The sequence below is a fragment of the Bacillus cereus group sp. Bc010 genome (assembly GCF_027716745.1).
GTDB classification, from domain to species: domain Bacteria; phylum Bacillota; class Bacilli; order Bacillales; family Bacillaceae_G; genus Bacillus_A; species Bacillus_A pacificus.
Genome location: NZ_JAQFUY010000007.1, coordinates 1 through 190,465, shown reverse-complemented (window position 1 = coordinate 190,465; position 190,465 = coordinate 1). Strand labels below are relative to the sequence as shown.

Below are 190,465 nucleotides of genomic sequence, written 5' to 3'. Positions count from 1 at the left end.
TGACTAGCAGGGCTTACTGATATATTTAATTAACTTTCGTTATAATTGGTTAAATAAATCGTAACAGTTAGTTACCCCTTCTTTTTTCTAAATTTTAACTATTTTGTTTATAAAACACAATATAGATTTTAAGAAAAAAGGTGACATCCTTATGAATATGAACGATTTTCTACATATATCTATCACAACTCACAATATATCAAAGATTCAATAGAAAAGAGAGGCTGCCCAAAAGGACAACCTCTCTTTTCTTATACCAATTAAAATTTAAACTCTTGTCCAACTTCAAAGCTATCTTCTAATACAAGAATACCTTTTTCTTGTGGAGCATCTGGAAGCTCTAATTCACGTGCTGAACAAATCATTCCAGCAGAAGGAACTCCGCGAAGCTCAGCTGGCTTGATTAACATACCGCTTGGCATTACAGCGCCGATTTTTGCAACGACAACTTTTTGTCCTGCATCAACGTTTGGTGCACCACATACGATTTGTAATGTTTCTGTACCGATTTCTACTTTACAGATGTTTAACTTATCAGCATTTGGATGCTTTTCTTTTTCAGCTACATAGCCTACAACAAATTTTGGAGAAAGATCTGCTTCTACTGTTTCTTCAAAGCCGTTCTTCGCTAAAATTTCATTGATTTTTTCTACAAGCTCTTTCGTTAATGTAAGGTTACCTGTTTCTTTTACTTCTAAGTAAGAAGATGCATTAAAAATGTTGAATCCTGCTGTTTCGTTGCTTTCACGGTCATATACGCGTGCAACATCTCCTTTGCGATCAAAAGTACGGTTCTCTAAAGTAATATCTTGTAAGGCAACAATTAGAGTGTCACCAATTCCTTCAAGGTTGTAAAAAACGTTCACTTCGTTCATCCTTTCTCTTTTCCATCTGTCTTCTTCCGATTCTTCGCTAAAATAAAGATTGGTTCAAAGTCCCCATCTTCATATACGAATGAAAGTGATGTAATCGGAACATGCCCTTCGGCAAAAAATTTCATTGTCATTTGTGCAATAATATCATAACCGATTTCGTTGACGATATCAGCAATAATTAACACATCTTGGTGAGGAACAGCAACAACCATGTCACCAGAAATCTTTTCGCGCATCGATTGTAGTAACGATTCGTTTAAAATACGAGTCGCATCATACCCATCATTTGTGTTTAAAAAGTAGAATGTATTACCTGCTACTGTGTCTTGTTTAAATTCATAACCTAATGAGCGAGCGTTGAATAATGCCATTTCACGCACTTGTTGCTCTGTAAGCCCTAATTTTTGTAATAAACGCTCGTCAATGAGACGATATGTTTTATTCGAATCTAGCGCATAGTAAATACGTGTTTCCGCCGTATGATCCGTCATAATAAACGGATTTCCTTCTTCTGCTTGTTTCGGGAAAGAAGTAGAGCGAATAACAGGTAAAATTTTCGCCGCGCTATTTTCTTCCTTATGCATCGCAATTAACGCTTCTTGTACGTAATAGGCAACCTCTTCAATCGCCTTTTCTTTATTCACTTCCCATTTTGCTACAACTCCTGGAAGCGATACGTTAATACCTTTTTTTGAGTCTTTCTGTTCTATACGTAGAACTTCTTTCTCACTATCATACTGAAAGTCCCATTCCGGGCGAGATAATCTCTTCATTAACTCGTCTTTCATCTTTTTACTTGTCATCTTCATCTCTTTTTCCTCCCTTCCAAAAAAATAACCTCCCCCGCGAAGGTAGAGGTTGTTTTACAATTCAATTGGCAAATTGCCTTATTTTAAACCTTCAATGAACTCTTCGATTTGTTCTTGTGTTTTACGATCTTTGTTTACATAGCGACCTGTTTCTTCACCTTTATTGTACGCTACAAAGCTCGGAATGCCAAATACGTCTAATTTTACGCATAGATCAATAAACTCATCACGATCTACATAGTAAAATGAGAAATCACTATATTTCTCTTCTACTTCTGGCATAAATGGATCTACGAAGCGGCAGTCTGGACACCATTCTGCTGAGAACATAAAGATTACATTCTCTTCATTTTTTAACTCTTGGAATTGCTCCATGCTTTCTAATGATTTCATCTATATTTCCTCCTCTAACGAGTGCATTTTTTCATGTTATAATCTTTCTTTTATACTACCATACATCGCGCACGGTGCAAGGTTTATGCTTGCTTTTCATCATACTTATATTGCCCAACAAGTAACTTAACAACGTGTACAAATAATTCCGTACGGTCCACATAATCATCCGTAAAAATACCGATCGCACCTTCATGACTACGAATATCTTTTCTCTGTACAAACTCTTCCATCACTTCACTTAACTCCTTACCACCTTCAAGAGGTGCTAAAAAATCATCTGGTAACGTAATACGTGCCCCGCCGGCAACGAATGTTTTACCATCACTTGTTGCTAGCGCGCCCCAATTACACATAAATAAACCGTGCTCTGTTTTCATTACGCCGCCTTCTAGTCCAATGCCAATTTGAGCTTCCCCTTCCTCTAGTGCTTGCTTCGCTCTATTGATCGCTCCTTGCATCGTCTCTTCATCTGAAAATGGCTGGTTTGCTACCCCTGAAGGAACAGAAAGAGATGTAATTGTAGCACCTTTCCAAACCTTCTCCACAGCTCCAACCTTCGTTTTATTCTTAGATCCAACTACTACTTTCATTTCATTCACCTCTATAAAAATTTATCATTTTCCCTTAATCAAATTGTTCTTTATACACGAATGCACGGCCACCACACATCGCTTGTTTGTCTCTTCACTCTAAAAAAGAAGAGTTTTTCTCACAACATTGCGGACCTCGAACCAAAAAGCAACCTTACTCTCACTTCCTACCCGGGGTTTTAATCCCCCGTGCAAGAATCAATTAAGCACTAACCACTACCATACATCGCTCGAGCATCTATTCAACCTAAAAAAAGAAGGGTTTTTCGCCCTTCTTCTCTACGCGTTATTCTTAATTGTCTCTAACGTCGTTTTATCCGTTGCTCTTACAAGCTTCGTAATTAGCTCTTTTGCTGCCGCATAATCATCCACATGTAAAATAGAAGCATGTGTATGAATGTAACGTGCGCAAACACCAATTACTGCTGATGGGATACCTGAGTTACTTGTATGTACACGGCCCGCATCTGTACCACCTTGCGAAATAAAGTATTGGTACGGAATGTTATGTGTTTCTGCTGTATCTAAAATGAATTCGCGCATTCCTCTATGCGTTACCATCGTACGGTCATAAATACGAAGAAGAGCACCTTTTCCTAATTGACCGAACTGTGTTTTGTCACCAGATGCATCGTTAGCTGGGCTTGCATCAAGCGCATAGAAAATGTCTGGTTGAATCATATTTGCAGCAGTTTGTGCACCGCGAAGACCAACTTCTTCTTGTACAGTCGCACCAGAGTATAATGTGTTTGGTAATGTTTCGTCTTTTAATTCTTTTAATAATTCGATTGCAAGGCCACATCCGTAACGGTTGTCCCAAGCTTTCGCCATAATTTTCTTTTCGTTTGCCATCGGCGTAAACGGGCAGATTGGCACGATTTGTTGTCCTGGTTTTACACCAATCTCAATCGCATCTTCATAGCTATCTGCGCCTATATCAATTAACATATTTTTTATATCCATCGGTTTTGCACGTTGCGCGTCACTTAATAAATGAGGAGGAATAGAACCAACAACCCCAATAACAGGGCCATTCTTCGTCATAACTTGAACGCGCTGAGCTAATAGTACTTGGCTCCACCAGCCGCCTAAAGTTTGAAAACGAAGCATTCCGTTTTTCGTAATTTGCGTAACCATGAAACCTACTTCATCCATATGACCTGCTACAAGAACACGCGGGCCAGTTTCATCCCCTTTTTTCAGACCAAATACGCTACCTAAACCGTCTTGTACAATTTCATCTGCATATTTGCTTAATTCTTGCTTCATAAAACGGCGTACATCATGTTCGAAACCTGATGCACCTTGTAATTCTGTTAACGTACGAAATAATTGTAATGTCTCTTTATTCACGAAGTCCCCTTCTTTCAAACCTTAGTAGAATACCTCTTTTATTGTAACGAAATTTTCGAAATGTTTCTAGTTTCTTCTTTTTTAGCTGTATTTGCTTTATAATTATTATCGGTACACTATTTTTATTTTATAGAATTGAGGTGAATATATGAGCTGGAAAGGTTTAGTAGCAGGTCTTGGCGTTGGTTTCGCAGCTGGTTATCTTGTTGCAAACAAAGTACAAGAACAATCCCATATTTCTTCAGAAAAAGCATTGAAAATGGTAAAACAAGCATTAAGTCATAAAGGTGAAATTACTGGCTCTTGGGTACATATGGTTCCAGAGACATTTGAAAAATATGATGTCGCGTATGAAGTGTATCGCGGCGGTCTTACAACGATGTTAAATGATATACAAGAACGATTTGAATTTTTAGTTGATGCTAAAACAGGTACTGTTTTAGAGGTTATAGCAGCATAAACAGGAGGGTTCCCATTAGGTGAACCTCTTATTTTTTAATTGCAGATAATGATTGAAATTATATCGGCGATTTTTCGAATATATCGACTGCAACTCCAAATATATCAGCGATTTTTCAAATATATTGACCGTAACTCAAATTATATCAGCGATTTTTCAAATATATCGACTTACCGACAAAAAACGACAACAAAAATGAGACTGCTCCAACAGACTGCTGGAACACCCTCCCATTTTTATGCTTCTATACCCGTTTTCCGTTCTATTTTTTCTACGATATGACCTTCCTCATTCCACTTTACTGCGCGATAATACGCGTCATGATAAAAAGTGAACCAAGCATCGTTTTCAGTGCCATACTTCATCCACTTTTGCTTATTTTCAATGGATGTCATCGGATAATCATCATAAGCCATTACCCATAATACATTTTGATGGGCGTGCGTCGGCAATAAGTCTGCTAAATGCAGCATTGTTTCTCCTTTGCTTTCTAAAGCGATAACTGCATGTCCATCACTATGACCGCCTGTATGTGCCATTTTTATTTCATCTGTAATTTCTATTTCTTGCTGAAACGTAATAACTTGGTCTACAATCGGCTCCCAATTTTCCTTCCAATATGTATTACGGGATCTAATATTTGGGTTCCTCATTTCATGCCACTCTGTTTCGCTTACGTAAACTTTCGCATTCGGAAAAGCTGGCGCAAGGTGACCCCCTTCCCATTTTGTTAAGCCGGATGCATGATCAAAATGAAGATGCGTCATTAAAACGTAGTGGATATCCTCAGGCTTTAATCCTAGTTTTTCTAATGACTCATAAACCGATGATTCTTCTGTTACACCTTGGTTTCGCTTCATTTTCTCACTCAATTTACCGTTTCCTATTCCGGAATCGATGAGCATGTTGCCATCTTTCGTTTGTAAAAGTAACGGATCTGTTCGTAAATAAATATGATTTGTATCATTATGTTTATATTTACGTGACCAAAGTACTTTCGGCACAACTCCAAACATTGCTCCTCCGTCTAAATGTGTGTTCCCACCTTTTAACCACGTCACTTTTATATCTCCAACTTGTAACTGTTCCATTTTTCATCCCCCTTTTCTTTTAATACTAACATAAAATTCTGATTATTTTAGATACAAAAAACCTATGCATTACTGCATAGGTTCTGTACGATATTTTGCTTCTACTCGGTAAATACGATGACCTTTACTAGAGAATTTCTCTTCGTACTCAGTCATAATGTTACCTTCAAAGTCGCTGTTATGAAGATCTAAGCTTAAGTAAGTTAGTAACATACCATACTCCGCCATACTCATAAGAGAATATTCAAATAAACCTTGGTTATCTGTTTTGAAATGAATTTCTCCGCCTTCTACTAACACTTCTTCATAATTGCGTAAAAACGTTTTGTACGTTAAACGACGCTTCGTATGACGTTTCTTTGGCCATGGATCTGAGAAGTTTAAATAAACGCGATCAATCTCACCTTTTGCAAAGAAAACTGTTAAATCTTCAGCATCTTTATTAATTAACTTTAAGTTCGGTAATTCTTCTTCAATTAATTTATCAAGTGCGTCTACAACAACACTTGTGAATTTTTCAATTCCAATATAATTAATATGTGGATTCGCTTTTGCCATATCATACATAAAGCGGCCACGACCTGTACCTACTTCGATGTGAATGGGTTGCTCATTTCCAAATACTTCTTTCCAGTTACCAGCGCGCTCCTCTGGGTTTCCGATTACGATATGTGAATACTCATTAATTCGATCCATTGCATATGGTTTATGTCTTAAACGCATAGATGTTTCCCTCTCTTTACATAGCTATTTTAAAGGAATAATTCCTTCTTTCTGTTTTTAATCAATCTACCAAACAAAAAACCAAGTACGTACGAGCACTCGGTCCGTTTCTTTCAAGTATAAGATGTACCATTTTGATAAAAACTACATACAGCATTAAACATTCCATGACGAAACAGCTTTTTCTCTTACTTTTCTAAGAAGAGAAAAACAATCGAAAGGATGATCCGTTCATGCCAATTAATCAACAACATCAATTAGAAGTGCTGAAAGATATTTTAGTCAATCACCAAAGTGATTGTTGCGGGACAGTTTCTGAATGCGAGCAATTAGAGCGTCTCATTCAATCGTTACTCGCAAACGATAATATAAGTAGTGACGCTAAAGCAATGCTAAACGATGTATATTCTTATAGTCAATCGGGTAAATCTTCCTCTAATTTGGACAACCACATTTCCAATAATCAAGAACAACTTACTCAGTGGATTGCTGGAATGGACAATTTTTCTTAAGTATTACTCTGAAGCAAGTAGTTGCTGTAAATATTGATGCCAATATTCAGCTTCTGCTTGCTGCTTTTTTGTTGTATGCCATTGAATAGACAAAATCGTTTGTGCTATCACATACCATCTCATACGTTTAAGCAGCGATTCATCCATTTCAATATCATAGTAACCGAGCCACTCACTCCATTCTTGGCGCGGAATGTACCAATATAATAACATACCGAGGTCTAGAGCTGGGTCAGCAATTACAGCTCCATCCCAATCAATTAAAAACAACTCATCTTCATCCGACAATAGCCAATTGTTATGGTTTACATCACAATGGCATACAACGAATTCATTGTATTCAATATCTTTTAATGAATCCATTAAATATTGAAGACCTTGCTGAATTGTTTCCTCATCCCTTATATCTCCTCTTAAAACAAGTTGCAGCTGTTGTAATAACTCTTGTGCGTGAAGCGGCTGCTTCCCAAGTCTTTGAATCATCTGCACGAGTGCTTTAGAGGAGTGTATTTTCTTCAAAAGTTTCGCAACACGTTCTAGTTTCATATCCTCTGGCTCTAGCTTCTGTCCCGGAAGCCATTTTTGAGCAGAAATTACATCACCGTTCGTTACCCTTCTTGTCCAAAGTAATTTTGGAACAATTCCTTCTGCTGACAATACCGCTAAAAAGGGCGATGTATTCCGCTTTAAAAATAACTTCTGTTGTCCGTTTTGCGCAATATATGCATCGCCCGTTACTCCACCAGCCGGTACAAGACTCCACTCTTTTCCTAATAATTGTTCCAACCATTCCATATTCATTACCCGTTAACAAATCCTTATCTTTTATAGTTATGAAAAGAAAAACCGCAACATTTCTACACATGTTGTGGATTCATATATATTTTACTGTAAATGAAAAGAAAACTTGGCATAAGCCAAAAACTCTCTATTTTATTTTACAAAACCAGCCATAGAATGACAACTTATCAAAATCGTCACCTTTGTCAATTCTACATTTATTACATTCTCATCGTCAAGTAGCGATTTGTCACATTATCGTCAATATATACGTGCTAATCGGAGCGAGCCTAAGTTCCTTTCCTCTAAATGAAGAAATTGGCTCTATTTTAGCTTGCTTTTCGTTTACTAACACATGCCACGTTTCTTCTTTCGGAAGTTGCACCTTTTTCGCTTCTAAACTGCTATTAAATAAAACAACAATTTCTTTCCACGGTCCAAACGACTCTACATGCTCTAAATGATATGCAAGTACTTCTGGAGATGTTTGCAAAAAAGTCATGTGCTTTTTTATAAGGTCTGCATTTTGTAACCGGAATGCTCCGTGCTCTTTACGAATCGCAATTAAACCTTTTATATAGTTAACGGTCTCTATCTCTTTCTCTTTTCGATCCCAATCTAATTGATTAATTTCATCATTTGCATTATAACTATTTTCATTTCCTTGCTTCGTACGATAAAACTCTTGCCCAGCATGTAAGAAAGGGATGCCTTGCGACAGAATCACCATTGCAGTTGCTAGCACGTGACGTTTTTTCAAAACCTCTTCCGACTCTTCATTACTGCGCATGAGTTTATCCCACATCGTCATATTGTCATGGCATTCTACATAGTTTATGCTTTGCACAGGCTCTAGAAACAAACCTGTTTCTTTCATACTCAAAAGGCTTCCTGATGCAATATACTGCAAATGATTACAGTCTACATACCCACCAAATGCAAAACCACGTTTATTTATATGAAAGGTACTCCCTTTTATCCCATCACGAAATTGATCATTAAATTGCGCAATATGTGGCATTTTCTTTGCGTTATTTAACGTTGCTTTTTCCTCTAGAGGAAGTGGTGTTTGTAGATCCCATCCTTCTCCTAATAGCAGTGCATCTCGCTTTATGTTTCGCACTTCTTTTTCTATTATATTTATTGTATCAACATCTAAAATTCCCATTAAGTCGAACCGGAATCCATCAACATTGTACTCTGTAAGCCAATATAAAATAGACTCTACAATGAATTTCCTCATCATTTTCCGTTCAGATGCTATGTCATTTCCGACTCCCGTCCCATTAGAAGGCATACCATTTTCACCATGACGAAAATAATATCCTGGGACAAGCTTTTCAAATGATGAGAGCTCTCTTTCATACACATGATTATAGACAACATCTATAATCACTCTAATACCGTGCTCATGAAATGTTTCAATTAACTGTTTACACTCTACGATCCTGTTATACGGGTCAGAGGGATTTGTAGCATAATATCCTGTTGGCGCATTGTAATATAATGGATTGTAACCCCAATTATAGGCAGAAGAAGGGTTTGCCTCATCTACACCACCGAAACAGTATAAAGGTAATAGTTCAACATGTGTAACACCTAAATCTTTTATATGAGACAAACCTGTTAACGTCCCATTTCGCCCTGTCGTTCCTTCTTCCATTAGTCCCTTATATGTTCCTTTTTTACTCACTCCACTGCCCGGATGAATAGTAGCATCACGAATATGCAGTTCATACAATATGGCATCTGTCATTGCTTGTAATGGTGGTAATTGCCCTCGCTTTGCTACATTCGTCTTTTCCAAATCAATAACAACGCCGTACTTCCCATTTACAGTCACTGATTTTGCATAAGGATCCACAGCTTCGTTCCATATTAAATTAATACAAACAAGAAATGTATACTTTTCCCCGGCTAAATCGCCTTGCAATGTATGAGCCCAAACTCCATTTTCTTCTCTGTACATTTCGTAATCTGTATATTCTTTATCACTTTTATAAATTCTTACTTTCGCAAGCCTCGCAGTTGGAGCCCATACTTTAAATGTAGTTGCTTCCTTTTGGTGTACTGCCCCTAAATCTGTACCTTCGTAATAATACTTCTCATCGAAAATCGCTGTTCTTATGACAGCACCTATTTGTAAATCTGTTTCTTCATTCCGTTCATCTCGTACTGTATAATACTTCCCCACATCTAGCGGCTCTTCTATAAAGCACTCATACTTCGTTGCATCAGGAAGCGCAATTGTATGAGCAATCGGTAAATCTTTCACGTTACTTCCTTCTTGCAAACGAAATGTCCGACTTGTTCCATACGCATGTGGGAGCAAAATTGTAATTTTATTCATTTCATCTAAATAGGCATCAAATGGACGTTTTACTTTCAACATAAAAAAATCACCATCATTCTTAAAGTTAAAATGAAACGAGCTGCAAATGATAAGGCTTTTCTTATCAGCGAAGCCCTATACAGTAACACATTGTTCTTTATAGTATATTCACCTGTATAAAAAACGTTTTCATACATTCTATTTTTGTAATTTTATTTCAGCAATTGCTTTATATTTCGGTGTCTCCTTCACGTGAGATTCGTATAAAGTAATCGTATCCGCTTGAAATGATATTTCAGGCACTTCCTTTATATGTTCTAAATCAAACTTTTCTTCTCCTACCCATTTACGTGCAACAGTAATATGCGGATGATATGGGCGCGTTTCTAAAGAAAATCCATTCTCTTCACACATAACGTGTACTTGCTTTTGCAATTGAAACAAATCTTGATTTTCGCTTACCTTTGCCCAAAAAATACGCGGCCTGTCTTCCATACCAAACGTTGAAAATCCTTGTAATGTGAACGATAGTTCTTTCATTTCTATAAGTGTTTGTAATCCATTCTTTATTCCTTCTAATTGTTCCTCTGTCGCACTACCTAAAAACGAAAGGGTAATATGATAGTCTTCTTTATGTACCCATGAACGAAAGGGTAATTCCTCTTGCATTTCCTCTTTATAGTTAGACAGCACTTCTTTTATATGATTTGGTAACGTAATTGCGACAAAATAATGCAGTTCCATGTACATCTTCTCCTTCTTTCTATTGTTGCTTTTCTTTCTTATCTCATTCCATTAACTTCCCTACAAGTCTAACCAAGTTCAGGTCGTATTAATAAAGTGAAACTTTAATCAGCCCTCACCAATCGGACTTTTATGAGCAGTTGATCCCCCCACCTAAATTCTTTGCTTTCGCTGAATTTTGAGATGGGGGTCTTACTGCCCATTAAAGCGGGATAGATGAAATGATATCGACATTTCGACAAGGAGCATCTGCTTACCAACAAACGGCACGTAATAGAAAACCGTCCCAAAGTATGTATCGGGACGGTCTTTTATTATTTATATATCCATTACTTCGCTAATTCATAAATTGCTTGCGCGTAAATTGCTGTTGCCTTTAATAAGTCTTCAATTTCAATATACTCATCTTTTTGATGCGCAAGTTCTTCTTTTCCAGGGAACAATGGGCCAAATGCAACACCAGCTTTTAACGAACGAGCGTAAGTACCGCCGCCAATTGCTAATAGCTCTGCTTTTTCACCTGTTTGTTCTTCATATACACGTTGCAACGTACGAATTAATACGTGGTCTTTATCAACATGATGCGGGCGAGAGTTCGAATAATCCGCCACTTCAAATCCATGAGTACCTACATATTCTTTTAACTTTGCAATCGTTTCTTCAAAGTTAGTCGTAACTGGGTAACGTACGTTTAATCCTAAATTGCCACCATTTTCTTTCGCATAAGAAAGGCGACCAACATTCACTGTTAACGGACCACTAACCTCATCTTTATAAGCGATAGTAGCCTTTTCACCATAAATATCACCAATAAATGTTTCTGCTACAAATGTTGCAAACGAAGCCCCTTTTCCATCAAGAGCAACTTTCGTTAAGAAGTTTGCCAGTAATAAACCTGCATTCTCGCCCTTCTCTGGAGTAGATCCGTGAGCTGAAACCCCTTTAATTTGCAACGTTACTGTATTACCTTCTACAATTGCTTCACCTATTTTTTTAGCAGTTTGTAAATACTCTTCATATGCTACTGTAAGTGCACTTACATCCTCTCCTGTAACAACCGCTTCTGCAAAATCAGGAACCATATTTAAACGGCGACCTGACTCAAATGAAACAAGTTCATATGTACCTTTCTTCTCTTCACTACCATTTTGCACAACTTGTATATCAGAAATTCCTTTTTCTGCATTAATAATTGGAAAGTCCGCGTCTGGCGCAAAACCGATTGTTGGCATTTCTTCGTTTTTAAAGTAGTGATCTACACATTTCCAATTACTTTCCTCATCTGTTCCTAAAATCATACGAACGCGTTTTGAAAGAGGTAATCCTAATTCTTTCACAATTTTCATCGCATAGTAAGCTGCCATCGTTGGGCCTTTATCGTCAATTGCACCACGTGCAAAAATCTTTCCATCACGAATATCTGCACTATATGCAGGAGTCGTCCAGCCATCGCCTTCTGGTACAACGTCAACGTGACAAAGAATACCTACTAATTCTTCTCCTTGTCCCATTTCAAGATGACCTGCATACCCTTCTAAATTTTTAGAAGTAAAACCTTCCGTTTCTCCTTTATGTAACATGAAAGATAAAGCTTTTTCTACACCTTCACCGAATGGTGCGCCCTCTTTCGCCGATTCTTCTTCCCATACACTTTTAATTTGTAAAAATTGTTGCGTATCACGAATTAAATCATCTTTTCGTTTTGCAACTTCTTCTGTCCAATTAATTGCTGACATCACGCATCCATCCTTCACTATATTGTTTCTTTCATCATAACAAACCGAAATCTCTTATGCCATATACGAAAACCAAATACCGAACAATTGTAATATTTCAGATATTTCTCATTAGTTTTTCTTTTATTTTTCTAAAAAAAATTGCAGGAATTTGGCGTTTTACGTAGAATTTTATGTGTTAGTTGACTGACCATATATACAATGTCAACTACCAATATTTTTCTATATGAATATTTGTTAAATTTCTGTAAAATTTAAGTAGATTAAAGCATGAATTTTATCATGTAGAGTACAATGGTAGTAACGACCTTCTTTCCTGAATGGGGTCAAAAAAACTAGTAGAGGAGTGGTTTTCTCTTGAAACCTACAACTACTCGTATGCTAACACGCATTAAATCAATTTATATGTACATCAATGAAAACGGAACGGTAACGACGAAAGACCTTGTAGATGAGTTCGGGATCACACCGCGAACGATACAACGTGATCTAAATGTGTTGCAGTTTAATGAACTCGTGTATAGCCCTTGCCGCGGTAAGTGGACAACAACAGGAAAGAAAGTGAGAATGACCTCATAACGAAAAATAATTGTATGTAAATAAATACATACCCCTTTCTAACTCATTAGAAAGGGGTCTTTTCTGCGCCTAAAAATAGTACTATTTCTCAGTATCTACTTGATATGTTTTTAACATCTCTACTTCTTCATCTGTTAGCTCTCGATATTGTCCAAGTTCTAGCTCTTCATCTAACACTAACGGCCCCATCTCTGTTCTCTTTAGGTAGACTACTTTTTTCCCTACCGCTTCAAACATACGCTTCACTTGATGGAATTTTCCTTCTGTAATGATAAGCTCGATTTCAGAAATATCATCGCTTTTTAATATTGTAAGTGCACCTGGCTTTGTTTCATAGCCATCATCTAAAATAACACCTTTAGCAAACTCTTTTACATCCTCTTCCGTTACTACTCCTGCAACGTGTGCATAATATTTTTTCGGCACATGCTTTTTCGGAGATAACAATTGATGTGATAACTTCCCGTCATTTGTTATTAATAAGAAACCTTCTGTATCAATATCAAGTCTTCCCACTGGGAACGGATTAAAAATCGCATCTTCTAACTCTAATAAATCTATTACCGTTTCATGATTATCATCTTCTGTCGCTGAAATAACGCCTTGTGGTTTATGCATCATTAAGTAAACAAACTCTTTATATTCCACAACTTCACCGTGAATCATAACTTCTTGTTCTTCTACATTTACATGAACCTTTGCATCTTTCACTGATATGCCATCAATTTTTACAACGCCGTCTTTCAATAATTTCTTTACTTCTTTTCTACTTCCATATCCCATATTTGCTAATAATTTATCTAATCTCACGTTCTTCACCTTCTTTATTTATCATAGAAAAGGGGACGTAATTACGCCCCTTTTGATTTCAACTTTATTTTGAATCTATTGCCAAGTTTACGTTGGATTTTCTCTAACGCTTCTCCGCCGAATACTCTTTCAAGTACTCCTGTGCGAATTGCTAACAATCCGTAAACAAGACCACCAATACTTGCACAAATCGCAACCGTAATAAGAGCGCCCATTCGGCCATCCGGTGAAATCATGAAGGATAGAATCCATTGTGATAATTTCACAGTAACGACCATTACAAGTGTTAATACTGCAATTTGGAATGTTCTCTTATATACAACACCGAATGAATAGTGTGCGTATTTTTTAATTTGTTGATTTGTGTACCAAACAGAGACTAGGAAACCAACAGCTGTTGCTAGAATCGCCCCTACTGTACCGAAATAACGAATAAAGATTACGTTACATACAAATTTCAAAATAACACCCATTATAAGTGCGATAATCGCATGCTTTTGTTGGTTAATACCTTGCAGAATTGCCGCTGTTACTATAAATAAAGCAAATAACAACGCAACCGGTGCATACCACATTAATACTTGTCCACCTAATGGATCTGAATCGTAAAATGCAGTATAAATCGGATAGGCAAGTGATGAAATACCGACAACCGCTGGCAATGTTAAGAACATATTTGCCTGGAATGTTTGTGTAATCTGTAACTTTAAATAACGGTATTGCTTTTCAGTAAATGATTTTGTAATCGCTGGTACGAGCGTTAAACTAAACGCTGTCGCAAGTGATACAGGAATCATAATTAATTTATGCGTCCACATTGTGAAAATACCGAGCGCTCGCTCTGCAATATCTCCTTGACCAATCGCTTGCATAATTGAGTTAAATGTCAATGTATCAATTTGTTGATATAAAGGAATTGTTAACCCAATTACAACGTAAGGAATCGCATATGCAAATAATTCTTTAAATAATTGAACAGTACTCACTGTCGATTCTGGTGCAGTTTGTTCAATTAAATATTGATCCAAATGTTTTTTACGTTTTAGCCAGTACCAAATGAGTACACCGAGCGCTCCAACTGCTGAAACGAATGCAGCAAATGTCGCTACCCCAACTGCTGTTGCAACTGTACCGCCAAGTACTTTAATAACAATAAAACTACCCGCTAATAAAAAGACGATACGAATAATTTGTTCAATAATTTGCGAGACAGTAGTTGGTCCCATCGATTGGTGACCTTGGAAATAACCACGAATTAAACTCGCTGCCGGTACAACAATAAGCGCAAAACTTACAAGACGAATAATCGTCGTAACTTCTCCTATATTACTGTGTACACTTTGTTTGCCAAGCATTGCTTCTGCAAACAACGGCGCCGTCATGTACAGTACTAGGAATGAAAGAACTCCTGTTACTATCATCATAACCATTCCCGAGCGGAACATTCTCCGGCTCGTTTTATAATCGCCAAGCGCATTATATTTGGAAACGAATTTTGAAACAGCAAGCGGCACCCCTGCCGTTGCAATACTTAAAAAGATCGTATATGGAATGTATCCATATGTATAGAGCGTTCCGCCTTCTGTCCCTACTAATGCATGAAACGGAAAGACGTAAATCATGCCTAAGAACTTCACTAAAAATGTCCCTAACGTAACGATAAGCGTTCCGCGCAGAAATTTCGAATCGGACATACAAAAATCCTCCTACATCTACATAAAGTGAAACTATAATTAATTTACTATTCGAGCATTCGAGAACTATTAGACTTCCCCTAACTCATAAGGTTTTAGTCCTATGGCCCACAAATAGCAGGATAGTGCTGAACTCTAACTTTTGTATTGTACCACAATTCTCTCCTTAAGCAGTACTTCACTCTATTTTTCTTTTAAGGGAAAACATGCTATTCTTTTAGGCAGGAAATGTAGAAAATGAGGTCGATATATTATGCATTATGATGTTATTGTCATCGGCGGCGGGCCTTCTGGGCTAATGGCTGCAATCGGTGCTGCAGAAGAAGGCGCAAGCGTCTTACTTCTTGATAAAGGAAATAAACTAGGGCGTAAACTTGCGATTTCTGGTGGCGGCCGCTGTAACGTAACGAACCGTCTACCACTTGATGAGATCGTTAAACATATACCAGGAAATGGCCGCTTCTTATACAGCGCTTTTTCTATTTTTAATAATGAAGATATTATTACATTCTTCGAAAATCTCGGTGTAAAACTGAAAGAAGAGGATCATGGCCGCATGTTCCCTGTTTCAAATAAAGCGCAATCGGTAGTAGACGCACTTTTAACACGATTAAAAGATTTAGGTGTAAAGATCCGCACGAATACACCTGTTGAAACGATTGAATATGAAAATGGTCAAACGAAAGCAGTCGTACTAAAGACTGGCGAAGTGCTAGAAACAAATCACGTCGTTATCGCTGTTGGCGGGAAATCTGTTCCTCAGACTGGTTCTACTGGCGACGGATATGCTTGGGCTAAAAAAGCTGGTCATACAATTACAGAATTATTCCCAACAGAAGTACCAATCCTTTCAAACGAACCATTTATTCGAGACCGTTCACTGCAAGGCCTCGCTTTACGAGATGTAAACTTAAGCGTATTAAACCCGAAAGGAAAAGCTATCATTTCTCACAAAATGGACATGCTCTTCACTCATTTCGGCCTATCTGGTCCTGCTGCCCTTCGCTGTAGTCAATTCGTTGTAAAAGCACTGAAGAAGTTCAAAACGAATACAGTGCAAATGAGCATCGATGCATTGCCAGAAGAAAATAGTGAACAACTATTCCAGCGCATGCTGAAACAAATGAAAGAAGATCCGAAAAAAGGAATTAAAAACGTTTTAAAAGGTTATGTACCTGAGCGTTACTTCCTATTCTTATTAGAAAAAAATGAAATTGATGGCAGCGAGCAAGCTGGACAAGTTTCTCATGAGAAGATTCGTGCACTTGTGAAAGACTTTAAAGAATTTACTGTAAATGTAAATGGTACGCAGTCCATTGAAAAAGCATTCGTTACTGGCGGCGGTGTATCCGTTAAAGAAATTAATCCGAAAGAAATGTCGTCTAAATTCACAAACGGCTTATATTTCTGCGGAGAAGTTCTTGATATTCACGGTTATACTGGTGGTTATAATATTACATCTGCTCTCGTTACTGGTAGAATTGCCGGAACGACAGCTGGAGAAAACGCGAAAATGAAGTATTAAAACAAGAAACAGGGATTCCTGTTTCTTTTTTTATAAGTACATGAAATTATATCAGCGATTCTACTACTTATATCGGCGATTTTTCAAATATATCAGCGATTCTACTACTTATATCGGCGATTTTTCAAATATATCGACTTACCGACAAAAAACGACAAATATCCCCTCCCCTTAACTTCCCATTGCTTTTTTGTTGCTTTATTTACCTTAGTACCTTTATATTTTATATTGTTGAATATTTGAAAAAGGGTAAGGGGAAAACATATGAGAAAAAAAGTCATGATGTCTTTAATGCTAATGACGTTTCTTTCTGCGGTAGAAGGAACGATTGTTAGTACAGCAATCCCTCGTATAACGAGTGATTTATCCGGCGTTGAACTTGTTAGCTGGGTTTACGCAATTTACATGCTTGCCACAGCGGTTTCAACTCCAATATACGGAAAGCTCGCTGATTTATTCGGCCGTAAAAAGGTTTTACTTATCGGAGCTACAATCTTTTTAATCGGTTCTGCACTTTGCGGTGTCGTTACATCGATGGAACAATTAATCTTCTTCCGCGCGCTTCAAGGTATCGGTGCTGGTGCTGTTATGCCGATCACAATGACGATTATTGGAGACTTATATAGCGAAGCGAAAGACCGCGCGAAAGCACAAGGCTGGATGAGTGCCGTTTGGGGTGTATCTGGTGTTATCGGACCGTTAGTAGGTGGATTTTTAGTTGATTCTCTTTCTTGGCGTTATATTTTCTTCTTAAACGTTCCATTTGGAATTATTGCCTGCTTAATGATTGCCATTTACTACAAAGAATCTATTAAGCCTGCTAAACACCATATCGACTATCTTGGTGCAACAGTCTTCTCATTAAGTACGATTGCTCTACTATACGCGTTATTAACAGGTAGCAGTAAGCAAAACTGGGGAGACATAACAATTATCGGCCTATTAATCTTCGCCGTCGTTTCATTCCTTATTTTCTTATTCATCGAGAAAAAATCTCCGGAACCATTAATTCCGCTAGCACTTTTCTCTAACCGTACATTATCTACGATTAATATATTAACGCTTATTGCTGGCGCAATGATTATTAGTATTACAATGTACCTTCCAATTTGGAGCCAAGGAGTATTAGGAAAAAATGCGACAGAAGCTGGACTTATTTTAATGCCAATCCCTGTTATGTGGACATTTGGCGCTATTTTCTCTGGTAACTTAGTAGGAAAATTAAAAACGAAACAAATCATTTTACTTGGGGCTAGCATTTTATCAGTCGCTACATTCTTATTATTTACATTATCAACAAACTCACCATCGTTCCTTATTTATGTGGCAGTCGGATTATTCGGCTTAGGAATGGGGCTTGTGACACCGATTTACATGGTAACAATTCAAGCAGCCGTACCAGCTCATACACGCGGAACAGCCGTTGGTTTAAACACATTTATTAATACATTTAGCCAAACGTTAGGTGCGGCAATATTCGGTACAATCTTCAATACGATGATTCACGCACGTGGTATTAAAAACCTTGATCTTGTATCTGGCGGACATGGAGGTACTACAACAAACGTAGTAACCGAATCGCAATCCGCATTAGCATCAAGTGTACACGTCATTTATATGAGTACTTTTGTATTGGCAGTATGTACATTAATTATCGCTTGGCTTTTATTGAAGCCCGCTACACAAACGAGTAAGCAATAAGAAAGAGGATGACCAAAATGGTCATCCTCTTTTTACTCCTCATTCTCCACAATATGTTTCAACATGGACAATTTATTATCCCAAAAACGTTCATAATACGAGAGCCACTGTTGTAATTCCTCTAATGGTTCTGGATGCAAGCGATATATTTTCTCTCTTCCGCTTTTTCTTCCGCTTACTAAATTCGCTTCTGAAAGAATATGAAGGTGCTTTACAACCGCAGTACGACTCATCGGAAAATGATCCGTTATTTTGGAAATCGGTAACTCTTTATCACTTAATAACCGTATTACTTCTCGGCGGGTTGGATCAGCAATTGCTTGAAACACATCATATTTCGCTGCTGATGAGGACACTTAGCCTTCGACAACCTTTTTCAGTTTTTCATTTACAATCGCTACCCAGCCTCCGCTCATTCTGTCGCGAATAATAGAGCTCTTCGCATTCGCTTTCGGAAGAATTTCATCAGGGTGTTTCCAGCCGCCGTGAATTAACGTAAATTCTGTTTTATTATCTCCTAGGTCTTTCAGATGAAATGAAACAACCCAGCCATCTGTATCCCATGAGAAAGATAGGTGATTTGGCTCATCGATTTCTAATACTTTACATGGTGATGGTCCGAATGGTGATTGTACATGAAATTCATGTCCTACCTCTAATACGAAATCATTTGGCATAAACCATGAGGCAATCCCTTCTGCAGTTGATACTACATTCCACACCTTTTGAATAGACGCGTTAAAAACGATCGTTTGTTTAATGTCAGTTAATGTATTTTGTTGTTCCATTTTCATTTTCATTCTCCTTTATTCGGCAATCAAATATAACACCTTTTAGTTTCATGTCAACGCTAACTCTTTTTTACTGTTGAGAAATTCTCAACATTTTTTCAACAGGACGAACACCCTCTGAGCATTCCCTCATAATATACTCACAAAGGCAATAAAAAATAAAAACTTTTCTCAATATGAAACTCCATCATTCATCTTGAAAGAAGCGCCTTACGTATATCATGCGTATTTCGTCTCTCCTCCTTCCCTCAGGGACACTACGCGAGATATGAAAAATCAGAAGGAATATGCCCACCATTTGAGTAGGTAGTTATTTCTCTTCTCCTCAACATTTCCTCAGGAGCGAAATGACTACCGACTCACTTTTTCAAACAAAAATAAAAAGGGGATGAAAGCTATGTTCTATTGCATTAACTGCTCTGACATTCACCATGAAAAACATCCGAATGATAAAGTATTCAAAAACGGTTTTTATATTGATCCATTTTTAGGTGATCGTTATCACCTTGGTATGTGTAAAGATGCCCAAAATCATCAGACAGGGGAGCCTCTTTTAACTACAAAGCAATTAGGCACAACCCAATCTATTATGAACGTATTACCGACACATGTTGTCCCAACATAAAGCATAAAAAAGAGCTGGCTCACCCAGCTCTTTTTTATGCTTTATAAACGATCATTGCTGAAAAACAATAAATTTGGTTTTCGTCATCATTAATAGAAACACCGACTTGGTACTTAATATCTACAAAGTTACTATCATCAATCTTTTTCAAAAAAACATTTACAGCGTCTTCTAAGTCTTTTTCGTGACTTTCATCAAACACTTTCACACGAATCATGTTAACACCATCCTAGATCGCAGCCCTCCGCCGCTTGATTATTGCCACGGTGCGTATCTATGATGCGATAAAACTTTCCGTCTTCATATATATATCCGTCTTCTAACACATATTGTTTACCTTCAGTATAGACATAAAACTTACCTATCATAAATTTACTCGTATATAATTCCAAATAATCTGGCCTAAATTTAGCTACAACTTTATTTGTAATATCAATTTTTATTGTGCGCCCCACCTTCTCTCCCTCCTTTGCAAAGAACGGATTTAGGTATATTGTATTAGCGATTTTACATTTTATGCTTAAAAATAAGTGGATATGCCTCCTTTCTCCGCCTGTACTATTTTTCTAACAAAATCATCAATAAGTAAAAGCAAAAAAATATATATAAAAGGAACTTTTACTTATTGACTCAAATATAATTATTATGGTATTATATAAAATTTGACATTCCCATTCACTTATGCTATCATTAAAGATGGTTACCACATATGGAGGTGGATGATTTGTTTCAAATTGGTGATAAAATCGTTTATCCAATGAACGGCGCAGGAGTCATCGAAGCCATTGAAGAGAAAGAAATATTAGGAACAACACGTCAATATTGTGTAATACGTATCATTAGTAAAGATATGCAAGTAATGCTTCCGATGGATCAATTACAAAAATCAGGTATTCGTTATATCGTAGATAAAGGTACGTTAGATGATATACTTCTTGAATTTCAAAACGGGGAATCAGATACATCACTTTCCTGGAAACAAAGATATACAATGAATATGGAAAAAATGAAAAACGGCAATCTGCAAGATAGTGCAGAAGTTGTTCGAGATTTACTTCGCCGCAATAAAGAGAGAGCTTTAAATGCGAGCGAAAAACAAATGCTAGATAACGCCCGAAAAATGATGATTAGTGAAGTTGCACTCGTACAAAATGTTTCTGAACATCAAGCAACAGAATATCTTCAAGACACTATTAATCACTAAATTTAAAATAGCTGGCCGCTATTTTTTTTGTGTAAAAAAAGGACGAAGAGTTTTATCTCTTCGTCCTTTTCTATTACCCACGCCCAGCTTGAAACGATGGATATAACGTCATTCCACCATCTGCAAATAGCGTAATTCCAGTTACATAACTCGCCTCTGAGGAAGCGAGCCACGTTGCTACCGCTGCAATTTCTTCTGGTTTTCCAATATAGCCCATCGGTATCATACTTTCTACGTCAGCACGTTTTTTAGGATCAGCAAACTTTTCTGCATTGATCGGCGTATTAATTGCACCTGGTCCTATATTATTTACTCGAATACCTTTTGGCGCATATTCCATCGCTAACGTTTCTGTCATCAGTTTCATACCGCCCTTACTTGCTGCATAGTGCACGAACAAGGGCCACGGAATTTTCTCATGAACACTAGACATATTAATGACAGACCCTTTAATATCATGTTCTACAAAATATTTAATCGCTTCTCGGCTTCCTAAAAAAGCACCTGTTAAATTTGTGTTAATTACCCGATTCCAATCTTCAAGCGGCATTTCATGCGATGGTACCGCATTTTCTATCCCGGCATTATTAATCATAACGTCAAGCGTACCAAACTCTTTTACAGCAGATTGAATGAGATTCACCACATCTGATTCGACTGTTACATCACCTTTTACAGCAATCGCTTCTCCGCCTACCTTTTTAATTTCTTCTAACACATCATTCGCTTCTGATTCTCGTGAGCGATAGTTAATTACTACTTTTGCTTTCTCCGCAGCAAACCTTACTCCTATCGCTCTTCCAAGACCAGTTGCTGATCCTGTAATAACGACAACCTTTCCTGCTAAATCACTATACATTCCAATACCTCCTTTAACTTTTTGCTATACCTAACATAATTCCGGCTGCAATAATAAAAACGATACCGACAACAATCCCTGTTAATTGGCGTTTCGTTTTTCTTTCACCTAATATAAGAATCCCGCCAAGCGTCGAAATAATAATTCCCATTTGCGATAGCGAAAAACTTGTTGCCACTCCGACACGCGGTTGCGAAATGAATAAAAACATATTTCCAGCTGCCCAAATTAATCCTGGAATAATATTTCGTATTGCATATTTATTAAATGGATGATGTTTAAACGTAAGCAAAATCCCTCCTAACACCATACCAACTGCTTGTGGCAACAAAGCTGACCAACCATCTACGTTAAACAGTCTAATCACTACTACGTAAACTAAATAACCGACTGTTGAAATCAATAAAATGATAATGCCCCTTTTAAAATTCCCCGCTTGCTCTGCATTCTTTTCTTCTTCACTTTGAAGCGATGTTAAAATAACACCAATAATAATACAAACGAGAGCCAATACACCAAGGACGACTGATATTGTTGTGGACCACTCATGAAATACGATGACTCCAAATAAAGTTGTCGCAACTAATTGAAGTCCTGTTGAAATGGGCATCGTCCTTGAAACGCCCATTAAATCAATACTTTTTAATTGATTCGCCTGACCAAGCGCCCAAAATAAACCTGATACAATCCCAACTCCGATAACAGTAGGAGTCAATACTGGTTTCATAAAAATATAAACAACAATTGAGAAAATAAGTGCGCCAAACGTTGTTCCGAGCGTTTGGCTATAAGGCCCTCCGCCCAGTTTCACGTTAAATAGCACAATACTTCCCCAAAATATAGCTGGTAAAATCGCTAAAAATATATCCATCGCTCATTACCTTTCTTTACTAAATGTCATAGGTTATCACTCTGAATCAGTAGAGTGAGCTTTTATTTTTTCAACCTTTTCTGCAATAGCACCAGAAACATTCTTTTCCCGCTCCACTTTCTGTATCTTTACGTGATCTAAATGATCCTCCAAAGTAAGTGTAACTTTATCATTCGGCGGATTATGCGCACCTTGGAACGTAAGAAATTGTAGCGTAATTTCAAATCTAGGAACGAACTCACCGTTCTTGCCGAGACGCTTTATATTTATAACTGAAGCACATTCATATTGATCTTCTGTCACTTGCCTAATAACTGAATAGTACCTATTCGATAGTGCACTCTCTAAAAGTTGTTCTCTTGATTCTTTTGCGAAAGAATCACTTGGAGAAGAGAAAAAAGCCACACATAGCATTGTTATAACTGCACATATTTTTTTCATAGTTCCCTCCTTGTTCTATACATTAGTGTTCTCAAAACTGCCATAAAAAAACGACTTTCCCTATGTAGGAAAGTCGTTTTAATAAATCCAATATTAACCACCGCTCACTGGTGGGATAAGTGCAACAACATCACCAGATTGAATCGTATCATCTTCATTTGCATATTCTTCATTAATCGCAACCATAATTGGTGTCGATACTGGCACATTATATTCAGTTGCAACAATATCTTTTAACTCTGCAACCGTAATATTTTCTTTCTCTATTTGTAATTCACTTCTTCCTGCTTCTTCTTGCAAGTTCGCAAATAACAATACTCGAATCATACTTATAACTCCTTCCCAGGCTCTCCCGCCGGATATGGCGTTTTTTCTAATTGATCGCCAATCCAAGAGTCTCCATCTTCCCAAAACTCTTTTTTCCAAATCGGAACAATTTGTTTTATGCGTTCCATAATATATTCATTTGCTTCATAAGCCGCTTTACGATGCGGCGTTGAAACAGCCACAACAACCGCGATATCAGAAATTTGCAGTGTACCGATGCGATGTGTAATCGCAACGTGTGTACCTGGCCATTTCTCTTTCACTTCTAATCCGATTTTCTCTAGCATCTTTTCTGCCATCGTTTTATAAGCGACATATTCTAAGTATAATGTACGACGCCCTTTCGTAAACTCTCTAACCGTTCCAATAAATGTTGTAACAGCACCACATTCGCGGCGAATAACCTTATTCGCTACCTTTTCAATTGAAATTTCTGTATCAATTACTTCATAATACGTATTTGTCATTTCGCACTGCTACTAAAAATATAGACAAATGTATATTCTTAGAGTATTCCTGCTTCTACGTGCCCTGCCTCGCTAATCACTCTTGCTACTACAGTTTGCTGTGACACTCCACAGGCGTAAATTCCGATGTAGCCCACCGTACATATATACAATCTATTTACGTTAGTATTGTATATTTTTTTGCTTGTAAAAGGTTGATTGACGCATTCAAATCTCTATCCATTACATTTCCACAATCACATGTATATACTCGGTCAGACAGCTTTAAATCCGACTTTTTTTGACCGCAACATGAACATATTTTAGAGGATGGATAGAATCTGTCCACTTGCCGTAGTTCAATTCCATATTCCCTACATTTCGTTGATAACCATGTTTTAAAAGCATAAAAACATTGTTGCGCTACAGCTTTAGATAGATGTTTGTTCTTCATCATACCTTTCACATTCAAATCTTCTACTGTAATAAACGTTGGCTTGGTTTTCACCACATCATTTACAATAGACTTTACATACGCTAATCGAATATTTGCTAGCCTAGCATGTAGTTTTTGCACCCTAAGAATATTTTTGTTTATATTCGCTCTTTTATTAGTAACAGGTTGTTCACCTCTCTTTCTTATATTTTCAAATTTGCGTGATAAAGAGCGTTGTTCACGTTTTAACCGTTTTTCTATCTTTTTTACTTGTACTGTTCTATTTATATTTTTGTGAGTTTTTCCATCGCTACGTACAGCGAAGTCTTTAATTCCCAAATCAATTCCTATACCTACTGCATTGAGAATTGAATTTGGTTTTACCTCTTTCACTTCACAGAGTATAGAAACATAGTATCTTCTTCCTTTTGGGTTTCGGTAAGCAGTTAAAGCACCTTGATTGTCCCACCTTCGTAATGTCTTAACAGAAACATTAAGAAGCATTTCTGAAAATTCTTTCGGTTTATATTGTTTCATAAGTACTTTTTTATTATATATGCCTACTTTTGTCTATGTTTTTGTTTACTGTTTCTTTCTCCTTACCGTTTGTACAAACCAATCTATATACAAATCTTCTTCTGTTATATGAAATACTTTATATTCTTCTCGTAAGTGTGCAGGAGCATCATACCACGTAATAACCGCTACTATATTTTCTACTTTATGTAAAAGTTCAACGTCTTCTTCAGAACGAAGTAACACCACTTTCGGATAGCTCTCTTTTTTATAGCCCTCGATTACAATTGTATCTACTTCAAAAAACTCATATAGGCGAATAATTTCTTGCAAAGACCATTCTTCTCTTAATGACGACATGGAAAGTAATCCAGCGCCTTCTACACTACTTACGATCGCACCGGCCTTTCGGTGCCTTTCACTATCTTTTTGCGCTACTTCTGGAAAACCTCCGTGTCCGTGATGTTTAATGGTAGCAACTTTTATTTCACTTTCGGCTAATGCATGCACCAATTTCTCAACAAGTGTTGTTTTCCCACTATTTTGATACCCTACTATTTGTAAGATTGAAGGGGCTTTGCCCATGGCCAATCACATCCCTCAGCGTGCTCTAACAATAATACAGACACTTTCATCCCTGCCTCAAAGCCTCTCGTTCCTCCAGGTAACACAATAAAAGCATTCGCATCTGCAAGTGAAGATACCGCACTCGATTTATCTAAACCGACCGGCATCGCTTGTAATGCCCCGTCCACGATTGTCACCTTTGCTCTTACAAAACGATTAAACGGATTCGGCTTTGGAAAATCCTTTTGTAAAATAGCATCTGCTCTATATACGTGAGGTTCTTTCGCATACAAATATGTTTTTATAACCGGATGCACAAATAGCTCAAATCCTACGTAACAAGCTGACGGATTCCCTGATAAACCGAAAAGTAACTTTCCATCAACTTCAGCTACGGTCGTTACACTTCCTGGTCTCATCGCTATTTTATTAAAGAGTACATTCGCTTGTAATCTTTCATAAATAGCTGGCAAGTAGTCATAATCTCCTACCGACACACCGCCTGTCGTAATTAAAATATCAACTTCATCCATCGCTGATTGAACAGCTGTAAAACATGCATCCAACTCGTCGGCAAGTTGGCCATAATACCGAACTTTACCTCCAGCTTTCATAATTTGAGCAGCAATCATATAAGAGTTACTATTTCTAATTTTCCCCGGCTGTAACGACTCATGTACTTCTAACAATTCACTTCCTGTCGTCACAATACCAACAACAGGCTGTTTTACAACTTTCACAGTACTATATCCAAACGTCGCTAATAAGGCCGCAACACCTGGATTGATTGCAACCCCTTTCTGAACGAGAACTTGATTTTGCTTTATATCTTCTCCTTTAAATGACACATTGTCACCACTATGAAACGGACGCTTTAACTTCATATATGTTTTTCCATCCTTCTCAAAACCTTCCGTCAGCTCTAGCATGACGACTGCATTACAATCCGCTGGAATAGCTGCTCCTGTCATAATACGAACCGCCTGAAAAGATCCTACTGCATCTAGAAAAACAGACCCCGCTCCGATTTCTCCTATTACTTCAAACTCAATTGCATTCTCTTGATTTGCTTCTTTCGTATCTTCCGCTCGAATTGCGAAACCATCGTAAGGAGAACGATCAAAATGAGGAACGTCATGATCAGAGACAACATCCTCCCCAAGAATTCTCCCGTAACTTTCCGTAATAGAAACCTCTTCTACTTCACCAATTTTCGCATATTCCATTACTCTCTCTACTGCCTCAGCAACTTGAATCGGAATTCGTTTTTCTACCATCGTTTCTCACCCCATATTTGCAATTTTTTTTATCTCGATTAAACTTTATATATTAAATAGAAATTACTTCAAGGAGGAATTCCATGTCTTCATTCACACACTTTAATGACCAAGGACGCGCGAAAATGGTTGATATAAGCGACAAAAAAGCAACCGTTCGAACAGCAATTGCGTGCTCTAGCATTGTCGTTACAAAAGAAATTTACGATAAAATCTCTCATAATGAAATTGGGAAAGGTGACGTATTAGCAGTTGCACAAATCGCTGGTATTATGGCTGCAAAACGCACTTCTGACATTATCCCAATGTGCCATCCTTTATTATTAAAAGGTGTTGACGTTTCTTTCGATTGGAAACAATCCGATGAACAATATCGATTACTGATTGAAGTAAAAGTTAAAACAGAAGGTAGCACCGGTGTTGAGATGGAAGCTTTAACAGCTGCTTCCGCTACCGCTCTTACTGTGTACGATATGTGTAAAGCTGTTGATAAAGGTATGATTATTGGCGAAACGTACTTACTTGAAAAAACAGGTGGAAAAAGTGGAGATTATGCGAGAAAGTCTTAACCTTCTCCCTGTTGAACCTAAAGGACTTCCCTTTAGGTTCAACCTATATATCTTGCATATAAACGTTTTGCTACATTTATATCATTCGTCCCATGAATAAACGCCCTACCATCTGTAAATAAAACGAAACGAAATTCCTCTACTAGAAAAGATACTAAATACGGAGTAGCCTTTACATCCACACTTCTTTGTAAGCGCTTTTTAATTTCTTCTAAATTAAATTCATTCCGCACACCTGGACGGATTTGTACTGTATTTCGTCCACATAACACTTCTGTTTTCGTTTGTGCTTCAAATGTTAAACTCGGATATGTACGTAATCTTCCGCAAGATAAACACGTTTCTTTTTTCTGCCTATTCACTTTAAATGCCATCTGTTGATTATTCCAGAGATCAAACGATAACATCGTTTCGCGAAGTGCCCCATAGTCTTCTACTAATATTTTCAGCGCTTCCGTTATTTGATGCGCAACTACTAATTGTACTGCCGGCTGTATAATACCAGCCGTATCACATGTTGCTCCGCTCGCCGGATGCTCCATTAAACAGCGGAAACACGGTGTTTTTCCTGGTAAAATTGTATACGTTACTCCGTAGCTCCCAACGCAACCACCATATATCCACGGAATATTATACTTTTGTGAAATATCATTAATAAGAAGACGCGTTTCAAAATTATCTGTCGCATCTAATATTAAATCTACACCCTTCACTAGCTCTTCCATTTCTTGCACTGTTACATCCGTCACAACCGGATTTATTTCCACCTCAGAATTAATCGCTTTTAAATGCTCTGCCGCTGCTACCGCCTTCGGTTTATACTGCGTTGCGTCTTCTTCTGTATATAATTGTTGCCTTTGTAAATTACTCCACTCTACATAATCACGATCCGCAATTGTTATTTTTCCAACACCTGCTCTAACAATCGCTTCTGCATTTGCTGCGCCAAGAGCTCCCGCACCAATAATAAGCACATGCTTTTCTCTAATTTTTCTCTGTCCTTCTTCTCCAACACCAGAAAATAATATTTGCCTTGAATATCGCTCCTGCATACGATAGCCTCCTTTCTTATCCTCCTATATAAGACATTTCAATTTTCGGACGATTTTTTGCACTTTCTTCCGTCCGTTCATCCGAATACCTATCTTTTCTATTCATCCATACATCTTGTATAACGCTTACTAACTCCTCATCCGAAAGATTTCCTCTAAGAAGTTCCCTTAGGTCGAGTCCCTCTGTCGCAAATAAGCAAGTATAAAACTTTCCATCTGCTGAAATTCTCGCTCTCGTACAAGAGGAACAAAAGGACTCAGAAACAGAAGTAATAAAACCGACTTCAGTATTTGTTCCAACGTAACGATATCGCTTCGCAACTTCACCAAAATAATGTGCTTCAACTGGCTCAAGCGGATACACGCGATGAATCATCTCAATTAACTCTCGTTTCGTAACGACTTGATAAAAGTTCCATCCATTTGTACTACCAACATCCATAAACTCAATAAACCTAAGCGAGATTCCTTGCTCTTTAAAATACGCAGCCATTGGAAGTACTTGATGATCATTCATCCCTTTTTTCACAACCATATTTACCTTTACATCAAGCCCGGCCTCTTTTGCAGCCATAATTCCCTTTATAACAGGTTTCGTATTAATATTCCGGCCATTAATAGCCTTAAATACATCATCATCTATTGCATCCAAACTAACATTTACTCTATGTAATCCAGCTTCTTTTAATACTTTTGCTTGCTTCGTTAAATGAATTGCATTGGTCGTTAACCCTATATCTAATAGCCCGTCAATTTTCATGAGACGTGCAATAAGTTTTGTTAAATCTTTACGAAGTAGTGGCTCGCCACCAGTAAGTCTAATTTTTCGTACACCGATACTAACAAATAATCTTGCCAATCGCTCAATTTCATCAAACGTCAGTAAAAACTCATCTTTCAAAAAAGCATAATCTGGCCCAAACACTTCCGCTGGCATACAATATGTACATCTAAAATTGCAACGATCAATGACAGATATACGTAAATCTTGAAGCGGGCGTCCAAAAAAATCTGTAACCATCTCCTGCATCGCCACCCTCCCTTTCTGCCAAATTTCTCTCTTTTCATTCTATTATAATATATTTTCGAACTGCGATGTTTTTGCTCTAACAAATAAAAAGCCTTGAAGCATAAAAGTTTCAAGGCTCTCCTCTTATCAACTTAAGCGAATAATTGTCAATACAGCCCCCGGTGTAGTCGTTGACAATGTCGCAATAGCAATTAAACCAAATAGCTGCAAACTTATAGTCGCTCCTGCTGGAATACTTGCAATAACCGTAGCGCTAAACGCAGTTGTAGCTACTGCTGGTGAATTAACAGTTCCAGACAAAGCAGCTCCATTAACAATTATTTGCGAACTTACTAATAGCGAAGCAGTTATATTAATTGTATATGAAATATAGTAATTGCCTGCATTTGCAACTGTAAATACCGTATTAGCACCATTTACAGTAATTCCTGGTCCAATATTTTGGTTATTTGGTAAAGGAACATTCGTCCCACCTAAAACAACCGATATTGCTGTTCCCGATGTATTATTAGCAAAAGCATACGTAGCCGTTGTACTAACTCCAGTCGTTCCAGTACTTCCCGTGGCTCCGGTACTTCCCGTGGCTCCGGTTACTCCCGTGGCTCCCGTACTTCCTGTCGGGCCGGTGCTTCCCGTTGACCCTGTATTTCCTGTTGCTCCGGTACTTCCCGTGGCTCCGGTTACTCCCGTTGATCCTGTGCTTCCTGTTGGGCCCGTATTTCCGGTGACTCTGGTACTTCCTGTTGCTCCCGTACTTCCCGTTGATCCCGTACTTCCCGTTGATCCCGTACTTCCCGTTGATCCCGTACTTCCCGTTGATCCCGTACTTCCTGTTGGGCCTGTGCTTCCCGTTGATCCTGTTACTCCCGTTGATCCTGTGCTTCCTGTTGGACCCGTATTTCCGGTGACTCCGGTACTTCCTGTTACTCCCGTGCTTCCCGTTGGACCAGTGTCTCCTGTTGGTCCTGTATTTCCCGTTGATCCTGTACTTCCCGTTGATCCTGTACTTCCCGTTGATCCTGTACTTCCCGTTGGGCCCGTATCTCCCGTTGCTCCCGTACTTCCGGTTGGACCCGTATCTCCCGTTGCCCCTGTATTTCCTGTCGCTCCCGTACTTCCCGTGGCTCCGGTTACTCCCGTGGCTCCGGTGCTTCCTGTTGGGCCCGTATTTCCGGTGACTCCGGTACTTCCTGTTACTCCCGTGCTTCCCGTTGGACCAGTGTCTCCTGTTGGTCCGGTACTTCCCGTTGGGCCCGTATCTCCCGTTGCTCCCGTACTTCCTGTCGGGCCGGTGCTTCCCGTTGCCCCTGTATTTCCTGTCGCTCCCGTACTTCCCGTTACTCCTGTATTTCCTGTTGGGCCTGTTACTCCCGTTGCTCCCGTACTTCCGGTCGGGCCTGCGCTTCCCGTAGCTCCTGTTACTCCCGTTGGTCCTGTACTTCCGGTCGGGCCCGTATCTCCCGTTGATCCGGTACTTCCCGTTGGACCAGTGTCTCCTGTTGGTCCGGTACTTCCGGTTGGACCCGTATCTCCCGTTGAACCCGTGCTTCCTGTCGGGCCCGTATCTCCTGTTGGGCCGGTGCTTCCCGTTGATCCTGTTACTCCCGTTGATCCTGTGCTTCCGGTCGGGCCCGTATTTCCGGTTACTCCTGTTACCCCGGTATTTCCTGTTGCTCCCGTACTTCCCGTTGGACCAGTGTTCCCGGTTGCTCCTGTACTTCCGGTCGGGCCCGTATCTCCTGTCACTCCGGTACTTCCTGTTTCCCCGGTACTTCCGGTTGGTCCCGTACTTCCCGTTACTCCTGTGCCTCCTGTCGGGCCCGTATCTCCTGTCGCTCCCGTACTTCCGGTTGGACCCGTACTCCCTGTTGCTCCCGTACTTCCTGTCGAGCCCGTATCTCCCGTGGCTCCCGTATTTCCTGTTGGGCCTGTTACTCCCGTTGATCCCGTGCTTCCAGTCGGACCAGTGTTCCCGGTTGGTCCTGTACTTCCCGTTGGTCCTGTACTTCCCGTTACTCCTGTGCTTCCTGTTGCTCCTGTACTTCCCGTTGGACCCGTATCTCCCGTTGCTCCCGTGTTTCCTGTTGGGCCTGTGCTTCCCGTTGATCCTGTCGTCCCTGTCATTCCAGTTGGCACTGGAGGAAAAGTAGGACCAACAAGATCTGGTGATAACTTAAAATTAGAATGTATCGACCTTTTTATTTTTAAATTTTCATCATTTCCTTCCACTACTCCCACCACCTTCAACAGCAAAATACAATTACAAAATATGCTTCACATAAAGTGAAACTTTAATCACCCTCACCAATCGAACTTTAATAGGCAGCCCGACCCCCACCTAACTTCTTTGCTTCCGCTGAATTTTGAGTGGGAATCTTACTGCCCATTAAAGTGGGATAAAAAATCACCTTCTATTTGAATTGTATTTTCCAAAGAGGTTTCCAATACTATTTTTCAAACAATTACTCTGCTTTTCATGCTACATAAGCTCTTCTTACAAATAAAAAACTCCCCTATGATTTTAGGGGAGTCCAGCAACTGAATCCATATTATCTGTATTAGGGACAGCTTGTGCTATACCCGATGCATTTACACTTTGCCCCATATTTGTTCCTGTTACAGTACCAGCAGGGGTGCCTCTTGTATATGTTGTCGTCACCGAATCACCCGGCTGTAAACAAAGCTTCGTTTCCGTCCCTATTACTGTAACAACGTCAATCCAAGTGCATCCCATTGAACCACTATAGGATTTCGAAGCAGTAAATGACGTATCACTCAAATTATCACCCGTAAATATATTCCCAGTGTTATTCACAATAACAAACTCTTTTATATGTGCTGGCATACTAACACTCTACCTTTCCTTTATTAACCCAATGTACGTGTACTCGTTGATAATGGTGGAAGAAATACTGATGTTCGAATCACCTCTGGTGGCTGCCTTTTTCCATTTAAAAAAATAGCCGCACTTGATCCTCCAGCACCCGCATAAGCTTTCGATACAGCAAAAGGCGCGATATTATAACAGTCGCCAACATTAACGGCTCCTGTATTGTTAATAATTTTTACTTTACGCATATTAATCCCCATTTACCTATCCCCCTTTTGTACACTGTATGCAAAAGAAAAAAACTTGAAACAGACTCGTTTCAAGTTTTTTAAACTACTTATTTCGTTTCTCCTTCATATTGAAGCATGCCGCCTACCATGTTCACTGTTTTAAATCCTTGCTCATTTAAATAATGGCATACATTTTCACTGCGCATTCCCGAACGACAAATAAAGATATATTCATTCTCTTTATCAAAGAAATCTACTTTATTTGGGATATCGCCCATTTTAATATGTACAGCTTCTGGAATTTTTCCTGCCGCTACTTCTTCATCTTCCCTTACGTCTACTAAAAATAACGTTTCTCCTTTTTCTAAACGCTCTTGCACCTCTTCTGTAGTAATTGTTTTAACTTCTGTCATATGTTGTTCCTCCTTATATAAAATAAAACCTTTATTTTCTTTTTTAACGAACATTCTCTATCAATTTTAGCACGCGAAAGAAAGAACGCAAAGAATCGAAAAACTATTTCTCAATTTTCTCGCAAAACTTATTCTTTACAAACATAACCCTTGCATTGTATCCTCAATATACTTGTTTTATGAAAGGAGCCAATGAAAATGACACTTTTCCTTTTCATTATGGGCATCATTTTCTTAATCGCTGCAATTATTGCACTTAGTATGAAAAATAATAGAAAGATAAAATCACCACAAGAAATGTCATTCTTATTTCTATTGCTTAGTATCGCATTCTTCGGTATAGCAATTGCCACATATATTTTTCGCCTACAAATCATGTAAAAAAAGGTGCCTACTACATACATTGCACCTTTTTCACATCATTTATTTTCTACACAAAACTAGACACTTTCCGATTTAAAAATTCATAAACTTTCTTTTCAAATAAATGAATATCAAATGCTCCCGCCATATGTCCATTTATACTTTCTATCTCATACACTTCCGCATACTTCCCTTGTTTTTGCAACATGTCTACCATTTTGTAATTATAACGTGACGGCTGAAGCAAATCTTGTTTACACGGAATCATAAGTACATTTGCTTCTATATTAGACAGTGCCTCTTCTAAAGACGAAAATCCATGCGCAATATCATGTAATAAAACTGCTTTCGCGGTATACATCCATGAATTTGCATCAACTAAAGCTATACTTCTATTTGTCACTTTGTTAATTTCTTTCTCAAATGATGTTAATGCAGAAAATGTTTCATAAGGCTCTTTCTCTATACTATTACGAGGAAATGTCGTTTCGTAAAAATGCTCATCAAACGCGTTCATAAACATCATTCTATTTGCTAAATGAAGCCCCTTCATTGGCTGCTCTTCTCCATATTTTCCGCCCTTCCAACTTGGATCCAGCTCGATAGCCTCAATTGCATTTTGCGCTACATTTACCGACGTAATAATTGGATTTTGCGGGTTCGTAATAACACCAATCATCCGCTCTACCATATGAGGATAATGAACAGCCCATTGCTGCGCAATCATCCCGCCAGCTGACGGCCCCATTACAGCATGTAGCCTTGCGATTCCCATATCTTTTATTAACTCATATTGCATACGAGCTACATCAAGAAATGTAAAAACCGGAAAATCCATCGCATATTCATCTCCAGTTTTTGGATTAATCGATTTCGGTCCCGTTGTAATTACATACGGGTTCTTCACCTGCACATTACAAAGATTATCAGTGCATATAACAAAGTATTTATTTGTATCAATTGCTTTTCCCGGTCCAATTAACCCGTCCCACCAGCCAGACTCCTCATCATGCGCTGTATATTTTCCTGCTGCGTGACTAGTTGCACTAAAATAATGACAAACCAAAATCGCATTTGACCTTTCTCTATTTAAAGTACCATAAGTCTCATACCCCATTTGAACAGGAATTGTCCTACCATTTTCAAATGTAAACTCCTTTAAAATAAATTTCTCCTTTTTTACAATTTGCACAGACTCGCCCTCTTCTCGTCATAGTATGTACTGCTTACTAAAGGATTTTTTCTATGCAAACCAATCTCCTCCTTCTTTTCATAAATAAATGAATAATATACAAAATTAGCCACAAAATAGCACTATATTACAAAATTAAAGAGGGCATACATATGATTTGGAATTGGCTACGTAAGAAAAAAAAATCAAATACAACAGAGAAAAACGAAACAGATAACTCGGAGCAACACGCTAACAATCAAGAGGGTGATAACAAAAAACTGAATAGAAGTATGAAGCATAATAAAGATAACAATGGCGAGCAAAAAAAAGAGGGACATAAGGAGTCTTCTCAAGGTCCGCAACAACATACTAAGCAAAATGAATCCAATCAGGATCAACAACAACGCTCTAAGCAAGATCATTCGGATCAAGAGAAACAGCAACACTCTGAACAAGATGACCGTGATCAAAATAAACAACAACACGCTAAGCAAAACGACTCAAATCAGGATAAACAGCAAAGTTCTAAACAAGACGCATCTTCTCAAGATCAACAGCAAGATTCTAAACAAGATGACTCGAATCAAGATAAACAACAAAACTCTAAACAAGACAACTCAACTCAGGGTAAACAGCAAGATTCTAAACAAAACTACTCAGATCAAGATAAACAACAAAACTCTAAACAAGACAACTCAACTCAGGGTAAACAGCAAGATTCTAAACAAGACTACTCAGATCAAGATAAACAACAAAACTCTAAACAAGACAACTCTGATCAGGATAAACAACAAAGCTCTAAACAAGACAACTCCGATCAAGGTAAACAGCAAAATTCTAAAGGTAATAGTATTTATGATTTTTCGAAACCAGAAAAAGATCGTATTCATTCTCTACAAGATTTAATAGAGAAACTCAAAAAGTCTAGTGATTTCGTTAATTATCACACATCTGACGATGAAACGATGCCTTATTGGATTTCTTACTATCGTCCTTCTCTTGATGGTGAGAAATTGCAAAAGTATTTAATGCCTACTCTTTTAGAACGACCTAATGCTTCACTAGAAGAGCTGAAAGAGCATATTCCGATGAGCGGCATTACAATTACGAACGATTTACAAAAAATTGAGGACATGGTGTTAAAGGGGCATGCGATCGTTCAAGTAAATCAACAAGATCAAAAATGTATGCTCGCAAATATTGCAATTGATAATTATCGTGCACCAACTCCTCCTTTAAACGAATCGACTGTTATTGGTCCGCAAGAAGGTTTTGTAGAGGATATTGATACAAATATTAATTTAGTTCGAAAACGTCTTCCTGTTTTGGATTTACAAACAAAAGAGATGATTGTTGGTGAGTTTTCCAAAACAAAAGTTGTCATGATGTATTTAGACAACCTTGCTGAAAAAGATAATGTTGATTTTCTAGAAGAGTCATTACGCGCTCTTGAATATGATCAAATTAATGATAGTGCTTATATACAAGAATTAATGGGTGAAAAATCGATTTTTCCTCTCTATATCAATACAGAACGCACTGATAGAGTTACAAAAGCACTAATCGATGGGAAAATCGCTATTTTTGTTGATGGTTCTCCAAGTGTTTTACTAACACCTGTATCCTATTTCGATTTTTTCATTTCACCAGAAGACTACAACGTCTCTTGGCTATACGCTACATTTTCAAGAATTTTACGACTTATCGCCGTTCTATTCTCAATATGCGCTACACCGTTATACGTTGCAATTTTAAATTATCATTATGAACTCATTCCGAGTGATTTACTTGAAACTTTAATTTTATCAAGAGCACAAGTACCATTCCCACCTTTAATTGAAGCACTCTTTTTAGAACTAGCAATCGACTTACTGAGAGAAGCTGGCGCGAGGTTACCGATGAAAGTTGGTCAAACGCTTGGGATTGTAGGCGGTATCGTAATCGGACAAGCATCTGTACAAGCTGGTTTAACGAGTAATATTTTATTAATTATCGTTGCTTTATCAGCACTCGCTTCCTTTATTACACCTATTTATAAAATGGGTAATGCGGTTCGATTACTACGTTTCCCGTTTCTCATATTTGCAGAAATAGGTGGTCTCTTCGGGATTTCTCTTGGATTTATCTTTTTATTTACCCATCTATTTAGACTTACTTCTTTACGCAAGCCGTACGCTTTGTTCTACCCAACAAGACAACAATCTGTTAAAGATTCTTGGATTCGTTTCCCTTTAACAATGATTGATACACGTGATGTACAAGCAAGACCACAACATGTAAAAAAAGCAGCAAAAGGCATTTCAACAAAACATAGATCAGACTTTGATGATTAAGAAATGAGGTGCATTCGATGAGTAAAGTTCAAGAAAAATATCAAATATCTCCTATCTTCGTTTTCTTCTTAATTCACGGTGCACAGTTCGGTGCTGGCGTTCTCGGTTTCACTCGAATCACCGCAAAGGCCGCTGGTTACGACGGATGGATGGGCGTTGTAATCACAGGGCTCTGTATCCATCTTCTTATATGGATGATGTATTTTTTATTAAAAGAAACAAATGGAAATTTAATTGATTTACAAAGGCAAACGTTTGGAAAGTGGATAGGGAATGTCTTTAATATCATCTTTGCAGCTTATTTTTTAATCGTCAGTATTTCGGTTATTCGAACGTATGTTGAAATTATTCAAGTATGGATGTTTCCTACTGCTTCCACCTTTATGTTAACACTCTTTTTGTGCTTAGTTAGCTATTACATTATCTCTTCTGGATTTCGTGTAATTACCGGTATTTGCGTCATCTCTGTTGGTGGTACATTAGGATATTTATTTCTAAGCTTATTCGTTTTGAAATATTCACATTGGGATAATTTACTCCCTATATTCACCCATTCTTTTTCAGACATTTTAAAAACCGCTCAAGTGTCAATCTACAGTATGACCGGTTTTGAGATTTACCTCATGGTGTATCCATTTGTGAAAAAGCCTATGCAATCTCATAAATACGCTCAGCTCGGAGCACTATTTTCAAATCTTCTATATGTATTTAGCACCCTTTTAGCCTTTGCATTTTTTAGTGAAAAACAATTGTTAAAAACGATATGGCCGCAACTTTCTATGACTCAAGTCATTCAATTACAGTTTATAGAAAGACTCGAATATATTGCAATTTCAGGCTATGCACTCGTTATTATTTCAAGTTTTATCCTCCCCTTATGGGCGTCAATGAGAGCAACTCACGAAATATTCCACGTAAAGCAAAGAGGTGTTTTAATCGCTTTTATCTTTATCACGCTCATTGTTTCGCAACTTTTAACAAACAGACACGATATTAATAACTTTATTAGTAATGCATCGAAGGTTAGTTTTTGGCTCATTTATGTATACATCCCAATTCTATTTATTATTGTGTGGGTGAAAAGAAAATGGAAAAAATCAAAAGCACAAGTAAATTAATACTTATTTCTTGTATAACACTCTTCAGTCTAACTGGGTGTTTACAAAAAAATATTATCGATGATGTACAACTTATTCAAGGAACAGTATTTGATGTTGCAAAAGATAAAAAAGTAAAAGTGACATTCGTTTGTCCCATTCAGAAAAAAGGAAATAAAGTTCAAGTTTTTGAAGGCACCGCAAATGCGGTAAAACAAGTAAAAGCAGACACATCGTTAGAGTCTTCTCAACCGTTTGCTAGTGGGCAAATGCGTGTCGCTCTATATACGATAAAACTTGCCAAAACAGGAATGTCTACTTCATTCGATACATTACTTCGAGATGTAAACATAGGGAACGCTTTATATGTTGGTTTATTAGAGGGGAATGGTACTGAACTTTTAAAAGGCAAATATTCGACTTCATACAACGTTGCAATTTATATAAAAAAGTTGTTAGAACATAATATGGAGACCGGTCCTTTACCAACAGATAATCTGCATGTAGGAGCATTCCGTTATTATCAAGAAGGGCAAGACTACTATATTCCCATTCTAAAGAAGCATGGTGATAAAATAAAAATCAACGGAATTGGTCTTTTTAAAAAGGATAAATATATCGGGAAAATCGCAGAAAAAGATATGTTCATCTTTAAAGGACTATTAGAGAAACATAAATTAGATTCACATGAATTCAAAACGGATTCCGCGTACGTAATGATTAATAATATTCGTTCTGTTCCAACTTACGATATAAAAATTAAAAACGGGAAGCCTTCTTTCTTCATTCACGTTCATCTTGATGCACGTATTCAAGAACTATCGAAGCAAATTAACTTAGAAAATAACAAGAACACAAAAAACATTGAAAAAAACATCCAAAAACAATTAGATAAACAAGCTGCTAAATTAATTAAGCAGTTTAAATCTTTAGGCGTTGATCCTCTCGGGCTAGGAGCTAAATATAAGCAACATTATCGCCCATTCAAATTAGAAAAATGGAGACAGCTGTACAAAGATGTCCCTGTCACTGTAAAATACACCGTAAATATTACAAATTCTGGTGTAATTGAATGAGAAATGATTGAACTCCTCTCTCCAGCATGATACAACGGAAAGAGGAGTTTTTATTTTAGATAGAGAGAGAAGATATTTATGGGGGAGCTTATGTCTAAAAAATTAGTAAAGCCTATTTTAAATGGTATTTTATTTCTCGGCGTCTTTTTATTTGCTCATACATATTTAAAAAATGTTTCCTTCACACGTTATTTACTTGTCGTTATACCAATGTTACTCGTTGGTATATTTGGCATCGATCTTATTTTATCCATTTTAATTAAGAAAGAAGAATAACAGGCGAGCATCTTATTTTCTATAAGATGTTCTTTTCATTTCATAATCACCTTATGTTACAATGAGATTCGGCACTAAGCGAGAAAGGATGAAACAACATGACAAACGAAAAAGGTCTAGATAAAGGGTACGAACTTGTTGCGAAAATGCATGAAGTATTCGGACATCCTGTGACAAATACTCCAACAAAATTAACAGAAGAACGCGCAAAAATCCGTGCGAGTTTTATGCAAGAAGAGCTAGAAGAATTTCTAGAAGCAACGACTGTTGAAGATCAATACGATGCACTGATTGACCTTATTTACTTTGCATTCGGCACGTTTGCCGAAATGGGCGTACGTCCTGATAAAGGATTCGAAATTGTAAATAATGCAAACATGGCAAAACTATTCCCTGATGGGAAACCAAGATTCCGCGAAGGCGACGGCAAAATTCTAAAACCTGAAGGCTGGCAAGCACCAGAGCCACAACTTCGTGCTGAAATCGAACGTCAACGCCAAGAAGCTGAAAAAAACTGCTAGGATTTCCTAGCAGTTTTTTATTATGTCTTTTTTTCTGCAATTCATTAATGACCCACGTGTCCAGCATGCCCTGCTGCTCCACCAATGCTAGCTGCTCCTGCCGCTGCCCCTGCTCCTCCTGCCCCAATTCCACCACCTGTCCAAGGAGAAGATTGTTGTTGTTGATACTGTTGATACTGTTGATATTGTTGGTGTTGTTGACCTTGATGACCATGTTGGCCATGATGACCGCGCTGACCTTGATGGTGATGCTGGCCATGGTGACCGTGTTGGCCTTGGTGGTGATGCTGGCCATGGTGACCGTGTTGGCCTTGGTGGTGATGATGACCATGGTGACCGTGTTGGCCTTGGTGATGACCATGGTGACCGTGTTGGTGGCCTTGATGTGTTTGATAAAGAACAGCTTGCGGATGAATGTGGTGTTGACCGTGGTGATGTACTTGTTGTTGGTGATGATGTACATGGTGGCCGTGTTGGCCTTGGTGATGACCATGATGACCGTGCTGACCTTGGTGATGGTGATGTACATGATGACCATGAACAGCTTGCGGATAACCACCTACTCCGCCTGCCACAACACCTACTCCCGGTACCGGAAATCCTGTTTGTACCCCTCCAACGAAAGATGGGAATGTAGTTGGTACCCCTACTGGAATTCCTGTCTGTACGCCAGCTACTGATGTTGGAAAGCCTCCTGTTACTGTAGGCATTCCAGCCCCTGATGTCGAAAAGCCCCCCATTAATGTAGGCATTCCAGTTTGCATACCAGCTACCGATGTCGGAAAACCTCCTGCTCCTCCGCCCATCCAGCTCGGAATACCACCGTATCCTTGTTGGCCAGCTCCTCCCATTAACATCATTTGTTCATAACTATCCGAACCACCTCCGAAAAAACCATGTGGTGCATTATTGTCCATCCCTTTCATTCCTTTCACCTCTTCTACTCAATTTAGCCTACCTTTTTTATCATATTTCCTATAGAAAAATAGGTGTTTGTCTGTATGGGAATTCCGCTCCTTTTTCTTCATTCATGGTAAAATTAATTAACTGAATATTTTTTCTAGGGGGTATTTCCATTGAAGAACGTAACAAAAGCTTCTATCGATGATTTAGATTCAATCGTACATATAGATATTGATGTAATCGGAAATGATAGTAGACGAAATTATATTAAGCACTCTATTGATGAGGGACGATGCGTCATCGTAAAAGAAGATAATTCTATTTCCGGTTTTCTAACATACGATACAAATTTCTTTGATTGTACTTTCCTCTCATTAATCATCGTTTCGCCAACAAAAAGAAGGCGAGGCTATGCAAGCTCGTTACTCTCATATATGCTAAGTCATTCTCCTACTCAAAAAATATTTTCTTCAACGAACGAATCAAATGAAAGTATGCAAAAAGTTTTTAATGCGAACGGTTTTATACGTAGTGGAATAGTTGAAAACTTAGATGAAGGGGATCCTGAAATTATTTTCTACACAAAAAAGCTCAGAGCATAAGCGCTCTGAGCTTTTCTTTCATACATTAGTTTGCAACAACGTTAACAAGTTTTCCAGGAACTACAATTACTTTACGAACTGTTTTCCCTTCAATTTGGTCCTTAATTGCTTCAAGTGCAAGTTGTTCCATTTCTTCTTTTGATGCGTCTTTACTCATTGTTAGTTTTGCGCGAACTTTACCCATAACTTGAACAACGATTTCAACTTCATCTTCTACAAGTTTAGACTCATCAAATGTTGGCCAGCTTGCATATGTGATTGTTTCATTGTATCCAAGTTTGCTCCATAGCTCTTCCCCGATGTGAGGTGCAACTGGTGCAATCATTTTTACGAAACCTTCTACATATTCTTTCGGAAGTGTTTCAGCTTTGTATGCATCGTTGATGAATACCATCATTTGAGAAATCGCTGTGTTGAAGCGAAGCTCTGCATAGTCTTCTGTTACTTTCTTCACTGTTTGGTGGTAAGCTTTTTCAAGCTCTTTATTTGGTGCATCAGTAATTTTCTCACTTAATTCACCGTTATCTTGAACGAATAGACGCCATACGCGGTCTAGGAAACGACGAGCTCCGTCAAGACCATTTTCAGACCAAGCGATTGAAGCATCTAATGGTCCCATGAACATTTCGTATAGACGAAGTGTATCTGCACCGTGGCTTGCTACGATATCATCAGGGTTTACAACGTTACCTTTTGATTTACTCATTTTCTCGTTGTTTTCACCTAGAATCATACCTTGGTTGAATAATTGTTGGAACGGCTCTTTCGTTGGAACTACACCGATATCGTATAATACTTTATGCCAGAAACGAGCATATAGTAAGTGAAGTACAGCGTGCTCTGCTCCGCCGATATAAATATCAACTGGAAGCCATTGTTTTACTTTTTCAGGATCTACAAGTGCTTCGCTATTGTTTGGATCGATGTAGCGTAGGTAGTACCAGCAGCTACCAGCCCATTGTGGCATTGTGTTCGTTTCACGACGACCTTTTTTACCAGTCTCAGGATCAACAACATTTACCCACTCGTCAATGTTAGCAAGTGGTGATTCACCTGTACCTGAAGGACGGATGTTGTCTGTTTTCGGAAGAACTAATGGTAATTCTTCTTCTTTTACAGCTGTCATTGTGCCATCTTCCCAGTGAATAACTGGAATTGGCTCACCCCAGTAACGTTGACGGCTGAATAACCAGTCACGTAGACGGTATGTTACTTTTTGATTTCCTGCGCTCGTTACTTCAAGCCATTCAATCATTTTTGCGATTGCTTCTTCTTTATTTAAACCATCAAGGAATGCTGAGTTTACGTGTTCACCATCACCTGTGTATGCTTCTTTCGTAATGTCTCCGCCTTTTACAACTTCCTTCATCGGAAGATTGAACGTTGATGCGAATTCATAGTCACGCTCATCATGAGCTGGAACTGCCATTACAGCACCTGTTCCGTAAGTTGCAAGAACGTAATCAGCGATCCAGATTGGTAATTTCTCACCATTTACTGGGTTAACTGCGTAAGCACCAGTGAATACACCAGTTTTCTCTTTCGCAAGTTCTGTACGCTCTAAATCACTCTTCATTTTTACTGAATTAATGTAAGCTTCTACAGCTTCTTTTTGTTCAGCAGTTGTAATATCAGCAACAAGTGCATGTTCCGGAGCAAGTACACAGTAGCTTGCACCGAATAGTGTATCAGGACGCGTTGTGAAAACTGTGAACTTCTCGTCTGTACCATCGATATTGAAGTGTACTTCGGCACCTTCAGAACGACCGATCCAGTTACGTTGCATATCTTTTAAGCTTTCTGGCCAATCAAGCTCATCTAGATCTTCTAATAGACGATCTCCGTAAGCTGTAATTTTTAACATCCACTGTCTCATCGGACGACGCTCAACTGGATGTCCACCGCGCTCACTCTTACCGTCAATGATTTCTTCGTTTGCAAGTACTGTACCAAGTGCTGGGCACCAGTTTACAGGTACTTCATCAACGTAAGCTAAGCCTTTTTCAAATAGTTTTAGGAAGATCCATTGTGTCCACTTGTAGTAGTTTGGATCTGTTGTATTTACTTCACGGTCCCAATCGTAAGAGAAACCTAATGATTTAATTTGGTTACGGAATGTATTAATATTATGCTCTGTAAATTCAGCTGGGCTGTTTCCAGTATCAAGTGCATATTGCTCTGCTGGAAGACCGAATGCATCCCATCCCATTGGATGAAGAACGTTATATCCTTGCATACGCTTCATACGAGATAAAATATCTGTTGCTGTATAACCTTCTGGATGTCCTACGTGTAAGCCTGCACCTGATGGATATGGGAACATATCTAGTGCATAAAATTTTGGTTTTTCTGTCTCATCTGGCGTACGGAATGTTTTATTCTCTTCCCAGTACCCTTGCCACTTCTTCTCAATTTCTTGATGATTAAAGCTCATGAGATACCCTCCTTGAAATTCTATTTATTTTCACCGCCCAAAATACAAAAAACCTCTCATCCCTAGAAAGGGACGAGAGGTTATAGATTCCCGCGGTACCACCCTAAATTAATGTACAAATATACATTCGCTTAGATCCGTAACGTGGATTAACGGCAATTGCTACTATTAGTTTCACAACTGCAACTCAAAGGCGAGTTCATAACGAAACGTGGATTGACTTGCACCGACCGTCAACTCTCTAAACCAGCTTCTATTACTACTACTCCTTCTCACTGTTATTACACATATGAGTTAATTTGAACTACCCTCCACTCAGTATCTCTAAAGAGCTTACTTAAAGCGGGGCTTCTCGGTTAATCGTTACTTTTAATAACTAACGAATTCGTCTTAAGACAGCCGAGCTATCTCCCTTGTTCTAAAGGTTGTTTTATTTAAATATATTCTAAAACATGTGAACATGTTCCGTCAAACTAAACTGCAATTTTTTCTTCAACTGTTTCTTCTACTTTTACTCGTTTATCATAAATACTCGTTGCGATAAGCGCTACTACAAGCATTACCATGATTGCTATAAACAATACTTCCATATTGTATAAATCCACAATTGCTCCGCCAACGACCGGCCCGAACATTTTCCCTACAGTCGCCGCACTATTTACAACACCTTGATAAAATCCTAACTTATCTTTTGGCGCAAGTATATTTGCAATCGTTGGAACTGCTGGCCATACGAATAACTCACCTATTGTTAATGTTACCATCGCAACGAGGAACATCGTAAATTGCTGCGCTTGACTTAAAATAATGAATGAAGCCGCAAAAATGATGATTCCGATCATAATTTGTTGTTTTAAAGAACGCTTCATCCAGCGAATTAGCATACTAACTAGCGGCTGCGCACAAACGATCATCGCTCCGTTTATCGTCCATAATAAACTATAGTGACGAAGGCTAATGTTTAATTCTTGCATATGTGTTGCAATCGCTCCTTGCCACTGTACGTATGTAACCCAGCATAAAGCATATGCTACACATACGATAAGAAGTGCTTTGAATCCAGGTGTAAGCGACCAACCTTTTTTCGTTTCCACTTCTTTTTGTACTCCTAGCTCTTTCTTGTCTTCCATACCACGGAATCCAATAAAAGCAATTAAGAAGAAAACAAAGTATAAAATAAAGTTCGCTAAGAAAATATAATCAAAACGATACGATGCAACTAATCCACCACACGCTGTCCCAATCGCAATACCAACGTTTTGTCCAACATACATCGCATTAAATGCTCGTCTTCCGCCCTCTGGCCAAACCGTACCAACCATCGCATACATCGATGGGAAGACCATTCCAGAACCAAAACCGATTAACGCTAGCCACACAACGTATAAAGGCCAACCGTGGAAGAACACAAGACCTAAAATCGATACGAGTGTAATGACAATCCCTACTAAAGTTGATTTATAACCGCCCCATTTATCAAATAAAACACCGCCGAGCAAGTTTCCGATTACACCAGTAAGCGAGTTGATCATTAGTACCATTCCGGCCACAGATAAAGATTTTCCTAGGTGATCATGCAAATAAATTGTATTAAAAGGCCATAAAAAAGAAGCACCTGTGACATTAATAATCATCCCAGCTACTAATAGCCATACTTTCCTTGGCATAGTCTCCCCTCCTATTCTATTTTTTCGTTCATCTATAACAGTAAAATTGTAGTCGTTTTTAAATAGGAAGGCAACTGATTAATAGTTGATGAAATTCAGATAATGGTTTGTCGGTAAATGAAATTATATTGATTGCTGTTTGAAAATATATCGGCGATTATTAAGATATATCGACGATTCTCGAAATATATCAGCGATTATTAAAATATATCGACTTACCGACAAAAAACGACAACAGCAACACTATATAAAGAGGCTGCATGAAGTTCATGCAGCCTCTTTATACTATCCAACTTCCTTTTCTCGCTTTGCACGTTCTTTCGCACTCCATTTAAACACCTTATCTAGTAGCGAGTATATTCTCCCAGACTCTTTCGTTACTAACGGTCCTAACGATGCCAATATTAAAACATATAAAGCAGAGAACGGTTTAATCGCTGCCATTAAGCCACCGGCAATGCCGATATTCGCTACAATAATAGAAAATTCCCCGCGTGACACGAGTGTTAAACCTATATTCGTAGAAGCCTTATGGGATAACCCGGCTTTACGTCCTGCAATCATTCCAGCAGTAAAATTGCCGATTAGAGTAATGAAAACTGCTCCTAATGCCAACCAGACTGCTCCTCCAAGCGAAAAAGGATCTATGCTTAAACCGAAGCTGAAAAAGAATATGGCTCCAAAGAAATCACGGAATGGGACGACAAGCTTCTCAATTCGATCGCTATGCTCTGTTTCAGAAAAGACGAGTCCTAACAATAACGCTCCAATTGCCTCAGCGACATGAATCGTTTCTGAAAATCCTGCTACGAAGAATAAAATAGCGAATATTACGATAATAAAAATTTCATTTGAGGAAATATCTAATATTTTATTTAAAAACGGCGTAGCTTTTCTAGCGATTACAAAGAATAGTAGCATATACCCTACTGCGATTAACACCGATGTAAGAGCACCTACAAATGATGTGGCACCACCGAGTACTAACCCTGAAACGACCGATAAATATACAGCTAAAAAAATATCATCAAACATGATGATTCCTAATATTAATTCAGTCTCTTTATTACCAGATCTTCTTAAATCAACAATTACTTTTGCAACAATTGCACTCGATGAAATTGTAATGATTCCAGCAATAATTAACGTCTCTAATAAGGGGAAGCCCATAACATATCCATAAAGCAAACCTAATATGAAATTAAGTGATATGTGGACAGTCCCCCCAAAAGCAATTGATTTTCCTGATTTAATTAATTTTTTTATTGAGAATTCTAAGCCTAAATAGAATAGGAGGAATATGACGCCAACACGGCCGAGGAAGGAAATAACTTCTCCGCTTTCAATAAACCTTAAATCGATAAGTCCTAAATCGGGGGCATGAGGCCCCACTAACATACCGAGTATAATGAGAAACGGAATAATCGAGAACTTTAACTTCGCAGCGAGGATAGCTGCAAAAGCTACTAATACTAACGCAGTTCCAACTTCAAAGATTAAAGTATCCATCGATTATGAATCACCTCCTGATGAAAGCAATTCATTAATAATTCTTTTCACTTCATGTCTTTCACCCGATAACACGAGCATATCGCCAGCTTCAATAATAGAGTCTGGACCTGGATTAAAGAATTTCTTCATATTCTTTTTTAAAATAGCAATAATCGTTACGTTATATTTTTTTCTGACATGTAAGCTACCAATTGTTTTTTGTACGACTGGTGCATGATTCTCCACCTTAAACCATTCAATTGATAATCCTTCAAAAGCCATCTCAATTGTGTCTAACGCTTGCGGTCTATATACCATTCCGCCTAATATAGCTGCAATTTGTCTCGCTTCAGAATCACGAAGAGAAATGCTTGAAATACTCTCATCATGATCCGCATCAAAATGATACATTTCTCTTCGGCCATCATCATGAATAACGATAACCATTTTTTCATTACCTTTTGTTATAACTTCAAATTTACAGCCAATGCCCGGTAATTCACTCTCTCTAATATTCATAATTTCCGCCTCCTAAAGTTTTTAGTTACGGCTTTTACAAATCTACATCAATCTCTGTTTTAAATTCTTCATCTTTTGAGATTCCCAAATACTTTAATGTCTCTGAAGGTGTCGCGTGATGGAAATGCTTTTGCAATAGCGCAATTGCTATTCCCCTTTTGTACGCGTGAAATCCAAATGTTTTTCTCATTGAGTTCGTTCCAATTTTTCCAACAATCCCAACCGCTTCAGCAGCATTATGAATTACACGATACGCTTGTTGACGCGTAATTGAATTTTTCGTTTTATTAGATTGAAATACGTAGTTTTCTCTTTTCACATCAATAGATTGTACGTACTCTAAAAGTGCTTCTTTTACTTTTGTATTTAAATAAATATCTTGTTTAAACTTTTCATCTTTCACAGGAAGAGAATAAAACTCTTTAACAGTTCCATCTTCATTTAATATCTCTTCAAATTTCATACTAAGTAGCTCAGTAATCTTTAATCCTGTGTTAATTCCAATAACAAATAAAAGATAATCTCGCTGAGAGTGCTCTTTTAAATACTTTTTCATCGCCTCAATTTGGCTTATATCTTTTAATGCCTCTACAACTTCCATACATGTATTCTCCTCATCTTATGAACGGTAATTTTCTCATCATGTTGTCCATTTTACCTTATCACGCTATGAGATTTCCATGTATTATCCATTATTTTTACAATATACTTTTAGGTTTTGAAATTTATAATTGTGCAAATACAGTAGGGGTAGGAATAATAGGGGATATAAGTTCAGCCTCTTTCTACAGATCGGATTCCTCCTTTCCTTATCCAGTTGCTTCTACTTTTATATTATGTTACTTATTTACATTATATTATACATTTTAGTAACATTGAAGTGTTTTTTCTGAAAATAATAAAAACCGAGCGTTTTTGCTCGGTTTTTATTATTAATCTTCTTTCGGAAGAACAATTCCTTTATACAATTGAACTGTAATGAAGTAATAAATCGCATAAATAACTACGAAAATTACGATTGGTACCCAAATACGGAAGTACGGATCAACTAAAATAAATCCGAAAATATTCATACCAACTAATACGTGAGCGATACCTACAATCGCTGGGAATAGGAAGACTAAGAATAACTCTTTATAAATGGATTTTGTTAATAATTCACGGCGCACACCGATTTTACGAAGCATTTGATAACGTGTAATATCTTTTGATGCACCAGAAAGAATTTTAAACATTAGGCAGCTTGCCATCATTGCTAAGAACGCAATTCCAAGGAAGAATCCCATAAATACTGTCCCGCTCGCAAGACCATAGAACATGTCATACATTTGATATTTACTATTCATTTGTTCAGCTTTTACATTTTTATATTTATCTAGCTGCAACTCGTCAAGTTTTTTCCATTCTTTTGTGTATGCTACGAAATCATCTGTTTTTCCAGTAAATACAATTCCTTCTTTACCGTTTACAGTATCGTACATTTTTTGATCTACAATTTTAACGGCATGATCTTTGTATATATAGTATGGTTGAATTGTTCTAAATGCCTCTTCCCATTCTTCAGGCATTGCTTTTTCATTTTGATCTTGCACTGCTCCTGCTACTGTACCTACTGGAGCTTCTCCTGAAACTTCTTTATATTTACCGAAACTTTCCTTACCTACACCATCTCGAATGAATGGTTTATGTTTCTCTAAATCTTCTTTTACATAATAAATATATTTGTCGTCTACTTTATAACGATACTCAGTTTTATTTTTAAATGATATACCATCTAAAATTTTCTTCTCTTCAGCTGTAGGATTATGAATAATCGAATCATAAATTTCAAATCCATCAACCGTTTTTATAACGTTATTTTTAAATGCCATACCACCTGAAATTGCACCGGCTCCAAGAGCAACTAACATTGCTACTGTTGCAAGTACCTTTGTTAAACTATTAATACGGAAGTTTAATTGTGCAAATGTAAAAGCGTTAAGTCCCTTTTCACTACGCTTTTTATTACTTTTTAACTTTTTAATAATGACTGGAAGAAGTGAGCCAAATAGCATGTAAGTACCAGCTGTTGTTGTAATTAATACAATAAGGATTCCCATTTCTCTTAACGTTTCCATATTTATCATCGATGCATATCCAATACCTAATAAAATAACCGCAAGGAATGCAACTACACCTGTCATTTTTCCTTTTACCGCAACACGTTCTGTTTGTGCATCTGCATGTACAAGTTGCAATACAGAAATACGTGATAACTTAATACTATTCATAATTGCTGATAATACAAATAGTGCGAAGAAGAAGATACAAGTAACAGTCATTGATGGAAGGTAAAATGCTTTATAGCCTTCACCAGCAAATTCTAATTGTTTCATTAATAACTGACCGATACCTTCTGCAAGTCCTACACCAACTGTAATACCGATCGCAAGAGACGCAGCGCCTAATACGATTGTTTCGATAAACATAAGTAATGTAACTTTATGCTTTTTTGCTCCTAACATCATATACATACCAAACTCTTTTTGACGAAGAGATAATAAGAAAGAGTTCGCATATAAAATATAGAAGAACGTTATAATAGCAAGTAAAAATGAACCTGCCTGGAATACAAATCCAATTGATTGAATAACTGAGTTAGATTCAATAAACGCTTTATTTAGAGCTAACGTTTGAAACATATAAAAAATTGAAATCGACATGACAAGGCCGACAAGTAAGACGATGTAATCTTTCAGCTTACTTTTCAGTCCTGACATGGAAAGTTTAAATAACATACTGGAGCCTCCTTTCTTACGCTTTTTGTGTGCCTAAGTCTGCAAGCACATCTAAAATCTCTTTATAAAATTCTTCACGTGTACCACCGCGGTGAATTTCTTTATATAGCTCACCATCTTGAATGAATAAAATACGCTGACAGTAACTTGCACTGTACGGATCATGTGTAACCATCATAATGGATACACCTTGATCTTTATTTAAGTTTGTCATCGCATCAAGTAAACTCGTTGCATTTTTAGAATCAAGCGCTCCTGTTGGCTCGTCCCCTAAAATAATTGCAGGTTCATGCACTAATGCACGCGCCGCTGCTGAACGTTGTTTCTGTCCACCAGATACTTCAGATGGATACTTTTGAAGAATTGCTGAAATGCCTAACATATCTGCTACCTTTTCTACTTTTGGCCCAATATTTCGCGACGAGACACCTTGAAGAGAAAGTGGAAGTGCAATGTTTTCGTAAATAGATAAGTTCTCTAATAAGTTAAAGTCTTGGAAGATGAATCCTAATTTTTGTGAACGGAAATCTGAAAGCTCATCTTGCTTCATTTGTGTAATATCCGTTCCTGCAATTTCAACAACGCCGCCCGTTGCTTTATCTAGCGTTGAAATTACATTTAATAATGTCGTTTTACCAGAACCAGATGGTCCCATAATCCCAACAAACTCACCCTCTTGAATTGAGAATGATACACCTTTTAATGCATGTGATTGATTCTCACCTTTTTTACCGTACACTTTTTGAACGTTTTTCACGTCTACAACTGGTTTCGTCATATATATCCTCCTACGCTTGTTTTTCCATTACCTATTTTGCGCCTTTTGGAGATGAACTGCTATTTGTTAACATTACAATTACCTTACACTTTTGTAATATAACAAAGGTGTACTTGTAAGCTTGGCTATTAATACTAGTGACATATTGAATCGATAAATGAAATTATATCGGCGATTTTTCAAATATATCGACGATTCTCCTACTTTTATCAGCGATTTTTTTAATATATCGACTTATCGACAAAAGCTGACAATAAAAATAAGCTGCTCCACAAAAGGAACAGCCCACTTCTCTCTTTATCCCACTTTATTTCTTTAAAGGTGTTACCGTCCAATACGTAATAACACGCCAAATCCATTCTAATGGACCCATTTTAAAGATTTTCATCCAAATCACACTACACACAATTTGAATTGCATAAATTGCGATACATACATATAACGTCTGCATGTACGTTAAGTTACCTGCAAAGTTAAATACACTTCCTGCGATTAAAATCATTGCAGTTTGTCCAATATAATTCGTTAAAGCCATACGACCATAATATTTCAGTGGCGCTAACAATGTTTGAACTGGTTTTAATTGAAGTAGTAAAATTAATGCTCCAATATAGAAAGCTGAAATAATTGGTCCAACTGTAATACCAATTTTTAAAAATTGGCTTGCAGCATCCATTGTTCCGTCTTCAATTTCCATTATCCCATTTATAAATGGTTCAGCAGGAACGTGCCCATATTGATACCATACAGCTATTACGCTTAAAACAAACATAATACCTGTAAAAATAGCGACTTTCTTTATGTTCTGCGTAAGATTTTCAAATACACGATATTGTCCTGCAGCGAGCCCTAATAAAATTAAGCCAAGTGGCAATAATTCTTTAACTCCCATTACACTAAAAGCTATTGTCAAAATAAGACCAATGACTAAGTTCACTTGTTTTTTCGCCTTATAAAACGGTAAAACGATTAACCCGCAAATTGCGTATAACGCTAGTGCTTCTCCAGGCTGAAACATTTGATGAATCAAACCGAAAATAAATAGTGCAACTAAACGGCGGAAAAATAAAACATATCCATTTTTCCCCTTTGCAATTGCTCTAGAGATAAAGATATAGAATCCCACTCCAAATAAGAATGAGAAGATTGAGAAGAAACGACCTTCTACAAATAAGTATAGAAACCTTTGATAACTCGCATCTACTGTATTAGGATCCGGGATTTTAATGTTAAGTAGTGCAAGAATATTTACTAAAATAATCCCCAGTAATGCGAAGCCACGAATGTAATCTAACTCATCAATTCGTTTGTTTGTCATATTGTTCCCCATAAAGCAACTCCTTGTCCAAAATTTAATCCTCCCCTACTCTACTGGAAATGTAGTCTTACAACTATCGACAAACCTTACAAAAATCTTACATTATTGTCATATAGCAAAAATAAAACCAGGTCATATTGCGACCTGGTTTACTCTGATTGTTTCGATTTTTGAGGTTGTCCTTTTTTACTATTACGCTGCTTCACTTGCACAATCGGATCAAGTTCATTTGAAAACTCAGCGTTATGTCCATTTTGCGTTTTTTGTTCTGGATTATTTTGATCTGAACGTTTCGCCATTACATTCACTCCTTATTAGTGCGGTGTAATAATCATTTGATGTTGCAATTGGCGAATTGCCATACGTGCTCTATTTAATTGCTCACGTTGCTCATCATTCGCATGTTGTTGCATCGTTTGTAAATCGTTATATGCTTGTTCTAATTGTAACTGCGCATCCGAATACTCCATCGTATTATAATGCTCTTGTCTCATACCAAGATTTAGTTGTTCTTTCGCATATTCCACAGCTTGTTCCGCTTGTGTAATATACGATTCAAGTGATTGACGCTCTGCCATAATTGTCCCTCCTTGCTTCAATTCCCCTTTAGTGTGTCCCTTCCATATGAACCTTATGAGTATGTTATAATGGATTTTGTTTCATTTTGACTCGGCTTAGGAGGGAAAGTAATGAAGGTTCAAAACCCTTTTCCATATACAAACGACAATAAACGTTATCATACGTGGAATTACCATTTACGAAATGAATTTGGTGAAAAAATCTTTAAAGTTTCATTAGATGCTGGCTTTGATTGTCCGAACCGTGACGGTACAGTTGCTTATGGCGGTTGTATATTTTGCAGTGCTGCTGGATCTGGTGACTTCGCTGGCGATCGCCGCGATGATGTTATAACGCAATATCATGAAATGAAAGAAAAAATGCGCTCAAAGTGGAAAGATGGAAAATGTATCGCTTATTTTCAGGCTTACACAAATACACATGCACCACTTGAAGTATTAAAAGAAAAATTCGAACCGCTTCTAGCTGAAAAAGACGTTGTCGGTCTTTCTATCGCAACTCGTCCAGATTGTTTACCAGACGATGTCGTTGAATATTTAGCGGACTTAAATAAACGCACATATCTTTGGGTTGAACTCGGATTACAAACTGTTCATGAACGTACTGCAAATCTTATTAATCGCGCTCACGATTATCCTTCTTACGTTGAAGGCGTAAATAAATTACGTAAGCACGGCATTCGAGTTTGTTCTCATATTATTAACGGTCTTCCTCTTGAAGATTACGACATGATGATGGAAACAGCTCGTGAAGTAGCGAAGCTTGATGTACAAGGAATTAAAATTCATTTACTTCATTTATTAAAAGGAACGCCAATGGTGAAGCAATATGAAAAAGGACAACTAGAATTCCTTTCTCTTGAGGATTACGTAAGTCTCGTTGTTGACCAACTTGAAATAATTCCAGAGGACGTAATTGTGCACCGCATCACAGGTGACGGTCCACCTGATTTAATGATTGGTCCAATGTGGAGCTTAAATAAATGGGAAGTATTAAATTCCATCGATGCAGAATTTGTACGCCGCGGAAGCTGGCAAGGAAAATATGCAAATGAGGAGAAACAAAAATGAAATTAGAACGTGTATTACCGTTTGCTCGCACTCTCTTGCAAACGGCAGTAAAAGAAGGCGATTACGCTGTAGATGCAACTTTAGGAAACGGTCATGACACTTGCTTCCTAGCTGAAATCGTTGGCGATAACGGAAAAGTATTTGGATTTGATATTCAAAAAGAGGCAATTGAAAGCTCGACGACGCGTCTAAAAGAAAAAGAACTTTTCGAACGCACTGTTTTAGTTCACGATAGTCACGATACACTTCTATCCGTACTACCAGAAGATGCAAAAGGAAAAGTAACAGGCGCAATTTTCAACTTAGGTTATCTTCCAGGCGGAGACAAGCATATCGTTACAAAACCGAACTCAACAATTTCAGCGATCGGACAATTACTAGAAGTAATGGCCCCTGAAGGAATCATCGTCCTTGTTATTTACCACGGACATCCAGAAGGACAAGTAGAACGCGACGCTGTTCTCAAATTTGCCGAAGAATTAGACCAAAAACAAGCACACGTACTGCGCTACGGCTTCATTAACCAACAAAATAACCCGCCATTTATTGTGGCGATTGAGAAGCGCTAAATATATCGACGATTCGACAAAACATAACAAAAAAAGACGTGCACTTATTGCACGTCTTTTTGTTATTCTCCTATATAATGGATATATACACTGTATAGGAGGATAGAACTTTGCTAGTAGAACTAAGGGGAATTCAAAAGAAGTACGGCAAATCACTTATACTAGACAACATTGATTTATCCATTCCAGAAGGAGAAGCACTCGCCATTGTTGGCGGGAACGGGACTGGAAAAAGTACTCTACTCAAAATAATTGCAGGCTTTATTTCACATACGGCAGGGACAATTCAAAGGAAAGAACATATACAAATCGGTTATGTACCTGAACATTTTCCTGAAGGGATTCGTTTTACATTAGAAGATTATCTATATCATCTCGGTCACATTCACGGTTTATCAACAAAATATGTAAAAGATAAAATCCCGCTGCTTCTTGAAAGGTTTCATTTACTTCATGCAAGGCATTCCGTTGTACGAAACTTTTCAAAAGGTATGAAACAAAAAACAGGCATTATGCAAGCGTTACTTACGGACGTACATTTATTAATTTTAGACGAACCGCTTTCTGGGCTCGATCCTAACTCTCAGCAAGAATTAGAACATATTTTACTCTCATTAAAACAACAAGGTATATCCGTGCTATTTACATGTCACGAAAAACAACTATTAGAAAACTTCGCTGATAGAATTGTGACGTTAGCAAATCATACAATCACAGAAAATATCTCTGCACAAAAAGGAGCAGAACAAGTCTATATTGAAGCAATTGTTCACGAAACATTTTCAGCGATAGAACTACAAAAACAATCCGGTTTTATACACGTTGCACACAATTCAAATCAAAACCTTATTCAATTGCACATCGAAAAAGAATATACAAATGACATACTTCAGTTTTTATTACATAAAAAAGCATCTATCACACTGCTACAACCTAACTTTTAAATCGAAAGAAGGTTTATTATGTTTGCTCTTATTCGTTATCACTTTCTCGACTATACAAAATCGTATAAGTACGTCCCTCCTATTGCGATGTACTTCATGAGCTTACTTTTTGTATATGCATATAAACCGACTCCTATTGTACCGACATACTTAGAAACAGCTCTCGCGCTTTATTTATTATCTGCCTGGATTACGGTCACGATTTTTCATACCGAAGATCCTGTACAAGAGCAAATCACTATTTCACATACAAATAACATTTCCGCATTATACGTTGGGAAATATATTACGGCTCTTCTCATTTGTACTGTATTATCTTTTATATCCGTAATCTATCCCATTATTTTGCAAATGTTTAATGAAAAAATGACAGTTTCTTTATTTTTAGTCGGATTTCTCGCTCATATGTCTTTCTCTATACTAGGAATTTCAATCGCAACATTATTTACTAGAAATACGATTCAAAAAGCAGGCACTGCTTGGCTTAGCCTTACATTTATATTGCTTATAACGATTGCATCTATCCGGTTTAAAAAAGAGTTACTATGGTTTTTACCACCTGTCGAAAGCTTTCTCATGCTTGGACAATACAAATATAATATACTGACTCACACGCTATGGCTCACAGCTTGGGCTATCGTATATTCATTTTTATTATTTACCTTATTTCTGTTTATCGTTCGCAAAAAACGTTTTTAATTACATATTAAAGGAGACAAAACAATGATCGGAATACTAGCAGGAATGGGACCAAAATCAACTGGGCCATTCGTCGATACAGTTGTAGCAAAGTGCCAAACAATATACGGAGCAAAGCATGATATGGACTTTCCTCATATGATGATTTACTCGTGCCCAACACCGTTTTATATGGATCGCCCTATTGATCACGAAGCGATGAAAAAAGCGATTATTAAAGGCGCACAAAAACTTGAAAGTACTGGCGTAGACTTTATCGCTATGCCGTGTAATACAGCGCATCTTTATTTTGAAGAATTACAGCAATCTCTTTCTATCCCGATTTTAAATATAGTCGATGAAACGTTACAAGCAATTCCTAAAAACGTAAAAAGAGTCGCTCTTCTTGCAACGGAAGCAACTGTTCAAACTGGGATTTACCAAGATAGGATTACAAAACGTGATATAGAGTACATTCATCATGAAACATGGCAGGAAATGATTAATCAAATCATTACTTATATTAAATCTGGAGAGGTTGAAGAAGCTCGCGAATTGTGGAATGCGCTCGTTTTACAATTGAGAGAGGTAGTTGATACGGCAATTATCGCATGTACCGATTTGAATGTGGTGGTGAGTGAGGATTTTGTTGATTCTTCTCAATGTCTTGCGAAAGCGGTTGTTAGGATGTATGTAGGAAATATAAGGAGGCCCCAGTGAATATACCTTTTGAAATGGGATACACATTTGACGAAAACCTTAGAGAAAAACCTATATCCCTTGCTGAAATGAAGCAAGGGATTGTATTTTTGAAAGAACATTTACATAAAGAATCGTTATACGGAAAAAACTGCGGATTAATCGGTGTTTATGAACGAATCGTTGGCAACCTTTCTGACAGTAAGTATTACTTACAGGAGGCCATTGAATATTACACACAAACAGACAACATCCAAGGGATTTTTATTAACAAACTTCGTCTCGCACATACATATCATTGGGAACAAAATTTCCATACGGCAAATACACTTTTTACCGAGCTTCAACATATGTTGCCGAACGTTCCTACTTATAAAGACTTCTTCTACCAACATTATGGAAAAAGCAAATTAGATGAGGGTGACTTCCACACCGCGCTTACTTATTTTCAAAAAGCGCTTCAAATCAGGCTACAAAAAGGAGATGAAGAGCTAATTCATTCAACTACACTTTGCATAGAACATTGTATGTCTCGCCAATAAAAATCCTTAAAAACTTTTAACTTTCTTCACAATTCTTTCAAAGTAATCACACTTAATCTCGCTATATTAAATAAGTAGTTATTCATATAGGGAAGGTTAGGGGAACTGAAAGTATGAAAGTAAATCGTTCGCTTCATTACATTTTTTGGCGTTGGCATTTTTATGCTGGGCTTTTTATTACACCGCTTCTTATTACGTTGTCACTGAGCGGAATTGGGTATTTATTTCGGGAAGAGGTTGAGGATTTCATCTATAAAGATTTATATTTTGGGAAGAGTGCTCAAACAGAATCTATTTCGATGGCTGATTCTATTTCCTTAACAGAGAAAAAATATCCACATTATAGTGTGGCGAAAATTAGTGAGTTTAATGGGGATTACAATACGAGACTTACGATTGCAAATGAGTATACTGGACAACAAAAGTATGTGTATTTAGATAGTAATAATCAAATTGTCGGAGATCAAAACGCAAGTGAAACGTTTGCCAATGTCATGCGAGAATTACATAGTTCTCTTTTAGTTGGTGGCACTGTTGTCAACTATACTGTAGAACTTGCGGCATGTTGGACAATCTTCTTAATTGCTACTGGGCTCTATATGAGTATACGCCAATTCAAAAACACACTGGCATCCAATAAGCGAGAAAAAGCAAAACGACGTCATTCTATTATCGGTATTATATTTACAATTCCTCTCGTTCTGCTAGTCGCATCTGGACTGCCATGGTCAGGATTTATGGGCAACCAAATTTATAAAATTGCATCGTCGAATGAATCGATCGGATATCCAAAGTTGTATATGGCACCGCCTGAATCAAAGGTAAAAGAATTGCCGTGGGCAACTAGAAAAGAAGCTCCTCCTGAATCGAATTCGAATGAGCCAAAAGCAATTTCAGTTGATACATTACAAAAAGGAATTGAAATAAAGAAGCCATACGTTATTTCACTACCAACTGATCCGAAAGGTGTATTCACCGTTTCGAAATCAAGCGGTTCTGGTATTACGGGCATGGATGTGGCACCAAATGAAGAAATAACAGCTTACTTTGATCAATATAGCGGAGAACTTATTTCCAAAACGGACTATCGTGATTATGGCTTATTTGCACAATGGTTCACTTACGGTATCCCGCTTCACGAAGGTCATTTATTCGGATGGCCCAATAAAATATTATGCTTACTAACGACATTATCTTTATTACTTCTCATTTATTACGGAGTAAAAATGTGGTTAGCAAGAAAACCGAAAGGAAAATTAGCAGCACCGCCAAAGCAAAGAGATAAGAAAAGCATAATCGTTTTCTTTATCATGATGGTTATACTAGGCGCTGTCATGCCTTTATTTGGACTATCTGTGTTAGTTATTTTTGCGATTGAACTTCTTATATATGTATTTTCAAAAATACGCTCATAGTGAAAAAGCATTTGTACTACCGTGTACAAATGCTTTTTATTTACTATTTTCTTTCTTTCTACCACTTATTAAAAAGACAATATCTACTATAATAATTGTGCCAATTATTACTTGTGGCACATAATCCATCATAGTAGGACCACTTGGCCTATTCATCATCATATACATTCCAGTTACAAATGAAACGGAAAGTAGCACGAGTAATGTTATTTCAATATGGTCATATAGCTTTTGAAACAATTGCTTCATTTCGCCACCACCTTTACCATATTATAACAAAAAACCACTCTACATGAGTGGTTTTCTTCATCACTGCGCTGTTTTCTTTCGGTACATCTTCCCGTTCCAATAGAAGAATCGTGAAGTGAGGCCCCCGTATTTTACAATGCGCCGTGCCATTTTGTGCATATTCTTTTGTGCTGATACTTTTTGATCTGATAAATAAATACCAAGTAATCCTCGGCTTATAAGGCGATGAAACTTCGCATGAGGCAAGTCACCAATGCTCTTCTCTGCTTCTTCTACAAAATGTTTCATACGATCTAATATCACTTGCTCGTTTTCGTAATAACTACAGAAATTTAAATCTCCACCTATACGGTCTTCTTCTTGATCAATGAAATAATCAAGTAAAATATGAAGTCCTTGTACGTAAGGAAAATATCCTTGTCTAATTTTCGCAATATCTTCATCATGTAATTCATCATGAAAGGCATATGCGACAAGACAGAAGATTCCAAGTGTAGAACCGGCACATGCTGAAAATTCAAACCAACTCATCTCCGGTAAGTTTTCTTTATGCGCTTCAAACCACGTTTGTAATCGTGGTTCTCTTTCTTCTAATTTTACATGTTTATGAATTTGCAAATCACAATAATAACAAGCAAGTTCATGAAGAATAGGAGCAATTTTGTCATAGTGCTTCGTTTTCTTTAAAACATCTTGGCATGTTTCAACAAGTTCGTCTAAATAACCACCATCATCTTGATCATCACGATAGCGATAATAATTACCGCCACCTTCTACTTCAGGTGATAATGCCATTAACATAGATTCATGCAACGCGGCAAAATCATTTGGATCAAGTGATGTACTGCGATCACATAAATTATCTAAATAGTCGCTGATCGTTTGATACGCTACGATAAAACGAATACATTCCTCTCGGTGTTCATTTGCTAATAGCGCTAAAATACCACCGCCTTCGCAATGAAACGTTTTATGCTCAATACTTGCGATTGCCTGACTATGAAGCTCATCATTCGGAATATGGTAGGCACGCTCTTTCCACATCGCTAGCTCATGGTGTACAACCGGAAACACATCACGGTATACTTTCGCCATGAGCGTTATGGGATTACTCGGTACGTTCACTTCTTCCTTCATCTCCTCTATTCAATGTACAAATAATTTACTTATTTGTTTCTATTATGTTATTGATGCGTATTTCAGTAAATGCCTGAATATAATTCAAAATTTCATCACGCTCATACTCATTTAATAACTCATGATAACAATTCGGCCATTCTTTAAAAGCCTTATCACTTATTTTAACATTATCAAACCAAGTGCGGACACGTGTTTTATCTACAAGTTTATCCTCACATGCTTGCATTAGCAAGAGCGGAACATCTGGAAAATCATCTATTTTCTTATGGGCAATTTCGATAGACTTAATCAATTCACTATACCAACGTACTGATACTTTGCGCAAGAACAATGAATCATTCTCCATCGCATCTCTCACTTCATGATTACGAGTTGACATTTCCACTGTAAGATTCGTTGCAAATTGCAATTTTGGTGCGATAATATTTAATATTTTTGAGGCAGCTTGCAGCGGTGCAGAAGGTCCAGCTAATACGCCTAAACATGGCGAACTTAAAATAATACCGTCTACATCTTCTCTCTTCGTTTCTTGCATCATACGAATGACGATAAGACCACCCATACTATGACCAAATAAAAAGATAGGCAACCTATACTTTCTTGCCTCTTTCACCCATAATTTAACTTCCTCTATGTATTCATCAAATGAATCAATATGTCCTCTATTTCTTGAAGTCGTTCCATGTGACGGAAGGTCTCCCATCACAACGTGGTAGCCGTTATGATTCCACATTTCCGCAACGGCTTCATAACGTCCGTGATATTCCATCGCTCCATGCACAATAACGATTACAGCCTTTGCTTCCTCCGCTTCGTAATTCCACATACGAACCTCCTCCATTTCACTCTTTTTCATAATTTGATACACTGAAACTAGTCTCTAGGAAAGGAAGGCTTTACATGATATATCCTTATAAAGAAAAAAATCCGAAAATTGCGAGTAGTGCTTTTATCGCTGACTACGTTACCATTACAGGTGATGTTTCCGTTGGCGAAGAATCAAGTATTTGGTTTAATACAGTCATACGCGGCGATGTTTCACCAACAATCATCGGAGACCGGGTAAATGTACAAGATCAATGTACACTCCACCAAAGCCCACAGTATCCTCTTATTTTAGAAGATGACGTTACAGTTGGGCATCAAGTTATTTTACATAGCTGTCATATTAAAAAAGATGCTTTAATTGGCATGGGATCTATTATATTAGATGGTGCTGAAATTGGCGAAGGAGCCTTTATCGGTGCTGGCAGCCTCGTTTCACAAGGAAAGAAAATCCCGCCGAACACGTTAGCTTTCGGTCGTCCAGCGAAAGTCGTTCGTGAATTAACAGAGGAAGACCGTAAAGACATGGAGCGAATTCGCACGCAATACGTTGAAAAAGGTCAATATTATAAATCACTACAAAAATGATTTTACTGCTGCCATAACACTGGCAGCTTTTTTATATAAAATCTAACTTTTTCTTTACAAAACATTATTACTCCCTCAACAAAATCTTATTAAAATAAAAGCTAATATCTCCATATATATGTAAACGAGGGAGGAGAATTTTCATGAAGGTCAGTGGACTGTATAAAATAGAATGTTACATTTTCAAAGGAATTAACCGATACTTTGATCAAAAAACGTTAAACGTCTTTTTCAGCAATATTACTCATATCGGTGGCGCGACTTTCTCCATCGCACTCACACTGTTCTTTTTAATTTTCGCAGATGGAACTTTGCACCAAGCTGCAATTGCAACTGCTATTTCGTTAGCAATTAGCCATGTCCCTGTGCAAATATTAAAAAGATGGTATCCACGAAAACGTCCTTATTTAACAATTCAGGATGCAAAATATCCAGTCCATCCATTACAAGACCACTCTTTCCCGTCTGGTCACACAACAGCTGTTTTCTCTGTCTTTATTCCATTTATTTGCTATAATCCAAGCTTACTTATTTTCCTATTACCGTTAGCATTATGCGTTGGTATTTCGCGCATTTATTTAGGGCTTCACTATCCGTCTGATGTATTCGTCGGTATGTGCCTCGGCACTTGCTCTGGCATCATCTCTTTTTATCAATTCATCCCACTTTTCACATAAAGGAGTGATATGATGAGAGTCGCCATTTTTACCGATACTTTTACCCCACAAGTGAACGGGGTTGCGAAAACGTTAGAGCGGTTAACACGATATTTTCAGAAAGAAAAAATCGCCTATTCTGTTTTCGCTCCTCAGCATACAGCTGAAGATAATTTCGTAGCGAATGTGAACAAGATGAGAAGTATCCCGTTAACAATATTATATCCAGAATGTCGCTTTTCTTTTCCTACTCCGCGCATTAAACGAGAACTTCTTTCCTTTAAACCTGACATGATTCACATTGCTACACCTTTCAACATGGGACTTTGTGGATTGTATTATGCAAAAAAGTTAAACATACCAGTTGTCGGTTCTTATCATACTGATTTCGATGCTTATTTACGTTATTACAAAATCGAATTTCTCTCCAATATGCTTTGGAACTATTTAAAATGGTTTCATAGTCATATGCAAAAAAATTTCGTTCCATCCCCTGAAACATTACATCAATTAAAACATAAAGGCTTTCAGGCCCTCTCCATATGGGGACGTGGTGTAGATTGCAATCTCTTTCATCCAGCTTACAATACAGACCTATTCCGAAAAAAATATAATATTACAGCGAAGTACGTCCTTTCCTATATTGGACGGATTGCTCCTGAGAAAGATATTGATACGTTGCAAAATCTTATCGTTAAATCAACGCATACTCGAAACGATATTCATTGGCTCATTGCAGGAGACGGTCCTCTAGCAACAAATTTGCGTGAAGCTGTTCCGAAAACAAATGTCACGTTTACTGGCTATTTACAAGGGGCCGATTTAGCTGAAGCATATGCTTGTTCTAACTTGATGGTATTTCCATCAACTACTGAAACATTTGGAAATGTCGTACTTGAATCGCTTGCATGCGGCACACCTGTCATCGGTGCAAATAGTGGCGGGGTTAAAAATATTATTACAGATGGAAAAACGGGGGTTCTTTGTCCGCCCAAAAATGAGGACGCATTTCTATCATCCATTTATTCTTTATTACAAAGTGAAGAAAAACTGGAGCAGATGGGAATAGCAGCTTCATCTTATGCGAAATCAAAAAGCTGGGATGAGATCTTTCGTGACTTGCTTAACCAATATGAAGAAGTCCTTCAACATAACGCATCAGAGTTACTTGCTTAAATAGAAAAACTCCCTTCAAAAAACGAAGGGAGTTTATTACACAGTTGTAAACTTTACTTAAATAAAGTGAAACTTTAATCAGTGGGGGTTTTCTTCATCCCCCACTGATTATTAGTTGAACCAATCGGACTTTTATGGGCAGCCCGACCCCCACCTAACTTCTTTGCTTTTCCTGAATTTTGAGGTGGGGGTCTTACTGCCCATTAAAGTCGGATAAATAATACACAAGGTGAAATATCACATTATCCCTATATTCATTATAACAAAAATAAACATAACTAAATAGATTTGTAATAAAAACCCATAAAAATTAAAATATGGTTATACGGTATTTTAACTGTATAGTGATTTTAAGAAATTCCCCTTAAAATCAACTTACTCACATACCTTTATACAGTAATTGTTCCCCAATTTCTGTATACCAAAAAACCTTTCATTCATTTGAAAGGTCTTTTTGAGCCTGCACATATTCTTCTTTCGTATTCACATTTATAAACCAATCCGCATTTGCTTGTACATCTTCACCAGCAATATATTTCACATTACATTGTGATAAAAGCTGACCCATACTTCTTTTTTCTTCCTGAAGCAAAGCATAAATCTTTTCTTTCACGCGGTTATGATACGCCGCAAGTAACGGTTGTTTCCTTCCATTAATAATAGGTACAACCGCATCGTATTCCTTGCTCGTTTGCTCGAGCAAAATGGTAAACCATTCTTGCGAAACATTTGGCGCATCACATGGCATAATAGCGTACCAATCTGCTTCTATATATTCCATTCCTGATACAATTCCAGCAAGTGGTCCGTCCCCTTTATAATGCGGAATATCTTCGATAACAGGAACTTGTACGAATTGCTCTACTCGCTCTTTTATATGAGAATGACTAATGACTACAACTTCTTGGAGCGCACTTGTCATCACTTTCAAAATATGCTCAATAAACGTACTCCCTTGCCAGCTTGCTAATGCTTTCGGCTCACCGAATCTACTCGACATACCGCCCGCTAATACAATTCCAGCCCACTTACTCATTGGCGATGCAACTCAAATGTAATATGACCTAATTCTGGTAAAATTAATTTATTCATCGCAAGACGAACTGCGCCGCTAGATCCTGGCATCGAGAAGACTACTTTGCGCCCAATTGTACCACCAATCGCTCTACTTAACATTGCGCTGCTTCCGATATCTTCTAAATAACTAATCATGCGGAACAACTCACCAAATCCAACAATTTCTTTATGTAATAACGCTGATACTGCTTCAATCGTCACATCGCGTTTCGTAATGCCAGTACCGCCATTTGTTAATACAACATCTACATCTTCTCTATGATAACCATCTAAAACTGCTTGCTGAATACTTTCTTTATCATCTTTTACAATTTCATAAGAAGTCACTGTATGCCCTGCTTCTTTTAACAATTCATGTAATAGTTGTCCGCTCTTATCTGTCTCTTCTGTACGTGTATCGGAAATCGTTATGATCTTACAACGCACTTCTTTTGGTGCTTGTTTTTTATGTTCGGTTACGCTCATTTTTTTATCTTTCCTTTCATTTCATTGTAAAATTATGTATGAATCAAAGAATTCAACATGATACAATATAAGTATATTTATCCATATAAAGGAGCTTTTCATGATTCAAAATATAAAACGATACGTACCCATTATACCATTCTTAATTATATTATCCCTTTTTCAATGCATCGCTTACGGGTTCGATATTAACTTTTTAAAATTGTATGCTATTATGCCTGATGGTGGTATTACTCACTCTACAGGAATAGTTTCCACATATGTATCAGATAGATGACACTATATACTTCTTAAAAAGGAGATTCATTATGGAACTATACAAAAAATTAACAACAACATTCATCCTCTTATTCGTCGCTTCCATCACTGTCGGCTTTTCCTTAAAAGGAGCAATCCCATACGCGACATTGGTGAGCATTATATTTGCAACACTATTTTTAATAAGCAGTGCTTTTTGCGCAGGCAAAGCACGTAAAATGAAAGGATAATTACATATGTTCAAGAAGAAACCAATCCTTTGTAAATCATGCGGGAAAGAAATACAAACGTATGAAAAAGCGTGGATTCATATGCCATTTCCGCCAAGTGGTATGACTAATATAAGAAAGTATATTGAACTAGAAGGACACATTTATTGTAGCTCGTGTATTGAAATAATGAACAAAAACTAGTAAATACAAAAGGTGGGCTTATATTGTTTGAATCAAACCGTATCCAGTTACGAAAGTTTTCCGAAGATGATATTCTAACGTATTATAAATGGCATAATGATATAGACGTTATGAGTTCAACTACACTTAACCTTGATAAATATTCCTTTCAAGATACAGAAAAACTTTGCCAGCAATTTATTCATTCTCCAAACGCTAAGAGCTATATCATTGAAGAAAAAGCTACGAACCTTCCAATTGGTATTACTTCTTTAATTCATATTGATTCGTATAATCGAAACGCTGAATGCATTATTGATATTGGTAAAAAGGATTACTGGGGGCAAGGTTATGGGAAGGAAGCTTTCACCTTATTATTGAATTATGCATTTTTAGAATTAAATTTACATCGCCTTTCTTTACGAGTATTTTCTTTTAACGATAGAGCAATTAAATTATATAAATCACTCGGTTTTCAACATGAAGGAACTTGTAAAGAAGCTATATTCCGCAACGGCACTTGGCATGACATTGAACTCTTCGCTTTATTCCAACGTAATTATAAATAAAAAAAGCTTTGCGCTCACCGCGCAAAGCTTTTTTTCATATATTATAGACCAGCTTGCTCTTTTAAAGCTGCAGCTTTGTCTGTACGTTCCCATGATAGATCTACATCAGTACGTCCGAAGTGGCCGTAAGCTGCTGTTTGTTTGTAAATTGGGCGACGTAAGTCTAGCATTTTAATAATACCAGCTGGGCGAAGATCGAAGTTGTTACGAACTAGTTCTACTAGTACGTCTTCAGATACTTTACCAGTGCCGAATGTATCAACTGAAATTGATACTGGTTGCGCTACACCGATTGCGTATGCAAGTTGTACTTCTGCTTTTTCAGCAAGACCAGCTGCTACGATGTTTTTCGCAACATAACGAGCTGCATATGCTGCAGAACGGTCAACTTTTGTTGCATCTTTACCAGAGAATGCACCGCCACCGTGGCGAGCGTATCCACCGTAAGTATCAACGATGATTTTACGTCCTGTTAAACCAGCATCACCTTGTGGTCCACCAATTACGAAGCGGCCAGTTGGGTTAATGAAGAATTTTGTTTCTCCATCGATTAATTCTGCTGGTACTACAGCTTTAATTACGTGCTCTTTTAAGTCGCGATCGATTTCTTCCCATGTAACATCTGGGTGATGTTGTGTAGAAATTACGATAGTATCAACACGTACTGGTTTACCATTTTCATCATACTCAACTGTAACTTGCGTTTTTCCATCCGGACGTAGGTATGATAATGTATCATCTTTACGTACTTCAGTTAAACGGCGAGCTAATTTGTGAGCAAGCGAGATTGGAAGTGGCATTAACTCTTGTGTTTCATTACATGCGAAACCAAACATTAAACCTTGGTCTCCTGCACCAATTGCCTCAATCTCAGCGTCAGTCATTTGACCTTCGCGTGCTTCTAGCGCTTGGTCAACACCCATAGCGATGTCAGCAGATTGCTCATCGATAGATGTTAAAACTGCACAAGTTTCTGCATCGAATCCGTATTTTGCGCGTGTGTAACCAATGCCTTGAATTGTTTCACGAACGATTTTTGGAATATCTACGTAAGTAGAAGTCGTAATTTCCCCCGCTACCAATACTAAACCAGTTGTTACAGTTGTTTCACAAGCTACACGTGCATTTGCGTCTTTTGATAAGATCGCATCTAAAATTGAATCAGAAATTTGGTCACAAATTTTATCTGGATGTCCTTCAGTTACAGACTCAGATGTGAACAGATGACGTTTTTTTGTCATGTGGTAAACCTCCCTACAGTAATTGTATATATTGTACGGAACTCATCCTTAATTTGCCACAGATTGCGACATACATTTATTCTCCCACACAAGCATACAGAAAAACCTTTCCTACATAATAGAGAGGAAAGGTTTAATTTGCTACTTGCATACTGCTTTTTGCCCTTCGCTCTTATCGTTCGAGACCTGTAGCCTCGCACAGGTTTTAGCACCTATTCACTTGTGTTTACCAATACAAGTGAGGTTGCTGGGCTTCATCGGGCCTGTCCCTCCGCCAGCTCGGGATAAGAGAGTATCCGTCCCAACCTATACTAAAGAAATGATATTCATTTGTCAATTAATATTCACATTTTCCTGAAAGTTTTTCTCAGTGCGCCTGAAATGAAATATTAATAAGGAAATAATGCATTCACACAAACAAAAAGAAATAAATAGTATACATTATTTATATAATTGTGTTATACTCTTGTTGGGGATTACGAGAAATATTTCATTAAATGAAAAGGATGGTATATAAATATGAGTACTGTGAATGTCCAAATTGGTTTACACGAATTATTGAACGGAAGCAATGCACAGATTCAACTAAGTGTTCCGCAATTAGTGGAAAAAGTATTAATGCGAAATGAAGGGAAATTAACTTCGACTGGTGCCGTTTCTGCTTCAACTGGAAAATATACAGGACGTTCTCCTAAAGATAAATTTATTGTGAAAGAAGCATCGGTTGCTGACAAAATTGCTTGGGGAGCAGTGAACCAACCGATTTCTGAAGAACATTTTAATAAATTATATACGAAAGTTTTAGAATACTTAAAAGAGAAAGAAGAGTTATTCGTCTTCAAAGGATTTGCAGGCGCTGACCGCAATTACCGCCTACCAATTCAAGTTATTAATGAATATGCATGGCACAATCTATTTGTACATCAATTATTCATTCGTCCAACTGAAGAAGAATTAACAACTCATGAATCAGAGTTCACAATTGTTTCTGCACCGAATTTCAAGGCTGATCCAGCTGTTGACGGCACAAACTCTGAAGCATTTATTATGGTTTCATTCGAAAAACGTATCGTACTAATTGGTGGTACAGAATACGCTGGAGAAATGAAAAAATCAATCTTCTCTATTATGAACTTCTTATTACCTGAACAAGATATTCTTTCTATGCATTGCTCTGCAAACGTAGGTGAAGAAGGCGATGTAGCACTATTCTTCGGTTTATCTGGAACAGGTAAAACAACATTATCTGCTGATCCAAACCGTAAATTAATCGGTGATGATGAGCACGGTTGGTCTGATAACGGTGTATTCAATATTGAAGGCGGTTGCTACGCGAAATGTGTAAACCTTTCTCACGAGAAAGAACCACAAATTTTCGATGCAATCACATTTGGATCCGTTTTAGAAAACGTTATCATTAATGAACAAACGCGTATCGCAGACTATAACGATACTACTTTAACAGAAAATACTCGTGCTGCATACCCTATGCATGCGATCGACAATATCGTACTGCCAAGTGTTGCAGGACACCCAAATACAATTATCTTCTTAACTGCTGATGCATCTGGCGTATTGCCTCCAATCAGTAAGTTATCAAAAGAACAAGCTATGTACCACTTCTTAAGTGGTTACACTAGTAAACTAGCAGGAACAGAGCGTGGTGTTACATCTCCGCAAGCAACATTCTCAACTTGCTTCGGTTCACCATTCTTACCACTTGATGCATCTCGCTATGCTGAAATGCTTGGTGAAAAAATCGAGAAACACGATGCGAAAGTATTCTTAGTAAACACTGGCTGGACTGGTGGCGAATACGGCGTTGGGAAACGTATGAACTTAGGTTACACTCGTGCAATGATTCAAGCAGCATTAAACGGTGAACTTGCGAAAACTGAAACAGCTAAACATGACATCTTCGGTCTTGAAGTTCCACTTCACGTACCAGGTGTACCTGACGAAGTGTTAATGCCTGAACAAACTTGGGCTGATAAAGCTGCTTACAAAGCAAAAGCAATCGAACTTGCAAATGAATTCAAAGCTAACTTCAAAAAGTTCGACAGCGTATCTGAAGACATTATTAACTTAGGCGGCCCAATCGCTTAAGTACAAACTTTCTGTTGGAATCACCCTTTACTCATATGAATAAGTGTCGTGTAACCGTAAAGTTTCGCGTACTCACCGACAAAACCCAATGCGGCTTAACGGTTACACACACTTACATAAAAAAGAAGCTTACGTTTTTTACGTAAGCTTCTTTCTATATCTTATATAGTGACTTAGCTCATAAATCACTTACCGTCACCTATAAAATTACAGAAAATTCATTTTATAATCATTCGTTTTTAGTTTCCTATGCTATAATTTACATATACAGGAAAGGGTGAAGCTTATGAAAAATTTTTCTCGTACAGGAAAAATTTTATTCAGTTACGGAGCGATTCAAATGTTTTGGGGACTTGTAATGCTTAACGTTAATGTATTTGAGCATACAAGCGAAACAATAAAATATATTATTCTAATTATCGGAATAGTTTTTTGTATTATATCCAACTTTTTTAAAGAACATAAAAGTCATACTATTACGTGATTTTATGTTAACTTATTGGAAGCAGAAACCTGTATTTTATGAAAAGTTTCGCTTCCTATTGTACTATTTTATTCCAGGGTAAATTCATTTTTACACATATAACTTACGGATATATCCCTCGCTAGATCCTCTATTCCATCTAAAAAGAGGCTTTTTATCTTTTGGTTAGTTCCTTTTCATCTTTCATACTATAATAACCTAAGTTAACGACGATTAAAAAATAACCGCCCATAATCCCTACTGCAAATGCCCACATAACCATATGGTGCTCAATTTCGTACATAATAATAGCGCCCAAAATAGCAGCCGCAAAACGATTAAACATACCGAGCGTCGGTGCTTTCGTTTTCTTTACGATACTATCTCCAAGCTTCTCAATTCGTCTCCCTAAAAGCCACACGCAATACATACTTACAATAAGTCCAATTCCTGCACCTAAAAAATGTGCTGAAAACGGTGTTACCATCCAGCCTAGCAAAAGAAAACCTAGTATATAATACGATTGAATTTTAAACGACCTTAACGACATACTAATCATGCTGTTCTCCTCTTCTTCAGTAATTTTTATCTATCCAACGAAAGACTTCTTTCAAGTTCATACTACTTAAACCCATTTCACTCAAATTAAAAAACAACATAAACACAATGTTTATGTTGTTTAAATGTTTTTAGAAAATAATATTATACAAGATTTCCAACATCATATTTTCATAATTTGTGACGTTTTTTCAAACATTTTTCGTCCATTTATGAAAAAATTGATATCAATCTATGAACATACGGATATGATGTAATAAGTACACAAATAAAGGGGGCGTCTAATGATTTATTTTTTAATGGCTCTCATTCACCTCATTATCCCTGCACTTATTGGACTTTCATTGTATTGGTACACGAAAAACCATAGTATTTTCTACGCTGTCCTCGGTGTCCTTCTTCCAGGTATTATTCTTATCACACTCTTCCGTATTCCATTTTTAAACTTAATTCCTCTTGTTACTGCTATCTTATTTCTCATATTCTTACCAAAAATAAAAAAATAGGAAAGCAGATCATAGGTGATCTGTTTTCCTATTTTGATATAGGTTCCCCCGCAGTAGAATGCACTTTTACTTTCTCCGATTTCACAAACCATAAACCGAAGAAAATAATAATTCCACCGATTATTTGTTGAAACGATACATATTCATTTGCCCATACAGCTGCAAATAAAACAGCTACAAGTGGCGTTATATACATATATACCATCGTATGTGACGCTCCAATTTTTTGAACACCAACATACCACATCACTAAACCGAACACTGTTACAAAGAAAATAGAATATAGTAAAGCGAATAGTGTTATTCCATGTGTAATGTGAAATGGCATTATAAATACGTATGGTCCACTTAAAAGCAAGAGTGGAATCGCGCCAACTAGTGCTGACCATGCGGTAACACGTAGCGCTGAATATTTTTTAATTAATGGGCTTGCTAAAACAGGATAAAGCCCCCAGCATATTGATGTAATGAGTCCAATCCCATTTCCATAAAAAGAACTAGCAAGTGAATTCCCAGCTACTAAAACTAAGGCTGCACCACAAAAGGCAATGATTGAACCGATAAGCTTTCGAGAAGAAAACTTTTCTTGTTTTAAGATAATCGCAAATACAGTTGTAAAAATAGGTGAAATAGAAATGAGTAAAGAGGCATTTGTAGCGGATGTATATTTTACAGTTTCCATAAATAACGTTTGATACAGTACAATACCTACAACGCTAACGATAATTAATCTAGGTATATCCTTGCGCTCCATATAAACCGACTTTTCAATAAAAAATGTAAGGAGTAACATAAGCGGTGCCGCCGATATCATCCGAAGTGCAGTAAACTCAATTGCTGTAAATTCTAAAAGTCCATATTTCGCAATCGTAAAATTAATCCCCCAAATAATAACGACTGCTAAAATTAATAATTCAATTCCCCATCTTCTCATGCGTATCCCCTCCGCAAATATGATTATACATAAAATTCAATCATATGTACATTTCATTATGTGAAAAAACCTTTGTATTGTATGAAACGTTTTGGTACATGAAATTATATCGGCGATTTTCTGAATATATCAGCGTAACTCCGATTATATCGGCGATTTTTCGAATATATCAGCGCAACTCGAATTATATCAGCGATTTTTTAAATATATCGACTTATCAACAAAAAACGACAAAAATAGCAGCTTATTCAATAAAAAAAGTGGTTCCAAAATACATTTTGGAACCACCTTTCCTTTACTACACTCGAACATGTAACTTCATATTTGGATTATAAAATTGGCTCGGGCTCTTCAGTTGAAAAGTCCCTCCACCTTCATGCCAATCGACAGTCAACTTATCATCCATAAATACAAGCTTTGTACGATCAGCGATAAAGCTAAACTGGCTAGATTCAATATCCACATCGCGCTCATCTTTTTCTGCTACAGCTACTAAATCGATAATTCCGCTCATTACACAACCGCAACCTTCATTATCGTAAAATAACTTTATATATTTCGCTTCATTTGGAATCGTATCCACAATCTTTTTATATGCTGCTTCTGTTACAGTAACGTACATACTCTAATCTTCATCCTCTCTTCTCGTATCCTTCATATATTGTACCATCATTTTTTTTAAAAGATATATACAGAAAATTATGAACAATATACAATGTATGTAGTAAAGGAGGTTGTATCACTCATGCTCAAATTACTACGATACCCCATCTTCCTAGGTCTACTCGGTAGCTTTTTTATTTCTAGCGGTATAGTATTACACCATATATTTCCCTATACTCCTTCTATTGGTTGGATTTTAGGTTTTATTTGTTTTCTATCCGCTTCTTATTTTGCTATGAAAAACAAAAACATCTAATTAATTCAAGGAGGATAACATGCCAACTTTAAAAGAAATAGAACAATCACTCAATCATTTATTCGAAATAGAAAAATACGGAAAAGACAGTGCCTTTAGTCGATTTATCCCGGCCGTATATGATCCTATCCCATTTCCATGGCAAAATTTTTTTGAAGCCAATTTTATTGAGCTATTTAACGGTCTTATGATACGAGGAGCTGAAACTGTAAATAAAGTATTTTTAGCTGTTTTTCCTACAAATGACGTTCTTGAAACATTCATTTCACAATCCACATCTGGTGATTTACTTTTTATGCACCACCCACTTGTAATGGAATGCGGTGATCCGCTTGGAAAATCAGGTCGTGGTTTTATTCCAATACCTGAAAAATATTTGCAAGCGATAAAAGAAAAACAACTTTCTATATATACATGTCACGGACCAATGGATATTCATCAAACGCATGGAACGAGCATTTCAATTGCAAAAGTCTTACATGCTCACGTAGTTGACGGCTTTGCATATGAAGGCCCAGAACAAGAGCCAGTTGGCCTTATTTGTGAAATAGATGAAACATCCACAGAAGCACTCCAAAAGCGTCTAAAAAATCTCTTCCATATTCCTTATACAGACTTCGAAGGTAAACAACATGATTCTATCAAAAAAATTGCAATTATTGCGGGATGTGGCGATGTCGTTTCTCTCATGAAACAAGCAGAAGCAAAAGGTGCTGAAGCATATATTACTGGGGAAATCCATTGCCATATCGACAATAATTACGGTAAACAGAAATACTCGCTCATTATGGATTACGTAAAAGAAACGAATATGTCACTCATCGGTGTATCACACTCTGCCTCTGAATATTTAGTGAAAGAAACATTGATGTATGATTGGTTTAAAGAGAATTTTGAAGTGGATGTTACTTTGGTTCCACAGGAAAAATGGTGGTTATAAATTTTTAAAGAGATAGCTAATTTAGCTATCTCTTTTTACTAAACTTAAAATAGAAAAAATTCGATATACAATACACTTTCACCCTACTGTTAAAATCTAAACACACAATACAATCAACCACACAAAAATATAGAATTCCTAATATACATATAGTAGTTCTATTTTAAAAACTAGATTTTCAAAATATAGAAAGGAGAACATACATGTACCCACGTAATTGTTTTAGTTGCGATGGCAGACGCCCCAGTGGTTCTAACGGGAATACTGGACCCACTGGAAGCACCGGACCTACCGGCATCACTGGACCCACTGGAGCTACCGGCGCTACTGGGGGTCCAGGAGCTGGCTTACAAAGTACTACCGCCTTTAGTCTTGCAGCCGCTCCCAACTATAAAGCCGGACAAGTTGTTACTTATACGAGCAGCGGCTATGTTGTAAAAAAGGATGCACCTCAAGGATTTCCTAATGTATCTCCAGATTATATCGTATTAGTAGAAAGTGGGCCTACTGGACCCACTGGTATTACTGGAGCTACCGGGAATACTGGGCCTGCCGGGATTACTGGATCTAACGGGAACACTGGACCCACTGGAAGCACCGGACCTACCGGCATCACTGGACCTTCTGGCATCACTGGACCTTCTGGCATCACCGGACCTACCGGCATCACTGGACCTTCTGGCATCACCGGACCCACTGGAAGCACTGGTAACACCGGCATCACCGGACCCACCGGGAATACTGGACCTACTGGAAACACCGGATCTACCGGAAACACCGGACCCACCGGCATCACTGGAAGTACTGGACCCACTGGCTCCGCTGGTAGTGCTTCAGCAAAAAGTATTGTGTTTCAAGGAACAAATGCTGGTTTTCAACGTATAGCGGGATCTCCTGGAATTGACTCCAATGTTATTCCGTATGTCACTGCTGGATCTGGTAGTATAGTTGGTTTTACGGCGTCTATAAATGTAAATAACTTACCTGCTGCTGTTTATACAATTGATATTTGCAGGAATGTCCCTACAAACCTCACCGCTCCTACTTCCAGTTACATTCTAACTACTATTACTTTAACTACCACAGACAAAATTACCGGAACTATAGTATTTTCCATTAAACCGACGGATACTGGTTCCGGACAAATTCAAGTATTTAATCCTACTCCCGCAGTAGGTCCCGCTACTGTAACTTGGACTAGTATTACAACTGGAAACCTTGTTTCGAGAGGAGATGCTATATCCCTTTATATTAACCCTGGAATTACTGCGAGTGCTGTATATTCTATTTTTCTAATCACTGACATATAACCCACACTTAAAACCATTTATTCCACAAAAAAGACCCAAGATTCGGGTCAACAAATAACAGACAAGTTCATTATATACTTTCACTGTAAAATAACCATATTTTGGATTTTTTCACATGCTGCACTAATAGTGTGAACAATTTTGAATTTTTATTCAAAAAAAAGGGAGTTCACTCTCAAATAAGTGATCTCCCTTTTTAAAATAACTTTTCATGATATCGGCAATACAACCTTCACCGTCGTTCCAACCCCAACTTCACTTTCAAAACTTATTTTACCGTTGTGATCTTTAATAATTTTTTCTGTAACTACTAAACCTAAACCTGTTCCCGTTTCTTTTGTTGTGTAAAAGGCTTCATTTAGCTTCGGGATTTTGTCTTTTGGAATGCCGCAACCTTCATCCTTAACTTGAACAATGATTGCATCTTCTACAGTCACTTTAATCGTAATCGTTCCGCCAACTGACATTGCTTCAATCGCATTTTTAATTAGATTAAAAAACACTTGTTTTAATCGTTTTTCATCGCATGTAATCGATGGTATGTCTTTACTATAAATACCTTGTATGTGCACACCTTGATTTAAAGCAGGCTTCCCCATAACTCGAATAACATAAGCGATAATTTCTTCTATATTATGAACTTCTGATTCTATTGATTTAGATTTCTCAAATCCACTAAGTTCTGTAGCGATTGTATGAATTCGTTCTACTTCTTGTTTCATAATATCACTATATATTTTATCCTCTGGATATTTAACCGCTTGCTTATTTACAAATTTATCTAAATTAGCTAAAGGTCTTTTAATTTTGGAACCAATAACTGTAGCCATTTTCCCAACAGTTGCTAATTTTTCTGTTTGTTGTATTTCTTTATTCATCATCTCAAACGTACGAACGTAAGATTGGAACCTTAAAAACATAATCCAACATATGATAGTAAATACGCTATATAATGCCATCGGGATTAAAACGAGTGATGAGTGAATCATGATTCCTATAAGAGCATATTTTCCAACAAGTATGCTCGGAACTAACCAAAAATATCTTTTATTCACAAAAAGTGGGGCAAATAAAATAAAAAATCCTTCTACTATATTCCCACCATCAAACTCAGCATCACTACCGTAGTAAATCATAATATTATGGATAAAATCTAATAGATTATACCCAATTAGAATAATATACTTTACTGCAAATGGATTTTTCCATTTCATAAAGTATATTCCAATGCAAAATAAAAACACCATCAGAAAATAAAGCCATAAACCTAAACCATCTTCAAATTGTCCTACTCCTTCTTGCTCTCCTCCTATTAAAGGTACAATAAATTCGTAGGCAAGATCGTATACAAAAAATATAATGAAAAATAAACTTAAATATATTTTCAGCGCCTTCATTTCTTCATTTTTAAATATACCGTCTTTATTCATATGGTAACTCCTAGCTTTTCTCCCACTTGTATTTCATTATTTCCACACTTTTTTGGAAGAATAATATCTATTCTCGTTCCCTTATCTCTTTCACTTGAAATATGTAACGTACCAAGGTGTTCGTTGACAATTCGATCTGCTACCGTAAGTCCCAAACCAATTTTATCTTGTTTTGTTGTATAAAAAGCTTCTGTAACACGAGCCACATTTTCTTTCTTAATACCGTAACCATTATCGATTACACTTAGCATTACATAATCTTGTCCTTTATTTTCTAATCGTAACTCTAATGTGCCACCTTGCTCCATCGCCTCCAGAGCATTTTTTATGACATATAGAAAGACCCCTCTTATTTTTCGCTCATCACATTCAACTTCTATTATCTTTTCTTCGATATTAGACATAAGCTGGACAGTAGATTCATTCATTTTTTCTCGAAGAATTGCTACTGCTTGTAATGCAATTTCACCTATATTATGTTTTTTATAAATAGAGGGTTTACATGTAGCAACTTCCATCAATTCACTTATCATATTATTCATATTTTCTATTTCAAAAATCATCTGTTTATAAATAGGGTCCTCTTCATGCTTCTCTCGTTGTAATTGCGTAAACCCTTTTAATGAAGCAAGTGGATTTTTAATTTCATGTCCCACTGTCGCTGCCATCTTTCCGATTACTGCTAATTTTTGTGATTCACTAGCAATCTTAATACTTTCCTTTACTGCTGAAAGGTATTGTATAAATCGATTTAAAATGATATATGCCGCTATTAATATGAGTGTATACATAATGAGGTACATAAATCCTTTTACTTCCTTTAATACAAATAAGTAAATTACATATTTCCCTACAATAGTTGAAAGTACAAACACAAAATATTTTTTATTTAAAAATATAGGTACAAAGAAGATGAGAATAATTTCTATTATATTTACCCCATCAAATGCCGCCTCATTATAAAGCATATACGAAAGTATGTTAGCAATTTCTATTCCTATGTATGCAAATACACATGCATATTTCACAAAATTCACTTTCTCTTTTTTTATTAAATATACATTTACACCGAGTATTGCAGTTCCGCAAATAACTTGCCATAGTATGCTATGTCCCTTATCCGTTAGTGATTTATTTTCTAATACGATTGCATAGAGAATTTGGTATGAAACAACAATAACGTATAGCACCCACAAAAAGATTTTGGCATTCCTTTCTTCTTCTTTATATGATAGAAAACTTTCTTTCACTTCAACACCCCTTCAACATAATATCTCGAAGAATACCATTTATTATAATAAATGATTTTCTTATACAAACAAAGATAAATCGAACATTTGAGGAAAATCATCCCAACGTTTTAATACTTTCAGACGATATGTAATCATAAAAATTATAAACAATAATACGTATATTATGTGGGAGAGATTTTATATAAATGGTAAAAAATGAAGGAAAGTTTGGTGTCTTAATAGAACGAAAACCTACGCTCCTGGCGTAGGAATAGGAGGCTCATTCATGTTTGTTACCGTCGAGAAAGATGTGCATATTTTTGTGCAAGATGTTAATCCCGGTCCCAGTAGTAAAACCGTGTTCTTCGTTCACGGTTGGCCTTTAAATCATCAAATGTACCAATATCAGCTCAACGTATTACCACAGCACGGTTTCCGCTGCATCGCTATGGATATACGCGGAAATGGGCAATCCGATAAACCATGGACTGGTTACACATACGATCGTTTAGCAGACGATATCGCCATTGTCCTAGAAGCACTTCAAGTCGAAAATGCTACATTAGTCGGTTTCTCAGTAGGCGGTGCTCTTTCCATTCGGTACATGTCTCGCTATAATGGTCAACGTATTTCTAAACTTGTATTAATCGATGCCGTTTCCCCCTCTTTCGTTAAAAATCAAGAATCTCCCTATGGTGTCCCAAAAGAACAAGCAGATACTCTCATTAATCAAATGTATGCTAATCTACCTAAATTTTTAAATGATGTGTCTTTATCATTTTTTAATAGAAACTTAGGATCCGCTACGTTAGAATGGTTTTCTTATCTCGGTATGCAGTCTGCTTCCTATGCTCTCATCAAAATATTGCAAGCAGCCGCAAATGAAGATGTAACGAAAGATTTAAGTAAAATTAACGTGCCAACAAAAATATTCCACGGTATTCACGATCAACTTATCCCATACAAAAGCGCTGAACTTACGCAAAAGCGGATTAAAAATTCTCAGTTACATCCTCTCACCAATAGTGGTCACGGCTCCCCAATCGATCAAGCGGATGAATTAAACGAAGAACTTATAAAGTTTTTGCATTCATAAAAATCTATGCCAAATCGTATCGATAGGAACGTAGTTTTCAAAAACGTTAAAATTCACACATTTCTCACAAATCAATTGATAAAACGATTACATTTTCATTTATACTAAATGTACAAGTAATACTCCCTAAACCCAGCTTGTCTGGTTACCCCGTTAAATACTATAAAAAAGAACTTGTATCGTTATACAAGTTCTTTTTGTTTCTTTTATCCCGCTTTAACGGGCAGCCTGACCCCCACCTCAAAATTCAGTAAAGCAAAGAAATTAGGTGGGGGTCGGGCTGCCCATAAAAGTCCAATTGGTGGGGGATGAAGAAAACCCCCACTGATTAAAGTTTTACTTTATTTAAAGAGGATATCTTTACTATATTGATTTCCGACGAGTAAGTCATATTGGAGCATTTTATATTGCTCTAACATTTCTTTTTGTTTCTTTGTTAAATCATTGATTACTTCTCCATTTTTATCAACTTTTAATTCATCTCTAAGTACCGGTATTTCCTTGTAAAATCCCGATAAAAATTGATAAAATAAAGATTTATTTAATCCTGTATAATCAAAAATAAGATTAGAAAAATAAATTGGACTTACTACACCTAAATTATCATTTGGCATATCAAAGTTTGCGTACATTAATAGCGGCGTTTGGGCCATCGCTAAACGTTCGCTCGGTGTTTTTTCATTCGTTATATACCCATTTTCTTTATAAAAAGATTTATTTGTTCCTAATGATGGAAGATGATCTCCAAAGAATACTAATAATGTAGGTCTATCTAAATTATCTAGTTTTTCTATTAAATATTGAAGGGCCTCATCTGAACGTCTTAACCCTTCTGTATACGTCTCTAATTCTCCCTTTGATTCTTCATTTTCTAGCCCGCTAATTTCTATTAGGTTTTCACCAAATCGGCCTTCTGTAAATGGAAAATGATTTTGCATCGTAACTGCATGAATAAATGTAGGTTGTTTTTGCTTCTCTAACTCAGCAATTATCTCTTTACTCATCGCTAAATCACTAATATAATCTCCATCAACATCTACATTTTCCATCGTATCAGCTGCATTAAATTTATCAAATCCTAACACCTTATATACATCATCACGTTTAAAGAATGTGCGACCAAATGAATGAATTGCACTTGTGTAATACCCTTCTTTTTTCAACGCCGTAGGGATTGATGGAATTTCTTTCTTATTTGTAATAACCTGCTGATATGGTATAGAACCTGGCTTTAACAAACTCATTGAATAACTCGTTAATGCCTCAAATTCAACGTTCGCCGTATTTCCCCCAAATGTAGGAGAAATAGTTTGTCCACCAGGAAAGTTTTCTATATAATGATGCAAATTTGGTACAGGATCTTCACTAAAAGAAAGGTTAGTTGCTTTCGTCGGATCCCAAAACGATTCACTCATTACAAAAATAATATTCGGTTTCTCTTTTTTCTTTTGGCTCCCTATATTTCCACTATATTGTTTTTTTATATCGTTTGCTATTTGAAGCATATTTTCTTTAGAATAATTTTTTGGTTTTTCCATAACTGTTGTATCTAAATTGCTAATAAACCCAAGTACAAAACCATTTGAAGCATAGTTCTCATTTTGATCCCACAAAACAAAATCTACACCTGATTTTTGAAATACTTTATTCATAAATGTGTTCGCAAAATTACCGTACGCATATAGAACAAAAATAGATCCTACTACTAATAAAGCTCTTATTCCTAGATGAGTCTTTACATTTTGAATATATCTTCTCATATATATCCCTGCTACAATACAAGCCACGATACTTAAGATAATGACAAAAATATAACTCCAGCTAAAATAGTCCATCACCATCGGTATAACAGATTGCATATGCATAATTTGTGTGAAATCAGAAGGATACAGCGGATCACCTCTAAAAATAAGCTTTAAATAATTCACAATACCTAAAATGACTAACGTACAGCTCGTTAAAATCATACTTAGAAAAACCTTGCCTATTACATTATAAACAAGAATGTATATTGCATAAATTGCTACAAAACTTAATATAAACTGCATGTTATACAAGTAAATCCAATTCATTGCCTCTATGAAACTCATATTAACTTGCATGACAATATAAAATAACGCTACTGTATGAGCTAGTAAAAATAATATAAAATGCACTCGTAGGGATGCCCTAAGTGTAGACATCTCTTTTTTATTAAAATGTGAAATATAAAATGTTATGCCCCATATGAAAATCATCATGACAATTAAAACAAGATTTTGATTTAATTGAGCTTTCATTATGTCTAAATTAAAAACCTTTAAAATCATAAACAGCATAGTTATTACTAATAAAGTCACCATACTACTTATAATGCTAGAAATTAATATATTTCTTTTTGGAAGATCAAAAAGTGTAAAACCATAATTCAATTCATTCCCTCGTTTCTATGTCTTAATTTCCCCCGCATCGAAAGAACTATTTCTATTAAAATAACATATATGACATATTTCGTCTGCATACTTGCTTCTATCATAAATGTATTGTCTTAATATTCCCTTAATCACCAGTTAATACTCATTCTTGAAAAACTTAATTTCAGCATTCCACTTTATGATATAATAACTATGTTTTGGAAATCCTTAATACTATTAAAGATTTCACATGAAAATACGAAAGAATTAATAAAAAAGGAGTTGCTCATTTTTGCTTACTAAGTTTAAGAGTTTGCCTAAAGCGGTATATGCAATTTTGGCGCTTTCTTTCCTGTTGCACGTTTTTTGTTTAGTAAAACAGCCAGGATTAGATGGAGAGTTAGTCAAAGTAACATATGGTGCAAATGATGCCTTTAACTATTCGTTAACAGCTGAACAACTATTAAAACATGGTGTATTTGGTTATGTGTATTTAGAACCTAGTGAAGTTCCAGGGAAAAATGCATATATTACACCAGGTCAGCCATTACTATTAGCTGGCGCTATGATTATTTCTGATATTACATCAATTCCTTACTATTACGTAGCAACTGTTATTAACATGATTATGAACCTATGCACAGTGCTATTAGTATTCTTAATAGGAAAAGAATTGTTCGAAAAAAACATTTATGGAATTGTTGCAAGTATTTTATATGCTATTTATCCAAGTAACTATACATACTTCCGTACATTGCTAACAGAAGTTCCATCCATATTCTTATTAGCGTTATGTGTATATGTATTTGTTCTCGCATGGAAATACAATAAAGTGAAATTCCATATATGGTTTGGAATTGTCGTTTCAATTTTACTTATGTTCCGTCCAAATCCAGCTCCAATGATGCTCATTCCTGTTCTTGTTGTGTTATTTACATATGGATTTAAAGACTCCATTCGAATCGGATTGTTATGGTTTATCGGACCTTTCTTTATTATTGGTGCATGGGTTGTTCGTAACTATTTAGCACTCAACCAATTTATTTTATTCTCAACCCAAGGTGCTGACCCACTAATTGCGGGTGCTGATCCATTTAATAAAATTGGATATGAAAATATAGTAAATGAAATGAGAGCCAAAGGCTTAGATGACAAAGGGGCATACGCAAAAGAATTAATCAAGAACGGCTTTAAGACGGACTTCACTTATTGGTTCTCTTGGTTCACTGTCGGTAAAACAATTGAATTATTCAAAACAGCTCCTGCTGTAGACCAATACCGTATTCATAACTTTATGCAACTATGTCATAGAGTGTTTATTATCGGCACATTCTTGAGCAGCTTCTGCTTCATGCTAAATTCATTTAAACATAAACGCGTTATGATGCTAGTAGCAAGTTCTATTATTTACATTATCTTCTCAAACTTATTCTTAGCAATTAATCGCTATGGATTTTTCATTAATCCCCTTATGTGCTTAATTCTTGCATACGGATTAATTCACATTGTGCAGAAGCTTCCATTCTTCCGCACTAACCAAGCATAATAAGAAAGAGGTCGTCCAACGGTGGACGACCTCTTTCTTATTACCCCACACTTTGCACACAGCCAATTTGTCCATTCTGTAATCACACTTTAATTCCGTATGTATGTGTTTCTGTATTTGTCAAAATATCTTTCACAACACTACTCACTATTTCACTTATAACTTCAAGTTTTTTACAACTATTACTATAACAAAAGAACCCGCCCCCACCTAACTTCTTTGCTTTCGCTCAATTTTGAGGTGCGGGGCGGGCTGCCCGTTAATGCGGGATAAAGTATTATATAAAAGGAAACAGCCATATTTTCCATACGATACATACGAGTACAATAACTACAAAATCAAAAAAATCTAATCTCGGTCCTTTTTTCATATTCATCTCTAGCCATAAATGAAGCCATTTTATTTTTGTGTATTTTTGGATGTTTTTCTTTGCAAATCGGTAAATGAGCACTTGCATAATAAAAAACCCGACTACAAAAATAAACAAGAAAATAAGAAAATCGACCACAAAATTCCTCCTTATTTTTGCAGCGATTTTTCTACGATATGATTTTTCAAAACCCACTCTTCAAATTGAGCACTTCCAAATTCCCAACTAAGATCACGAGCATGTACAGAAAAAACGTAATAACCAGCATATTCGTCCATAAATTTCCCCGTCTCAATCCCATCTTTCTGAAGACCATATGCTCCAAAATTAAAATATACATCCCACACGTCTTCATTCTTCCGCTTATAAGCAATCGATTCCATATCGCATTCTGTTCCGAAATAATCAAGATGTAAATGTACGCTATCATCATATTCGTACTCCATTTTATCACCCCTTATATTTGTACTTCTTTATCCCCAAAAAAATTCCTGCTATCTACACTCACATATGGGCACTTACCTACATATCATGCTTGTAGAGTGACTTCTAGGAGGTGTTATATAGTGAAAAAATTAATAGCTGTTTTTTGTATCATGTTACTAGCTGTCTTCACATTTGCTGCTTGCAGTAGTAAAAAAGAAGATACGAAAGAACAAACTCAAAATGTTCGCGTCGGCGAAGTTACCCATTCTCTCTTCTATGCCCCGTTATATGTCGGGATTGAAAAAGGATTTTTTAAAGATGAAGGATTACATGTTGACCTCCAAACAACAGCTGGTGGAGATAAAACGATGACCGCCCTATTATCTGGCGGGATTGATATTGCTCTCGTCGGTTCTGAAACATCTATTTACGTTCATCAACAAGGCGCAAAGGACCCAGTCATTAACTTCGCACAACTTACACAAACAGATGGAACATTTTTAGTTTCGCGTAAAAAATTAGACTCTTTTAATTGGAATGACGTAAAAGGTGTTACGTTTTTAGGACAGCGTAAAGGCGGCATGCCACAAATGGTTGGAGAATACGTTTTAAAGAAAAATGGCATTGATCCTCACAAAGATACAAATTTAATCCAAAACATCGAATTCGCTAACATTGCAAATGCCTTTGCATCTGGTACCGGAGAATTTGTACAGCTCTTTGAACCGACTGCAAGTATATTTGAAAAAGAAGGTAAAGGTTATATCGTCGCTTCGTTCGGAAATGAATCTGGTACTGTTCCGTATACAACGTTCATGGCAAAAGAAAGTTTCTTAAAGAAAGATAAAGCTGCTGCTGAAAAATTCACACGGGCGCTCTATAAAGCACAACAATGGGTTGATACTCATAGCCCAGAAGAAATTGCTGATGCCGTTTCTCCGTTATTTAAAGACACTTCAAAAGACATTACAGTAAAAGTAATTGAACGGTATAAAAAGCAACATTCTTATGCGACAAATCCACTATTAGATGCTGAAGAATGGAAACAGCTCCAAACGATTATGAAAGACGCTGGCGAATTACAAAAAGAAGTTCCACATGAAGCGCTCGTCAATACGAAAATTGCCGAAAGCGTTATTAAGAAATAGAGGCGAAGTGTATGAGTTTTTTACAAATACGTAACGTTTCTCACTGCTTTTTCGCAAAAGAGAATGCCAAATTGATTCTCGAAGATATGAGCTTACAAGTGGAAGAAGGCGAATTCATTTCGATACTCGGCCCAAGTGGTTGTGGCAAAACGACACTCCTCTCCATTATTGCCGGGCTTCTTGATCCAATTGAAGGTATCGTCTTTTTAGATGGTGAGCCCATTACAACGAAAACTTCATCTATGGGATATATGTTACAGCAAGACTACTTGTTTCCTTGGAAGACAATTGAAGAAAATATTATGCTTGGACTTCATATACGAAAAATTTACGATGAACAGACGAAAGAACATACTTTACAGCTTTTAAAGCAAGTCGGTCTACATGATGTAGAGCAGCAATATCCTCGTGAACTATCCGGTGGTATGCGTCAACGTGCCGCCCTCGTTCGAACGTTAGCGACCGACCCAAAAATTTTATTGCTAGATGAACCTTTTTCAGCGCTCGATTATCAAACGAAATTGAAACTAGAAGATCTCGTTTGCAGCTTACTACACAAATATAAGAAAACGTCACTACTCGTGACACATGATATTGAAGAAGCCATTGCGATGAGTGATCGTATTTATTTACTGCAAGCGAATCCTGGAAAAATTGCAAAAACATTTATCGTCCCAGAAAGCATCCGTTCCTTATCACCGTTAGAATCACGCCACCACCATGACTTCCCATCCCTCTTCCAAAATATATGGAAGGAGCTGGAGCGTCTTGGATAATATAAAACAACTACATGAACAGTTTCGGAAAAAAGAACGCAGGCGCGCATGGTTAGCACGCTCTTTACAACTTTTACTGCTCATTCTTTTCTTTGCACTATGGGAGATAGCTAGCAAAAAAGAATGGATTGATCCTTTACTCTTTAGCTCTCCTTCAAGCATTTGGGAGCTCTTCCTTAGTAAATGGATGGACGGTTCGCTTTTGGTTCACATATGGACGACATTACTTGAAACGGGATTAGGCTTCATTCTTGGAACAGTGCTCGGCGCTATTATCGCTACTTTCCTTTGGTGGCTACCACTTCTCGCCCGCGTACTCGATCCATATCTCGTCGTCCTAAACGCCATGCCAAAAGTAGCACTTGGTCCGATTATCATTGTAATCTTCGGTCCAAATATTTCTTCGTCAATTGCAATGGGAGTAATCATTTCCATCATCATTACCATTCTCGTTATTTACAGCGCATTTCAAGAAGTCGATTCTAACTATATAAAAGTGATGGACACATTTGGCGCAAATAAATGGCAATGCTATAAACAAGTCGTTCTCCCTGCATCTTTCCCAGCCATTATTTCAACGTTAAAAGTGAACGTTGGATTATCTTGGGTCGGTGTTATATTCGGCGAACTTCTCGTCTCTAAACAAGGCCTTGGCTACTTAATTAGCTACGGATTCCAAGTATTTAATTTCACACTTGTTTTACTGAGCGTACTACTCACGTGCGTCCTCGCAACACTTATGTATGTGTTTGTTGAGGCATTTGAAAAACTTCTAATTGGGAAACGAAAAAGAAGCTGACTTAGAGCGATAGACTATAGTCAGCTTCTTTCTTTTACTTTTTATCACACATCTTTGTTTCATTTTTAACATTTCCATCCGCAACCGTAACTGTATGGAAACAATCTTTCACACGTACTGTAACGACATTATCTTTTCGATCTATCACATGATAATCATTAAACTTTTTATCCAATGCACTACGAATTTGCTCCCCTTCAAAAATCGGAAAACCGTGAGACATTACCCAAATGAGACCAGCGACAGCAAGAATCGTTTTCATACGTTCATTACCTCCTCGAGAGTAAACTTATAGTCCCTATAACACGCGCATTATAATTGTGTCTAAATTGCGACATTTTTATACTAATTCTATTTTATAGTGATAGTTCCTTCTTCTTTTTAATAAAAATACAGAATTTTCAATTTTATTAACATAAAAAACGTAAAGAACTACAATTCTTTACGTTTTCTTAGCTAACATATATAACTCGCATTAGTTACCACTTTGTTGTTCTATCGTTTTCGAAACATCATATAATCCTGCCAACACTTCCGCTCTCATTTTTACAAGCTCAGGGAATTGATAGAAAAAGGCGATTTTTTTATACTTTAACTCCGATCCTTCTTTCACCTTTTTGGAATCTTGTAAAATAAATGCTGTAAACGTATCTGCAATATCTTCCGCTACATTTGTCGTTCCATACTGTGATACAAACTCATCATGCTTTTCTTTAAAAAATGCAATTTGCGTTTCTTCACTTTCTTCTACTTTCTTTTCTGTCCACTCCTGCTCAATAGGCTTCCAGAAAGAATTATAAAATTGATTAATATAAGAGTTTTCCTTCGCGCATCCCTCTTGTAAGAAAAGAGTTCCACATTTATTTCGGTACGTCGAAATATCTTTATCCTCTTCAAAATCCTTTACATAGTTTTCATCTACTGGTATTTGCTTATGCCCGAGCGTTAACACGTGAGCCGTCTCATGAATTAATGTTTTCATCACTTCATCAATATTTACCGCAGAATCAAGCGTATCTAAGCTAAGAGTCCAGTCTTTCGGATTCTCTATACTAGGCATAACGTGAGCAACAACACCGTCATAACCATCCGTTATTAGATCAAATTCCGTTATATTCCCGCGATATTTTGCTGGAATGAGCGTGCGATACATATCCCATAAATCTTCATGATACCCTCTATCTTGACGTTGTTGTAGCACCTCTTCTTTCGCTTCTTTATCATTAGCAAATACTTTATTTAAACGTTTCCGTTCTATTTTTTCAAAATAAGGATCTACAATTTCATCACCATCAATATAATAAGAAGCTAAAAAGAAGTAATTTTCATCATCATCTTCTTTTTTCCGCTCTGCCTTTTTCATATTTGCACTTTCATGCTCTTCTATTTCATAATCTTCTACTGCTTCAAGCTCAGATAATCCATCTATTTTTTCATATACCTTTTGAAGTTTCTTATCTCCTATTTCCACGCATTCTTTTTCTATTTTACAAACTTCTTTTTCTTTCACACTCTTCATAGAACTCTCGCACCCTGCTAGTAAGCCGATTGCAACGATAACACCTACTAACTTGCCATACAGTCTCTTCATACATTCCTCCATCAATACATTCTACAAAATATCATAATCATTTTTTAATGAATATGCGATAATAAATTATAAAAATTGTAAGGAGGTTTCCCATGATTCGGGCAGTCTTCCAGAAAGTTTATCAGCGACTTTTCGGATATATCGACCGTAACTTGAAATATATCGACTTACCGACAAAAATTGACAAACAAAAAAGAAGCCGTTTGTTCAAAAACGCCTCCTCTTCCTTTATGACTCATATACAGTAAACTGCGGTTTACTTGGATGATCTATCACTAGCGCATCGTCTGGAAACTTTGAAACTTTTTGATATAAGGCAATGTCACCCATGCAACCTGCTGTTAGTAGAATTCCTAAAAATGAGAGTGGCTCCAGATTCATAGCTAATCCCAATACAATTGGCAAAATTCCAGTCGGTAGAAATGGTAACATTAACACTTTCTTCATTTGCTTTACTGTAATTTCTTTTTTAGAATGCGCATATGCAACACCTAATTTCCAATTGACGCCCCATTTTAGTTCACTCCACGGCACGCCTCCGATATAATGAAATCCTATTAGATGTATCGCTTCATGAATACAAACGAGAACAAGCAACGCGATAATAAAAAGAAACATAGTTAGTAATGTAATTTCAATTCGAACCCCGCCTGAAAGAAATATATGCAAATAACCAATTCCAAACGCCAAAGCGAATATTATAAGAAATGCATAGATATTTAATTTAACCATCGAAACAGTAACAGTCGTTTCTTTCCTTTTATCCATCTTCTCCCTCCTAAAATGTAAATATATCTTTACAAAAAAATTGTATAATATATCCAAATAAATGTAAAGATATATTTACATTTATTCTTACACACAAAAAAAGAAACCGGCTACTTTACTTCGTAAAACAGCCGATTTCTTCTATATGTTTCATCGTACGCGCCAATACATCGTCGCGCATTATAAAGCTAAATTTTCTATCTGTTTTAATGTTGTCAGGAATGTCTGTTAATAAAACAGATCCTTTCGTTTCTTCGTAATGCGTATGTTGTTCTACCGCACTAATTGTTGCAAAATAAATGTTTTTAATGATTATTTTGTCTTTTCCAGATACTTTATATTGTCCTAAGTAAGTTAAATCAGAAACTATGCCGCCGGTTTCTTCATGAACCTCTCGAACTGCCGCTTCTTCCGGTGTTTCCCCTAGTTCTACTTTTCCACCTGGAAATTCAAGACCGCGACGTAAATGATGCGTTAATAACCATTGATCCCCGTACCGGCATACAACCCAAACATGCTTTGGCTCAGGAGAAAATGGATAACGTTCAAACGATAATTGTACAGTGTTGTGGTAATAATCTTTAAATTTGTACATGCCATTACTCCCCTATTGATGGTTACAAGTTTTTCCTACCACAAATTGTAGCATATTCTCGCTTTTCTGCATAATATTATCCAATTATAATCCATTGATTATTCCCATTTGCGCGACTAATTCTTTCGTCTCATGATTTCCTAAATCGTAAATCATTTTATATGCTTTTTGTAGTTGTTCATCATATCGGTCATTATTTGAATCATGATGATACTCAACAAATGGAACGTGGGAGCGTACAAATGAACCTAAATCCTCAACATACGCTTGATCAAAGTACTCTCTTAACTCCGTAATTTCCTCATCATTTGCGGAAATCTCAAAATTATACGTATCCGCTGTCTTCACTTGTGAAATTTGACCGTTTCCTATTGATATATAATATGTTTTTTTCTGCTCCATGTAACACCCTTCTTTCATCCTTTTTATGTCTATTGTTTTCATCAATTACAAAATTATGTAAAATAAAGAAAAGGAGGGATTCCATGTTTAAAATATTAATTATCGGTATTATCATCGTCCTAGTCATACTAGTACTCTCCATCATGACGATTAATAAAGGCTACGCTTATAAACATTCCGTCGATAAACTAGAAGATAATCCTTATACAAAAAATAATAAGGAGAATTCATAATATGTTTCGTATACTTCGCATTGGAATCGCGCTCACTGTAATTATTATTTCAGCAATCGGACTCTATACGGGGCAAAATACCTTTCTCCCCCTTTCACAATTTCTATTAGGAGCTTTAATGTTTGTCATTGCTATTGAACAAATAAAGAAAAAGGATTCCGGAACAGGATTTATTTGTATTGGTGCTGGAGTTTTCACCTGGATCGTTCTCATCATTAGCCATATAAAATAGTAGGGGGAATATACATGTTAAAAGGATTACGGATTACTTTTGCACTCATTGCATTATGTATAGTAATCTATGGATATTTTACTGGTAATAGAGAAATAATGCCTTACATGTTCATTTTCTTAGGGTTAATGGCTTTCACTATAGGACTAGGGGAAATAAAATAAGACAGAAAATCTAGTGGTATATTTGCTTTTCTCGCTGGATCTGGTGCTTTATTTCTTAGCTTCTCAGAACTATTTCGGTAAATAATCTATTTAAGGGGACATTACATGCTAATTGGATTACGGATTGTTTTAGGACTTTTCACGCTTCTCATACTCTTTCTTTGCACTTATATCCAGATTACCGATCATTTCTCACTTCTCCCATACGTACAATTTATTCTCAGTTGTTTCTTTATTCTTGTCGGAATTAACGAATTTATATCTGGACGAAAATCCATGAGCATTCCTTTTTTTTCGTGTCTATTCTTACGCTCTTCGTTCTCATATCAAACTACCTTCGCTACGTATAGAATGAAATCTTGAGCAATTTCGCATTTACAAGCAAGTAGTAAAATAGAGATGATTTTTTGTCAGTTTTTGTCGGTAAGTCGATATTCCATGTCGAAACGTCGATATATTAAAAAAATCGTCGATATAATTTTATTTATTATCATGACACAAAAAAACTGCCCTTTTACAGGCAGTTTTCTTTCTATCCAAACACTTTCTCAAGTTCATCTTTATCTTGGCTTAACCAGAAGTTCATTAAGCGTTTTGCTCCTTCTAAATCGTGAAGCTTCGCTTGACCACATTGCGTTTCATTTGCAGCTGGAATTTCTGTAATTTGAACCGCATCTTTTAATGTTAATTCTAATAAATCAATAATTTCTCGAACTGTCGGTGTTCCGCTTACTACAAGGTAGTATCCTGTTTGGCAGCCCATCGGTGAAATATCGATAATATCGAAATGCGGATAACGATCAATATATTTACGTAAATTAAATGCTAATAAATGTTCTAACGTATGAATAACATCTGGCTTCATCGCTTGTTTATTCGGTTGGCAAAAACGAATATCAAATTTATTTACAATACCGTCACTACCTACATTGTGAACTCCGCAATGTCTTACATAAGGTGCCTTTACAATCGTATGATCTAATTCAAAGCTTTCTACTGATGGCATACAACATCTCTCCCGCTTTTAATTTAATTCCGTTATATCCAATATGATATAACGGAAATGCACATTAGTAAAGTATTATGTACAGTCGTGCTATAATACTTTAAGAATATGCTGAAAAGGAGATCGTTATGAAACAGATTTTTATTGGTATTATACGCTTTTATCAAAAGTTCATTTCTCCGATGACACCACCAACTTGCCGCTTTTATCCAACTTGTTCTCATTACGGATTAGAGGCGTTTCAAAAGCATGGCGCATTCAAAGGTTTTTGGCTTACTTGTAAGCGTATATTAAAATGTTACCCTTTCCATCCAGGAGGATTTGATCCTGTCCCAGATAAAAAGGATGACAAAGTACATTCTTAATTTTCGTAACCATTCACAACTAAATCTAATTTTCCTGTATCAGGATCGATAACAAGACCGTGAACAGGTACTTCTTCCGGAAGTAATGGGTGGTTGCGAAGTACTGATACGCTATGTTCTACACTTTCTTCCACACTAGAGAAACCGCGCAAGAATTGTTCTAAATCGATTCCAGAATAACGAAGCATATCTAATTTCTCTTCTGTTATACCGCGTTCTTTCATTTTCTCAATCGTACTGCTTGCTTGAATTTTTGCCATACCACAATCATGGTGACCAACTACACATACTTCATCAGCGCCAAGCTCATATACAGCGACTAAAATACTACGCATAATACTTCCAAATGGATGTGAAATAACAGCGCCTGCTACTTTAATAATTTTCACATCGCCGTTACGCATATTCATCGCTTTCGGCAATAGTTCAACAAGTCTTGTATCCATACAAGAAATAATTACCATCTTTTTGTTTGGAAATTTCCCCGCTACAAACTCTTCATACTTTTTCTCTTCAACAAATTTCTCATTGTATTGCAAAATCTCTTCTAATGACTTCATAGTAAGGAACCCTCTTTTCTCTCATTTACACTACATAAATAGTGTACCAAAATATGAAAAACTCAAAAAGGATATCGCTTTATAGTAAAAATAAGATATTTTCAGATAATCGACATAATTCTTTCAAAATATACACACAGCTTTGTAACAAGTCTCACATACTTTAAACGCATTTTCACTATAAACTGATTGTAGATAATGTAAAAAAGGAGTGAATATTTATTATGTCCGACGTTCTGTTACTGAGTCGTTTTCAATTTGCAATTACTGTTTTTTATCATTTTTTATTTGTACCTTTGACAATCGGACTTGTGATTTTAGTAGCGTGTATGGAGACTCAATACGCCCGCACATTGAATCCAACATACCGCAAAATGGCAAATTTCTGGGGTAAATTATTTACAATTAACTTCGTAATGGGGATTATAACCGGGATTACGATGGAATTCCAATTTGGAACAAACTGGTCTGAGTACTCCAAATATATGGGAGATATTTTCGGATCACCTCTCGCAATCGAAGCACTCGTTGCCTTCTTCTTAGAATCTACTTTCATGGGAATATGGTTATTCGGTAAAGACAAAATTTCACCAAAGTTCCGTGCCTTCTGTATGTGGATGGTTGCACTTGGAACAAATATTTCGGCCCTTTGGATTATTACAGCAAACGGCTTTATGCAAAACCCTGTTGGCTACGTCGTACGTAACGGCCGCGCTGAATTAAATGATTTCTGGGCACTCGTTACGAATCCATACGCTTGGAATATGTTCTTCCATACTGTAGTTGGTTGTTATATTGTTGGTGCTTTCTTCGTCATGGCAATTAGTGCCTATCACTTATTACGTAAAAATGAAGTTGAATTCTTCAAAAAATCATTTAAGTTTGGCTTAATGTTAGGCTTATTCGCCGCAACAATTACACCGTTTATGGGACATCAATCTGGTGTATCAGCAGCTAAATATCAACCTGCTAAAGGTGCTGCGATGGAAGCTGTTTGGGAAACTGGAAAAGGACAAGGCTTCTCAATTGTGCAAATTCCTGATGTCAAAAACGAAAAGAACTTTGAATTCTTAACGATTCCAAAGTTAGGAAGCTTCTTCTATACAAATTCATTTGATGGGGAAATTGTTGGTTTAAAAGATATTCCAAAAGAAGATCGTCCAAATGTTAACCTCGTGTACTATAGCTTCCGCTTAATGGTTGCACTTGGTATGTTCTTTATGGCATTAACTTGGTACGGTTTCTACTTAAACCGAAAAGGAAAACTAGAAAACTCAAAACGTTACTTAAAAATTACAATATGGTCTGTTTTACTACCATATATCGCAATTAATGCTGGTTGGATTGTTGCCGAAGTAGGTCGTCAACCATGGACAGTATATAAACTAATGCGTACCGCAGAATCTGTATCACCTATATCTGTCCCGCAAATTTGGTTCTCATTAATTAGTTTAATCTTGTTCTACACTTTACTTTTAATCGCAGACGTATACTTAATGCTGAAGTTCGCCAAAAAAGGACCTGCAGCATTAGAGGAACCTGCTACTGAGGGAGGTGCAGCTCATGTCTCATGATATGCTTGCGATTATCTGGTTTGGTTTATGGGGCGTGATTTGGACAGTTTACTTTATTCTTGATGGATATGCACTTGGTAACGGAATGATTTTTCCTTTCGTTACGAAAGACCGACAAGAACGAAATCAATTACAAGAAGCAATTGGCCCGTTCTGGGGCGGTAATGAAGTGTGGTTAATTACAGCTGGTGGCGCAACATTTGCTGCCTTCCCAGTCACATATGCAAATATGTTTAGTTATTTATATACACCGTTATTCTTAGTATTACTTGCACTATTTGCTCGTGCTGCTGGACTTGAGTTCATGCATAAAGATGATTCACCAATTTGGCAAAAAACTTGTAAATGGGCATTTGCAATTGGTAGTTTCTTAATTGCTTTCCTATTCGGTGTTACATTTGCTAATCTTTATTACGGGCTACAAATCGGAAAAAATGGCTATGAAGGAAATTTACTTAGCTTACTAAATCATTACGGTATTTTAGGAGGTCTGTTCTTCACTGCTATATTCGTCGTATCTGGTGCACTTTGGGTTATGATTAAAACGACTGGTGAAGTATCTGACCGTGCTTATAAAATCGCTAGACCATTTTCAATGGCAGCTGCTATCATTTTAGCTATTTTCTATGTAGCAACTGCAAATCGTACAAATTTATTCCAAAACTTCACAGAATATCCAGTACTATTCATTCTTCCAGTACTTGCAATGTTAATGAGTGTACTCGCACTAATTATGGTGTACAAACATAAAATTGGTCTTGCATTCACATTCGTTTGCTTAACAATCGCAATGTTTATGACAACTGGCTTTGCGGGTATGTTCCCAAGAATGTTACCATCTCGTATTAATGATGCTTATAGTACAACGTTATACAACGCAGCTGGTAGTCAATTAAACTTAAAAATTATGTTCTTCGTTGCAATGGTTATGGTACCAATTGTTATTGGCTATCAACTTTGGAGCTACAGTATCTTTAAAAATAAAATTCATAAAGACTCTGCTAAAGGGTATCACTAAAATGAAAAAAGACACTTCGTTTGAAGTGTCTTTTTTATACGTATGATTTTCGATAAGATGTTATATTTCTAATCTAACAACTATAATACAGAAGAATCATCAACAGCTCACAGCTAGATTGTAGCACAGGACAAGTTCATCATTTTATGCAATTTTACATATTTCTCTATAAAGTAAACTGTATTCCTTGATCATTCACGTCGCTATCCCCTACATCTGCTGTACTAATACCACTAAATGTTTGTACTTTCATTCCTGTATTCGATGATCCTGATCCATTATACGCTTTCGTTTTTTCAATCGGCTGCACGTTATATTTATCTCCTAAATTAATCGTTCCATTGCAGTTTTCAATAATAACGCCTTCCACAACTGACGGCATTTTGTCACCTACTTTCATTTCCTTACTTTCATTTTATGAAAAGTGCCTAAAAAAATAGCATGTTTCCATAAGAAAAAGCACTCAAATTGAGTGCTTTTTCTTATTTACCTTTTTTCTTTTTCTCACAAGCAATTCCATCGCCATCACGGTCTAAATGCTTACCGTAATATGGACTATCTCTTGTAATGTTATAATATCCCGCATCGTTTGCTTCTTTGCAATTAGCAAAACGTTAATGTATTTTTCCATATTCTGTCGAACACAAAAAAGAATCCTGCAGGATTCTTTTTTGCTAAGCATGAATGGCAATTTTGGAGACAGTTGACTTCTTCAAAAATTTATTAGGGGTAATATTTTGAAAAAGAAAGCCTTTCATATGTAGGTTAACACCACTGGAATATATAGTAAATTGATAATGTTTATACGGAAGATTGCTAATGTTTAGTATAGATAGTTTCCACTATGCAAACAGTAAAAACATTCTATACTAAATAAAAAAAGGGCCTTCAAAGAAGACGCCTTTCATAAACAGACACTATAAAACAGAATTATTTATTGTTATACGATTGTTAGATACAAAAAGTAGAGGGAAATGTTTGTATTAAATTCTGTTTTATAAAGTATGTCTACCACTTATATTTTAATCCTCTTCACTTGAAAATAAATATAATATGCATAATTACATACGAAAAAGAAAAGACACTCCATAGAGTGCCTCTTCAACCATTTTACTTTTAATATATCGCTTTACATACATTGTAACATATGTATCCATATATTTTATTGAGAAAATTCAAAATCCTTTTTTTTCATTTTCAATTATAAAATCATGTAATATAAAAGGTATGTCAAATTCTTATACAAATTGAGGTGTACTATATTTATGTCTTTCGGAATTATTCCTCTTATATTGTTTATTATTTTTCTTATCTCCTATTTAAAAGATCCACGAAAAATAATAAATGGGTTTTTATTTAATACTTTTATCTGTTTTTTCCTTATTTTTTGCGTGATTGTATCTTTGAACTCAGATAGTGTTGTCCTGCGCTACATCATTTTTTTACCTTTTTTAGCACTCCTCTTTATGCTTACTTTCGGTACTATCGCTTTAATGTTTGGACTATTTCTGAATGCTAGAATTTTAATGAAGCGAGAAGGAAGACGTTTCACAAACTCTTTAACTTTAATTGCTGCTTTAGGGATGTTATTCTGTATGTTACTCCCTATCATAAATCCAGCAAGTTTGGTCTCATCACATTTCCAGCCTATTTTTGCTGGTATTTCTCTTATAAGCGTATATTTCTTTATACACTTATCTAACTTCTTAAGCGCTTATTTTTTATATCAATTCAACAGACCAAGGCGTAATCAAGATTTCATTATCGTTCTCGGTAGCGGCTTAATTAATGATAAAGTACCACCTTTACTTGCAAGTCGTATTCATAAAGCGATCGACTTTTACTGGAAACAAGCCGCTGTGAATACGCCACCAACAATTATTTTCTCTGGTGGACAAGGTCCAGATGAAGGCCTTCCTGAAGCAGAAGCGATGCAAAAGTACGCTGTTCAAAAAGGAATTCCGCTTGAACATACAGTGCAAGAAAATCGCTCTGTAAACACATATCAAAATATGTTGTTCTCTAAAGAAATTATGGATTCTTTAAAACCAGACGGTAAGTATAAAAGTATTTTTACAACGAATAATTTCCACCTTTTCCGCGCTGGTATATATGCAAGACAAGCTGGTCTTAATAGCCAAGGAATTGGATCAAAAACAGCCTTTTATTATTGGCCTAATGCAATGATTCGTGAGTATGTTGCAATCGTCGTAATGGGACGTAAGCGCCATATGAAAATATGTGGAACTATTTTAGGTTTTGCTTTATTCCTAACAGTCCTTAGTTTTATTGTTTCTTAATAGCATCCCATCCTTTGAAAGGATGGGATTTCTTATACTCATTTCAAAAATATTTTAAAGTTAATATGGTCATAATATTCCCTGCATACATCCATTAAAGGAGAAATTTTTCAAATTAAATGTTAAAATGGAATTTAGGTGTGAATTACGTAACAAATAAGAAACTAGTTTGAAACGAGGAAATTACATGGAGAAAATTATCAAAAACAAGCCCAATAAGCTAAAAATTGCTTCTAAAGCTTTGATGATTATTATTGGGGCATTTATCACAGCGTACGGATTAGAGGCAGTATTAATTCCAAATAACGTATCAGACGGTGGTGTAACTGGTTTAAGTATCGTTAGTTCAAGATTATTTGGATTGCCATTAGGAGCTCTAATCGCAGTTATTAACATTCCTTTCGTTTGGTTAGGGTATAAGCAAATCGGTAAAAGCTTTGCGATTTATTCCATTATCGGGATTGCTTCATTAGCAATAGGTACCGTTGTCATGCACGGAATACCAGCTATTATTGAAGGCGATACATTATTAGTTACAGTTGTTGGTGGTATTATCATCGGTTTTGGTATGGGACTAGCATTACGTAATGGTGGGGCATTAGATGGAATCGATATGCTAGCTGTATTGCTTTCTCGTAAGTTACCATTTGGAACGAGTGACCTTATTTTATTCTTAAACATGTTCGTATTTATTTTCGTATCAACTGTATTCGGTCTTCAAGGAGCTATCCTTTCGGCAATTGCTTACTTTATTGCTTCGAAAGTGATTCATATCGTTGAAGTTGGTTTAAGTGGTTCGAAAGCATTTAAAATCATTACAAAAGAGCCTGAATTAATGGTAGAAACCATTCGCGATCGTTTAGGCCGAAGTGCAACATATAACGAAGTATACGGTGGTTATTCAAGAGAGAAATTCAAAGAAATTTCTTGTGTAATTAACCGTTTAGAAGAAAGTAAAATGAAAGAACTTATTAACGAAATCGATCCACACGCCTTTATTACAGTTTATGACGTAGCAGAAGTAAAAGGCGGTAACTTTAAGAAACGTGATATTCATTAATCTTTATGAAAAAAGAGGGTGTGCCAATATGCTGGCACACCCTCTTCTGTTATTGTTGTCAGTTTTTGTCGGTTAGTCGATATATTTCAATAATCGCTGATATATTTGGAGTTGTGGTCGATATATTTCGATAATCGCTGATATATTTAGAGTTGCGATCGATATATTCCAATAATTGCTGATATATTTTTACTCGCCCCACCGGCTCCCTCGTTTAATCCACTCTACATACTTTTGAAAAGCCGTCACTTCATGTTGAAAACGAAGCGGAACATATAGAAAAAGAGTACATGTACATAGTATCCATAGAATACCTACTACAAAGTGAAATTTCATCGTTGTGCTAATAAACAAACTTAAGAATAATACGAGGAACATCATTACACTAAATCTTTTATACATAGTCATAATAATCTCCTCCTTATAACTTCATTGTATCAGCTATAAGGAATTAATTCCCATAACAAAAGACCGAAAAGCCAATTCCACTTTTCGGTCTCTACACTATCTTCTCTTCGTAATCTTTCCTGAACCACCGACCCTCGTTTTTGGAGGAGATGTATTCCTTGGCGGCGTTTTAATAGATGATTTCGGCTTCACATCTGATCCGCTCGAACCACCTGGTGTTTTCGTTATTTTCCCTTTGCTTCCAGTAGAAGGCGGAGGCGTGCTACTTCCTTTTTTCGTAATACTTCCTGTATCTCCTACAGAAGATTTCGAATCTACATTATCGCCACGCTTAATGATAGACCCTTTCCCTTCCTTCGTAATTGGAGGCGGGGTTTTCTTTTCTTCTTTCGTAGGCGGTCTCTCTGGAATAACTGGTTTATGATTTTGTCTGTCATTATATCCGCGATAATCACCGTACGATGATTTTCGTGAACCGAATATATCATTTAATATACTACCCATAATATATCCTTGCAGGAAGGACGGTTGGTAATTTTGACGGACAAACTCTTTATTACTTATTTCAATTAACGTATCAGATAGCTTCTCTTTATCCTTTTGCAGATTATAAATCTTATCAGAATAAACGAGGAACATTTGATTTTCGTCTTCTTTAGATGCTTGCTTCGGTTCTCTTTCATTCATGAGTTCCTTCGCGACTTCAGGAACTGACCGATTGGCGGCCCTATACACGTAAGATTCTTGTTTACCTTCTTTTGCGACAGATTCTAGCGGATAACGGTCTTGAATCGACTTTGTCTGCCCGCCCTGACAACCTGATAAGGCATATCCAGCAACAACAAGTAATGTAACGATAGCAAGTATAGGGATCACGAACGATTTAATCATGGTAAACAATCGGTTTGACATGATTACGCCCCCTTACGTTGCTCTTATAATTTGTACATCAGCAGGAATAATTGCTTCTCCCTCATACATCATTGTGCGACCATTTTGCCATTCAATACGTAATAATTTTCGATTATCCGATTGGAATTCCCATACATACTGTTCTTCTGAAGCTGAGAATGGTGTTTTCCCCATCACAACAACACGTCCGTTATATTGCTCTTCCATATGGTACTCTGTATCATCCATTTCAATTGTCATCGGAATTTCATCAATCGAATCTAAACGACCATCAATTGGTGTATATAATTTGTAATACGTATTTTCACGATCTTCAATTTTTAAATAACGAATATCTTTCCCGTCTTGCAGTGTTAAAACAATTTCTTTACGAGAATGCATACTCGTTTTCCCAATTAATTCATACATGACTAATGAAACTTCAACCATATCGCCAGGAGCTAACGTTAACAAACTTTTCTCTGGTTTCGGCGGTTCTGGGCTTTTTATTATATTTTTAATTCGTTTAAATAAACTCATGAGCTATCCCTCCTTCTCTCTTTATAAACAAGCACCTAAAATAAGTGCACCAACAATATGTAATGATCCGGCCAACATCGCGTGCGCAACACTGCCTTCTTTCGTACCTTCTTCTAAATCTAAACCAGCCATTTTCTTTAACACAAATTCGATAAACATTTCTACCACTAATAAAATAACGAAAGAAACTGCTGATGCAAGTAGCGCTTGCCATAAGTCATTTGCTTTCGTTATCGATTGAGATAAAATGTACCCTTGTGCGAATAATTTCATAACGAAACGAGTTGTTACAGCTGTATTCCCATTTTTTATTTCTTTTAAATCATTGTATTTTGTAAAAATCGAATCAACCCACATAATTGCAAATAAAAGTACTGCACTCGCTCCAGTCCATACAAGCATGGCTAATACATTTGTCCATGTCATTGCAAAACCTCCTCAAAAAAATAATAGAAAACCGACATGAATTTATTTAGACATGTCGGTTCATTTGTCTCTATTCTATATTATTTCTCATACTGCTTCATAATACGAGCTAATTCATCGTCAACAGCAGAATTTTTGTTTAAGCTTGCGAATTCATCATCTAATGATTTCTCTTTTTTGTACACTTCACCGCTTGCTTCTGCTTCAGCCTCTAATTGAAGAGCTTTCTCTTCCATACGGCTTAAACCAGCTTTTGCTGAGTTTGAATCAAATCCAGACATCGCCTGATTAATATTCTTTTGTGCTTTCGCCGCATTTACACGTGCTACAAGTGTTTCACGTTTATTTTTCAGCTCAGTCAATTGCTTACGCATCTCTTCTAGCTTCAGGCGAAGATTATCAGCAGCAACTTTATTTTGCTCATAGCTTGCTTTATACTCATTCATCTTTTGCTCTGCATTTTGTTTTTCTTCTAATGCACGGCGCGCAAGATCTAAGTTGTTAGCTTGAACAGCCATATGAGCTTGCTCTTCACGTTTTTTCACAAGTGCTTCTTGCTCTTCAAATAATATTTTGAATTTCTTCTCAAGCGCAATTTGAGCTGCTACACTTTTCTCAGCTTCTTGTACATCCGCTTGCATATCGCGTAAATATTGATCCGTCATCTTAACTGGATCTTCCGCTTTTTCAATTAATGAATATACATTCGACATTGTTAAATCTCTTAATCGTTTAAATACAGACATCTAAATTCCTCCTATGATATACCTCATATTTCAAATTCACTACTTGGAAAACTTAAGAATCTCCCTTTACAGTAAAGAATATTCATTTTTACAGCCTATGTGTTTATTATAACAAAACTAATATGTCCTTACATGTTATTTCCAAAATACAGCCAATATAATATGACATTACCTACAAAACATTGTATTCCTAATATATTCTCATTAATTCTCTTCAAAATTGACTCATTTTTATGTACTTTCACTAAATTACATTATTGTAATGTTACTGTAAGCTAACTCGATAGTTACGTCTCCCTATTTCTTATACACTAATACCAGAAGCGACAAACAAGCTTCTCATCATTTCAAGACTAATACAAAAATTGTATTGACTATAAAACATATAAAAGGAGAAATCATCATGAAAAAATTAGTAGGAATCGGATTAGCAGCAGCAATTTCATTCGGAGCATTATCAGGTTGTTCTTTATTAGGAGAGAAAGCAAACGGCTTTGTACTATACGGATCAGAAGAACAAGTTCAGCAAATTACGGATAAAAATAAAAAAGAAGTGAAAGAAAAAGACTTCTATAAAATGAAAATGACAACATTAGATGGCAAAAAAGTTCTTGTCATGGATAAGAAAACTGGTGAAGAACTAGTGAAAAAAGAGTTACTTAGCAAAGTTGATGAAAAAGACGACACGAAACCACTTGATAAATTACCAGCTGTAACAGCAGAGCAAGGTGTATTATTTGCTAAAGAAAAAGTAGAAAATGCTACACTTGATGGGGCAAAATTAAAATATGAAGGCAACACAATTATCGGAAGTGGCCGTGCATACACAGATATGTATGCAATTGTTGATGACGCAACTTACAGTAATGTAAAAGGTGATGAAAAATCTGTTGGGGTATTAAAATTCGATAAAGATCCAAGTAAAGAATTCCCTGGAAAAAATGGTGTAGAAGCTTCTCAACTTGTAAAAATTAAAAAGTAATAAAAAAAGCTTTGCGACATTCGCAAAGCTTTCTTCTATTTATGAGCAATTTGCTCCATATCCGGACTACAAGTATTCGACTGACATGACTTATTTAAAGAACATGCCGCGCATTTTCCTTTTTTACTTCTCTTTACAAAATGAACTAACGTGTATGCTGCATAACCAAAAATGATAGCTCCAATTATAATATTGACCATCATCACAATACATCTCCTTCTAGAATCCGAGTAAGGATCCAACTTGGTATATAATGAACGTTAATACATAAGCAACAACGAGTGGATACACGACAGAGAAAATCGTCCACTTCGCTGATCCTGTTTCACGTTTAATAACAGCTACTGTCGCTAAACACGGAACATATAATAAAATAAAGAACATAAATGCATAAGCTGATAATGCTGTATAATGTGCTCCCATTACATTTCCAAGCAAATCTTCTTTCACCGCATAAATAATGGCCATTGTAGAAACGACCACTTCCTTCGCTAAAAATCCTGTTAAAAGGGATGCTGCAGCTTGCCACGTTCCAAAGCCAAGCGGTGCAAATAGTGGTGCGATAAATCCACCAATCATTGCTAAGAAACTGTCTCCCATATCAACACCAAATCCTGATGGACCTGCATAATTTAATAGCCAAATGACAACAGAACCACCGAAGATAAATGTACCTGCTTTGCGAACAAATCCCTTCCCTTTCTCCCACGTACTTAACCATAATGTTTTCGCTTGTGGCACGCGGTAAGGAGGTAGTTCAATAACGAAAATAGATTTTTCCGCTTTTAAAATGGTAAGAGACATAATTTTTGTAACTAATAACGCAAGGACAATACCTGCAACATATAAGGAGAACACAACAGTTGCCTGACTATGAGGGAAGAATACTCCCGCAAATAATGCATATACAGGTAAACGTGCCGAACAAGACATAAACGGTGTTACAAGAACTGTAAGTAAACGTTCTTTTTCTTGTTCAATCGTTCTCGCTGCCATAATACCTGGAACATTACATCCAAAACCGATAATCATCGGAATGAACGCTTTTCCGTTTAAACCGAAGAACTCCATAATTCGATCCATAACAACTGCAATTCGCGCCATATATCCTGAGTCTTCTAATAATGAAATGAAAAAGAATAGTGCAAAGATTTGTGGAACGAATACTAATACGGCACCAACACCGGCAATAATACCTTCTGTAACGAGTGCTTGAATAAAATCAGAAGCTCCAACACTTGTAAGCCCAGCTGTCACCCAATCCGTAAGCTGTCCACCAAAAAACTCATCTAACATATCCGATAAAGGTGTCCCAATCCACGTAAACGTAACCTGAAAAATAAAAAACATAACTGCTAAAAAGATTGGAAGTCCTAAAATTTTATGTGTAATTAATCTATCAATTTTTTCTGAAAAAGGAATTTTTCCTTCTTTCTCATGCTTCATAACATTTGTTTTTAACTTTTCAATATACGCTTCACGAGTTTTGTAAATATGCTCTTCCAACGTACAATCAAGTTTTTCTTCTAAGCGAGATCGAATGGTTATGAGTTCCTTATAGATTGGTAATGCTTTCATTTCTTTTTCTACTACTTCGTTATTACTTAGAAATTGAAGGGCTAACCATCTTGGATGCTCATAATTCGCTTTCTCTAAAAGAGAAATTACTTCTCCAATTCCTTCATCCATTCGTACACCATATGAAATAATGAATGGCTTTTTCTCGTTTTTGTCATTTTCTTTAAGAGTCGCAAGTAATTCTTCACAGCCTTTTCCACTTCTTGCAACGACAGGAACGACTGTTACACCTAATAGTTCTGATAATCGTTTTACATCAATGACAATTCCTCTTTGCTTCGCCACATCAATCATATTTAAACCAATTGAAACGGGCTTACCAAATTCAAGTAATTGCAATGTTAAATGCATATTTCGTTCAAACTGCGAAGAATCCACAATATTTAACATATGATGAAATTCTTCTGTTAATAGAAATTTGGTTACAACACCTTCATCACGTGAAACTGGATTTAAATCATACACACCTGGTAAATCAATTAATGTTCCTTGCTTATCTTTTAATTTACCAACCTTCTTTTCTACTGTTACACCGCTCCAGTTTCCTACATATTCATAAGAACCAGTAAGTGCATTAAATAATGATGTTTTCCCTGTATTCGGATTCCCTAGCAAAGCTACCTTATTCACGCTAATTCCACCTTTATCATTTTCGCGTCACAATGACGAATACTAATTAACTGTCCACGACACTCCAATGTACAAGGACCTTTAAACATCGCTTTCTGTTTCAGGCGAAGTTCGCTTCCTTCAGCAAGACCGAAAGCAGCTAGTCTACGCTTTAATAGCTGATCTAAAGACTGAATACTTTTTACTAACACTTTCTCGCCAATTTTAATATCTACTAAGCTCATAACCTTCCCCCTCAGAAGAGAATGATAATTATTTTCAAAAAAATTATACCACACCCAATTTCTCTTGTACTATACCCTTTTGCTTCATATTTATTAACATTTCACTACAATTCTATTTCAATCATTGTCATAACAGATTCATTTGCCATTCTCATCCATTTCACTTACAATAAACAGTAGCAAATAAAGAATCTCGTTATCACAGGGGGAGCCATGCCGCTGAGAGGGAACACTTCGTTCCGACCCTTCGAACCTGTTAGTTAATGCTAACGCAGGGATTGTGCAAACGTCCGAAATACATACCTCTTTTTATTTACGTATTTCGTATCCTCCTATGATATCTATTCTTTTTTGTACAACTTGGATTTAGGGGGAGACAACATGCGTAACACCAATTTACAAGCGATGATCGAATCTGCTATTCTTGCAGCCTTCGCCTTGGTCATCGACATTTTACCATTATCAATCAAACTTCCAACAGGCGGTTCCATTTCATTTGCTATGATTCCTATTTTTATTATTGCATACCGCTGGGGCTTTAAATCGGCTTTCTTAGGTGGTTTAGTTTGGGGACTATTACAAATTGTCGTGGAAGATGCTTACATTTTAACACCTGTTCAAGCATTCATTGAGTACTTCATTGCCTTTGCTTTTATCGGATTTGCTGGCTTATTCTATCGTCCAATTCAAAAAGCACTTTTAACGTCTAATGAAAATAACTTAGAACAACCCAGTTTAGGTAGCCGTAAAGACAAACCTTCATCAAAACAAAACGAAGGTAAGAAAGTCCTTGCTTATATTATCCTTGCTACATTTATCGGTAGCTTTGCTCGCTATTTCTGCCACTTTATTGCTGGTATTATTTTCTGGGGACAATATGCACCGAAAGGTCAATCAGCTGTGCTATATTCATTAATCGTAAATGGTAGTACAATGATTGGTTCCTATATTCTATGTACCGTTTTACTTATCTTTTTATTCCTTACTTCACCACGCTTATTTAAGAGCATCAGTGCTTATCAACTAAATGCAAACAAAAAGGGCGCTTAATGAGCGCTCTTTTTTCATATCGTAATATCAATTAAAAATACAATAAATGCACAAAAGAAAATAAATACCATTATACTTAGCCAATTGCTATGCACGGTTCATCGACTCCTTACATAACCTCATTTTCTAACCAGATTATATCGTTTAAAAATAAAGATTAGGTAAAGATTATATGAAAATAATTAAAAAAAGCGTAGATCATATTGTCTACACTTTTTTCGGTAAATAAAAGTAAAATAACACACCATCTTCTGTATTTTCTGCCCCATATTCAGCATCATGTAGTTCTAAAATATTCTTTGAAATGGCAAGTCCAAGCCCCGTCCCACCTTGTGAACGCTGACGAGCTGCATCCACGCGATAAAAACGATCCCAAATTTTATCTAATTGCTCTTCTTCAATGTGAGTACCTTTATTTTCAATGCATACTTTTATACGATCTTTTTCATCTATTGTAGAAATAATAATATCTTCTTTATTTGGTGTATAACGTATTGCATTCGTAATGAAGTTCACGATGACTTGTTCAATGCGGCCTTGATTTGCGACTACTTCAAATGGACCTATATTTTTATGAACATGAAGTTCTTTTTTCTCTATTTCTACAGAAAGGTGTTCACATATATCATCCATTACTGTATCGATATAAAATGGATCCTTTTTCATTTTATATGTGCCTGACTCAAATTTAGCTAACTCCAGCATATCCAAAATTAACGTATCCATTTTATCTACTTCTCGTTCCATCGCCCCAAAATAGTATTCTTTTTTATGCTCAGCTACTCCATCTTTTAAAATAGAAATACAGCTTTTCATAATACTGAGTGGTGTTTTTAGTTCATGCGAAACACCAGAAATGAATTCTTTCCGCGTATTTTCTAATTTTCTTTCCTTTTCAATATCTTGTTCTAGCTGTCCAATATGGGAATGGAGTTTATTTGATAATACATTAATATTTTTTGATAAATCACCAATTTCATCTTTTGAAGTAATCGGTATTTGTTCTGTGAAATCTAAATGTGCTATTTTCTTCGTTGTATCATTTATTTTTAATAGCGGCTTTGCAATTTGTTTTGAATAATAGAATGACGCTAGAAAAATAAGAACAACTACAAATGCAATGATGTAAATGTAGTAATCTTGCACCATTTGTACAGCTTCATCTACAGGCTGTAAAGAAGCCATCGCATATATATAAGTTACCGATCCATCTTTTTCTTTTATTGGTTTCATTAATAATTTATATTTTATATCATTTTTTTCATAGTCCATTGTCTTTGTTGAATATTCGATTTGATTACTCTCTTTTAATACTACATCTGTTTGAAATTCTTTTATACTATCCAAAAATAAAGTGTTTTTATAAATTGGATTTATGGGTCCTTTTACATCAGGGAATTGTACTTTCGTAATACGTCCGCCTATGATAGCATCTAGTTCTTGAGCAGCTGGTTCCTGAACGGCCGGCCTCTTTTCTTTACCAACTTGTTCCCCAACTGCTTTCATCTTCTCCTTAAATGCTTTTTCTAACGGTTTATTCAATCCATTTAAATTCTCCTTAGATAGAGAGAAAGAAAATGGAATAAAACGATCTTCTTTTTTCACTCCAGAAAAATAAATTTCTTGGCCTAAAAACTGATTTGATGGTTTATTATCAATCTCCTCTATATTGACGAGATTGTATAGGGGAATTTTGAATATTTGTTGTCCAAATCTCTTTTGTTGCCAACGATTTATCGTTACCTCAAAATAAAAATCATCTGCATGTTTTAAATTCCCGTTCTGATCTAATGTCGTAATCCACGTATTATTTTCTCTTAAAAAGTCTTGCTCCAGCTTCTGAATTCCTTCTACACTTCCTGCATAGTTCAAATAATTTTTTTCGAAGGAATTTAAATTCAATTTAATATCTTCCACTTTTCTATTCGCATAATATTGTTTAAAAAATATCGTTTGTCCAATAAATATCGTCGCTAAAATTAACATACATAATGCTGTTGTGAGGATAAATAATTTTAGTACAATCCCTTTTCTCATACATTCCCCTCAAATTTATAACCTGTTCGTACTACAGTTGTAATGTACTTTGCTTTCTCTCCTAATTTATTTCTTAAATTACGAATATGGCTATTAACGGTTCGGTCATCACCAGCAAATTCATATCCCCAAATTCTTGAAATGAGTTGCTCTCTTGTTAAAACGATCCCTTGGTTTTTCATAAAGTACGCTAATATTTCAAATTCTGTATGTGTTAAATTAATATCTGTTTTATCTACCATAACAGTACGCGACGGAAAATGGACATGGATACCATGAATCGATAATGTATCATCTTCATTCTCTAAAAGTTGCTTTGTCACTTTTCTACTCTCTAACAACCTTTTTGCTCTTGCTAATAAAATTGGTGGGCTATATGGCTTCGTCACATAGTCGTCCGCCCCAAGTTCAAATCCAAGTAACGTATCATCTTCATCTACACGTGCCGTCAACATAATGATAGGAACCTCGGATGTTTTACGGATTCTTCGGCAAACGGACCACCCATCGAGTTTCGGCAACATAATATCTAAAATAACTAAATCAACCTCTTCTTCCTCAAATACAACTAAAGCTTCTTTCCCGTCTCTTGCTTCAAACACTATATACTGCTCACTTAAAAAATAATCTTTTAATATTTCACGTAATATATCTTCATCTTCCACAATTAAAATATTTTTTGACATAACTTATATATCTCCCTCCCGCCTTCATAAACTATAATTTCACTTTGAATAACTAGCAGTTAACTTCGCCTCTATAATATATCTATCTGGCGCATCCCCTATATAATTAAATGGGTAACAAGTTGTCAGTGTTAATATCGGTTCTTCTTTTTTTATAATAACAGTACGATCATCTGCATCGGTAATCCATATCTTTTGAATTTCATATGTGTACGTTTTATTATCATACTCTAAAACAAGGGTGTCTTTTTCTTTTAACTCTCCTAAATCTGTAAATACAGTATCCCGGTGCCCACTTAGTACAGTATGGCCCCCTCCAGATGGCGTTGTCGTTACATCACTAACGAACATTCCTACTCCTTTTTTCAACGTTGCCTCACTTGCTCCCCAATATATAGAAAACTTCTTCTTTATTTTCGGTATATTTAATAGTGCAACCTTTTCCCCTTCTTTATGTTCTGTTTGAGAAGAAGGCACTTGAGAAGTTACGGGAGTTTCATGTGAAATTTGATCACGTTGTATGTTGTTAAGGCTCTTTATTTCTTCTTTCGTTAGTTGCCCGGCAGAGCTTTTTCCTTTATACCATTCCATAGCATAATATGATCCCATACATAGTCCTATAGCCATTAATATGATACCGATATAATTGAGTAACTTCACGTTTTATCCCTCCATGCCAAAAATGGTAGGAATAACCTACCATTTTTAATATATGAAATTATCCCATTCTTTATAGGACAATATTTTATTTACGCCTTAACTTTATTGCGACGATTCAAACCAAATAATGTCCCTATCCCTACAAGACATGCACTTAGTGCCATCATTGCTACATGATTAGATGCTGTATTTGGTAATTTTTCACCTTGTACCGCTGGCTTTGCTACTTCTTTTTTCGCTGCAGCATTTGTTTGTTGTACTTGCGCTGCTTCTTTTTTGGCTATATCATTTTTTAACTGTTCTTGTGCGATTCTCTTTTTCTCTTCCTCACTCTTTGGTGCAGCCTTTATCGCTTCCTCTTTTTTAGCCATGTCACTTTTTTCTTGTGCTTGTGCTGCTTGTTTTTTCTCTTCTTCTTTTTTAGCCTTATCTTGCTGCTGTTGCACCACTTCTTCCTTCGTTACTGTTCCAGTATCCGCGCTTGCTACTGAAGAATATCCTACTGTTAAAAGTGCCATTGCACAGATTGGTAATAGTTTCTTTTTCATTTCATTTCTCTCCTTCTATACGTTTTACATCACTTCGCATCGGATGTATCACTAGAATAAACAAGAGATATAAATATAAGATGCAGATGAAATATATTTCATTTAAAGATTTCATTGTAAAAAAGGTTATCCGAAATCATCTTCGGATAACCTTTTAAAATTAATCTACACTTAAAGCCTTCTTGCCCATTTGATTATAAATACTTGCAAACCGGCTCTTACTCACTTTTACATTTTTCGTCCCATAGAACGGATCATTATAGTATACATAATTATCATCCACACCTGTTAAAACAACCGCATGCGTATTCATTCTTGCATAAATTATTTTTCCGCCTGGTGTTTTCCACGTTGTAACCGCTCTTGGATTATTTAAAGCGACCGTTACCCACGTCACTACTGGCTTCCCATTTCTCACATAGTCTTCTAAAACAGAAAGATCATTTCCAGTTAAATTCGTTCCTCTCGCATATTTATCTAACAAACGTTTTAATGGTTCTGGATTAATAGAATATCCTGGCGTATTTCCCGTCACATCACCTACAAACCCTACATCTGGATCTCCCCAAATTTGTGATGATGTTTTATAGTTCTTTAATTTTGCTTGATCAAAAGGCATTTCAAAAGCAAATGCTACTTTATTTAATGAGCGACCAATTTGATGTTCTACAAGCATTTGTAAAGAAACGACTTCACAGCCATTATGCAATTCTGGGAATTGATACAGTGACGGTACGTTCAGTATAACTTGACTGCGATTAATATTTCCTTCATTAACCCACTTTAACCCATTACTAGTTTGAATTTGAATCCAACCACCCTCTCTTTCACCATAAACTTCGACTGTCTGTGGTGCATACTTTCCTGATACACGAGATACAAAACTTGGACTATCATAAGCAAAGAACACTTTAGATAAATACTTCGCTTCTTTTTTCGTATCTAACCATTGATAGCCTGCATATGTACGTATACGAAGCCAAGTTCCTCTTTCCTCTAAAACCGTTACTGCTTGAGGACCATAATAATCTAGTATATTCGCAGATCTGAAAGGAGCATCATAAGTAGTAAAGTCTCTATCAATCTGAACTTTTTTGTCTATTAAACAGACCCACTTATAGCCTAAGTCCGTATAAACTTTAATCCAATTTCCTTCTCTTTCTTCAATAACCGTTACAATTTGCGGAGCATACTCACCTGAAATCCCTGAAGATAAGGATGCCTCATTATACGTCAAAAAGTTTTTATTCATATTCACTTTCTTTTCAACTAAACAAACCCACTTAAAACCAGTATCCGTATGAATTCTAATCCAGCCACCATCTCGCTCTTCATACACTGTTACTTCCCTAGGGCCATATTCCTTTGAAATTCCAGATGATAAAGATGGTCCGTTATACGTAAAGAATTTTTTCGAAATGCTTACCTTCTTCATCTTCAACTCATTGTCTTTAGACTTATCTGTAACTGCGACGAGCTGTGCTGCCTCTGCACGTGTAATGGATCTATCTGGTTGCCAACGTCTTCCATCAACACCACTTGATATACCCATGCCAACTAAAATATTAATGAATTTCTCACCCCAATGATCTTTTACATCAGGAAATAATGTTGGTAATTCTTCATGAACCTTTTTCTCTAATTGATAGGCTTGGACTAACATCGTTGCCATAGCAGCTCTTGTCATTTGACCATCCGGATTGAATTTCCCGTTGCCTTCCCCTTTAATGACTCCTGCCTTTTCCACAGCAGCAATATAAGGAGTTGCCCAATGATCTTGAGAGTCTGTAAAAGTTGGTTTCTCACCTTCACTGACTTCTAATTCTAAAATTTTCGCCATAATTGTAGCTGCTTCAGCTCTGCTTAATACTTTGCTTGGTGAAAATGTTCCATCTGGCATCCCAGAAATAACTTTTTTATGAACTAAATAATAAACAGACTCTTGTGCCCATCCTGGAACGTCAGGAAATGATTGCGGCGCTGCCTGTATCGAACTTACAGCTTGTTTTAATTCTATTTCTCCCTTTTCCTGTTCTTCTTTTTGCTTTAATTCAAGCTCTTGCTTCTTCTGTTCTTCTTTCTGTTTTAATTCAAACTCTTGTTTCTTCTGTTCTTCTTTCTGTTTTAATTCAAGCTCTTGCTTCACCTGTTCTTCTTTCTGTTTTAATTCAAGCTCTTGCTTCGCCTGTTCTTCTTTCTGTTTTAATTCAAGTTCTTGCTTCGCCTGTTCTTCTTTCTGTTTTAATTCAAGCTCTTGCTTCGCCTGTTCTTCCTGCTGTTTTCGTTCAAGTTCTTGCTTTATTCGTTGCTCCAGCTCTAGTCGTTGCTTCTTCAATTCTTCCTGCTGTTTTCGCAATTCATCTTGTTGCTTCTTTAACTCTTCCTTCTTTTTTTGTTCTTCAAATTCTTCATGAGCTTTTTCTTCTTGGCCATTGTTTTCTTTTACTTCTACTCCATCCTTTTCTTTAAGTTCTTCTTGGCTTTTTAATTCATTCGTTTTTTTCTCTTGATCATTGCTCTTTACCTGTAATGGATTCTTCTCTTCAAGTTCTTCTTGCTGCTTTTTCAGCTCATTTAATTCCTGATACACTTCTTCTATCTGTACGTTATGTTCACCAGCTTGTTCCAGTAACTCTTCTTTTTTCTGTTTTAAATCATCTATTTTAATAAATAATTCTTCCTGCTGTTTTAAAATTTCTTCTCTTTTTTCTAATTTCATTTCTCGTTCTTTTGCAGCTTCTAATTGTTTTTGTAATTCACTTTTCTCATTGCTCTGCATATGCGATACAGCTTCTATACTATTTCTCGTTTTATTTTCAATTTCAGCTAGAGAGCTAGAAGGAAATGTTAATAGATTTGTCGCTAACAAACTCGCTACTGCAATTACACTATATGTTTTCATCATACACACACCTTTTCAAATTTTATTACGTTCATATTTTCATACTAAATGTAAAATGTAAGATTCCTCCATAATCATAACAAATTTTTCCTCAAACAAAAGACTTTTTGCAAAAAAGAAAAAGAGCACTGTATCAATGCTCTTTTCGGGTGTGTGTCTCAATTATTTACATGTTACTTTCGCGTGATTTAGAAGTAGAACGGGCCGGAGCGATAACTAATTGTCTCGGCTCAGTTTTCTTTAAGTGATTTTTGACGTTACACTTACGACGTTGAACAACCCACGCTTTAATAGGGTTTGTCAAAATAATTTTTTGCTCTTCGTTAGGGGCCTCTTCTTCCAACCTACAACTTTCGCTCCATTTATTCCATTTCATTGTAAATTTAGAAGAAGAATGATCGTCTTCTCGATCAAACAAGTGCAAAAAATCCATCTCGCCAGCTAGCATTACGGTGTTGCTAGTTGCTAAAAAAGAAAAGGTCGTCCAACGTTTCTCCATGCCCTCCTACTCCTTTTTCACATATAGAGTGCCTAAAACTGAATTTACCTAAAATATGCTTGCCTTTTACCTTACACCCATAGTTTATCCAAAACACTACTATGCAACTATCGATTTCCCTTACAACTACCTTACATTTTTGTAAGAAACAAAAAAACCTTCACTATGCATATGTGAAGGTCTCTTATTTCTTATCTATATGATCTTTCATATCATCAAGTCCAGCTTCTTGTAGCTGCGACATCATACCATGAGAAATTGCGCCTAATACTAAAGTCATTCCAATTAGTGAAATCCGAATCGCTGGTACATCAATTATGTAAGCTAACAAGCCAAGAACAATTGTTAAAAGTAATGCTTTTATAAATGTTGCACTTGTATACTCTTTCTTTTTCATCATAATCACCCTTTATGGAAGCGTTTTCTTTATTATAATCAGTATATCATATCATCTGACTATTTTGTGGGTATTTTTGTAAAAAACTTATATCTTCTTTGACTTTTTCCTTTCTATCCTTTACAGTCGAAATGTTCGCAAGTTTTACACTGTAGGAGGACTCCAATGAATATTGAAATAAAAGACACTTTAATTTCTGAAGAACAATTACAAGAAAAAGTAAAAGAACTAGCACTTCAAATCGAACGTGATTTTGAAGGAGAAGAAATCGTAGTCATCGCTGTATTAAAAGGATCTTTCGTATTCGCTGCTGATTTAATTCGTCACATTAAAAACGATGTGACAATCGACTTTATTTCTGCATCTAGCTACGGAAATCAAACAGAAACAACTGGCAAAGTAAAACTATTAAAAGATATCGATGTAAACATTACTGGAAAAAATGTAATTGTTGTAGAAGACATTATCGATTCTGGTTTAACACTTCACTTCTTAAAAGATCACTTCTTTATGCATAAGCCGAAGGCACTCAAATTCTGTACATTACTCGATAAACCTGAGCGTCGTAAAGTAGACTTAAAAGCTGAATATGTTGGCTTCCAAATTCCAGACGAATTTATCGTTGGCTACGGTATCGACTGTGCAGAAAAATATCGTAACTTACCATTTATCGCTTCAGTTGTAACGGAATAATCGTATAACTTAAAAAATCGATAGTACATGAAATTTATATCGGCGATTTTCAAAATATATCGACCGTAACTCAAATTATATCGGCGATTTTTTAAATATATCGACCATAACTCAAATTATATCGGCGATTTTTTAAATATATCGACTTACCGACAATAACTGACAATCTTAGCACCCTATTAAATAGGAAGAAGCTGTTCTGAAATACATGAGGACAGCTCCTTTCTTTCCATTACAAAAAACAGGGAGAGATGAAATATGACAAAGACAAAATTTGAAAAAGTACTCCTCATCGTAAATCCAAAAGCTGGACAAGGCGACTTACATACAAATTTGGCGAAAATCGTACCACCTCTTGCGGCTACTTTTCCTGACTTACATATCCTTCATACGAAAAAGCAAGGTGATGCAACGAAATATTGCCAAGAGTTTGCTAGTAAAGTAGATTTAATTATCGTCTTTGGTGGTGACGGCACTGTATTTGAATGCACAAATGGCTTAGCGCCTCTTGAAACTAGACCTACACTTGCAATCATTCCAGGGGGAACTTGCAATGACTTCTCTCGCACACTCGGCGTTCCGCAAAACATTGCAGAAGCAGCAAAGCTTATCACACAGGAACATGTAAAACCAGTTGATGTTGCAAAAGCAAACGGACAACATTTCTTAAACTTCTGGGGCATTGGACTCGTATCTGAAGTATCAAACAATATCGATGCAGAAGAGAAAGCAAAGCTTGGTAAAATTGGTTACTACTTAAGCACTATTCGAACTGTTAAAAATGCTGAAACATTCCCAGTTAAAATCACGTACGACGGACAAGTATATGAAGACGAAGCTGTCCTTGTTATGGTTGGAAACGGTGAATATCTTGGCGGTATTCCTTCCTTTATTCCGAACGTAAAATGTGATGACGGCACACTTGATATTTTTGTCGTAAAATCAACAGGCATTCAAGCATTTAAAGATTATATCGGAAAGAAACTATTTGAAGACTCAAATGAAAATGACATCTTCCACGTAAAAGCGAAATCCATTCATATTGAAACAGAAGAAGAAAAAGAAGTAGATACAGATGGAGAAAGCTTACTGCATACACCTTGTCATATTGAAGTATTACAAGGGCACTTTACGATGATTTATAATCCTGCGGTTGTGTAATACAAAAAGACGAGCTAAAGTTTTAACATTTTAGCTCGTCTTTTTTATTAGAAAGATATTTTAATATGAGTTTTCGTAATCAAACTCCACCCAATTTTTCCAATGTGTATTAGCGTTCTTATTCACAATAACACTTGGATCTTTCTTCTCTATTGCAGCGGCTACTGATTGGAAGAATTCATTTTCACTTACTTTCTCTTCCTCAACATGTTGCCATTCTTCCGTTTCATACGCTACTTCCCAGTTGCCTTCTAAATCAAACTCTTCTAAAATCCCTTCTTTACTCCACCATAATAAATTTCGTGCTTCATTATTAGTAGCAAGCATACGCATAAAGTATGTTGGATAATGCTCTGTCGTTTGTACTTCTATTCCATTATTTATATAATCTTCTTCTGTAAATTGATATTCAAAATGATGCTCACGAATTTTTAAACTGCCGTTATAAATATTCGGTATAAATTCACCTTCATCATCAAACAACTCATAATCGCCATCATTTAATTGTAAAATACAATCATCACCCATTGAATGAGTAATTCTATCTCCATATACTTGAATATCATTAAACACACCCAATGAACCTACACCAACAAGTTGAAACGCCATTAACCAATCCTTATTATCTTTAAAAAAAAGAGAGAATTTCACTTGCGAAATATCCATATATTCATTATCAAAGGCAGGAAATTCATAGTTACTTTGCTTTTTATCTAATAACCTTAAAATCTCTTTTTGCACATGTATCACCTTTTCATTAATATTATCTAACGTTTACCGTGCTCTCATGTAGCTAGAAAAATTCCTCTTTCATCACTATTCGTATACTCAATCTACCTTAACAAAACTACTTTTCCTACTTCCATCATATATAGGCCGCACACCGCTTCCATTCCTCTTACTTACGCATATATTGGAATGTTGTTTCTAATGCAGTGTATTTTATTTTTGCTGGGAGGTGTTATAAATCATGTTCGAATGTAAGAACGAACTAAGTCTTTCTAATATAAAAAACTTAAAATATAATTCCAACATTCCTATAATAGTGATAGCCTTCAATAATGTCACTTATGTAAAAAATATGTTAAAACAATTAGAAAACAAAAAGATAAAAAATGAAGATATATGGATTTGGGATAATAATTCAACCGCTCCTGCTCTGCTTGCTTTTTATGAGCAAATATCAACTAAATATAATTTAGTAAAGAATGCAGAGAACTATGGGCCACGTTTTTTTGTAATTCCCTATTTTTTCGATTTACTTCCAGATTTCTTTGCTGTAACTGATCCTGATTTATCTTTTAATGAAAAAATGCCAGATAACTTTTTAGAGTATTTAAAGCAATTAACAATTGAGCTTTCACTCTTTAAAGCCGGACTTGCTTTAGACATTATACCTACGCCTAATTTCAACTGGGACCTCATGTCAAACGAGGAATGTACAGTAACAGAATGGGAAATGCAGTATTGGCTTTTTCCTATAACTAAATACAATAACCCTAAAGTTTTCAACGCTGGGATTGATACGACTTTTGCTGTTTACAATAAAAAATTTATTAGTAACGGTTTTTATAATGCCGTAAGGGTAGCTGATAATTTTACATGTAAACATCTGCCCTGGTATAAAGACAATATAATTTCAGAAGAAGAAAAAAATATGTTAAATACTAAATGGGCTAACTGGCACGAATAAAGTGAAACTTTATTCAGTGGTTTTTTTCTTCATCCCCCACCTAACTTCTTTGCTTCCGCTGCATTTTGAGGTGGGGGTCTTACTGCCCATTAAAGTCGGATAAACTTTTCAATTTCGCTAGAGTATAACATAGATATGCTTGCCTGTGACATTCTAACAATACTACTCAAAAATAGAAGAATGGCTTGTTTGCATACTCTAGTTATTATTAGATACAATGAAGAAAAGAAGCACCTTATTATAAGGGAGAGGACAAAATTTGTTCAACCAACAATTAGTGAATTTACGCATTGATTTTGCATTTAAACAATTGTTTGGTACGAATGGTAGTGAAGATATTCTCATTGCCTTTTTAAACGCGATGTTACAAGAGTCTTTAGAGTCACCTATTGCTTCTCTACAATTAGAAGATCCACATTTACACCGAGAACACGCAAATGATAAATTATCAATTCTAGACATCTCAGCAACATTAGACACAGGGACAAAAGTAAATGTAGAAATACAGCTTAATAATAATCATGATATGATGAAACGCAGTTTATATTATTGGGGAAAATTATACACATCTCAGTTACAAAAAGGTATGCCCTACAGTGCACTTCGTAAAACCATCACCATTAATTTATTGAACTTCATAATGTTTTTAGATCACAAAGAATTTCATACAACTGGAACGTTATGGAATACACAACAACAGAAACTCTTGAGTGATGACATAGAGATTCACATTATAGAAATTCCAAAGTTAACAACACAATGGCATGAAGAAAAAGTAAATCCGTGGAAAGATCCATTTGTTCGTTGGCTTTTATTGCTTTCAGCAAATGAGGATGAACACTTAACTAAAACATTGGAGGATATTGCTATGAACCGAGATCCTATTTTACAAAGCAATAAACAAGTGGGAACGTATGAGTCAAGATTCCTCTTTCCGACAAGCCTATGACGCAAGGGAAAAAGTTTTAATGGATGAGGCCGCAAAATTCGCCCATGCAGAGACAGAAGGTATGAAAAGGGGTATGGAAAAGGGCTTAGCAAAGGGCTTAGAACAAGGTATAGAAAAAGGGCGAAAAGAAGGGGTTCAACAAGGAAAAATTCAAATGATTAAAAGTATGTATGATCTTGGTATACCACTTGAAACGATTGCTAAGGCAAGTAAATTAAGTTTGCATGAGATTGAGCATATTTTAGGACATAAATAATGATAAAAAAGCGTAAAAGAACATCATTTACACTATGTTCTCTTACGCTTTTTTTAGTTTGAATCCATTTTTTATTTACTAACAATCCTAAAATAAGAACAAATCGTTACGTAATAATAACCAATGTAAATAACACTATACACACCGATGCTAATTAATAACGGAACTGCAATTTCATATGGAATAACTGTCGCTAATCCTTTCAGCGCAAATAAAGTGTGTAATATACCAACTACTAAAGGAATGAAGAAGTTAAATCTCATTTGTTTTGCAATTGCCTTTTTCATTTCTTTTCTCGTGACACCGAGTTTTCGAAGAACGATGTAACGCTCACGATCTGCATATGCTTCTGTTAATTGTTTGAAGTAAATGATAGATCCTGTTGCAAGTAAAAATACAAGTCCTAAGAACATACCACTAAACATCATTAAACCTGATATTTCAATGCCTTCACGGAAAATAGTGTAGAAATCACTAAATTGTTCTTTACCTTCTGCATCTTCTTCCGGTATTACTTTCTTTAATTTCTCTGTTAATACTTTACTATTTCTTTCGTCCTTCACATCAATATTTTTCACGGTATGAGAGCCAATTGTCTTCTTTGCTAGCTCATATACTTCGTCTGGAACAACAACTAGAAGTTCATATAAGTTTGTAATGTTTTGTGCTTGTACATCTTTCACTTGTACTGGTGCTACTTCTCCAATTGGGAATGTAGCTTTTCGATTTTTATATACGCCACTATCTCTCTTACCTTCACTGTACATGCCATCAAATGCATACAACTCGTTCTTCTTTAAATCTACAGTTTCTTCATTTAAATATTTTGCGATTGTATTAAATGATGATTGTGCGATAATTTCTGTTGTTCTTGATTGTAATGAAGTTCCATCACCATATTCTCCTATTACTTTTACCGTCTCTAACTCATATTGATGAATGACTTCAGTCTTTTCTTCTTTTAAAATCTTATTTACTTTACGATCCACATGAGTATCTTTCAGTTCATATGAATAACTAACTGGTTTATATTTCTTTGCCTGTATATACGTGTTGTAATACATTGTTACAGAAGTTCCAACCGCTGTTAACGTTACTGCACTTAATACTGCAATTGTCGCTAACGATTTTGCATTTCCTTTAATGCGGTATAGTAATTGAGATGTTGTCACCATTTTCATTCCGTTATAGAATGAAGATTTTTTGTTTCGCCCTCTTTTTAATACAAAGACTGTAAAGAACATAAATAATAAATACGTTCCAAGTACTGTTGCTAATAAAATGTAAAGTGCAAGTGGCATAAAGTTATCATTGTTCGAATTTTTAATAGCCGTTACTGACAAGAAATAACCTGATCCAATTAATAATAAAGAAATGATAGCCATTATTTTAGAACCTTTCGGCATGACTTCGCCTTCGTTATCTGCACGGAATAGCTCGATTAACTTAAATTGATAAATAATGCGGTATCCTTTAAACGACGTGTATAAAATAATAAAACAAAAAATAGCTGCTGTATCTATAACCGCTCCAATTGGCACTTCAAAATGAACATTTACATGTAGCTCTAACATATTTAAAAATAACTCTAGGAACCCTTTTGAAAGTAAACTACCAATTACAATTCCGATTACTAACGATAATAAACCCATTAACATATTTTCATAAAAAAGCATTTTACCTATTTCTTTCTTTCGAATACCGAGTAAAGAATAAAGACCTATCTCTTTCTTTCGCTTTCGTGTAAAGAAACCATTGGAATATATAATAAATATCGCAGCGAAAATAATAAGCATGACACTCGCAAGTTGGAATCCTCGTCCGATGTTATCTCCGGCTTTACTTATTTGTGAATTGTATTGCAGCGCCTTAAACGTAAAATAAATGACAATACTAAAAATCATAGAGGCAAAGTATATAAAATAATCCTTAAAATTTCGTTTTATATTACGAAGTGCAATGCTAGATAAGCTCATTTGTCGCACCTCCAGATATGGAAGACATCATATCCATAATTTGCTGGAAGAACTGTTTTCGTGTCATCCCTTTACGATGTAATTCTTTATATAACTTTCCATCTTTAATAAATACAACTCGTTTACAATAACTTGCCGCAAACGCATCGTGCGTTACCATTAAAATCGTCACAAAATCTTTTTCATTCAATGTCTTCATACTTTCTAATAAATCTGTCGCTGACTTGGAATCAAGCGCACCGGTTGGCTCATCTCCAAAAATCATACTTGGATTTGTTACAAGCGCTCTTGATGCTGCGCAGCGTTGTTTTTGTCCACCTGACACTTCATACGGATACTGATTTAAAATATGATCTATTCCAAAATTTTTCGCAATCGTCTCAACGCGAGATTCTACTTCTTTCGCCTTCACCTTTAATAAAGCGAGCGGCAGAGCAATATTTTCTCGCACTGTTAACGTATCTAATAAGTTATAATCTTGAAAAATGAATCCTAAATGATTACGGCGAAATAGTGCCAATTCATCATCATTCATCTTCACAATATCTTTTCCGTCAATTAAAATCTCACCCTTTGAAGCCGTATCAATAGTAGAAAGGACATTCAAAAGCGTCGTCTTACCAGAACCAGACGGTCCCATAATCCCGACAAACTCTCCTTCTTTCACCTGCATATGAATATCTTTCAACGCTTCAAACGTATTTCCGCCTGTATCATATATTTTCGAAATCCCTTTCGCTTCTAACATTATTTTCATCTATCTGTACCTCCTGTTATAAGTCGTGATGTTCTCTTTAAGCAACAGAATTCAGTATAAATACATTTTCTTAACAAATAGTAATGGGGTTTCTTAATATTTTCTTAAAAAGAAAAATCCAAAATCAATTCTTATGATTTTGGATTTAATATAGTTAAAATATTAACTTACATTTCGAACAAAAAGGAGCAGAATTCCCTTTTCTAATTTTCGTATCACATTTTGGACAATATACATATCGTTCTTCTATTTTTTGGCGTTCTATCATATGTAAAGATACTATCCTCATACTACACATAATCCCAATTAATATAAGACTAACAATGAGTAGCATCACTCTCACTCCTCCCCTCTCTATTTTACTATAAAATAACAAACCCGATTCTCTCATCAAGAATCGGGTTTATACTTACAATCCTAACTTTACCTTCGCGCCATCAGGAATTTTATCTATCGTTACTTGCACTTTATCATGTAAAAACTTCCCTCTTGTAATTACGTGCCAATACGAACCTTTCGGTAACTCATCAACCTCACTAATCGTAACTTCTTTTGACTCGCCTTTCTCATCATAGGCTTTCACTGTATACTCACGGCCTTTATTTCCGCCTAATTCTTTTCCATCATTATCAATAATTGCGTAATGATTCTCTAAATCAATAAACGGATTCATTCGATCAATTGCAGCACTCCCATTTAATAAATATGCCGCTCCTGCTACAATAACAATCATTGCTCCAAAAATGAATCTTTTCATCTATATTCCGCCTTTCATTATGTTTTTATTTATGACATTTCTAAGTATAGAGCGCATTTCTTAATAAAAACTCGTACAGTTTCTTAACTTTTTCTTAATGCAGAAGAAATTTGGCATCACATCTAGGTACATGAAATTATATCGAACACAACTCAAAATATATCAACGATTTTTTCAATATATCGACGTTTCGACAAGGAATATCGACTTACCGACAAAAACTGACAGTAGAAACAACAAAAGAGGCCATCCAAAAATGTATTTTGGAACAGCCTCCTCTATTTACTAACTACTGCACTTCTTTTTACATAAAACAAACTGCCAATCAAAACGACAATTACGCCAAAATACACACCATACTCTATCGCAACTGCGACAATACTTTCAATATGTTGTCCAAATAAAGAACCTAGCATAAAGTAAACGAGTGTCCAAACAAATCCTGTCGTATAAGAATACAAAGCATACATCTTAAATGACATATTATTCATCCCAACTACATACGGTACGATATGTCTTACAACCGGTATGAAGTAACTTGTAACTAACGCATAATGACCATATTTCTCTACCATTTGTTGAGATTTCAAAAGATATTTCGCCTTTTTCTTTTTCATTAGCTTATGAAGTACTTTTTTACCAAATATTTTCCCTAATATATAACCTAGCGATAGCCCAGATACAACGCCTAAATATGTTAATAAGAATGCAGGAATGCCACTTAATATCCCTAGTGAAGAGACAAAGCCACCACTCATTACGATCATTTCGTCTGGAATTGGCATACCGATAATACCTAACCATAAACAGAAAAATAAAGCCCAATAACCGTATTGTTCAATATAAGATAATAATTCATGTAATTCCATTATGCATATGCTCTCCTTAGCTCTTTTTTACAGCTAAAGACGTAAGCTGGTGGGAAATTGAGCCACACTTTTTCTAGTGTAATTTCAGGGAAGAAATGCTGTATAAATCCTTTTTTCACAAGTGAATATTGAAATGTAATAAATTCACCGTTTTCTTGTATCGATTCCATTACATTGTTTAAAATACGCTTTGAAACTTCTTCTGGTAAAGAGGTAAAAGGTAATCCCGATAAGACGTAATCCACGCATTCTATATGGAACTCTTCCATATACTTCTTTATATTTTCAGCTGAACCGTGTACAACAATGACGTTCTGCTCATCTTTAAACTTTCTCTGTAACTCTTTGCAAAACACTTCATTAATTTCAATAAGAAGAAATATTGTTTCCTTCTTTTTTCTCTTCATAATCTCCTTCGTAAAAACCCCTGTACCAGGCCCTAACTCTACGATGCATTTCGCTCTATGAAAATCAATTACATCTACCATTTTTCTTGCTAATATTTTTGAACTTGGCGCAATTGCACCAGTATGTTTCGGATGTTTAATAAATTCGTGTAAGAATGTTATGAGTTGCATGTAACCATCTCCCCATTCGTTCAATAGTTTTTAACTTGTTTCTAAGTATAACTATCGTTTCTTAACAAAAATTGAGGAGATTTCTTAAGATTTTATGAAGAATAAAAAACAGCTATCGCCTATAGCGATAGCTGCTCCTTTATTACTTCGCACTCACAATCTTATAATAAGAACGAACCGTTAAGAAGTAATATCCAATATAAATAACACCGTATACTCCGATACTCATTAGAAGCGGAATCATAATTTCAAATTGTATTAGTGTTGCTAAACCTTTTAGTGCAAATAAGCTGTGCAAAATTCCAATCACTAACGGAATTGCAAAGATAAAACTTACTTGTTTGGCGATAGCTTTTTTCATTTCTTGTTTTGTGACCCCTATTTTGTGAAGTACAACATAACGCTCACGATCAGCATTTGCTTCTGTTAATTGTTTAAAGTAAATGATAGAACCTGTTGCTAGTAAGAATACAAGACCTAAGAACATTCCAATAAACATCATTAGTCCTGTTCCTTCAAGCCCCATATGGAAACCAGTGTAGAAATCTCTAAATGATAGTACCATTTCTGATTCACCAGCTGGCATCACTTTTGTTAATTTTTCTGTTAACACTTTACTATCTTTTTCATCTTTTACATCAATATTTTTTACAACGCGTGTTCCAAATGCTTGCTTCGCTTGTTCATACATTTCATCTGAAACGACAACAACTAGTTCACCTAAGTTTGTAATTGCAGTATTATTTGCATCCTTGATTGTTAATGTCTTCGTTTCATTTCCAATTTGGAATACCGTTTTATTTCCTTTATATGTTGGACTAAACTCATGCCCTTCCATATACGAACTATCATATATAAATGCTTCACCAGCAGCTACATTCACTGTTTCTGCGTCGATTTTTTTAGCAAATTTATTAAATTCTGACTGAGACATAAACTGATATTTCTCTGAAATCCTATAGTTCATGTTAAGAATGAAATCAACTTTGTCTCCTTCAAACTTCCCTTTTACAGGAACTGTCTCAATTTCAAATTGATCTTTGATCGGGTGATCTTTCTTCTCTTCTGCAAAAATCGCATTTACTTTCTTATCAAGCTCTGCATCTTTTTTCTCATAAGAGTAACTGTAAGGCGCAACTGCTTTTGACTGTGTAAATGTGTTGTAATACATCGTAACTGATGTACCAACTGCCGTTAATGTTACCGCGCTTAAAATAGAAATTGTCGCAAGTGACTTTGCATTTCCTTTAATACGATATAGTAGCTGTGACGTCGTTACCATATTCATACCGTTATAAAACGATGATTTATTCGTTCTTGCACGTTTCAATACGAATACTGTAAAGAACATAAATAGTAAGTACGTACCTAATACTGTTGCTAGTAAAATATAAAGTGCAACTGCCATAAAGTCTGCATATTTAACTGCCTTCATGAACATTAATGCTAAGAAATAACCTGAACCGATTAAGACAACTGAAATGAATGCCATAATGACAGATCCTTTTGGCATTGCTTCTCCTTCACGTTCTGCACGGAAAAGTTCAATTAACTTAAAGCGATAAATTAAACGATATCCTTGAAGTGATGTATACAAAATAATCACAAAGAAAATAAGTGCTGTATCAATAATGGCAGCTATCGGTACTTCAAAATGAACGTTTAAGTTTAATCCCATCATGCTTACTAGCAGTTCAAGGAATAATTTCGAAAGGACGCTACCAATCGCAATTCCGATAATTAAAGACATTAATCCCATTAACATATTTTCATAAAAGAGCATTTTACCAATCTGTCTTTTACGAATACCTAATAAGGAATATAATCCAACTTCTTTTTTACGTTTCCTTGTAAAGAAACCGTTTGAATATATAATGAACACCGCTACGAATATAATTAGCATGACACTGGAAACTTGGAAAGCTCCACTAATTTTTTTAGAAGCTTCCGCAGCTTTTTCCATTTGTGAATTATATTGCAGTGCTTTAAATGTAAAGTAAATAACGATACTAAAAATCATAGATGCAAAATATACAAAGTAGTCTTTAAAGTTCCGCTGTATGTTGCGGAGGGCAATGCTAGATAAGGTCATCAGCCATACCTCCGGAAATAGAAGACATTACGTCAACGACTTGTTGGAAGAACTGTTTACGCGTTAATTCACCACGGTGCAATTCTTTATATAACTCACCATCTTTAATGAAAATAACTCGTTTACAGTAACTTGCCGCAAACGCATCGTGCGTTACCATTAAAATTGTAGAGTTGTCATATTCATTTAGCGACTTCATACTTTCAAGTAAATCTGTTGCTGATTTAGAATCAAGCGCTCCAGTCGGCTCGTCCCCGAAAATCATACTTGGATTTGTAACGATTGCACGTGATGCCGCACATCTTTGCTTCTGTCCACCAGATACTTGATATGGGAACTGACTTAAAATATGATCAATACCGAATTTCTTTGAGATTTCAAGAACGCGGCGATCAATCTCACTCGCTTTCACTTTTGATAACGCAAGAGGTAACGCAATGTTCTCTTTTACAGTTAACGTATCTAATAAGTTATAATCTTGGAAAATGAAACCTAAATGATCGCGGCGGAATAACGCTAACTTATCATCATTCATTTTCACGATATCTTTTCCATCAATTAAAATTTCACCGTTCGTCGCATTATCAATTGTAGAAAGAACGTTTAGTAAAGTCGTCTTACCAGAACCAGAAGGTCCCATAATTCCAACGAACTCACCTTCTTTTACTTGTAAGTTAATACCTTTTAACGCTGCAAATTTATTACCACCTGTGTCATACACTTTTTCAATATTTTTTGCTTCTAACACTGTTTTCATCTCGACATCCCTCATTTCATCTATTCTCTATTTTCACTATATACATTCTCTACTTTTTCCACTATCGATGTTTCTTACACAAACATGACAGTTACGTAAGACCGGTAAGCAAAGAAATCAAAATTTAACCTAATGAATCAAAGTACTTTGTTACTATAACATTGGGATATCATGCCATCCATTCATTCTCCTTACAGGAACATTACAATTTTGTAAGGTACAAAATGTACCCTACAAAGTTGTGCACGAAATGTCGGGTGGAGCTATTTCGTTCCTGCTATTCTATGTACAGAGGAGGTCATAATATGGATTCACTTAAAAATATGAATGCTGCAATGCGCTATATTGAAAACAACTTAACAAATGAAATTAATTTTAAAGAAGTTGCGAAGCTAGCTTACTGCTCGGAATATCATTTCAAAAGAATGTTTTCTTTCCTAGCTGGCATATCACTATCAGAATACATTCGTTGTAGACGTCTTACTCTCGCTGCTTTTGAACTAAAAAATAGCGATGCAAAAGTCATTGATGTCGCTATCAAATATGGATACAACTCACCAGATTCATTCTCTCGCGCCTTTCAAAACTTACACGGCATAACACCTTCAGAGGCCCGAAATAGTAGTCATTCCTTAAAAGCCTATTCACCAATGACCTTCCAATTATCCATCCAAGGAGGAAACGAAATGAACTATCGAATTGAAGAAAAAGAACCATTTCGAATTATAGGTATTACAAAACGAGTACCGATTGTATTTAACGGTGTAAATGAAGAAATCGCTTCTATGTGGAAAAGTTTAAATCCAAAGTCCATTCAAACGTTAAAGTCACTTTCAAACATGGAACCGAATGGAATCATTAGTGCTTCTACTAACTTTTCTGAAGGCAGAATGGAGGAAAAAGGCGAACTCGATCACTACATTGGAGTAGCCACAACGAAAGATTGTCCAGAGCAATTCGCGCAACTTGAAGTCGCAGCTTCAACGTGGGCTATATTTGAAGCTGTCGGCCCATTTCCTGAAACATTACAAAACGTATGGGGACGTATTTATTCTGAATGGTTCCCTTCTTCGAACTATGAACTAGCGGAAGGACCGGAGATATTGTGGAATGAACAGAAAGATACATCCTCTCCAAACTTTAAAAGTGAAATTTGGATACCTGTTTTGAGGAAATAAAAAATAAAGCTGCTCTTCCTTAAAAGGAAAAGCAGCTTTGTCTTACATTTTTAGTTCTTTTTTATAAGCAATATAGGAATATCCCATCGTTAACCCTACTGCACCAATAATAATTCCAACCATTACGAAAGATTTCCACGTTACTGGTACAAAAACACTTAAAATCATAATAATCCCTAATGCAACAAACACCTTTCCGCTAAAACGGTGCGTTTTTCTCCACACTTCTTCGTTGCTTAACGTCCACGGTGTTTTTATACCTACAAAGTAATTTGGTTTACATTGTGGTAAATAGTTGCCGATGACTATAAATAAAAGACCAACTAATAATTCTGGCACTCGATTGATGAGTACGTTATATCCTAATCCACTTGTAATAATATCTATATTTCCTATAAATAGTAGCAACAGTACCCCATTATTCATCATCATAAAAGCTTTAGAAAATTTCTCGTAATTCGCTTTCTTTGGGTCAATCTTTGGTAACACATTTAGAAATATATATAATACGATCATAATTCCAACCATTGAAATCATTCCATAAAGTTTAGAAGAATATCCATCTACTTTACCGCCGCTCCAATGAGTTGCAATTGTATCCGGCAAATGTGGCCAAGCAAACGCCCAAGCTAAACCAGTTATAACAATTAATAAGATTGCAAAAAGATGCTTTCTCATTTCCCCTCTTCCCCCTTATTCGTAAACGTAAACACCCAAGTTAGCAAATCTTGAAATACCGTTGTGTTTAAAGAGTACACAACGAATTGCCCTTTCTTTTCATCTTGAATAAGTTCAGCATTTTTAAGTGCGTTTAAGTGGTGTGAAATACTTGGTTTTGTCATATTGAAATGTTCAGCAATCTCACCAGCGGTTAGATCACCTTCTTTTAATAAGTCTAAAATTTTTCGCCTTGTTGGGTCTGCTAATGCTTTGAACGCTTGATTCAATGTCTTTCTTCCTTTCGATAATTAGACATTTAGATATTTAGACATTTAGATATTTACCTAAATATTAAACTGATTACCGCTATTTGTCAATTGTATCCAGCTCCCTTTTTACTTTTCACACTTTTGACCTATACTGTTTACTAGCTTATATTTCAACATAATGAAAAGACGTCAAACACATGATACACTATAGCTACAATTGTTTTTTTAGGAGGAATATACATATGTATAAAATTTTAATCGTTGAAGACGATCCAAATATTTCATCATTACTACAATCTCACATTCAAAAATATGGCTATGAAGCTGTTGTTGCGGAGAACTTCGATGATATTATGGAATCGTTTAACGCTGTAAAGCCACATCTTGTTTTACTTGATGTAAACTTACCGAAATTCGATGGATTCTACTGGTGCCGCCAAATTCGTCATGAATCTACTTGTCCTATTATTTTCATTTCAGCTCGTGCTGGTGAAATGGAACAAATTATGGCGATTGAAAGCGGTGCGGATGATTATATTACAAAACCGTTCCACTATGACGTTGTAATGGCGAAAATTAAAGGACAATTACGCCGTATTTACGGTGATTATGCACCAAATATTTCTGAACGTATCGTTGAAGTAGAAGGTTTAAAACTATTCCCAGAGCGTCCAGAAATTCATTTTGGATCTGAGCAAGTTCTTTTAACGAAGAAAGAAGCTATTTTAGCAGAAATGTTATTATCTAAATTCCCTCGTACGGCGAGCCGTGAAGATTTATTAGCTGCGCTTTGGGATGACGAGAGCTTTGTTGAAGAAAACACATTAAACGTAAACATTACGCGTCTTCGTAAAAAGTTCAATGAGCTTGGTATTGAAAATGCTATTGAAACAGTGCGCGGACTTGGGTATCGTTTTAACGCAACTTGGAGTGAATAAGCATGAAGCTATTTTTACGTGATCATTTTGCATTTTTTCTACTGTACGTATTAAACTTCGGTATCATTTTCGTTCTTTATGATGCAGTAGATGGATTTCAAAATAATAAATTTTACTTCGTCGTTTTAAGTTTATACTTATTTATTTGTTTCCTCGCTTACCGTTACGTCCGCAATCGTAGAATGTACCATAGATTAAGTGAGCAACCAGAAAAAATGGAAGATGCGTTTATTGAAAGAGCAACTGCTCCGATGCCTCACGGTGTAAATGAACTCGTGCGCACGCAGTATCGTCTATTCCAAAAAGAGCTACAATCGTACGAAGTAAAACAACAAGAACATCAATTATTTATTAACCATTGGGTACATCAAATGAAGACACCTGTTTCTGTTATGCAGCTTATGGTGCTAGAAATGGAAGACGAACATTTAATTCCAAAGTTTAAAAAAGAATTAGAGCGTCTAAACCAAGGGCTTGATATGGCTTTATACATGGCTAGGTTAAATAACTTCCATGAAGATTTCCATGTCGAGACGATTTCATTAAAAGATACGGTAACAAAAAATATTAACGGATTAAAAGAGCTATTCATTCGTAATGGAGTCTTCCCTGTTTTAGAAGTTCATTCTGATTTAAAGGTTGCTTCTGATGCGAAATGGCTAAAATTTATCATCTATCAGTTAATGACAAATGCTGTTCGTTACTCTGGTGAGCGCGGAAAGAAAGTATTCTTATCCGCTTACCGAAATGGAAAAGATATTATTTTAGAAGTTCGTGATGAAGGTGTTGGTATTCCGCAAGAAGATATTCGAAGAGTATTCGAACCGTTTTACACTGGGAAAAACGGCCGTACATTCGGAGAATCTACTGGTATGGGACTTTATATCGTAAGTAAAATTTGTGATTATTTAGGTCACTCTGTCAAACTAGATTCTGAAGTTGGTAAAGGAACGACGATTAAAATCATCTTCCACAACGCTGCAAATAATCAAGCAGAACATACGGAGAAGGTGACCGAAGCATGATCGCAACATATGCTAGCAAAATGTATGAGAACTTACTCTCATACATTTTTTGCAATAAAACTACATATTTGTCTTCTAGCGGGAGGTACGTATTATGACATTTTGGCAGTTTGCCTTTAAAAATGTAACACGTAATTCCAGAGCTTATTTTGCTTATTTCGTAAGCAGTTCTTTTTCCATTGCTGTTTTCTTTTCGTTTGCTGTTTATTTATTTCATCCTAAATTACAAAATTTCAGTATGATCTCAGAAATTTCAGGATTAATGATTTTTTCAGAAGTTATCATTGTCTTGTTCTCGTTCTTCTTTCTACTTTATTCAATCGGATCGTTTTTAAAAGTTCGGAAAAAGCAATTTGGTGTGTTAACCGTTTTAGGTATATCAAAAAAGCAATTACATCGACTCATTTTCACTGAAAATATGTTAATTGGTATTTTATCTATCTTTTTCGGCATGCAGTTTGGACTTGTCTTTTCGCAATTTTTCTTATTAGTAACAGCGAAAATTACACATCTACCAGGACTATATTTATATTGGCCAACGAATGCTTTTATTTTAACAACAATTGTATTTCTGAGTCTCTTTATTGCAGTATCTTCATTTACACCAATGCTAATTCGTACGAAAAGAGCGGTAAACCTTTTAAAAACGAATAATAGTGGGAAACAAAAAGAAAGAAAACCATCCATATTCATCTCTCTATTTGGTGCGATTTGTTTATTAGGTGGTTATATTTTAGCTGCAAATCCTAAATATTTCTTCTCAATAAACCCGCAAGTAGGCGTTATATATATGGTTTCAAGTATTTTTGTGATTCCATCACTTGTGACAATTGGGACATATTTTTTCTTTTCTCAAATTAGTTTCTTACTTATTTATATTTTAAAGAAAAGAAGAAAGTTTTATATGAAACGAATTAATATGCTGTGGATTTCGGATTTAGCAAGCCGCATCCGAACGAATATTAATATGCTGTTTATTGTAGCGATGCTATCTACAATTGCTTTTACAATGATTACGTTCCTATATGGAGTCGGAAAGTTTACAAAGCTAGAAGTTACGCGAAGTTCACCGTTTCCATTCTCTTATTTTTCTTATGACGCAAATCCTTTTGTGGACGATCATTTAAATTGGCTTGAACAACAATTAAAAAAAGAGAATTTCTCTTATAAAAAAATAAAGGCTGATTTATATGAAACACCACTAAAAGAAGATGAAGGTATAACAGCTTATAATGACATATATGCAATAAAACAAAGTGACTATAATAAACTCGCAGCTTCCCTGCGAATGAAACAACTATTCATGAACGAAAATGAAGCATATGTCTTAACAGGTAACGCTTATGTAACCTTATTCAGCGAATTTGAGCCAAGCTACAATAGAAAGTCTATTACACTTTCTAGCACGAATACGCAATTACAAGTAAAGGGCTATGAACAAGCAGGGGCCATTCCATCTAATTTTTCATACCAAACTTTAATTTTACCTGATACTGTTGTAAATAACTTGCCACATACAACAAAGCATGTAGCAGCGTACAATTATAAAGTACAAAACTGGGAAAAGACGTATAAAATTGCTGATGATTTTATACGAAAAATACAAAAAGATCTACAAGAATTCCAGCACGAAGGGGCCATTATATACTCCTATGAATCAGCAGGTTCATTATACAGAATCACATCTGGTAGTGCCACGTACTTCCTAATCGGGACATTTCTAGGAGTCATTTTCTTTATTGGAGCGGGGAGCGTTCTTTATTTTAGAATGTATACAGATTTGACGAACGAACAAGAGAAATATATAACGATTTCTAAGATCGGTGTAACAGATAAAGAGATGAAACGCTCTGCAACCATTCAACTTAGTATATTATTTTTCGTCCCTTACATTATGGCATCCATTCATACAATGTTCGCAACGAAAATGCTCCAAGATGTAATTGATCTATCACTATTCAAAGAAATTTCAGCTGTTCTTATTATTTTTGGCGTAGTTGAAATCGTCTTTTTCTTATTCATTCGTTCCTTTTACATGCAAAAGTTATCAGAGTATACGAATGGTTAAATTTTATGAATGTATTTAGTAGAGGAAAAGGGTATCTCTTATATCCTTTTCCTCTTCACCCTACTAGGAGGCTAGGCAAATGACATTTTGGCAGTTTGCATTTAAAAACGTCACACGAAACGCCAGAGCTTATTTCGCCTATTTTGTAAGCAGTGCGTTCTCTATCGCAATCTTTTTCTCGTTTGCGGTTTATTTATTTCATCCTAAACTACATATGACAGGCGTAAATGCTGCTCTGAACATATTAATGACAATTTCAGAAATTGTCATTGTATTCTTTTCATTTTTCTTTTTACTATATTCAATCGGTACTTTCTTAAAAGTACGAAAAAAGCAATTTGGGATTTTAACAGTACTTGGCATATCCCAAAAGCAATTAAAGAGACTCGTATTTCTAGAAAACATGCTAATTGGTGTTCTTTCCATCTTTTTCGGCATTCAGCTTGGACTTGTCTTCTCGCAGTTCTTTTTATTAGTTACTGCCAAGATTACACATGTTCCTGGTTTATATTTATATTGGCCAACAGCTGCCATTATTTTAACTATGATCATTTTTCTAGGACTCTTCATTCTCGTCTCATCGTTTACGCCGATGCTCATTCGGACGAGGAAGGCTGTACGTCTTTTAAAAGAAGGAACAAAACAAAAAGAAAGAAAAGCATCTGTGCTCATCTCTCTATTTGGTGCAACATGTTTAATATCTGGATACGTACTAGCAGCCAATCCGCTATATTTCATGTCGCTCGGCGACATAGTTGGGCTTTTGTACGCCGCCACCAGTATATTTCTCATTCCGTCACTTGTTACAGCTGGAACATACTTTTTCTTTTCACAAATTAGTTTTTTACTCATTCGTATATTAAAAACGCGAAGAACATTTTATATGAAGCGAATTAATATGCTTTGGATTTCTGATTTAGCAGCGCGCATTCGGACAAACATTAACATGCTCTTTATTGTAGCGATGCTATCAACACTTGCTTTTACTATGATTACATTCTTATATGGTTTTGGTAAATTTATGAAGTTCGATACAGTAAGAGAAAATCCTTTTCCTTTTACATATTTATCACATACTGAAAATACGTTGGCGGATGAACATTTAAATTGGTTAAAACAAAAATTTAATGAAGAGCAATTTACTTATAAACAATTTAAAACGGATATATATGAAGTATCTTCAGCGGAAGAAAATTCGCAGCTCTATTATGCAATTAAACAAAGTGACTATAATGTACTTGCTAAGGCTTTAAATTGGGAAACACTCAAGGTAAATAAGAATGAATCTTATATTCTTATGAAAGACTTAGATGATCAAGTTATTGGAACGCTTCATAATAAAGACAAGAAAAATACTCTTACACTTACGCAAAACAATTTACAACTACAAGTGAAAGAATATAAAAGTTATAACCCATTCCCAAATCGCTTAATATACCAATTGCTCATACTATCTGATGAAAATGTAGAAGCATTATCCACTGTTTCAAAACAGATGAGTGTATATAGCTTTAAAGTTAAGGACTGGGAAAAAGCTAATAACATCGGTGCGGTATTCATAGACAAAATTAATACCGACGGGAACAACATTCAAGCAGAGCACCCCCCTTTCCATGCAAGTGAAGCGAGCGATTCTCTATACACAACAAAACAAAATGTCGCTTCTTTCTTCTTAATTGGTACTTTCTTAGGTGTTATTTTCTTTATTGGTGCTGGCAGTGTTCTTTACTTCAGGATGCATACAGATTTAACAAATGAACAAGAAAAGTATGTAACGATTACAAAAATTGGTTTAACAGAAGCCGAAATGAAACGATCTGCTACAATTCAACTTGCGATTCTTTTCTTTGTTCCGTACATTATGGCATCAATTCATACGATGTTTGCGACAAAGATGCTGCAAGAAGTTTTACATCTCTCGTTCTTCGCTGAGATTACAGTCGTACTGATGATTTTTGGAACAGTTGAAATTTTATTTTTCCTTTTAATTCGTTCCTTCTATATGCAAAAATTATCACAACACATTAAGTTTTAAAATTAGAAAGGTGATTATTATGGAAGAAGTATTACACATTAAAAATGTCTCAAAAGTGTATGAAGGAAAGGTCCCTCATACTGCTTTAAAAAATATAAATTTACATGTAGATAAAGGTGAATTCGTTGCGATTATGGGACCATCTGGTAGCGGTAAATCTACATTTTTAAACGTTATCTCTACCATTGATTCTCCGACTGCTGGTGATGTCGTGATTAATGGAAAAAAACCGCACACATTTCGTAGAGAGAAGTTAGCTGTTTTCCGCCGCCAAGAGCTAGGATTTGTTTTCCAAAACTTTAACCTACTAGATACATTAACAATCGGTGAAAATATCGTACTACCTTTAACATTAGATAATGTTCCTTTAAAAGAAATGGATGAAAAGCTCGATAACATTTCAAAAAAACTTGGAATTGATCATATTTTAGACAAGCGTATCTTTGAAGTGTCAGGAGGACAAGCACAGCGTACCGCAGTAGCACGTGCTGTTATTCATCATCCGTCTCTTTTACTTGCCGATGAACCGACAGGAAATTTAGATTCAAAAGCGGCAATTGACGTGATGGAACTATTTACGAAATTGAACAAAGAAGAAGATGCAACAATTTTAATGGTTACGCACGATCCATTCGCAGCAAGTTATTGTAACCGCGTCATTTTCATTAAAGATGGCGAACTTTACAATGAACTACACCGCGGATTGTACCGAGAGAAATTTTATCAAGAAATATTGGATGTTCTAGCATTACTAGGAGGAAGACGTGGATGACATTTTGGCAATTTGCATTTAAAAATGTCTCGCGTAATTCTAAAGCATATTTCGCTTATTTTGTAAGTAGTGCGTTCTCTATCATGGTTTTCTTTTCATTTACTGTATACGCGTATCATCCACGCTTACAAATTATGAATAAATTACAGGAACAAGATCCGCTCATGAACTTAGCTGGAATGGCACAGTTTGTTATCGTCTTGTTCTCGTTCTTCTTTCTCTTATATTCTATTGGGACATTTTTAAATGTACGAAAACAACAATTTGGCATTTTAACTGTTCTCGGTATATCCCAAAAACAATTAAAACGTCTTTTGTTTACTGAAAATATGATCATTGGAATACTCGCTATCTTTGTAGGTATTCAAGGCGGTCTTGTGTTTTCTAACTTTTTCTTACTCGTTACTTCTAAATTAACAAGTGCAAAAGGCCTCTATTTATATTGGCCAACAGAAGCAATTATCGTTACAACCGTAACTTTTATTATTTTATTTTTCATCGTTTCTACGTTTACACCGATGTTCATTCGCACTCGTAAAACAACACAGCTCATTAAAGGGACTAAAAAAGGCGATAAAGAAAAAAAACCATCTATACTCATTTCGATATTCGCTTTAATTTGCTTAGCAGTATGTTATTATATCGCTGGTTATCCGCAAGGCTACATAACAGAAAAAAATGTTCAAAATGGATCTGTATTATTTATCATGTTATCTATTTTGCCACTCGTAGTAGTCGGAACATATTTATTCTTTTCCCAAACATTTCTTCTCTTTATCTTGATTTTAAAAAGACGAAGAAAGTTTTATATGAAGCAAATAAATATGTTATGGATTTCAGATTTAACTAGCCGCACTCGTAGTAATATTAATGTGCTCTTTATCGTTTCTATGTTATCGGCACTTGCATTTACGATTATTATTGGATTATTTGCTGCTAATAATAATACGAAGGCATCGGTACTAGAGCGGTATCCTGTCCCCTTCACTTATACATCAGAAGGTGACAATTACCTTGAACAAAAACATATTATTACAATTGAAACTGAGCTTACAAATAGCAATTTCGATTATAAAAAATATAAGTTTACAGTATTAAAAGATACAGCTTCAAAAGAAGATATTATGCTTATGAAGATGAGTGATTATAACGCAATTGCTAAACAATTGAAAAGACCGGAAATAACACTTGATTCTACACAAGTTTATATTATTTCTCGCTACTCACCAGAACTTCTTAATCTCGTATCTAATCCATTTGCAAAACAAAATACGATTACACTTGGATCTAATAAAAAAGAATTTCACATTAAAGGGTTTATTAATAAGGGGATCGAGCCATCCTTTGCATTCCCACATTTAGTTGTCGTACAAGATTATGTATTTAATAATATGATTCCTCATATTGAAACGACTATAATTTATAACTATTTCGTAGAGAATTGGGAAAATGCAATCGTTCCGACGAAAAATATTTTACGTACAATTAGTGATGATGCAAGTGATTTCTTTAAAAAAACCAAAGAAGAACATGCTCAAATTCCTTTTCACATTTACACAGCTACGGATGAACTCATTTACGGTAAAAGAAATTCAATTGCCACTTTCTTTATTTGGACATTTCTCGGCTTTATTTTCTTTATCGGAGCAGCTAGTGTTTTATACTTCCGTATGTATAATGACTTAACAACTGAAAGACAAAAGTATATTACGATTACAAAGCTTGGATTAACTGAGTCAGAAATGTTTCGCTCCGCAACGATTCAATTAGGAATTTTATTTTTCGTTCCTTACATCGTTGCTGGTGTTCACACATTATTTGCCGTTAAGTTTTTACAAAGTATGTTTTCTTTCTCATTACTAAAAGAGACATGTATCGTACTCACCTTTTTCGGGATGATCGAGATTACTTTCTTCTTCTTAATTCGTTCCCTGTACATTAATAAATTATCACAGCAGATCAAAATATGAATAAAATGGCCTTGTGCGTATTGCACAAGGCCATTTTCAATAGTTTTTAATTAGCAGCAATATCCGCCGTAGCCACCATATCCGTAGCCGCCGTAACCGCCATAACCACAACCGCCTCCGCCGAAGCAGCTAGCACCGATGATGATTAATAAAATAAACAATACGATTAGAAGCGCAAAACCGCCTCCGCACCCATGTCTGCGGTTACAATCATCATGTCTGTGTTCACACTTTTCGCTCATTACTCTATTCCTCCTTTAGTATCATTCATAACAAGTTCACCTTGCTCTAAATGAGGGGATTCCATTTATATTATGTTTTCAGGGCGAATCGGAAGCTTGGCTTACTTAAAAACGGGCTTGTTTTGGCAATTGGGCTTCATTGATAGGCGAATTAGCCTTTTCAAGATGTAAGCATAAAGCATTTGACATACTTCTAATTTCTTACTAAAATTTAATTGAACGACCAATCAGTTTTTTGATTATACATTCAAATTATATAAATCAGGAGTTGAATAGCGTGACTGATTCTTTTATTGCAGAGGCTAGGCGTGAACAAATTATTCTTGCATGTATTGATACGTTAGAAGAAGTTGGATATAACAACTTAAGCTTAACGAAGGTAGCAAAAAAAGCTAAGATTAGTACTGGACTTATTTCTTATCATTTTAACGATAAGCTTTATCTTATGAATCGGACATTACAATTTTTAGTTGAGAAACAACATGAATTTATTAGCAATCGAGTGCTATTAGCCCAATCTGAAATAAACAAACTAGAAGCTTTTATTGAAGCACATTTGGCTTATCAAGAAACTCATTACAAAAATAATATTGCCTTAATTGAGATCGTCTTTAATGCAAGAAATGAAGAGAATATTCCTTATTACAGAATTGAAGACGATGAAGAAGATGATGCACTTAGAACGATGTTATTAAATATTTTGAAGACTGGTCAACAAAATGGAGTGTTTTCTAACTCTTTCCAAGCCGACACATTAGCTTCATTTATTTTAGGAGCAATCGAAGAAAGAATGCTGAAGGCAAATGCATCTATATCTATAGAAAATTACTCAGATGAGCTCATAAAAATGGTGAAGAAACTCACTATTTAAATGCCCTGATTTTGAAAAATTATATATGAAGAAAGGATGAACTACACATGAAAAAGGCATCTGTCATTGGATTAGGTTTTTTAGAAAAATTACTTGTTATAGTAAGTCCAATCCTTTTAGGCGTTATCGGATATTTTTCACCTAAATTAATAGAAATTATAAAAAAGATTCCCCTCTTTTCTGATTCGAAAATGATAGAACTTTTAAATTTTATTAACCCGTTCTGGCTTCCTATTATCCTCATGTCAATTGGCGCTATTGCAGGAATTTTATTTTCTTTAATTATTTATAGTGAAGCTTTAAAAATGAACATTACTTCGGAAAGCATTCATGTAAATAAGGACGATCAAAAGAAGCAAATTACCAGGTCAAATGTAAAAGCTGTTTTTGTAGATACAGGCCAAGTGGTAATCATTGATCAAGAAAACCGCGAATGGTTACGTGAAAAATCTGATATAAATCCACATAAAATTAAAGATATTTTCTTGCTGCACGGCTTTCCATGGGTGGAACAAGATCCTTATAAGCAAGACTATAGTCTATGGAAATTAGAGGATGAGCGATTTAGTAAAAATGTAAATACCATTTTGTATGAAAGACGAAATGCTATCCGAGACGGAAACTCGAAGAAAAAGAAGCATTTACGCAAAGATTTGAATGAGCTAGGAGTCTTTGTCAAAGACGATGGAGAAGATCAGTATGTCCGTTCCATTACGTAATAGAAAGCACAAAAACAAATAAAACCTAGAGAGAAATTATATTTCCTCTAGGTTTTATTCGTTTAAATGTGATCTCCTCTCCTAAAGAAACATATTCAATAAAAGCGCAAAACCAAATGCAATAAATGATAACAATGTCTCCAGTACCGTCCACGTTTTAAACGTTTCCTTAACCGTCAAACCTAAATACTCTTTTACAAGCCAGAATCCTGCATCATTTACGTGAGAAAACATTAATGAACCTGCTCCGGTTGCTATAACAAGCAACTCTAAATTCACGCCAGACATATGCTGAATAACTGGTGAAACAATCCCTGCCGCTGTCGTTAATGCTACTGTAGCCGATCCGGTCGCGATTCGAATTAAACCAGCTACCATGAAAGCAAGTACAATTGGTGATAACGATATATGTTCTGCCATTTGCGCAATCGCCGTGCCAACGCCGCTTTCAATTAATATTTGTTTAAATCCACCGCCTGCACCAATTATTAAAATAATAGAACCGACCGGTAGTAAACTTTCATCTGTTAATTTTTTAATCATCTTTTTATTAATACCTTGTCTGATTCCAAGTAAATAAAATGCTGCAAAACATGAAATAAGTAAGGCAATTACTGGGCTTCCTACAAAGACTAAAAATTCAGTCATCTTTTTCGGTAATGAAATATAAGGTGCAACGACCGATAAAATCATCAATACAACTGGTAATAAAATAATAAAGAATGAAACTTTCCGACTCGGTAAATCAGTTGAGACAGTCGTAACTCGAATAAGCTCTGGTTCATTTTCAGGTATAACCCTTTTATGTACCCACTTTGCAAATATCGGTCCCGCGATAATGGCTGTTGGTAACGCGATAAGTAATGAATATAATAGTACCTTTCCTAAGTTCGCGTTATAAATACCGATTGCTGTCATCGCTCCTGGATGTGGTGGCACGAGCCCATGTACGATAGATAATCCCGCAATAACAGGTAACGCAATTAATAATATATTTTGCTTCGTCGTTTTTCGTATGGAAATAACAAGTGGTAATAAAATGACGATCCCCACTTCAAAAAATACCGGAATCCCTATAACAAATCCTGCAAATAACATAGCCCACGGTAGTTTCTTTACACCGAAAAATCGAATAAAGAAATCTGCCACTTGCATGCCGGCCCCTGAATCGGACATCATTTTTCCTAAAATTGTTCCGAGAGCTAAAATACCAACTAAATGCCCTAGTACACTACCGACACCAGTTTCATAGGCAGTCACTATTTTCGTCAAATTCAATCCAGACATGATAGCTAAAAATAAACTCGCAACTGTTAAACTAATAAATGCATGCCATTTCCACCATGATACCCCTAAAATAACAATCGCAATTGCAAGTAACGTGACGATTAATAAGTATATATCCATCTCTCATTCCCCTTACTTTATAAAGTGAAACTTTAATCAGTGAGGGTTTTGTTCATCCCCCACTGATTATTAGTTGAACCAATCGGACGTTTATGGACAGCCCGACTCCCACCTAACTCCTTTGCTCCAACTGAATTTTGAGGTGGGAGTTTTACTGTCCGTTAACGCGGGATAAAAAAAGAGGGAAAATCCCCTCTTTTTATACGTCATAATTCACTACATAATGCTGCATTTCTGTATTGTAGTAGCCTTCGCTATATTCAATTACTTCTCCAACTTCATCGTAAGAATAGCGCATGCGTTTTAATAGCGCTGTCCCCTCTTTTTCACCTAACGCTTCGGCAACGAAACTAGGCGCAAGTCCAACAGCGAATTCATCTCTGAAGTTTTCTAAGTGTATACCTCGGTCTTCTACTAAATCGTAAAGCGATTGCAAATCAAAGTCCGATAAATCTGTACTTGCCATTTTCGCTGAGAAATAGTGCGTATAATGAATGTACGGTGCATCATTTAACGTATATAAACGTTCAATGCGAAAACTTTCCTTACCGAATAATCGAAAAGGCACCGTTCCTTCTTCATTATGAACGATTTCTGCTTTGAGCAATTTCTTTTGTACTTTATATCCTTCTTCCACTAACACTTCTGTAAATTTTTTACCCTTTGACAACTTTGTCGCAGAAGTATTACGGATAACTTTCGTTCCTTTACCGCTTTTCTTTTCCAAATATCCTTCTTGAGCAAGTTCTTTAATCGCATTACGCACTGTAATTTTGCTCACTTTGAACTCTTCTTCTAACTGTGGTTCGGAAGGAATATTCGTATGAATCGCATATACACCATGCAATATTCGATCACGAATAATGTTTTTTATTTGTAAATATAATGGTCCTTTTTTCCTCGTTACGTTCACCGTTACCCCCACTACCTTTCTACATCACCTACTGATGCCGTCATTGCCCGAAGTATATCCTTCTCTGATGACATTGGCGTATCACCGACGATTGTATGTGCAAGCATTCCAGCTGCTGACGCAAATGAAACAGCTTTCTCTGGTGCAAACTCTTCTATCTCGCCATGAATAATCCCGCTCGTATAAGCATCTCCAGCACCTATTCTATCATATACAGAAAACGTAAGTGTTTTTGCAAAAGTGAACGCACCATCTTTACATATAAATCCGCGAAGCGAGTGTGTATTATCGCTATTAATAGAGCGATGTGTACCAGCAATTGTAGCGATATGATACGTTTCAGCTACTTTCGGAATGAGATCAATAAGTTGCGCCTCTCGCTCCGTCTCCTCTGTTTTCATTCCAAGAACGAACATTGCATCTTTTTCATTCATCATTACAATATCAGCTAGCCCTAACATTTCTTCATAATGCGGTCTCGCCTGCTCATATCCATCTTCTCCCCAAAGTGACGGACGATAATTGCAATCAAAGACGACAGTTCCTCTGTTTTCTTTCACTGCTTTCGCTAAAGATTTCATATGATGACGCACCGTGTCATTCATCGCAAGTGTAATCCCGCAAAAATGAACGATATCAATTTCCTTTGCGATTTCTTCAAATTGATACATGTCTTCACATGCCGTATTGAAGCTACTTTCTAATCGATTTGAATATGTAACGCGGCTTGCACGTGCCCCAAATCCATTTTCTAAAAAGTACATGCCGACATATTTACCGCCTCTTGAAATAAATGAAGGACGAATACCTAATTTCTGAATGTGTGATACTGCAGCATCTCCAACCGAATTTTCCGGTAAAGTTGAAATAAGAAAGCCTTCGTGACCGAGATGAGAAAGTGCTGCTGCAACGTTCACACCTGTACCAGAAAATGAGTATTTTAATGTATTAGCTTGCGACAACAACTCATATTCTGGTACTTGCAGGCGCATCATTACTTCACCAAATGCTGCAATTTTCTTACGCATATTGATCAACTAACTTCTTCACGACTGCTAATAATTCACGAACATCTTCTACTTTCGTATTACCAGTTTCCTTATCAATAATAGAAGAGTATACGTGCGGGATCACTTGCTCTACATTTGCTTCAAGCGCAATACGTACAATTGTTTCAAAGTTTTCTTTATCAATTCCGCCTGTTGGCTCTAATGCAAATCCTTCTTCCGCACAAGCCTTCGCAACTGCGCGATATTCTTCTTCATGAGCTAAACCTTTCATTGGGAAGTATTTCAATGAATTTCCGCCCATATCACGTACAAGTGCAATCGCTGTTTTAATTGGAACGATTGCTTTTTCTTCTCCAGCTGCACTAATTGGACCAGTAGAAATATTTACGTACCCTACTTTTCCTGTCGGCGATACTAAACTATTAATCCAGCTATCTTTTTCACCAAGATTTGCGCGTGTCGCTCCAACTGAAGGGAATACTTGGTTAATATGGCTACCTGGATAATGTTTCGCAATTTCAGCTACAACTGCCGCTTGGCGATTATCTCCTGCTCCTAGTCCGATTGATACAGCGTCTTCAATTTCTTTTCCGTATGCTTTCATCGCTGTAACTGCTTCTTCTACTGTTGGATAGTCTTTTGATAACACTCCCACTACTACATAACCTTCTGCTGCTTCAAAAATATCTTTCGCATTTTCGATATTGTTCGCTAATACATTTAATGCTACACGGCCTTTATAAAAACGTTTTTGAATGTTTGTCATTTTAGTTTCCCCCTACAATTTCTCTCAATTTTTCTTCAATTACATGTATGTCATCACCTAAAAGTGGACGTGGATCAATATCAAAGAATCCTTGTCTTACTCCGTAATCACGTGTATAAATTGCGATTTCCCCTTCGCGTAATGCAGTCACAACGTCTTTTGCTGATTTATTTAATTCATTCTCGTCAATATGAATACGAGCTCTAAAAATTGCTCTTCCCGCTTCATCTTGAACGATCGTTACATTTACACCGTTTAATTCTTTTAGCGGCATAAGTACTTGTAACAACTCTTTTTCTTGCTCGCTCTTATCTTCTTTTACTCCGTACTCATCAAGTGCTTGCAGTAAACCAAAAGTTGTTTCTTTCCCAACTTTCATACTTCTTCCAATGCAATGTAATTGCACTTTCAGCCACTCAATATATTTTCGTTTCCCGCCAACAATACCAGAAGTAGGTCCTTCAATTGCTTTTGAACCGCTATAAATGGCAAGGTCTGAATACTTCACATATTTTTGAATATCTTCTTCAGCTGCCGCATCAACGATAAGAGGGATGTTATTTCGCTGCGCAACTTCCCATGCTTCTTCAACAGAAATCATATTTTTTTGTACTGCATGATGGGATTTCACATAAAGAATCGCCGCTGTATTTTCACCAATCGCATCTTCAATATGCTCTGCTTTCCCTTCATTTGCGTAGCCAACTTCTACAAGTTTTCCTCCGCCTAAATAAATCATCGTTTCAACAGGAGCACCGTATTGAACGTTATGACCTTTTAACATAATCACTTCGTTTTTCGCGATGACCTCTTGATGAAGTCTTTCACTTTTACGGCGATTTCCTTCCGTCACGATTGCTGCGATAGAAAGCGCAATTCCGCTCGATGCTGAATTCACAACGACCGCTGCCTCTGAATCTAGAATTCTCGCAATATGATCTCCTGCTTTATCTACTAAATCAGCAATTTCCACATAATTTTGTCCCCCATGTTTCATTGCATCCATAACTGTATCTGTCGGAGCGGATACACCTAAAATACTCATTCTACCGCTCGCATTAATCACTCTTTTTAATCCGTACTTAGCATTCAATGAATGACCCATTGATTACAACCCCTTTCGTATCAATTCTTCTTTCAGCGATGCGCTGATCCCCTTCTGAATCAATTAACGTAATCTTCTCATCTTTCACCGTAAATAAAGTTAAATTTGCAATATCTCCTTCTTGAATACGGCCAAGCTCTGGTTTCTTAAGCCACTCTGCTGCATTTTTCGTCACCGCATCAATTACTTCTTCTAGCGAATAACCTAAGTAAAGGAATTTCGAAAGAACGTGAGCCATACTATACACGGGACCATGCACGCGATTCTTCCGGTAAATATCTGTACTAATTGTATTGAAGGCAATACCGTGACGCTTCGCTGCTTCTGCTACTTTAAAAGAAAAACTAGCATTACCGTGACCAACATCTAAATGTACGCCGCGATTCACTGCATCTAGTAACACAGGTAGCGGTTTGCCTTCTTCATCAAATAAATTATTTTCTTTCCCGTTTAAGTAATGTGTAACCACATCATCTTTTTCTAAAAGAGGTACAACTTCCTCAATGTGAGGGGGCGCTGAACCGATATGTACCATAATTGGTAATGATGTTTCACGGGATAAAGAGCGTGCTACATGCAGCGGTTCAATTCCACTATCACAAACGACACTTTTACTCATTCTCGCTTTTAATCCAACGATTACATTTTTATATTTTTCTACTGCTTCTATTACTTTCTCTTTATCGATCCATTCCATATTGGATAATTCATCAATTCGTTTCAAACCGATGCGAGAAATATTTAAAAAGGCAAATAAATTCGTTTTTGCCTGCTCTCTACTTTTTACTAAATCTGCAATACGATCAGCTCCGCAGCTACCCGCATCAACAATTGTCGTTACCCCTTGCTTAACGCCAATTTCATCCACCTCATCGCCATACGGATCAAACTCTGGAAAAGCATGAACGTGCAAATCAATCCAACCACTCGATACGTAAGTACCTGAGTAATCAAGAACCTTTCCACCCTCACCAGCACCAGCTTTCGTCACCTGTGCGATTTTATTATTTTCAATTACAATGTCAATCTCTTCCCCGTTCACACGTTTCACATTACGTAGTACGAATCGTTCTGTCATTGTATTTCCACCCTTTTCTATAAGAAGCCATAAGAATACGCTTACATTAAAGTTTCATTTTATATCTCTTTCACACGTTTAGCGTAACACAAAAAAAGAGAGAAGTAAATATAACGTTATAATGTTTAAGTCCCGATAATAGATACAATTATCATTTCGTAAATTTTATATGTTAAGATATTTTTAGTACATTGTGCCTCTGATTTTTCAAGACATTTCTCTATCATAAATAAAAAACCAAAAAGCACTTAAATTGATAGGCCTTTTGGTGATAGATAGATTTATAAAATGAAACTTTAATCAGTGTGGATTAGCCTTCACCAACTTTTGAGGTGGAAGCCTTACTGCCCACCAATAGCTGGCTAGAACTAAACAATTGAATTATTAATTAACCAATCAGTAAATAATTTATTTCCTTCACACTCATCTAGATCTTTTGTACGAACATGGAGAATTTCATATCCATACTTATCATAGAATGGATACTGAGAAAATTGATGATTTGATAAATCATCATAGTAAGAAATATCAAAATACACTACCCATAAATTTTCATTACATACTTTATAAGCTATAGCCTCATATGTAAAAACCTCTTCTATATCCCCGTAATAAAATAAATGCATATGAATCGAATCGTCAAAGTTATATTTTTTCATAGATATAAGCTCCTTAGACATTATCTAAAATATTTATGTGCACTAACATTAGGAGGACTATGATAATGTAAGATAGGACCTTTTCCATCAATATAATGATAATCTATGGCAAAAACTCGGTTACCAGTAGCTTTAGAACGTACTTGTATTATCATTCCACCCTTAGCTGCTTCTAAAATATATTGCTTCGGAGAATTGAGTGCCTTTTGTACATATGGACGCGCAACCGCCCAGGCTTTATCCGCAGCAGTTCTACCTACTTTTGAAACTAATACTCTTAATGCACCAAGAACAATAGCAGGCAATATCTCCTGCTTAACAACCAATTCGCCAGTAAAAGGATTTTTTTCAACAACAGATTCAACCCTTAGTTTACTTCCTCCTCTAGTTGTAAAAAAACAGGGTCATTTACTAAAAAACCATACTCTTTTTCGAAATTTTCAAAATCGAAGTCAGAAGTATCAACCTTTGATAAATCAATGCCTAGATTGATTTCAGGGATATACTCCGTTACAATACCATCTTCTTCCGTTTCAATACTTGCATCAGCAATTGATGGTAAAGTAAAGCTCAGCAATAATGCAGCAGAAATCATCCCCGTGATAAATTTCTTTTTCATCTACCATTCTCCCTCCTAAATATATAACAGCAGAAAACAATAAAAATACATTTTTATTATCTCGCATTTTAAATAATAAAATATTAAGAAAAATTTAACTAGTCTATTAATAATCATCAATATTGGTTACTATCAATTTGTATAAAACAATTATTTAATGACATTTAAAATAAATCTCATAACTAATTCATTCGGTGCAAATATAGAGCAATTTATATAATTAATAATTCCTTTTCGTTCCTATTTCAAGTAATCGCCTTTATCAACTGCTTAAAAAGAATGGTCTTAAATCTCATCGATATAAGAAGGTACCATTTTTTATAATCCGATATTGTGTATAAAACAACGATAAAGCATAGACAAGTACCCAATAAAAAAATCGCACTTTAATAAGCTTTTTTAGCACCCCTACTTTTATTTGTTAGTTTAAAGACAATCCGATTTCGTATCCATTGATTTATTTCGCTAGCTTGATAGGCGGCCAATCATGAAAAAAAGCTATCTACTTCAGATAGCTTTTTCTCTATTCCTGAACCGTCACAATAACCCCATCCATATTATTCCCCGAAACTTCATACTGCTTATTCACCGGAACATTCACTGTCCTGTTCCCGGATACTTTATAATAAGAAACCGTATATTTCTTACCTTCCACATCGGTTGTGATTTCTTTTTTCTCTTTCAAGAAGTCTAAGTATTCCTCTAATGTCATTTTCTTTTTTTGCATAATCGCACTATGAGGTAAACCGACATAACGAATGTGCCACGGCTCATATTGAATGCCTGTAATATTGCTTTTATTTTTCGGATAACGTAAAACAAAGCCATGCTTCCATACGTTCTCTTCAATCCATTTTCCTTCAGGTGCTTTTTCCATTTTCTTTTGCGTCGATCCAACGTCCAGTGATAATCCTAAATTATGCTCACTGTATCCTGCTGGGAGTGCATAATTAGATCCCATGTCTTTATATAATTTACTTTGTTCTTTAAAATCTCTATACCCGCTATTCATTAAGAAATGTTGTACACCATCTTTTCCAGCCGCATCGACAACGTTCAAAAACTTTTTTACAACCTCCTTTGATAAACGAAGATTTCTATCAAATATTACGTAGCCTCTCACTAATTCACTACTGTGATTTACATTTATAATGTCAGACCTAATACTATCTTTTTTCACTGGGTAGTCTTTGTTAACTAATAATAGATCCCCTTTATAAATTTCTTCTTTTGTAACCTCTACCTTTTTCATATTTTCATTCTTTACTGCACTATTTTCCCCGCCGATTTTCACATCAATTTCTTTTTGAAATAACGGTGATATATAAACGCCTACACAGATTGTGCATGCGATAAAAAAAGAAATAAATACCCACTTTTTCATTTCTAGTTCCTCCTTAACGTAACTTACGTCTAGAATAGAAAAAACTATTAAAATAAAAAGTGGGATAAAGTTTAAATTTTTATTAAATTGTTACGTTCTCGTCTTTTGGCAATCGCACTTCAAACATTGTTCTAACTACATTACTTTCAGCAGAAATCGTACCGTTATGCTGCTCGATAATATTTTTCGCAATAAATAGCCCAAGGCCTGTCCCGCCACGATTCTCAGTTCTCGATTTATCACCTGTATAAAACATATCAAAAACATACGGTAAATCTTCTTCTGGAATGCTATCTCCGTAATTTATAACTTGTACGACAACTTCTCCATTATCGATATACCCATTCAGATCAACAAATTGCCCATCATATCCGTAACGAACAGCATTTGTTAACAAGTTTTCAAATACTCTAGCTAACAATTTTCCATCACCGTTAATCGGCAAATGAGAATCAACATTCAACCTAGCTTCTAAATGATGTTTTTCTAATAACGGATACAATTCCTCATCTAACTGTATAAGTAACTCACTTATATCAATCGGCTTTTTATCCAGCTTTAGCATGCCATAATTCATACGTGTAATTTCAAATAGCTCATCAATTAAACTTTCGAGCCTTTGCGATTTCGTATATGCAATTGTAGAGAAATGTTTAATTTGTTCCTTCGTTAAATTTTCATCTTTAAGAATTAAATCTAAATATCCTAACACGGATGTTAATGGAGTTCTTAAATCATGAGCTAAGTTTACAACGAGCTGGTCTTTACTACTTTCCGCAAAGTCTCCTCGTTCCACTGCTTCCCTTAATTTTTCACTCGCTACATTAATCTCACTTGCAATATATCCAAACTCATCATTTGATGAAACGCGCACTTCATTTGTAAAATCTCCGTTCGCCAAATGATGAATTCCATTTGAAATCTCATCAAAATATTTTAAATACGGCCTAGTAAGGAAGAAGAAAAACATAATGGACAGAGGTATGAAGATAATTAAAAAGAAATTAACATCCCCAATTTGTCTTATTATCGACCGGACTTGAGCTAACGGATCCTCAAAACGAACGACTAATTTATAATAGATCCGTAACCCTTCATAAATGATATACGTTACGCCAGCAGCACATATCATACTTAACGCAAATAGCATAACCATTTTCGAGCGAAAACTTCTCATCTTGTTAGCCATTGAAAGTATAACCTACTCCCCACACTGTTTTTATTAACTTATTCTTTCTTTTATCTTCCCCAAGTTTTTTCCGCAATGTGCGAATATGTACCATAACTGTATTTCCGCCTTCAAAATAATCATCGGCCCATACTTGCTGAAAAATATTTTCCACATTGTACACTTTCTTCGGGTGACTCGCTAATAAATATAAAATATCAAACTCTTTCGGTGTTAATTCAACTTGTTCTCCGTACACATTTACCGTTCTTCGCTCAGGATCAATCACGACTCCGCCTACCTCTAAAGCAGATTTATTCTCCTCTACTTTCGGCTGATTTAACGTAAGAAATCGGCGTAATTGTGCATTTACACGTGCGACTAATTCAATCGGTGTAAAAGGTTTCGTCATATAATCATCTGCGCCTAGCACAAGACCTGTCACCTTATCAAAATCAGACGTTTTCGCACTTAAGAAAATGATTGGCATATGATGCTTCGCCCGAATTTGGCGCGTCACTTCATACCCATCCATTTTTGGCATCATAATATCTAAAACCACTAAGTCGATTGGCTGCGTTTCAATAATATGAATTGCCTCTTCTCCATCAGCTGCTTTCACGACGTGGTACCCTTCTTTTTCTAAATGTATCTCAATTAAATCAGCAATTTCTGCCTCATCATCCGCTATTAAAATGGAAATGCGCTTCATTTTACTCCCCCTTTATACGCTCGATTGTAAACTAGTCTATCCAATTTGTACAATACGAAAAGGTTACCCGTTAGAGTAACCTTTGTAAATAAAATTATATCAGCGATTTTCCAAATATATCGACCATAACTGGAATTATATCGGCGATTTTTCAATTATATCGATCGTAACTCGAATTATATCGGCGATTATTAAAATATATCGACTTACCGACAATTAACGACAAAATCCTCTCGCTATTTTAAAGACTCCACTTACCGCTCAAAAACAATCCGCTGCTTCGTGATTTCCGCCAGCCTTCCGCGATCTACTTCATACTCAGTATCAACGCTTTGCGGCACCATCACTTTCCCTCCCTCAAGCATCACTTCCGGTGAAATAATATCCTTCTCCCAATGTCTGCTAGAAGCGGATATATCGCCAGGAATCGTAAAGTTCGGCAATGAAGCAAGCGCAACATTTTGCGCTCGTGAAATCCCCATCTCTACCATACCGCCGCACCAAACTGGTATGTTATGCTCCATACAATAATTATGAATTTGGATTGATTCTGTTAATCCGCCCACTCGCCCTGGTTTAATGTTAACGATTTGGCAGCTGCCAAGCGTAATTGCAACGCGTGCGTCTTCTAAACTATGGATACTTTCGTCTAAACAAATCGGCGTTTCAATCTTCTTCTGCAGCTGTGCATGATCAAGAAAATCGTAATCCGCTAACGGTTGCTCAATCATCATCAATTGGAATTCATCTAGTCGTTTCAGACTCTCCGTATCCGCTAATGTATACGCTGAATTGGCATCCGCCATTAACGGGATATGCGGAAACTCTTTACGAATCTCTTTCAATAATTCGTAGTCATGCCCTGGCTTTATTTTCACTTTAAGACGCTCGTATCCTTCTTCAGTGTACTTCTCGATTTGTTTTAACATAACCGGAATCGTATTAAGCCCAATTACAACACCGACTTCAATTTCAGACTTCGTTCCGCCAAGCACTGTCGCTAACGATTTCTTTTGACGCTTCGCATATAAATCCCAAATAGCCCCTTCAATTCCCGCCTTTGCCATTCGGTTTCTTTTTATATGCTGAAACAAGCTCGGCACTTCATTCGGATGAGAAATGTCAGCCTTTAATAAATCCGGTATTAAAAAATCTTGCAGTACATGCAGCGCGGTTTTCACTGTTTCTTCCGTATACCACGGTTCAGAAAATGCAACGACTTCACCAAATCCAATATGTCCGTCCGTATCTTCTAATTCAATGACGATACTTTCACGCTTTTCATACGTTCCGTAGCTTGCAGCAAACGGGATTACGAGTGGCATTACCGTTATATGAAGTGTCGCTTTTTTTATCTCCACTTACATCTCCTCCACTAATTGTCTTAACTCTCGTCTTAACAATTTTTTCGAAGCATTTCGTGGTAACTCCTCTAAGAAACAAGCTTTTTTCGGCACTTTATATTTCGCTAATTTCTCCTCGCAAAAGTGAATAATTTCTTCTTCTGTTACTTCTCCATTTTTTACAACAAAAGCAGCGGGTACTTGTCCCCATTTATCGTCAGTCATGCCGACAACACCAGCTTCCGCTACCGCCGGATGAGAAAGTAACACTTCTTCAATTTGGGCCGGATATATATTCTCTCCGCCAGAAATAATTAAATCACTGCGGCGATCTAATACGTATAAAAATCCTTCTTCGTCTAAATAACCGAGGTCGCCAGTATGAAGCCATCCGTTTTGAATTGTTTCGCGCGTCGCATCTTCACGGTTAAAATAACCACCTGTTACGTTCGGTCCTTTTACTACGATTTCGCCTTCTGTAAATGCCGGCACTACTACACCATCTTTTTCAATACGAAGTCGGCACTGAAATAGTGGTTTTCCAGCTGATCCTACTTTCGTTAACATATAATCTGCGGACAACGTACAAATTTGCGACGACGTTTCTGTCATACCGTACGTTTGATATACAGGAATTCCTTTTTCTACACACGTTTCTAATAGTGGTTTCGGCGCTGGTCCTCCGCCAAGTAACATGCATCGTAAAGAAGATGGGTATGTCTCTGCCCCAAGTCGCTCTAATAAATCAGTTAACATTTTAGAAACGACAGAGATAATTGTTACGCCTCTCGTTTGAAGTGCTTTATGAATAAAATCAGCATCATATTTCGGAACGAGTAAAATGCGCATGCCGTACATAATGTTTTTCATTAAAAGAGATAGCCCACCAACGTGGAACATCGGCATACAAGCTAACCAGCAATCATCATCACGAAGGCCTAAATTAAGCGAAGAACCAACTGCGCTTGCCCAATGATTGCCGTACGTTAAAATAACGCCTTTCGGTTTGCCTGTCGTCCCAGACGTATAAATAATTGTCATTGCTTCTTCTAAAGAAAACTCTTCTTGTATAGAGGCTTCCTCTTTTGGTCCATTCATCACTTCAGCGAATGAATATACAGGAATATCTTTAGCATCAAAGTCTTGATCTGTCACTAAACAAATAACTTTAGCATCATCCATTTGCCAAAGTAGCTCTTCTCTTGAAAGACGCGTATTTAAAAGCACAGCTACTGCACCTACGTAAGATAGGGCGTGAATAACTGTAATCATCTCCATACCATTTTTCATCAGAACAGCCACCTTTTGCCCCCGCTTCACTCCAACATGCGTAAGGTGTTCGCAAACAGATACTACTTTTTCATGCAGCTGCATAAAAGTAACTTTCTCTTCCTCTATTTCAATTGCAGTGCGATCTGGTGTTAAAAATGCACGTTGCATTAACCAATTTGGCATCGTCTCCATCACTCATTCTCCTTTCATGAAAGAAAGAGACTTGATATGACATCAAGTCTCTTAGTTGTTTTGTTTCCGGTTTGATCATTTGGTTGCGACTCACTTTGTGGGCGAGCTGCTTCCGTCTAAGAACCTTAGCCAACGAGGCTAAACAGTCGGCTCCGCTTTTGATCACGGGAAACGAGGGAATTGACCGAAGTCTGGACGGCGTTTTTCTTTGAACGCGTCGCGACCTTCTTTTGCTTCGTCAGTTGTGTAGTACAATAACGTTGCATCTCCAGCTAGTTGTTGAATACCAGCTAGACCGTCTGTGTCTGCGTTGAATGCAGCTTTTAGGAAACGAAGTGCCATTGGGCTGTTTGCTAAAATTTCTTCTGCCCATTGTACTGTTTCTGCTTCAAGTTGTTCTAATGGTACTACTGTATTTACTAATCCCATATCAAGTGCTTCTTGCGCGTTGTATTGACGGCATAGGTACCAAATTTCGCGTGCTTTCTTGTGGCCTACCATACGAGCTAAGTAACCAGCTCCGTATCCACCGTCAAAGCTTCCTACTTTAGGACCTGTTTGTCCGAATACAGCGTTGTCTGCAGCAATTGTTAAGTCACATACGATATGAAGTACGTGTCCACCACCGATTGCATAACCTGCTACCATTGCGATAACTGGTTTAGGAATTGCGCGAATTAGACGTTGTAAGTCTAATACATTTAGACGCGGGATTTGGTCGTCACCTACATATCCGCCATGACCGCGAACTTTTTGGTCGCCGCCTGAACAGAATGCACGTCCACCTTCACCTGTTAAAATGATAACGCCAACATTTGCATCATCACGAGCATGTGCAAAAGCGTCGATTAACTCCATTACCGTTTTAGGACGGAATGCGTTATGTACTTCAGGGCGGTTAATCGAAATCTTTGCGATACCATTGTATGTTGAATAAATAATATCTTCGTAATTGCCTTCTTTTACCCATTCAATAGCCATTACAACTACCTCCTTGTATATTTCTGATCTCCTCTATAAGTGCAACTTCATTCTTAACTGAAAAAAGCATCACTGCATAGTTTTTAGAAATCCCTTTACTATTGTATCAAACTTTTCCGGTTGTTCCACATGAATTGCATGGCCAGCGCCATCAATTTTGACAAATTTCGCGTCAGAGACGCATTTTTCGATATTTTTTAATATGCGAAAGAACTTTTCATCATGCTCACCGTTCATTAAAAGAACAGGCATTTTTAAGTTTTGCAGCTCATTCCACCATGAAGGCTGAGCCCCTGTTCCCATGCCGCGCAAGCTATTTGCAAGCCCTTTTGGATTGTTAGCGAGTCGTTCTTTTCGCACTGCTTCTTGTACGTTTTGTGCTAAACTTTTTTGCGTTTCAAACAGCGGAATATTTTCCCACATCGATACAAAACTTTCGATGCCTTCTCGCTCAATTTTTTGAGCAAGTCGCTCATCTTTTTCACAGCGTTCTTTTCGCTCATCTTCACTTTCAAGCCCAGCTGTACAGTTTTCTAATAAAAGAGAACGTACATATTCTGGATATAGACACGCCATCGTAATCGCCAGTCTACCGCCCATTGAATAGCCGAGTATGTGCGCCTTTTCAATATGAAGATAATCTAGTAGTTCTTTCATTTGCAATGCCGCATTTCGAATATTATAATGCGTCACCTCTTCAGGACTTTCCGTTTTTCCGTGCCCAACAATGTCTACTAAAATGACTTGAAACTGCTCGCTCCAAGAAGGAATGAAGGAACGCCACGTTTCCATACTTCCCGTAAAACCATGAAGAAGTAGAAGTGGTTCTCCGCTTCCGACTACTTCATATTCATACGATACACCTTGCAGCGTTACGTTCATTTTGATTCACCTTGCAACGATGTAGTAATGACGTCCTGTGTTTTTGCCCATAGCGTACGGTGCAACGTTAAGTTTTCATCACGGTTCGTACAAATTTCCACAACGTGTAAACCTTCTGTCGTCGTTCCTTTTTGTACCTCTTCACGGAATTGCTCCCAACCATTTACACGGCTAAATGAACCACCGTACATGTTGACAACATGCTCATAGTCAAGCCCAATTGGAGTTCCAAATAATGATTCGAAATGTTCCTTTTTCTCATATTGTGGTAAGAATGAGAAAATACCACCACCGTCATTATTTACAACAACAATCGTTATATTTAACTCATGTAATTTTGCGGCTAATAATCCGTTTAAATCGTGATAAAATGATAAATCACCGATTACTAATACGAGCGGATCGCAAATCATGCTCGCTCCTAAAGCTGTCGAAATGATTCCATCAATCCCATTTACACCGCGGTTAGCCATCACTTGAATATTTTTATCCGATGTGAAAAAGAATGAATCTGTATCACGAATTGGCATACTATTACTCGCAAATAACGTTGCTCCTTCTGGTAATACGCGGACAATATCCGTAATGACTCTTCCTTCAAACGCAGTATCATATGTTTCCATTTCGCGAAGCGTTTCCTTCGTTTTTTCGTTTATATGTTGCCACATTTGGGACCAATCATTCTTTTTCATAACTGGCATTTTTTCTATTAGTGCACTGCAAAATGCAATATCACTTGCTTGGACAACTTCTGTTGCAACGAGAGCTGGATCTCTCCATTGTCCTGATTCGTCAACAACGATATGAACAGCTTTCGTTTGTTTTTTGATGAACTGCGTTAATGCTTTCGAAACAGGCATACCACCGAAGCGAATTATAACTTCTGGCTTCCACGTTTCTTTTAACAGCTCGTTTCGTAAAAATGTATCGTAACAGTCGATTACCATCGTTTTATCGTGGTGTCCACTACGAATGTTAGAAAGTGGATCCGCTAATATTGGATATCCCGTTTTTTCAGCTAGTTGCGTTGTAAACGTTGCGATTTCTGAATGACTATCATCTCCACAAATAATAAGCCCCTTTTCCATATGTGAAAGGCGCCCTACAAGAGAATCTACATATTCACTCGGCATCACCGCATTCCCTCGCTGAACTACTCCTGTATATTCTCCGCGTCCTTTATCCCATAAACTTTCTAATGAGAAGTCCGGGATAAGCGGTTCACGAACTGGAAAATTAAGATGAACAGGTCCTTGCGGTGCTAAAAGCGCGCTTGCTACCGTGCGCTGCGTTGTCATGCGAGCGTAATGATACATCGCCTCATTCGCTTCTGGAAGTGCCATCTCTGTAAATTGCTTCACAAACGTGCCGTATAAATTAATTTGATTCATCGCTTGTGGTGCACCGACATCTCTTAATTCATGCGGTCTATCTGCCGTTAAGACGATAAGCGGCACTCGCGAATGAAAAGCTTCACATACAGCTGGATAATAGTTCGCTGCAGCCGTTCCTGACGTACATAATAATGCAACAGGACGTTTTTTCGCTTTTGCGATACCGAGCGCAAAAAATCCTGCTGATCTTTCATCTACATGTAAATATGTGTTCATTCCTTCATGTTGTTCCATTAGTAGAGCAATCGGCGTTGACCGTGAGCCTGGACTAATGACAACATCACATACATTTAGACGCGTCAGTTCATCCACGAACGCGCCTAAATAATATGATAATGCTTCTATATGATTGTTCATTTCATTAATTCCTCCAAAGCACCAAGCATCGGTCTAAACTTCAAACTTGTTTCTTCATATTCAAGTTGTGGTACTGAATCAATTACAATCCCGCAACCGGCGAATAAGGATGCTTTCTCGCCATTTAATAATCCGCAGCGAAGTGCAACCGCAAATTCACCATTTCCTTCATCATCTATCCAGCCAATCGGTGCACCATATAATCCTCTGTCTAACAATTCAACATCACGAATCAGTTTCATCGCTTCCAAACGAGGTGTCCCGCCAAGAGCTGGTGTTGGATGTAATTCTTCTACCATTGTTAAAAGACTCGCATCGCCTTTTGCCTCTACAGGCGTATATAAATGAATTAAGTTTTTCGTTGTTAATAAGCCCGGACTTTCCGGAATATTAACGGATTCGCAGTGCTCATTTAATACAGACCTGATCATGTTCACAACATAACCGTGTTCAGCTAAATTCTTTTCATCATGAAGAAGCGCATCACTATTTCGCTTACTTTCTTCTATAGATTGACCATGACCAGTTGAACCAGCAAGACACATTGAAGTAAACTTCTCATCTTCTTTGCGAATTAATCTCTCTGGCGTCGCTCCTAAGAAGCATGCTCCTTTATAATCAAAAGAAAATACGTAACAATCTGGTTGCCCAATGCGAAGTGCTTCTAAAACAAGCGCAGAATCAATATGATGATCCATCTCTACTTTTAGCTCCCTCGCTAATACAACCTTTTGCACGTTCCCCTGCTTCATCTCATCTTGCACTTTCTCAATAGCCTTCATCCAGCCTTTCGGATCTACTTCTACTTTAGAAGTAACTGTTAATTTAGATCCTCCTAGTGCACATTTACTCTCCTCCAAAACTTTCTCTTCTAAAGAAACAATTTCGTTATAAAGAGTTTCTGCACAATCTGTTGCCGAAACGAATGTATTCATTGTTAACCATGCTTTTTCATTTTTTACAGTTAATAAAAATGCTGGTAGTGAAAATGTCGTATCATCAAATTCTTTCCATAAGTCTGTTTTCTCTTTTTCTTGGTCAAATGAAAATCCACCAAATAAAAGAGGACCTGTTCCAAATTCATATTTTTCTCTTTGTACAAACGATTTCTCTTTTACTTTATCCCACTCGTCACGAGCAGTTTGAAAGCGTTTGTGAGAAGCAGTTGCTATAGTGAAAACAGAACCAATTCCAGCAAATATTACATGCTGAGCTGGGTCTGCAAAATAACATCTATTTTCGAATGAGATCCTTTTTCCTGCTGCATAAAACAGAAGTGGATCCATCCAGTCTATTTGTTTTACAAAACTAACCAATATTTTTTCATCAGTTGCATGCTTAATGGCTGCACTTAGAACTTCCTGCAAGCCTTTTTGTTTCGTTTGAATCACAATTGTCTCCCCCCCTATGGGCGAAAAATAGTCATAATTACGCTTGATTTTAAGATACACCTCAAACGAAAGGCCTGTCAACGTTTAGCATTTCTGAGAAATTCACCTTCTCTTCCTAGAAAATAAACGTTGACACTAAATGATGCTTTTTCTACACTTAGTTGTGTACAATATGTGACCAAAGGAGGATTCAACATGGAAATGAACGTCGAAACGAATTCCTCTCCTACGGCGCCAAAGCCAAGCAAGCAAACAGGCTGGCGCATTTGGTGGAGTTTACTACGTCCCCATACATTAACAGCAGCTTTCGTTCCTGTTTTCATCGGAACAGCCTATGCAATGCAGGTCGGAGGTATAAATCAAATACATCTCCCTCTTTTCCTTATAATGCTTCTTGCTTGTCTTCTCATTCAGGCAGCAACAAACATGTTTAATGAATACTTTGATTATAAAAGAGGACTTGATCACGAAGGTTCAGTTGGTATCGGCGGCGCTATCGTTCGCGATGGCATTCAGCCAAAAACAGTGCTTAACTTAGCATTTGGATTTTTCGGTATCGCAATACTATTAGGTGTTTATATTTGTATGAATTCTAGCTGGTGGCTTGCTGCAATCGGTCTTGTTTGTATGGCCGTTGCTTACCTTTATACGGGTGGCCCCCTTCCAATTGCCTATACACCATTTGGAGAGTTAACAGCCGGATTATTTATGGGTGTCATTATTATCGGGATTTCATTCTTTATTCAAACTGGAACTGTAACATCAGAAGTCGTTTTACTATCTATTCCAAGCTCCATTTTAATTGGTGCCATTTTACTTGCTAACAATATCCGTGACTTAGATGGCGATAAAGAAAACGGTCGTAAAACGTTAGCAATTCTCGTTGGACGCGAGCGAGCAGTTGGTGTACTTGCTTCTATGTTCATCGTTTCCTACATTTGGACAATTGCTTTAATTATCGTCGGCATCGTATCACCATGGATGCTTATCGTATTTTTAAGTGCACCGAAAGCATATAAAGCGACGAAAGGCTTTATCGGCAAAAGCATTCCAATGGAAATGGTACCTGCGATGATAGCAACAGCAAAAACAAATACAATCTTCGGTCTCTTAATGGGAATCGGATTATTACTTGGATATTTCCTTTAAAAGGAGCTGCTAATGCGGCTCCTTTTTCATATACCAATTTCAGCTCATAATTCCTACTCGCAACGCTCATACTATGTAAAGAAACTGAATTGTAGGAAGGTGGACGACTATGTTAACTCCACAACAAATAAATCAATTTAAATCCGTTTTAGAAAAACAAAAGCAAGAACTAGAGCAAACGATACAAACACACGAAAATGAAGATCGTGCATCTGAACGTGAATCTGTTGGAGAGTTATCTAGCTATGATAACCATCCGGCTGATATGGCAACAGAGCTATATGAACGTGAAAAAGACTTCGGGCTTATTGAACTTTGGCATAAACAATTAGAGGATACGAAGCATGCCTTGCAAAAAATAGAAGCGGGTACGTACGGCATTTGCGAAGTGTCTGGCGAAGAAATTCCGTTTGAAAGATTAGAAGCGATGCCAACCGCTACAACATGCGTTCAGCACGCAACAAATAAGTTAAATATGAATACACGACCAGTTGAAGAAGAAGTGTTGTCTCCTTCTTTCCATAAACATGATGAAGATCATTCTGTTGAGTACGATGCAGAAGATGCATGGCAAGATGTTGCCAATTACGGAACATCTGAAACACCATCTGATTTAGAAAGACAAGATTCGAAAAACTATAACGGCATGTACGTAAATAGTGAAGAAAACGTAGGCTACGTAGAGGATTTCGAAAACTTTATCGGTACAGATATGTACGGAAAAAATCCGCAAGTTTTCGCTACGGAAGAACATGAAGAATATGAGCAAATGCTTGATGACTTTGAAGAGCGTACCTTTAAGGGCGAATTGTCTTCAAATGAGTCGAGTTCCAAAGAATAAAAAAAAGCATTCCGAAAATCGGAATGCTTTTTATCGCTAGCTAATTAGTTTTTTGTAACGTTAGCAGCTTGTGGTCCACGGTTACCTTCAACGATTTCGAAAGAAACTTCTTGACCTTCTTCTAAAGTTTTGAATCCGTCACCTTGGATAGCTGAGAAGTGAACGAATACATCGTCTCCACCTTCAACTTCGATGAAACCGAAACCTTTTTCGCTGTTGAACCATTTAACTTTACCTGTTTGCATGTCATGTACCTCCTAAATAAAAATGAAACTATGAATCCACATGAAAAGGTGGATATAAAGGACATGAATGTATAACAAGCTTACAGCCTTTAATTCAACGTGCTTTATTTCCGTACCACATTATGTAGCTCAATAGTGACTTCACTATATCACGCTATATCCAAAACGTCAAATGAGAACACTTTCATTCCATTATTTTTTTATAATTTTAATATAATGTTGAACTTCCATATTCATATTTTATCTCGCTATTTGTGGACTGTCCGATTGGTGAGAGCTGACAACCAATTTTGGGTGCTCCCACTTTATTTGAAAATTAACAAAACTAAAGTATTCTAATCTTATTAAATTCTGTACAATATAAATATCTATTACATACGAGGTGAAAAAAATGAGAGCACATGAAATCGAGTATAAATTATACGGCGATGATATGCAGTTTGTTGAAATTGAGTTAGACCCAGAAGAAAGCGTGATCGCAGAAGCTGGTGCAATGATGATGATGGAAGATTACATAGAAATGGAATCAATCTTCGGCGATGGTTCTGGCCCATCTGGAGGTTTATTCGGAAAATTAATGGGCGCTGGTAAGCGTCTCGTGACAGGCGAAAGCATGTTTATGACTGTATTTACAAATACAGGTCACGGCAAGCGTCACGTATCCTTTGCTGCTCCGTATCCGGGTAAAATTATTCCTGTAGATTTAACAGAATATCAAGGAAAAGTAGTTTGTCAAAAAGATGCATTTCTTTGTGCCGCAAAAGGCGTTTCTATCGGAATCGAGTTTACGAAAAAAATCGGAACTGGTTTCTTCGGCGGTGAAGTTATCCAACCTTATGAACTTGTCCACTAAACCAAACTAAGAGAGTAACCAGACACATAAAGATGTGTTTTTTTTATGCGTTCTAACAGATACGCTACCTTGCAATATGTCCATCTTAATGGTATGTTTTACCAAGAGGATTAGAGTAAACAGATGAACTGTATTTAAATAGGAAGATTATAAACAGGAAGAGGATGATTATTAGTCGGAGGATTTTAGAGGATTATTATAAATACTAGAATTATAGAGAATAAGAGGATTCTATAGGGTTGGGGGATATATGGATAAGATTATTGAGTATAAGGGGTATTTTGGGATTCAATATAAGAGGATTAGAGAAAATCGATCATATGAAGTTATGGTGGCTGGTATCAAAAAGGACCATGACGATTTTAGATATATGCTTGTTGTAGGCACAAATGGGAATGTATATTTTGATGCTTATAGATATCTGAATGAAGAATTAGCAAATGAGGGATTTAGTAAAAGAGGACAAGCACTTAGTGCCTTGAAATTACTTTATTCATACATGGAACTTTTCAACACAGAAATAAGATATTTAGATAAAGATGATAAGAATAAGATAATTGCCTTCCTTCAAGGTGGTCAGGGGATTGGACAAAACATATCGTATGACTTTAAGACTGTTCGAAAGAATGAAACTGTAAATAATTACTTGGGCGTATATAGAAGTTATTTTCGTTATTTAGGGATAAAAGACAGCATATTTGAAGAATTAAGTGGGCAAACAATCTTAGTAAATAAAAGTGGATTCAATTCTAAAGGTACAGGAGTAGAAGTACAAAAATACTCAATGAACTTAAAGGAAATCGAAACAAAGGTAGTACCAAAATATATAAGATATTCTGAGTATTTAGACATTCTAGAACTGATTGAGGATAAGTATACACTTCGAGAGAAGATTATCGTTAAATTGATGTACGAATACGGACTTAGAATTGGTGAAGTTTTAGGTTTAACTTTGGAAGATATTCAAGGCGAAGATACAACAAAGAAAAAAGGCAAATGTCGATTAATATTAAGAAATCGTTTTACAGATAAATCTTGGCAATATGCAAAAAGTTGTCTAAAGGTTATATCGCGCGATATTTACAATAGTGCGAGTTATTATGAAGAAAATAATGGTTTTCAGGTGGTTAATATCCTACCTACAACTTTTGATTTGATTCAAGAATATATTGATGAAACTACCTCTCCTTTTTCCATGAGTGATAAAGCATACGAAAACTACTCGGAAAAGAATATAGCAGATAAAGTTAGCTCAATCGATATTGATAGAAACGCATATGTTTTCATTAGTAAAAACTATACACCAATATCTGGCGGAGCTTGGAATGTGATTATGAAGAAGATTTTTCAAGAGGTTGGGATTAAAACTGACAAAGGAAAGAAAATTGATAATTTGAACCATCGCTTTCGTCACGGTTTTGCGATGTTTAAGGTATTACATGAAGGATATGATGCACTCAAGTTAGCCCATGTTATGCGTCATTCGGGTACGGGCAGTGTTCAGCAGTATTTTAATCCTACAGAAGATGATCTGATTGATTTTGCTATCAAACAAGACCAGTTAACTAAGAGAGGTTTGAATCTATGACGGTAGGCAAAGATGATAAATTAAATAGTCAAGTTATAGCAACATTTAAACAGTATATACAAGACCATCTCAAAGACAGTGAATTTCAGTCTTTGTTTTTGAATTTTTTTGAGGAGGATTATTCGCAACGAATTTTCACAGCACACCACCGTACATCAATTCATAAGTATTTTGAACAGTTCTTAATTGCTATGTTTGAGAATTACACTATCCAAAGCATATCTTGGAAACAGTATTGTTTAAGTATGAAGTGTATTCGTATTCGGGATTGGGATAAACGAACTAAAAGAATAGCAAGACAACTATTGGCTTACTTATATCATTACATCACAGAAAATTCATGTTCGGTTACGGAAGGAATCATTGAAATAAAAGCACATAAAAAATTCCTAATTTTCGAAGAACGAAAGTTCCCTGAAACAGGCGAGTATTGGTTGGATAGATTCAGCACTAACTTCCCCCTCGATAGTTCACCAGAACAACTACATTTGATTCCAGGTGATAACAAAAGGGATTCTACCATTCTTAACTTAAATATCTTTACAGGCGAAATACAGAACCTGATTCTAGGATATTATCAAAGTGAAATTTCTAGCAAACAACACAATGGTTTAAGACAATTTATTTATCTATTTCGTTACAGTTTATTGACAGTTGAAAAAGAACTTCGATCCATTGATGATTTTACATTTGAGGTCTTTAAAAAGCAGTATAGATTTTATCAAAAAGCGAATATGATAAACACGGTTGCCTCGATGAATTTTTCTTTTTATCTCATCCGCTTTTATTTGTACCTTTGCAGAATTATAAAAGAAAAAAATATACAGCACAATATCTTTGAGGGGACACACTACAACGAAAACATTTTAGCCAATAACCTTTTTGGCTCTTTTTATGAAAAAGGTTATAGATTGTTGATTCATAATCATTTTGAAGAAATACCATTTGAAAATAGATGGCAACTCATAACTTCTGATGGGTATGCAAATATGGTAAAAAACAAGCCGAAGGGTATTGATTTTACGGAAGTTAAAGATAAATATTTGCGTGAAGATTTAAAAACTTACATTTGGAAACAGTCCAATATGTCGGTCAACACCGTAGCAATCATGCATCATATCCTTATCGAATTTCTAAACTTTATATCTGATTACAAACAATTAAACCAACTTAAAGAGAATGATTATGTTGACTTAGATGTAGTGGAACAATGGAATTTCTATATAGGCAGTAAAAAAATAGGTACGAGAAATAATTATAGCAAAGCGTGTAAAAGTTATTTGAAGTTCTATAAAGATAAATATCAAATTCCACAATTAATCATTGAATCATTCACAAAAACACCACAAGATAATGATGGTGGAAATCCTATGACAAAACATGATTTAGACCTATTTTCTAAAAAATTTCAGGAACAAAGAACACGGGGAATCATTGGGGAACTTTGTTATATCATTTTCAACTTAGCTGTGACAACTAAACTTCGTTTTGGAGAAATATTAGCTTTAGAAAGAGATTGTATTGTAGAGAAACATGAACAAGTTAGCGTAATTCAATATTATTCAAAAGTGACTGGGAATCAAAAGGTTAAGTTAACTCTAGCAATTGAAAAGGTTAATCTTATTGAAAAAGCTATACGTCTCACGGAAGATGCACATAGCAAAGCCGTTGGGGATATTGCTAATTATATATTTGTGAAAGAAGATGATTCTAAAACAAATAGAATAATAGAGATAGTCCACCAATTTAGCCGTGCTTTCTCTAAAATTCAAAAAGAACTACAAGGGCAACTTGATGGTAAGTATCGTCCATATGAGCTTCGAGCTACCTTTATAGATAATGTATATAACGAAGGTATAAAAGATGGACTCCCCACTTCTGTGCTCGCTGAAATGGCTGGTAATGGTGTGCAAACAGCTAGGAAGTATTACCGTAAAGCTTCTGAAGTTCAAGAATATGCTGAAATGTTTGCAGGAGTTACGATTTCAGGAGTCGATGTTTATGGAAATGTCTTAGAAGAAAAAGATGTAGCGGAACTAAATCCAGTAGAACAAGGACTTGGCGGATGTACACAAGAAGGTTGTGTAATTGATGACGAACAATATGAATGTCTTGTTTGCCCTCATTTCGCTACTACGGCAAACAGAATACCATTATTTAAGGAGCATATAACAAGGCTGAAAAAACTTAAAGAAAGTACGTTGAATAGCCAAGAACGAGATGTAATTGATGCTCAACTTAAATTGTATACAGCCTATTATTTAAAACTACTCGAAAAAATTGGAGCTGAATCTAATGTTGCAGACCTTTGAGTATATAAATGATTTACCAACCTATGAAAAAGTACGAACGAAACTTACTGATATAAAGCCTAAAACATTTGTAGATTTTCCTGTAACATCCCACATAAATTTTTCAGATAATGTGTGGATATTTCCAGAGTTCAAAAGGTTTACAGGTGAAGATAGTCATTATGAGTACGATTTTAGTACATTGGATACAACATATAAAAATTATGCTAAGTATGTCGTTTTAAGAGAATTGTTTACCAAACATAATCGTTTTACTACTGTGAAACCCAAATTCGTTATCATAAAAGATTTCATTAGTCATTTATCTGAAAAACATATGTTTTATCCAAACCTTATTGATGCTCCTTTTCTTAAAGAGTTTTTATCTAATACTCCTTCGGAGCGTAATTTACAACGTAAAAAACAAGCCATTAAACTCTTTTTGTCTGAAATAGAACTTAGAGTGCCAAATGTTAATTTTTCAGAGTGTTATCAATATCTTAGAGATATTGATAACAGAAAGATTAAAGTTGAAAGAGAACAAGGGAAACACAAATTTGTTCCTGTACACATACATGACAAAATAATTTCTACCGCCATTCAAGATTTGCGTAATGAATATTTATCTCTTACTCAACGTGCGGCCGCTTGTATGATTGTTTTATTAGCTGAAACAGGAATGCGTATAGGCGAGTTTAGACTTTTAGAAGTGGAACAGTTAGAACAAATTAGTGTTGTAGGTGAATCAACATCCTTTCATTACCTCAACTTTAAGACTTACAAGACTGTAAAAGAAACAAACTTCAAATGGACTAGGAGTTTCATTACAGAAAATGCTCAAATTGCTTATGAAACACTTGTCGAGCTATACAAAGAAAAAAGGACAACAAAATACCTATTTGTTAACGACAAAGGAACAATGGCGTCAAAAACTTTATTGCGCATTCGCCTAGTACAATTCTTTTATCGAAATCGAAATACATTTCAGTTCGATAAAGTTATCGATCACGAAGTAAATCAATTTTCCGTTACGAGAAAGAGGAATTTCACAGCACTGAAATCTATCCCTGATAGTGAGATAGACACAGATATATACTATGTCACCTTCCATCAATATCGCGTTGTATTGGCTACGATCTTATATAATAAGGGGTATCATCTGGACTTCATTCGCCAACATATGAACCATTTGACCGAAGAAATGACCAAGCATTACATTCGACTTGAAGAGATAGAAAAATTAGAGGTTAATGCCGTTGAAACGTTGATGAAAAGATCGTCTAAGGACGGTTCGGCACTTAACACAGATATAAATGAATCCTCAGATAAACATTTAACCGAAGAAATTCAATCTGAGAAATATCAAGAGATTTACGACCAGATAAATAAGTTTTTGAAAAAGAATAAGTTAAATATTTTCAAGGATATAAAAGAAATCGTATCTAAACTTTCCAGAACGGATAACCCAATTGCAGATATGGAGCTAGGCATATGTGCAAAGTCCTTCAATAAATTATGTGAACGGAATCAGTATATATCAAGCATCAATGATGCTTATTATCTGGGTGTTCAGATTCATTCATTAGACGATTTACCACATTCGATAAAGCGATTCGAGGAAAAAACAAGCATTATTTCATACAATGAACGTTTGTACAAGAAAAATCAGAAGTATCGTAACGAATTCGAAAGAGAATTAAAAGGTATCAAAAAGTACATTGAGCGAAAATTGAATCCAGAATTACAGTTGCTTAAAGATGAAATCAGTGCAATTGGATTTGAAGAAGTACATAGCAAATACCCTGCCTTAGAGGAAGTCATTAAGAATATTAAAGATGTTGAAAAGGACGTGCAAAAATGGAACGAGAAAGTATTGTAGTTGCAACCCAAGAACGTTTAGAACAGTTCGGTTTAGGTGAACTAACTCATTACAAAGAAAGTACCCAAGAACAGTTCATTACAATTGAACAATACTTTCTTGAAACCGAAGGTAGACTTAATAAAGCATTTGAAGAATTTAACTCTATCAACTTTAATATTCGAGGAATATGTAGTGAGATAAATATTTCTAAAAGTACCATTTACAATAATCCGAATACGTTACGTTTATATATTGAAAAACGTATTGATAATATCGAAAATCAAGACTTATCATTAAAAAGCAAGCAAGAAAAGACACAGAAACGAATGTCAGAAGTTGAAACCTTTCTTGATAAAACCATTATAGACTTAATCGAATTTAATAACTTGAAAATGCGTAATGAACACTTGCAAAGTGAGGTTAATAGACTTGTAGAAAAGAATGAATTATTGAGTCTTGAACGGGCCGAGCTTGTTAAAAAGTTAAATGATGTGGAACTAGAACTTAGACGATTACGAAATAAAGAGGTAAATGTTGTTTCATTTACTCAAGACAAAGAATGATCTAATTATAATAGGAAGCATAACTCTGCATTTTATGCAGAGTTATGCTTCCTTCTTTTTTGTACAAGGATATGATTCCGTAAAGTTTTTATTGAAATTTCAATTTAGAATTCCAAATATTTAACTATTCATCAATTTATTTCTTATGATATCTTGGAAGAATCCATAAACTAAACCATTTAATTCTATATTAAATGGTATAATTTTATTAATCGTTTAAACAAGATATTAATCTTTAAAAGTCAAGGTACATACTGAACTTGGAATTTTATTTTAATCAATAAAACGAAAAGAGGGAATTCGATGCATATTAGTGATTTCATTAAAAATTTTACTAATCATCCAGTGCTGTTTGTAGGTACTGGACTAAGCCTTAGGTATTTAGAAAATTCTTTTACATGGGATGGTCTACTTTTACACATTTCAAATAAGGTTAAAGGATCAAATGAATTTTATTATGATCTGAAGTCAAAATATGAAGAAGATGGAAAGTATGACTATACTAAAATTGCGCAAGACCTTGAAATGGAATTTAATGAAGTATTAAAGAGTGATCGTAATGGTGTGTTTAAGGAAATTAACGATCAATTTTATGCGAATATGGAACAGGGTATTAATATTAGTCGTTTTAAATTGTATATTTCACAATTGTTATCTGATTATAAGGTTAGGGATAGCCAAGTTACATGAGGTTTCTGAGCTAAAAAAAGTGAGAAAAAATATTGGTTCAGTTATTACTACAAATTATGATAGTTTTATAGAGGATATATTTGAGTTTAAACAATTGATTGGTAACGATATTTTGTTAAGCAATCCCTATGGTTCTGTTTACAAAATACATGGGTGTGTTAATGACCCGAATAAAATTATTATTACAGATAGCGACTATAAAGATTTTGATAATAAATACGAACTTATTAGGGCACAGTTATTATCACTGTTTATTCATAATCCAATAATATTTTTAGGTTATAACATAGGTGATAATAACATTAAAGGAATTCTTAAAACTATTTTTACATATATAGACCCTAATACCGAACAAGCAGAAAAAATTAGGAAAAACTTTTTACTCGTAGAATATGCTGAAGGATCGCAGAATACAGAAGTTACCGATCATGATATTGATATGAGCGGGTTTTCTACAATCCGTATTAATAAAATTAAAACGGATAATTTTTTAGAGATTTATAAACACTTGGCAGATTTAAATTTGCCCGTATCTGCGATGGATGTTAGAAAAGTACAAAATATAGTTAAAGAGATTTATGCAGGAGGCAATATACAAGTTAGTGTTACAGAAGATGTAGATTCATTAAAAAATGGAGAAAAGGTCTTAGCCATTGGATCATTAAAGACAATTACTTATGATTTTCAAACAACTTCAGAGCTAATGGAAAATTATTTTAAAATTATAGATGAATCTAACCATCAATTATTAAAGTTAATTGACAAACATAGGATTCATCCGACTCAACATTTTCCTATATACGCTTTTAGTACAATTCAGCCAGAGCTTGCATGTTCTAGGTATTTGAAAGGCAATCAAAATAAGAAAATAACTAATATAATTGGTAGCGTAGCCGATTTTGCCCAACAACATACAAGTATTGATGGGATTTTACAAGATCGAGATATAGCACAATCAAAAAAGAACTTAGCTATAATATTAGGAGTAATAAACGAAAGAATTCCACTAGATACAGTTGAAGAGCATTTAAGGAATTATGATGATAAGAAGTCTACGGATTATAGAAAACTTTTGTGTGCTTATGATTATCAAAAATATGCAGATGGACATGAAAGAATAAATCTAGCTAGTTCAGGTGGTTCAGCCGTAAGTTAAGAGAGCTTTATATGAACTTTATATTAAAAGAAGTTCAATATATTATAAAGACTTTAAAATTCACAAATGTTAGGAGAGATTTACATGAGTTACTTATGTCCACTATGCGAACAAGGACAAATCAGTATTACAAAAGAAAGAACTGGCCCTCCAGGTTTTAGAACGACCGATTATGATATAACAAGCAAAACCTGTGATTGTATAACATATGAGTGTGAAGCCGTAGCCATGGCTATAATGAGCTATAAAGATGAAACTCTTATAAAGACAGATACTTGTGAAGAGTGCAAAGAAGAAAAGGCTACTGTACATTATCCTGTAAAAAGTTGGGTAGGAGAATACAAAGATATTTGCTCCCATTGTTTTAAAAAGGAAATGGAAAAACTAGAAGAACAATACAGTTGAAACTAATTGAATAGGTTAATTGAAAAATAAAAAAGCATTCTATGTTGAATGCTTTTTATTTTTATCATCATTTAGTGATGTACTAGAGTGTATTAATATACGTTCTAATACTTTTTCTGTAAACGGCATAAAGTAATTAAGTATTATACCTCCGAAGCAAATAGTTAAGACCGTTCCAACACCAATTGGTCCGTTTAAAATCATTGCTAATATCAAAAATATAAGGTAAATGAAAGTTCTAGAAACAAATATATTTGTTCTAGTTAATTCTTTTATAATTAATGTTAATCGGTCAATTGGAATCGGCGCAAAGTTTGTTTGTAAATATATTGCAGTTCCTAATCCTATAATCACTAAGCCGATTCCAAAACAAATAACTTTGCTGTACCACATTTCAGGTGTTATCAAATTGTGCAATAAAAAAAGCCACATATCAATACCAATACCTGTTATAAATGCTGTTAACAGCCCTAACACTTCAAGTCTTTGTCTTTTTAATAATGAATTGCAGCATAGTAATAATAAAGCTATTATTATTTCCCAACTTCCCACTGTAAGCCCTACATTTAAAGATAATCCCACCAAAAGTGCATCAAAAGGTGAAGTTCCAAGATCTGATTGTATAGTGAAAAAAATCCCTAGAGTTAATATTAAAATCCCTAATACATAAAAAACATATTTCACCTTACTCTCCCCTTCCACAGTTATTTTTATTGCAAATACAACAAAAGTGATATATAGTAAATTTAACCTTATTTTGTTGCATTTGCAATAATATATATATAAAGGAGTTTATTATGAAGGAAATTCTTCGTGAAATTGGAATGATAGCAAGAGCATTAGATTCTATAAGTAATATAGAATTTAAAGAATATGAACTTACAAAAGGACAGTATTTATATCTTGTGCGAATATATGAAAACCCAGGGATAATTCAAGAAAAGTTATCTGAAATGATCAAAGTGGATCGAACAACAGCAGCTCGTGCTATCAAAAAACTTGAAATGAATGGATTTATTGAAAAGAAAGAAGATGAACATAACAAAAAAATTAAAAAACTCTTTCCAACAGAGAAAGGAAAAAACGTTTATCCCTTTATAAAGAGAGAAAATGATTATTCCAATATTGTTGCATTAGAGGGTTTTTCTGAAAAAGAAATAGAAAGCATTTCCAATCTTCTTCAGAGAGTAAGAAAAAATGTAGAAAAAGACTGGGAATTTGTAAAAAAGGGGAACAGAAGAAATTATTGATTATATAAAGGAGTGAAATATTTAAATGACTACCAATATAAAAAAATGTAACCTAGAAGATTTACGCATACTTCAAGAAATTAGTTATGAAACATTCAATGAGACATTTAAGCATCAGAATTCACTCGAAAATATGAATGCTTATTTAGAAAAAGCATTTAACTTAAAACAATTAGAACAAGAATTATCCAATATTTATTCACAATTCTTTTTTATTTATTTTAATAATGAAGTCGCTGGATATCTAAAGGTCAATATCAATGACGCTCAGTCTGAAGAAATGGATGATGAATCACTTGAAATTGAGAGAATTTATATAAAGAACAAATTTCAAAAACATGGGCTTGGTAAATATCTGTTAAATAAAGCTATGGAAATTGCGTTGGAATGTGATAAAAAGAAAATCTGGTTAGGTGTATGGGAAAAGAATGAAAATGCGATTGCTTTTTATAAGAAAATGGGGTTTGTTCAAACTGGAGCCCACTCTTTTTACATGGGTGATGATGAACAAATTGATTTTATTATGACAAAAAACTTCATATAACATTTTTGAAAGGTGGATTATGATGTATATTCCAAAATATTTTAAGGTCACAAATATAGATGAGATTTTGGATTTTGTTCAAAAAAACTCTTTCGGCACAATTGTCACAACAAAACAAACGAAGCCAATTGCCACTCATTTGCCTTTGGGTTTAAATAAAAAAGATGATGATTATTATATTACTGGACATATGGCTTATGGAAACCCTCAGTGGAAAACATTTGAAACTTGTGAAAATGTTCTTGTTATGTTTCAGGGGCCACACGCTTACATTTCTTCTTCTTGGTATGGGCATGAAGAAGTTCCCACATGGAATTATCAAGCCGTCCATGTATATGGAAAAGCCAGCATTTTAGAGAAAGATGAATTAATAGCAGAATTAACAATAATGCTGGAAAAATATGAAGAAGGTCGAGAGAAACCAGTTTTATGGGATAAACTTTCTCCCGATCTCTTAGAAAGAGAAATGAAAGGTATAGTTGGATTTAAGATTAAGGTAGAAGAGATTCAGGCTGCATATAAATTAAGTCAGAACCGAAATGAAACAGATTATATAAATATCATTGATAAATTAGAAAATGAAGGAAATCCAAATTCGAAACAAGTGGCAGAACAAATGGAAAAAAAATTAAATAATCATATATAGTTCCCTTTCTATTCAATAAAACTGTCCACTAAACATAAAGAAAATCAGGTAATATATATTATTATCACGAATACTTGTCGCTAATTTGAACAGTTTCCATATTAAAATCGTGTCCAACTCAATACATTAAAAAAACTCAATGATTCACTGTGGTTTTACGGTGGACATATTTCAAGATGTGATAAGAGAAGGTTTCATCATGCAGAAACTTGAAGGTGATGGACTTGCTTTCATGCATGCAGGCGGAACTGTATATAAGCGTGAACTAAAACATGGCGAAAAACTTCGCATCGATACAGGTTGTCTCGTTGCCATGACAAAAGACATTAACTACGATGTCGAGTTCGTTGGAAAAGTAAAAACAGCTCTATTTGGCGGCGAAGGTTTATTCTTCGCAACGTTAGAAGGCCCTGGAACAGTTTGGATCCAGTCCTTAACACTTAGCCGCTTAGCAGCACGCCTGACAAGCCCAGCAGCGCAAAGCACTGGTGAAGGCAGCGTTTTAGGTGGGCTTGGTCGTTTATTAGATGGAAAAGAGTAAAAAGGGCCCTTATAGGGCTCTTTTTATTTAGGTGGACTATATAAAGTGAAACTTTAATCAGTGGGGGTTTTCTTCATCCCCCACTGATTATTAGTTGAACCAATCGGGCTTTTATGGGCAGTTGATCCCCCACCTAACTTCTTTGCTTTCGCTGAATTTTGAGGTGGGGGTCTTACTGCCCATTAAAGCGGGATAAACCATTTCGAATCATATAATACTCCATCGCTTCATTAAGCCACGCCTGTTCCCCTTGAAAACTCACCAATTGAATAGCCTTCTCTTTTGCTCATCTTACACTCCTCCTAACAGTATGTTTACAAAAATCATACTCCCTCACGTAACTGTAGGTTCAAGCTTTTTTTCTAAAAGAATGAATCAAGTCCCTCACTGCATATATTGAACTATACCTTTTCTTAAGGAGGCTCCCTTAATGCGTACTCCTTTATCCTTTGATAAAGATACCGCCATACTGTTAGCTTCTTGTTGTGAGTTAACATATGAACAATATAAACAAAATGGGATTTTTGAAATACCAGATGGTTTTCAATATGTACAAGGCTTTCAAGGAAAAACCATTCAAACGACAGAATGGTTCGGATTCATACTAGAATCTGAGGATACCGTTATTGTAGCTTTTCGCGGGACACAAACAGATACAGACTGGATTATCGATTCACTCGTTAACCAAAAACCATATCCATATGCTTTAAATAGCGGAAATGTCCATAACGGCTTTCTTTCCATTTATGAATCTTGCCGAGATTCTATTATGGATATGCTCGTATCGTTACCAGCCCATAAGAAACTTCTTGCAACCGGTCATAGCTTAGGCGGCGCACTCGCTACACTACATATACTCGATGCGCGTATAAACACTGCCTTCGCACAGTACGGTCTGTATACATTTGCCTCCCCAAAAGTGGGAGATATTGCATTTCGTAATTATTATAAACTACAAGTAGCTAGTAGCTTTCGTTTCGTCAACTTATTTGATGTCGTTCCACTTCTTCCTCCTCGAAACATAAATTTTAATGACCAAGACTGGGAATATGCACACGTTCATCACAACATGACTTTTACAAAAAACACAAAATCTATTACAAATAATCATGCCATGACAACATACAAAACATGTCTGACTTCTCATTTTTAACCAGTAAACAATTGGAAATTAAATATCCTTATACTATAATAATATATGAAGTTACTTTTGGATGAGGGGACCTTACATGCTAAAATTTATCTTTGCACTTTTTCTCATTGTAATTTTTACGTTTACAGGTTTCTTTACATTTTCATACTTTGCGACAGGAGAATATGGTGGAACGGGTGTAATATATACTGCGATCCCATTTCTTTCTTAAGCAAAAAAGAAAACCGAGCTTAATAAGTTTAAGCTCGGTTTATTTATTAGTGTCAATTTTTGTCGGTAAATCGATATATCTTAAAAATCGCTGATATAAATTTCATATAATCTTTTCCAACGTAGCAATCTCTTTAAATTTGCGTAACTGTATTACCAATACCCCAAATCTCATTACTATACTGTAAAATCGTTCGATCGCTCGCAAAATGACCAGATTGTGCAATATTTAAAATCGACATTTCGAGCCACTTCGTTCGGTTCTCATAAGCTCTACCAACAGCTTCTTGCTTTTCCGCATATGGGCCAAAATCTCGCAGAACGAAATATTCATCATTTTGAATAACGAGAGAATCGTAAATTGCTTCAAATTCAGCTCCCGACTGTGCAAAGAAACCATTCGTTAACTGGTCTACTACCTTCTTAATGTGCCCATTGTGGTGATAATAATCACTTGCACGATATCCACCATTTTGATAGTAATGAAGAACCTCTTCGGCCGTTAAACCGAAAATGAAACAGTTATCATCACCGACTCTATCTTTTATTTCAATATTCGCTCCGTCTAACGTGCCGAGCGTAATCGCACCATTCATCATAAATTTCATATTGCCTGTTCCGGATGCTTCTTTACTCGCTGTTGAAATTTGTTCACTTACATCAGCCGCTGGGAATATATCTTCCGCTACAGACACTCGATAGTTTTCTAGAAAGATAACTTTCATATATTGGCTTACGTACGGATCGTTATTCACTTTCCTTGCAAGTTCATTTATTAATTTAATAATTTTTTTCGCATAGTAATAGCCAGGTGATGCTTTCGCTCCAAAAATAAAAGTACGCGGATAAAATGTAAAACTAGCATCCTCTTTCAAACGGTTATACAAATATAAAATATGAAGAACATTTAATAATTGTCGCTTGTAAGCATGTAGCCTTTTTACTTGCACATCAAAAATAGAATTAGGATCAATTGTAATCCCCATTGTATTATGAATGCGCGCTGCTAAAATCTCTTTGCGCTCTTGTTTGACCTCTGCAAATTTCTCTTGGAAACTCGCATCGTATTGAACTAATTGTAGCTCTTGAAGCTTAATCGGTTCTTTCTTCCACTCTGTTCCAATCGCCTCTGAAATAAGATTCGTTAGCTGTGGATTCGCCTTCATTAACCAGCGTCTATGAGCGATTCCATTCGTTTTATTATTAAACTTATCTGGATAAAACTCATAAAACAATCGCATTTCACGCTGCTTTAAAATTTCTGTATGAATTTTTGCTACACCATTTACGCTATGACTACCGACAATTGCTAAATGAGCCATTTTCACAAGATCATGCGCAATAATCGCCATCTCTTCAATACGATGCCATTCATACGGATAACGCTCCCAAAGTTCATGACAGAAACGTTCATTAATCTCTTCAATAATCATATAAATTCTCGGTAGTAACGGTTTAAAAATGTGAATTGGCCACTTCTCAAGCGCTTCTGATAACGTCGTATGATTCGTATAAGAAATCGTTTGCGTCGTTATGTGCCAAGCTTCTTCCCATGCTAGTTTTTCTTCATCTAATAAAATACGCATCAGTTCTGGAATCGCCAAAACTGGATGTGTATCATTAATATGAATCGCAATTTTCTCATGTAATTGACGAAGGTCACCATATCTTTCTCTATGCATACGAACGATATTTTGCAAGCTTGCTGATACGAGAAAATACTGTTGTTTCAAACGAAGTATTTTCCCCTCATCATGCGTATCATCTGGATATAAAAACTCCGATACCGCCTCTGTTTCACGCTTATATTTCAAAATATCTTTGCAATTTTGCGGGAAAGGAACTGGTTCCGCATTCCAAAGTCTAAGTGTATTTACAGTACTCGTCTCATAACCTACTACCGGAACGTCATATGGTACGGCCATAATTACTTCTGCATTTGTATGCCTGAATTCTAAACGCCCATCAATGTAGAGCGGTTCAACATTGCCGAAATAACTTACTTCTACAGCTTGATCATGCCTTCTTACTTCCCATACATTTTCATGAAGAAGCCACTGTTCTGGAAATTCAACTTGATAACCATCAACAATTTTTTGATCAAATAAGCCGTGTTTGTAACGAATTCCGCACCCATGACCTGGTAAGTTTAAAGATGCAAGTGAATCAAGGAAACAGGCTGCTAATCGTCCAAGTCCACCATTTCCAAGACCTGCATCTGCTTCCACCTCTTCTAATTGTTGCAACGAAATTCCAAGCTCAGAAAGCCCTTGCTCACATACATCCTTGATGCCTAAATTTAATATGTTACTTCCAAGCAAACGCCCAAGTAAAAACTCAATGGATAAGTAATACATTTGCTTTCGCTCTCCAGACCGATAACTTTCATTCGTTGCAATCCATTGACTATTCATATACTCACGCACCATGTACCCAAGCGTATTGTATTGATCACGAGTTGTAGATTCTTTGAAACTTTTACCATACATCGTCTCTAACTTTTCTAGAAAAGCTGATTTGAAACTTTCAACATGAGTAAACATTTCTTCACCACCTACATGTTATTCCATGAGACTTTTATACAATTTCTTATAAGCAAGGGCTGATTTTTCCCAGCTATAATCTTCAGTCATTGCTTGTTTTACAAGCTGCTCCCATACCGGTTTATCATGATAAAATTCAATTGCACGCCGAACCGTGTGCAACATGTCATGTGCATTAAAGTTCGTGAAACTGAAACCATTTCCTTCTCCAGTCTCTTCGTCATAAGATTGTACCGTATCATTTAATCCGCCTGTTTCCCTTACAATTGGAATCGTACCGTACGCTAATGCGATAAGTTGTCCAAGTCCACACGGTTCAAATAGTGATGGCATTAAGAATAAATCACTTCCCGCATATACTTGGTGGGCTAATTCTTCATTAAAGCCAATATACACTTTTACCTTCTCAGGATACTCATATGCCATCCACTCAAAGAATTTCTCATATTCCGAATCACCTGATCCTAAAATAATACATTGTACATCTTCTTCCATTATTTCACGGAATACAGTACGCACTAAATCAAGACCTTTTTGCTTCGTTAATCTCGTTACCATTGAAATAATCGGCGTATCTTCTTTTTCTGGCAAACCAAAATAACGCTGCAACGCGCGTTTATTTTTACTCTTTTCATATAATGAATCTGCATCGTACTGAGCAGTAATATACGAATCCGTTTCTGGATTGTACACGCTCGTATCAATTCCATTTACAATGCCGCTAAGCTTACCATTATATTTTCGCAGTAATCCATCTAACTTCTCACCGAAAAACTCATATTGGATTTCCTCTTTGTATGTCGGGCTAACCGCTGTAATTTGATCAGAAGCGATAATGCCACCCTTCATAAAGTTCACATTCCCATAAAATTCTAACTGCTCACTATGAAAATATTCATCACCAAGTTCTAGCAAGTCGTACATCACTTCAGGAGGAAATACACCTTGGAACTGCAAGTTATGAATCGTATATACCGTTTTAATATGCTCATATAATGGGTTATCTTGATACTTTTCACGTAGTAAGAAATTTACCATAGCTGTATGCCAATCATGGCTATGAAGAACATCCACTTCGAAATCAAGATGAGGAATACACTCTAAAACTGCTTTCGAAAAATAAGAAAAACGCTCTCCGTCATCATAATGACCATACAGAGAATCCCTCTTAAAATAATATTCATTATCTATTAAGTAATACGTAATCCCGTCTTGCTCACCTTTTAAAATTCCGCAATATTGATTTCTCCACCCAAGCGGGACGTTAATTACTTTATGTAGCGTACATCCATCCCTTAATTTTTGCGGAATAAGACTATAATTCGGGAGTATAATACGAACTTCCACACCTAATTTTTTTAGCTCTTTTGGGAGCGCACCTGCTACATCAGCTAATCCTCCCGATTTAACAAATGGTACACATTCTGATACTGCAAATAAAATATTCACTTGTTGTCCCACTGCACGAAAAGCTTATACTACTTCCCTTGCAGCTTCCTCCCTTCGAGTTTTCATTTAAATTAAAACTTTAATCAGTGGAGGAAAAACCCCCACTGATTCCTTAAGAATAACTATTAATCGTACTGTTTTGCACGCTTCCTTTTTCTACAACGTATGGCTCATCGGCGTTTCCTTTTAGTACAACACCGTCACCAATTTTCACATCTTTATCAATAATAACACCGTCTATTATACAGTTATCTCCAATTTGGCTCTTTTGCATAATAATGCTATTACGAACAATTGAACCTTTCCCAATTTTAACAGAACGGGAGACAACACTATTTTCTACTTCACCTTCGATAATACTACCATTTGCAATCATTGTATTTTTCACGACTGCACCCTTTACATAACGAGTTGGCGGCTCATCTTTTACTTTCGTAAAGATTGGTGCTTCTTTCTTAAATAGTTGCTTCCAAATAGCAGGTTGCAAAATTTCTAAGCTATGTTTATAGTAGCTTTCAATTGAATCAATAATAGCTACATATCCTGTATGCTCATACGTAGCAATATGTAGTGATTTTCCGCGCTTTTCTCTCACTACATCGAATAAGCTATATTGCTCCAAATCTTTATATGACTCAAATAAATCTAACAATAATTGTTTCTTTAACACGTACGTTTGAAGCGAAACCCCTTCATGGCAAACTTCCGTAATATCAGCTGCCGTATGTATATGTCGCTCTAACACCGCTTGAAAATGTAATGCTGTTACGAGATGGCTATTCGTAATAACGACGTATTCTTCTCTAGCTCTTAGAAAATAATCAATATGTCTTCTAAAATGCGCAAAAGATCCAAATTCATCTTGATCACATTGGCAATTTGGCGGGAATAAAAACAGTCCGTCTCTTTTTCTATCTAAATCCCACTGTTTTCCTGAACCAACGTGGTCCATTAGCGAACGGTTTTTATGGCTAGTAAAAACTGCCACACTATGAATATTAGAATTCACCATATTTGAAAGCATGAAATCAATGAGTCGATAACGGCCCCCAAACGGTAACGCCGCTAGTGAACGATGCCCTGTTACTTTCTTTAAGGAAGGAAAACTTCCCGTTGCATTAATAATTCCTAACATTTTTTCTCCCATTCATTTCATCCCCCTTTTCTATTTCCCTTCAGCAATGAGTACTACATCGTCAACATTTTTTTCTGGACGAATAATTGTTCCATCTTCAATAACCATTTCTGATCCAACGATCGCTCTTTCAATCACAACATTTTTACCAATCTTCGCTCCCGGCATAACGACAGAATCAATAACCATACTACCTTCTTCCACCGTCACTCCTTGGAATAGTACAGAATGCTTCACGTCCCCTTCAATGACGCATCCTTCGTTAATAAGTGATTCTTCTACTTTTGCCTTTTCAGCGATATATTGAGGTGGTTCGTTTGGATTAACAGAATAAATACGCCAATTACGATCATTTAAATTCAGTGATGTTTCATCGCGAAGTAAATCCATATTCGCTTCCCATAAGCTCTTCACCGTTCCAACATCTTTCCAATACCCTTCAAACGGATACGCCATTAACTTCTTCCCTTCATCTAATAAAAGCGGAAGTACATCTTTTCCGAAATCATTACTAGATTCAGGGTTTCTTGCATCCATTTCTAAATACTCTTTCAAAATTGCCCAGTTAAAAATGTAAATTCCCATTGATGCAAGATTACTTCTTGGAAATTGCGGTTTCTCTTCAAATTCAACAATCTCCATCTCTTCGTTCGTATTCATAATACCGAAACGACTCGCCTCATCCCAAGGCACTTCAATAACAGAAATGGAAACGTCCGCTTCTTTCTCAATATGGTAATCTAGCATTTTACTGTAATCCATTTTATAAATATGGTCGCCTGATAAAATGAGAACATACTCTGGTTCATATTGACTTAAATAGTTTAAGTTTTGATAAATGGCACTTGCCGTACCTGTGTACCACTTCACACCTGAAGACTCTGCATAAGGAGGTAATACTGTGACTCCACCGCTTACTCGGTCTAAATCCCACGCATTGCCGATTCCGATATAATTATGAAGTTCGAGCGGTTGATATTGCGTTAAAATCCCAACCGTTTCAATACCAGAATTTGCGCAGTTACTTAGCGTAAAATCAATAATGCGATATTTACCACCAAATGGAACAGCTGGCTTGGCTAAATTTTTTGTTAATGCACTTAATCGACTACCTTTTCCCCCTGCTAGTAACATTGCTACGCACTTTTGTTTTTGAGCCATCTTGTTTTTTGCTCCCCTTTCTCGTCTTCACTGGTCGTAATATGGATACGCCAAATGGTGGAATTGTAATTTCTACATGTGCTGCTTGATTATGAAACGGCTCTTGAATCGCCTTCAGACGCTTCTTATTTACTTGCCCTGATCCGCCATATTGCTCAGCATCACTGTTTAAAACCTCGTTATAATACTCGAAATCTGGTACACCTACTTTATAGTTTTCATATGTAGCTTTCGTAAAATTACATACGACAACTAACGCATCTTCTTGTTTATCCCCTTGGCGGATAAAAGAGAAAATACTTTGCTCATTATTATTAGCATCAATCCACTGAAATCCTTCAGGCGAATGATCAAGCTGCCAAAGTGGTTTGGAGCGCTTATACAATGCTATGAGCTCTTTAAAGTAATCATGCATATAACGATGCATTTCAAAATCATGCAAATTCCAATCTAAATCTTCAAGGTCTTTCCACTCATCAAACTGCCCGAATTCTCCTCCCATGAAAAGTAATTTCTTTCCTGGGTGAGTAAAGAAATATCCATATAATAAACGAAGTTGAGCAAACTTATCCCAGTAGTCTCCTGGCATTTTATTTAATAACGACTTTTTCCCATGAACGACTTCATCATGAGAAAGCGGTAATATGAAATTTTCAGAGTAAGCATATAGTAAAGAGAACGTCATTTTCTCATGAATATATTTTCTGTACTCTGGCGCACACTCCATATACTTCAGCACGTCATTCATCCAGCCCATATTCCATTTGTAATTGAATCCAAGCCCACCTTCATACGTTGGAGCTGTTACAAGTGGCCAAGCTGTTGAATCCTCTGCTGTCATAAGGAAATCTTCATCCTCTGCAAATACCGCTTCATTTAACTCCCGTAAAAATGAAACAGCGTGCTCATTACTTTGCTCTTGTCCTTCTTTATTCCAGTACAGCATGTTTGCAACTGCATCCACCCTGAAACCATCAATGTGGAAATATCTCATCCAAAATAACGCATTTGAAATTAAGAAATTACGTACTTCCCTCTTTCCTAAATCAAAGTTAACAGTTCCCCATACTGGATTTTCTTGCACATCTTTATCTTTATATTCATAAGTCGGTGTCCCATCAAACAAATATAAACCGTGAGCATCTTTACAAAAATGCCCCGGCACCCAATCTAAAATGACACCGATTCCATATTTATGACATTCATCGACAAAATACATCAAATCATGTGGCGTGCCGAATCTACTCGTTGCGGCATAATATCCCGTTCCTTGATATCCCCAAGAACGATCATACGGATGCTCAACAAGGGGCATAATTTCAATATGTGTAAATTGATGTTCCACCACATAAGGAATGAGTTCTTCTGCCATTTCCCTGTAAGAATACAGCGTTCCATCTTCTTTCTTTTTCCAAGAACCGAAATGCAATTCATAAACTGTCATCGCTTCTTTATAAACCGATTTTTTCTTTTTCTTACGACTCCAGTTTTTATCATTCCATTCGTATCCCTTTATATCAAAAACTACAGATGCCGTATTCGGTCTTACTTCTGCATATACAGCATACGGATCTGCCTTAAAAATGACATCACCAGCCGTCGTTTCAATCGCATATTTATATATTTCTTTTTCTTCAATATGCGGTATAAATAAGGACCAAATTCCCTCTTCTGTCACTTGTAGCATCTTATGTTGCTCATAATCCCATTCATTAAAATCTCCAACAACACTCATTGCTTTCGCATGAGGAGCCCATACTGTAAATCGTACACCTCGCATCTCATCTTCCGTCACAATATGTGCGCCAAAGATGTTATAACTGTCATAGTACTTTTCTGTATGAAACTCATCTCGTTTCACTTCTTCACAATTTATTACACTCAATATGCTCACCTCACTAAGATGACAGAATTTTTTATACTTTACCAATTATGCGAAAAACTGAAATATCCTTGTTAATTTATAAAAAACATACGTTTTTTTCTTAAAAATGTTGAATTTTTTTCACATTTCTATTTAAAATATCGAATTTTGACGAATATTCATTGAAAACGCTTCATTTTTTACTAGCTTTTCATCTTACTATTTATTTCTCAACATCTATTTTATTAGCTTTATCCCCTTTTTCATGCTATTTTCCACTTGAAATCGCAACAAAATAATCTACCATAAAAAAATGTTTCTCAACATTTTTTGTCACAATTTTATTGAAATGGAAAATTGATAAGCATATACTTGTTCTCAATAAAGAACAGCGACTTTTCGTAACTATAATTCATAGTGGACTACTATGTTTACTTATTTATCCTTGTTACGAACAGTCGCTATAAAAATTTAATTAGGGGGCTTTCTTATGTCATTAAAACAAAAGGTTGGAATGGGAGTTGTCACCGCAACGCTCGGCTTATCCCTTACATTCGGCGGTGTATTCGCCTACTTCAGTGATTCTGAAACATCTAGTAACTCATTTCAAGCTGGAACACTAGACCTTTCTATTAATCCCAGTGTAATCGTTGATGTGAAAGATTTAAAGCCAGGTGATTTTATTGAAAAGAATTTCACGCTTGAAAATAAAGGGTCATTGGATATTGCAAAAGTAGCACTTGAAACATCCTATGAAGTTACAGATGCAAAGAAAAATAATGATGGTGAAGATTTAGGCGATCACATCATCGTCAAATTTTTAGTGAATGATGGAAAACCATCTAATCCAAACGATGATCATGAAATTTTGTGGGAAACAAAACTATCACAATTAAAGACTATGAAACCTGAGGATGTGGCTACTTCTTTAGAACGTCATAACTTAATAGACGGTATTAAATCTGGTGAAACAGATTATTTACACGTGCTCTTCTCCTTTGAAGACAACGAACAAGATCAAAATAAATTCCAGGGTGATTCCTTACAGCTAAACTGGACATTCCATGCAGAGCAAACACCGGGCACAGAGAAATAATTTTTAAAATATAAATTATCGGAGGCTTATACATGAAAAAGAAAAATCGTTTTGTTACCGGAATTGTAACGGCTGGCGTTCTGTTTTCAACTGCCCTTCCGTTCAATGTACTTGCTGAAAATCCTATTAACCAAATTGACTCTTCAAACGCCCAGTCTTTACTATCAAAACTTTCTAAAGAACAACGTCAGGCATTACAAACGTTAGATGCCAACCCTGGTTTTACTATCTCGCCAGATATTAATACAAGTAGTTCCGAACCAGTAAATATCATTGTAGAATTTCAAACGGCTCCAGTAAAGATTAATGAATTAAAACAAAAAGAAAAAGGGTTACAAGCTGCTCCTGAAAATATAAAGGCACGTATTGATCAAGAACATGAGGAATTTCAAAAAGGACTAAAACGTCTTTATCAGTTCAGCCCATCAGTAAAGTCAGGGAATTTCCAGTCCGTACAAATTAAACGTTCTTATAAACATGCGATAAATGGGGTTGCGCTGACGTTACCTGCAAATACAGTGGAAGAATTGTTACGGATTGGCGTTGTAAAACGTATTTGGAAAGATTACGAAGTGAAATTAAATTTACCAAAACAAGCAAAGCAGAAAGCACCTCAAAAACTAACAGATAGCATTCCGCAAATTGGGGTCGATAAGTTACATAGCGAAGGCATTACCGGAAAAGGAATTAAAGTTGGTGTATTAGATACAGGTATTGATTACAATCATCCTGACCTAAAAGACGTATATAAAGGCTATCGCGCAAAACCTGGCGAAGACTCTAGCAAGGTAGATCCAAACTCAGTAAAAGGTTGGGACTTTATTAATAACGATGCAGATCCGATGGAAACAACTTATACAGAGTGGCAACAATCTGGTGCTCCTGAATTTGATGATCGTGGCTCTTCCTTCTACACCGCGCATGGTACTCACGTAGCAGGTATCGTTTCTGCGCAAAAGAAAAACACATCAGATTCCGCAGTAAAAGGTGTTGCACCTGACATTGAACTGTATAACTATCGTGTACTCGGTCCATACGGAAGTGGAGATAGTTCTGGTATTATTGCTGCAATCGATAAATCTATTTCTGACGGCATGAATGTTATTAACTTATCGTTAGGTGACGATAGCAACAATCCACTTGATCCTACGTCTATCGCTGTCAATAACGCGATGCTTTCCGGTGTTGTTACAGTCGTTGCTGCTGGAAACTCTGGTCCAAATCCAGCGACACTCGGATCACCAGGTGCTTCTCCATTTGCGATTACGGTTGGCGCAAGTGATAGCTCTATTTCCTTACCGAAACTATCAGGTCATGCTGGACAATTACAATTTCCTAACCTAATTTTATTCGGCAAAAACTTTACTGATAAAATAGAAGATTTCAAGGGACAAACTTTACCTATTGAATCTGTAGGAATTGGTACGCCTGACGAGTTTAGTAAAAAAGATGTAAAAGGAAAAATCGCTCTCGTTGCACGTGGTACACTGTCATTTGATGAAAAAATTGCGAATGCAAAACAAGCTGGTGCAAAAGCCGTTATTATTTATAACAATGTGGACGGAGAAATTCCTTTCTACGTTGGCGAAAGTACAAAATACATTCCCGCATTCCGCCTAACGAAAGAAGACGGTGAAAAACTAAAAGCTCAAATCGAACAAGGTAATACATCCTTTACCTTTGACGAACTTAGTTATATTCAAACAGAAGGCGATCATCTGGCAGACTTTAGCTCACGCGGTCCTGTTACATCAAATGATGATATTAAACCAGATATTACAGCGCCTGGGGTTGCTGTACTTTCAACAGTACCTGAATATATTAACGACCCACAAGAGGGCGAAAATTATGATGTTTCCTATGAGCGTATGCAAGGAACATCTATGGCTTCTCCTCATATCGCAGGCGTTGCTGCTCTTATTTTACAAGAACACCCAGAATACTCTCCATTCGATGTAAAGACGTCTCTTATGAACACAGCTGATGATTTAAAAGAAAAGTATTCCGTATATGAAGTTGGAGCTGGACGAGTAGATGCGTACAACGCCGTTCATACGGAAACTAGTTTTAAAGTGCTAGATACAACAAAAACAGTTGTAAATGATGAAGTAATTGAAGTACCTGAAGAAACTGGATCCATTGCATTCGGGAAGTTCTATCAAAAAGACGGTGAATCTCTTGAACAAAAACGAAATATAAAAGTACAAAATCATAATAAACAAGAGAAAAAAGAATTTAAAACAGAAATTTCTTATACACCAGCATCTTCTTCTATTAACGACGCTACCGCAAACGGTGTAAAAGTTTCTGTTCCAGAAACAATTACTCTTGATGCTAGCAAATCAGATGAAATTGAAGCAAAAATTAATGTTCCAGCCGGTGTAAAACAAGGCCGATATGAAGGATATATTCATATTACAAATACGAAAAATAAAGAAGAAACGTACCAAATTCCGTTCTCTATTCGTGTATCAGAACCTGGTATTGAAAATGCAATATTATCAAGAAAAGCAATTTCAACTGATACATCTAAATTCAATCCATACCGTGAATCGTATTTGCACGGGGCGTTCCAATTAAACAGCGAACTTGAAACGTTAGATCTTATCGTGAAAGATTCCAAAACAAATAAAGCTCTCGGTTTCCTTGGTACATTAAACACTAGTGGATTAAAAACTGATGTGTATTACTACTTAGATTCATTCTTTAACGGCAGGGTGTATCCTTTTACAAATGATCCTGCAAAACCAATTGGTGATGAGAAAATCGACTTACCAGAAGGTGATTACACAATTGAGTTTGTTGGCTACGATAAAGACGGTAAAGCACGTGTGAAAGGGGATTATGTCGTAATTGATAATACACCGCCAGAAGTGAAATTAACTGGATTACAGCCTGGTATTTATGAATTAAATGAAGAGAACTATACAGTAGAAGACGGTAAAAAAGCACTATGGATTAAAGGAAATGTGTATGATTCGAACGTTGACTACTTAAAAGGAAAAGGATTAAACATTACGCAAGAAGCAAACGGAGTGATGTACTATGATTATTCTCCATACTTGCATAAGTTTTTACCTATTAATGCAAATGGTGACTTTAAAGTTGGCATTACTCCTGAATCCTTTAAAACTGAAGGTCCAATGAATACAGGCGTATATATTTTCGATTATGCAACTGCAGGAGCTGACTATCCGAGCGGTGTAAATAACTATTGGTTTATCCCGCAAGGAGCTCAATATGCGAAAACTAGTTATGATAAAAAAGAAGTATATAAAGGTGATGAATTCACTGTGACGCTAAACGCCAAACATGTGAAACAATTTGTTGCTGGGGAATTTAACGTAAAATTCCTAGAAAAGAACTTCAAATTTGCAAATGCGAAATTAAATCCTGCTTTTGAAAAGCTACTTTCCGAAAAAGGGGTGACCGCAAAAGTAAATGAACCGAAACTAGAAGAAGGTTCTGTTACAGTTGGCGGAGCTATCGATGACAAAAACTTCGCTGGATTAGATGGTGATTTCCCGTTCATTGATGTAACATTCAAAGTAGAAAATGATGAGTTTTATGAAGCAAATGCTCAATTAGATTTATCAGTGTTCGCTTACTGGAAACAAGGTGAATCAGAGCCAAATAGAATGCGTGTCCTTCAAGATCAAACATTCTCAGTTATGTCTTTAAACTCACTAGTCGAAGGAAGTATTAAACCTGGTGCTTTCTTAAATGAACGCGGATATTTAGATGAAAAATTCGATTATACAAAGCTTGGCGTAAAAGTATATGCAACAGATTCTTACCGTCATAAGTTTGAAGGCTCACTTGATAAATACGGATCCTTCAAACTAAATGGACTTCCTGTTAATAAACGCGACTATAACTTATATGTAGAAGTACCAGGGCATTTAACAAGCCGACTAACAACGAAACTTGGTACTGAAAAAGACGGTAAGCTACTTGGCCAATATTATTATGCACGCTTTGATGAAAACCTTGCAGGTGATGTAAATGGCGATAAAGTAATTGATATAAAAGATGCTGAAATTATCGCTAACAACTACGGTAAAAAAGGACTATCTGTGAAAGACGGCGACCTTAACAAAGATGGTATTGTCGACGAAAAAGATATTCGCTTCGTTGAAAAGAACTTCTTGAAAAAAGGTCCAGATGCATCCAAATCACAAACACCTGTAGAAAAATCAAAAAGCGGTACACTGGCAGATATTTTAAAGAAATTAGGATTGACGCCTAAAAAATGATAATAATAAAGAGCACTCTACGCAAAGTAGAGTGCTCTTTTCTATAAACGACCCTGATCCAGCAAAAGGGGTATATTGGGGATATACAAGGGAAACCGGAAAAGGAATTTATATTAAATTATATATAAATCCAGAAGTAAGAAGTAGTTCCCCACTTCTGGATTATTTAGCAATTATTATAGTACTGGTGCCATTGTTTCTTTTAATACTTTTACAGAATGAGCGAATTTCGCTTTTTCATCCTCATTTAACTCAAGCTCTACGATTTCACGTACACCTTCACGGTTAATTACAGCTGGAACACCTACGTAAGCATCTTTCTCACCGTATTGACCTTCAAGGTATGCAGATACAGTTAATACGCTGTTCTCGTTGTTTAAGATTGCTTTAGTTACACGAAGTAGTGACATACCGATTCCGTAGTAAGTTGCACCTTTACGCTCGATAATATGGTAAGCTGCATCACGTACGTTTTCGAAGATTTTATCTAAGTCTTCTTGTTTGTACTGTTCGTTGTTAGCTAAAATTGTTTCTAGTTTTTGTACACCGATAGTAGCGTGACTCCATACTGGAAGTTCAGTGTCACCGTGTTCACCAACGATGTAAGCATGAACGTTACGTGGATCTACATCTAAGTAGTCACCTAACATGTAACGGAAACGAGCAGAGTCTAAAGTAGTACCAGAACCAATTACGCGCTCTTTTGGTAGACCAGATTCTTTCCAAGTTACGTAAGTTAAAATATCAACTGGGTTAGTTGCGATTAAGAAGATTCCATCGAATCCGCTATCCATAATACCGCGAACGATTTGTTTAAAGATCTTTGTATTTTTCTCAACTAAGTCTAAACGAGTTTCACCTGGCTTTTGTGGTAATCCAGCAGTGATAACTACTAAATCTGCATCTTTACAATCTGCATAGCTACCGCTCCAAACTTTTGTTGGTGATGGAGAGAATGGTACCGCATGGCTTAAGTCCATTGCTTCCCCTTCTGCTTTTGCTTCATTAACATCTACTAATACGAATTCTTCAGCTACACCTTGGTTGATCATTGAGTAAGCGTAACTACAACCTACAGCTCCTGTTCCTACTAATACTACACGATTGATACCTTTTTTCATGGTAATTTCCCCTCTCTATTGTTCACATATATTTTTTTATGATTGTTTAAGTAATTAATTAAAATACTAATTTAATGTTGTTTAACTTCTTTACACTCATATTGTAGCACGTATTATTGTGAATTACTTCACAAATTATGGCCTATTTGTGAACTTTTTCACATAGAGTGTAAAGTTATTGGAATAGGTGTGGAATCCATTTCAATGGAGGCGTTTTCTTTAGATTGTGAAAGGGATTTTCTTATGTTTTTGTCGGTAAGTGAAATTATATCGGCGATTTTTAGAATATATTGACTATAACTCCAAATATATCAGCGATTTTTGAAATTTATCGACCGTAACTCAAATTATATCGGCGATTTTTGCAATATATCGACTTACCGACAAAACTCGACAATAATGACAGCATAAAAAAACTGCCTCCAGTAGATCACCTACTGAGAGACAGTTTCTTCTATATATTATTTATTTTCCGCCGTAGCGCCTAATACAGCATCCTTTGTTTGAACAACCCATATTTCAATTTTTATTATTCAACGGTATCTAATAACTCTACAACTAATTCCTTAGGATCTTCCCAGCTATGAGATTTACCCGTTTATCCAAGTGCAGGAGGCTTTAGCATAAGGCCGAGATAAAAATTCAATTTGAGTATGATTTGTTAAGTGAACATTCCTTCATACTCATACAGGTCAAGGTAAACAACATGATTATACTTACAGCTCTCTGTATTCCCAACTGTAACAGCGAATACTTCATCTTTCTTTTAATTCATAAAAAAAAGCAGACTATCCAAAGGCTACTTTTACACAACAAAAAAAGAGATAGCAGATTATGCTATCTCTTTTAGTATGACCCGTACGGGATTCGAACCCGTGTTACCGCCGTGAAAGGGCGGTGTCTTAACCACTTGACCAACGGGCCAATTACTGGCAGAGAAGAAGGGATTCGAACCCTCGCACCGCGTTCGCGATCTACTCCCTTAGCAGGGGAGCCCCTTGAGCCACTTGGGTACTTCTCTGTATGGCTCCGCAGGTAGGACTCGAACCTACGACCGATCGGTTAACAGCCGATAGCTCTACCACTGAGCTACTGCGGAATAATATATGGTGGGCCTAAATGGACTCGAACCATCGACCTCACGCTTATCAGGCGTGCGCTCTAACCAGCTGAGCTATAGGCCCATAATTGAAAAGCGGGTGAAGAGAATCGAACTCTCGACCAGAGCTTGGAAGGCTCTTGTTTTACCACTAAACTACACCCGCATTAAATTGTAAATGGTGAGCCATGAAGGACTCGAACCTTCGACCCTCTGATTAAAAGTCAGATGCTCTACCAACTGAGCTAATGGCTCATTTTGAAAGTGGTGCCGGCTAGAGGACTTGAACCCCCAACCTACTGATTACAAGTCAGTTGCTCTACCAATTGAGCTAAGCCGGCTTGCGACTTCAAAATGGTGGCTCGGGACGGAATCGAACCGCCGACACGAGGATTTTCAGTCCTCTGCTCTACCGACTGAGCTACCGAGCCTTATTAAAATGGCGGTCCCGACCGGGGTCGAACCGGCGATCTCCTGCGTGACAGGCAGGCATGTTAACCACTACACCACGGGACCTTGGTTGCGGGGACAGGATTTGAACCTGCGACCTTCGGGTTATGAGCCCGACGAGCTACCAGACTGCTCCACCCCGCGACGATAAAATATTTACTTTAGAAAAAATGGAGGAGGTAGAGGGATTCGAACCCCCGCGCGACTCTCGCCGCCTGTCGGTTTTCAAGACCGATCCCTTCAGCCGAACTTGGGTATACCTCCGAGATATAAACTTCTAATGGTGGACCTTGTAGGACTCGAACCTACGACCGGACGGTTATGAGCCGTCTGCTCTAACCAGCTGAGCTAAAGGTCCTTTATGGTAGCGGCGGAGGGGATCGAACCCCCGACCTCACGGGTATGAACCGTACGCTCTAGCCAGCTGAGCTACACCGCCATAAATGATATTAAGATAAGTGGAGCCTAGCGGGATCGAACCGCTGACCTCCTGCGTGCAAGGCAGGCGCTCTCCCAGCTGAGCTAAGGCCCCATGTTTTTGGGAATATCGGGAAGACAGGATTTGAACCTGCGACCCCCTGGTCCCAAACCAGGTGCTCTACCAAGCTGAGCCACTTCCCGTTATTAAAAGCGCGCCCGAGAGGAGTCGAACCCCTAACCTCTTGATCCGTAGTCAAACGCTCTATCCAATTGAGCTACGGGCGCATA

At 36.3% G+C, this 190,465-nt stretch carries 193 protein-coding genes, 16 tRNA genes, 8 pseudogenes, 2 riboswitches and 1 other annotated feature; of the genes and pseudogenes, 82 read left to right on the top strand and 135 right to left on the bottom strand.

Translation table 11 applies throughout. The features are described 5' to 3' along the window. Positions 1 to 260: 260 nt before the first annotated feature. From ytpR to PDQ68_RS11630, 5 genes are all read right to left on the bottom strand, one after another. Positions 261 to 875: a YtpR family tRNA-binding protein gene (gene ytpR, locus PDQ68_RS11650; protein WP_001006759.1), complete on the bottom strand. Its 615-nt coding sequence runs from the start codon at positions 873 to 875 to the stop codon at positions 261 to 263. Continuing rightward, positions 872 to 1,684: a DUF1444 domain-containing protein gene (locus PDQ68_RS11645; protein WP_000784613.1), complete on the bottom strand. Its 813-nt coding sequence runs from the start codon at positions 1,682 to 1,684 to the stop codon at positions 872 to 874. The genes ytpR and PDQ68_RS11645 overlap by 4 nt, the downstream gene beginning before the upstream one ends. 78 nt (positions 1,685 to 1,762) lie before the next feature. Further along, a complete protein-coding gene (locus tag PDQ68_RS11640; RefSeq protein ID WP_000838188.1) occupies positions 1,763 to 2,077 on the bottom strand; it encodes a thioredoxin family protein in 315 nt (104 codons plus the stop codon). Between the two features lie 83 nt (positions 2,078 to 2,160). Next, positions 2,161 to 2,670: a DUF84 family protein gene (locus PDQ68_RS11635; protein ID WP_016718693.1), complete on the bottom strand. Its 510-nt coding sequence runs from the start codon at positions 2,668 to 2,670 to the stop codon at positions 2,161 to 2,163. Positions 2,671 to 2,949: 279 nt separating this feature from the next. Further along, entirely contained in the window at positions 2,950 to 4,023 is a 1,074-nt protein-coding gene (locus PDQ68_RS11630; RefSeq protein WP_001031515.1) for a M42 family metallopeptidase, read from the bottom strand. Between the two features lie 148 nt (positions 4,024 to 4,171). Between PDQ68_RS11630 and PDQ68_RS11625 the strand changes: the two genes are divergently transcribed. After that, positions 4,172 to 4,483, top strand: a complete 312-nt coding sequence (locus PDQ68_RS11625; RefSeq protein WP_000118543.1) for a PepSY domain-containing protein — start codon at positions 4,172 to 4,174, stop codon at positions 4,481 to 4,483. A gap of 236 nt (positions 4,484 to 4,719) precedes the next feature. On the opposite strand, the gene PDQ68_RS11620 is transcribed toward PDQ68_RS11625, so the two are convergent. Together PDQ68_RS11620 and trmB are read right to left on the bottom strand one after the other, a co-directional pair. Next, a complete protein-coding gene (locus PDQ68_RS11620) occupies positions 4,720 to 5,574 on the bottom strand; it encodes a YtnP family quorum-quenching lactonase (RefSeq protein WP_061183152.1) in 855 nt (284 codons plus the stop codon). A gap of 69 nt (positions 5,575 to 5,643) precedes the next feature. Continuing rightward, entirely contained in the window at positions 5,644 to 6,297 is a 654-nt protein-coding gene (gene trmB, locus PDQ68_RS11615; RefSeq protein WP_001239380.1) for a tRNA (guanosine(46)-N7)-methyltransferase TrmB, read from the bottom strand. A 233-nt stretch (positions 6,298 to 6,530) separates the two neighbouring features. Between trmB and PDQ68_RS11610 the strand changes: the two genes are divergently transcribed. Then, complete coding sequence (locus PDQ68_RS11610) at positions 6,531 to 6,809, top strand: YtzH-like family protein (protein WP_001122234.1); 279 nt, start codon at positions 6,531 to 6,533, stop codon at positions 6,807 to 6,809. 3 nt (positions 6,810 to 6,812) lie between these two features. Here PDQ68_RS11610 and PDQ68_RS11605 read toward each other — a convergent pair whose 3' ends face one another. The 4 genes from PDQ68_RS11605 to pepV form a co-directional block, all read right to left on the bottom strand. Continuing rightward, on the bottom strand, positions 6,813 to 7,610 hold the full coding sequence (locus tag PDQ68_RS11605) for a phosphotransferase family protein (protein WP_001055736.1): 798 nt from the start codon (positions 7,608 to 7,610) through the stop codon (positions 6,813 to 6,815). A gap of 229 nt (positions 7,611 to 7,839) precedes the next feature. After that, a complete protein-coding gene (gene pulA, locus PDQ68_RS11600) occupies positions 7,840 to 9,981 on the bottom strand; it encodes a type I pullulanase (protein ID WP_061183151.1) in 2,142 nt (713 codons plus the stop codon). Between the two features lie 138 nt (positions 9,982 to 10,119). Beyond that, the gene (thpR, locus tag PDQ68_RS11595) at positions 10,120 to 10,665 is read right to left on the bottom strand and encodes an RNA 2',3'-cyclic phosphodiesterase (RefSeq protein ID WP_000419001.1); all 546 of its coding nucleotides are present in this window, start codon (positions 10,663 to 10,665) and stop codon (positions 10,120 to 10,122) included. Positions 10,666 to 10,994: 329 nt separating this feature from the next. Then, positions 10,995 to 12,401 carry a dipeptidase PepV gene (pepV, locus tag PDQ68_RS11590; protein ID WP_061183150.1) on the bottom strand — a complete coding sequence of 469 codons (1,407 nt, stop codon included), beginning with the start codon at positions 12,399 to 12,401 and terminating at the stop codon, positions 10,995 to 10,997. Positions 12,402 to 12,758: 357 nt separating this feature from the next. Here pepV and PDQ68_RS11585 point away from each other — a divergent pair, with 357 nt between their 5' ends. Beyond that, positions 12,759 to 12,980: a DeoR family transcriptional regulator gene (locus PDQ68_RS11585; protein WP_000805512.1), complete on the top strand. Its 222-nt coding sequence runs from the start codon at positions 12,759 to 12,761 to the stop codon at positions 12,978 to 12,980. An 81-nt stretch (positions 12,981 to 13,061) separates the two neighbouring features. Here the strand turns inward: PDQ68_RS11585 and PDQ68_RS11580 are convergent, their stop codons facing one another. Both PDQ68_RS11580 and PDQ68_RS11575 read right to left on the bottom strand, forming a co-directional pair. Beyond that, complete coding sequence (locus tag PDQ68_RS11580) at positions 13,062 to 13,790, bottom strand: pseudouridine synthase (protein ID WP_061183149.1); 729 nt, start codon at positions 13,788 to 13,790, stop codon at positions 13,062 to 13,064. A 41-nt stretch (positions 13,791 to 13,831) separates the two neighbouring features. Continuing rightward, the gene (locus PDQ68_RS11575) at positions 13,832 to 15,484 is read right to left on the bottom strand and encodes a putative polysaccharide biosynthesis protein (protein WP_061183148.1); all 1,653 of its coding nucleotides are present in this window, start codon (positions 15,482 to 15,484) and stop codon (positions 13,832 to 13,834) included. Positions 15,485 to 15,737: 253 nt separating this feature from the next. Between PDQ68_RS11575 and PDQ68_RS11570 the strand changes: the two genes are divergently transcribed. Next, positions 15,738 to 17,009, top strand: a complete 1,272-nt coding sequence (locus tag PDQ68_RS11570) for a BaiN/RdsA family NAD(P)/FAD-dependent oxidoreductase (RefSeq protein ID WP_016718699.1) — start codon at positions 15,738 to 15,740, stop codon at positions 17,007 to 17,009. A 264-nt stretch (positions 17,010 to 17,273) separates the two neighbouring features. Further along, the gene (locus PDQ68_RS11565; RefSeq protein WP_061183147.1) at positions 17,274 to 18,710 is read left to right on the top strand and encodes an MDR family MFS transporter; all 1,437 of its coding nucleotides are present in this window, start codon (positions 17,274 to 17,276) and stop codon (positions 18,708 to 18,710) included. 32 nt (positions 18,711 to 18,742) lie between these two features. Here PDQ68_RS11565 and PDQ68_RS11560 read toward each other — a convergent pair whose 3' ends face one another. Both PDQ68_RS11560 and PDQ68_RS11555 read right to left on the bottom strand, forming a co-directional pair. Then, positions 18,743 to 19,066, bottom strand: coding sequence for an ArsR/SmtB family transcription factor (locus PDQ68_RS11560; protein WP_000098837.1), 324 nt, complete (start codon positions 19,064 to 19,066; stop codon positions 18,743 to 18,745). Next, entirely contained in the window at positions 19,067 to 19,498 is a 432-nt protein-coding gene (locus PDQ68_RS11555; protein WP_000437775.1) for an SRPBCC family protein, read from the bottom strand. A gap of 400 nt (positions 19,499 to 19,898) precedes the next feature. Between PDQ68_RS11555 and PDQ68_RS11550 the strand changes: the two genes are divergently transcribed. Next, positions 19,899 to 20,126 (top strand): DUF3973 domain-containing protein, encoded by a 228-nt coding sequence (locus PDQ68_RS11550; RefSeq protein ID WP_000498992.1) that lies wholly within the window; start codon positions 19,899 to 19,901, stop codon positions 20,124 to 20,126. A 34-nt stretch (positions 20,127 to 20,160) separates the two neighbouring features. On the opposite strand, the gene PDQ68_RS11545 is transcribed toward PDQ68_RS11550, so the two are convergent. Beyond that, a complete protein-coding gene (locus PDQ68_RS11545) occupies positions 20,161 to 20,343 on the bottom strand; it encodes a sporulation protein Cse60 (protein WP_000621751.1) in 183 nt (60 codons plus the stop codon). Position 20,344: 1 nt separating this feature from the next. Next, positions 20,345 to 20,581: a DUF2553 family protein gene (locus tag PDQ68_RS11540; protein WP_000533800.1), complete on the bottom strand. Its 237-nt coding sequence runs from the start codon at positions 20,579 to 20,581 to the stop codon at positions 20,345 to 20,347. A 254-nt stretch (positions 20,582 to 20,835) separates the two neighbouring features. Here PDQ68_RS11540 and PDQ68_RS11535 point away from each other — a divergent pair, with 254 nt between their 5' ends. Further along, a complete protein-coding gene (locus PDQ68_RS11535) occupies positions 20,836 to 21,330 on the top strand; it encodes a CarD family transcriptional regulator (protein ID WP_001993652.1) in 495 nt (164 codons plus the stop codon). 73 nt (positions 21,331 to 21,403) lie between these two features. Here PDQ68_RS11535 and PDQ68_RS11530 read toward each other — a convergent pair whose 3' ends face one another. The 8 genes from PDQ68_RS11530 to moeA form a co-directional block, all read right to left on the bottom strand. Next, positions 21,404 to 22,189, bottom strand: coding sequence for a glucose 1-dehydrogenase (locus tag PDQ68_RS11530; protein WP_000286661.1), 786 nt, complete (start codon positions 22,187 to 22,189; stop codon positions 21,404 to 21,406). A 13-nt stretch (positions 22,190 to 22,202) separates the two neighbouring features. After that, positions 22,203 to 23,060, bottom strand: a complete 858-nt coding sequence (glcU, locus tag PDQ68_RS11525) for a glucose uptake protein GlcU (RefSeq protein ID WP_000350851.1) — start codon at positions 23,058 to 23,060, stop codon at positions 22,203 to 22,205. Between the two features lie 36 nt (positions 23,061 to 23,096). Beyond that, on the bottom strand, positions 23,097 to 23,501 hold the full coding sequence (locus PDQ68_RS11520) for a DUF3888 domain-containing protein (RefSeq protein ID WP_270786716.1): 405 nt from the start codon (positions 23,499 to 23,501) through the stop codon (positions 23,097 to 23,099). A 93-nt stretch (positions 23,502 to 23,594) separates the two neighbouring features. Continuing rightward, complete coding sequence (moaD, locus tag PDQ68_RS11515; protein WP_061183145.1) at positions 23,595 to 23,828, bottom strand: molybdopterin converting factor subunit 1; 234 nt, start codon at positions 23,826 to 23,828, stop codon at positions 23,595 to 23,597. A 2-nt stretch (positions 23,829 to 23,830) separates the two neighbouring features. Continuing rightward, positions 23,831 to 24,295 carry a molybdopterin synthase catalytic subunit MoaE gene (gene moaE / locus PDQ68_RS11510; protein ID WP_061183144.1) on the bottom strand — a complete coding sequence of 155 codons (465 nt, stop codon included), beginning with the start codon at positions 24,293 to 24,295 and terminating at the stop codon, positions 23,831 to 23,833. A gap of 157 nt (positions 24,296 to 24,452) precedes the next feature. After that, complete coding sequence (locus PDQ68_RS11505; protein WP_016718702.1) at positions 24,453 to 25,247, bottom strand: RNA-guided endonuclease TnpB family protein; 795 nt, start codon at positions 25,245 to 25,247, stop codon at positions 24,453 to 24,455. 45 nt (positions 25,248 to 25,292) lie between these two features. Continuing rightward, positions 25,293 to 25,811: a molybdopterin-guanine dinucleotide biosynthesis protein B gene (mobB, locus tag PDQ68_RS11500; RefSeq protein ID WP_016718703.1), complete on the bottom strand. Its 519-nt coding sequence runs from the start codon at positions 25,809 to 25,811 to the stop codon at positions 25,293 to 25,295. Continuing rightward, positions 25,781 to 27,070: a molybdopterin molybdotransferase MoeA gene (gene moeA / locus PDQ68_RS11495; RefSeq protein ID WP_061183143.1), complete on the bottom strand. Its 1,290-nt coding sequence runs from the start codon at positions 27,068 to 27,070 to the stop codon at positions 25,781 to 25,783. The genes mobB and moeA overlap by 31 nt, the downstream gene beginning before the upstream one ends. 83 nt (positions 27,071 to 27,153) lie before the next feature. Here moeA and moaC point away from each other — a divergent pair, with 83 nt between their 5' ends. Next, positions 27,154 to 27,639, top strand: a complete 486-nt coding sequence (gene moaC / locus PDQ68_RS11490; RefSeq protein WP_000094140.1) for a cyclic pyranopterin monophosphate synthase MoaC — start codon at positions 27,154 to 27,156, stop codon at positions 27,637 to 27,639. Positions 27,640 to 27,677: 38 nt separating this feature from the next. On the opposite strand, the gene PDQ68_RS11485 is transcribed toward moaC, so the two are convergent. The 6 genes from PDQ68_RS11485 to PDQ68_RS11460 form a co-directional block, all read right to left on the bottom strand. Continuing rightward, a complete protein-coding gene (locus tag PDQ68_RS11485; RefSeq protein WP_016718705.1) occupies positions 27,678 to 28,691 on the bottom strand; it encodes a molybdopterin-synthase adenylyltransferase MoeB in 1,014 nt (337 codons plus the stop codon). Between the two features lie 16 nt (positions 28,692 to 28,707). Further along, on the bottom strand, positions 28,708 to 29,721 hold the full coding sequence (gene moaA / locus PDQ68_RS11480; RefSeq protein WP_061183142.1) for a GTP 3',8-cyclase MoaA: 1,014 nt from the start codon (positions 29,719 to 29,721) through the stop codon (positions 28,708 to 28,710). 126 nt (positions 29,722 to 29,847) lie between these two features. Further along, positions 29,848 to 31,950, bottom strand: a complete 2,103-nt coding sequence (locus PDQ68_RS11475; RefSeq protein ID WP_270786712.1) for a BclA C-terminal domain-containing protein — start codon at positions 31,948 to 31,950, stop codon at positions 29,848 to 29,850. A 292-nt stretch (positions 31,951 to 32,242) separates the two neighbouring features. Further along, a complete protein-coding gene (locus PDQ68_RS11470) occupies positions 32,243 to 32,566 on the bottom strand; it encodes a hypothetical protein (RefSeq protein WP_001110853.1) in 324 nt (107 codons plus the stop codon). Positions 32,567 to 32,589: 23 nt separating this feature from the next. After that, positions 32,590 to 32,811 (bottom strand): spore germination protein, encoded by a 222-nt coding sequence (locus tag PDQ68_RS11465; RefSeq protein WP_000512597.1) that lies wholly within the window; start codon positions 32,809 to 32,811, stop codon positions 32,590 to 32,592. 77 nt (positions 32,812 to 32,888) lie between these two features. Next, the gene (locus PDQ68_RS11460) at positions 32,889 to 33,194 is read right to left on the bottom strand and encodes a rhodanese-like domain-containing protein (protein ID WP_000141203.1); all 306 of its coding nucleotides are present in this window, start codon (positions 33,192 to 33,194) and stop codon (positions 32,889 to 32,891) included. A gap of 198 nt (positions 33,195 to 33,392) precedes the next feature. Here PDQ68_RS11460 and PDQ68_RS11455 point away from each other — a divergent pair, with 198 nt between their 5' ends. Continuing rightward, positions 33,393 to 33,575 (top strand): hypothetical protein, encoded by a 183-nt coding sequence (locus tag PDQ68_RS11455; RefSeq protein ID WP_000171883.1) that lies wholly within the window; start codon positions 33,393 to 33,395, stop codon positions 33,573 to 33,575. A gap of 49 nt (positions 33,576 to 33,624) precedes the next feature. On the opposite strand, the gene PDQ68_RS11450 is transcribed toward PDQ68_RS11455, so the two are convergent. Continuing rightward, on the bottom strand, positions 33,625 to 34,749 hold the full coding sequence (locus tag PDQ68_RS11450) for a homoserine O-acetyltransferase family protein (protein WP_016718707.1): 1,125 nt from the start codon (positions 34,747 to 34,749) through the stop codon (positions 33,625 to 33,627). 152 nt (positions 34,750 to 34,901) lie between these two features. On the opposite strand from PDQ68_RS11450, the gene PDQ68_RS11445 reads away from it, so the two are divergent. The 5 genes from PDQ68_RS11445 (at position 34,902) to PDQ68_RS11425 (ending at position 40,034) form a co-directional block, all read left to right on the top strand. After that, on the top strand, positions 34,902 to 37,064 hold the full coding sequence (locus PDQ68_RS11445) for a spore germination protein (protein ID WP_080444117.1): 2,163 nt from the start codon (positions 34,902 to 34,904) through the stop codon (positions 37,062 to 37,064). 17 nt (positions 37,065 to 37,081) lie between these two features. Continuing rightward, positions 37,082 to 38,182 (top strand): spore germination protein, encoded by a 1,101-nt coding sequence (locus PDQ68_RS11440; protein WP_270786709.1) that lies wholly within the window; start codon positions 37,082 to 37,084, stop codon positions 38,180 to 38,182. Next, positions 38,152 to 39,237, top strand: coding sequence for a spore germination protein GerHC (gene gerHC, locus PDQ68_RS11435; protein WP_016718709.1), 1,086 nt, complete (start codon positions 38,152 to 38,154; stop codon positions 39,235 to 39,237). The genes PDQ68_RS11440 and gerHC overlap by 31 nt, the downstream gene beginning before the upstream one ends. A gap of 90 nt (positions 39,238 to 39,327) precedes the next feature. Beyond that, positions 39,328 to 39,513, top strand: a complete 186-nt coding sequence (locus PDQ68_RS11430) for a hypothetical protein (RefSeq protein WP_000038779.1) — start codon at positions 39,328 to 39,330, stop codon at positions 39,511 to 39,513. A 98-nt stretch (positions 39,514 to 39,611) separates the two neighbouring features. Beyond that, on the top strand, positions 39,612 to 40,034 hold the full coding sequence (locus PDQ68_RS11425; protein WP_000180554.1) for a pyrophosphohydrolase domain-containing protein: 423 nt from the start codon (positions 39,612 to 39,614) through the stop codon (positions 40,032 to 40,034). A gap of 44 nt (positions 40,035 to 40,078) precedes the next feature. Here the strand turns inward: PDQ68_RS11425 and PDQ68_RS11420 are convergent, their stop codons facing one another. Continuing rightward, the gene (locus PDQ68_RS11420) at positions 40,079 to 40,960 is read right to left on the bottom strand and encodes a hypothetical protein (RefSeq protein WP_270786707.1); all 882 of its coding nucleotides are present in this window, start codon (positions 40,958 to 40,960) and stop codon (positions 40,079 to 40,081) included. A 150-nt stretch (positions 40,961 to 41,110) separates the two neighbouring features. Between PDQ68_RS11420 and PDQ68_RS11415 the strand changes: the two genes are divergently transcribed. After that, positions 41,111 to 41,539, top strand: coding sequence for a GNAT family N-acetyltransferase (locus tag PDQ68_RS11415; RefSeq protein ID WP_000800320.1), 429 nt, complete (start codon positions 41,111 to 41,113; stop codon positions 41,537 to 41,539). Between the two features lie 25 nt (positions 41,540 to 41,564). On the opposite strand, the gene leuS is transcribed toward PDQ68_RS11415, so the two are convergent. The 10 genes from leuS to PDQ68_RS11365 all read right to left on the bottom strand — a co-directional run bounded on the left by leuS (position 41,565) and on the right by PDQ68_RS11365 (position 53,101). Next, entirely contained in the window at positions 41,565 to 43,973 is a 2,409-nt protein-coding gene (gene leuS / locus PDQ68_RS11410; protein WP_000009457.1) for a leucine--tRNA ligase, read from the bottom strand. Between the two features lie 65 nt (positions 43,974 to 44,038). Continuing rightward, positions 44,039 to 44,258 (bottom strand) — a binding site (T-box leader). A gap of 188 nt (positions 44,259 to 44,446) precedes the next feature. After that, complete coding sequence (locus PDQ68_RS11405; protein ID WP_061183137.1) at positions 44,447 to 45,640, bottom strand: MDR family MFS transporter; 1,194 nt, start codon at positions 45,638 to 45,640, stop codon at positions 44,447 to 44,449. 285 nt (positions 45,641 to 45,925) lie between these two features. Continuing rightward, positions 45,926 to 47,149: a cation:proton antiporter gene (locus PDQ68_RS11400; RefSeq protein WP_016718713.1), complete on the bottom strand. Its 1,224-nt coding sequence runs from the start codon at positions 47,147 to 47,149 to the stop codon at positions 45,926 to 45,928. Between the two features lie 3 nt (positions 47,150 to 47,152). Then, positions 47,153 to 47,650, bottom strand: a complete 498-nt coding sequence (locus PDQ68_RS11395; RefSeq protein WP_016718714.1) for a cation:proton antiporter regulatory subunit — start codon at positions 47,648 to 47,650, stop codon at positions 47,153 to 47,155. A gap of 34 nt (positions 47,651 to 47,684) precedes the next feature. Continuing rightward, positions 47,685 to 48,251 carry a tyrosine-type recombinase/integrase gene (locus PDQ68_RS11390; RefSeq protein WP_000454214.1) on the bottom strand — a complete coding sequence of 189 codons (567 nt, stop codon included), beginning with the start codon at positions 48,249 to 48,251 and terminating at the stop codon, positions 47,685 to 47,687. A 331-nt stretch (positions 48,252 to 48,582) separates the two neighbouring features. After that, the gene (locus PDQ68_RS11385) at positions 48,583 to 50,427 is read right to left on the bottom strand and encodes an FtsX-like permease family protein (RefSeq protein ID WP_061183706.1); all 1,845 of its coding nucleotides are present in this window, start codon (positions 50,425 to 50,427) and stop codon (positions 48,583 to 48,585) included. A 16-nt stretch (positions 50,428 to 50,443) separates the two neighbouring features. Beyond that, positions 50,444 to 51,205, bottom strand: coding sequence for an ABC transporter ATP-binding protein (locus PDQ68_RS11380; protein ID WP_270786704.1), 762 nt, complete (start codon positions 51,203 to 51,205; stop codon positions 50,444 to 50,446). Positions 51,206 to 51,512: 307 nt separating this feature from the next. Further along, entirely contained in the window at positions 51,513 to 52,535 is a 1,023-nt protein-coding gene (locus PDQ68_RS11375; protein WP_061183705.1) for a DUF418 domain-containing protein, read from the bottom strand. A 137-nt stretch (positions 52,536 to 52,672) separates the two neighbouring features. Further along, positions 52,673 to 52,822 (bottom strand): hypothetical protein, encoded by a 150-nt coding sequence (locus PDQ68_RS11370; protein WP_001129340.1) that lies wholly within the window; start codon positions 52,820 to 52,822, stop codon positions 52,673 to 52,675. Positions 52,823 to 52,837: 15 nt separating this feature from the next. Beyond that, positions 52,838 to 53,101 (bottom strand): YtzC family protein, encoded by a 264-nt coding sequence (locus PDQ68_RS11365; protein WP_000840873.1) that lies wholly within the window; start codon positions 53,099 to 53,101, stop codon positions 52,838 to 52,840. Between the two features lie 111 nt (positions 53,102 to 53,212). On the opposite strand from PDQ68_RS11365, the gene mnmL reads away from it, so the two are divergent. From mnmL to PDQ68_RS11330, 7 genes are all read left to right on the top strand, one after another. Continuing rightward, the gene (mnmL, locus tag PDQ68_RS11360) at positions 53,213 to 54,172 is read left to right on the top strand and encodes a tRNA modification radical SAM protein MnmL/YtqA (RefSeq protein ID WP_270786702.1); all 960 of its coding nucleotides are present in this window, start codon (positions 53,213 to 53,215) and stop codon (positions 54,170 to 54,172) included. Then, on the top strand, positions 54,169 to 54,741 hold the full coding sequence (mnmM, locus tag PDQ68_RS11355) for a tRNA 5-(aminomethyl)-2-thiouridylate-methyltransferase MnmM (RefSeq protein ID WP_016718717.1): 573 nt from the start codon (positions 54,169 to 54,171) through the stop codon (positions 54,739 to 54,741). The genes mnmL and mnmM overlap by 4 nt, the downstream gene beginning before the upstream one ends. A 110-nt stretch (positions 54,742 to 54,851) precedes the next feature. Continuing rightward, positions 54,852 to 55,685 (top strand): ABC transporter ATP-binding protein, encoded by an 834-nt coding sequence (locus tag PDQ68_RS11350; protein WP_016718718.1) that lies wholly within the window; start codon positions 54,852 to 54,854, stop codon positions 55,683 to 55,685. A gap of 18 nt (positions 55,686 to 55,703) precedes the next feature. Then, a complete protein-coding gene (locus tag PDQ68_RS11345; protein WP_000457756.1) occupies positions 55,704 to 56,384 on the top strand; it encodes a hypothetical protein in 681 nt (226 codons plus the stop codon). A gap of 24 nt (positions 56,385 to 56,408) precedes the next feature. After that, the gene (locus tag PDQ68_RS11340) at positions 56,409 to 57,083 is read left to right on the top strand and encodes an aspartate/glutamate racemase family protein (protein WP_270786700.1); all 675 of its coding nucleotides are present in this window, start codon (positions 56,409 to 56,411) and stop codon (positions 57,081 to 57,083) included. Then, positions 57,080 to 57,604, top strand: a complete 525-nt coding sequence (locus PDQ68_RS11335) for a hypothetical protein (protein WP_016718720.1) — start codon at positions 57,080 to 57,082, stop codon at positions 57,602 to 57,604. Before PDQ68_RS11340 ends, PDQ68_RS11335 begins: the two co-directional genes overlap by 4 nt. A gap of 113 nt (positions 57,605 to 57,717) precedes the next feature. Continuing rightward, positions 57,718 to 59,019 carry a PepSY-associated TM helix domain-containing protein gene (locus tag PDQ68_RS11330; protein ID WP_061183703.1) on the top strand — a complete coding sequence of 434 codons (1,302 nt, stop codon included), beginning with the start codon at positions 57,718 to 57,720 and terminating at the stop codon, positions 59,017 to 59,019. Between the two features lie 36 nt (positions 59,020 to 59,055). Here the strand turns inward: PDQ68_RS11330 and PDQ68_RS11325 are convergent, their stop codons facing one another. The 3 genes from PDQ68_RS11325 to PDQ68_RS11315 are packed head-to-tail and all read right to left on the bottom strand — an operon-like array spanning position 59,056 to position 61,234. Then, positions 59,056 to 59,268: a hypothetical protein gene (locus PDQ68_RS11325; RefSeq protein WP_000811313.1), complete on the bottom strand. Its 213-nt coding sequence runs from the start codon at positions 59,266 to 59,268 to the stop codon at positions 59,056 to 59,058. Between the two features lie 60 nt (positions 59,269 to 59,328). Then, positions 59,329 to 60,393 (bottom strand): tetraprenyl-beta-curcumene synthase family protein, encoded by a 1,065-nt coding sequence (locus tag PDQ68_RS11320; RefSeq protein WP_001102457.1) that lies wholly within the window; start codon positions 60,391 to 60,393, stop codon positions 59,329 to 59,331. Positions 60,394 to 60,430: 37 nt separating this feature from the next. After that, positions 60,431 to 61,234: an alpha/beta hydrolase gene (locus PDQ68_RS11315; protein WP_016718723.1), complete on the bottom strand. Its 804-nt coding sequence runs from the start codon at positions 61,232 to 61,234 to the stop codon at positions 60,431 to 60,433. A gap of 74 nt (positions 61,235 to 61,308) precedes the next feature. On the opposite strand from PDQ68_RS11315, the gene PDQ68_RS11310 reads away from it, so the two are divergent. From PDQ68_RS11310 to PDQ68_RS11300, 3 genes are all read left to right on the top strand, one after another. Beyond that, positions 61,309 to 61,821, top strand: a complete 513-nt coding sequence (locus PDQ68_RS11310) for a gamma carbonic anhydrase (RefSeq protein ID WP_000640209.1) — start codon at positions 61,309 to 61,311, stop codon at positions 61,819 to 61,821. 143 nt (positions 61,822 to 61,964) lie between these two features. Beyond that, positions 61,965 to 62,498, top strand: coding sequence for a phosphatase PAP2 family protein (locus PDQ68_RS11305; protein ID WP_016718724.1), 534 nt, complete (start codon positions 61,965 to 61,967; stop codon positions 62,496 to 62,498). A 12-nt stretch (positions 62,499 to 62,510) separates the two neighbouring features. Next, positions 62,511 to 63,653 carry a glycosyltransferase family 4 protein gene (locus PDQ68_RS11300; RefSeq protein ID WP_016718725.1) on the top strand — a complete coding sequence of 381 codons (1,143 nt, stop codon included), beginning with the start codon at positions 62,511 to 62,513 and terminating at the stop codon, positions 63,651 to 63,653. 433 nt (positions 63,654 to 64,086) lie between these two features. On the opposite strand, the gene PDQ68_RS11295 is transcribed toward PDQ68_RS11300, so the two are convergent. Both PDQ68_RS11295 and PDQ68_RS11290 read right to left on the bottom strand, forming a co-directional pair. After that, positions 64,087 to 64,689: a molybdenum cofactor guanylyltransferase gene (locus tag PDQ68_RS11295; protein WP_061183701.1), complete on the bottom strand. Its 603-nt coding sequence runs from the start codon at positions 64,687 to 64,689 to the stop codon at positions 64,087 to 64,089. Next, on the bottom strand, positions 64,686 to 65,195 hold the full coding sequence (locus tag PDQ68_RS11290) for a MogA/MoaB family molybdenum cofactor biosynthesis protein (RefSeq protein ID WP_016718727.1): 510 nt from the start codon (positions 65,193 to 65,195) through the stop codon (positions 64,686 to 64,688). Before PDQ68_RS11290 ends, PDQ68_RS11295 begins: the two co-directional genes overlap by 4 nt. 308 nt (positions 65,196 to 65,503) lie before the next feature. Between PDQ68_RS11290 and PDQ68_RS11285 the strand changes: the two genes are divergently transcribed. Genes PDQ68_RS11285 through PDQ68_RS11275 form a run of 3 tightly spaced genes read left to right on the top strand, consistent with a single transcriptional unit; the run spans position 65,504 to position 66,414 of the window. After that, complete coding sequence (locus PDQ68_RS11285) at positions 65,504 to 65,683, top strand: hypothetical protein (RefSeq protein WP_061183700.1); 180 nt, start codon at positions 65,504 to 65,506, stop codon at positions 65,681 to 65,683. Between the two features lie 6 nt (positions 65,684 to 65,689). Next, entirely contained in the window at positions 65,690 to 65,866 is a 177-nt protein-coding gene (locus tag PDQ68_RS11280) for a hypothetical protein (protein ID WP_000473608.1), read from the top strand. 23 nt (positions 65,867 to 65,889) lie between these two features. Then, complete coding sequence (locus PDQ68_RS11275) at positions 65,890 to 66,414, top strand: GNAT family N-acetyltransferase (RefSeq protein WP_000464115.1); 525 nt, start codon at positions 65,890 to 65,892, stop codon at positions 66,412 to 66,414. 41 nt (positions 66,415 to 66,455) lie between these two features. On the opposite strand, the gene metK is transcribed toward PDQ68_RS11275, so the two are convergent. Beyond that, positions 66,456 to 67,655, bottom strand: a complete 1,200-nt coding sequence (metK, locus tag PDQ68_RS11270; RefSeq protein WP_000163115.1) for a methionine adenosyltransferase — start codon at positions 67,653 to 67,655, stop codon at positions 66,456 to 66,458. 169 nt (positions 67,656 to 67,824) lie between these two features. Beyond that, a riboswitch (SAM riboswitch) is annotated at positions 67,825 to 67,946 on the bottom strand. A 228-nt stretch (positions 67,947 to 68,174) separates the two neighbouring features. On the opposite strand from metK, the gene pckA reads away from it, so the two are divergent. Together pckA and PDQ68_RS11260 are read left to right on the top strand one after the other, a co-directional pair. Beyond that, positions 68,175 to 69,761, top strand: coding sequence for a phosphoenolpyruvate carboxykinase (ATP) (gene pckA / locus PDQ68_RS11265; RefSeq protein WP_048551204.1), 1,587 nt, complete (start codon positions 68,175 to 68,177; stop codon positions 69,759 to 69,761). Between the two features lie 286 nt (positions 69,762 to 70,047). After that, entirely contained in the window at positions 70,048 to 70,245 is a 198-nt protein-coding gene (locus PDQ68_RS11260) for a hypothetical protein (protein WP_014893464.1), read from the top strand. A 154-nt stretch (positions 70,246 to 70,399) separates the two neighbouring features. Here the strand turns inward: PDQ68_RS11260 and PDQ68_RS11255 are convergent, their stop codons facing one another. Further along, complete coding sequence (locus PDQ68_RS11255; protein ID WP_000624920.1) at positions 70,400 to 70,783, bottom strand: ATP synthase subunit I; 384 nt, start codon at positions 70,781 to 70,783, stop codon at positions 70,400 to 70,402. Between the two features lie 283 nt (positions 70,784 to 71,066). Here PDQ68_RS11255 and PDQ68_RS11250 point away from each other — a divergent pair, with 283 nt between their 5' ends. Then, positions 71,067 to 71,288: a hypothetical protein gene (locus tag PDQ68_RS11250; protein WP_000639044.1), complete on the top strand. Its 222-nt coding sequence runs from the start codon at positions 71,067 to 71,069 to the stop codon at positions 71,286 to 71,288. Between the two features lie 28 nt (positions 71,289 to 71,316). Here the strand turns inward: PDQ68_RS11250 and PDQ68_RS11245 are convergent, their stop codons facing one another. Continuing rightward, positions 71,317 to 72,222, bottom strand: a complete 906-nt coding sequence (locus tag PDQ68_RS11245) for a DMT family transporter (RefSeq protein WP_001255401.1) — start codon at positions 72,220 to 72,222, stop codon at positions 71,317 to 71,319. Between the two features lie 298 nt (positions 72,223 to 72,520). After that, complete coding sequence (locus tag PDQ68_RS11240) at positions 72,521 to 72,844, bottom strand: iron-sulfur cluster biosynthesis family protein (protein WP_000289577.1); 324 nt, start codon at positions 72,842 to 72,844, stop codon at positions 72,521 to 72,523. Between the two features lie 93 nt (positions 72,845 to 72,937). On the opposite strand from PDQ68_RS11240, the gene PDQ68_RS11235 reads away from it, so the two are divergent. The 3 genes from PDQ68_RS11235 to PDQ68_RS11225 all read left to right on the top strand — a co-directional run bounded on the left by PDQ68_RS11235 (position 72,938) and on the right by PDQ68_RS11225 (position 75,391). Further along, positions 72,938 to 73,141: a hypothetical protein gene (locus tag PDQ68_RS11235; protein WP_074567776.1), complete on the top strand. Its 204-nt coding sequence runs from the start codon at positions 72,938 to 72,940 to the stop codon at positions 73,139 to 73,141. Between the two features lie 19 nt (positions 73,142 to 73,160). Further along, on the top strand, positions 73,161 to 74,081 hold the full coding sequence (locus PDQ68_RS11230) for a Nif3-like dinuclear metal center hexameric protein (RefSeq protein ID WP_016718732.1): 921 nt from the start codon (positions 73,161 to 73,163) through the stop codon (positions 74,079 to 74,081). Positions 74,082 to 74,284: 203 nt separating this feature from the next. After that, entirely contained in the window at positions 74,285 to 75,391 is a 1,107-nt protein-coding gene (locus tag PDQ68_RS11225) for a collagen-like domain-containing protein (protein ID WP_061183699.1), read from the top strand. 209 nt (positions 75,392 to 75,600) lie between these two features. Here the strand turns inward: PDQ68_RS11225 and PDQ68_RS11220 are convergent, their stop codons facing one another. Together PDQ68_RS11220 and PDQ68_RS11215 are read right to left on the bottom strand one after the other, a co-directional pair. Then, positions 75,601 to 76,821 (bottom strand): ATP-binding protein, encoded by a 1,221-nt coding sequence (locus PDQ68_RS11220; RefSeq protein ID WP_016718735.1) that lies wholly within the window; start codon positions 76,819 to 76,821, stop codon positions 75,601 to 75,603. Then, positions 76,818 to 78,071, bottom strand: a complete 1,254-nt coding sequence (locus PDQ68_RS11215; RefSeq protein WP_061183698.1) for an ATP-binding protein — start codon at positions 78,069 to 78,071, stop codon at positions 76,818 to 76,820. Before PDQ68_RS11215 ends, PDQ68_RS11220 begins: the two co-directional genes overlap by 4 nt. A 268-nt stretch (positions 78,072 to 78,339) precedes the next feature. On the opposite strand from PDQ68_RS11215, the gene PDQ68_RS11210 reads away from it, so the two are divergent. After that, a complete protein-coding gene (locus PDQ68_RS11210; protein WP_016718737.1) occupies positions 78,340 to 79,149 on the top strand; it encodes an alpha/beta fold hydrolase in 810 nt (269 codons plus the stop codon). A gap of 341 nt (positions 79,150 to 79,490) precedes the next feature. On the opposite strand, the gene PDQ68_RS11205 is transcribed toward PDQ68_RS11210, so the two are convergent. Then, positions 79,491 to 81,560 (bottom strand): LTA synthase family protein, encoded by a 2,070-nt coding sequence (locus PDQ68_RS11205; RefSeq protein WP_061183697.1) that lies wholly within the window; start codon positions 81,558 to 81,560, stop codon positions 79,491 to 79,493. Positions 81,561 to 81,834: 274 nt separating this feature from the next. Here PDQ68_RS11205 and PDQ68_RS11200 point away from each other — a divergent pair, with 274 nt between their 5' ends. Then, on the top strand, positions 81,835 to 83,088 hold the full coding sequence (locus tag PDQ68_RS11200; RefSeq protein ID WP_000956217.1) for a glycosyltransferase family 39 protein: 1,254 nt from the start codon (positions 81,835 to 81,837) through the stop codon (positions 83,086 to 83,088). Between the two features lie 82 nt (positions 83,089 to 83,170). Here PDQ68_RS11200 and PDQ68_RS11195 read toward each other — a convergent pair. The 3 genes and pseudogenes from PDQ68_RS11195 to PDQ68_RS11185 all read right to left on the bottom strand — a co-directional run. Further along, positions 83,171 to 83,245 (bottom strand): annotated as a pseudogene (locus PDQ68_RS11195) (DUF2196 domain-containing protein); the annotation flags it as partial. A 120-nt stretch (positions 83,246 to 83,365) separates the two neighbouring features. Then, positions 83,366 to 83,596 carry a hypothetical protein gene (locus tag PDQ68_RS11190; protein ID WP_000227423.1) on the bottom strand — a complete coding sequence of 77 codons (231 nt, stop codon included), beginning with the start codon at positions 83,594 to 83,596 and terminating at the stop codon, positions 83,366 to 83,368. Positions 83,597 to 83,607: 11 nt separating this feature from the next. After that, on the bottom strand, positions 83,608 to 83,904 hold the full coding sequence (locus tag PDQ68_RS11185; RefSeq protein ID WP_000455572.1) for a DUF3986 family protein: 297 nt from the start codon (positions 83,902 to 83,904) through the stop codon (positions 83,608 to 83,610). A 120-nt stretch (positions 83,905 to 84,024) separates the two neighbouring features. Between PDQ68_RS11185 and PDQ68_RS11180 the strand changes: the two genes are divergently transcribed. The 3 genes from PDQ68_RS11180 to PDQ68_RS11170 are packed head-to-tail and all read left to right on the top strand — an operon-like array spanning position 84,025 to position 86,607. Continuing rightward, positions 84,025 to 85,032 (top strand): ABC transporter substrate-binding protein, encoded by a 1,008-nt coding sequence (locus PDQ68_RS11180; RefSeq protein ID WP_049113375.1) that lies wholly within the window; start codon positions 84,025 to 84,027, stop codon positions 85,030 to 85,032. Positions 85,033 to 85,043: 11 nt separating this feature from the next. Further along, positions 85,044 to 85,808: an ABC transporter ATP-binding protein gene (locus tag PDQ68_RS11175; protein WP_061183696.1), complete on the top strand. Its 765-nt coding sequence runs from the start codon at positions 85,044 to 85,046 to the stop codon at positions 85,806 to 85,808. Next, positions 85,801 to 86,607, top strand: a complete 807-nt coding sequence (locus tag PDQ68_RS11170) for an ABC transporter permease (RefSeq protein ID WP_000368793.1) — start codon at positions 85,801 to 85,803, stop codon at positions 86,605 to 86,607. The genes PDQ68_RS11175 and PDQ68_RS11170 overlap by 8 nt, the downstream gene beginning before the upstream one ends. A 34-nt stretch (positions 86,608 to 86,641) precedes the next feature. Here PDQ68_RS11170 and PDQ68_RS11165 read toward each other — a convergent pair whose 3' ends face one another. The 5 genes from PDQ68_RS11165 to PDQ68_RS11145 all read right to left on the bottom strand — a co-directional run bounded on the left by PDQ68_RS11165 (position 86,642) and on the right by PDQ68_RS11145 (position 89,963). After that, positions 86,642 to 86,869 carry a hypothetical protein gene (locus tag PDQ68_RS11165; RefSeq protein WP_000849109.1) on the bottom strand — a complete coding sequence of 76 codons (228 nt, stop codon included), beginning with the start codon at positions 86,867 to 86,869 and terminating at the stop codon, positions 86,642 to 86,644. A gap of 213 nt (positions 86,870 to 87,082) precedes the next feature. Continuing rightward, a complete protein-coding gene (locus tag PDQ68_RS11160) occupies positions 87,083 to 88,198 on the bottom strand; it encodes a zinc metalloprotease (RefSeq protein ID WP_270786692.1) in 1,116 nt (371 codons plus the stop codon). 228 nt (positions 88,199 to 88,426) lie between these two features. Beyond that, entirely contained in the window at positions 88,427 to 88,966 is a 540-nt protein-coding gene (locus tag PDQ68_RS11155) for a DUF3267 domain-containing protein (protein ID WP_061183694.1), read from the bottom strand. Between the two features lie 115 nt (positions 88,967 to 89,081). Next, the gene (gene mutTA / locus PDQ68_RS11150) at positions 89,082 to 89,561 is read right to left on the bottom strand and encodes an antimutator 8-oxo-(dGTP/GTP)ase (protein WP_000276389.1); all 480 of its coding nucleotides are present in this window, start codon (positions 89,559 to 89,561) and stop codon (positions 89,082 to 89,084) included. An 84-nt stretch (positions 89,562 to 89,645) separates the two neighbouring features. Then, positions 89,646 to 89,963 (bottom strand): hypothetical protein, encoded by a 318-nt coding sequence (locus PDQ68_RS11145; protein ID WP_000435820.1) that lies wholly within the window; start codon positions 89,961 to 89,963, stop codon positions 89,646 to 89,648. A gap of 83 nt (positions 89,964 to 90,046) precedes the next feature. Here PDQ68_RS11145 and ytzI point away from each other — a divergent pair, with 83 nt between their 5' ends. The 3 genes and pseudogenes from ytzI to PDQ68_RS11130 all read left to right on the top strand — a co-directional run bounded on the left by ytzI (position 90,047) and on the right by PDQ68_RS11130 (position 90,673). Further along, positions 90,047 to 90,196, top strand: coding sequence for a YtzI protein (gene ytzI / locus PDQ68_RS11140; RefSeq protein WP_014893459.1), 150 nt, complete (start codon positions 90,047 to 90,049; stop codon positions 90,194 to 90,196). A 1-nt stretch (position 90,197) separates the two neighbouring features. Then, entirely contained in the window at positions 90,198 to 90,428 is a 231-nt protein-coding gene (locus tag PDQ68_RS11135; protein ID WP_061183693.1) for a DUF3953 domain-containing protein, read from the top strand. A gap of 14 nt (positions 90,429 to 90,442) precedes the next feature. Then, a pseudogene (locus PDQ68_RS11130) lies at positions 90,443 to 90,673 on the top strand (YczI family protein). Positions 90,674 to 91,124: 451 nt separating this feature from the next. Here the strand turns inward: PDQ68_RS11130 and luxS are convergent. Further along, entirely contained in the window at positions 91,125 to 91,598 is a 474-nt protein-coding gene (gene luxS / locus PDQ68_RS11125; RefSeq protein ID WP_001141369.1) for an S-ribosylhomocysteine lyase LuxS, read from the bottom strand. 128 nt (positions 91,599 to 91,726) lie between these two features. Here luxS and yidD point away from each other — a divergent pair, with 128 nt between their 5' ends. Beyond that, positions 91,727 to 91,963, top strand: a complete 237-nt coding sequence (yidD, locus tag PDQ68_RS11120; protein WP_270786690.1) for a membrane protein insertion efficiency factor YidD — start codon at positions 91,727 to 91,729, stop codon at positions 91,961 to 91,963. Here yidD and PDQ68_RS11115 read toward each other — a convergent pair. Beyond that, positions 91,960 to 92,523 (bottom strand): beta-class carbonic anhydrase, encoded by a 564-nt coding sequence (locus tag PDQ68_RS11115; protein ID WP_000838160.1) that lies wholly within the window; start codon positions 92,521 to 92,523, stop codon positions 91,960 to 91,962. The two genes, yidD and PDQ68_RS11115, sit on opposite strands and share 4 nt — an antisense overlap. Positions 92,524 to 92,747: 224 nt before the next feature. Between PDQ68_RS11115 and cydA the strand changes: the two genes are divergently transcribed. Both cydA and cydB read left to right on the top strand, forming a co-directional pair. Further along, positions 92,748 to 94,097 (top strand): cytochrome ubiquinol oxidase subunit I, encoded by a 1,350-nt coding sequence (gene cydA, locus PDQ68_RS11110; RefSeq protein ID WP_001286198.1) that lies wholly within the window; start codon positions 92,748 to 92,750, stop codon positions 94,095 to 94,097. Next, a complete protein-coding gene (gene cydB, locus PDQ68_RS11105) occupies positions 94,087 to 95,115 on the top strand; it encodes a cytochrome d ubiquinol oxidase subunit II (RefSeq protein ID WP_000017662.1) in 1,029 nt (342 codons plus the stop codon). Before cydA ends, cydB begins: the two co-directional genes overlap by 11 nt. A 166-nt stretch (positions 95,116 to 95,281) precedes the next feature. Here cydB and PDQ68_RS11100 read toward each other — a convergent pair whose 3' ends face one another. Both PDQ68_RS11100 and PDQ68_RS11095 read right to left on the bottom strand, forming a co-directional pair. After that, a complete protein-coding gene (locus PDQ68_RS11100) occupies positions 95,282 to 95,515 on the bottom strand; it encodes a spore germination protein (RefSeq protein WP_011040784.1) in 234 nt (77 codons plus the stop codon). An 82-nt stretch (positions 95,516 to 95,597) separates the two neighbouring features. Next, a pseudogene (locus PDQ68_RS11095) lies at positions 95,598 to 95,729 on the bottom strand (excalibur calcium-binding domain-containing protein); the annotation flags it as partial. 651 nt (positions 95,730 to 96,380) lie between these two features. On the opposite strand from PDQ68_RS11095, the gene PDQ68_RS11090 reads away from it, so the two are divergent. Together PDQ68_RS11090 and PDQ68_RS11085 are read left to right on the top strand one after the other, a co-directional pair. Further along, a complete protein-coding gene (locus tag PDQ68_RS11090; protein WP_103627415.1) occupies positions 96,381 to 97,415 on the top strand; it encodes a YdcF family protein in 1,035 nt (344 codons plus the stop codon). 187 nt (positions 97,416 to 97,602) lie between these two features. Continuing rightward, the gene (locus tag PDQ68_RS11085; RefSeq protein ID WP_000411240.1) at positions 97,603 to 98,475 is read left to right on the top strand and encodes a YitT family protein; all 873 of its coding nucleotides are present in this window, start codon (positions 97,603 to 97,605) and stop codon (positions 98,473 to 98,475) included. Between the two features lie 189 nt (positions 98,476 to 98,664). Here the strand turns inward: PDQ68_RS11085 and PDQ68_RS11080 are convergent, their stop codons facing one another. The 5 genes from PDQ68_RS11080 to PDQ68_RS11060 all read right to left on the bottom strand — a co-directional run bounded on the left by PDQ68_RS11080 (position 98,665) and on the right by PDQ68_RS11060 (position 101,486). After that, the gene (locus tag PDQ68_RS11080) at positions 98,665 to 98,883 is read right to left on the bottom strand and encodes a hypothetical protein (RefSeq protein ID WP_061183691.1); all 219 of its coding nucleotides are present in this window, start codon (positions 98,881 to 98,883) and stop codon (positions 98,665 to 98,667) included. A 96-nt stretch (positions 98,884 to 98,979) separates the two neighbouring features. Further along, positions 98,980 to 99,795 carry a DUF4247 domain-containing protein gene (locus PDQ68_RS11075; protein WP_061183690.1) on the bottom strand — a complete coding sequence of 272 codons (816 nt, stop codon included), beginning with the start codon at positions 99,793 to 99,795 and terminating at the stop codon, positions 98,980 to 98,982. 12 nt (positions 99,796 to 99,807) lie between these two features. Then, positions 99,808 to 100,314, bottom strand: coding sequence for a DUF4178 domain-containing protein (locus tag PDQ68_RS11070; RefSeq protein ID WP_061183689.1), 507 nt, complete (start codon positions 100,312 to 100,314; stop codon positions 99,808 to 99,810). 21 nt (positions 100,315 to 100,335) lie between these two features. Further along, a complete protein-coding gene (locus PDQ68_RS11065; protein WP_000220322.1) occupies positions 100,336 to 100,740 on the bottom strand; it encodes a DUF350 domain-containing protein in 405 nt (134 codons plus the stop codon). A gap of 80 nt (positions 100,741 to 100,820) precedes the next feature. After that, positions 100,821 to 101,486: a PspA/IM30 family protein gene (locus tag PDQ68_RS11060; protein ID WP_000110282.1), complete on the bottom strand. Its 666-nt coding sequence runs from the start codon at positions 101,484 to 101,486 to the stop codon at positions 100,821 to 100,823. Between the two features lie 403 nt (positions 101,487 to 101,889). On the opposite strand from PDQ68_RS11060, the gene PDQ68_RS11055 reads away from it, so the two are divergent. Continuing rightward, positions 101,890 to 102,468, top strand: coding sequence for a lipoprotein BA_5634 family protein (locus PDQ68_RS11055; protein WP_000737465.1), 579 nt, complete (start codon positions 101,890 to 101,892; stop codon positions 102,466 to 102,468). 35 nt (positions 102,469 to 102,503) lie between these two features. Here PDQ68_RS11055 and PDQ68_RS11050 read toward each other — a convergent pair whose 3' ends face one another. The 3 genes from PDQ68_RS11050 to PDQ68_RS11040 are packed head-to-tail and all read right to left on the bottom strand — an operon-like array spanning position 102,504 to position 104,900. Next, positions 102,504 to 102,671 (bottom strand): FeoB-associated Cys-rich membrane protein, encoded by a 168-nt coding sequence (locus PDQ68_RS11050; RefSeq protein WP_000989581.1) that lies wholly within the window; start codon positions 102,669 to 102,671, stop codon positions 102,504 to 102,506. A 16-nt stretch (positions 102,672 to 102,687) separates the two neighbouring features. Next, a complete protein-coding gene (gene feoB / locus PDQ68_RS11045; RefSeq protein WP_270786687.1) occupies positions 102,688 to 104,676 on the bottom strand; it encodes a ferrous iron transport protein B in 1,989 nt (662 codons plus the stop codon). Next, entirely contained in the window at positions 104,673 to 104,900 is a 228-nt protein-coding gene (locus PDQ68_RS11040) for a FeoA family protein (RefSeq protein ID WP_000060512.1), read from the bottom strand. The genes feoB and PDQ68_RS11040 overlap by 4 nt, the downstream gene beginning before the upstream one ends. A gap of 194 nt (positions 104,901 to 105,094) precedes the next feature. Next, a riboswitch (TPP riboswitch) is annotated at positions 105,095 to 105,196 on the top strand. Positions 105,197 to 105,281: 85 nt separating this feature from the next. On the opposite strand from PDQ68_RS11040, the gene thiT reads away from it, so the two are divergent. Further along, positions 105,282 to 105,950 carry an energy-coupled thiamine transporter ThiT gene (gene thiT, locus PDQ68_RS11035; RefSeq protein WP_061183687.1) on the top strand — a complete coding sequence of 223 codons (669 nt, stop codon included), beginning with the start codon at positions 105,282 to 105,284 and terminating at the stop codon, positions 105,948 to 105,950. Positions 105,951 to 106,157: 207 nt separating this feature from the next. Here the strand turns inward: thiT and PDQ68_RS11030 are convergent, their stop codons facing one another. The 7 genes from PDQ68_RS11030 to PDQ68_RS11000 form a co-directional block, all read right to left on the bottom strand. Beyond that, entirely contained in the window at positions 106,158 to 107,987 is a 1,830-nt protein-coding gene (locus tag PDQ68_RS11030; RefSeq protein ID WP_061183686.1) for a sensor histidine kinase, read from the bottom strand. Next, positions 107,984 to 108,673, bottom strand: coding sequence for a response regulator transcription factor (locus PDQ68_RS11025; protein ID WP_061183685.1), 690 nt, complete (start codon positions 108,671 to 108,673; stop codon positions 107,984 to 107,986). The genes PDQ68_RS11030 and PDQ68_RS11025 overlap by 4 nt, the downstream gene beginning before the upstream one ends. Before the next feature lie 39 nt (positions 108,674 to 108,712). After that, positions 108,713 to 109,333, bottom strand: a complete 621-nt coding sequence (locus PDQ68_RS11020; protein WP_061183684.1) for a class D sortase — start codon at positions 109,331 to 109,333, stop codon at positions 108,713 to 108,715. Between the two features lie 89 nt (positions 109,334 to 109,422). Then, a complete protein-coding gene (locus tag PDQ68_RS11015; RefSeq protein ID WP_016718752.1) occupies positions 109,423 to 109,881 on the bottom strand; it encodes an LPXTG cell wall anchor domain-containing protein in 459 nt (152 codons plus the stop codon). A gap of 160 nt (positions 109,882 to 110,041) precedes the next feature. Next, the gene (locus PDQ68_RS11010; RefSeq protein WP_080444171.1) at positions 110,042 to 112,783 is read right to left on the bottom strand and encodes an S-layer homology domain-containing protein; all 2,742 of its coding nucleotides are present in this window, start codon (positions 112,781 to 112,783) and stop codon (positions 110,042 to 110,044) included. A gap of 166 nt (positions 112,784 to 112,949) precedes the next feature. Further along, positions 112,950 to 113,282, bottom strand: coding sequence for a hypothetical protein (locus PDQ68_RS11005; protein ID WP_000415599.1), 333 nt, complete (start codon positions 113,280 to 113,282; stop codon positions 112,950 to 112,952). A 184-nt stretch (positions 113,283 to 113,466) separates the two neighbouring features. Then, a complete protein-coding gene (locus PDQ68_RS11000; RefSeq protein WP_029141217.1) occupies positions 113,467 to 113,682 on the bottom strand; it encodes a hypothetical protein in 216 nt (71 codons plus the stop codon). 162 nt (positions 113,683 to 113,844) lie between these two features. Between PDQ68_RS11000 and hpt the strand changes: the two genes are divergently transcribed. Both hpt and PDQ68_RS10990 read left to right on the top strand, forming a co-directional pair. Continuing rightward, complete coding sequence (hpt, locus tag PDQ68_RS10995; protein ID WP_001019304.1) at positions 113,845 to 114,372, top strand: hypoxanthine phosphoribosyltransferase; 528 nt, start codon at positions 113,845 to 113,847, stop codon at positions 114,370 to 114,372. Between the two features lie 258 nt (positions 114,373 to 114,630). Next, positions 114,631 to 115,533: a diacylglycerol/lipid kinase family protein gene (locus PDQ68_RS10990; RefSeq protein ID WP_061183682.1), complete on the top strand. Its 903-nt coding sequence runs from the start codon at positions 114,631 to 114,633 to the stop codon at positions 115,531 to 115,533. 60 nt (positions 115,534 to 115,593) lie between these two features. Here PDQ68_RS10990 and PDQ68_RS10985 read toward each other — a convergent pair whose 3' ends face one another. Beyond that, entirely contained in the window at positions 115,594 to 116,274 is a 681-nt protein-coding gene (locus PDQ68_RS10985; RefSeq protein WP_061183681.1) for a DUF7003 family protein, read from the bottom strand. Between the two features lie 229 nt (positions 116,275 to 116,503). On the opposite strand from PDQ68_RS10985, the gene PDQ68_RS10980 reads away from it, so the two are divergent. Continuing rightward, positions 116,504 to 117,226: a glycosyltransferase family protein gene (locus tag PDQ68_RS10980; protein WP_016718757.1), complete on the top strand. Its 723-nt coding sequence runs from the start codon at positions 116,504 to 116,506 to the stop codon at positions 117,224 to 117,226. Between the two features lie 259 nt (positions 117,227 to 117,485). Continuing rightward, a pseudogene (locus PDQ68_RS10975) lies at positions 117,486 to 118,431 on the top strand (Rpn family recombination-promoting nuclease/putative transposase). Between the two features lie 71 nt (positions 118,432 to 118,502). On the opposite strand, the gene PDQ68_RS10970 reads toward PDQ68_RS10975, so the two are convergent. The 8 genes from PDQ68_RS10970 to PDQ68_RS10935 form a co-directional block, all read right to left on the bottom strand. Further along, on the bottom strand, positions 118,503 to 120,407 hold the full coding sequence (locus tag PDQ68_RS10970; protein ID WP_061183680.1) for an ABC transporter permease: 1,905 nt from the start codon (positions 120,405 to 120,407) through the stop codon (positions 118,503 to 118,505). Then, a complete protein-coding gene (locus PDQ68_RS10965; RefSeq protein WP_061183679.1) occupies positions 120,394 to 121,164 on the bottom strand; it encodes an ABC transporter ATP-binding protein in 771 nt (256 codons plus the stop codon). The genes PDQ68_RS10970 and PDQ68_RS10965 overlap by 14 nt, the downstream gene beginning before the upstream one ends. Positions 121,165 to 121,318: 154 nt before the next feature. After that, the gene (locus tag PDQ68_RS10960; protein ID WP_061183708.1) at positions 121,319 to 121,498 is read right to left on the bottom strand and encodes a hypothetical protein; all 180 of its coding nucleotides are present in this window, start codon (positions 121,496 to 121,498) and stop codon (positions 121,319 to 121,321) included. Between the two features lie 75 nt (positions 121,499 to 121,573). Continuing rightward, positions 121,574 to 121,921 (bottom strand): YxeA family protein, encoded by a 348-nt coding sequence (locus tag PDQ68_RS10955; RefSeq protein WP_016718761.1) that lies wholly within the window; start codon positions 121,919 to 121,921, stop codon positions 121,574 to 121,576. Between the two features lie 278 nt (positions 121,922 to 122,199). Then, positions 122,200 to 122,790 (bottom strand): DedA family protein, encoded by a 591-nt coding sequence (locus PDQ68_RS10950; protein WP_061183678.1) that lies wholly within the window; start codon positions 122,788 to 122,790, stop codon positions 122,200 to 122,202. Continuing rightward, positions 122,790 to 123,368 carry a class I SAM-dependent methyltransferase gene (locus PDQ68_RS10945; protein WP_016718763.1) on the bottom strand — a complete coding sequence of 193 codons (579 nt, stop codon included), beginning with the start codon at positions 123,366 to 123,368 and terminating at the stop codon, positions 122,790 to 122,792. The genes PDQ68_RS10950 and PDQ68_RS10945 overlap by 1 nt, the downstream gene beginning before the upstream one ends. 142 nt (positions 123,369 to 123,510) lie before the next feature. Next, complete coding sequence (locus PDQ68_RS10940; protein ID WP_016718764.1) at positions 123,511 to 125,460, bottom strand: ABC transporter permease; 1,950 nt, start codon at positions 125,458 to 125,460, stop codon at positions 123,511 to 123,513. Further along, positions 125,447 to 126,217 carry an ABC transporter ATP-binding protein gene (locus tag PDQ68_RS10935; protein ID WP_000859654.1) on the bottom strand — a complete coding sequence of 257 codons (771 nt, stop codon included), beginning with the start codon at positions 126,215 to 126,217 and terminating at the stop codon, positions 125,447 to 125,449. The genes PDQ68_RS10940 and PDQ68_RS10935 overlap by 14 nt, the downstream gene beginning before the upstream one ends. A 305-nt stretch (positions 126,218 to 126,522) precedes the next feature. Here PDQ68_RS10935 and PDQ68_RS10930 point away from each other — a divergent pair, with 305 nt between their 5' ends. After that, entirely contained in the window at positions 126,523 to 127,395 is an 873-nt protein-coding gene (locus PDQ68_RS10930; RefSeq protein WP_061183677.1) for an AraC family transcriptional regulator, read from the top strand. Positions 127,396 to 127,437: 42 nt separating this feature from the next. Here PDQ68_RS10930 and PDQ68_RS10925 read toward each other — a convergent pair whose 3' ends face one another. Further along, entirely contained in the window at positions 127,438 to 128,073 is a 636-nt protein-coding gene (locus PDQ68_RS10925; protein ID WP_061183676.1) for an SdpI family protein, read from the bottom strand. Then, positions 128,070 to 128,342 carry an autorepressor SdpR family transcription factor gene (locus tag PDQ68_RS10920; RefSeq protein ID WP_001070526.1) on the bottom strand — a complete coding sequence of 91 codons (273 nt, stop codon included), beginning with the start codon at positions 128,340 to 128,342 and terminating at the stop codon, positions 128,070 to 128,072. The genes PDQ68_RS10925 and PDQ68_RS10920 overlap by 4 nt, the downstream gene beginning before the upstream one ends. Before the next feature lie 224 nt (positions 128,343 to 128,566). On the opposite strand from PDQ68_RS10920, the gene PDQ68_RS10915 reads away from it, so the two are divergent. The 6 genes from PDQ68_RS10915 (at position 128,567) to PDQ68_RS10890 (ending at position 137,132) form a co-directional block, all read left to right on the top strand. Beyond that, positions 128,567 to 129,262 (top strand): response regulator transcription factor, encoded by a 696-nt coding sequence (locus tag PDQ68_RS10915; protein WP_000276737.1) that lies wholly within the window; start codon positions 128,567 to 128,569, stop codon positions 129,260 to 129,262. Positions 129,263 to 129,264: 2 nt separating this feature from the next. Continuing rightward, a complete protein-coding gene (locus PDQ68_RS10910; protein ID WP_000765345.1) occupies positions 129,265 to 130,287 on the top strand; it encodes a sensor histidine kinase in 1,023 nt (340 codons plus the stop codon). A gap of 94 nt (positions 130,288 to 130,381) precedes the next feature. Continuing rightward, positions 130,382 to 132,355, top strand: coding sequence for an FtsX-like permease family protein (locus PDQ68_RS10905; protein ID WP_270786686.1), 1,974 nt, complete (start codon positions 130,382 to 130,384; stop codon positions 132,353 to 132,355). Positions 132,356 to 132,434: 79 nt separating this feature from the next. Continuing rightward, positions 132,435 to 134,390 carry an ABC transporter permease gene (locus PDQ68_RS10900; protein WP_061183674.1) on the top strand — a complete coding sequence of 652 codons (1,956 nt, stop codon included), beginning with the start codon at positions 132,435 to 132,437 and terminating at the stop codon, positions 134,388 to 134,390. Between the two features lie 19 nt (positions 134,391 to 134,409). Then, positions 134,410 to 135,162 carry an ABC transporter ATP-binding protein gene (locus PDQ68_RS10895; RefSeq protein ID WP_000393245.1) on the top strand — a complete coding sequence of 251 codons (753 nt, stop codon included), beginning with the start codon at positions 134,410 to 134,412 and terminating at the stop codon, positions 135,160 to 135,162. Further along, positions 135,159 to 137,132 carry an FtsX-like permease family protein gene (locus PDQ68_RS10890; RefSeq protein ID WP_061183673.1) on the top strand — a complete coding sequence of 658 codons (1,974 nt, stop codon included), beginning with the start codon at positions 135,159 to 135,161 and terminating at the stop codon, positions 137,130 to 137,132. Before PDQ68_RS10895 ends, PDQ68_RS10890 begins: the two co-directional genes overlap by 4 nt. Positions 137,133 to 137,182: 50 nt before the next feature. Here the strand turns inward: PDQ68_RS10890 and PDQ68_RS10885 are convergent, their stop codons facing one another. Further along, a complete protein-coding gene (locus PDQ68_RS10885) occupies positions 137,183 to 137,374 on the bottom strand; it encodes a YjcZ family sporulation protein (protein ID WP_001290390.1) in 192 nt (63 codons plus the stop codon). A 277-nt stretch (positions 137,375 to 137,651) separates the two neighbouring features. Between PDQ68_RS10885 and PDQ68_RS10880 the strand changes: the two genes are divergently transcribed. Together PDQ68_RS10880 and PDQ68_RS10875 are read left to right on the top strand one after the other, a co-directional pair. Further along, positions 137,652 to 138,245 carry a TetR/AcrR family transcriptional regulator gene (locus PDQ68_RS10880; RefSeq protein WP_049112705.1) on the top strand — a complete coding sequence of 198 codons (594 nt, stop codon included), beginning with the start codon at positions 137,652 to 137,654 and terminating at the stop codon, positions 138,243 to 138,245. A gap of 47 nt (positions 138,246 to 138,292) precedes the next feature. Continuing rightward, on the top strand, positions 138,293 to 138,964 hold the full coding sequence (locus tag PDQ68_RS10875; protein ID WP_061183672.1) for a YqeB family protein: 672 nt from the start codon (positions 138,293 to 138,295) through the stop codon (positions 138,962 to 138,964). A gap of 81 nt (positions 138,965 to 139,045) precedes the next feature. On the opposite strand, the gene gntP is transcribed toward PDQ68_RS10875, so the two are convergent. The 8 genes and pseudogenes from gntP to PDQ68_RS28865 all read right to left on the bottom strand — a co-directional run bounded on the left by gntP (position 139,046) and on the right by PDQ68_RS28865 (position 146,521). Then, complete coding sequence (gntP, locus tag PDQ68_RS10870; RefSeq protein WP_061183671.1) at positions 139,046 to 140,371, bottom strand: gluconate permease GntP; 1,326 nt, start codon at positions 140,369 to 140,371, stop codon at positions 139,046 to 139,048. 199 nt (positions 140,372 to 140,570) lie between these two features. Further along, a complete protein-coding gene (locus PDQ68_RS10865; RefSeq protein ID WP_000539265.1) occupies positions 140,571 to 141,296 on the bottom strand; it encodes a GntR family transcriptional regulator in 726 nt (241 codons plus the stop codon). Next, positions 141,296 to 142,312, bottom strand: coding sequence for a sugar kinase (locus tag PDQ68_RS10860; protein WP_061182742.1), 1,017 nt, complete (start codon positions 142,310 to 142,312; stop codon positions 141,296 to 141,298). Before PDQ68_RS10860 ends, PDQ68_RS10865 begins: the two co-directional genes overlap by 1 nt. Beyond that, entirely contained in the window at positions 142,305 to 143,060 is a 756-nt protein-coding gene (gene dagF, locus PDQ68_RS10855; protein WP_061182741.1) for a 2-dehydro-3-deoxy-phosphogluconate aldolase, read from the bottom strand. Before dagF ends, PDQ68_RS10860 begins: the two co-directional genes overlap by 8 nt. Before the next feature lies 1 nt (position 143,061). Beyond that, positions 143,062 to 144,165: a DgaE family pyridoxal phosphate-dependent ammonia lyase gene (locus PDQ68_RS10850; RefSeq protein WP_061182740.1), complete on the bottom strand. Its 1,104-nt coding sequence runs from the start codon at positions 144,163 to 144,165 to the stop codon at positions 143,062 to 143,064. Beyond that, positions 144,143 to 145,243: an amidohydrolase/deacetylase family metallohydrolase gene (locus PDQ68_RS10845; RefSeq protein WP_061182739.1), complete on the bottom strand. Its 1,101-nt coding sequence runs from the start codon at positions 145,241 to 145,243 to the stop codon at positions 144,143 to 144,145. Before PDQ68_RS10845 ends, PDQ68_RS10850 begins: the two co-directional genes overlap by 23 nt. Positions 145,244 to 145,611: 368 nt before the next feature. Continuing rightward, positions 145,612 to 145,902, bottom strand: coding sequence for a DUF3986 family protein (locus tag PDQ68_RS10840; protein WP_061182738.1), 291 nt, complete (start codon positions 145,900 to 145,902; stop codon positions 145,612 to 145,614). 20 nt (positions 145,903 to 145,922) lie between these two features. Next, positions 145,923 to 146,521, bottom strand: a pseudogene (locus PDQ68_RS28865) (hypothetical protein). A gap of 198 nt (positions 146,522 to 146,719) precedes the next feature. On the opposite strand from PDQ68_RS28865, the pseudogene PDQ68_RS29000 reads away from it, so the two are divergent. Then, positions 146,720 to 146,911: pseudogene (locus PDQ68_RS29000) on the top strand (hypothetical protein); the annotation flags it as partial. Between the two features lie 133 nt (positions 146,912 to 147,044). Here PDQ68_RS29000 and PDQ68_RS10825 read toward each other — a convergent pair. The 9 genes from PDQ68_RS10825 to PDQ68_RS10785 form a co-directional block, all read right to left on the bottom strand. Continuing rightward, positions 147,045 to 147,905, bottom strand: a complete 861-nt coding sequence (locus tag PDQ68_RS10825) for a M15 family metallopeptidase (protein WP_061182737.1) — start codon at positions 147,903 to 147,905, stop codon at positions 147,045 to 147,047. An 82-nt stretch (positions 147,906 to 147,987) separates the two neighbouring features. Beyond that, on the bottom strand, positions 147,988 to 149,094 hold the full coding sequence (locus tag PDQ68_RS10820; RefSeq protein WP_001284574.1) for a HAMP domain-containing sensor histidine kinase: 1,107 nt from the start codon (positions 149,092 to 149,094) through the stop codon (positions 147,988 to 147,990). Next, positions 149,087 to 149,785 (bottom strand): response regulator transcription factor, encoded by a 699-nt coding sequence (locus PDQ68_RS10815; protein ID WP_016718776.1) that lies wholly within the window; start codon positions 149,783 to 149,785, stop codon positions 149,087 to 149,089. The genes PDQ68_RS10820 and PDQ68_RS10815 overlap by 8 nt, the downstream gene beginning before the upstream one ends. Positions 149,786 to 150,039: 254 nt before the next feature. Next, positions 150,040 to 151,146 carry an o-succinylbenzoate synthase gene (gene menC, locus PDQ68_RS10810; RefSeq protein WP_061182736.1) on the bottom strand — a complete coding sequence of 369 codons (1,107 nt, stop codon included), beginning with the start codon at positions 151,144 to 151,146 and terminating at the stop codon, positions 150,040 to 150,042. Beyond that, entirely contained in the window at positions 151,147 to 152,592 is a 1,446-nt protein-coding gene (locus PDQ68_RS10805) for an o-succinylbenzoate--CoA ligase (protein ID WP_061182735.1), read from the bottom strand. 162 nt (positions 152,593 to 152,754) lie between these two features. Continuing rightward, a complete protein-coding gene (gene menB, locus PDQ68_RS10800) occupies positions 152,755 to 153,573 on the bottom strand; it encodes a 1,4-dihydroxy-2-naphthoyl-CoA synthase (RefSeq protein WP_000963874.1) in 819 nt (272 codons plus the stop codon). A 69-nt stretch (positions 153,574 to 153,642) separates the two neighbouring features. Beyond that, positions 153,643 to 154,455 carry a 2-succinyl-6-hydroxy-2,4-cyclohexadiene-1-carboxylate synthase gene (gene menH, locus PDQ68_RS10795; RefSeq protein WP_061182734.1) on the bottom strand — a complete coding sequence of 271 codons (813 nt, stop codon included), beginning with the start codon at positions 154,453 to 154,455 and terminating at the stop codon, positions 153,643 to 153,645. Beyond that, positions 154,452 to 156,206 (bottom strand): 2-succinyl-5-enolpyruvyl-6-hydroxy-3-cyclohexene-1-carboxylic-acid synthase, encoded by a 1,755-nt coding sequence (menD, locus tag PDQ68_RS10790; RefSeq protein WP_061182733.1) that lies wholly within the window; start codon positions 156,204 to 156,206, stop codon positions 154,452 to 154,454. Before menD ends, menH begins: the two co-directional genes overlap by 4 nt. After that, a complete protein-coding gene (locus PDQ68_RS10785; protein WP_061182732.1) occupies positions 156,203 to 157,597 on the bottom strand; it encodes an isochorismate synthase in 1,395 nt (464 codons plus the stop codon). The genes menD and PDQ68_RS10785 overlap by 4 nt, the downstream gene beginning before the upstream one ends. 195 nt (positions 157,598 to 157,792) lie before the next feature. Between PDQ68_RS10785 and PDQ68_RS10780 the strand changes: the two genes are divergently transcribed. Continuing rightward, a complete protein-coding gene (locus PDQ68_RS10780; protein ID WP_000425748.1) occupies positions 157,793 to 158,746 on the top strand; it encodes a 1,4-dihydroxy-2-naphthoate polyprenyltransferase in 954 nt (317 codons plus the stop codon). A 109-nt stretch (positions 158,747 to 158,855) separates the two neighbouring features. Then, positions 158,856 to 159,587, top strand: coding sequence for a yteA family sporulation protein (locus tag PDQ68_RS10775; protein WP_061182731.1), 732 nt, complete (start codon positions 158,856 to 158,858; stop codon positions 159,585 to 159,587). A gap of 44 nt (positions 159,588 to 159,631) precedes the next feature. On the opposite strand, the gene cspD is transcribed toward PDQ68_RS10775, so the two are convergent. Continuing rightward, positions 159,632 to 159,832, bottom strand: a complete 201-nt coding sequence (gene cspD / locus PDQ68_RS10770; RefSeq protein ID WP_001193054.1) for a cold-shock protein CspD — start codon at positions 159,830 to 159,832, stop codon at positions 159,632 to 159,634. Positions 159,833 to 160,223: 391 nt separating this feature from the next. Here cspD and PDQ68_RS10765 point away from each other — a divergent pair. From PDQ68_RS10765 to PDQ68_RS10730, 8 genes and pseudogenes are all read left to right on the top strand, one after another. Then, positions 160,224 to 160,655 (top strand): annotated as a pseudogene (locus tag PDQ68_RS10765) (AIM24 family protein); the annotation flags it as partial. A gap of 280 nt (positions 160,656 to 160,935) precedes the next feature. Further along, the gene (locus PDQ68_RS10760; RefSeq protein ID WP_061182489.1) at positions 160,936 to 162,273 is read left to right on the top strand and encodes a tyrosine-type recombinase/integrase; all 1,338 of its coding nucleotides are present in this window, start codon (positions 160,936 to 160,938) and stop codon (positions 162,271 to 162,273) included. Next, entirely contained in the window at positions 162,270 to 164,585 is a 2,316-nt protein-coding gene (locus PDQ68_RS10755) for a site-specific integrase (RefSeq protein WP_061182488.1), read from the top strand. The genes PDQ68_RS10760 and PDQ68_RS10755 overlap by 4 nt, the downstream gene beginning before the upstream one ends. Next, positions 164,569 to 166,443, top strand: coding sequence for a tyrosine-type recombinase/integrase (locus PDQ68_RS10750; RefSeq protein WP_061182487.1), 1,875 nt, complete (start codon positions 164,569 to 164,571; stop codon positions 166,441 to 166,443). Before PDQ68_RS10755 ends, PDQ68_RS10750 begins: the two co-directional genes overlap by 17 nt. Further along, the gene (locus PDQ68_RS10745) at positions 166,422 to 166,988 is read left to right on the top strand and encodes a hypothetical protein (RefSeq protein WP_061182486.1); all 567 of its coding nucleotides are present in this window, start codon (positions 166,422 to 166,424) and stop codon (positions 166,986 to 166,988) included. Before PDQ68_RS10750 ends, PDQ68_RS10745 begins: the two co-directional genes overlap by 22 nt. 303 nt (positions 166,989 to 167,291) lie before the next feature. Then, entirely contained in the window at positions 167,292 to 167,678 is a 387-nt protein-coding gene (locus tag PDQ68_RS10740; protein WP_270786683.1) for an SIR2 family protein, read from the top strand. 19 nt (positions 167,679 to 167,697) lie between these two features. After that, the gene (locus tag PDQ68_RS10735) at positions 167,698 to 168,834 is read left to right on the top strand and encodes an SIR2 family NAD-dependent protein deacylase (RefSeq protein ID WP_270786682.1); all 1,137 of its coding nucleotides are present in this window, start codon (positions 167,698 to 167,700) and stop codon (positions 168,832 to 168,834) included. An 84-nt stretch (positions 168,835 to 168,918) separates the two neighbouring features. Continuing rightward, on the top strand, positions 168,919 to 169,239 hold the full coding sequence (locus PDQ68_RS10730) for a hypothetical protein (RefSeq protein ID WP_061182484.1): 321 nt from the start codon (positions 168,919 to 168,921) through the stop codon (positions 169,237 to 169,239). Positions 169,240 to 169,278: 39 nt separating this feature from the next. Here the strand turns inward: PDQ68_RS10730 and PDQ68_RS10725 are convergent, their stop codons facing one another. Then, entirely contained in the window at positions 169,279 to 169,923 is a 645-nt protein-coding gene (locus PDQ68_RS10725; protein WP_270786681.1) for a YczE/YyaS/YitT family protein, read from the bottom strand. A 113-nt stretch (positions 169,924 to 170,036) separates the two neighbouring features. On the opposite strand from PDQ68_RS10725, the gene PDQ68_RS10720 reads away from it, so the two are divergent. The 6 genes from PDQ68_RS10720 to PDQ68_RS10695 all read left to right on the top strand — a co-directional run bounded on the left by PDQ68_RS10720 (position 170,037) and on the right by PDQ68_RS10695 (position 173,584). After that, on the top strand, positions 170,037 to 170,489 hold the full coding sequence (locus PDQ68_RS10720; protein WP_061182482.1) for a MarR family winged helix-turn-helix transcriptional regulator: 453 nt from the start codon (positions 170,037 to 170,039) through the stop codon (positions 170,487 to 170,489). A 25-nt stretch (positions 170,490 to 170,514) separates the two neighbouring features. Continuing rightward, positions 170,515 to 171,033, top strand: coding sequence for a spermidine/spermine N(1)-acetyltransferase (gene paiA, locus PDQ68_RS10715; RefSeq protein WP_061182481.1), 519 nt, complete (start codon positions 170,515 to 170,517; stop codon positions 171,031 to 171,033). 22 nt (positions 171,034 to 171,055) lie between these two features. After that, entirely contained in the window at positions 171,056 to 171,679 is a 624-nt protein-coding gene (locus tag PDQ68_RS10710) for an FMN-binding negative transcriptional regulator (RefSeq protein ID WP_061182480.1), read from the top strand. 139 nt (positions 171,680 to 171,818) lie between these two features. Beyond that, entirely contained in the window at positions 171,819 to 172,220 is a 402-nt protein-coding gene (locus tag PDQ68_RS10705) for an AIM24 family protein (protein WP_270786680.1), read from the top strand. A 430-nt stretch (positions 172,221 to 172,650) separates the two neighbouring features. Continuing rightward, positions 172,651 to 173,373, top strand: coding sequence for a lipase family protein (locus PDQ68_RS10700; protein ID WP_001260123.1), 723 nt, complete (start codon positions 172,651 to 172,653; stop codon positions 173,371 to 173,373). Positions 173,374 to 173,449: 76 nt separating this feature from the next. Further along, positions 173,450 to 173,584, top strand: coding sequence for a hypothetical protein (locus PDQ68_RS10695; RefSeq protein WP_000911074.1), 135 nt, complete (start codon positions 173,450 to 173,452; stop codon positions 173,582 to 173,584). Between the two features lie 133 nt (positions 173,585 to 173,717). On the opposite strand, the gene glgP is transcribed toward PDQ68_RS10695, so the two are convergent. The 5 genes from glgP to glgB all read right to left on the bottom strand — a co-directional run bounded on the left by glgP (position 173,718) and on the right by glgB (position 181,756). Further along, positions 173,718 to 176,126, bottom strand: coding sequence for a glycogen phosphorylase (gene glgP, locus PDQ68_RS10690; protein WP_000494089.1), 2,409 nt, complete (start codon positions 176,124 to 176,126; stop codon positions 173,718 to 173,720). 18 nt (positions 176,127 to 176,144) lie between these two features. After that, the gene (glgA, locus tag PDQ68_RS10685; RefSeq protein WP_061182714.1) at positions 176,145 to 177,575 is read right to left on the bottom strand and encodes a glycogen synthase GlgA; all 1,431 of its coding nucleotides are present in this window, start codon (positions 177,573 to 177,575) and stop codon (positions 176,145 to 176,147) included. A 112-nt stretch (positions 177,576 to 177,687) separates the two neighbouring features. Further along, on the bottom strand, positions 177,688 to 178,722 hold the full coding sequence (gene glgD / locus PDQ68_RS10680) for a glucose-1-phosphate adenylyltransferase subunit GlgD (RefSeq protein WP_061182712.1): 1,035 nt from the start codon (positions 178,720 to 178,722) through the stop codon (positions 177,688 to 177,690). A gap of 18 nt (positions 178,723 to 178,740) precedes the next feature. Next, a complete protein-coding gene (gene glgC / locus PDQ68_RS10675) occupies positions 178,741 to 179,871 on the bottom strand; it encodes a glucose-1-phosphate adenylyltransferase (protein WP_000057613.1) in 1,131 nt (376 codons plus the stop codon). Next, positions 179,819 to 181,756: a 1,4-alpha-glucan branching protein GlgB gene (glgB, locus tag PDQ68_RS10670; RefSeq protein ID WP_000111368.1), complete on the bottom strand. Its 1,938-nt coding sequence runs from the start codon at positions 181,754 to 181,756 to the stop codon at positions 179,819 to 179,821. Before glgB ends, glgC begins: the two co-directional genes overlap by 53 nt. 469 nt (positions 181,757 to 182,225) lie before the next feature. Here glgB and PDQ68_RS10665 point away from each other — a divergent pair, with 469 nt between their 5' ends. Beyond that, complete coding sequence (locus PDQ68_RS10665) at positions 182,226 to 182,831, top strand: CalY family protein (protein ID WP_000053953.1); 606 nt, start codon at positions 182,226 to 182,228, stop codon at positions 182,829 to 182,831. Between the two features lie 32 nt (positions 182,832 to 182,863). Beyond that, complete coding sequence (locus PDQ68_RS10660; RefSeq protein WP_061182713.1) at positions 182,864 to 187,087, top strand: S8 family serine peptidase; 4,224 nt, start codon at positions 182,864 to 182,866, stop codon at positions 187,085 to 187,087. A 176-nt stretch (positions 187,088 to 187,263) separates the two neighbouring features. On the opposite strand, the gene PDQ68_RS10655 is transcribed toward PDQ68_RS10660, so the two are convergent. Then, the gene (locus tag PDQ68_RS10655) at positions 187,264 to 188,208 is read right to left on the bottom strand and encodes an L-lactate dehydrogenase (RefSeq protein ID WP_000715338.1); all 945 of its coding nucleotides are present in this window, start codon (positions 188,206 to 188,208) and stop codon (positions 187,264 to 187,266) included. Positions 188,209 to 188,804: 596 nt separating this feature from the next. Here PDQ68_RS10655 and PDQ68_RS10650 point away from each other — a divergent pair. Next, positions 188,805 to 188,960, top strand: a pseudogene (locus PDQ68_RS10650) (IS4 family transposase); the annotation flags it as partial. A gap of 100 nt (positions 188,961 to 189,060) precedes the next feature. On the opposite strand, the gene PDQ68_RS10645 reads toward PDQ68_RS10650, so the two are convergent. The 16 genes from PDQ68_RS10645 to PDQ68_RS10570 all read right to left on the bottom strand — a co-directional run bounded on the left by PDQ68_RS10645 (position 189,061) and on the right by PDQ68_RS10570 (position 190,462). Beyond that, positions 189,061 to 189,132 (bottom strand) — tRNA-Glu (locus tag PDQ68_RS10645). Positions 189,133 to 189,138: 6 nt separating this feature from the next. Continuing rightward, positions 189,139 to 189,229, bottom strand: a tRNA-Ser gene (locus tag PDQ68_RS10640). A 3-nt stretch (positions 189,230 to 189,232) separates the two neighbouring features. Further along, positions 189,233 to 189,307 (bottom strand) — tRNA-Asn (locus PDQ68_RS10635). 8 nt (positions 189,308 to 189,315) lie between these two features. Further along, positions 189,316 to 189,392: transfer RNA gene (locus tag PDQ68_RS10630), tRNA-Ile, on the bottom strand. Between the two features lie 10 nt (positions 189,393 to 189,402). After that, positions 189,403 to 189,473: transfer RNA gene (locus PDQ68_RS10625), tRNA-Gly, on the bottom strand. 13 nt (positions 189,474 to 189,486) lie between these two features. Beyond that, a tRNA-Lys gene (locus PDQ68_RS10620) sits at positions 189,487 to 189,562 on the bottom strand. 10 nt (positions 189,563 to 189,572) lie between these two features. After that, positions 189,573 to 189,648, bottom strand: a tRNA-Thr gene (locus PDQ68_RS10615). 14 nt (positions 189,649 to 189,662) lie between these two features. Beyond that, positions 189,663 to 189,738, bottom strand: a tRNA-Phe gene (locus PDQ68_RS10610). A gap of 9 nt (positions 189,739 to 189,747) precedes the next feature. Further along, a tRNA-Asp gene (locus tag PDQ68_RS10605) sits at positions 189,748 to 189,823 on the bottom strand. Between the two features lies 1 nt (position 189,824). Continuing rightward, a tRNA-Met gene (locus tag PDQ68_RS10600) sits at positions 189,825 to 189,901 on the bottom strand. A gap of 27 nt (positions 189,902 to 189,928) precedes the next feature. After that, positions 189,929 to 190,021: transfer RNA gene (locus tag PDQ68_RS10595), tRNA-Ser, on the bottom strand. A gap of 17 nt (positions 190,022 to 190,038) precedes the next feature. Next, a tRNA-Ile gene (locus PDQ68_RS10590) sits at positions 190,039 to 190,115 on the bottom strand. Positions 190,116 to 190,119: 4 nt separating this feature from the next. Continuing rightward, positions 190,120 to 190,196, bottom strand: a tRNA-Met gene (locus PDQ68_RS10585). A gap of 20 nt (positions 190,197 to 190,216) precedes the next feature. Beyond that, positions 190,217 to 190,289 (bottom strand) — tRNA-Ala (locus PDQ68_RS10580). Between the two features lie 15 nt (positions 190,290 to 190,304). After that, positions 190,305 to 190,378: transfer RNA gene (locus PDQ68_RS10575), tRNA-Pro, on the bottom strand. Between the two features lie 10 nt (positions 190,379 to 190,388). Then, a tRNA-Arg gene (locus PDQ68_RS10570) sits at positions 190,389 to 190,462 on the bottom strand. Positions 190,463 to 190,465: the final 3 nt, after the last annotated feature.

Bases quoted from the DNA above. Each gene is read 5' to 3' on its own strand.
- PDQ68_RS11280 (WP_000473608.1), top strand. From the start codon at position 65,690: ATGTTCAAGAAGAAACCAATCCTTTGTAAATCATGCGGGAAAGAAATA.
- PDQ68_RS11375 (WP_061183705.1), bottom strand. From the start codon at position 52,535: ATGGGGAACAATATGACAAACAAACGAATTGATGAGTTAGATTACATT.
- cspD (WP_001193054.1), bottom strand. From the start codon at position 159,832: ATGCAAACAGGTAAAGTTAAATGGTTCAACAGCGAAAAAGGTTTCGGT.
- PDQ68_RS11455 (WP_000171883.1), top strand. From the start codon at position 33,393: ATGACACTTTTCCTTTTCATTATGGGCATCATTTTCTTAATCGCTGCA.
- PDQ68_RS10815 (WP_016718776.1), bottom strand. From the start codon at position 149,785: ATGAAGCGCATTTCCATTTTAATAGCGGATGATGAGGCAGAAATTGCT.
- PDQ68_RS10940 (WP_016718764.1), bottom strand. From the start codon at position 125,460: ATGACCTTATCTAGCATTGCCCTCCGCAACATACAGCGGAACTTTAAA.
- PDQ68_RS11470 (WP_001110853.1), bottom strand. From the start codon at position 32,566: ATGCCAGCACATATAAAAGAGTTTGTTATTGTGAATAACACTGGGAAT.
- PDQ68_RS11075 (WP_061183690.1), bottom strand. From the start codon at position 99,795: ATGTCAAACCGATTGTTTACCATGATTAAATCGTTCGTGATCCCTATA.
- dagF (WP_061182741.1), bottom strand. From the start codon at position 143,060: ATGACAAACATTCAAAAACGTTTTTATAAAGGCCGTGTAGCATTAAAT.
- PDQ68_RS10695 (WP_000911074.1), top strand. From the start codon at position 173,450: ATGCTAAAATTTATCTTTGCACTTTTTCTCATTGTAATTTTTACGTTT.
- PDQ68_RS10820 (WP_001284574.1), bottom strand. From the start codon at position 149,094: ATGGCTAACAAGATGAGAAGTTTTCGCTCGAAAATGGTTATGCTATTT.
- PDQ68_RS11160 (WP_270786692.1), bottom strand. From the start codon at position 88,198: ATGAAGAGACTGTATGGCAAGTTAGTAGGTGTTATCGTTGCAATCGGC.
- PDQ68_RS11485 (WP_016718705.1), bottom strand. From the start codon at position 28,691: ATGCAGGAGCGATATTCAAGGCAAATATTATTTTCTGGTGTTGGAGAA.
- PDQ68_RS10895 (WP_000393245.1), top strand. From the start codon at position 134,410: ATGGAAGAAGTATTACACATTAAAAATGTCTCAAAAGTGTATGAAGGA.
- cydA (WP_001286198.1), top strand. From the start codon at position 92,748: ATGTCCGACGTTCTGTTACTGAGTCGTTTTCAATTTGCAATTACTGTT.
- PDQ68_RS11135 (WP_061183693.1), top strand. From the start codon at position 90,198: ATGTTTCGTATACTTCGCATTGGAATCGCGCTCACTGTAATTATTATT.
- PDQ68_RS11040 (WP_000060512.1), bottom strand. From the start codon at position 104,900: ATGAGCTTAGTAGATATTAAAATTGGCGAGAAAGTGTTAGTAAAAAGT.
- mutTA (WP_000276389.1), bottom strand. From the start codon at position 89,561: ATGTACAAATTTAAAGATTATTACCACAACACTGTACAATTATCGTTT.
- PDQ68_RS11145 (WP_000435820.1), bottom strand. From the start codon at position 89,963: ATGGAGCAGAAAAAAACATATTATATATCAATAGGAAACGGTCAAATT.
- PDQ68_RS10740 (WP_270786683.1), top strand. From the start codon at position 167,292: ATGCATATTAGTGATTTCATTAAAAATTTTACTAATCATCCAGTGCTG.
- PDQ68_RS11050 (WP_000989581.1), bottom strand. From the start codon at position 102,671: ATGATGGTCAATATTATAATTGGAGCTATCATTTTTGGTTATGCAGCA.
- PDQ68_RS11080 (WP_061183691.1), bottom strand. From the start codon at position 98,883: ATGACTATGTATAAAAGATTTAGTGTAATGATGTTCCTCGTATTATTC.
- PDQ68_RS10930 (WP_061183677.1), top strand. From the start codon at position 126,523: ATGGATTCACTTAAAAATATGAATGCTGCAATGCGCTATATTGAAAAC.
- pulA (WP_061183151.1), bottom strand. From the start codon at position 9,981: ATGTTGAAAGTAAAACGTCCATTTGATGCCTATTTAGATGAAATGAAT.
- PDQ68_RS10840 (WP_061182738.1), bottom strand. From the start codon at position 145,902: ATGAAAAAATATAACTTTGACGATTCGATTCATATGCATTTATTTTAT.
- PDQ68_RS10900 (WP_061183674.1), top strand. From the start codon at position 132,435: ATGACATTTTGGCAGTTTGCATTTAAAAACGTCACACGAAACGCCAGA.
- PDQ68_RS11235 (WP_074567776.1), top strand. From the start codon at position 72,938: ATGTATGTAGTAAAGGAGGTTGTATCACTCATGCTCAAATTACTACGA.
- PDQ68_RS11305 (WP_016718724.1), top strand. From the start codon at position 61,965: ATGAAGGTCAGTGGACTGTATAAAATAGAATGTTACATTTTCAAAGGA.
- PDQ68_RS11000 (WP_029141217.1), bottom strand. From the start codon at position 113,682: ATGATGAAAAAGAAAGAGTATACAAGTGCAACATTTATAAAAGCATTA.
- pepV (WP_061183150.1), bottom strand. From the start codon at position 12,401: ATGTCAGCAATTAATTGGACAGAAGAAGTTGCAAAACGAAAAGATGAT.
- PDQ68_RS11025 (WP_061183685.1), bottom strand. From the start codon at position 108,673: ATGTCAAAAAATATTTTAATTGTGGAAGATGAAGATATATTACGTGAA.
- cydB (WP_000017662.1), top strand. From the start codon at position 94,087: ATGTCTCATGATATGCTTGCGATTATCTGGTTTGGTTTATGGGGCGTG.
- PDQ68_RS11505 (WP_016718702.1), bottom strand. From the start codon at position 25,247: ATGAAACAATATAAACCGAAAGAATTTTCAGAAATGCTTCTTAATGTT.
- PDQ68_RS11420 (WP_270786707.1), bottom strand. From the start codon at position 40,960: ATGAAAGGGATGGACAATAATGCACCACATGGTTTTTTCGGAGGTGGT.
- PDQ68_RS10750 (WP_061182487.1), top strand. From the start codon at position 164,569: ATGTTGCAGACCTTTGAGTATATAAATGATTTACCAACCTATGAAAAA.
- PDQ68_RS10990 (WP_061183682.1), top strand. From the start codon at position 114,631: ATGACAAAGACAAAATTTGAAAAAGTACTCCTCATCGTAAATCCAAAA.
- PDQ68_RS11290 (WP_016718727.1), bottom strand. From the start codon at position 65,195: ATGAGCGTAACCGAACATAAAAAACAAGCACCAAAAGAAGTGCGTTGT.
- PDQ68_RS10655 (WP_000715338.1), bottom strand. From the start codon at position 188,208: ATGAAAAAAGGTATCAATCGTGTAGTATTAGTAGGAACAGGAGCTGTA.
- PDQ68_RS11030 (WP_061183686.1), bottom strand. From the start codon at position 107,987: ATGAGAAAAGGGATTGTACTAAAATTATTTATCCTCACAACAGCATTA.
- PDQ68_RS10935 (WP_000859654.1), bottom strand. From the start codon at position 126,217: ATGAAAACAGTGTTAGAAGCAAAAAATATTGAAAAAGTGTATGACACA.
- PDQ68_RS11365 (WP_000840873.1), bottom strand. From the start codon at position 53,101: ATGGCAGAGCGTCAATCACTTGAATCGTATATTACACAAGCGGAACAA.
- PDQ68_RS11220 (WP_016718735.1), bottom strand. From the start codon at position 76,821: ATGAATAAAGACGGTATATTTAAAAATGAAGAAATGAAGGCGCTGAAA.
- PDQ68_RS10850 (WP_061182740.1), bottom strand. From the start codon at position 144,165: ATGGGTCATTCATTGAATGCTAAGTACGGATTAAAAAGAGTGATTAAT.
- PDQ68_RS11325 (WP_000811313.1), bottom strand. From the start codon at position 59,268: ATGAAGCAATTGTTTCAAAAGCTATATGACCATATTGAAATAACATTA.
- glgD (WP_061182712.1), bottom strand. From the start codon at position 178,722: ATGGGAGAAAAAATGTTAGGAATTATTAATGCAACGGGAAGTTTTCCT.
- thpR (WP_000419001.1), bottom strand. From the start codon at position 10,665: ATGGAACTGCATTATTTTGTCGCAATTACGTTACCAAATCATATAAAA.
- PDQ68_RS10760 (WP_061182489.1), top strand. From the start codon at position 160,936: ATGGATAAGATTATTGAGTATAAGGGGTATTTTGGGATTCAATATAAG.
- PDQ68_RS10665 (WP_000053953.1), top strand. From the start codon at position 182,226: ATGTCATTAAAACAAAAGGTTGGAATGGGAGTTGTCACCGCAACGCTC.
- paiA (WP_061182481.1), top strand. From the start codon at position 170,515: ATGACTACCAATATAAAAAAATGTAACCTAGAAGATTTACGCATACTT.
- PDQ68_RS11610 (WP_001122234.1), top strand. From the start codon at position 6,531: ATGCCAATTAATCAACAACATCAATTAGAAGTGCTGAAAGATATTTTA.
- PDQ68_RS11345 (WP_000457756.1), top strand. From the start codon at position 55,704: ATGTTTGCTCTTATTCGTTATCACTTTCTCGACTATACAAAATCGTAT.
- PDQ68_RS10860 (WP_061182742.1), bottom strand. From the start codon at position 142,312: ATGCGTAAGAAAATTGCAGCATTTGGTGAAGTAATGATGCGCCTGCAA.
- PDQ68_RS11210 (WP_016718737.1), top strand. From the start codon at position 78,340: ATGTTTGTTACCGTCGAGAAAGATGTGCATATTTTTGTGCAAGATGTT.
- PDQ68_RS11380 (WP_270786704.1), bottom strand. From the start codon at position 51,205: ATGACGAAACCAGTTGTAGACGTGAAAAACGTTCAAAAAGTGTACGGT.
- PDQ68_RS11175 (WP_061183696.1), top strand. From the start codon at position 85,044: ATGAGTTTTTTACAAATACGTAACGTTTCTCACTGCTTTTTCGCAAAA.
- yidD (WP_270786690.1), top strand. From the start codon at position 91,727: ATGAAACAGATTTTTATTGGTATTATACGCTTTTATCAAAAGTTCATT.
- PDQ68_RS11250 (WP_000639044.1), top strand. From the start codon at position 71,067: ATGATTTATTTTTTAATGGCTCTCATTCACCTCATTATCCCTGCACTT.
- PDQ68_RS11115 (WP_000838160.1), bottom strand. From the start codon at position 92,523: ATGAAGTCATTAGAAGAGATTTTGCAATACAATGAGAAATTTGTTGAA.
- menH (WP_061182734.1), bottom strand. From the start codon at position 154,455: ATGAACGTAACGCTGCAAGGTGTATCGTATGAATATGAAGTAGTCGGA.
- PDQ68_RS11155 (WP_061183694.1), bottom strand. From the start codon at position 88,966: ATGGATAAAAGGAAAGAAACGACTGTTACTGTTTCGATGGTTAAATTA.
- moeA (WP_061183143.1), bottom strand. From the start codon at position 27,070: ATGGTAGAAAAACGAATTCCGATTCAAGTTGCTGAGGCAGTAGAGAGA.
- PDQ68_RS11055 (WP_000737465.1), top strand. From the start codon at position 101,890: ATGAAAAAATTAGTAGGAATCGGATTAGCAGCAGCAATTTCATTCGGA.
- mnmM (WP_016718717.1), top strand. From the start codon at position 54,169: ATGAAATTAGAACGTGTATTACCGTTTGCTCGCACTCTCTTGCAAACG.
- ytpR (WP_001006759.1), bottom strand. From the start codon at position 875: ATGAACGAAGTGAACGTTTTTTACAACCTTGAAGGAATTGGTGACACT.
- PDQ68_RS11310 (WP_000640209.1), top strand. From the start codon at position 61,309: ATGATATATCCTTATAAAGAAAAAAATCCGAAAATTGCGAGTAGTGCT.
- gerHC (WP_016718709.1), top strand. From the start codon at position 38,152: ATGGAAAAAATCAAAAGCACAAGTAAATTAATACTTATTTCTTGTATA.
- PDQ68_RS11090 (WP_103627415.1), top strand. From the start codon at position 96,381: ATGTCTTTCGGAATTATTCCTCTTATATTGTTTATTATTTTTCTTATC.
- PDQ68_RS11255 (WP_000624920.1), bottom strand. From the start codon at position 70,783: ATGATTAGTATGTCGTTAAGGTCGTTTAAAATTCAATCGTATTATATA.
- PDQ68_RS10905 (WP_270786686.1), top strand. From the start codon at position 130,382: ATGACATTTTGGCAGTTTGCCTTTAAAAATGTAACACGTAATTCCAGA.
- PDQ68_RS11185 (WP_000455572.1), bottom strand. From the start codon at position 83,904: ATGGAGTACGAATATGATGATAGCGTACATTTACATCTTGATTATTTC.
- PDQ68_RS10890 (WP_061183673.1), top strand. From the start codon at position 135,159: ATGACATTTTGGCAATTTGCATTTAAAAATGTCTCGCGTAATTCTAAA.
- leuS (WP_000009457.1), bottom strand. From the start codon at position 43,973: ATGAGCTTTAATCATCAAGAAATTGAGAAGAAGTGGCAAGGGTACTGG.
- PDQ68_RS11620 (WP_061183152.1), bottom strand. From the start codon at position 5,574: ATGGAACAGTTACAAGTTGGAGATATAAAAGTGACGTGGTTAAAAGGT.
- PDQ68_RS11285 (WP_061183700.1), top strand. From the start codon at position 65,504: ATGGAACTATACAAAAAATTAACAACAACATTCATCCTCTTATTCGTC.
- PDQ68_RS10950 (WP_061183678.1), bottom strand. From the start codon at position 122,790: ATGGAATTACATGAATTATTATCTTATATTGAACAATACGGTTATTGG.
- PDQ68_RS10705 (WP_270786680.1), top strand. From the start codon at position 171,819: ATGATTCACTGTGGTTTTACGGTGGACATATTTCAAGATGTGATAAGA.
- PDQ68_RS10700 (WP_001260123.1), top strand. From the start codon at position 172,651: ATGCGTACTCCTTTATCCTTTGATAAAGATACCGCCATACTGTTAGCT.
- PDQ68_RS11545 (WP_000621751.1), bottom strand. From the start codon at position 20,343: ATGATTCGTGTGAAAGTGTTTGATGAAAGTCACGAAAAAGACTTAGAA.
- PDQ68_RS11465 (WP_000512597.1), bottom strand. From the start codon at position 32,811: ATGGGGATTAATATGCGTAAAGTAAAAATTATTAACAATACAGGAGCC.
- thiT (WP_061183687.1), top strand. From the start codon at position 105,282: ATGCGTAACACCAATTTACAAGCGATGATCGAATCTGCTATTCTTGCA.
- PDQ68_RS11430 (WP_000038779.1), top strand. From the start codon at position 39,328: ATGTCTAAAAAATTAGTAAAGCCTATTTTAAATGGTATTTTATTTCTC.
- PDQ68_RS11460 (WP_000141203.1), bottom strand. From the start codon at position 33,194: ATGACAGAAGTTAAAACAATTACTACAGAAGAGGTGCAAGAGCGTTTA.
- moaD (WP_061183145.1), bottom strand. From the start codon at position 23,828: ATGATTCGAGTATTGTTATTTGCGAACTTGCAAGAAGAAGCAGGAAGA.
- PDQ68_RS10955 (WP_016718761.1), bottom strand. From the start codon at position 121,921: ATGAAAAGATTCATTTTTGGAGCAATGATTGTTATTGTAGCAGGAGCG.
- PDQ68_RS11635 (WP_016718693.1), bottom strand. From the start codon at position 2,670: ATGAAAGTAGTAGTTGGATCTAAGAATAAAACGAAGGTTGGAGCTGTG.
- PDQ68_RS11575 (WP_061183148.1), bottom strand. From the start codon at position 15,484: ATGTCCGATTCGAAATTTCTGCGCGGAACGCTTATCGTTACGTTAGGG.
- trmB (WP_001239380.1), bottom strand. From the start codon at position 6,297: ATGCGTTTAAGACATAAACCATATGCAATGGATCGAATTAATGAGTAT.
- PDQ68_RS11225 (WP_061183699.1), top strand. From the start codon at position 74,285: ATGTACCCACGTAATTGTTTTAGTTGCGATGGCAGACGCCCCAGTGGT.
- metK (WP_000163115.1), bottom strand. From the start codon at position 67,655: ATGACAAAAAAACGTCATCTGTTCACATCTGAGTCTGTAACTGAAGGA.
- moaC (WP_000094140.1), top strand. From the start codon at position 27,154: ATGTCTTCATTCACACACTTTAATGACCAAGGACGCGCGAAAATGGTT.
- PDQ68_RS11440 (WP_270786709.1), top strand. From the start codon at position 37,082: ATGAGTAAAGTTCAAGAAAAATATCAAATATCTCCTATCTTCGTTTTC.
- mobB (WP_016718703.1), bottom strand. From the start codon at position 25,811: ATGGGCAAAGCCCCTTCAATCTTACAAATAGTAGGGTATCAAAATAGT.
- PDQ68_RS10980 (WP_016718757.1), top strand. From the start codon at position 116,504: ATGTTCGAATGTAAGAACGAACTAAGTCTTTCTAATATAAAAAACTTA.
- PDQ68_RS11340 (WP_270786700.1), top strand. From the start codon at position 56,409: ATGATCGGAATACTAGCAGGAATGGGACCAAAATCAACTGGGCCATTC.
- hpt (WP_001019304.1), top strand. From the start codon at position 113,845: ATGAATATTGAAATAAAAGACACTTTAATTTCTGAAGAACAATTACAA.
- PDQ68_RS11065 (WP_000220322.1), bottom strand. From the start codon at position 100,740: ATGACATGGACAAATGTATTAGCCATGCTTGTATGGACTGGAGCGAGT.
- PDQ68_RS11070 (WP_061183689.1), bottom strand. From the start codon at position 100,314: ATGAGTTTATTTAAACGAATTAAAAATATAATAAAAAGCCCAGAACCG.
- PDQ68_RS11085 (WP_000411240.1), top strand. From the start codon at position 97,603: ATGGAGAAAATTATCAAAAACAAGCCCAATAAGCTAAAAATTGCTTCT.
- PDQ68_RS10660 (WP_061182713.1), top strand. From the start codon at position 182,864: ATGAAAAAGAAAAATCGTTTTGTTACCGGAATTGTAACGGCTGGCGTT.
- PDQ68_RS10885 (WP_001290390.1), bottom strand. From the start codon at position 137,374: ATGAGCGAAAAGTGTGAACACAGACATGATGATTGTAACCGCAGACAT.
- PDQ68_RS10925 (WP_061183676.1), bottom strand. From the start codon at position 128,073: ATGAGAAAGCATCTTTTTGCAATCTTATTAATTGTTATAACTGGTTTA.
- PDQ68_RS11570 (WP_016718699.1), top strand. From the start codon at position 15,738: ATGCATTATGATGTTATTGTCATCGGCGGCGGGCCTTCTGGGCTAATG.
- PDQ68_RS11005 (WP_000415599.1), bottom strand. From the start codon at position 113,282: ATGGAGAAACGTTGGACGACCTTTTCTTTTTTAGCAACTAGCAACACC.
- PDQ68_RS10745 (WP_061182486.1), top strand. From the start codon at position 166,422: ATGGAACGAGAAAGTATTGTAGTTGCAACCCAAGAACGTTTAGAACAG.
- luxS (WP_001141369.1), bottom strand. From the start codon at position 91,598: ATGCCATCAGTAGAAAGCTTTGAATTAGATCATACGATTGTAAAGGCA.
- PDQ68_RS11260 (WP_014893464.1), top strand. From the start codon at position 70,048: ATGAAAAATTTTTCTCGTACAGGAAAAATTTTATTCAGTTACGGAGCG.
- glcU (WP_000350851.1), bottom strand. From the start codon at position 23,060: ATGGATATATTTTTAGCGATTTTACCAGCTATATTTTGGGGAAGTATT.
- PDQ68_RS11300 (WP_016718725.1), top strand. From the start codon at position 62,511: ATGAGAGTCGCCATTTTTACCGATACTTTTACCCCACAAGTGAACGGG.
- PDQ68_RS10960 (WP_061183708.1), bottom strand. From the start codon at position 121,498: ATGCTACTCATTGTTAGTCTTATATTAATTGGGATTATGTGTAGTATG.
- PDQ68_RS11230 (WP_016718732.1), top strand. From the start codon at position 73,161: ATGCCAACTTTAAAAGAAATAGAACAATCACTCAATCATTTATTCGAA.
- PDQ68_RS10910 (WP_000765345.1), top strand. From the start codon at position 129,265: ATGAAGCTATTTTTACGTGATCATTTTGCATTTTTTCTACTGTACGTA.
- PDQ68_RS11565 (WP_061183147.1), top strand. From the start codon at position 17,274: ATGAGAAAAAAAGTCATGATGTCTTTAATGCTAATGACGTTTCTTTCT.
- menB (WP_000963874.1), bottom strand. From the start codon at position 153,573: ATGGCTATTGAATGGGTAAAAGAAGGCAATTACGAAGATATTATTTAT.
- PDQ68_RS10825 (WP_061182737.1), bottom strand. From the start codon at position 147,905: ATGAAAAAGTGGGTATTTATTTCTTTTTTTATCGCATGCACAATCTGT.
- glgP (WP_000494089.1), bottom strand. From the start codon at position 176,126: ATGTTTACTCATGTTGAAAGTTTCAAATCAGCTTTTCTAGAAAAGTTA.
- PDQ68_RS10775 (WP_061182731.1), top strand. From the start codon at position 158,856: ATGTTAACTCCACAACAAATAAATCAATTTAAATCCGTTTTAGAAAAA.
- PDQ68_RS11390 (WP_000454214.1), bottom strand. From the start codon at position 48,251: ATGGAAGTTGTAGAGGCATTAAAAGATATAAGCCAAATTGAGGCGATG.
- PDQ68_RS11330 (WP_061183703.1), top strand. From the start codon at position 57,718: ATGAAAGTAAATCGTTCGCTTCATTACATTTTTTGGCGTTGGCATTTT.
- PDQ68_RS11060 (WP_000110282.1), bottom strand. From the start codon at position 101,486: ATGTCTGTATTTAAACGATTAAGAGATTTAACAATGTCGAATGTATAT.
- PDQ68_RS11010 (WP_080444171.1), bottom strand. From the start codon at position 112,783: ATGAAAACATATAGTGTAATTGCAGTAGCGAGTTTGTTAGCGACAAAT.
- PDQ68_RS10945 (WP_016718763.1), bottom strand. From the start codon at position 123,368: ATGCAACTCATAACATTCTTACACGAATTTATTAAACATCCGAAACAT.
- PDQ68_RS10845 (WP_061182739.1), bottom strand. From the start codon at position 145,243: ATGACAGAACGATTCGTACTACGTAATGTGAAACGTGTGAACGGGGAA.
- PDQ68_RS11385 (WP_061183706.1), bottom strand. From the start codon at position 50,427: ATGTTATTTAAACTTTCCATGTCAGGACTGAAAAGTAAGCTGAAAGAT.
- PDQ68_RS11370 (WP_001129340.1), bottom strand. From the start codon at position 52,822: ATGGCGAAACGTTCAGATCAAAATAATCCAGAACAAAAAACGCAAAAT.
- PDQ68_RS11445 (WP_080444117.1), top strand. From the start codon at position 34,902: ATGATTTGGAATTGGCTACGTAAGAAAAAAAAATCAAATACAACAGAG.
- PDQ68_RS11640 (WP_000838188.1), bottom strand. From the start codon at position 2,077: ATGAAATCATTAGAAAGCATGGAGCAATTCCAAGAGTTAAAAAATGAA.
- moaA (WP_061183142.1), bottom strand. From the start codon at position 29,721: ATGCAGGAGATGGTTACAGATTTTTTTGGACGCCCGCTTCAAGATTTA.
- PDQ68_RS11315 (WP_016718723.1), bottom strand. From the start codon at position 61,234: ATGTGGAATTACGAAGCGGAGGAAGCAAAGGCTGTAATCGTTATTGTG.
- PDQ68_RS10965 (WP_061183679.1), bottom strand. From the start codon at position 121,164: ATGAAAATAATGTTAGAAGCGAAAGGGATTTCGAAAATATATGATACA.
- PDQ68_RS11165 (WP_000849109.1), bottom strand. From the start codon at position 86,869: ATGAAAACGATTCTTGCTGTCGCTGGTCTCATTTGGGTAATGTCTCAC.
- PDQ68_RS11405 (WP_061183137.1), bottom strand. From the start codon at position 45,640: ATGCCAAGGAAAGTATGGCTATTAGTAGCTGGGATGATTATTAATGTC.
- PDQ68_RS10780 (WP_000425748.1), top strand. From the start codon at position 157,793: ATGGAAATGAACGTCGAAACGAATTCCTCTCCTACGGCGCCAAAGCCA.
- PDQ68_RS11395 (WP_016718714.1), bottom strand. From the start codon at position 47,650: ATGAATATTAGAGAGAGTGAATTACCGGGCATTGGCTGTAAATTTGAA.
- PDQ68_RS10875 (WP_061183672.1), top strand. From the start codon at position 138,293: ATGAAAAAGGCATCTGTCATTGGATTAGGTTTTTTAGAAAAATTACTT.
- ytzI (WP_014893459.1), top strand. From the start codon at position 90,047: ATGTTTAAAATATTAATTATCGGTATTATCATCGTCCTAGTCATACTA.
- PDQ68_RS11520 (WP_270786716.1), bottom strand. From the start codon at position 23,501: ATGAAAAAAATATGTGCAGTTATAACAATGCTATGTGTGGCTTTTTTC.
- pckA (WP_048551204.1), top strand. From the start codon at position 68,175: ATGAGTACTGTGAATGTCCAAATTGGTTTACACGAATTATTGAACGGA.
- PDQ68_RS10730 (WP_061182484.1), top strand. From the start codon at position 168,919: ATGAGTTACTTATGTCCACTATGCGAACAAGGACAAATCAGTATTACA.
- PDQ68_RS10805 (WP_061182735.1), bottom strand. From the start codon at position 152,592: ATGGAGACGATGCCAAATTGGTTAATGCAACGTGCATTTTTAACACCA.
- PDQ68_RS10915 (WP_000276737.1), top strand. From the start codon at position 128,567: ATGTATAAAATTTTAATCGTTGAAGACGATCCAAATATTTCATCATTA.
- PDQ68_RS11555 (WP_000437775.1), bottom strand. From the start codon at position 19,498: ATGGAACAACAAAATACATTAACTGACATTAAACAAACGATCGTTTTT.
- PDQ68_RS10720 (WP_061182482.1), top strand. From the start codon at position 170,037: ATGAAGGAAATTCTTCGTGAAATTGGAATGATAGCAAGAGCATTAGAT.
- PDQ68_RS11535 (WP_001993652.1), top strand. From the start codon at position 20,836: ATGGAGGTGGATGATTTGTTTCAAATTGGTGATAAAATCGTTTATCCA.
- glgC (WP_000057613.1), bottom strand. From the start codon at position 179,871: ATGGCTCAAAAACAAAAGTGCGTAGCAATGTTACTAGCAGGGGGAAAA.
- PDQ68_RS10710 (WP_061182480.1), top strand. From the start codon at position 171,056: ATGTATATTCCAAAATATTTTAAGGTCACAAATATAGATGAGATTTTG.
- mnmL (WP_270786702.1), top strand. From the start codon at position 53,213: ATGAAGGTTCAAAACCCTTTTCCATATACAAACGACAATAAACGTTAT.
- gntP (WP_061183671.1), bottom strand. From the start codon at position 140,371: ATGGATATATACTTATTAATCGTCACGTTACTTGCAATTGCGATTGTT.
- PDQ68_RS10970 (WP_061183680.1), bottom strand. From the start codon at position 120,407: ATGAGCTTATCTAGCATTGCACTTCGTAATATAAAACGAAATTTTAAG.
- PDQ68_RS11245 (WP_001255401.1), bottom strand. From the start codon at position 72,222: ATGAGAAGATGGGGAATTGAATTATTAATTTTAGCAGTCGTTATTATT.
- PDQ68_RS11295 (WP_061183701.1), bottom strand. From the start codon at position 64,689: ATGAGTAAGTGGGCTGGAATTGTATTAGCGGGCGGTATGTCGAGTAGA.
- PDQ68_RS11400 (WP_016718713.1), bottom strand. From the start codon at position 47,149: ATGGATACTTTAATCTTTGAAGTTGGAACTGCGTTAGTATTAGTAGCT.
- PDQ68_RS11100 (WP_011040784.1), bottom strand. From the start codon at position 95,515: ATGAAAGTAGGTGACAAAATGCCGTCAGTTGTGGAAGGCGTTATTATT.
- menD (WP_061182733.1), bottom strand. From the start codon at position 156,206: ATGAACAATCATATAGAAGCATTATCATATTATTTAGGCGCGTTCGTG.
- PDQ68_RS11605 (WP_001055736.1), bottom strand. From the start codon at position 7,610: ATGAATATGGAATGGTTGGAACAATTATTAGGAAAAGAGTGGAGTCTT.
- PDQ68_RS11015 (WP_016718752.1), bottom strand. From the start codon at position 109,881: ATGAAAAAGAAACTATTACCAATCTGTGCAATGGCACTTTTAACAGTA.
- PDQ68_RS11530 (WP_000286661.1), bottom strand. From the start codon at position 22,189: ATGTATAGTGATTTAGCAGGAAAGGTTGTCGTTATTACAGGATCAGCA.
- PDQ68_RS11625 (WP_000118543.1), top strand. From the start codon at position 4,172: ATGAGCTGGAAAGGTTTAGTAGCAGGTCTTGGCGTTGGTTTCGCAGCT.
- PDQ68_RS11645 (WP_000784613.1), bottom strand. From the start codon at position 1,684: ATGAAGATGACAAGTAAAAAGATGAAAGACGAGTTAATGAAGAGATTA.
- PDQ68_RS11425 (WP_000180554.1), top strand. From the start codon at position 39,612: ATGACAAACGAAAAAGGTCTAGATAAAGGGTACGAACTTGTTGCGAAA.
- PDQ68_RS11550 (WP_000498992.1), top strand. From the start codon at position 19,899: ATGTTCTATTGCATTAACTGCTCTGACATTCACCATGAAAAACATCCG.
- moaE (WP_061183144.1), bottom strand. From the start codon at position 24,295: ATGACAAATACGTATTATGAAGTAATTGATACAGAAATTTCAATTGAA.
- PDQ68_RS10755 (WP_061182488.1), top strand. From the start codon at position 162,270: ATGACGGTAGGCAAAGATGATAAATTAAATAGTCAAGTTATAGCAACA.
- PDQ68_RS11240 (WP_000289577.1), bottom strand. From the start codon at position 72,844: ATGTACGTTACTGTAACAGAAGCAGCATATAAAAAGATTGTGGATACG.